The sequence below is a fragment of the Peribacillus sp. SRI_006 genome (assembly GCF_057586375.1).
Window position 1 is genome coordinate 1 of record NZ_JBYCZT010000009.1, and the last position, 230,686, is coordinate 230,686.

At 39.2% G+C, this 230,686-nt stretch carries 209 protein-coding genes, 10 pseudogenes and 4 riboswitches (1 of these 223 cut by a window edge); of the genes and pseudogenes, 56 read left to right on the plus strand and 163 right to left on the minus strand.

The genetic code is table 11. From position 1 onward, the window contains the following. The first annotated feature begins 197 nt into the window (after positions 1-197). Entirely contained in the window at positions 198-2,714 is a 2,517-nt protein-coding gene (locus AC2YHV_RS14060) for a coiled-coil domain-containing protein (RefSeq protein ID WP_487373440.1), read from the plus strand. A 168-nt stretch (positions 2,715-2,882) separates the two neighbouring features. Next, entirely contained in the window at positions 2,883-3,770 is an 888-nt protein-coding gene (locus tag AC2YHV_RS14065; RefSeq protein ID WP_487373543.1) for a glycosyltransferase family 2 protein, read from the plus strand. 739 nt (positions 3,771-4,509) lie between these two features. On the opposite strand, the gene sat is transcribed toward AC2YHV_RS14065, so the two are convergent. The 4 genes from sat to AC2YHV_RS14085 form a co-directional block, all read right to left on the minus strand. Then, on the minus strand, positions 4,510-5,688 hold the full coding sequence (gene sat, locus AC2YHV_RS14070) for a sulfate adenylyltransferase (RefSeq protein WP_487373441.1): 1,179 nt from the start codon (positions 5,686-5,688) through the stop codon (positions 4,510-4,512). Between the two features lie 47 nt (positions 5,689-5,735). Next, a complete protein-coding gene (gene cysC / locus AC2YHV_RS14075) occupies positions 5,736-6,350 on the minus strand; it encodes an adenylyl-sulfate kinase (RefSeq protein ID WP_487373442.1) in 615 nt (204 codons plus the stop codon). 23 nt (positions 6,351-6,373) lie between these two features. Continuing rightward, positions 6,374-7,240: a sulfite exporter TauE/SafE family protein gene (locus AC2YHV_RS14080; protein ID WP_487373443.1), complete on the minus strand. Its 867-nt coding sequence runs from the start codon at positions 7,238-7,240 to the stop codon at positions 6,374-6,376. 460 nt (positions 7,241-7,700) lie between these two features. Next, entirely contained in the window at positions 7,701-8,417 is a 717-nt protein-coding gene (locus AC2YHV_RS14085; protein WP_487373444.1) for a glycosyltransferase family 2 protein, read from the minus strand. Positions 8,418-8,709: 292 nt separating this feature from the next. On the opposite strand from AC2YHV_RS14085, the gene AC2YHV_RS14090 reads away from it, so the two are divergent. Next, a complete protein-coding gene (locus AC2YHV_RS14090) occupies positions 8,710-9,789 on the plus strand; it encodes a glycosyltransferase family 4 protein (protein ID WP_487373445.1) in 1,080 nt (359 codons plus the stop codon). A gap of 59 nt (positions 9,790-9,848) precedes the next feature. Here AC2YHV_RS14090 and AC2YHV_RS14095 read toward each other — a convergent pair whose 3' ends face one another. Genes AC2YHV_RS14095 through AC2YHV_RS14105 form a run of 3 tightly spaced genes read right to left on the minus strand, consistent with a single transcriptional unit; the run spans position 9,849 to position 12,293 of the window. Next, a complete protein-coding gene (locus AC2YHV_RS14095; RefSeq protein ID WP_487373446.1) occupies positions 9,849-10,574 on the minus strand; it encodes a sulfotransferase family 2 domain-containing protein in 726 nt (241 codons plus the stop codon). A 38-nt stretch (positions 10,575-10,612) separates the two neighbouring features. Then, positions 10,613-11,326: a glycosyltransferase family 2 protein gene (locus tag AC2YHV_RS14100; RefSeq protein WP_487373447.1), complete on the minus strand. Its 714-nt coding sequence runs from the start codon at positions 11,324-11,326 to the stop codon at positions 10,613-10,615. A gap of 58 nt (positions 11,327-11,384) precedes the next feature. Next, complete coding sequence (locus AC2YHV_RS14105) at positions 11,385-12,293, minus strand: NAD-dependent epimerase/dehydratase family protein (protein ID WP_487373448.1); 909 nt, start codon at positions 12,291-12,293, stop codon at positions 11,385-11,387. A gap of 567 nt (positions 12,294-12,860) precedes the next feature. On the opposite strand from AC2YHV_RS14105, the gene AC2YHV_RS14110 reads away from it, so the two are divergent. From AC2YHV_RS14110 to AC2YHV_RS14125, 4 genes are all read left to right on the plus strand, one after another. After that, complete coding sequence (locus AC2YHV_RS14110; protein ID WP_487373449.1) at positions 12,861-14,486, plus strand: peptidase G2 autoproteolytic cleavage domain-containing protein; 1,626 nt, start codon at positions 12,861-12,863, stop codon at positions 14,484-14,486. Positions 14,487-14,761: 275 nt separating this feature from the next. Continuing rightward, a complete protein-coding gene (locus AC2YHV_RS14115) occupies positions 14,762-15,202 on the plus strand; it encodes a hypothetical protein (protein WP_283928636.1) in 441 nt (146 codons plus the stop codon). A 222-nt stretch (positions 15,203-15,424) separates the two neighbouring features. After that, positions 15,425-16,645: a glycosyltransferase family 4 protein gene (locus tag AC2YHV_RS14120; protein WP_487373450.1), complete on the plus strand. Its 1,221-nt coding sequence runs from the start codon at positions 15,425-15,427 to the stop codon at positions 16,643-16,645. A gap of 140 nt (positions 16,646-16,785) precedes the next feature. Further along, positions 16,786-17,700: an NAD-dependent epimerase/dehydratase family protein gene (locus tag AC2YHV_RS14125; protein ID WP_487373451.1), complete on the plus strand. Its 915-nt coding sequence runs from the start codon at positions 16,786-16,788 to the stop codon at positions 17,698-17,700. A 914-nt stretch (positions 17,701-18,614) separates the two neighbouring features. Here AC2YHV_RS14125 and AC2YHV_RS14130 read toward each other — a convergent pair. From AC2YHV_RS14130 to AC2YHV_RS14145, 4 genes are all read right to left on the minus strand, one after another. Then, on the minus strand, positions 18,615-19,463 hold the full coding sequence (locus AC2YHV_RS14130) for a dTDP-4-dehydrorhamnose reductase family protein (RefSeq protein WP_487373452.1): 849 nt from the start codon (positions 19,461-19,463) through the stop codon (positions 18,615-18,617). 1 nt (position 19,464) lies between these two features. Further along, a complete protein-coding gene (locus AC2YHV_RS14135; protein WP_487373453.1) occupies positions 19,465-20,451 on the minus strand; it encodes a polysaccharide biosynthesis protein in 987 nt (328 codons plus the stop codon). Continuing rightward, a complete protein-coding gene (wecB, locus tag AC2YHV_RS14140) occupies positions 20,444-21,535 on the minus strand; it encodes a non-hydrolyzing UDP-N-acetylglucosamine 2-epimerase (RefSeq protein ID WP_427524723.1) in 1,092 nt (363 codons plus the stop codon). Before wecB ends, AC2YHV_RS14135 begins: the two co-directional genes overlap by 8 nt. 517 nt (positions 21,536-22,052) lie before the next feature. After that, positions 22,053-23,768, minus strand: a complete 1,716-nt coding sequence (locus AC2YHV_RS14145; protein ID WP_487373454.1) for an ABC transporter ATP-binding protein — start codon at positions 23,766-23,768, stop codon at positions 22,053-22,055. A gap of 217 nt (positions 23,769-23,985) precedes the next feature. Between AC2YHV_RS14145 and AC2YHV_RS14150 the strand changes: the two genes are divergently transcribed. After that, a complete protein-coding gene (locus tag AC2YHV_RS14150) occupies positions 23,986-25,227 on the plus strand; it encodes an MFS transporter (protein ID WP_487373455.1) in 1,242 nt (413 codons plus the stop codon). A 180-nt stretch (positions 25,228-25,407) separates the two neighbouring features. On the opposite strand, the gene AC2YHV_RS14155 is transcribed toward AC2YHV_RS14150, so the two are convergent. The 5 genes from AC2YHV_RS14155 to AC2YHV_RS14175 form a co-directional block, all read right to left on the minus strand. Further along, positions 25,408-26,670 (minus strand): LysM peptidoglycan-binding domain-containing protein, encoded by a 1,263-nt coding sequence (locus tag AC2YHV_RS14155; RefSeq protein WP_487373456.1) that lies wholly within the window; start codon positions 26,668-26,670, stop codon positions 25,408-25,410. A gap of 185 nt (positions 26,671-26,855) precedes the next feature. Continuing rightward, positions 26,856-27,605, minus strand: coding sequence for a (S)-benzoin forming benzil reductase (locus AC2YHV_RS14160; protein WP_487373457.1), 750 nt, complete (start codon positions 27,603-27,605; stop codon positions 26,856-26,858). Between the two features lie 437 nt (positions 27,606-28,042). Continuing rightward, positions 28,043-29,500, minus strand: a complete 1,458-nt coding sequence (gene cls / locus AC2YHV_RS14165) for a cardiolipin synthase (RefSeq protein ID WP_264638696.1) — start codon at positions 29,498-29,500, stop codon at positions 28,043-28,045. 219 nt (positions 29,501-29,719) lie between these two features. Further along, a complete protein-coding gene (locus tag AC2YHV_RS14170) occupies positions 29,720-29,983 on the minus strand; it encodes a metal-sensitive transcriptional regulator (protein ID WP_063576040.1) in 264 nt (87 codons plus the stop codon). Positions 29,984-30,150: 167 nt separating this feature from the next. Next, on the minus strand, positions 30,151-30,594 hold the full coding sequence (locus AC2YHV_RS14175) for an SRPBCC family protein (RefSeq protein WP_063576039.1): 444 nt from the start codon (positions 30,592-30,594) through the stop codon (positions 30,151-30,153). 206 nt (positions 30,595-30,800) lie between these two features. Between AC2YHV_RS14175 and AC2YHV_RS14180 the strand changes: the two are divergent. Beyond that, positions 30,801-31,148: pseudogene (locus AC2YHV_RS14180) on the plus strand (hypothetical protein); the annotation flags it as partial. A gap of 226 nt (positions 31,149-31,374) precedes the next feature. Here AC2YHV_RS14180 and aspA read toward each other — a convergent pair. Both aspA and AC2YHV_RS14190 read right to left on the minus strand, forming a co-directional pair. Beyond that, entirely contained in the window at positions 31,375-32,805 is a 1,431-nt protein-coding gene (gene aspA, locus AC2YHV_RS14185; RefSeq protein ID WP_034307227.1) for an aspartate ammonia-lyase, read from the minus strand. Between the two features lie 23 nt (positions 32,806-32,828). Next, positions 32,829-33,818: an asparaginase gene (locus tag AC2YHV_RS14190; RefSeq protein ID WP_063577719.1), complete on the minus strand. Its 990-nt coding sequence runs from the start codon at positions 33,816-33,818 to the stop codon at positions 32,829-32,831. A 229-nt stretch (positions 33,819-34,047) separates the two neighbouring features. On the opposite strand from AC2YHV_RS14190, the gene AC2YHV_RS14195 reads away from it, so the two are divergent. Then, on the plus strand, positions 34,048-34,422 hold the full coding sequence (locus tag AC2YHV_RS14195; protein WP_106027413.1) for a helix-turn-helix domain-containing protein: 375 nt from the start codon (positions 34,048-34,050) through the stop codon (positions 34,420-34,422). Positions 34,423-34,872: 450 nt separating this feature from the next. Here the strand turns inward: AC2YHV_RS14195 and AC2YHV_RS14200 are convergent, their stop codons facing one another. The 7 genes from AC2YHV_RS14200 to AC2YHV_RS14230 form a co-directional block, all read right to left on the minus strand. Continuing rightward, positions 34,873-35,040 (minus strand): hypothetical protein, encoded by a 168-nt coding sequence (locus AC2YHV_RS14200; protein ID WP_162878727.1) that lies wholly within the window; start codon positions 35,038-35,040, stop codon positions 34,873-34,875. A gap of 298 nt (positions 35,041-35,338) precedes the next feature. Continuing rightward, complete coding sequence (gene mmuM / locus AC2YHV_RS14205; RefSeq protein ID WP_487373458.1) at positions 35,339-36,301, minus strand: homocysteine S-methyltransferase; 963 nt, start codon at positions 36,299-36,301, stop codon at positions 35,339-35,341. After that, a complete protein-coding gene (gene mmuP / locus AC2YHV_RS14210; protein ID WP_063576036.1) occupies positions 36,291-37,685 on the minus strand; it encodes an S-methylmethionine permease in 1,395 nt (464 codons plus the stop codon). Before mmuP ends, mmuM begins: the two co-directional genes overlap by 11 nt. Positions 37,686-37,768: 83 nt before the next feature. Continuing rightward, positions 37,769-37,871: riboswitch (SAM riboswitch) on the minus strand. Positions 37,872-38,106: 235 nt separating this feature from the next. Next, positions 38,107-38,715, minus strand: a complete 609-nt coding sequence (locus AC2YHV_RS14215) for a flavin reductase family protein (RefSeq protein WP_403191867.1) — start codon at positions 38,713-38,715, stop codon at positions 38,107-38,109. Positions 38,716-38,733: 18 nt separating this feature from the next. Further along, on the minus strand, positions 38,734-39,342 hold the full coding sequence (locus tag AC2YHV_RS14220; protein WP_098865280.1) for an alpha/beta hydrolase: 609 nt from the start codon (positions 39,340-39,342) through the stop codon (positions 38,734-38,736). Continuing rightward, on the minus strand, positions 39,342-40,289 hold the full coding sequence (locus tag AC2YHV_RS14225) for a ring-cleaving dioxygenase (protein ID WP_487373459.1): 948 nt from the start codon (positions 40,287-40,289) through the stop codon (positions 39,342-39,344). The genes AC2YHV_RS14220 and AC2YHV_RS14225 overlap by 1 nt, the downstream gene beginning before the upstream one ends. A 24-nt stretch (positions 40,290-40,313) precedes the next feature. After that, on the minus strand, positions 40,314-41,291 hold the full coding sequence (locus tag AC2YHV_RS14230; RefSeq protein WP_487373460.1) for a ring-cleaving dioxygenase: 978 nt from the start codon (positions 41,289-41,291) through the stop codon (positions 40,314-40,316). 243 nt (positions 41,292-41,534) lie between these two features. On the opposite strand from AC2YHV_RS14230, the gene AC2YHV_RS14235 reads away from it, so the two are divergent. Continuing rightward, entirely contained in the window at positions 41,535-42,134 is a 600-nt protein-coding gene (locus AC2YHV_RS14235; RefSeq protein WP_063576031.1) for a nitroreductase family protein, read from the plus strand. Between the two features lie 184 nt (positions 42,135-42,318). Here the strand turns inward: AC2YHV_RS14235 and AC2YHV_RS14240 are convergent, their stop codons facing one another. Genes AC2YHV_RS14240 through AC2YHV_RS14250 form a run of 3 tightly spaced genes read right to left on the minus strand, consistent with a single transcriptional unit; the run spans position 42,319 to position 44,656 of the window. Beyond that, positions 42,319-43,371: an alpha/beta fold hydrolase gene (locus tag AC2YHV_RS14240; protein WP_487373461.1), complete on the minus strand. Its 1,053-nt coding sequence runs from the start codon at positions 43,369-43,371 to the stop codon at positions 42,319-42,321. Further along, positions 43,364-43,867 (minus strand): hypothetical protein, encoded by a 504-nt coding sequence (locus tag AC2YHV_RS14245; RefSeq protein ID WP_268565790.1) that lies wholly within the window; start codon positions 43,865-43,867, stop codon positions 43,364-43,366. The genes AC2YHV_RS14240 and AC2YHV_RS14245 overlap by 8 nt, the downstream gene beginning before the upstream one ends. Positions 43,868-43,894: 27 nt before the next feature. Beyond that, positions 43,895-44,656: an SDR family oxidoreductase gene (locus tag AC2YHV_RS14250; RefSeq protein WP_098865274.1), complete on the minus strand. Its 762-nt coding sequence runs from the start codon at positions 44,654-44,656 to the stop codon at positions 43,895-43,897. 363 nt (positions 44,657-45,019) lie between these two features. On the opposite strand from AC2YHV_RS14250, the gene AC2YHV_RS14255 reads away from it, so the two are divergent. Next, positions 45,020-45,469, plus strand: a complete 450-nt coding sequence (locus AC2YHV_RS14255) for an OsmC family protein (protein ID WP_063576028.1) — start codon at positions 45,020-45,022, stop codon at positions 45,467-45,469. 55 nt (positions 45,470-45,524) lie between these two features. Here AC2YHV_RS14255 and AC2YHV_RS14260 read toward each other — a convergent pair whose 3' ends face one another. Continuing rightward, the gene (locus AC2YHV_RS14260; protein ID WP_034307261.1) at positions 45,525-45,776 is read right to left on the minus strand and encodes a YkuS family protein; all 252 of its coding nucleotides are present in this window, start codon (positions 45,774-45,776) and stop codon (positions 45,525-45,527) included. 98 nt (positions 45,777-45,874) lie between these two features. Between AC2YHV_RS14260 and AC2YHV_RS14265 the strand changes: the two genes are divergently transcribed. Further along, on the plus strand, positions 45,875-46,009 hold the full coding sequence (locus AC2YHV_RS14265; RefSeq protein ID WP_095392115.1) for a YuzL family protein: 135 nt from the start codon (positions 45,875-45,877) through the stop codon (positions 46,007-46,009). A 125-nt stretch (positions 46,010-46,134) separates the two neighbouring features. On the opposite strand, the gene AC2YHV_RS14270 is transcribed toward AC2YHV_RS14265, so the two are convergent. Beyond that, positions 46,135-46,296 carry a hypothetical protein gene (locus tag AC2YHV_RS14270; protein WP_170946911.1) on the minus strand — a complete coding sequence of 54 codons (162 nt, stop codon included), beginning with the start codon at positions 46,294-46,296 and terminating at the stop codon, positions 46,135-46,137. A gap of 98 nt (positions 46,297-46,394) precedes the next feature. Between AC2YHV_RS14270 and AC2YHV_RS14275 the strand changes: the two genes are divergently transcribed. Further along, complete coding sequence (locus AC2YHV_RS14275; protein ID WP_063576027.1) at positions 46,395-46,586, plus strand: hypothetical protein; 192 nt, start codon at positions 46,395-46,397, stop codon at positions 46,584-46,586. Positions 46,587-46,813: 227 nt separating this feature from the next. Here AC2YHV_RS14275 and AC2YHV_RS14280 read toward each other — a convergent pair whose 3' ends face one another. The 3 genes from AC2YHV_RS14280 to AC2YHV_RS14290 form a co-directional block, all read right to left on the minus strand. After that, positions 46,814-47,752: a magnesium transporter CorA family protein gene (locus AC2YHV_RS14280; RefSeq protein WP_034307265.1), complete on the minus strand. Its 939-nt coding sequence runs from the start codon at positions 47,750-47,752 to the stop codon at positions 46,814-46,816. A gap of 319 nt (positions 47,753-48,071) precedes the next feature. Continuing rightward, the gene (locus AC2YHV_RS14285; RefSeq protein ID WP_098185239.1) at positions 48,072-48,344 is read right to left on the minus strand and encodes a hypothetical protein; all 273 of its coding nucleotides are present in this window, start codon (positions 48,342-48,344) and stop codon (positions 48,072-48,074) included. Positions 48,345-48,406: 62 nt separating this feature from the next. Next, positions 48,407-49,486 carry a nitric oxide synthase oxygenase gene (locus AC2YHV_RS14290; protein ID WP_487373462.1) on the minus strand — a complete coding sequence of 360 codons (1,080 nt, stop codon included), beginning with the start codon at positions 49,484-49,486 and terminating at the stop codon, positions 48,407-48,409. A gap of 263 nt (positions 49,487-49,749) precedes the next feature. Here AC2YHV_RS14290 and catR point away from each other — a divergent pair, with 263 nt between their 5' ends. Next, entirely contained in the window at positions 49,750-50,073 is a 324-nt protein-coding gene (gene catR, locus AC2YHV_RS14295; protein WP_063576024.1) for a catDE operon transcriptional regulator CatR, read from the plus strand. Positions 50,074-50,212: 139 nt separating this feature from the next. Further along, a complete protein-coding gene (locus AC2YHV_RS14300) occupies positions 50,213-51,130 on the plus strand; it encodes an NAD(P)/FAD-dependent oxidoreductase (RefSeq protein ID WP_057277911.1) in 918 nt (305 codons plus the stop codon). A 298-nt stretch (positions 51,131-51,428) separates the two neighbouring features. On the opposite strand, the gene AC2YHV_RS14305 is transcribed toward AC2YHV_RS14300, so the two are convergent. Beyond that, positions 51,429-51,575 (minus strand): lmo0937 family membrane protein, encoded by a 147-nt coding sequence (locus tag AC2YHV_RS14305; RefSeq protein WP_106027466.1) that lies wholly within the window; start codon positions 51,573-51,575, stop codon positions 51,429-51,431. 260 nt (positions 51,576-51,835) lie between these two features. Here AC2YHV_RS14305 and AC2YHV_RS14310 point away from each other — a divergent pair, with 260 nt between their 5' ends. Together AC2YHV_RS14310 and AC2YHV_RS14315 are read left to right on the plus strand one after the other, a co-directional pair. Further along, positions 51,836-52,156, plus strand: coding sequence for a YckD family protein (locus AC2YHV_RS14310; protein ID WP_048678029.1), 321 nt, complete (start codon positions 51,836-51,838; stop codon positions 52,154-52,156). A 168-nt stretch (positions 52,157-52,324) separates the two neighbouring features. Then, the gene (locus tag AC2YHV_RS14315) at positions 52,325-54,298 is read left to right on the plus strand and encodes a S9 family peptidase (RefSeq protein WP_487373463.1); all 1,974 of its coding nucleotides are present in this window, start codon (positions 52,325-52,327) and stop codon (positions 54,296-54,298) included. A 42-nt stretch (positions 54,299-54,340) separates the two neighbouring features. Here AC2YHV_RS14315 and AC2YHV_RS14320 read toward each other — a convergent pair whose 3' ends face one another. From AC2YHV_RS14320 to AC2YHV_RS14350, 7 genes are all read right to left on the minus strand, one after another. Next, the gene (locus AC2YHV_RS14320) at positions 54,341-54,772 is read right to left on the minus strand and encodes a CBS domain-containing protein (protein ID WP_096339657.1); all 432 of its coding nucleotides are present in this window, start codon (positions 54,770-54,772) and stop codon (positions 54,341-54,343) included. Positions 54,773-54,852: 80 nt separating this feature from the next. After that, positions 54,853-55,689 (minus strand): MBL fold metallo-hydrolase, encoded by an 837-nt coding sequence (locus AC2YHV_RS14325; RefSeq protein WP_487373464.1) that lies wholly within the window; start codon positions 55,687-55,689, stop codon positions 54,853-54,855. A 325-nt stretch (positions 55,690-56,014) separates the two neighbouring features. Continuing rightward, on the minus strand, positions 56,015-56,995 hold the full coding sequence (locus AC2YHV_RS14330) for an ABC transporter permease (RefSeq protein WP_034307282.1): 981 nt from the start codon (positions 56,993-56,995) through the stop codon (positions 56,015-56,017). Further along, positions 56,988-57,899, minus strand: a complete 912-nt coding sequence (locus AC2YHV_RS14335) for an ABC transporter ATP-binding protein (RefSeq protein WP_063576020.1) — start codon at positions 57,897-57,899, stop codon at positions 56,988-56,990. Before AC2YHV_RS14335 ends, AC2YHV_RS14330 begins: the two co-directional genes overlap by 8 nt. Beyond that, positions 57,896-58,690: an SGNH/GDSL hydrolase family protein gene (locus AC2YHV_RS14340; RefSeq protein WP_063576019.1), complete on the minus strand. Its 795-nt coding sequence runs from the start codon at positions 58,688-58,690 to the stop codon at positions 57,896-57,898. The genes AC2YHV_RS14335 and AC2YHV_RS14340 overlap by 4 nt, the downstream gene beginning before the upstream one ends. 476 nt (positions 58,691-59,166) lie before the next feature. Continuing rightward, complete coding sequence (locus AC2YHV_RS14345; protein ID WP_487373465.1) at positions 59,167-60,414, minus strand: MFS transporter; 1,248 nt, start codon at positions 60,412-60,414, stop codon at positions 59,167-59,169. Positions 60,415-60,427: 13 nt separating this feature from the next. Beyond that, the gene (locus AC2YHV_RS14350; RefSeq protein WP_487373466.1) at positions 60,428-62,560 is read right to left on the minus strand and encodes a PAS domain S-box protein; all 2,133 of its coding nucleotides are present in this window, start codon (positions 62,558-62,560) and stop codon (positions 60,428-60,430) included. Positions 62,561-62,933: 373 nt separating this feature from the next. Here AC2YHV_RS14350 and AC2YHV_RS14355 point away from each other — a divergent pair, with 373 nt between their 5' ends. Beyond that, complete coding sequence (locus tag AC2YHV_RS14355) at positions 62,934-63,848, plus strand: YitT family protein (RefSeq protein ID WP_222619851.1); 915 nt, start codon at positions 62,934-62,936, stop codon at positions 63,846-63,848. 83 nt (positions 63,849-63,931) lie between these two features. Here AC2YHV_RS14355 and AC2YHV_RS14360 read toward each other — a convergent pair whose 3' ends face one another. The 4 genes from AC2YHV_RS14360 to AC2YHV_RS14375 form a co-directional block, all read right to left on the minus strand. Continuing rightward, positions 63,932-64,126, minus strand: coding sequence for a cold-shock protein (locus AC2YHV_RS14360; protein WP_034307294.1), 195 nt, complete (start codon positions 64,124-64,126; stop codon positions 63,932-63,934). An 855-nt stretch (positions 64,127-64,981) separates the two neighbouring features. Beyond that, positions 64,982-65,188, minus strand: a complete 207-nt coding sequence (locus AC2YHV_RS14365; protein ID WP_106027429.1) for a cold-inducible protein YdjO-related protein — start codon at positions 65,186-65,188, stop codon at positions 64,982-64,984. Between the two features lie 124 nt (positions 65,189-65,312). Beyond that, complete coding sequence (gene recQ, locus AC2YHV_RS14370) at positions 65,313-67,439, minus strand: DNA helicase RecQ (protein ID WP_487373544.1); 2,127 nt, start codon at positions 67,437-67,439, stop codon at positions 65,313-65,315. Positions 67,440-67,594: 155 nt separating this feature from the next. Then, positions 67,595-68,410: a 3D domain-containing protein gene (locus AC2YHV_RS14375; protein ID WP_095678935.1), complete on the minus strand. Its 816-nt coding sequence runs from the start codon at positions 68,408-68,410 to the stop codon at positions 67,595-67,597. A 257-nt stretch (positions 68,411-68,667) separates the two neighbouring features. Here AC2YHV_RS14375 and AC2YHV_RS14380 point away from each other — a divergent pair, with 257 nt between their 5' ends. The 3 genes from AC2YHV_RS14380 to cotJC are packed head-to-tail and all read left to right on the plus strand — an operon-like array spanning position 68,668 to position 69,751. Then, positions 68,668-68,901 carry a spore coat associated protein CotJA gene (locus AC2YHV_RS14380; protein WP_048679115.1) on the plus strand — a complete coding sequence of 78 codons (234 nt, stop codon included), beginning with the start codon at positions 68,668-68,670 and terminating at the stop codon, positions 68,899-68,901. Next, a complete protein-coding gene (locus AC2YHV_RS14385) occupies positions 68,902-69,168 on the plus strand; it encodes a spore coat protein CotJB (RefSeq protein WP_034307303.1) in 267 nt (88 codons plus the stop codon). It begins immediately after the preceding gene. 13 nt (positions 69,169-69,181) lie between these two features. After that, a complete protein-coding gene (gene cotJC / locus AC2YHV_RS14390; RefSeq protein WP_034307306.1) occupies positions 69,182-69,751 on the plus strand; it encodes a spore coat protein CotJC in 570 nt (189 codons plus the stop codon). Positions 69,752-69,795: 44 nt separating this feature from the next. Here the strand turns inward: cotJC and AC2YHV_RS14395 are convergent, their stop codons facing one another. The 4 genes from AC2YHV_RS14395 to AC2YHV_RS14410 all read right to left on the minus strand — a co-directional run bounded on the left by AC2YHV_RS14395 (position 69,796) and on the right by AC2YHV_RS14410 (position 71,585). Then, positions 69,796-70,668, minus strand: coding sequence for a CvfB family protein (locus AC2YHV_RS14395; protein WP_048683447.1), 873 nt, complete (start codon positions 70,666-70,668; stop codon positions 69,796-69,798). A 237-nt stretch (positions 70,669-70,905) separates the two neighbouring features. Beyond that, on the minus strand, positions 70,906-71,193 hold the full coding sequence (locus AC2YHV_RS14400) for a response regulator (protein ID WP_487373467.1): 288 nt from the start codon (positions 71,191-71,193) through the stop codon (positions 70,906-70,908). A gap of 66 nt (positions 71,194-71,259) precedes the next feature. After that, positions 71,260-71,334 (minus strand): histidine kinase dimerization/phospho-acceptor domain-containing protein, encoded by a 75-nt coding sequence (locus tag AC2YHV_RS14405; protein ID WP_241636448.1) that lies wholly within the window; start codon positions 71,332-71,334, stop codon positions 71,260-71,262. After that, a complete protein-coding gene (locus tag AC2YHV_RS14410) occupies positions 71,331-71,585 on the minus strand; it encodes a hypothetical protein (RefSeq protein WP_487373548.1) in 255 nt (84 codons plus the stop codon). Before AC2YHV_RS14410 ends, AC2YHV_RS14405 begins: the two co-directional genes overlap by 4 nt. Before the next feature lie 196 nt (positions 71,586-71,781). On the opposite strand from AC2YHV_RS14410, the gene AC2YHV_RS14415 reads away from it, so the two are divergent. Then, on the plus strand, positions 71,782-72,972 hold the full coding sequence (locus AC2YHV_RS14415) for an alanyl-tRNA editing protein (protein ID WP_487373468.1): 1,191 nt from the start codon (positions 71,782-71,784) through the stop codon (positions 72,970-72,972). A gap of 93 nt (positions 72,973-73,065) precedes the next feature. Here the strand turns inward: AC2YHV_RS14415 and AC2YHV_RS14420 are convergent, their stop codons facing one another. Beyond that, positions 73,066-73,479: a hypothetical protein gene (locus AC2YHV_RS14420; RefSeq protein ID WP_487373469.1), complete on the minus strand. Its 414-nt coding sequence runs from the start codon at positions 73,477-73,479 to the stop codon at positions 73,066-73,068. A 78-nt stretch (positions 73,480-73,557) separates the two neighbouring features. Beyond that, the gene (locus AC2YHV_RS14425) at positions 73,558-73,749 is read right to left on the minus strand and encodes a hypothetical protein (RefSeq protein ID WP_487373470.1); all 192 of its coding nucleotides are present in this window, start codon (positions 73,747-73,749) and stop codon (positions 73,558-73,560) included. 140 nt (positions 73,750-73,889) lie between these two features. Between AC2YHV_RS14425 and AC2YHV_RS14430 the strand changes: the two genes are divergently transcribed. Beyond that, positions 73,890-74,411, plus strand: coding sequence for an N-acetyltransferase family protein (locus AC2YHV_RS14430; protein ID WP_487373471.1), 522 nt, complete (start codon positions 73,890-73,892; stop codon positions 74,409-74,411). 40 nt (positions 74,412-74,451) lie between these two features. Here AC2YHV_RS14430 and AC2YHV_RS14435 read toward each other — a convergent pair whose 3' ends face one another. After that, a complete protein-coding gene (locus tag AC2YHV_RS14435) occupies positions 74,452-76,710 on the minus strand; it encodes a HelD family protein (protein WP_487373472.1) in 2,259 nt (752 codons plus the stop codon). Positions 76,711-77,058: 348 nt separating this feature from the next. Between AC2YHV_RS14435 and AC2YHV_RS14440 the strand changes: the two genes are divergently transcribed. Together AC2YHV_RS14440 and AC2YHV_RS14445 are read left to right on the plus strand one after the other, a co-directional pair. After that, complete coding sequence (locus AC2YHV_RS14440; protein ID WP_057277417.1) at positions 77,059-77,298, plus strand: hypothetical protein; 240 nt, start codon at positions 77,059-77,061, stop codon at positions 77,296-77,298. Positions 77,299-77,800: 502 nt separating this feature from the next. Then, positions 77,801-77,971: pseudogene (locus AC2YHV_RS14445) on the plus strand (IS5/IS1182 family transposase); the annotation flags it as partial. A gap of 226 nt (positions 77,972-78,197) precedes the next feature. Here the strand turns inward: AC2YHV_RS14445 and AC2YHV_RS14450 are convergent. Continuing rightward, positions 78,198-78,599: an RDD family protein gene (locus AC2YHV_RS14450; protein WP_063576010.1), complete on the minus strand. Its 402-nt coding sequence runs from the start codon at positions 78,597-78,599 to the stop codon at positions 78,198-78,200. Between the two features lie 344 nt (positions 78,600-78,943). Between AC2YHV_RS14450 and AC2YHV_RS14455 the strand changes: the two genes are divergently transcribed. After that, entirely contained in the window at positions 78,944-80,563 is a 1,620-nt protein-coding gene (locus AC2YHV_RS14455) for an ABC-F family ATP-binding cassette domain-containing protein (protein WP_034307325.1), read from the plus strand. An 892-nt stretch (positions 80,564-81,455) separates the two neighbouring features. Here AC2YHV_RS14455 and AC2YHV_RS14460 read toward each other — a convergent pair. The 14 genes and pseudogenes from AC2YHV_RS14460 to AC2YHV_RS14525 all read right to left on the minus strand — a co-directional run. Continuing rightward, positions 81,456-81,717, minus strand: a pseudogene (locus AC2YHV_RS14460) (flotillin family protein); the annotation flags it as partial. A 405-nt stretch (positions 81,718-82,122) separates the two neighbouring features. After that, complete coding sequence (locus AC2YHV_RS14465; RefSeq protein ID WP_487373545.1) at positions 82,123-83,661, minus strand: glycoside hydrolase family 32 protein; 1,539 nt, start codon at positions 83,659-83,661, stop codon at positions 82,123-82,125. 106 nt (positions 83,662-83,767) lie between these two features. Beyond that, positions 83,768-85,231, minus strand: a complete 1,464-nt coding sequence (locus tag AC2YHV_RS14470) for a glycoside hydrolase family 68 protein (RefSeq protein WP_487373473.1) — start codon at positions 85,229-85,231, stop codon at positions 83,768-83,770. Between the two features lie 145 nt (positions 85,232-85,376). After that, a complete protein-coding gene (locus AC2YHV_RS14475; protein ID WP_487373474.1) occupies positions 85,377-86,651 on the minus strand; it encodes an ABC transporter substrate-binding protein in 1,275 nt (424 codons plus the stop codon). Then, a complete protein-coding gene (locus AC2YHV_RS14480) occupies positions 86,651-87,817 on the minus strand; it encodes a response regulator transcription factor (protein ID WP_063576006.1) in 1,167 nt (388 codons plus the stop codon). The genes AC2YHV_RS14475 and AC2YHV_RS14480 overlap by 1 nt, the downstream gene beginning before the upstream one ends. Further along, on the minus strand, positions 87,795-89,624 hold the full coding sequence (locus AC2YHV_RS14485) for a cache domain-containing sensor histidine kinase (RefSeq protein ID WP_487373475.1): 1,830 nt from the start codon (positions 89,622-89,624) through the stop codon (positions 87,795-87,797). The genes AC2YHV_RS14480 and AC2YHV_RS14485 overlap by 23 nt, the downstream gene beginning before the upstream one ends. A 265-nt stretch (positions 89,625-89,889) precedes the next feature. Next, a pseudogene (locus tag AC2YHV_RS14490) lies at positions 89,890-90,427 on the minus strand (FecCD family ABC transporter permease); the annotation flags it as partial. 38 nt (positions 90,428-90,465) lie between these two features. Next, positions 90,466-90,606: a hypothetical protein gene (locus tag AC2YHV_RS14495; RefSeq protein ID WP_487373476.1), complete on the minus strand. Its 141-nt coding sequence runs from the start codon at positions 90,604-90,606 to the stop codon at positions 90,466-90,468. An 853-nt stretch (positions 90,607-91,459) separates the two neighbouring features. Then, positions 91,460-92,296, minus strand: a complete 837-nt coding sequence (locus tag AC2YHV_RS14500) for an alpha/beta fold hydrolase (protein WP_054395612.1) — start codon at positions 92,294-92,296, stop codon at positions 91,460-91,462. A 388-nt stretch (positions 92,297-92,684) separates the two neighbouring features. Beyond that, positions 92,685-93,290 (minus strand): alpha/beta hydrolase, encoded by a 606-nt coding sequence (locus AC2YHV_RS14505; protein WP_063576003.1) that lies wholly within the window; start codon positions 93,288-93,290, stop codon positions 92,685-92,687. After that, positions 93,287-94,243: a ring-cleaving dioxygenase gene (locus AC2YHV_RS14510; RefSeq protein WP_487373477.1), complete on the minus strand. Its 957-nt coding sequence runs from the start codon at positions 94,241-94,243 to the stop codon at positions 93,287-93,289. Before AC2YHV_RS14510 ends, AC2YHV_RS14505 begins: the two co-directional genes overlap by 4 nt. A 95-nt stretch (positions 94,244-94,338) precedes the next feature. Next, positions 94,339-95,280: a ring-cleaving dioxygenase gene (locus AC2YHV_RS14515; protein WP_487373478.1), complete on the minus strand. Its 942-nt coding sequence runs from the start codon at positions 95,278-95,280 to the stop codon at positions 94,339-94,341. A 412-nt stretch (positions 95,281-95,692) separates the two neighbouring features. Next, the gene (locus AC2YHV_RS14520; protein ID WP_487373479.1) at positions 95,693-96,181 is read right to left on the minus strand and encodes a low temperature requirement protein A; all 489 of its coding nucleotides are present in this window, start codon (positions 96,179-96,181) and stop codon (positions 95,693-95,695) included. A gap of 243 nt (positions 96,182-96,424) precedes the next feature. Next, a complete protein-coding gene (locus AC2YHV_RS14525) occupies positions 96,425-96,610 on the minus strand; it encodes a low temperature requirement protein A (RefSeq protein ID WP_487373480.1) in 186 nt (61 codons plus the stop codon). Between the two features lie 260 nt (positions 96,611-96,870). Here AC2YHV_RS14525 and AC2YHV_RS14530 point away from each other — a divergent pair, with 260 nt between their 5' ends. Beyond that, complete coding sequence (locus AC2YHV_RS14530) at positions 96,871-97,431, plus strand: NADPH-dependent FMN reductase (RefSeq protein ID WP_095678924.1); 561 nt, start codon at positions 96,871-96,873, stop codon at positions 97,429-97,431. A 136-nt stretch (positions 97,432-97,567) separates the two neighbouring features. Continuing rightward, on the plus strand, positions 97,568-98,212 hold the full coding sequence (gene ycaC / locus AC2YHV_RS14535) for an isochorismate family cysteine hydrolase YcaC (RefSeq protein WP_487373481.1): 645 nt from the start codon (positions 97,568-97,570) through the stop codon (positions 98,210-98,212). Between the two features lie 324 nt (positions 98,213-98,536). Here ycaC and AC2YHV_RS14540 read toward each other — a convergent pair. From AC2YHV_RS14540 to AC2YHV_RS14575, 8 genes and pseudogenes are all read right to left on the minus strand, one after another. Next, positions 98,537-98,733 (minus strand): annotated as a pseudogene (locus AC2YHV_RS14540) (aldehyde dehydrogenase family protein); the annotation flags it as partial. 142 nt (positions 98,734-98,875) lie between these two features. Beyond that, positions 98,876-98,998: pseudogene (locus AC2YHV_RS14545) on the minus strand (SPFH domain-containing protein); the annotation flags it as partial. 210 nt (positions 98,999-99,208) lie between these two features. Continuing rightward, on the minus strand, positions 99,209-99,892 hold the full coding sequence (locus tag AC2YHV_RS14550) for a C40 family peptidase (protein WP_430756109.1): 684 nt from the start codon (positions 99,890-99,892) through the stop codon (positions 99,209-99,211). 815 nt (positions 99,893-100,707) lie between these two features. Continuing rightward, on the minus strand, positions 100,708-101,763 hold the full coding sequence (locus AC2YHV_RS14555) for an aldose epimerase family protein (protein ID WP_487373482.1): 1,056 nt from the start codon (positions 101,761-101,763) through the stop codon (positions 100,708-100,710). Between the two features lie 255 nt (positions 101,764-102,018). Further along, positions 102,019-103,413: a sugar porter family MFS transporter gene (locus tag AC2YHV_RS14560; protein ID WP_283928675.1), complete on the minus strand. Its 1,395-nt coding sequence runs from the start codon at positions 103,411-103,413 to the stop codon at positions 102,019-102,021. A 307-nt stretch (positions 103,414-103,720) separates the two neighbouring features. Then, positions 103,721-105,145 (minus strand): L-arabinose isomerase, encoded by a 1,425-nt coding sequence (gene araA, locus AC2YHV_RS14565; RefSeq protein WP_411738408.1) that lies wholly within the window; start codon positions 105,143-105,145, stop codon positions 103,721-103,723. A gap of 51 nt (positions 105,146-105,196) precedes the next feature. Then, positions 105,197-105,892, minus strand: a complete 696-nt coding sequence (locus AC2YHV_RS14570) for an L-ribulose-5-phosphate 4-epimerase (RefSeq protein ID WP_487373483.1) — start codon at positions 105,890-105,892, stop codon at positions 105,197-105,199. Positions 105,893-105,914: 22 nt separating this feature from the next. Further along, positions 105,915-107,525: a xylulokinase gene (locus AC2YHV_RS14575; protein ID WP_487373484.1), complete on the minus strand. Its 1,611-nt coding sequence runs from the start codon at positions 107,523-107,525 to the stop codon at positions 105,915-105,917. A 338-nt stretch (positions 107,526-107,863) separates the two neighbouring features. Between AC2YHV_RS14575 and AC2YHV_RS14580 the strand changes: the two genes are divergently transcribed. Further along, positions 107,864-108,955 carry a substrate-binding domain-containing protein gene (locus AC2YHV_RS14580; RefSeq protein ID WP_487373485.1) on the plus strand — a complete coding sequence of 364 codons (1,092 nt, stop codon included), beginning with the start codon at positions 107,864-107,866 and terminating at the stop codon, positions 108,953-108,955. 20 nt (positions 108,956-108,975) lie between these two features. Here the strand turns inward: AC2YHV_RS14580 and AC2YHV_RS14585 are convergent. Next, a pseudogene (locus AC2YHV_RS14585) lies at positions 108,976-109,178 on the minus strand (IS110 family RNA-guided transposase); the annotation flags it as partial. Between the two features lie 793 nt (positions 109,179-109,971). After that, positions 109,972-110,415: an Lrp/AsnC family transcriptional regulator gene (locus tag AC2YHV_RS14590; protein WP_063575991.1), complete on the minus strand. Its 444-nt coding sequence runs from the start codon at positions 110,413-110,415 to the stop codon at positions 109,972-109,974. Positions 110,416-110,534: 119 nt separating this feature from the next. On the opposite strand from AC2YHV_RS14590, the gene AC2YHV_RS14595 reads away from it, so the two are divergent. Then, the gene (locus AC2YHV_RS14595) at positions 110,535-111,080 is read left to right on the plus strand and encodes a cysteine hydrolase family protein (protein WP_487373486.1); all 546 of its coding nucleotides are present in this window, start codon (positions 110,535-110,537) and stop codon (positions 111,078-111,080) included. A gap of 553 nt (positions 111,081-111,633) precedes the next feature. Here AC2YHV_RS14595 and AC2YHV_RS14600 read toward each other — a convergent pair. Together AC2YHV_RS14600 and AC2YHV_RS14605 are read right to left on the minus strand one after the other, a co-directional pair. After that, complete coding sequence (locus tag AC2YHV_RS14600) at positions 111,634-112,272, minus strand: LysE family translocator (RefSeq protein WP_487373487.1); 639 nt, start codon at positions 112,270-112,272, stop codon at positions 111,634-111,636. A 248-nt stretch (positions 112,273-112,520) separates the two neighbouring features. Then, a complete protein-coding gene (locus tag AC2YHV_RS14605) occupies positions 112,521-113,144 on the minus strand; it encodes an FMN-binding negative transcriptional regulator (protein WP_098864727.1) in 624 nt (207 codons plus the stop codon). Between the two features lie 126 nt (positions 113,145-113,270). Here AC2YHV_RS14605 and pdxR point away from each other — a divergent pair, with 126 nt between their 5' ends. Beyond that, positions 113,271-114,656, plus strand: coding sequence for a MocR-like pyridoxine biosynthesis transcription factor PdxR (gene pdxR, locus AC2YHV_RS14610; protein ID WP_487373488.1), 1,386 nt, complete (start codon positions 113,271-113,273; stop codon positions 114,654-114,656). Between the two features lie 205 nt (positions 114,657-114,861). Here the strand turns inward: pdxR and AC2YHV_RS14615 are convergent, their stop codons facing one another. After that, the gene (locus tag AC2YHV_RS14615; protein ID WP_487373489.1) at positions 114,862-115,473 is read right to left on the minus strand and encodes an FMN-binding negative transcriptional regulator; all 612 of its coding nucleotides are present in this window, start codon (positions 115,471-115,473) and stop codon (positions 114,862-114,864) included. Positions 115,474-115,917: 444 nt separating this feature from the next. Between AC2YHV_RS14615 and AC2YHV_RS14620 the strand changes: the two genes are divergently transcribed. Beyond that, on the plus strand, positions 115,918-116,835 hold the full coding sequence (locus tag AC2YHV_RS14620) for a LysR family transcriptional regulator (protein WP_269450024.1): 918 nt from the start codon (positions 115,918-115,920) through the stop codon (positions 116,833-116,835). Positions 116,836-116,939: 104 nt separating this feature from the next. Then, a complete protein-coding gene (locus AC2YHV_RS14625) occupies positions 116,940-117,578 on the plus strand; it encodes an HD domain-containing protein (RefSeq protein WP_413001473.1) in 639 nt (212 codons plus the stop codon). 999 nt (positions 117,579-118,577) lie between these two features. On the opposite strand, the gene AC2YHV_RS14630 is transcribed toward AC2YHV_RS14625, so the two are convergent. The 3 genes from AC2YHV_RS14630 to AC2YHV_RS14640 all read right to left on the minus strand — a co-directional run bounded on the left by AC2YHV_RS14630 (position 118,578) and on the right by AC2YHV_RS14640 (position 121,666). Next, positions 118,578-120,194 (minus strand): FMN-binding glutamate synthase family protein, encoded by a 1,617-nt coding sequence (locus AC2YHV_RS14630; RefSeq protein WP_487373490.1) that lies wholly within the window; start codon positions 120,192-120,194, stop codon positions 118,578-118,580. Positions 120,195-120,241: 47 nt separating this feature from the next. Further along, complete coding sequence (locus AC2YHV_RS14635) at positions 120,242-120,871, minus strand: NAD(P)H-binding protein (RefSeq protein WP_487373491.1); 630 nt, start codon at positions 120,869-120,871, stop codon at positions 120,242-120,244. A gap of 612 nt (positions 120,872-121,483) precedes the next feature. Next, positions 121,484-121,666, minus strand: coding sequence for a YolD-like family protein (locus AC2YHV_RS14640; RefSeq protein ID WP_034307388.1), 183 nt, complete (start codon positions 121,664-121,666; stop codon positions 121,484-121,486). A gap of 653 nt (positions 121,667-122,319) precedes the next feature. Here AC2YHV_RS14640 and AC2YHV_RS14645 point away from each other — a divergent pair. Continuing rightward, positions 122,320-123,708: a M28 family peptidase gene (locus tag AC2YHV_RS14645; protein WP_487373492.1), complete on the plus strand. Its 1,389-nt coding sequence runs from the start codon at positions 122,320-122,322 to the stop codon at positions 123,706-123,708. 876 nt (positions 123,709-124,584) lie between these two features. Here the strand turns inward: AC2YHV_RS14645 and AC2YHV_RS14650 are convergent. From AC2YHV_RS14650 to AC2YHV_RS14740, 19 genes and pseudogenes are all read right to left on the minus strand, one after another. Next, positions 124,585-125,961 (minus strand): MFS transporter, encoded by a 1,377-nt coding sequence (locus AC2YHV_RS14650; protein ID WP_063575981.1) that lies wholly within the window; start codon positions 125,959-125,961, stop codon positions 124,585-124,587. A gap of 569 nt (positions 125,962-126,530) precedes the next feature. After that, a complete protein-coding gene (gucD, locus tag AC2YHV_RS14655) occupies positions 126,531-127,997 on the minus strand; it encodes an alpha-ketoglutaric semialdehyde dehydrogenase GucD (protein WP_278089854.1) in 1,467 nt (488 codons plus the stop codon). Between the two features lie 46 nt (positions 127,998-128,043). After that, positions 128,044-128,979 (minus strand): AEC family transporter, encoded by a 936-nt coding sequence (locus tag AC2YHV_RS14660; protein WP_487373493.1) that lies wholly within the window; start codon positions 128,977-128,979, stop codon positions 128,044-128,046. A 78-nt stretch (positions 128,980-129,057) separates the two neighbouring features. Then, on the minus strand, positions 129,058-129,852 hold the full coding sequence (locus tag AC2YHV_RS14665; protein WP_487373494.1) for a 2-keto-4-pentenoate hydratase: 795 nt from the start codon (positions 129,850-129,852) through the stop codon (positions 129,058-129,060). A 24-nt stretch (positions 129,853-129,876) separates the two neighbouring features. Next, a complete protein-coding gene (locus AC2YHV_RS14670) occupies positions 129,877-131,055 on the minus strand; it encodes a zinc-binding dehydrogenase (protein WP_487373495.1) in 1,179 nt (392 codons plus the stop codon). Positions 131,056-131,085: 30 nt separating this feature from the next. Then, a complete protein-coding gene (locus tag AC2YHV_RS14675; protein ID WP_487373496.1) occupies positions 131,086-131,334 on the minus strand; it encodes a ferredoxin in 249 nt (82 codons plus the stop codon). 108 nt (positions 131,335-131,442) lie between these two features. Beyond that, positions 131,443-132,315: a 2-oxoacid:ferredoxin oxidoreductase subunit beta gene (locus AC2YHV_RS14680; RefSeq protein WP_063575978.1), complete on the minus strand. Its 873-nt coding sequence runs from the start codon at positions 132,313-132,315 to the stop codon at positions 131,443-131,445. Beyond that, the gene (locus AC2YHV_RS14685; RefSeq protein ID WP_487373497.1) at positions 132,296-134,059 is read right to left on the minus strand and encodes a 2-oxoacid:acceptor oxidoreductase subunit alpha; all 1,764 of its coding nucleotides are present in this window, start codon (positions 134,057-134,059) and stop codon (positions 132,296-132,298) included. The genes AC2YHV_RS14680 and AC2YHV_RS14685 overlap by 20 nt, the downstream gene beginning before the upstream one ends. Before the next feature lie 261 nt (positions 134,060-134,320). Further along, positions 134,321-134,737: a Rieske (2Fe-2S) protein gene (locus AC2YHV_RS14690; protein ID WP_063575976.1), complete on the minus strand. Its 417-nt coding sequence runs from the start codon at positions 134,735-134,737 to the stop codon at positions 134,321-134,323. Between the two features lie 15 nt (positions 134,738-134,752). Further along, complete coding sequence (locus tag AC2YHV_RS14695; protein ID WP_063575975.1) at positions 134,753-135,901, minus strand: amidohydrolase family protein; 1,149 nt, start codon at positions 135,899-135,901, stop codon at positions 134,753-134,755. Positions 135,902-136,152: 251 nt separating this feature from the next. Then, the gene (locus tag AC2YHV_RS14700; RefSeq protein WP_063575974.1) at positions 136,153-136,821 is read right to left on the minus strand and encodes a TetR/AcrR family transcriptional regulator; all 669 of its coding nucleotides are present in this window, start codon (positions 136,819-136,821) and stop codon (positions 136,153-136,155) included. A gap of 759 nt (positions 136,822-137,580) precedes the next feature. After that, a pseudogene (locus tag AC2YHV_RS14705) lies at positions 137,581-138,056 on the minus strand (flotillin domain-containing protein); the annotation flags it as partial. Continuing rightward, on the minus strand, positions 138,016-138,120 hold the full coding sequence (locus AC2YHV_RS14710) for a VOC family protein (protein WP_371748429.1): 105 nt from the start codon (positions 138,118-138,120) through the stop codon (positions 138,016-138,018). The pseudogene AC2YHV_RS14705 and the gene AC2YHV_RS14710, both read right to left, overlap by 41 nt. A gap of 442 nt (positions 138,121-138,562) precedes the next feature. Beyond that, positions 138,563-139,660, minus strand: coding sequence for an L-dopachrome tautomerase-related protein (locus AC2YHV_RS14715; RefSeq protein ID WP_487373498.1), 1,098 nt, complete (start codon positions 139,658-139,660; stop codon positions 138,563-138,565). 380 nt (positions 139,661-140,040) lie between these two features. Further along, positions 140,041-140,424 (minus strand): VOC family protein, encoded by a 384-nt coding sequence (locus AC2YHV_RS14720; RefSeq protein WP_191930860.1) that lies wholly within the window; start codon positions 140,422-140,424, stop codon positions 140,041-140,043. Between the two features lie 299 nt (positions 140,425-140,723). After that, positions 140,724-140,957 (minus strand): helix-turn-helix domain-containing protein, encoded by a 234-nt coding sequence (locus AC2YHV_RS14725; protein ID WP_400449502.1) that lies wholly within the window; start codon positions 140,955-140,957, stop codon positions 140,724-140,726. 427 nt (positions 140,958-141,384) lie between these two features. Then, positions 141,385-142,464 carry a Ger(x)C family spore germination protein gene (locus AC2YHV_RS14730; protein ID WP_487373499.1) on the minus strand — a complete coding sequence of 360 codons (1,080 nt, stop codon included), beginning with the start codon at positions 142,462-142,464 and terminating at the stop codon, positions 141,385-141,387. Continuing rightward, positions 142,461-143,525, minus strand: coding sequence for a GerAB/ArcD/ProY family transporter (locus tag AC2YHV_RS14735; RefSeq protein WP_487373500.1), 1,065 nt, complete (start codon positions 143,523-143,525; stop codon positions 142,461-142,463). Before AC2YHV_RS14735 ends, AC2YHV_RS14730 begins: the two co-directional genes overlap by 4 nt. Then, on the minus strand, positions 143,518-144,849 hold the full coding sequence (locus AC2YHV_RS14740; protein WP_487373546.1) for a spore germination protein: 1,332 nt from the start codon (positions 144,847-144,849) through the stop codon (positions 143,518-143,520). The genes AC2YHV_RS14735 and AC2YHV_RS14740 overlap by 8 nt, the downstream gene beginning before the upstream one ends. A 427-nt stretch (positions 144,850-145,276) precedes the next feature. Here AC2YHV_RS14740 and AC2YHV_RS14745 point away from each other — a divergent pair. Beyond that, positions 145,277-145,793: pseudogene (locus AC2YHV_RS14745) on the plus strand (transposase); the annotation flags it as partial. A gap of 592 nt (positions 145,794-146,385) precedes the next feature. Here AC2YHV_RS14745 and AC2YHV_RS14750 read toward each other — a convergent pair. The 5 genes from AC2YHV_RS14750 to AC2YHV_RS14770 form a co-directional block, all read right to left on the minus strand. After that, entirely contained in the window at positions 146,386-147,849 is a 1,464-nt protein-coding gene (locus AC2YHV_RS14750) for an NAD-dependent succinate-semialdehyde dehydrogenase (protein ID WP_487373501.1), read from the minus strand. A gap of 58 nt (positions 147,850-147,907) precedes the next feature. Next, a complete protein-coding gene (locus AC2YHV_RS14755; RefSeq protein WP_400449473.1) occupies positions 147,908-149,203 on the minus strand; it encodes an MFS transporter in 1,296 nt (431 codons plus the stop codon). Between the two features lie 126 nt (positions 149,204-149,329). Next, positions 149,330-150,571, minus strand: coding sequence for an iron-containing alcohol dehydrogenase (locus AC2YHV_RS14760; RefSeq protein WP_487373502.1), 1,242 nt, complete (start codon positions 150,569-150,571; stop codon positions 149,330-149,332). Positions 150,572-150,688: 117 nt separating this feature from the next. Further along, a complete protein-coding gene (locus tag AC2YHV_RS14765; RefSeq protein WP_400449475.1) occupies positions 150,689-151,894 on the minus strand; it encodes a hydroxyacid-oxoacid transhydrogenase in 1,206 nt (401 codons plus the stop codon). Positions 151,895-151,912: 18 nt separating this feature from the next. Then, positions 151,913-153,355: an aldehyde dehydrogenase family protein gene (locus AC2YHV_RS14770; protein WP_487373503.1), complete on the minus strand. Its 1,443-nt coding sequence runs from the start codon at positions 153,353-153,355 to the stop codon at positions 151,913-151,915. A 588-nt stretch (positions 153,356-153,943) separates the two neighbouring features. Between AC2YHV_RS14770 and AC2YHV_RS14775 the strand changes: the two genes are divergently transcribed. Continuing rightward, entirely contained in the window at positions 153,944-154,609 is a 666-nt protein-coding gene (locus tag AC2YHV_RS14775) for a GntR family transcriptional regulator (RefSeq protein ID WP_057215460.1), read from the plus strand. A 3-nt stretch (positions 154,610-154,612) separates the two neighbouring features. Next, positions 154,613-154,960 (plus strand): hypothetical protein, encoded by a 348-nt coding sequence (locus tag AC2YHV_RS14780; RefSeq protein ID WP_400449477.1) that lies wholly within the window; start codon positions 154,613-154,615, stop codon positions 154,958-154,960. Between the two features lie 429 nt (positions 154,961-155,389). Here AC2YHV_RS14780 and AC2YHV_RS14785 read toward each other — a convergent pair whose 3' ends face one another. From AC2YHV_RS14785 to AC2YHV_RS14795, 3 genes are read right to left on the minus strand one after another with little or no spacing between them, the layout of a single operon-like run. After that, positions 155,390-156,526 carry a zinc-dependent alcohol dehydrogenase gene (locus tag AC2YHV_RS14785; protein WP_063575945.1) on the minus strand — a complete coding sequence of 379 codons (1,137 nt, stop codon included), beginning with the start codon at positions 156,524-156,526 and terminating at the stop codon, positions 155,390-155,392. A gap of 15 nt (positions 156,527-156,541) precedes the next feature. Next, a complete protein-coding gene (locus AC2YHV_RS14790) occupies positions 156,542-156,904 on the minus strand; it encodes a spore coat protein (RefSeq protein ID WP_434167130.1) in 363 nt (120 codons plus the stop codon). A 12-nt stretch (positions 156,905-156,916) separates the two neighbouring features. Further along, a complete protein-coding gene (locus AC2YHV_RS14795) occupies positions 156,917-157,132 on the minus strand; it encodes a hypothetical protein (RefSeq protein WP_061463532.1) in 216 nt (71 codons plus the stop codon). 392 nt (positions 157,133-157,524) lie between these two features. Here AC2YHV_RS14795 and AC2YHV_RS14800 point away from each other — a divergent pair, with 392 nt between their 5' ends. Continuing rightward, positions 157,525-157,824 (plus strand): spore coat protein, encoded by a 300-nt coding sequence (locus AC2YHV_RS14800; RefSeq protein WP_413001451.1) that lies wholly within the window; start codon positions 157,525-157,527, stop codon positions 157,822-157,824. Between the two features lie 829 nt (positions 157,825-158,653). Here the strand turns inward: AC2YHV_RS14800 and AC2YHV_RS14805 are convergent. The 6 genes from AC2YHV_RS14805 to AC2YHV_RS14830 all read right to left on the minus strand — a co-directional run bounded on the left by AC2YHV_RS14805 (position 158,654) and on the right by AC2YHV_RS14830 (position 164,730). Next, positions 158,654-160,843: a transglycosylase domain-containing protein gene (locus AC2YHV_RS14805; protein WP_487373504.1), complete on the minus strand. Its 2,190-nt coding sequence runs from the start codon at positions 160,841-160,843 to the stop codon at positions 158,654-158,656. A gap of 65 nt (positions 160,844-160,908) precedes the next feature. Further along, positions 160,909-161,148, minus strand: coding sequence for a hypothetical protein (locus AC2YHV_RS14810; RefSeq protein ID WP_268936206.1), 240 nt, complete (start codon positions 161,146-161,148; stop codon positions 160,909-160,911). A 728-nt stretch (positions 161,149-161,876) separates the two neighbouring features. Further along, positions 161,877-163,049 carry an MFS transporter gene (locus AC2YHV_RS14815; RefSeq protein ID WP_487373505.1) on the minus strand — a complete coding sequence of 391 codons (1,173 nt, stop codon included), beginning with the start codon at positions 163,047-163,049 and terminating at the stop codon, positions 161,877-161,879. 23 nt (positions 163,050-163,072) lie between these two features. Continuing rightward, positions 163,073-163,462, minus strand: a complete 390-nt coding sequence (locus AC2YHV_RS14820; protein ID WP_106028160.1) for a MerR family transcriptional regulator — start codon at positions 163,460-163,462, stop codon at positions 163,073-163,075. 224 nt (positions 163,463-163,686) lie between these two features. After that, on the minus strand, positions 163,687-163,986 hold the full coding sequence (locus tag AC2YHV_RS14825) for an alpha/beta fold hydrolase (RefSeq protein ID WP_487373506.1): 300 nt from the start codon (positions 163,984-163,986) through the stop codon (positions 163,687-163,689). Positions 163,987-164,184: 198 nt separating this feature from the next. Continuing rightward, on the minus strand, positions 164,185-164,730 hold the full coding sequence (locus AC2YHV_RS14830; RefSeq protein ID WP_487373507.1) for a TetR/AcrR family transcriptional regulator: 546 nt from the start codon (positions 164,728-164,730) through the stop codon (positions 164,185-164,187). 222 nt (positions 164,731-164,952) lie between these two features. Here AC2YHV_RS14830 and AC2YHV_RS14835 point away from each other — a divergent pair, with 222 nt between their 5' ends. Genes AC2YHV_RS14835 through AC2YHV_RS14845 form a run of 3 tightly spaced genes read left to right on the plus strand, consistent with a single transcriptional unit; the run spans position 164,953 to position 166,916 of the window. Then, on the plus strand, positions 164,953-165,708 hold the full coding sequence (locus tag AC2YHV_RS14835) for a carboxymuconolactone decarboxylase family protein (RefSeq protein WP_487373508.1): 756 nt from the start codon (positions 164,953-164,955) through the stop codon (positions 165,706-165,708). 17 nt (positions 165,709-165,725) lie between these two features. Beyond that, positions 165,726-166,472 carry an SDR family oxidoreductase gene (locus tag AC2YHV_RS14840; protein ID WP_487373509.1) on the plus strand — a complete coding sequence of 249 codons (747 nt, stop codon included), beginning with the start codon at positions 165,726-165,728 and terminating at the stop codon, positions 166,470-166,472. A 33-nt stretch (positions 166,473-166,505) separates the two neighbouring features. Beyond that, positions 166,506-166,916: a cupin domain-containing protein gene (locus tag AC2YHV_RS14845; protein ID WP_487373510.1), complete on the plus strand. Its 411-nt coding sequence runs from the start codon at positions 166,506-166,508 to the stop codon at positions 166,914-166,916. 131 nt (positions 166,917-167,047) lie between these two features. On the opposite strand, the gene AC2YHV_RS14850 is transcribed toward AC2YHV_RS14845, so the two are convergent. From AC2YHV_RS14850 to AC2YHV_RS14865, 4 genes are all read right to left on the minus strand, one after another. Continuing rightward, a complete protein-coding gene (locus AC2YHV_RS14850) occupies positions 167,048-167,149 on the minus strand; it encodes a DUF3732 domain-containing protein (RefSeq protein ID WP_403192578.1) in 102 nt (33 codons plus the stop codon). A 21-nt stretch (positions 167,150-167,170) separates the two neighbouring features. Continuing rightward, positions 167,171-167,428, minus strand: coding sequence for a DNA methyltransferase (locus AC2YHV_RS14855; RefSeq protein WP_487373511.1), 258 nt, complete (start codon positions 167,426-167,428; stop codon positions 167,171-167,173). A 142-nt stretch (positions 167,429-167,570) separates the two neighbouring features. Continuing rightward, a complete protein-coding gene (floT, locus tag AC2YHV_RS14860; RefSeq protein ID WP_098186946.1) occupies positions 167,571-169,103 on the minus strand; it encodes a flotillin lipid rafts scaffold protein FloT in 1,533 nt (510 codons plus the stop codon). 20 nt (positions 169,104-169,123) lie between these two features. Beyond that, positions 169,124-169,642, minus strand: coding sequence for an NfeD family protein (locus AC2YHV_RS14865; RefSeq protein WP_057277378.1), 519 nt, complete (start codon positions 169,640-169,642; stop codon positions 169,124-169,126). A 314-nt stretch (positions 169,643-169,956) separates the two neighbouring features. On the opposite strand from AC2YHV_RS14865, the gene AC2YHV_RS14870 reads away from it, so the two are divergent. Continuing rightward, positions 169,957-170,529 (plus strand): biotin transporter BioY, encoded by a 573-nt coding sequence (locus AC2YHV_RS14870; RefSeq protein WP_048679976.1) that lies wholly within the window; start codon positions 169,957-169,959, stop codon positions 170,527-170,529. 262 nt (positions 170,530-170,791) lie between these two features. On the opposite strand, the gene AC2YHV_RS14875 is transcribed toward AC2YHV_RS14870, so the two are convergent. Together AC2YHV_RS14875 and trhA are read right to left on the minus strand one after the other, a co-directional pair. After that, entirely contained in the window at positions 170,792-171,277 is a 486-nt protein-coding gene (locus AC2YHV_RS14875) for a YusW family protein (protein WP_487373512.1), read from the minus strand. Between the two features lie 100 nt (positions 171,278-171,377). Next, positions 171,378-172,022: a PAQR family membrane homeostasis protein TrhA gene (trhA, locus tag AC2YHV_RS14880; protein ID WP_063575916.1), complete on the minus strand. Its 645-nt coding sequence runs from the start codon at positions 172,020-172,022 to the stop codon at positions 171,378-171,380. 159 nt (positions 172,023-172,181) lie between these two features. Between trhA and AC2YHV_RS14885 the strand changes: the two genes are divergently transcribed. Further along, positions 172,182-172,769, plus strand: a complete 588-nt coding sequence (locus AC2YHV_RS14885) for a DUF2087 domain-containing protein (protein WP_057277374.1) — start codon at positions 172,182-172,184, stop codon at positions 172,767-172,769. A 57-nt stretch (positions 172,770-172,826) separates the two neighbouring features. Here AC2YHV_RS14885 and AC2YHV_RS14890 read toward each other — a convergent pair whose 3' ends face one another. From AC2YHV_RS14890 to ku, 14 genes are all read right to left on the minus strand, one after another. Continuing rightward, positions 172,827-173,426, minus strand: a complete 600-nt coding sequence (locus AC2YHV_RS14890) for a cell wall hydrolase (protein ID WP_057277373.1) — start codon at positions 173,424-173,426, stop codon at positions 172,827-172,829. Between the two features lie 120 nt (positions 173,427-173,546). Beyond that, positions 173,547-174,107 carry a GNAT family N-acetyltransferase gene (locus AC2YHV_RS14895; protein WP_487373547.1) on the minus strand — a complete coding sequence of 187 codons (561 nt, stop codon included), beginning with the start codon at positions 174,105-174,107 and terminating at the stop codon, positions 173,547-173,549. A gap of 39 nt (positions 174,108-174,146) precedes the next feature. Next, positions 174,147-174,551 carry a secondary thiamine-phosphate synthase enzyme YjbQ gene (locus tag AC2YHV_RS14900; protein ID WP_487373513.1) on the minus strand — a complete coding sequence of 135 codons (405 nt, stop codon included), beginning with the start codon at positions 174,549-174,551 and terminating at the stop codon, positions 174,147-174,149. Positions 174,552-175,361: 810 nt separating this feature from the next. Then, the gene (locus tag AC2YHV_RS14905; RefSeq protein WP_487373514.1) at positions 175,362-177,254 is read right to left on the minus strand and encodes a PTS fructose transporter subunit IIABC; all 1,893 of its coding nucleotides are present in this window, start codon (positions 177,252-177,254) and stop codon (positions 175,362-175,364) included. 4 nt (positions 177,255-177,258) lie between these two features. Beyond that, positions 177,259-178,179, minus strand: a complete 921-nt coding sequence (gene pfkB, locus AC2YHV_RS14910; protein WP_487373515.1) for a 1-phosphofructokinase — start codon at positions 178,177-178,179, stop codon at positions 177,259-177,261. Further along, the gene (locus AC2YHV_RS14915) at positions 178,179-178,931 is read right to left on the minus strand and encodes a DeoR/GlpR family DNA-binding transcription regulator (protein ID WP_487373516.1); all 753 of its coding nucleotides are present in this window, start codon (positions 178,929-178,931) and stop codon (positions 178,179-178,181) included. Before AC2YHV_RS14915 ends, pfkB begins: the two co-directional genes overlap by 1 nt. Before the next feature lie 226 nt (positions 178,932-179,157). Further along, entirely contained in the window at positions 179,158-180,417 is a 1,260-nt protein-coding gene (gene odhB, locus AC2YHV_RS14920; RefSeq protein WP_487373517.1) for a 2-oxoglutarate dehydrogenase complex dihydrolipoyllysine-residue succinyltransferase, read from the minus strand. 1 nt (position 180,418) lies between these two features. After that, the gene (locus AC2YHV_RS14925) at positions 180,419-183,271 is read right to left on the minus strand and encodes a 2-oxoglutarate dehydrogenase E1 component (RefSeq protein WP_063575910.1); all 2,853 of its coding nucleotides are present in this window, start codon (positions 183,269-183,271) and stop codon (positions 180,419-180,421) included. 375 nt (positions 183,272-183,646) lie between these two features. Then, positions 183,647-184,417: a dioxygenase family protein gene (locus AC2YHV_RS14930; RefSeq protein WP_034307426.1), complete on the minus strand. Its 771-nt coding sequence runs from the start codon at positions 184,415-184,417 to the stop codon at positions 183,647-183,649. A gap of 75 nt (positions 184,418-184,492) precedes the next feature. Then, entirely contained in the window at positions 184,493-185,266 is a 774-nt protein-coding gene (locus AC2YHV_RS14935) for a polysaccharide deacetylase family protein (RefSeq protein WP_487373518.1), read from the minus strand. A gap of 104 nt (positions 185,267-185,370) precedes the next feature. After that, positions 185,371-188,820 (minus strand): methionine synthase, encoded by a 3,450-nt coding sequence (gene metH / locus AC2YHV_RS14940; RefSeq protein ID WP_328145057.1) that lies wholly within the window; start codon positions 188,818-188,820, stop codon positions 185,371-185,373. Then, a complete protein-coding gene (locus AC2YHV_RS14945; RefSeq protein ID WP_057277364.1) occupies positions 188,813-190,660 on the minus strand; it encodes a bifunctional homocysteine S-methyltransferase/methylenetetrahydrofolate reductase in 1,848 nt (615 codons plus the stop codon). Before AC2YHV_RS14945 ends, metH begins: the two co-directional genes overlap by 8 nt. A gap of 103 nt (positions 190,661-190,763) precedes the next feature. Then, positions 190,764-190,862, minus strand: a riboswitch (SAM riboswitch). 111 nt (positions 190,863-190,973) lie between these two features. After that, positions 190,974-191,624 (minus strand): MOSC domain-containing protein, encoded by a 651-nt coding sequence (locus AC2YHV_RS14950; RefSeq protein ID WP_487373519.1) that lies wholly within the window; start codon positions 191,622-191,624, stop codon positions 190,974-190,976. A gap of 490 nt (positions 191,625-192,114) precedes the next feature. Continuing rightward, positions 192,115-192,957 carry a non-homologous end joining protein Ku gene (gene ku / locus AC2YHV_RS14955; protein ID WP_048687774.1) on the minus strand — a complete coding sequence of 281 codons (843 nt, stop codon included), beginning with the start codon at positions 192,955-192,957 and terminating at the stop codon, positions 192,115-192,117. A 150-nt stretch (positions 192,958-193,107) separates the two neighbouring features. Here ku and ligD point away from each other — a divergent pair, with 150 nt between their 5' ends. Continuing rightward, on the plus strand, positions 193,108-194,955 hold the full coding sequence (gene ligD / locus AC2YHV_RS14960; protein ID WP_487373520.1) for a DNA ligase D: 1,848 nt from the start codon (positions 193,108-193,110) through the stop codon (positions 194,953-194,955). 195 nt (positions 194,956-195,150) lie between these two features. Here ligD and dapF read toward each other — a convergent pair whose 3' ends face one another. From dapF to AC2YHV_RS14985, 5 genes are all read right to left on the minus strand, one after another. After that, positions 195,151-196,140: a diaminopimelate epimerase gene (gene dapF / locus AC2YHV_RS14965; protein WP_487373521.1), complete on the minus strand. Its 990-nt coding sequence runs from the start codon at positions 196,138-196,140 to the stop codon at positions 195,151-195,153. 182 nt (positions 196,141-196,322) lie between these two features. Then, positions 196,323-197,624, minus strand: coding sequence for an NCS2 family permease (locus AC2YHV_RS14970; protein ID WP_098866595.1), 1,302 nt, complete (start codon positions 197,622-197,624; stop codon positions 196,323-196,325). 156 nt (positions 197,625-197,780) lie between these two features. Continuing rightward, positions 197,781-198,353 carry a beta-class carbonic anhydrase gene (locus tag AC2YHV_RS14975; protein ID WP_063575901.1) on the minus strand — a complete coding sequence of 191 codons (573 nt, stop codon included), beginning with the start codon at positions 198,351-198,353 and terminating at the stop codon, positions 197,781-197,783. A gap of 88 nt (positions 198,354-198,441) precedes the next feature. Next, on the minus strand, positions 198,442-199,236 hold the full coding sequence (locus AC2YHV_RS14980; RefSeq protein ID WP_487373522.1) for a hypothetical protein: 795 nt from the start codon (positions 199,234-199,236) through the stop codon (positions 198,442-198,444). 1,586 nt (positions 199,237-200,822) lie between these two features. After that, on the minus strand, positions 200,823-201,143 hold the full coding sequence (locus AC2YHV_RS14985; RefSeq protein WP_057277906.1) for a DUF4870 domain-containing protein: 321 nt from the start codon (positions 201,141-201,143) through the stop codon (positions 200,823-200,825). A 208-nt stretch (positions 201,144-201,351) separates the two neighbouring features. On the opposite strand from AC2YHV_RS14985, the gene AC2YHV_RS14990 reads away from it, so the two are divergent. From AC2YHV_RS14990 to AC2YHV_RS15005, 4 genes are all read left to right on the plus strand, one after another. Further along, the gene (locus tag AC2YHV_RS14990; protein ID WP_098864283.1) at positions 201,352-202,131 is read left to right on the plus strand and encodes an undecaprenyl-diphosphate phosphatase; all 780 of its coding nucleotides are present in this window, start codon (positions 201,352-201,354) and stop codon (positions 202,129-202,131) included. A gap of 333 nt (positions 202,132-202,464) precedes the next feature. Next, positions 202,465-203,019 (plus strand): GNAT family N-acetyltransferase, encoded by a 555-nt coding sequence (locus AC2YHV_RS14995; RefSeq protein ID WP_057277357.1) that lies wholly within the window; start codon positions 202,465-202,467, stop codon positions 203,017-203,019. Positions 203,020-203,224: 205 nt separating this feature from the next. Beyond that, entirely contained in the window at positions 203,225-203,617 is a 393-nt protein-coding gene (locus tag AC2YHV_RS15000; protein WP_057277356.1) for a CidA/LrgA family protein, read from the plus strand. Then, positions 203,592-204,275 (plus strand): LrgB family protein, encoded by a 684-nt coding sequence (locus AC2YHV_RS15005; RefSeq protein WP_487373523.1) that lies wholly within the window; start codon positions 203,592-203,594, stop codon positions 204,273-204,275. The genes AC2YHV_RS15000 and AC2YHV_RS15005 overlap by 26 nt, the downstream gene beginning before the upstream one ends. A 40-nt stretch (positions 204,276-204,315) precedes the next feature. On the opposite strand, the gene AC2YHV_RS15010 is transcribed toward AC2YHV_RS15005, so the two are convergent. Beyond that, positions 204,316-204,459, minus strand: coding sequence for a DUF2639 domain-containing protein (locus AC2YHV_RS15010; RefSeq protein WP_082609322.1), 144 nt, complete (start codon positions 204,457-204,459; stop codon positions 204,316-204,318). A 52-nt stretch (positions 204,460-204,511) separates the two neighbouring features. Continuing rightward, a complete protein-coding gene (gene murG, locus AC2YHV_RS15015; RefSeq protein ID WP_306804678.1) occupies positions 204,512-205,600 on the minus strand; it encodes an undecaprenyldiphospho-muramoylpentapeptide beta-N-acetylglucosaminyltransferase in 1,089 nt (362 codons plus the stop codon). Between the two features lie 192 nt (positions 205,601-205,792). Here murG and AC2YHV_RS15020 point away from each other — a divergent pair, with 192 nt between their 5' ends. Continuing rightward, positions 205,793-206,905 carry a mechanosensitive ion channel family protein gene (locus AC2YHV_RS15020; protein ID WP_194719478.1) on the plus strand — a complete coding sequence of 371 codons (1,113 nt, stop codon included), beginning with the start codon at positions 205,793-205,795 and terminating at the stop codon, positions 206,903-206,905. A 297-nt stretch (positions 206,906-207,202) separates the two neighbouring features. Beyond that, positions 207,203-208,558 carry an MATE family efflux transporter gene (locus AC2YHV_RS15025; protein ID WP_098864279.1) on the plus strand — a complete coding sequence of 452 codons (1,356 nt, stop codon included), beginning with the start codon at positions 207,203-207,205 and terminating at the stop codon, positions 208,556-208,558. Positions 208,559-208,621: 63 nt separating this feature from the next. Here AC2YHV_RS15025 and AC2YHV_RS15030 read toward each other — a convergent pair whose 3' ends face one another. Further along, a complete protein-coding gene (locus tag AC2YHV_RS15030; protein ID WP_106027692.1) occupies positions 208,622-209,395 on the minus strand; it encodes an SDR family oxidoreductase in 774 nt (257 codons plus the stop codon). Between the two features lie 158 nt (positions 209,396-209,553). On the opposite strand from AC2YHV_RS15030, the gene AC2YHV_RS15035 reads away from it, so the two are divergent. Further along, positions 209,554-210,021 carry a hypothetical protein gene (locus tag AC2YHV_RS15035; RefSeq protein ID WP_034307462.1) on the plus strand — a complete coding sequence of 156 codons (468 nt, stop codon included), beginning with the start codon at positions 209,554-209,556 and terminating at the stop codon, positions 210,019-210,021. A gap of 188 nt (positions 210,022-210,209) precedes the next feature. Here the strand turns inward: AC2YHV_RS15035 and AC2YHV_RS15040 are convergent, their stop codons facing one another. From AC2YHV_RS15040 to AC2YHV_RS15065, 6 genes are all read right to left on the minus strand, one after another. Then, entirely contained in the window at positions 210,210-210,968 is a 759-nt protein-coding gene (locus AC2YHV_RS15040; protein ID WP_487373524.1) for a CAP domain-containing protein, read from the minus strand. Positions 210,969-211,415: 447 nt separating this feature from the next. Then, complete coding sequence (locus AC2YHV_RS15045) at positions 211,416-211,853, minus strand: FixH family protein (protein WP_057277352.1); 438 nt, start codon at positions 211,851-211,853, stop codon at positions 211,416-211,418. Positions 211,854-211,872: 19 nt separating this feature from the next. Then, positions 211,873-213,288, minus strand: coding sequence for a sensor histidine kinase (locus tag AC2YHV_RS15050; RefSeq protein WP_487373525.1), 1,416 nt, complete (start codon positions 213,286-213,288; stop codon positions 211,873-211,875). After that, positions 213,285-213,971 carry a response regulator transcription factor gene (locus tag AC2YHV_RS15055; RefSeq protein ID WP_487373526.1) on the minus strand — a complete coding sequence of 229 codons (687 nt, stop codon included), beginning with the start codon at positions 213,969-213,971 and terminating at the stop codon, positions 213,285-213,287. Before AC2YHV_RS15055 ends, AC2YHV_RS15050 begins: the two co-directional genes overlap by 4 nt. Position 213,972: 1 nt before the next feature. After that, a complete protein-coding gene (locus AC2YHV_RS15060) occupies positions 213,973-214,938 on the minus strand; it encodes a YncE family protein (RefSeq protein ID WP_487373527.1) in 966 nt (321 codons plus the stop codon). 119 nt (positions 214,939-215,057) lie between these two features. Next, entirely contained in the window at positions 215,058-215,324 is a 267-nt protein-coding gene (locus AC2YHV_RS15065; protein ID WP_063575892.1) for a hypothetical protein, read from the minus strand. A 111-nt stretch (positions 215,325-215,435) separates the two neighbouring features. On the opposite strand from AC2YHV_RS15065, the gene AC2YHV_RS15070 reads away from it, so the two are divergent. Then, on the plus strand, positions 215,436-215,678 hold the full coding sequence (locus AC2YHV_RS15070; RefSeq protein ID WP_034307479.1) for a hypothetical protein: 243 nt from the start codon (positions 215,436-215,438) through the stop codon (positions 215,676-215,678). A gap of 57 nt (positions 215,679-215,735) precedes the next feature. On the opposite strand, the pseudogene AC2YHV_RS15075 reads toward AC2YHV_RS15070, so the two are convergent. The 7 genes and pseudogenes from AC2YHV_RS15075 to AC2YHV_RS15105 all read right to left on the minus strand — a co-directional run. Further along, positions 215,736-215,882, minus strand: a pseudogene (locus AC2YHV_RS15075) (DUF2188 domain-containing protein); the annotation flags it as partial. 66 nt (positions 215,883-215,948) lie between these two features. Next, the gene (locus AC2YHV_RS15080) at positions 215,949-216,875 is read right to left on the minus strand and encodes a CobW family GTP-binding protein (protein WP_487373528.1); all 927 of its coding nucleotides are present in this window, start codon (positions 216,873-216,875) and stop codon (positions 215,949-215,951) included. Positions 216,876-217,303: 428 nt separating this feature from the next. After that, positions 217,304-217,837, minus strand: a complete 534-nt coding sequence (locus AC2YHV_RS15085) for a cupin domain-containing protein (protein WP_098864273.1) — start codon at positions 217,835-217,837, stop codon at positions 217,304-217,306. A gap of 24 nt (positions 217,838-217,861) precedes the next feature. Then, positions 217,862-218,491, minus strand: coding sequence for a methylthioribulose 1-phosphate dehydratase (locus AC2YHV_RS15090; protein ID WP_057277347.1), 630 nt, complete (start codon positions 218,489-218,491; stop codon positions 217,862-217,864). Continuing rightward, entirely contained in the window at positions 218,488-219,147 is a 660-nt protein-coding gene (locus AC2YHV_RS15095) for a 2-hydroxy-3-keto-5-methylthiopentenyl-1-phosphate phosphatase (protein WP_057277346.1), read from the minus strand. The genes AC2YHV_RS15090 and AC2YHV_RS15095 overlap by 4 nt, the downstream gene beginning before the upstream one ends. Before the next feature lie 6 nt (positions 219,148-219,153). Then, on the minus strand, positions 219,154-220,386 hold the full coding sequence (gene mtnW / locus AC2YHV_RS15100; protein WP_487373529.1) for a 2,3-diketo-5-methylthiopentyl-1-phosphate enolase: 1,233 nt from the start codon (positions 220,384-220,386) through the stop codon (positions 219,154-219,156). 108 nt (positions 220,387-220,494) lie between these two features. Beyond that, positions 220,495-220,648: riboswitch (SAM riboswitch) on the minus strand. A gap of 118 nt (positions 220,649-220,766) precedes the next feature. Next, a complete protein-coding gene (locus AC2YHV_RS15105; protein ID WP_278088590.1) occupies positions 220,767-221,939 on the minus strand; it encodes a pyridoxal phosphate-dependent aminotransferase in 1,173 nt (390 codons plus the stop codon). A 99-nt stretch (positions 221,940-222,038) separates the two neighbouring features. On the opposite strand from AC2YHV_RS15105, the gene AC2YHV_RS15110 reads away from it, so the two are divergent. The 3 genes from AC2YHV_RS15110 (at position 222,039) to mtnA (ending at position 225,388) form a co-directional block, all read left to right on the plus strand. After that, positions 222,039-222,821 (plus strand): carbon-nitrogen family hydrolase, encoded by a 783-nt coding sequence (locus tag AC2YHV_RS15110; RefSeq protein ID WP_487373530.1) that lies wholly within the window; start codon positions 222,039-222,041, stop codon positions 222,819-222,821. A gap of 71 nt (positions 222,822-222,892) precedes the next feature. After that, positions 222,893-223,046, plus strand: a riboswitch (SAM riboswitch). A 78-nt stretch (positions 223,047-223,124) separates the two neighbouring features. Further along, complete coding sequence (gene mtnK / locus AC2YHV_RS15115) at positions 223,125-224,327, plus strand: S-methyl-5-thioribose kinase (protein WP_487373531.1); 1,203 nt, start codon at positions 223,125-223,127, stop codon at positions 224,325-224,327. A gap of 14 nt (positions 224,328-224,341) precedes the next feature. Next, entirely contained in the window at positions 224,342-225,388 is a 1,047-nt protein-coding gene (gene mtnA / locus AC2YHV_RS15120; protein ID WP_487373532.1) for an S-methyl-5-thioribose-1-phosphate isomerase, read from the plus strand. A 173-nt stretch (positions 225,389-225,561) separates the two neighbouring features. Here the strand turns inward: mtnA and AC2YHV_RS15125 are convergent, their stop codons facing one another. The 6 genes from AC2YHV_RS15125 to AC2YHV_RS15150 all read right to left on the minus strand — a co-directional run. Beyond that, positions 225,562-226,449 carry an LCP family protein gene (locus AC2YHV_RS15125; RefSeq protein WP_487373533.1) on the minus strand — a complete coding sequence of 296 codons (888 nt, stop codon included), beginning with the start codon at positions 226,447-226,449 and terminating at the stop codon, positions 225,562-225,564. A gap of 113 nt (positions 226,450-226,562) precedes the next feature. After that, positions 226,563-228,023 (minus strand): lmo1851 family serine protease, encoded by a 1,461-nt coding sequence (locus AC2YHV_RS15130; RefSeq protein ID WP_487373534.1) that lies wholly within the window; start codon positions 228,021-228,023, stop codon positions 226,563-226,565. A 280-nt stretch (positions 228,024-228,303) separates the two neighbouring features. Then, positions 228,304-229,008, minus strand: coding sequence for a purine-nucleoside phosphorylase (deoD, locus tag AC2YHV_RS15135; RefSeq protein WP_034307509.1), 705 nt, complete (start codon positions 229,006-229,008; stop codon positions 228,304-228,306). Positions 229,009-229,238: 230 nt separating this feature from the next. Beyond that, entirely contained in the window at positions 229,239-229,409 is a 171-nt protein-coding gene (locus AC2YHV_RS15140) for a YozD family protein (protein ID WP_064505166.1), read from the minus strand. A gap of 171 nt (positions 229,410-229,580) precedes the next feature. Beyond that, on the minus strand, positions 229,581-230,288 hold the full coding sequence (locus tag AC2YHV_RS15145; RefSeq protein WP_034307510.1) for a hypothetical protein: 708 nt from the start codon (positions 230,286-230,288) through the stop codon (positions 229,581-229,583). A gap of 150 nt (positions 230,289-230,438) precedes the next feature. Next, positions 230,439-230,686 carry the end of an ATP-binding protein gene (locus AC2YHV_RS15150; protein WP_106027680.1) on the minus strand. The gene runs 1,519 nt beyond the window's last position, so the window shows 248 of its 1,767 coding nt (coding positions 1,520-1,767); the start codon falls outside the window, past its right edge; it ends in the stop codon at positions 230,439-230,441.

Here is a 230,686-nt window from a genome sequence, read left to right on the forward strand (position 1 = left end):
CCCAAATGAATGGCCACCTATCCGAACAGGAAAGTCAATTTAAGGTGGACATTGCTAATTTAGAACAGATGATTTCCGATTTAAAGGAAAAAGAGTCCTACCATCAACAAGAAATCAATCAGTTAAATCAAACGATTAGCGATGCTTCCCAACAAAAAAATAAATATAAAGCGGAGATTGAAAATTTAGAGACATCCATGATCGAACTTTCCGAAAAGGAAAATCATCATATACAAGTTATCGAAAACTTTAAACATGACATTGAAAATTATACGCAAACGATCGACCGCCTATCCGAACAGGAAAGTCAATATAAAGTGAATATTGAGAAATTGGAACAGCTGATTTCCGAACTAAAGGAAAAAGAAAACGACCATCAACAAGAAATCGATCAGTTAAATCAAACGATTAGCATTGTAACCCAACTAGAAAATAAATATAAAGCCGAAATTGAAAATTTAGAGAAATCCATGTTCGAACTTTCCAAAAAGGAAGAGCAGCAGACACAAGTTATTGAAAACTTTAAACGTGAAAATGAAAATTATACTCAAATGATCGATCAACTATCGGAACAGCAAAATATATATAAGGTGGACATTGCAAATTTAGAACAGATGATTTCCGATTTAAGAGATCAGGAGTCCTACCATCAACAAGAAATCGAGCAGTTAAATCAAACGATTAGTGTTGTATCCCAACAAGAAAATAAATATAAAGCGGAGATTGAAAATTTAGAGACATCCATGATTGATCTTTCCGAAAAGGAAAATCATCATTTACACGTTATCGACAACTTTAAACATGACATTGAAAATTATACTCAAACAATCGACCACCTGTCCGAACAGGAAAGTCAATATAAATTGAACATTGAGAATTTGGAACAGATGATTACCGATATAAAGGATAAAGAGAACTACCATCAACAAGAAATCGATCAGTTAAATCAAACGATTGCTCTTGTTTCGGAGCAAGAAAATAAATATAAAGTGGAGATTGAACGTTTAGAAAAAGCCCTGATCGAACTTTCCGAAAAAGAAGAAAAACAGACACAAGTTATCGACAACCTTAAACATGAAATTGAAAATTATTCCCAAATGATCGGCCAACTATCGGAACAGGAAAGTCAATATAAGGTGGATATTGCGAATTTAGAACAGATGATTATAGATTTAAAGGAAAAAGAGAATTATCATCAACAAGAAATCGATCAGTTAAATCAAACGATTAGCGTTGTATCCCAACAAGAAAATAAATATAAAGTGGAGATTGAAAGATTAGAAAAAGCCATGATTGAACTTTCCGAAAAGGAAAATCATCATATACAAGTTATCGACAACTTTAAACATGAAATTAAAAATTATACTCAAACGATCGACCTCCTATCCAAACAGGAAAATAAATATAAAGCCGAGATTGATAACCTAGGGCAAATGATTATTGATTTTAAGGAAAATGAAGATAACCATCAACAAGAAATCGAACAGTTAAATCAATCGATTGCTCTTTTTTCTGGGCAAGAAAATAAGTATAAAGCGGAAATTGATAACCTGGAGCAAATGCTTATTAATTTTAAGAAAAATGAAGATAACCATCAACAAGAAATCGAGCAGTTAAATCAAACGATTGCTCTTGTTTCGGAGCAAGAAAATAAATATAAAGCCGAGATTGATAATTTAGAACAGACGATTATCAATCTAAAGAAAAGTGAAAATCAACATCAACTAGAAATCGATGAGTTAAATCAATCGATTGCTCTTGTTTCGGAGCAAGAAAATAAATATAAAACCGAGATTGATAATTTAGAACAGACGATTATCAATCTAAAGGAAAATGAAAATCATCGTCAACAGGAAATCGATCAGTTAAATCAAACGATCGCTTTTGTTTCGGAGCAAGAAAATAAATATAAAGCCGAAATTGAAAACCTAGAGCAAATGATAATAAATTTTAAGGAAAATGAAAATCAACATCAACAAGAAATCGATCATTTGAATCAAACGATTGCTCTTGTTTCTAAGCAGGAAATTAAATATAAAACGGAGATTGATAATTTAGAACAGACGATTATCAATTTAAAGGAAAATGAACGCCAACATCAACAGGAAATTAAGAACTTAACCGGTTCCATAATAGATTTAAAAGATAAAGAAATTAATTATTTACTAAAAATAGAAACTATAAACAAAACGGTAAATGATCAAAAAGCAAAAGAAATACATGATAAAGATGAACGAACAAAATATATTAAACAACGAGAAAAAAATCATTTGCATGCAACAGGAAAAATGGAAAGACCTTTTAATAATAATGGAATACAACAGCAAGTTGGAAATACTCGTGTTAATATGGGAAATTTCAATTCGCCTAATAACAAAGAAGCAATTAATCAACCAAGTGCGTTTCGATTCTCGAATGAAACAAACCAACAAAAAAACACAACCCAAAATCTTAATAGTCAAACATCAAATTGTCAAATATCCTCTCCCCTAAATAAACCGAGTTACCCGGAATTTGATCAAACTCAACAAAATTATAATTCCGGGATCATGTCATCCTATCAAAAAAAGGATTACCCAGAAACTAAATTTAACAAAACTAATACAGATTCATTTTCCTTAGATATGTTTTATAAAAATCATCCTTTATATAATTTACATTCCGGATCGCAAAAAACAGCGATAGATCCTTTTAAGAATTTTAGGAGGCATTAATAATAACCATTATTTTGAGTATATGTACCCTCACTTTACCTCATTGAACTATAAACAAAAACTTAAATACCACTTTCAACCGAAGATCAAGGATTGTGATAACCCCCCCTATCAATATCACAGTCCTTGAATTTTTCTTACCAATAAAAAATCGCCACAAAAGGAGAGATAAATGAAGTGAAAAATCATCCTTTAATTTCCATAATTTTTCCTGCCAAAAATGAAGGGGAAAATGTGAAAAACACTCTCGATTCGTTATTTTCAGTTAATACAGAATATTCCTTCGAAGTGATTATTATAAACGATGGATCATCAGATGATTGCTGCAATTTTCTTTCTACCTATAATCACGCAAACCAGGTTAAGCTTTTTGAAACAGATGGCATTGGAGCTGCCAGCGCACGAAATTTAGGAGCAGCAAAAGCTTCTGGAGAATTCCTGATTTTTTGCGACGCCCATTTACAGTTTGAAGATTTATGGATCGATCATATTGTAGAACCCCTGCTTACAGGAAAATCTGATGCAGTAACCCCAGCAATTGCTTCGTTTGGCAATTCCGATTTCATTGGCTATGGTCAGACCTTAAAGTCAAACCTCAGAATTAAATGGAACGCTAAACAAAATGGCCTCTTTGAAACTGCCGTATTACCCGGAGGATGTTTTATTATCTCAAAAAAAGTGTTTGAAGATGTCGGCGGATTTGAAACGGGATTTAAAACTTGGGGACATGAAGATGTTGAGCTTTCTATTAAGCTATGGCTGTTTGGGTTTCGCTGCCACGCCCTGCCTAATGTAAAAATTATCCACTTGTTCAGAAAAGCTCACCCGTATGAAGTTAGCTATGATGAAGTTTATTATAATTTATTAAGGATGGCCTACTCTCATTTTAATACTCACCGCATCCAGAAGTGCAAAAAACTCATGATACATGTAAAAGCAAACCCGATTGAATCCCAAGTGCTCCTTGATGGAGTTAAAAAGCAGCGACGGGCTTACTTTCAAAAACGAAAATATGATGATGATTGGTACTTTGCCAAATTCAAAATAGATTTCTAGATTTTACAGATCACCCTTTCTAGTCATGTCGTGAAAGAGCTATTTACTAATATTTATAAGAAAAACAGGTGGAGAAATTCTGAGTCCGTATCTGGATCAGGTTCACCACTTACTCAAACCAAAACACTCATTCAGGAATTACTAAGCATAATAAAATAACTTCAGATAAAAAAATGATAGATGCACCATGTAGTGATTTTAATTGGATGAAGGAAATATCCAAAAATACAGAATTATATATTTGGATTGATATCGTCGATGAGATAATTAGAAATAAAAAAAATATCGATTAAACAATGTACAGTTTTTTCATATGGACATTACAAAAGATCGTCTACTACAATCTCGACTCTAAAAAATCACTAGCTTTATGGGATTAGGATATCATCAATTTTTTTAAAAAATATATATCTACTTCCGCTTGCGCATGATATTATCCCCTTAGTTAGACTGTATAAAAAGCCCATGAAATAACATGTTTGTTAAACTACTACTTGGATAGATCTTATTTTGCCTAAAAAAGGGGATACATATCAATTTTTTACCAAGGAATTAAAGATACAGGTTGTACAAAGTTATTTGTATAATGAGGGTATCCAATGGATTGGTGCGGAAATAGTAAAATATAGACGGCTTTTCAGACTTGCTGGATAAAGCACTGTACCAAACAAAGGCTTAATCCCCCCTTGTAAGCACCTCCTCGTATGATACTCGATAGGATAGTAGTTGTGCCTTTTGGTTAGCCTTCCCCTTTTTGCTTCATGCCCTTAATAAGTACTTCTGCCACCTCAGGCCGAGTAAATTCCGGTGGTGGAATAATACCCTCATGCAGCATTTCCCGTACTTTCGTTCCACTTAAAATGAACCTATCGTCAGCAGAATGAGGGCATGTCTTCAACGAAGCCATATTCATACATTTTCCACAGTAAAAGCTATGTTCAAAAAACAATGGTTTAATACCTATTTCTTTAGGTTCAAACTGGCTGAAAATTTCTTGCGCATCATATGTTCCATAATATTTTCCTACTCCAGCATGATCACGGCCGACAATAAAGTGTGTACAACCATAATTCTTTCGAACAAGCGCATGAAAGACCGCTTCCCTTGGACCTGCATAACGCATAGCGGCTGTGTAAATTGCAAGACGGACCCGGTCCAATGGATAGTAATATTTTAATAAAATTTGATAGCTTTCCATCCGGACATCAGCTGGTATATCATCCTTTTTCGTTTCACCCACTAATGGATTCAGCAGAAGTCCATCAACCGTTTCTAATGCCGTTTTTTGCAAGTATTCATGTGCTCGATGCACTGGATTTCTAGTTTGAAAACCGACCACAGTACTCCAACCTAAGGCGTTGAACATTTTTCTAGTTTCGTTTGGACTCATATAAAATTCTTCAAACGGTTTATGTGAGGGCCTATTCACTAGAAAAATAGACCCAGCAATATAGATATCCCCTTGCTCAAATAGTTTTTTCACCCCAGGATGATTATCGTCCATTGTTTTATAAACGAGTTTAGCTTCTTCCAGTTTATCGTATTCAAACATTTCTTCTACCTGAATGACCCCGCACAGTTCTCCCTCATCACTATATAGAGCCACTTCATCCCCCGCATTAATACTCTTCGCCTCTTCCTTTGTTACAGGAAGAGTAACCGGAAGCGTCCATGGTAATCCGTTTGCCAGATGCATATATTTTAAGACGCTCTGGTAATCTTTTTCCGCCATAAATCCAATAAGCGGACTAAACCCACCATTTGAAATCATTTCCATATCCGAAATAATCCATTTTGAGATAGTAAGGGGCGAAAGGGATTTGCACTTTTCCAAATATTCTTCTCGATCAATTCCTGCTAATTCACGATTAATCAACTTGCCTCCATGTGGTTCAATGATGGTTCTTTGAACATCCATATATTACACCTCCATCATTTGTACGTTCCATTGTCACCTTTTCAGGCTTAAATATTGCCATCCCCTAAATGATCATTATCTTTTAAGAAGTTCATGATCTGTCGCGCACATTCTTCAATAGAATATTGACTTGTTTCAATAATGATTTCAGGGTTTACCGGTTCTTCATAAGGGGCTGAAATCCCTGTGAATTGTGTAATTTCCCCAATTCTAGCTTTCTTATATAGCCCTTTGGGATCCCGTTTCTCACAGGATTCTAAAGGACATTTGACATATATCTCAAGAAATTCACCCTGTTTCACCTTTTTTCTGACAGCTTCCCGGTCACTAATATAAGGCGAAATAAACGTGGCTAATACCACAATACCGCTATCCACAAAAATTTTGGCAACTTCTCCGATTCGGCGTATATTTTCCTTGCGATCTTCAGAACTAAAACCAAGATCTTCATTTAATCCATTCCGTAAATTATCTCCATCCAATATATACGTCGAGATCCCCTTCTCATGGAGTTTTCCTTCGACCATATTCGCTATGGTTGACTTCCCTGAACCTGATAAACCTGTAAACCAAAGAATCAAGCTTTTATGTCCATGTAAAGCTTGCCTATGTTCTTTTGTAATAGAAAATGAATGATGATGGATGTGCTCATCTTGACCCATAGAATCTCCCCTTTATTCTTAAGTTATGGAACAGGATTTTTGTTATTTCGGATGACATGGACTAAAGAAATTATCCAGCCAATTAATATGAGCATATAAATAACGAGAGACCAATGATCAAGAATCGTCCAAGTGGTAATCAACGTACGTGCATTGGTCAAAATAATAAATCCCCCTACAAGGACACCCAATAAATAAGATGGCAATTTTGTAACGATCCAGGCAGCGATGGGTGCTGCTATAATTCCCCCTGCCATAAGTGCAAATACCCAAAACCAGTTCACATCCTGCCAGCCTAATGCAATAAGAAACCCCAACGTGGCAGAAACAGCAATAGCAAATTCACTCGTATCGACCGTACCAACTACTTTTCTAGCAGGAACACCTTTTTGGGATAAAAGGACTGGAGTTGTAATCGGGCCCCACCCTCCCCCACCGGTTGCATCTGCAAATCCGGCTATTAACCCCAAAACGATTGATTTTTTTCTTGATATATTAATTGATTTCATTTCAGTTCTTGTGTTGGATATAATTAAAAAACGAAAAAGTACATATACGCCAAGGATTAACAAAAAAATCGAAATATAAGGTTTTACTGCATTTCCTGGTAAATTACTCAAAAAACACGCTCCTGCAAATGCCCCGATTGAACCAGGAATGATTAATTTTAAAAGCGCTTGACGATCAACGTTCCCGAATTTCATATGGGAAATACCAGAAGCAGCAGTAGTCACTACCTCGGACAGATGTACGGATGCTGAAGCCACAGCAGGGGCAATTCCAAATGTCAACAACAGCGATGTTGAAGTAACCCCATATGCCATACCTAAGGATCCATCAATTAATTGAGCCAAAAAACCAATAAACGCGAATATGATGAGCTTTTTCATGTTTTCCTCCTACAAAACGATTCCTTTTTTTATTAAAAACGACATTCTATTATCGTATAGGGATCTTGTCGCATTGTAGACAATCCAAAACACATTGCTAACGGATGCTCGTCTTTTATTTGATTTAAGTAATACCTAACAAAAAAATATTGCTTTTTCCAGACTTTAAAATCATGTTCGAAAAAAGGAAACAACCATATATTGATAAGATGGAGATTAATCTCTATAAGGTATGCAAAAACACCCTTACTTGCTATAGACGTATAGGTCAAAAAATTCACTTTACCGCTTCCCCTAGACAGCGTATGTTCAACCTCAGCCTAAACAAAACTTAATTTCCTACCCGAAAGTCATACGAAATAATAAAATTTCTTCTATTAAAATAGGAAAAGCCCTTGTTAAAAAACACAAGGACTTTCAACTTTAACGAAGCAAGGCTAGTTGCATATTGAGTCTGAATTTATTTTTTTCTAAAGTGTCTTAACATCAATTGTCTCATGTTAGCTTTGTGTCGATTAATAACGAGACTAGTTTCTTTTTTGATACTACCTGCATGCTTAGTCGAGCCCATTTGTGAATGGACTCTATAAAGTAACAAAGGTTGAGACAAAAACTGTATATCAAATTTTTGTACGATCCTTAACCATAAATCATAATCATGAGTATAGGGAAGCGTTTCATCAAACACTCCAATTTGATTAAATATTTTCCTATTAATCATTACGGTGCAGCCATTAATAATGTTTCCCTTGCTCATTGTTTTAATTAATTCGAGTTTATTTGGGAGGTGTATACCCAAAATAGGAGTAATTATTTTCCCATTTTCATTTATACAATAATAAGAAGTGTAACTAAATAAGGCTTTATTTTTATTCATAAAGTCTAATTGAACTTCTGTTTTCTCAGGGTAAAAGATGTCATCTGAACTGAGCCAGCAAAAATAGTCTCCTGTCGCATTTTTAATGCCCATATTTAAAGCGCTCGCCGTTCCACCGTTTCCCTTTTCGATGTATATAATTTTATCTAGATACGGAGTGATTTTATCTGAATGTTTTGTAGAGCCGTCATTCACAACAATAATTTCAATATTTTTATATGTTTGATTCATCAAACTATCCAATGCTTCATCAATGTAGGGACAATTATAAAACGGAACAACAATAGATACTTTAGACATAGTGTACCGCCTTCCTAATAAACTGCTTTAAATATTCTATACACATACTTTCTCAGTGTGTTTGTATAGTGTCTTTTCATTCTTATGTTTATTTCAATCTTATAAAGTATGTAACATGAACCAAAATTCAAATGGCAAGTACATTACTGAATAACTCCTTCATCGAATCATATATATAATTCATGTGTTTAAATTTCTTTAATAAGGATGAATAAATTGAAACTTGTAGCCTTAAAATGATAAAGCTTATCACATGGTGCTGATGCTTCATTTTGTTTGAGGAGGAGGAACAATGAATATACTGTTTGTTTTTTACGTTCCAAGCGGTGGGGTTGAAACCTTAAACCGACAACGATTTGCCGCTCTAAAAAAATACAATATACATGCTCATTTTCTATATTATGAAAGTAAAAGAAAACTTTTAAATGATCACATTGCACCAACTTTTATATCGAACAATGACAGCGAAATCAAAAAAATATTAGAAGATGGAAAATATAGCGCTGTCGTTGTCGTATCGGATTTCCAAGCATTAGCAAGATTTAGAAACTTGGGTTATAACGGTAAGATGATAATGGAAATTCAAGGATACGGTCCCAAAGCTGTAGCAAGAGCGGCGCTTACAAATGCCATACCACAGGTCAATGCCTATGCGGATGGATTCCTTAATCCAAAAACTCCACACATCATGCAATTATTGGATGAACTTTATCCTTCATTTCCTAAATTCAGTTTCAATAATTGTTTTGATACAAGTCAATTCTCATACCGATCATTACGAATAGATCGCGTTAGGAAAATTGCATGGATCGGCAGAATTGAAGATAACAAAAATTGGCAGGAATTCCTGCAAATAGGACATCAACTCATTCACAATCATAACCCAAATATACAGTTACTTATGTTTGAAGATCCCAGTTTAAGTGTCCCTAAAGAAAGAATGAAATTTAAAAGATTAATTACCCAATTAAATTTGAGCAAAAATCTCACTGTAAAAACAAATGTCCCCAATTCTCAAATGGCCGATTATTATTCCCAAATCGGCGATTCAGGAGGCTTTTTATGCTCTACCTCAAAAGTGGAAGGAGCCCCATATGCCCTGTTAGAAGCGATGAGTTGCAGGTGCCCTGTGCTGACGACGGATTCCGATGGGGTAAGGAGCTCGATCATCCATAATCAAACGGGAAAATATTACACTTTAGGAAATATCGATAATGCAGTCAGAGAGGCAAAGGAATTAATGAATAACAAGGTATTAAGGGAAAGCATCCGGTCAAACGCCCTTGAACACGTCAAAACTCATTTTAGTCCTGATTTGTATGCTCAAAATTTCATCAATATGCTGGAATCCTTGGGAGTGGACTCCAAGTGAAAAAAACCGCCGGAATTTTTTCATTCCGACGGTTTCTTATTTGACTATCGAATCAGGAACTAGTTTAAGGCACTCTGTTCCAATTTGAACTTTGCCAATTGCCGTTGTTCTTCTACTGTAAGTGATTGAAGTTTTTCGTAAAGTAGTTTTTTTGCAAAATCATATAATTCCATATCCATTGCGTTATATTTTCTGATCAAGTTTTTTAGGGGCGACGGCACTTCTTCTTTTACCATGCGATTTTCAGTAATATTTTTCCTTGTATAATGAATATCCCCCCAAGCATATTCATTTTTCAGGCAAAAAAGTGTTTCATTGAACAACTCCGTGACTCCCACCACAGTAAATGTCTTTAAGTTTTCCTTGGCTTTTGTAATGTCAGGATTTTCAGGATTCCCACATACCATTATTGTTTGATTATTTTGTGCTTCAGGTTCTTTTAATACAAATTCCTCTAGGGTCATGTCTCTTACTCTCTCATATCCTGGATAGTTTTGTAAAAAATAATATAAGGATATGACACGGTCAACTGGATCACGTAACATCGTAAAGTAATTAGAGGGTTTTGAAAAATGCTGATGTATTCCATAATTGTAATGACCCGCTACAGCTTTTATTTTTCTCTTTTCCTCTTCCCCTAATTGATCAACTTTTTTTATCTTGAATTCGTAAGAGTCATGATCGAATATTTCATTAGCTTTGTATTGTTTTCTAAAGATTGCACTTAAGGTCGTTCCCCCAGTTTTTGGGATATGCATAAATATATCGAGAAGACCTTCAGACATAATGATTCCTCCATTTCCAGTTATAAAAAAAGCCAGTATTATAAGTTCTTTAAATTTTTTTTAAGAATTGGCCGGTAATGAGTTTCAATCGTAAGGATATCTTTTAACATTTCAGGTTGGAATCTGCTTGTACCTGATTCTTCATGTATCCTGAATTTTGTTAAGACTTCATCCAAATAATACATTTTATATCCATTTACCAATAATCGAAGCCACATTTCATAATCATGAGTATAACGATGATATGGATTGAAGTAACCAACCGCATCAAATACATCTTTCTTCAAAACGACAGTACAGCCATTCACTGCATTACGAAGTAAAAAAGCATGATACACTCCGTTTTCAATATCGGTAAAGCGTTCCCCTGTCCAAGAAAAAATGACTTCACCATTTTTGTTTATACTATCAAAATTCGTAAAACTGACCTTTGCATCATGTTCGAGCATAAACGAAATTTGCAGTGACATCTTTTCAGGAAGGAAATAATCATCAGAACTTAACCAAGCTACATATTCTCCCGTAGCGGCACGGATCCCATGATTCAATGCCGTAGCAGTACCCCCGTTCTCCTTTCTCAAATAACGAATCCTCTCCAAGAACGGCTGTATTTTTTCAGTATAAATTGTTGATCCGTCATCTACGACGATGACCTCTACATTCTTATATGTTTGATTAAGCGCACTTTGAATGGCCTGGTCTACATAGGGACAATTATAAAATGGAATAATGATTGATACTTTCGGCTCCATTGCCTACCCTCCTGAAAAGTTTTTCATAGTGTATTGTTTCGACCGCCTGTAGTTGATTTCAGCACTTTTCCTTTAATTCGCGATGAAAGGTAAGGATATCCATTAAAGATGATTCAAGTGGGATTCTTGGTTTCCACCCTAAATTCATTAGCTTTATAGGGTCGATTGCCACTTTATTTTCTATTTTTTCATTTTGTTGTGAGTTCACCTTTATATCATCTGTTGTTACCGACCTGAAGCCTTCAATGATTTCTCCTAAAGAATGATTATTACCTGAAGCAACATCATACGTTTCCCCAGGCTGCCCCCTATTCAATAGAAGGTCATAAGCCCTCACTGCATCTCTTACATCCAGAAAATCACGTTGGACTTCCAGATTTTGGACCTCAAGGACCTTTTCCATTCCCTTCTTTTCCATCTCTGCAATTTTCTTTGCGAAAATGGAACAAACACCATTGGACACTCCAGGTCCAATTAGATTGGATGGTTTTGCAATGATGATGTTCATGTTATATAAAAATGCCCATGATTGTGCTATAAGAACTTGAATTGTTTTACTTAAACTATAAGGATGGGGAATTGATGAGATGGAACTGGGGTCAATTTGAAGAGCTGAGCCAACTATCACGATTTTACAATCCGGACTTTCCTTACGGATGGCATCAATTAAGTATGCAGTGGACATGGTATTCGCCTCCAGGGTTGAAACGGGTTCCGACCATGATTCCCCAACGTGGCTCTGTCCAGCTAAATGTAGAAGGTACTTGGGTTTGGTCCTTTTGATGAGGTTATATACGTCATTTCTATTTATCAGATCACAACATTCTGCATGAATCCTACCTTCGATATTCATCTTTTTTCTTGAAACCGCCGTAATATCATAACCTGATTTCAGGAAGTGTGCACATGCATGTTGACCTGTAAACCCACTAGCCCCTGTGATTATTAATTTCCCTTGTTGATTCATAGATTTCTCATCCAATCGTTAATGATGTTAATATTCGTCGTTAATATCTCATGGTTAAAATGACCTCAACTCATATAACTCACTTAATACTCCTCATTCATCATTCGGCCGCTTCAACATCTTCCAATACATAGTAATTTTATTAATATTGGGTGCATCATAGACGCAGCCTTTTTATTACAATATGCCCCCTCCCCACCAGTTGCTATGGGCTGCTCCCTCCTTCTAATAACAAAAGGGCAAATTCTGCTGAGATTTATTAATTATTAAAACGTCTTCACATTAATCCAAATGTAAAGTCACCGGAATTGAATGTTTAGTCCATATCGATAAGTAGTTGATGCATACAATAATAACGAAAACATTGCGTACTACCTCTTCTGTATAATTATCATTCTTTAACATTAAGTACCTATCATAAAAATGGGTAAGTGTGGAATTTTTTTATTTTGATTAGGTTAATTTCACCATATTTAATGAGAAGGCAAAATATTTTAAGCATTTCATTTAATTGTTGGTGTACGTAACGAGAAATTAAAAAATCTATATCTTAGGAGAGATAAATTTATGGCGAATGGATGTAATCAAAATCCTCTCGGATTTTGTTCAGAAGCTGAAGGGATCGATACAATAGCCAACGGGGTGGCTTCCCATGCTGAAGGAAATGGTACAATTGCGGGCGGTGGTGCATCTCATGCAGAAGGGTTTCAGACAGAAACGACAGCTGTTGTGGCTCATGCAGAAGGATCTAACACAACGGCTGCAGGGGTGGCTTCCCATGCTGAAGGATATTTGACCAATGCTAATGGAAGTTCTTCCCACGCGGAAGGTTCGACCACGGTGGCGGAAGGTGTAGCCTCACACTCGGAGGGATATTTTTCGATAGCTAGTGCGAATACGGCCCATGCAGAAGGTAGCTCAACCTTAGCTTCCGGTTATGCCTCCCATGCGGAGGGATCAAACACAAGCGCCTTGAACCTCTATGCCCATTCAGAGGGAAATGTAACGACTGCTTCGGGTATTGCCTCCCATGCAGAGGGAGAAAACACAATCGCAAATGGCCTAGTCTCGCATGCGGAGGGACAAGCTACTAGAGCTCAAGGTGAATCCTCGCATGCCGAAGGAGATCAGACTGTTGCTATGGGAAGAGCCTCACACGCTGAAGGAAATTTGACGATTGCCAGCGGTATTTTTGCGCACGCTGAGGGGCAGCGTACCATCGCTTCAGGAGACCTTTCTCACGCTGAAGGAAATCAAACTCAAGCGCTCGGCCAAAATTCTCACGCTGAAGGTGCTCTTACCATCGCGAATGGTTTCACCTCACATGCCGAAGGTGTAAACTCGGTTGCTTCTGGTTTCTTTTCCCACACAGAAGGACAATCAACAAATGCTAACTTTTTGGAAGGCGTCCATGTCATGGGACAATTCGGTGCAGCAAACGAGCTGCCGTATTCTTGGTACCTGGCAAATGGCATTAATGCCTCAACTCCTGGTTTGGCTGCCAAGATTTTAAGCAACGGAAATGTAAAAGTTGACGGAACCTTCACAACTCCTGCAGCAGATTATGCAGAAATGTTCGAAACGACAGATGGATCTCCCATCGAATTCGGATACTTCGTTACGTTGGAAAAGGATAAAGTACGGATAGCAAATGGTCAAGATGATTTTATTCTGGGAATTTCAAGCGCAACCCCTGCCTTCTTAGCAGATGGTGGCGAGCTTCGATGGAAACACAAGTACTTGACTACTGAATGGGGTGAAATTTTGTACGAAGAAACCGTACTTCCTCCTGTATTAGACGCTGAAGGCAATGAAGTCATGCCGAAACGGACAGAACGCAAACCTGCATTAAACCCTGATTGGGATGCTACGCTAGAATACAAACCTCGCAGTAGCAGGCCTGAATGGATCGCCGTAGGTCTGTTAGGAAAACTGTTAGTTAGAGATGATGGCAGTTGTGAAGTAAATGGCTACTGTATGCCAAATAGTGAAGGAATAGCGACAAATGCAAAACGAGGTTATCGAGTGCTCAAACGCACAGGTATAAATCAAATATTGGTGTTGTTTAATTCTGTACCAATAAATAATTCCACTAATATTGAGGATTTTAGGAAGTTAGCAGAATTAAAAGAACAAGGCTACCTTACTGAAGAAGAATTTCTAATCGAAAAACAAAAGCTATTAAACTCATGATGGTCTGGCCTTTATTGTTTGCATATGAATAGGGCTCGCATACATTCACTCTCATTCTGCAAGGCTGAATTCGCTTTATTGGCGGAAACCCTTGATCGTGTAATATGTATCCTGCTTATCATATTTGGAGTCATTAGACGATAATTACAATTCGAGGGAGATTTATAAATGTGACAAATATATTTAATCTTTTAAAAGTAGCTGGATAACTTGTCTATACAAAAACCTTCTCCAATTAATATTATAGAGTATTCCATTAAAAGAGGTGTTATAATTTGGGAACATTTTTAGATGCACAAACTTCACAGAATGCCAGTTTTAGGAGCTCCATCGCGATACCCGTAACCACTACACCGGCACTCTTCGGAACATTGGGCCTCAACACTACAGGTGCTGGTCCGAATATTCGGGTAGAATTCACTTTCACCGCAACTCTTAGCTCCCTAGCTGCCTTATTAACTCCGGTTAACATTGAAGTTTATAGGGGGATAGGCGTTGGCAGGGTTCTTGTATATTCAGCACAACAAACATTGCCTGTTGCAGGTTTAGGAGTTGCCTCCGAAACGGTTATCACCTTAGCAGGTGCTGACTTTAATCCACCCTCCCCAAATAACTTTTTAATTTATCAATCGTTCATCAGCATACCTGGCGGAATTGTCATTGCACCGACCCGTACTGGGCCCGAGAGCTTTTACGCAGCCGCCTATTCCGACTAAATACGACCCATGATTGAATGTCAATGCATATAGATTCCATTTATTTGGATGGCGAGTGCTTTTCATTGGACGAGTACTCGCTTTTTTAAAAAACAATTGGATATCTCTTCAATAATCTACATAAAAGCATGTGATTCGTCTATCGCGTCATGTTTTTCCCGAATAGTTATAAAGAGATAAATAAAAAAGATAATCAAACGCATGAGTTAAGGGGAGATTGCCATGAAAATATTACTTGCCACTTTTTGGGTAACACCACATGTGGGCGGTGTATGGAACTATATGCAGCAATTAAAGGAAAAGCTTGAATCTCATGGTCATAAGGTCGATTTCCTAAGCTATGGTAAAAACCATGAATATGTTCATATCATTAACGAAAATCGTAAGATAGATAGGGCTTCAATGCCTCCGAAATTATTAATGAAACAACTTGATCCACCCCTCCTTAGCGATCCAGTGATTGATTATTATGCTTCAAAGTGTCATTTTTTTCAGTTAGCAGCTAATAAGTTAGGTTTGGATCAATATGATGTTATTCATACACAAGATATATTTTCGACTGTCTGCATTAACCGAATAAGATCCGAAAAAACTGCTCTAGTCGCCACCCTTCATGGTTGTGTCGCTCACGAGCTTAAGAGTGCGTACTACAGCTCCAAAACGGTTAAGAAAAGCATCGCGAAACAAGGTTGTGAATATTTTGACCGGTTCGAATATGAGGGTGCGACATCGGCTGACTATACGATTGTAGCCAATAAATGGATGGAGAATATTTTAATGGATGAATTTCAAGTGCCGAAAGAACAACTTCATGTTTTTCATTATGGATATGATACAGAAACCTTCCTGAAGCGAAAGGACGAAAAAACCGAGATCCAACGCCCACATGATAAGAAAGTGATTATTTATACTGGTCGGCTGAATGAGTTCAAAGGAGTGCATCACTTAATAAGCGCACTCAAGGAACTAAAAAAGACTAGAACTGATTGGGTTTGTTGGATTGTTGGGGAAGGCCCAAAAGAAATGGAGTTGAAAAACAAAAGCAAAGCCGAGGGCTTGGACGATGATGTGATCTTTATGGGAAGACGGGATGATGTTCCTTATTTGTTATCACTTTCCGATATCTTCGTCCTTCCAACATTGATGGAAAATCAGCCGTTGTCTGTAATAGAAGCGCAAATTTCCGGAAAAGCTGTCATTGCCAGTGATGTGGGTGGAGTGCCGGAAATCATTGAACATGGAATTACGGGTGTATTATCACCTGCCGGGGATGAACAGATGTTAACCATGCATATCCGATATTTATTGGAGAATGAGCCCTATATGAAAAACCTTGGATCCAATGCCCAAAAATGGGGACTGGAATATTGGTCACCCGATAAAGCTGTCCAAAAGGTGCTAGGTGTATATGAAAACGCAATTTTCAAAAAGAGAAATAAATAATTCCAGAAAAGATGCTACCCCTTGATGGTGTCAGCATCTTTTCTTTTTCCCATCTTTTTTAGAAAATGCTAGGTAACTGTTTAAGCCATTATTGACCGTATAACATACACTACTAAAAACATATAAAAGGAGTATGATGTATGAAGGCTATCGTGACAGGTGGGGCTGGGTTCATTGGTTCCCATCTCGTTGAAGAACTTATCTTAAATGGTGCCGAGGTACATGTATTGGATAACATGATAACCGGACACAAGGAATATGTACATCCCAATGCCATCATCCATACTGAAGATATATGCAGCGAATTCGCTGGTCAGATCATTGTTAAAGAAAAGCCAGATGTCGTCTTCCATTTGGCTGCACAGGCGGATGTGAGCCGATCCATACTCGAACCACAATATGATGCTGATGTGAATATCAATGGAACGATCAATATTCTTCGGGCTTGTCATGAATCGGCTGTAAGTAAACTGATCTTTTCTTCTACCTCAGGGGTATATGGAAATTTACAGAGAGACTTGATTTCTGAACATGACCAGACAGGACCCATTTCTTATTATGGATTATCAAAACTGACGGCCGAATCATATATCCGCTTGTTTAATCAGCTTTATGGGCTCCCCTACACGATTCTCCGTTATGGAAATGTTTATGGGCCGAGACAAACAGCAAAAGGGGAAGGCGGAGTCGTCGCAGTTTTTTTAGAAAAACTCAAAAAGGGAATGCCTTTAAGCATTCACGGTGATGGTGAACAAACTCGTGATTATATATATGTGAAAGATATAGTACATGCTAACATCGCTTCAGTGAATCGGGGAAATCAAGAAACGATCCAGGTCAGCACGGCTCAGAAAACGTCAGTGAATCAACTTTTGGATATGCTCACACAAATTCATGGTTCAAAAGTGAATACAGTCCATTCAGCCGCAAGAACAGGTGATATTAAACACAGCTGCCTTGATAACAGGAAAGCACGGCAATTACTGAATTGGTATCCAAAGACTGATATTTTCCAAGGCTTATCCGAAACCTATACCTTTTCGTGTAAGGAGTAGTTTATTTCTATAAAAAGGTCAGTACAGCTAACGAGCTTAAGGAATTGGTGCACAGGCGGATTAGGCTTTTACATCCCCTTCACTTCATAAAAGCTTGATTTGGGTTAATATAGCCTATTATCCTTTCCTTACTAATTGATGTTTTATATATTATCAATCCGTTCAGTTTTCTAAAGTATATAGATATTTTTGCCGTTTCTTATTACTAGGGAGCGGTTTTTTCTACTATATCATCCGATGAATCTGAAAATTTTCAAGGAATTTATTAATATGTAACGAATAATCACACTATTTTAAAAGCCTAGTGATAGTTATCGTACGTGATGACAAAGTCCACATGCTGCTGGTAATTTGTGAGCCAACCTGAAGAGCTAGGCACTCGAATTTTCGTGAAAAATATGTATCATTCATAGTAATTATAACTTGGCTGTCTTCTTGTCGTGATACTTTTTTAATGAAGAGTCAAAATCGCGAAACTAAATACAAAATCTGATATACGTTATATCCTCCCCCTATATCCTATTAAGCGTCCGCATAGAAGGCCCATTTTGAATCATCCCATGAATGCATTTAATGATCCAATCATTCCCCATTAAATTCTGAACACATATTAGGGCTAGGAAAATCCGTTGCTTAATAGGTGTCATGTAACGGTTATTTCCAATACATTCTTATTCGCTGCTTAATTATTTTACCTATTTTGTTCTTACCATTTTTACCGACTTTATTTTTACGTTCCCACTGAACTTTACTTCATCTTAAAGTAATATGTAATATACTAATGGTCATAAGCATATTTCAACCTATCGTGACCATTAATATTGGTTATTTTCCGAGCTCCACCCTCTAAAAATGCAGCAAAAGACAATAAATAAGATTCTCTACATTATTTACCATTTTGGTTAATACTTAAGTTAACCAATTTGTCCGTTAGTTTTTTGATATCTCATCCACTCTCTTAATTCTACTAACATCTTTTCATAAGTTGGAACTTGATATTTAAAATCGGATCTCCGATTCTTAATGGTTCGGTCCAGAACAATACTTGAATCCGGAATGATTTCTACATCATTTTTCTCAAAGATTTCAGAGATCAATTTTAATAAGGCTGACTTTGAGATTTTCTCCTCTGAACCTAAATGATATAACCCAGTAATATTCTTCTGAACCATCGTTTCCAGCGCCTTGGCCAGTTCAAGTGTCGTTACACCATTCCAAAGCACTTTTTCATACCCTTTTATTTCTCCCTTTTGCTTCATGAACCAAAGAAATAAACCAATTCCATCATCTTTTAGTTCAGGGCCTATTATGGAGGTTCGAATAGTCAAATGTTTTTCACTAATGATTTCTCCCAAGTGCTTGGATTGGCCATAAATTGTGGTACTATCAGGGATATCGTCCTCGGTATAATCCCCTTTTACACCTGAAAATACACAATCTGTACTGATATGAATCAATTTTCCATTATTGCGTTCGGTCAATTTAACAAGCTGATGGGGAAAAACACTATTAACCTGGAAAGCGAGTTTCGTATTATCACTTGCACGATCATTTAAAATACCGATACAATTAATCGTAATGTCAGGTTTTACTTTATCCATAATTTCCTCAAGACTGGTTAAATCGGTTACGTCCAGATATAAAGCCTTTTTATCATTCGGATCCCTAGATGTATAAGTCACCTGATACTTTGGGTCCTTTGTGAAATACTCCTTTATTACATGGCCTGCCATCCCTTGTCCACCAAGGACTAGTACCTTCATGTTAAATAAAGCCCCCATTCTTTAACATTTCCGCAATCTGGGATTTATCCATTAGTCCAGTGCCAGAGTTATAGTCTTCTAAACTAACCGGCTGGTAATTAGCGTAATGTTCTTTAACCCCATTTATGTGAATGGATGGAAGTATTACATAATATTCATCATCATAGACAATCGCCGTTGTGCTTTCATATTCTGAAAGCAGGATCTCATGGAGTTTTTCACCAGGACGGATGCCAAGGACTTCTACACCTACATTTGTTTTATTGGATGCTTCCATCAACACTTCAGCTAAGTCGATAATTTTACAGGACGGCATTTTCATTACGAATATTTCTCCGCCAATGCTTTCAAAGGTTGCTTTAAATACCAATTTAATCGCTTCTTCAATGGTTAAAAAGAATCTCGTCATGTTTAAGTCGGTTATGCCGATTTTTCCCTTTTCTTTAATCTGCTTTTTAAATACATGGATGACACTTCCGTTTGTTCCCAAAACATTTCCGCCTCGGATGCATACGAATCTTGTATTCGTTTTTAATGTATTAGCATGGATGATCAATCTTTCTGCCATCGCCTTTGAAAGGCCATAAAAGTTGGATGGATTTGACGCTTTGTCTGTAGAAATGTTTACAACTGAATGAACATTGCAACTTATAGCAGCTTCTATGACATTCTGTGTTCCAATTACGTTCGTCTTTAATGCTTCAATGGGTTGATCTTCACAAACAGGCACATGTTTTAATGCAGCCAAATGAAAAATATAATCAACACCTTGGGATGCTTCCATTATAGCTTCTTTTTCTTTTATGTCCCCTATAATGAAATTCAATTTTGGATTATTGTCAAATTCCTGCTTCATTGTAAATTGATTGGACTCATTTCTTGAAAAAATACGTATTTCCCTTGGTTCAAACTCAAGAAGCTGCCTAACCAATTCATATCCCCATGAGCCTGTTCCGCCTGTCACTAAGATGGTTTGATTCTTAATCAATTTCATGGCCTCCCAGTATTATTTTAAGTACTTTATCTGAAACGTTTTTATGGTCGTAGCCTACTGGAAAAGTCCAGTCCTTTTGCTGGTTAACCATAACCTTCACACAATTGACGATTTGTTTAGCGTTAATTCCTGATAATATATTGCTGCCCGACTCAATGGTTTCTGGCCTTTCGGTTGTTTTTCGTATCGTAACGGTCGGTACATGGAACAAACAACATTCCTCTTGAACGGTTCCACTATCGGTCAGCACACAAAAAGCGTTTTTTTCAAGCTTTACGAAATCAAAGAAACCAAATGGCTCATGAAATTCAATTAATGGATGCACTTCTAATTTGGGACTTAATTCAATACGGGATTTTGTCCGGGGATGTAAACTGCATATGATTCTTTTTTGATAGGCTTCGGCAACTGAATTAATACCTTTCATAATTTCCAGCAATCGGTCTTCATGGTCAACATTTTCAGCACGATGGGCTGTAACGAGGAAATAATCATCCTTATCCAGATTCAGTTTCTCCAAAATTACACTTTGCTCAATCTCATTGTTGTAATGGTTCAAGACCTCGCAAATTGGGTTTCCCGATAAATATATTCTTTTACTCGGGATACCTTCATTCAAAAGATTTTCTTTACTTTGAGGAGTATAAGGTAAATTAAAGCTTGAAACAGCATCAATAATACGACGATTTTTTTCTTCAGGCACTTCCAAGTCAAAACAACGGTTCCCTGCTTCCATATGAATGACTGGTATGCCCATTCTTTCTGCTAAGATGGAGCTGAGTCCGGAGTTTGTATCCCCCAACACTAATACTTTGTCGGGCTTTTCATTTAAAAGAATGGTCTCTAATTTACTAAATATGGCTGCTAACTGTTCACCGAGGGTTTGCTGTTGATTCAGCAAGACATAATCAGGGGTTCGTACCTTAAGCTGTTGGAAGAATATTTCACTTAAGGATGAGGTGAAATTTTGTCCAGTGTGCACTAGAATATGTGAATCGGCATATTGATCCAGTTTCTTTATGATTAGACTTAATCTGATAATTTCAGGTCGAGTCCCTAAAATAGTCATGACTTTCACGATTTACACTCCTTAATCTTTTCTGGTTTATGGCCTCACCGTCTACCCTTATTGTATGCACAGCCAATTCTATTGTTATAGGCTAACCTATTAGATTTCGCCTCAATTTGAACGGATAACCGATTAATAAGCCGCCATTCCCCCCCCCCCAACCTGGATTTATTAAAAGACTTTTATTCCTTATTAAAAACTCAATATTGATTGAACTACTTTCCATTCTATTAAAAAAGCTATATGTCCTTATAAGGACATATAGCTCAGACTGTATACAAACTAGACAAGTTTGTCTCAGTTTTTTATGTGGGTTTATAAAACCTCAAACATCGATTTCCACTACAGGCACTCGCTTTCCGCGGGCGGTCCGCCCTCGGCGGCTTGCGCCTGCGTGATCTCCCCTTGACCGCTTTTCCTGCAGGAGTCCTGCACACCCGCTCCCATCAACTTTGTTTTAAAATTTTAGGTAAAACCCCTTTAGTCAACAAACTCAGCTTTCCTTGTTAGGACATATAGCTTTTTATCATTTTTGGAATTGTAATTGATGCAGATTGGCAAAAATTCCCCCCTGCTTAAGTAAGTCATCGTGACCGCCTTCTTCAGCAATTCCTTCTTCCGTAACAACCACGATCTTGTCAGCGTTACGAATGGTTGCCAATCGGTGTGCGATGATTAACGTAGTTCTGTTTTCAGCTAGTTCCGTAAGAGCCTTCTGGATTATTCTTTCCGTCTCCGTATCGAGTGCAGAGGTTGCCTCATCGAGAATTAATATTGGCGGATTCTTCAAAAACATCCTCGCTATTGCAATTCGTTGTTTTTGTCCTCCCGATAATTTCAAGCCTCGTTCACCTATTTGAGTTTCATAGCCTTCTGGAAGTCCTTCAATGAAAGTCTCCAAATGGGCTTTCCTTGCGGCTTCTTGAATTTGTTCATCCGATGCTCCAAGCATTCCGTACGCAATGTTCTCTTTTACAGTTCCTGTGAAAAGGAATACATCTTGCTGGACTATGCCAATTTGTGAGCGCAATGACTTTTTCGTCATTTCACGAATATCAATTCCATCAATGGATATTGAACCGGCCATAACATCATAAAAACGCGGGATCAATGAACATATGGTCGTTTTCCCAGCTCCTGAAGGCCCAACAAAAGCGATGGTTTCACCAGCTTTAATTGTTAGATCAATTCCTTTTAAAACCGGCTTTTTGTCTTCATAGTTAAAAGAAACATCTTTAAAGGAAATATCCCCTAATAGGGTGGTCACTTCAATTGCATCCTTTTTATCCTCTACATCAGGCGCGACATCCAGTAGTTCCGTAAAACGCTTAAAGCCGGCCATCCCTTTTGGATAGAGTTCCATCAACGCACTGATTTTGTCAATCGGCTTAAATAATACGTTAACATATAAGACGAATGCAACCAGTTCCCCATAAGAGAGCTGCCCATGAAAAGTTAGCCAAGCTCCAATCACCAACACGGCAAGGGTCATGAACCTCGTCATCATGTAAATGCCTGATAAACTAAATGACATAACCTTATAACCTAGTAGTTTGGCTTTACGGAATCTGCGATTATTAGTAGCAAATCTTTTCATTTCATATGTTTCATTCGTAAAGGATTGTACAACCCTCACTCCTGAGACGCTATCTTCCACACGGGCATTTACATCCGCAACCTCTGTATACATTTTCTTCCAAGCTTTATTCATCTTTAAATTACTTATGACAATCAATAACACGAGAAACGGTAAAATACAAACCGATACGAGTGCGAGTTTCACATTGATTGTCAACATAATCCAAAATGCACCTATAAAAGTCATGAAGGCAATGAATAAATCTTCGGGACCATGGTGAGCAAGTTCACCAATATCGAACAGATCATTGGTTATGCGGCTCATGATATGGCCGGTTTTCGTGTTATCAAAAAAACGAAAAGATTGTTTCTGCACATGCTCAAATAATTCCTCACGCATATCAGTCTCGATATTTATACCCAATTTGTGGCCCCAGTACCCTACTATGAACTGTAAGAAGGTACTAATGATATAAAGCATGAACAAACCGACACTTACCGAAACTATGGCAGACCAATCGTCGCCAGGCAGCAGTGTATCAATAAACCACTGAACAGCTAGCGGAAATGCAAGTTCAAGTACAGCCACGACCACTGCACTGAAGAAATCAATAATGAATAACCGCTTATGCGGCAGGTAATATGAAGCAAAACGTCGAATCATCAAATTTTTCTCCTTTTTTACATATATTAAGGAGTATAATTCCATATTCCATATTGAGCAAGCATTTCAGAACGCCCACATTCATATTATGGTAAAATCATTTATAAAAAAAGCCAACCCGGCTCATGCAATCTATTGAATCTAAGGAGTGAATCCAGTGTAAAAAAATAACCATTCTAAATATCCATGAACTTCATTTTCGTAAAGGATGGTATTCATGAAAAACACATCGTTTCGTTGCCTTTGGATTGGTCAGGCATTTGCAAATCTAGGGGATATTTTTTATGTAGTCGGGTTGATTTCACTATTATATAATTTGACGGGGTCTGCCTTCTATTTAAGTTTGCTCCCGTTCATTACAACGATTTTTCGGTTCATCAGCAGTTTACTTGCCCCCCTTGTCATCGACAGGTTTCCTTTAAAAAGAATCATCGTTCAATCTCAATGGTGGAAAACGATCTTACTCGTTTGCCTAGGAATCTTTATAATAAGTTTCGATCATGGTTTTTCCGTTGCCGTCATTTTCTTCATTGCTTTGATTTCATTATTGGACGGAGTCGCTGCCCCGGTTAGCGCAGCTTTGGTTCCTCAATTAGTTCCAAAAGTAGAGCGGATGAAAGTGAATGGTTTCTTGAATGTGATCACCCAGACCATCTTTGTAGCAGGATGGCCACTAGGTTCCGTCTTATTGATAAGTACCAACAGCAGTTTCATCATTTGGCTTACGGTCATGCTTTATGCCGTTTCAACGATCTATACAGGGAGAATCAAAGTCCCTGAACAAGCGACGGACCCTGTTGCTCCGTCAAACTGGGATTCGATTAAATCCGGATGGGTTGCGATTCGTCAAATCCCAACTATCCGTACCCTCATTTCCATTGATTTCATAACCACTTTAGCTTCAAGCGTGTGGGTGGCTGCCGTTATCTATATATATGTAGAACAGAACCTGCAACTGGGTGAGGAATGGTGGGGGTACATTAACACAAGCTACTTTGTCGGCATGATTTTCAGTGGATTGATCGTCATCCGTTTTGCCAAGTTACTAGAAAAATATATTGGATTCTTCATCACTTTCGGGCTATTTCTCAGTTCACTGCTGATCCTGCTTTTTGGAACTACCAGTATTCCTGCATTAGCTTTGCTGCTGGCATGCCTGTACGGGCTCCCAGAACAAATCCGGGAAGTGATCTATACCAAGCTATTCCAAGACCATGCTACGGAAAAGACTCTTGCAATAATTCATGCCGTTTGGGGAGCAGTCATCAATCTTACATTTGCCGGCTCTGTCTTACTATTAGGCTTTATAACGGAAACATACAGTGTCAAAACAACCTTCCAATTTTCCTCCACGCTGATATTCCTTGCCTTTCTTTATGCAACTTTTAAAAGGAACGATTTAATAGGGAAGCAATGTGATCAATCGCTGTCAAGTAAGTCATCTAATCTTCCTAGATGATTTCGTTTCACGAAAAAAAGGAGCCTTGGTTTTCCATGGCACCTTTTTTATCGTTTCAAGACCCGTCTAACAATATTGCCTCTCTTTAAAATCTTGCTCGGTATGATTGGCTTGCCTCTGTTAAAAGCCGTACAATCAAAAAAGGGAAGTAAATATATAAACCGCCTGCACCCATTCATTCTATTTGATAATCCAGATATTATTATTTATAAACTCCCAATTCTGCGGGAATTCCAAACCAATCTGCCAATAAGTTGCTCCTATCAGTTCATATGCATCAATCAGTTCATATTTTGCACTTATCGATCGTATATCTTCAAACCACACGACATGATTCGAATTCTCTCTTCGGTAGGAATAGGAGGGTGAAGCCGCTGAGGTGTCAAAAGTTATTTCAGCACCCGTTGCAATGGCAAGGTTTTGGGCATTTTGAGCTGATAAAGCTTTCGTCTCGTGGCTCGGTACTATCCAGTCGTATCCATACATAGGAAATGCCGACTGCAGTTTATATTCAGGAATATTCAACAAAGCATAACGAAGAACTTCTCCCATCCACCAAAGTGGGGAAATGGGTTCAGGCGGTCCAGTCGGATACCCATAGTCAATGGTCATCACGGCAACAAGGTCAGCTGCCTCTCCGATCCCCCGATAATCATGCCCGCCTACAATTCGATTATCAGGATTATCCGCTGTTTTTGCATGTACGTTCACATGCAGGATCAGTTCGTTCAACCCCTCCTTTAATTCTTTTAAAAAAAGCACATAATCGGAACGCCTGGCAGGTGGGATGAATTCGATGTCCATGCTGACACCTCCATAGCCTTTCTCCCTAACGAAAGTCAGCATACTATTGATTAAATTCGCTCTGTATACTGAACTGGCAAGGACATCACCAGCCAAATCAGCATCGAAATCACCATCTTGAAAGTTTCGGATCATCAGTAGCGGCTTCACCCCTGTCTGTTCGCATTTCGCGATAAGCGGGAGATCATCTCCATCAACGTACGCATTTCCTTCCCTTGTAAACGAATAAGCGACAATGGCTAAATAGGATAATTTATCACCATTCTGCTCAAGTGTTTCAAATACGACTCCACCTGAAGTCGGGAAGGCAAACCCCAGCGTAATCAATTGATTTTTGTAAGGAGACGGTATCAAAATTTCCGTACCGACTTTTAGCGAGTTTTCAGAGATTCCTGGGTTTGCCTCCTTGATTGCCGCTGCACTCGTACCAAAACGACTGCCGATTTTAGTAAGAGTATCCTGACTTTTAATTAGATACCTTCGATTCACCGGTTTTTCATTAGGTATATACAATGCCAGACCAGGAACCAAAGTTGTTGATTCCAATCCGTTGACTTCAATTATCCTCGATGGGGCAACTTTATTTTTCGAGGCAATTTCCCAAAGGCTGTCACCTTTTTTTACAATAATGATCGTCATTCAAAACCCTCCAAACTCCCTCCAAAAAAGTTTATGTTATTCAGGTAATTGGTTAGAACGAATTATCACATTTCCTAGCGATGATATTCTGGTTTTTTAGTCTTTTTTTAATGGAATAAAGGATCACAAAAAAAGAGGCTGTCCAAAGGGACACCCCCAAGCTATAAGCCATATTCTCCTATACATCAAAGTAAATTCTTAATGTCGTAGAACTTCCCATTCTCCAAATCTTCTGCTTCAAGCAGCTGCAAAAGTTTATCTGCTACAAATTCGGGGCTTCTTAATATGCCCTTCTCTTTATATTCATGAAATTTGTCTCGATCGGCAAAGTCCCGTTCGTCTGCTGATCGGATTGTCCCTTGCATCTCCGTATCCATTACCCCTGGTGAAAAAGAAATGAGAGACGTAGGAAAAGACATTTTATCCTGTTCCAGCCCTGCAACCCGTGTAAACATTTCCAGCCCCGCCTTAGTACTGCAATAGGCTGCCCAGCCATGATAAGGATTTTTTGCCGCTCCTGAAGATATGTTGACCAATACCTTCTTTCTGTTCCAGTCCTTTGTCTGTTTAACGAATTCATCAGCCAATACGATGGGTGCCATGAAATTCACCCGCATGCTCGTTTCCAAATTTACTATACCAAGGTTTCCTACCGGCTTAATAGGTTCAATGACACCTGCATTATTAATGAAATAAATGTCACTTGTATCATCGACTTCAGTAAGAATCTCATTGACTAAGGAAGGCAACTTTTCAGTTTCATTCAAGTCCTGAGAAATAAATGTAAGTTTCGTCCCGGAACCGTCAGCAATCCGCTGCATTTCAGGATGGGCCGTACGGGAAACTAAAATGCAATGATCACTTGTCTGCAAACACCCTTCTGCGATTGCAGCACCTAAACCTTTTGAAGCTCCTGTGATTATAAACGTTTTCACAGCTTTTCCCCCTTTTCTGGATATAAACTATGGTACCAAAACGAGTTCGGAATGGTCTCACCACATATCGTGATTTTAGGATAAGACTATTGTTTTATGAAATCAAGCTCCGTACTTGGTTTAAAAATGCAGGAAGCCTCAATCATTGACTTTGAGACAATAGAAGTTCCATCTAAAATAAAGCAAAGTTGATTGGAGTGGTGTGCAAGACTCCTGCGGGAAGGGCGCGTCCAAGGGAGACCCCGCAGCGGAAAGCGAGTACCTGAAGAGGAAGTCAACGATTTTGCAAACTCAATGAATAACAATGGTCTAAAACTGAAATGGAATGGATTTCTGAAATCAAGCTCCGTACTATAAAAACTGCAGGCAAACTCGATTTTTCGAATTTGTCTACAGTCTGAACAGACCATGTAGTAATGGTTCGTTTATTTAAAATATTATAATATCGGTGATACCAGCCTTGCAATGGACTCTTTAAAACGAATCCACTTTGATCGCTTTTCAAACTCTTCAATTGTAAGCTGCCTGCATACTTCGACATCCTTATAAAAAATCCTGGTCAGTGTTTCGGCCATGCCTTCATCATAAATGAAGGCATTGACTTCAAAGTTCAATTTAAAACTACGGACATCAATGTTTGCTGTCCCCACCGAGGAGACCTCTTCGTCCACCACGATCATCTTCGCATGAATAAAGCCGTTATCATAGATGTATACCTTAGCACCCGCTCTTAATAACTGCCCTGCATTGAAAGTCGTTGCCCAATAAACAAAAAGATGATCAGGTTTATTCGGAATCATGATTTTCACATCTACCCCTGATAAGCTGGCAATCCTGAGTGCATCCAATAAACTGGCATCCGGTATGAAGTAAGGTGTTTGAATGAGAATCGATTTCTTTGCTGATGAAATTAATTTAATATAGCCATTTTTAATTTGTTCCCATTCCGAATCCGGCCCACTTGTCACTATTTGCAAATCTATATTCCCTTGAGTCTCTACAATAGGGAAATAATGAGGCTGATAAGTTATATCATGATGCTTTGATGCCTGATTCCAATCCAGGATAAACCGAGTTTGAATGGCCTTGACAGCCGAACCCTCTATACGAAGGTGTGTATCACGCCAATAACCGAATTTTGGATTAAGCCCTAAATATTCATCACCAACATTAAAGCCTCCAACATACCCTACTTTTCCATCTATGATGACGAGCTTTCGATGGTTACGGAAATTCAGTCGTAAATTAATAAATTTTAATTTGGATGGAAAGAATGCCTCCACTCGTCCTCCAGCCTGCCTAAATTCCCTGAAGAAACGTTTAGTCATCCCTCTAGATCCCAATTCGTCATAAAGCAGCCGAACTTTGACGCCTTCATTCGCTTTTTTAGTCAAAGCTTCAATGAATCGTTTACCCAGGCCGTCCCTTTGAATGATGTAATATTGTATATGTATATGGTTTTCGGCCGCTTCGATATCTTTAAAAAGCTGGTCAAACTTATTTTTCCCTTCCGTAAAAATATCGACTTTATTATCTTCAGTAAGTACGGCATCATTTTTTCGGAGATGCATATAAATCAAATCACGATAATTACTCGAAGAAGCATTTCGAAAAGGAAAATGATTCGTTGAAAGCTCTTCCATCTGTTTATCAATGATTTCTTCGATCCCGATCTTCTTCTTATCCTCCCATTGGAATAAGTGGGCGTGCCTTAAACTTGTTCCAAAAAGCAGGTATAAAATAAAACCGACTACAGGCAAAAAATATAATACCAATAACCAAGCCCAGGTCGTGCTCGCTTCCCTTCTTTCAAAAAATATAACAATCGTTGCAAATAAAATATTTAGAATGATGACGAGGCCGAGCAAAACCGATGTAACATGCGTAAATTCCATAGCATACCCTCACTAAATTTTTATCCCTTTAAGGATACCATGCAAATTCTTTATATCAAAGGATTTGCTTATCAGAAATGAAAACAGAGAATTCACAAAAATGGACCTCTTCTTGTAGAGGTCCATTTTAAAAAATCCATCCACCCCGGACACTCAGATAGGCCAGGCAGTCTAATAATATTTGTCTTAAAAATTCCTATTTAATAAAAAAATAATTGCTTACCGGCTTTTCACTAATAAATTCACAGCTTCTTTCACTAGCTCTTCGGGATTCTTTTCCCCGGATTCATTAGCCTCCCGGACGCATTCAACAAGATTGGAACTTACTATTACCCCAATTGTCCGGTCGATTGCAGATCTGGTTGCAGTTAACTGAGTTACTACATCCCTGCAATCTTTATTATCCTCCATCATTTTCAAAATCCCGCGAAGCTGTCCTTCAATTCGCTTCACTCTATTTTTAACCTGCTTATCGTACTCCATGTGAGGCCTCCTACCCTGCCTATTACTTATGAATCCTATCCAGACATCCATCATAAAACCCTTTCAGACGAAATGAAGGTTTGATAAAAATCTTACAATTTATAATACATACCACCTAGGTATAATTGTCAAGTGCCAATATCCAATAAAACTCCAATATGTAATTCCTATTTTTGTACAAGGAGACTTTGAGCAACTGCCTCAGAAAACTCGATCGTCATTTGGGGAACGTAGGTTTTTAACAGAGCATTGACGATAGGGGCTTTAGCGCCTTTTGCCGTAATCGCCAGGCAGCCTGTCATTTTAGTCTGTCCAATTCCGCAATCTTCTGCTAAAAAATAGCCATGCCCATCAAATTTTTCATTTAATCCCTTAAGCTTAAATGTTACCTTATCTGGTTCAATCCATTCCAATATATTCACTTCCAGTTTAATTTTCTTCTTCATTAATCCCAAATCGCTTTTAAACTCCCAAATAAGTGTCCGCTCATTTAACATCTCATGATTGATATATCCTGGGACTAGAGGTGCCCAACGATCTATGCTACTTACAAAACCCCATACCGTTTTTTTGGAAACAGGTAATATGATACTATGCACACCTTCTGACAAAGCAGTTCCCCCTTAATCATTCTATTTACATCTTTGTAATGTATGGCTGAACCATACTGAATAGAACGGTACGATTAGAATTTTGAACAAAATTCTCCCGGTGTAAGATATCATTTAAAGATAATAACAGCAAAGAATCGCCCTGTAAAAAAGGGACGATCGTTTTTTATTGCTGGGCCTCAGACTTTAGACAAACTCGAACAATAATGATTGATATTATATCCCTAATTGCGATTGGATTCTTAATTTATGGACCAGTAATGTTAATAGGTCTGCAAGCACTTGATTTAGTTCCTAAAAAAGCTGCAGGCACTGCAGCAGGACTGACTGGCTTATTTGGATATCTAGGTGGATCTGTGGCGGCTAATGTCATTATGGGATACGTAGTTGACTTTTCAGGCTGGAATGCAGGTTTTACATTAATTACGATTTCTTGTGTACTGGCAGTAGTGGTCTTTGCATGTACTTGGAATGTTCGAGGACAGGAAGTGGTAAGGGCTAATACAGGCATATTATTGAGCTCAAGTTTCCCCATCCCCCTGGATATATTCTAAGGAGGATGGGTTTTCTACTGTCAGTTAAACCGATCCATGATTAGATTGATGCTCGCAATAACTGAATATTAAGTTATCTATGACAAAAAGAAGTTGACGGACGTTTGTTTGACATACCTTATTGAAATGCATATAAAAAATGACCATGCCTTTATACCAACGGTCCTAAAGGCATAGTCATTATATCAAAAATCATATAGATTCACGTTTTCTACCAAAATACTGGTTATTGCCGATCAAAAAGAGAAGCCCCCGCTATTCCGGGTTTTGTCATCTCATAAGGATTTAGAATCAGATCCAATTCTTCTTCTGTCAACACATCATATTGTAAACAAAGTTCGCGAACTGATTTCCCTTTCAATATCGCTTCACGGGCAATACGTGAAACCACTTCGTACCCAAGGTGCGGATTGACTGCTGTAATCACTCCGACGCTTTGTTCGACATAATCTTTTAAATGCTGCTCATTAGCCTCAATGCCTTCCAAGCAATAATCTGTAAAGACATTGAAAGCATTGTTCATAATGCTGATTGATTGCAACAAATTGAATACAAGCACTGGCTCCATTACGTTCAACTCTAGTTGTCCCGCTTCTGATGCTAAGCAAATCGTATTATCGTTCCCGATTACTTGGAAAGCGACTTGATTAATTAATTCTGGCATGACTGGATTTACTTTACCTGGCATGATGGATGAACCTGGTTGACGGGCTGGAAGTGTGATTTCTCCTAATCCCGCTCTCGGTCCTGAAGCCATCAAACGTAAATCATTTGCAATTTTAGACATATTCATCATACATACTTTCAATGAAGCTGATACCTCAGTGTATGCATCCGTATTTTGGGTTGCATCTACTAAATGTTCTGCTCCTACAAGCGGCAAGTTACTGATTTCAGCTAAATATGTAACAACGTTTTCAATGTAACGCGGATCTGCGTTCAATCCCGTTCCCACTGCTGTTGCTCCCATATTCACTTCATATAAATGTTGACGTGATTGACTTATTCTTTTTATATCCCGATCCAAAACGCGACTGTAAGCCTCGAATTCTTGACCAAGGCGAATAGGCACTGCGTCCTGAAGATGTGTGCGTCCCATTTTGATAACATGATCAAATTGTTTTGCTTTTTTCTTTAAAACCGTACTCATCTTGGTCATTGTTTGTAACAATTGCTCCAAAAGACGCAATGTTGATAAATGAATGGCAGTTGGGAATACGTCATTGGTTGATTGAGACATGTTAACATGGCTATTTGGGCTAACATGTACATAATCACCTTTATTGTGTCCCATAAGTTCTAACGCACGGTTGGCAACGATTTCATTAATATTCATATTCATCGATGTCCCCGCACCGCCTTGAATTGGGTCAACGATGAAATATTCATGCCACTTTCCATCGATCACTTCTTCAGAAGCTTTGACGATAGCGCTTCCAATACCATCATATAACCGTTTGGTATCCATATTCGCTAGAGCGGCCGCTTTTTTAATCATGGCCAGTGCACGAATCATTTCTTCATTGACTTTGTAACCGGTAATCGGAAAATTTTCCACTGCGCGTAAAGTTTGTATACCATAATAAACATCTGCTGGAATTTCCTTTTCCCCAAGAAAGTCTTTCTCGATTCGGTATGTTTTCTCTTCTATCAACATTTCCTCTTGCCCCTTTGTTTGTTCTAGAATGTAATGTCCTCTGCAATCGGTGTTTCCATCATTTCCTTCACTTTTTTAGGATCCTGCGTCTTCGCTAATATCCACATCAACTTAGGAACGATGGCTTCTGTATTCATATTCCTGGAACGAATGATGACATTCTTGTTCACTTTTCGTCCCACTTCGTAAATATCCATATCTTCCCCTTCTTCTAAGCATTGGGTAGTAATGACAACGGATATTCCACATTGTACTAACTCATTCAATTTCTCTAAAATGTTTCTTCCTTGAAATGGAATACCACCGCTTCCATAACTTTCAATTACGATTCCCCGACATTGATTTTTCAGGAAATCAAAGAATTCAGGCTTAATACCGGGATGCAGCTTGACTAAAGCAACATCAGTACATAGGGAAGCATCCAACTTAGCTTCCTTATTCTTTCGTGAATGAACTGGCTTTAGATACTCAATTTTATCTTTGAATATGGTCGCAATATAAGGATAGTTAATACTTTCAAACGAATCATAGCTTTTCGTTCTCAATTTAATGGCCCTCGTACCCTGAATGACTCTGCCATCAAAAACAACATATACTCCTCCAATATCTTCACACGCAAACCGGATCGCATCAGAGATATTCCTTTTGGCATCTGTCTTTTTAAAGGCAATCGGGACCTGAGAACCAGTAATGACGATTGGTTTCCCTAAATCTTGTAACATATATGAGAGCGCAGCAGAAGTGTAAGCCATTGTATCTGTTCCATGGGTAATCACAAAGCCATCGTAATCATGGTAGTGCTTATGGATGGATTGTGCCATTTCTGTCCAATCTTCCGGCTGCATATTTGTACTATCAATATTCATCAAAGGCTTACTATCAATCTGACATAGTAAATCCAATCCCGGTAGGTGGCCTAAAATTTCGTCAGCTTTCATTTCTGGAACAAGTCCATTTTTTCCTTCTAACGATGCAATTGTACCACCTGTAGTAAGCAACATCAACTTCTTCATTTTTGATTTTAACTTTTCCAATATACTACCCCCTAATAAGCCTCCCTGTTTCACTATCATTCTAATATCTCAGAAAAGGATGTTTCCGCTGTAAATGTTCATGTAACGCGTACAACACATGTAATTATAGTCATGTTTCATAGTGAAATCAAGCGAAAGTTATTCATTACGCGTACACTTTTTTCAATATGATGTTATAATGGATTTATATAAAAGGAGAGTAATAATAATGATTTTAAATAGATTGACTACATTAAGGAAGTCCAAAAGATGGTCTTTGCAATATACCGCTGACAGGCTCGGAATCGCCAAAAGTACCTATGCCGGTTACGAATCGGGCCACCGCCGCCCTTCATTAGAAACGATTAATTTATTGGCAGGCTTATATGATACCTCAACTGATTACATTCTGGGTCGAGTAGATTATCAATCTAAGGATATGGATAATGAGTCGCCTCAAGTCATGGAATTAACGGATTTACCAGATATGAAGCTAGCTGTAGATGGAATTTCCCTTTCTGAAGAGGAAACGATTCAATTTATCGCTTTTATTAGAGCTAAACGGGAAGTGGAAATAAATCGCGATAAACAAAATGAAACATAGGCAGACATTGAGTTTAAACTGGTTTGGTAAAAGAACCGTACTTCTTCAGCAGGTTCTTATACTGCCTGACATGTTCATTATAACTGTAATATACCGCGGCTTTCATCAATTAGGATAGTCGGTTCGCCCATTTTGACGGTTGCACGTAATTATTTCCTTGTTTAGAAATTTAAATTTCATTAACTAATATATAGAAGATAGTCGGTTTTTTTTAAAAATCATTCATTTTCTGTTGTCCTCTTTAGACTTATTCATTTTCCCTCTTTATCTATTTGCAAGGAAAGAAAAAACATGGCAAAGATCATGGTTTCCCCCGGTGAATTAATCAAAAAAGAAGCAACATGAAGTGAGCGTTATGTCTTAATTCATGTGCTTCTATTATTGGAATCCTTAAAGAAATGGAAAATTCCTCAATATAATGTTTCAACAGATATGCTGCATTTCCATATTTTAAGGCATTTCATCTTCTTTTTCCCTATTCTTGAAAGCTTCATGAGTGACAATATCCTCAATCTGTTCATACTGGCGGCTGTGTTCCTTCTCTTCGCTAATTCTATTATTGGGTAAATTTCCTGGATGTCCTTTTTCTTTATGATTAAAATTTTTACCACGACTCATAACTCATTCTCTCCTTTCCATTCATTGTTTGTCTAGTTTTCCCAAGCACGAAAAAAATATGATTTAATTTCTCTTTTTACAGTTTTTGCAAAAGGGTTGGTTTACCTGTAATTTCCAGCTGATCTTGCGCGACTTATTTCTGAAGTGTCAAGAAATTAATAATTCAATCCTTTCAAATTACTCGAATCTGAATAAAGAGCTCAAAAAAAACAGGAACCGCCAAATTCCTGTTCTTTTTGTTTATAGGTTTCCCGACTACTTACATATTTAATAACAATATTTTTGATAACAAAAAAGGCTAGGAGAACGTTACCACGGAAGGTCGCCACTTTCTTGAAATGCCCGCAATATGATGAGGAGCGGTTCTGCAACATCCTCCAATTATATTTGCCCCCGCATGGTGCCAATCTTCAGATTTCACATCGAGCCTATTACATGATTCTGGACCATGCCATGTTTTAGTTTCTGGATTATATGATTCACCGGAATTCGGATAAACGATAATTGGTTTATTCGTGTTTGCACGCAACACCTGTATGGCTTCCGTGATAACTGATACAGGCGCACAGTTGATGCCAATTGCGGCAATTTGCTCACTGTCCCCAAACAATCTGGCACACTCCTCCAGCAATGTGCCGTCACTTATCGCTTTTTCATTTTTCAAAGAAAAGGACAGCCAAGCATAAACTTCTGGATAATCTTTCAATAATGAATGTAATACTTTTGCTTCTTGCAGGGAAGGAATCGTTTCAAATGCTAAAATGTCAGCTCCTGCTTCAATCAAAGCTGATATTCGTGAGCGATGAAATGCCGCCAAAGTTTCATCTGAAACACCATAATTCCCAACATACTCTGAACCATCTGCAAGATAAGCCCCATAAGGTCCAACTGATGCAGCAACCAATGGCTTAGGTCTAATCGTTTGATATTCTTCCTTCCAAAAGTCATCTCTTGCTTTTCTTGCTAGTAAAACCGTTTTCCTGATTAGATCTAATGCCTCTTTTTCTTGTATTCCGCGGAGGGCGAAACCTTCAACCGTTGCTTGATAGCTTGCCGTTATCGCACAGTCAGCACCAGCTCGAAAGTAGTCAGAGTGCACCTGGTAAATCACTTCTGGATCTTCAAGTAATACACGTGCAGACCACAGGGGATCGTCCAAATCACACCCATGACTTTCAAGCTCTGTAGCTAAAGCTCCGTCCAAAATCATAACTGAATGACCTTGTAAAATTGCTTCAATTGGGTTAATTTTATTTTTCATGGTCTACTCCTCTTTTCTTTATGGTTTGTGTCAGATAATAACTTCCATAGCAAAACAAAATAAACGGAATGCCACAATATAGTGCTATTCTTTGTGTAGGATCAAATGCAATTCCTATGCAAGAAGCAAGACATAGCATAAATGAAACGATTGGTACGAATGGATATAATGGTGTATGATAAGCCAAATCATTAACTGAGTTTCCTTCGTTTATATATCGTCTGCGAAATAGAAACTGTGACGCGCTAATACTCATCCAAACTATAACCACGGCTAGTCCAGAAATGGATACAAGCACTATATATACAGTATCCGGCGCAATAATACTCGAGAAAAGTGCTAAAACACCGCCCAGCATACTGAAAAGGACTGCATTCAAGGGAACACCCCGTTTTGTCAATTTTGCAAATATTGGTGAAATAGTTTTCTTATCTGCAAGTGACCAAAGCATCCTGGATGAGGCATATAGTCCTGAGTTCGCAGCGGACAAAATGGCAGTTAATATAACAAAGTTCATAATATCCGCTGCATATGGCACTCCAATTCGTTCTAGAACGGCAACAAAGGGGCTCTCTAATACGCTTGCATCCGAAACAGGCAATAATGCGGATAAAACAACGATGGTACCTACAAAAAAGATAATCAATCTCCATAATGTCATACGGATTGCCTTTGGAATCGTTTTTTCCGGATTCACAGTTTCTCCAGCTGCAACTCCGATCAATTCAGTTCCAGAAAATGCAAAATTCACCGCGAGCATCGTCATTAGAATGGCAAAAGCACCATTTGGAAATAAACCTGCACTTGTAACATTGGAAAATAACGGAGCTGATTGTGCGTTAATCATTGGAATGAAACCTATCATTGCCGCAGCTCCCAGAATAATGAATATTACAATAGCAAATACCTTTATAGACGCAAACCAGAATTCGGATTCAGCAAAAAACTTAACGGTCCACGCATTTAATGCCAAAACCAAAATGGCAAATAGAGCACTCCATATCCAGACACTGATCGATGGAAACCATCGCTGCATCAACAATCCTGCAGCCGTGAATTCCGAACCTAGTGCAACAGTCCAGGTTAGCCAATACAACCAGGCTACTGTATACCCTGTCCCTGGTCCGATGTATTTGGCTGCGTAACTATGAAACGCACCTGTCTCGGGCATATGCACTGATAGTTCACCTAGACATAGCATGACTAGATAAACCACCAATGCACCAATCAGATACGAAAGGATGGTTCCGAACGGACCAGCCTGTTGAATCGTATAACCCGAACTTAAGAATAAACCAGTTCCAATCACCCCGCCAAGCGATAGCATTATTATATGCCGTGCTTGCATTTGCCTTTGAAAATCATGCTTCCTTTTGTTATCCATTCTTACTCTCCTTAATCTTGCATCCAGAAAAAACGAAAACGCACTCTAAAAAAGAGTGCGTTACTGACAAATAAACACGTACGGTCTTATCTATCAAGGTTTCACCCCCTGGAATTAGCACAGTGTCTTTGTAGACCTGTTGCTGAGGTTTCATAGGGCCAGTCCCTCCACCTCTCTGGATAAGAAATTATTTTTTTATAACTGTATCAATCTATGAAAAATTTGTCAAGTTTTGTTTCGGAATGTAAAGACTTCCTTTTAAATGCTAACGATCATGGCGTCTGCGGCATTAATATTAAAAGGTTGCTTATTTTTGGAACAGGCGCTAAGCGTATTATAATGGCAAATAAAACTAACCGGGGTCATTTTGGTCTTAAAAATGGCAACATCTTAAAAGATGTCGCCATTTTTTTCTTTTTCCTTAAGGACGTTCTATTTCAAATAATTCCCCTAGTTTTGTATAAGTATGACCTGCTAATCTTGCTACAGGTTTTAGCCCATTCGGGTCAATACGGCCATTATGGTAAATATCTTGCTCTATATGATAGCAGACTATTTTCCCTATCAGTAAATCACAACCAGGTTCATTCTTGGAACCTGCCAATGGAATCGATTGCTCTAATGTACATTCAAAACGCACCTTCGCTTCTTCCAATCCTGGTACGGATACCCTATCACTAACAGCCAGCCTGAAATTAGTAAGACCCAATTCACTTTCTTCAGATGGGAGTTCCTTGGCCGTTCGATTTGCATCAGCAACATTATTTTCGTCAGTGATATGAACAACGAACTCACCTGTTTGAATTGCATTTCGGGCTGTATCCTTTGAAACTCCTTCTTTCCGTTGAACAGAAATGGAAATCATCGGAGGATTTGAACTGACTATGTTAAAAAAGCTGAACGGCGCTATATTGATTGTACCGGTTTCGGATTGTGTCGTAACCAGCGCTATAGGTCTCGGTATAATGCTTCCAGTCAAAAACTTATAATTATCCCGTTCAGTCAGACTTTCAGGGTTAACAGAAATCATCTTCATTCCCCCTCATTCTTATAAAAAGTTCTTTTGAAACCATGAACCTGCTGCATCAACCTCTGAACGTGTCAACTGATGACCGTAATTTTCCCACTGAACTTCAACTGTAGCGCCAGCTTGCTGTAAAAGTTGATTAAGTTCATCAGTTTCTTCTGCCGGGCAAATCGGATCGTTTTTACCTGCAGCTATAAATACAGGTATATCTGAAAGGGACGGCAAAGCAATCCCTCGTCTTGGAACCATTGGATGATGAAGAATCGCTCCTTGTAAGGCCCCCTCGTAATGGAACAGCAAACTTGCCGCTATATTTGCACCATTGGAATAACCTAATGCCACCACTCTGTCACGGTCGAAGTCATATTTTCCGGACGCTGATTCCAAGAAGTCATAAAGCTCCTTCGTTCGGAAAATCAAATCCTCTTCATCAAAAACCCCTTCAGCTAACCGTCGGAAAAAACGGGGCATTCCATTTTCAAGTACATTTCCCCGTACGCTCAGTACGGACGAACCCGGTGAAACCATTTCGGATAATGGCAAGAGATCTGTTTCCGTTCCTCCAGTGCCATGTAACAGCAGTAGTAACGGAGCTTCTGGATTACTTCCTTTTTGAAAAATATGTTTCATCATTTATCCTCCTCTAGTAGTCTCGGCACTGCCGGCAGTAACGTTTTTTCCATAACTTCCCGCTTTTCTTCCAACCATGGCGGCAGCATTAATTTACTGCCCATCGTTTCCTTCGTTTCATCATGAGCAAAGCCAGGTGGATCTGTGGCAACTTCAAAGAGTATGCCTCCATCTTCCCTGAAATAAATCGCATCGAAGTATTGTCGGTCTGTAAAGGGTGTCACACCATAGCCATGGTTACCGATATGCTCCCTCCATTCTTTATGATCTTCATTATCGCTCGCACGCCATGCAATGTGATGGACAGTTCCCACTCCGATTTTACCGTTTGGTAAAACCGTTTTTTTAACATCGATCAAATTGCCGATATCCGATGTGGATTTGAAGCGGATGAAATCGCCCTCTTCCCCAACCTTTTGAAGGCCCATCACTTCCTCTAATAGTTCCATCGTTTTGATCGGTTTTGACGTCAATAATACAGCTCCGCCGAAACCCTTGACCGCCTTATCAGCTGGTACACCGCCGAATGACCACTCGCTATTTTTACCTTCTTTACGCTCAACCAGTTCAAGTTGCAAACCATGTGGGTCTTGGAACTCAAGATATTCCTCACCGAAACGTGAAACCTTTTCAAAGTCTATATTAAATTTACCCAAACGATTTTCCCAGAAGCCCATTGAACCCTCCGGAACGGCATATGTTGTAATCCCCACTTGTCCGGAGCCAATTGTCCCTCGGTATGCCTCAGGCCAAGGAAAGAAAGTGATGATTGTGCCCGGTGAACCGGATTCATCTCCGAAATATAAATGATAGGTGCCTGGATCATCAAAATTAACGGTTTTCTTCACCATACGCATTCCCAATACTCCAGCATAAAAATCCACATTCTCTTGAGGATTGCCTACAATTGCGGTTATATGATGTATCCCTGCATTTTGCTTTTGCATGCCGATTACTTCCTTTCCCGTTGATTAATTAGTTGATTTTGTATTAAGTGGTTTTAAATTCGATTCAATATCCTTTCTTTTCGATTCCAAAAAAGGTGGCAGGGCAAGGTTCTCACCTAGATGCTGCTCAGCTTCATCCACTTCAAAACCAGGTCCATCAGTAGCTAGTTCAAATAATATGCCATTCGGCTCCCTAAAATAGAGTGAACGGAAATAAAAGCGGTCCACATATCCCGAGTTCACGAATTTCGATTCACTAATCTTTTCTACCCATTTTCTCAATTCTTCTTCATCATCCACCCGAAAGGCAACATGGTGTACTCCCCCCCTCCCCAGCCTTTCCCGAGGTATGTCATTCCTTTCTTCAATATGGAGTTCTGCTCCAGTTCCTCCTTCACCTGTCTCGTAAACGACTATCGGATTTTGCCGCCTGATTGCGGATGGGTATGTGCCTGATTTCCTGAACCCCAATACCTCGATAAGAACACTTTCTGTTTGTTCAATATTGGGTACTGTGAGTTTTACTGGTCCTAATCCAAGTATGGAAAACTCTTGCGGGACTGGGCTTCCATCCCACGGAACTCCTCCATCAACGCCGTTATTATCCTGATCGGAAACCAGAAGAAGCCTCTGCCCTTCAGGATCTTTAAAAGAAAGCACCTTTCTTTCAAAACGGCTCGATATTTCATCGTGCTCAACATTGAATTCCACAAACCGTTTTTTCCAATATCCTAGCGCTTCATCATCCCTCACCCTTAAAGAAATTTCTGAAATGCTATTGTTTCCCTCATGAGTGCGGGCAGCATTCGGAATTTCAAAAAACGTCAATTCCGTACCCGGTGAACCAATTTGATCTCCATAAAATAAGTGATACACACGAACATCATCTTGATTCACCGTTTTTTTGATTAATCGCATCCCTAAGACTTTTGTGTAGAATTCAAAGTTATTTCCCGCTTTTGCTGTAATCGCCGAAACATGATGTAATCCTTTTAATTCCATCCGTACCACTCCTATCTTTATAAATCTCCCCTTACGGAGATGAATTAATCCGCTAATAATATCTCGAATTAAAGGTATTTAACCTAACATAATACTTTTAATGCAAATATCTTGATTTAAAGATAAACGACAGTGATAAAATTGTCAACCATTTTCATTCAAATAATTTCAACCGGATTCACTTATCATAAAATAAAAAATACAGGCCAAAATAAATCGGTATAAGAATGGAGGTTGTGATATATGGTTAAAGATTTTTTTAGTGCAATTGAAGATAGACGCTCTTATTATTCCCTTAGCAAGGAACATGTTGTTCCTGATAAAAGGATTAAAGAAGTTATCGATCATGCCGTTCAATACTCCCCTTCCGCTTTCAACTCCCAAAGTGCCAGAGTGATTGTATTAACTGGTCAAAGCCACGACCAATTATGGGATATCACGAAAGAAACATTAAAAAAAGCAGCCGATGGCAAAGATTTTACAAAAACGGAAGAAAAAATGAGATCATTTATAAATGGTTATGGAACGGTTTTATTCTTTGAAGACCAGGCCAAAATAAATAGGCTACAAGAACAATACAAAACGTATGCCGAAAATTTTCCGATTTGGTCGAACCAATCTTCTGCCATTTTACAATTTGTCGTATGGACTTCCTTGGAAATTGAGGGGTTTGGTGCAAGCCTTCAGCATTATAATCCTTTAATCGATGACGAAGTGAGAAAGACATGGGATATATCACGAGATTGGAAACTCATCGCACAGTTGCCTTTTGGAAAACCCACTGCAGAACCTGGCGATAAAGACTTCTCACCACTTGAAGAACGTGTGAAATATTATCAATGATATAATAGAGACTGGCTCTACTTAACGAGCCAGCCCTTTTATTTTATTTCGCTTTAGTAATCCGGAAATGTTGCAAAAAATTTTGAAAATATCAATGACGCAAAGCCTATATACTCAACAACCGGCATGATTTTGATATCCTCACTGACGTTCAACACGTACATTTCACATCCCCCTATTAATCTTATTGAATTGGTGAAGAACGCCCTGGAAGCCATTCCTTCAAATAATATGGGAGTACACCGGAATATTGTCTAGCAGCATGTCCACTTTTCAGTAGGCTATATGTCTTATCCTTACATGTTAAATGCTCCATTACCGGATAAATCATTTCCTGTGGGACCAGTCGATCATACTTACTTGCTATGACCAAAACACTAGCATCAATTTTCGATAGCTTCGCTTTTTTTCCCCTTACCTTAAAACCACCATTAACCAAGCTATTTTTTATCAATAAATCCTTGGTTATTTGTTTTGCGGCTGCTCCGGATAACGGTACATGCCCATTAGCCCAAGCATTGAAGCGGCGCCAGTTTTGAACGTATTTTTCATCATCCGCTTGATTCAATAAAGATAAATAAGGTGATATATAGACGGGCGATGTTATTAACCTGATACCATATTTAACTGCACTGGCCGGTATCGTTTGATAAATATCTATTGTCTCGTCAAAATCCGATGTTCCTTCTTTTAACGCTTCCTGCCATTGATCAAAAAATTCCGAGGCACTGAAATCCACCGGGGTCACGGAAAGTATCAAATTCTTGATGGGCTCGTCTGCAATGGCAGCATATATTGCGGCTATTGTACCTCCGAGGCAAAACCCCATGACTGTAATTTCTGATGCTCCTGAGTGACGTATTGCACGCTGCACTCCTTTTTGAATATAATCGACGATATAATCTTCGATCGATATGTCACCATCTTCAAAGCCCGGGCTTCCAAAATCAAGCAAATACACATCAAAACCTTCATTTACAAAAGATTCTATTAAACTATTCCCCGGAGATAAATCAAGAATCAAAGGAGTATTGATTAGTGAATATATAAGAAAAACCGGTACATCATATTTTTTTTGTGCTGAGGGATAAAACCAAAGCGTTGACTTGTTTTTTTTCCACACCGCTATTTTCGGAGTCAGTCCCATTTCAGGCATTGGCTGATTGGGAATATCCAATAAATGTTGCCATTTAGTTTTGGATTCAGATTGATTTTTCGGCACTTTCCGCTTAGCCATTTGAATTCTCCTGACCAACTGAATTGAACTCAGGCAGCTGTGAGCTTAACAATAAGGAGTTATTTATAAAATCAGATAACCTTTTTTTACTCCCTTCCTTTTCATTGGATGCCAATCTTGATTTCTTTTTGATGCTGCGGGATGAATTGGCATTGCCTTTATTGCGAATTGAAGAATTACCCCCGACATTCCCGCCCCTATTCTCAACTAGTATAGAGACCAATTCTTCCAACCCATCAATTTTTTCTTCGAGTTGGATGACTAATTTCGCTAAACTCGCCACATCTTTTTTTGTTGGATAATTCATGATGATGGACATTCTTTCTGAGGTTTCCTGAAGACTATTTATTCTTGGTACCTGCATTTGCGCATTATTGCTCACTCTTTCGATTAATTCGCGATTATTCAGCAGATTTTGAATTTTACTATTCAGCTGTTGCTCTTTTTGTGTGCCCAGTAATTTAAGCCCTTTATAAAAATTGGATTTTTCCGCCATATATTTCTTCCTTCCTTTCTCCTCCGTTTATACTAATGCTGATATTCCACCGTCAATGATCAAAATATGACCCACCATATAGTCAGAAGCCTGTGAGGCTAAAAAAACGGCGGCACCCTTTAAATCATCTTCATCGCCAAACCTGCCAGCCGGAGTTTTACCTAATATGTCATAGTTAGACTTTTCAAGAATTTTCTTTGTGATTTTAGTCGGGAAAAATCCAGGTGCAATTGCATTGACTTGAATGCCGTATCTAGCAAGTTTAACTCCTAAATCCTTGGTCATTGTAATGATGGCACCCTTACTGGTGTTATAAGCTATCGTATCCAAAAGCTCAGGAAACGTCCCGCCAAGACCAGACACCGATGCAATATTTATGATTTTTCCGGAATTTTGCTGCTTCATGACCTTCGCTACAGCCTGTGAAAACAGGAATGTACCTGTAACGTTAACATTCATTACTTTTTCCCACTTGTCCTTGGGAAGATCCAAAAGCGGACCTGACCAAGACGTACCGCTATTATTGACAAGAATATCAATCGTGCCGAATTGAGCAACCGTTTCCTGAACGACATGGTCAATGGCGCTCACATCGGTGATATCACATTCAAAGGCAACGGCATTAACACCCATCGATTGCAAGTCTTTACATACCTCCTTACATACAGGCAGATTTCGTGAAGCAATGACTATGTTTGCGCCAGCCTCTCCCAACGCCATGGCGATCTGTTTGCCCAGTCCTCTGCCGCCGCCGGTAATGATAGCCGTTTTATTAGTCAAATCGAACATATTACTCAATGTAGTCAACTTTTCAGCCCTTCCTTAATGAAGTATTATTTATATAAAACCGTCTATATCATTATAGAAAAGCCTATCCAATATTGTGCTTAAAATAGCCTAATGCCTCTGCCTTTTGTTTCATCAACATGTATCTTATATTTAATAAGCATGCTTCTGTCAGCTAGCAGAAATTGAGCCTGCTGGAAACGTAATTCGGCAGGGAGGTAATTTATTTGATCAATTCATTTCTTAGATCCGCACAGCGGTAATTTAAAAACTCTGGAAATCGCTGGATTATTTGACTGATTGAGCAAAATCGGATACTTAACCTGTTTTGTCGTTTACACTATAGAATAGTAAGGAGGTTAAAAAATGACAATACATCACTTTCATTTAACTGCGGAGTGGCCTGGCGGCAGAAATGATAGCGGCACGATTCATTCAGGGAATCTTCAAACACAGATAAGCATTCCTACGGAAATGGAAGGACCAGGGATTGGAACTAATCCCGATGAAATGCTGCTTGGAGCGGCATCGACCTGCTATATCATTACCTATGCTGCCATGTTAGAGCGGTCCCATATAGAAAAGGTGAGCTTGACCATGCAATCGGAAGCGTTAGTGGATGTTACGAATGGTGTATTCACCTATAAGAAAATCATTCATCGCCCCGCACTTATATTGGTGCCGGGTACTTCTGAAAAAGTGGTTGAAAAAGCGGGGAGACTTGCTGAAAAAGCCGAGACTTCATGTATGATTTCCCGGGCGATCAAAGGGAATGTAGCAGTGGAGTTGATTGCGGAAATTTCCATAGCACAGTAACCTTGAATAAACGGAAAAAGTGCCTAACCCTATATTGGTTTAGGCACTTTTTGAACTATTGAATGGTATTCACTTTATTTTCAACCTCGCGGCACACTTCATCAGCCGTTAAACCATTTGCCTCAATGATAGACGCTTTTAATGAAGTATCGCTTATACCCATCACATTACTTTCCAAACCTGTTACCACACAACAATCCACGTTTTTTGCGTCAGCTTCTTGTTTAATTTCCACAACATCAAAACCTTTTTCACGAAGTGCTTCCTGAATATTCGTTAATGATTCTTCAACACCGATTCTTGACATCAACACACACCTCCTCTACCTTCTAACCTGTCCTTATCCCCCTCAATATATGTATAGAATGCAAAGGAAATAGGAAAAGTAATATCGAGGTGATAAACATGAATGGAAAAAACAAGAAAGATGCTTCACAAACTCGTTTAGGTTCTTCTCAGGTAGAGGGGCAAGGTACCACTACAAAAGAAACCGGGTCCTTCACTCAACCCTCTTCACTTAAAAAGCAAAAGCGTACCTGATAAAAGTGAATCCTAAATCAACCATGAAATTCAAACCATGATACGAAAAAAACGCTTGGTTTATCCGCCAAGCGTTTTCCGCTGCATGATTCTTTTTTGTTTTACATTAAAATCAGTGACTTCTCTTACATATTTTGCTTTCTGATTTCCTCTTGGATCTTTAGATCATTCAATTGATCTCCATCAATTGTTTTTGAATCCATTTTTCCTTTTCCGGCTCCATCTGGGTTTAAATCACTTGCCCTTAAATTATTATTGCGAGATGCTTGCTCGTTCCATTTGGTCATCTTGATCTCCTCCTCAGTCCTTTATCCTTCCCAAACCTAAGAATATTCATGAATACACCCCATCATTTATTGCAAAGATAAAAATGGAGGTGGTTTTATTGGAACCAAACAAACCCGGCAATAAGAATGTACCGGATTTTAAAGAGTTGAACGATCGTATCATAAGAGAAGCGTCACAGAGTCCCCGTTTAGTGATTAAAACCAATTTGGATGCAAAGAATGTAAATGATGAAAACCCTTATACAGATCGCATTAACAGTGAAGGTTTTTCTGATTTTTTTGAGGAATAAAACAAAAATATGCTTGGCAGCATCAACCTAATGGTTCTCGCACCAGTTGAACTATAATTGGAACGTAAGGTGCGAGACTCCTGCGGGAAAAGCGAGTCCATGAGAGACCCCACAAGCGCAAATGCGCCGAGGGCGGACAGCCCGCGGAAAGCGAGTGCCCTACGTTCCAATCAATGTTCAAATTGCACAAACCCATAATAAAAACCGGCTTAATTAGCCGGTTAATCTTAAAAATATTTTTTCTTCCAAAAAATGAATGCAGTCGTCCCCGCCAAAGTGATGGCAATTAATAATGTAAAAATGAAAGCAAACCGATTATGTTCAAATGGCAGTTCCACATTCATTCCGTAAAAACTTGCCACCATCGTCGGAAGCGTTAATATAATGGTCACTGATGTTAGAAACTTCATGGCATTATTGACATTATTGGAAATGATCGAAGCGAATGCATCCATCATACCGCTAAGAATGGATAGATACACTTCTGCCATTTCGATAGCCTGAGCATTTTCGATGATTACATCCTCAAGCAATTCTTTATCTTCTTCATACATTTTCAGATAATTAAATCGGAGGATCTTATCAAGGACTACACGATTGGATTTCAATGATGTCGTAAAATAAACCAGGCTTTTTTCCAAAGCAAGGAAAGTGTATAATTCTTTATTTTTCATCGACTGATGTAATTCACGTTCGGCTTCATTAGTCATCTTGTTAATCTGTTTCAGGTAACGTAAATAATAGGATGAAATCTCGAATAATATTTGTAAAGCAAATCTCGTCTTCTTATTGGTGAAGAATCCTTTGATCTTATTGTTTTTGAAATTCGCCAATATCGGAGTTTCTTTCAGAGATACCGTAATGAAACAGTCTTTGGTAAAGATCATGCCTATGGGAATCGTTTCAAAAATCGGTAAGTCGGCTTCATCCCTGGTCAAATATGGGAAGTCGACAATTATTAAAACATTATCATCCTCTTTTTCGATTCGCGGTCTTTCCTCATCATCGAGTGGATCTTTCATGAAATTGATCGGTAACTTCAAAGTCGAGCATATATAATCTATTTCAGCTTCTGTGGGCGCGACAATGTTCACCCAGGAACCTTTTGTCATTTCCTCGATATTGTTCAGGTGACGGTTATCATCCGTCTTGTAGATTTCAATCATTTTTTGACCTCCTCTTCTATAGAGAAAGCCTTATTTACCTTCTTCGAGCAGATACTCAGGGAGAATAACAGTCTCGACTTCTAGCATCATATTGGCTTCCTCTTGCTTTCTGGGTTCAGGATCATAAGAACTGCTGCTCACTCGTATCCACTTCCTTTCGATTCTTTTATCTTAATCCTTATTCATTTAAAGCACAATAAAGAATTTAATACCTTGAATCGTTGTTCAGAATTCGTAATCATCTGACTTTTATCAATTGATAAATAAAATGCCACTACAAAAAAAACGCCTGGGTAGCCCCAAGCGATTCTGATTAACTTTATCCATGCTTAGCATTATTATAATAGTGAACACCGTACATGGCGCCTTCGTCCACCATTTTATTGTCATCATGATCGTATGGATCAGGGTGACCCGCCTTTTCAATTACAGGATCCAGCTCTGAAGCCGTCCTATTCCATAAACCTACCGTTTTTGCTTTTGCATTGGACCACATGTCCTTCACTTTTCCTCTGTTCGTTTTATTCGATAAAAATGAGACTCCGGCAACTCCGACTCCTAGTAATACCGCGTTTCTTCCTAATGCCATCATTACCTTCCCCCTTATTTATTTGGCTTACTGTATATATACCCGCCGCCAGTTCATGTAAACCTTTATTTATATGGAGGAATTTGATAAAAGAAATTAGGTTTCATTATTTCATTGTTATATGGCTGATGGAAAACATGGGTCGTGGCTGGTGACACCGGTGGAATTAACCAGGTCCAATCCCCCGTTACTTTCCGGTCATATGAGGCTTCTTTTTCTTCGAATTTCTTGAATTGCTTAGCTGCTGTATGGTGATCAACAATGCTGACTCCGTGTTTTTTATACGAATGAAGGACTGCTTCATTCAGTTCGATAAGGGCTCGATCTTTCCATAAACTCGAATCACGTTTAATATCCAGGCCCATCCTCTCACCGATTGCCGGCAGCATATTGTAGCGTTCTTCATCAGCAAGATTCCTAGCACCGATTTCCGTTCCCATGTACCACCCATTAAATGGTGCAGCTGAATAAGTAATACCGCCAATTTCCAGCCTCATACCAGATATGATTGGAACTGCGTACCATTTTAGTTGAAGATCTTCGAACCATGTCAGTTCAGGGTGGGTGATTTGAACCTCTTTAACGAGGCTTTCAGGTATATCATGAAAACTAGCGGTTTTTCCGTTCACTTGGACTACAAGGGGTAAAATATCGAAAGGTCCGAATTTCCCTTCCCACCCTAATGCCATACATCGCTTGGTGAATTCGATTGAACTTGAATCGCCGATTACACCATGTTCCGTCTCATATCCTGCATAACGAATAAGTTGATGATTCCAAATATCCACTTTTCGATCATGATCTTTCTGTTTGAAAATTGTAATCACAGGTCTGATATTCCCATTATTCGTAGCATATTCGATATGCTCGAAGAGGGCCGATACCATTTGTTCTTCGCTTTGAATCATTCTTTTATCAATCACCCTTAGTGATTCCCAAAAAAAGCGCCCAATGCAACGATTGCTATTCCTCCAAGCTAATTTAGCACCATATACCAATTCTTCATATGTATGTTCATATCTGCCTGTTTCACTTATTTCCTTTTTAATTTGTTCGATCCTGCCATTTATGTCCTCTTCCGTTTTCAATAATTCCGGATAACTTGTCCTGATAAAGGATACGGCCTCTTGCAGTAACTCACTCATCTTTCCCACGGATCCTTCCATTTGCAAAACTTTGACTTCAATATTAAAATAACATATTTTACATGGTATCTCTAAACAACACATTTTTAAAAGCACGCTTTTTTAAAAAATGTGGCAAATCCGAGGCGGAATCCCTTTCATAATACTTAAAGTAAGCTCGTGAATTTCTTATACTATAACATCTCTAGTAACTAAATAATTTTCGGTAAAGTTGTTACATATGAGGTAAATGCATTATAATATATTAATAATGAGGTGATATGATGAATAATACGACACTTTGTCCACGATTTGAAAAAGGAATGCAAATCTTGAGTAAACGCTGGACTGGATTGATTGTCAATCAATTACTTAATGGCCCTCAAAGGTTTTGTAATATTGAATCTGCATTCCCGATAAGCGGCAGGATTCTTTCTGAACGTTTAAAGGACTTGGAAATTGAAGGTATTGTTAAAAGGGACGTATATCCAGAGACACCGGTCAGGATTGAATATTCTTTAACTGATAAAGGCATGGCCCTTGCACCGGTTATGAACGAAATTCAAAATTGGGCACAAGAATGGCTCGACCCAATACAGAATCAATGATATAGGCTAAAGATAAGGGAGGAAGATCTGCCAGATGCGGACTTCCTCCTTTTTTTTGTTTAAGCTCCAGCGACTAGTGGTATATTTTTTACAGATAGAATAACACTAGGTTTATTCCAAATTTATGGGCGGTGAATTCATGAAACAAGCAGATTGCATTATTATTGGTGGAGGTATAGCCGGGATTCAGGCAGCCATCCAGCTAGGAAGATATAAACATGATATTATCGTCATTGATTCTGCTCAAGGCCGCTCCTCCATTGCCAAGGCATACCATAACATTCTTGGGTGGCCAGACGGGGTAAGCGGGAAACAATTAAGGACCCTTGGTAGGCAGCACGCTGAAAAATTCGGTGTCGAATTCATGGATGATACAGTGACATCTCTAGAAAAAAAGCAGGACAAGTTTTTTATCCAAACTAAAAATGACAGGGAATATCAAGCAAAAATGATTTTTCTTGGTACTGGCATTACCGATAACATTCCTCCAATCAAAAACATCTATTCAACTCTTGGGACATCCACATATATATGCCCTGACTGTGATGGGTATGAGATCATGGATAAGCAAACCGTTGTTCTTGGTGGCGGAAATACGGGTGCAGGCATGGCGCTTACTCTATTATATTGGTCAAAAGATATCATTTACGTAAACCATTTGAAATCTAAAATTGATGATGAGTATAGAGATAAGTTAACGGCAAATCACATTCCCGTAATTGAAGAGGAAGTTTGTGAGGTTCATGTCGATGCCAATCAGGAGTTAACGGGCATAGAATTAGTATCTGGTAAAATTATCAGAGCTGAAAAGGCATTTACGGCGTTTAAAGGGAACAAGCTTAATAATGGCCTAGCCTTACAATTAGGTGTGCAGGTCAATGAAAACAATCATGTCGTGGTTCATCCCCGGACTAAAGAAACGAATATTAAAGGAGTCTGGGCAGGCGGCGACCTCGTTGCCCATTCCGAACAAGTCACCATTTCCATGGGAGATGGCACCCAGTCAGCGATATGGATTCATAAGAGGCTGTTAGGCCATCCACTTCCTTATGATTGACAGTTTCCTGAATTAAAAGGCGCCCTGTTCACCAGGCCGCCTCAGTTTGTACATAAAAAGGATTCTATCTGAATTTTAAACAAAGTTGATTGGAACGGAAGGTACGAGACTCCTGCGGGAAAAACGTGTCCGGGAGACCCCGCAGGCGCAAGGGCGCCGAGGAGACTCCCGGACCGCCCGCGGAAAGCGAGTGCCTGGAGTGGAGATCAAATTGTCTACAATTTTATGCGACCTATTCACCAGGCCGACTTTAGATTGGTATTTAAAAGCTTTTCCAGGTCAGTCATTCAATACACCTCTACATTCGATTCCTTCCCTTAAAAACCTTAACCAAAATGAGAATGACCGCGATGATAAGCAAGATATGTATAAAGCCTGCAGCCACTTTGAAGACTAAACCAAGAACCCATAATAATATTATTACACCAATAATCGTCCAAATCATGATAATCCCCCTTTCTTCCCTTTTAAAGGACTTTTTAAATAAGAATTCCACTTACATTTAAAATACCCATATCTTTCTCTAACAAACCTCCCCCTTATTTTTTACATAAAACTGTAAATGCTGTAAATGATAATAGAGAAATGAGGAATCTTCCATATTGATTATCATTCACCATCAGGAAGAGACTTTCAAGTTTTTAAAGGTTCTACATTTCTTTAATTATGCAGAAAAAATCATTAAAAAGAAGGAGTCGTTCGTTCATGAAAAAGTTTTTCGTCATCTGTTTAACAGCTTGTTCCCTATTCTTAGTCAACCTTAATCATCCGGCTGCACAGGAAAATAAAGCAAAGACTGAAAGTGTACAATTCACTGATGCTCAAAAATCGGAAATCGCTAAGATCCAAAAACAAATACTTGCTGACAAAAAGATATTGATCGAAAAATATGTTGAGTATGGCGCGCTTTCGAAAGAAGAAGCCGATAAAATGGTTTCACATTTTGAAAAACATTATAAAATGATGGAAGAACATAATTTCCAAATACCGCCGCACCGTCCGCATACAGGACATATGCATAAGTAATTGTAAGTTTTTGCCGATATATCCAGATAATCCGACCTGATAAAAAGGCCGGATTATTTTCATTTCTTTCGTCCTTGATAAATAAACATGACGCGTTTACCATTTACTAAAGGATTTTATTTCTCTTTAGCGAAATACATAACTATGAGAAATGAAAGGGTGAAAAGGATGAACAAAATAGGTATAACAGCAAGAGACTTATTTCACTTGAAATCAGTAACCGATCCTAAGCTATCACCGGATGGCAGCATGGCGGTTTATGTCCAAACCAGAATAGATGAAAAAACGGAAAAATACATTTCCAATCTGTTTATGTTCAGCCTGATTACGAATGAAACAAAGCAATGGACGTTTGGGGATAATCGTGATACATCACCAGCCTGGTCCCCCGACGGCAAGCATATCGCCTTTATATCAGATAGATCAGGAAAAAAACAAGTCCACATTATCGGGAGCATTGGCGGGGAAGCTCGCCAGCTCACCCATTTCGTCAACGGCGCATCAAAGCCAATTTGGTCCCCTTGTTCCACCAAGTTACTGCTTTCTACCGGGTTAAAGGAAGGCGAAAACCTTAATACGGTAAATGAAAATGATCTATCCAAAGAAGTTAATAGGTATGACCGGATCAAGTACAAATGGGATGGGAGAGGCTATTTTGATCAGTTATATCAGCAGCTTGTAATAGCGGACATTTTTAAGGGAGAATTCACATTGCTGACGGAAAACAATATTGATCATCTTCCGAATGCGTGGTCTCCAGACGGACAACGTATTGCATTCATAAGCGGAGATGCAGAAAGAAGTGATGATGAACTTTTTTCAGATATTTTCATCATGGATCTTGATACGACATCTTTAGAGAAAATTACGGATAGTACAGGTTTCTTTAGAGATCCTAAATGGTCTCCAAATGGCGAATATCTATCTTTCATAGGCCATAATAAAGAATTTGCCGGTGCGACCTTTTCAAATATCTGGTTATATTCCATCATGGACCAAACGACTAAGTGTTTGACCGACGGATGGGACGTGCAAATTGGAGATTCCGCAATAGGGGATTTCCAAATCGGAGCCGTCGACCCAGGTATTTTGTGGACAAACGATAGCCAAGGTTTTTACTTTTTAATAAGTGATTATGGTAATACCGGAGTATATTATGGTTCCATTGAAGGAGCCATGTATCCATCAATCCTTGACCCGCAGCATATATACGGCCTGACTATAGATCCCGAAAGCCACCGTGCTGTCGTGGCCATCAGTACACCTGTTCATCCTGGCGATCTCTTTGCTTATAACCTTACCAATGGTGATAAGGAACAAATCAGTTTTGTTAATGAGGAGTTTTTGAAGGATAAACATTTGTCCATGGCTGAACCCATTACTTTTCCATCAGTCGATGGGCTTACCATTCACGGCTGGATCATGAGACCGAACGGTTTTAATGGTAGTCAAAAATATCCGCTCATTTTAGAAATCCATGGCGGACCGCATATGATGTATGCTAATACCTATGTTCATGAATTCCAGACCTTGGCTAATGAAGGGTATACTGTATTGTTCACTAACCCGCGAGGGAGTGTAGGATATGGCCAGGACTTTGTAAACGCCTGCCGTGGCGACTATGGAGGCATGGATTATAAGGACTTAATGGCTGGAGTCGATCACGTTCTAGCTACGTATGATTTTATAGACGATGAAGAGTTAGGGGTATCCGGAGGAAGTTATGGAGGATTCATGGTAAATTGGATCATCGGACATACCAACCGCTTCAAGGCGGCTGTTTCTCAGCGTTGTATCAGTAACTGGCTAAGTTTTTATGGGGTCAGCGACATTGGCTATTATTTTACAGAATGGGAAGTTGGCGGCGATATCATTAACTCTGCTGAAAAACTATGGCAGCACTCTCCATTAAAATATGTTTCCACTGTGGATACACCTTTACTTTTACTTCACGGAGAAAAGGACTTCCGCTGTCCCATTGAACAGAGCGAGCAATTTTTTGTCGCTTTAAAACGGCAAAATAAAGAAGCCATACTTGTTTCATTCCCAAATGAAACTCATGAGGTATCGCGAAGCGGATCCCCAAAAATGCGCCTGCAACATGTTGAGGAAATCAAGGACTGGTTCAATAAGTATCTTTAAAAATCAAAACTCTGTTAGCAGCAGCTAACAGAGTTTTGATTTTTAGTGCTGAATTTGATCTCTGTCTTCGGAAATTGAACTTAAAGCATCTCCAGCCATTGAATTTGTCTGTTGGTGTACAGCAAGATCACCTAATGCCACGACACCGACCAGCTTTTCATTCTCAATGATAGGGAGCCTTCTGATTTGTTCGGTAGCCATTAACTCCTCAGCTTCCTCCACTGACATATCAGGCGTACCTGTTACAAGATTGGTGGAGATAACATCGGTAATTCTAGTCGAATTTGGCTTTTTCTCGGCAACACAGCGAATGACGATATCCCTGTCTGTAATGACACCGATTAAATGGTTATTCTCCAATACAGGAATGACACCAACATCACCATTCTTCATTTTGACTGCTGCTTCATATATATTATCCTCCGCAGTGCAACAGTCAACGTCTGTTGTCATGATATCTCTTAAATTAGTCACAGAAATCCCTCCATTTTTCATAAGTTGCTTGTTTATTTTTGACTTTTGTAGAGAAATTATTCATTAAACACGGTCACCCTTCAATCCACATATTTCCCATGATCCGGTTTAGCTAATGAATCGAATTCCTTTGCAAGCTTCGCTAAACCCATTTCCAGTTCTTTCCCTTCAACAGGATACCCGTGCCCCGTTATGGCAACAGCAGGCTTCAGACTTTCCAATAGACGTACCGATTCTTTGGCAGCCTCCCAATCGGTTGTTAAATACCGAGGCGGTCCTGCTATTTCTTTCTCCTGAGTGATAACCTTGTATAGGGAATCTTGCCTGACATTCACAAAAGCATCTCCAGCAATCAAACTCCGGTCACTTTCACGGAAAAGTGAAATATGTCCTTTCGAATGGCCTGGGGTGTGAATCCATTTCCAATCACGAAGCCCGGGAACACTATGATCATCAGGCAATGGCTGAACTTTTTCATCAAGGTTGATTCCCTCATTCGGAAATATCGATGAGATTTTGGCGACCATCCCCCCTTCAACAGTTGGATCCGGTTCGGGATAATTTTCCTGTCCCGTTAAATAAGGCATTTCTTTAATATGGGCATAAACAGGAGCCTCCCAATACTCCATTAACTCAATAAGTGCACCAACGTGATCGAAATGTCCATGTGTCAAGATAATTGCAGCAGGTGGTTTTTGCGGTCCGTATATTTCTTCAGCAGTATTCTTTATTGCCTCTGCTGAACGTGGCATCCCTGCATCTATTAATACCCATTTATCATCCTTGGGTGACCCTACAAAAATTACATTAACGATTTGGACGGACAGACAATATATATCCTCATTTATAATCTGTATATCTCCACTGGAAACTGAAGTCATTGGCATGAATTTTTCATTCAAATGATGATCATCCATTTATAATCCTCCTATTTTGAACATACTTTTTTATAAAGGATACCCTGTACGAGAAAATAAAAAACAACCTATAATTTTTATAGGCTGTTCAGACTGCAGGCAAATTCGAAAGCGAGCCTACAATTTTTTTTAAAAAGGTGGAGTTGATTTCAGAAATCCGCTCCCTTTCCGCCGACTGTTTGCCAATCGACTCGCCGTAAGCATCTTTGGACTGACTAGACAGTTAAACCGATTCTTTTTTTAAAAATCATGGTTCAGGGCGCAGCACTTCCGAATTAATTATATCAACAAACAGAAGCAACTTATAATTTATATAGGCTGTTTCTCAGTATACATCCCTCCGGGTAAATACTGTAAAAGATACAATTAAAGCAAGCGCCCACCAAACGAGCAGAGTAATGACGGAGGATAATAAAGTCATCCCTTCTATTGGCGGAGCCGTTCCGCTAATATAAGCGGTCAATTTCAAATTCACCATAAAGAAATATTTCGCTGATTCCCATGATGAAACCATATTGTTCAATATAGCCCCGGAAATCAATGCAGCCAGCATGATACCCATGCCTGCAGGGGTGCTTCTCACCAGTACCGAAAGCATGAAAGAAAGGGTCCCTACAACAACCGCCACCAGCCAGACAAGTCCCAAATCCATCAATAGGAATTTCCATTGTTCCACTAGCCTTACTTGACTGACATCCACGTCAGCCCCCTTCAATTCAAATCCGGTTATTACAGGGGCTCCCCAACCTTGATATCCGAAAACGATACCCGATAATAGGTAAGACAATAAGGCTGTCACCGCCACGATAATCGAAACCGATAATAATAATGTTACATATTTGCTCAATAAGATTTTCCAGCGCTCCACTGGCCGTGTCAGTAAAAGCTTGATTGTCCCTTGACTATTTTCGGAAGAAACCATATCACTAGCCACAATCATGATTAACAGCGGAATGAACAAATCGATTGCATTTTCCAAAAACATGCGTGTAAAAGTAGCTGCGCCTGGTTCTGAGGGATTGATATCATGATCGAGATAATATTGCTGCTGCTTCAGACTAACTTGCAGCTGTTCACGCCATTCATCGAGCATCCTATTGGAGCCCAATCGATTTTGAGTATCAATGATTTGCTGCTGAAGAGCTGCACGCCAATCATCAGTTCCCAACTTCTCCCGCTGCTCTTCCACTTGTTTGTATTGGGCATATGTAAACATCAGGACTAAAATTCCAACGATAAGACCGATTATGATTAACCGTTTCTTTGCCAGCAACTTCATCATTTCATTTTGGACCAAGTTATTCAATGCCCGCACCTCCCCCCGTAACTTGCAAAAACAATTCTTCCAATCCCGGGAGCTTTCGATTCATTTCATGCACCCTTACGCCTGCTTGGTTAAGAGCAGCATTCCATTCAGGTGTCTTGAGTTCATCATAGGCTGTAATGATATATTTTTGATCTAAGGTGATTTCGGTGAAGCTGCTAAGTATTTCCGCGCCCTTTTGAATAGGTTCCACCCGCCAAAATATCCGCTCCTGCGTGGATAATAAGTTCTCCACTGTATCCGTTTTAATAATTTCCCCACCTTTAATGATTGCGACTCGGTCACAAAGTTGCTGGATTTCACCTAACAAGTGTGAGGAAACTAGAACGCTCATACCATCTTCTTCAGCCAACTTTCTGATGAATTGCCGCATTTCACGGATTCCGGCAGGATCTAGCCCGTTAGTCGGTTCATCCAAAATCAATAGTTTAGGGCTATTCAGCATGGCCTGCGCGATTCCTAAACGCTGTCTCATTCCTAATGAATAAGTCTTCACTTTATCGTGAATTCTCGCTTGCAAACCGACGAGTTCAACAACCTCGTCCATTCTTGTTTCATCAACATCAGGTAACATTCTTGCAAAGTGGAGCAAATTATCCCACCCACTCAAAAATGGATATAACTCTGGATTTTCAACGATGCAGCCCATTTGCTTCATAGCCTTTGTAAAGTCCTGACGAACATCATACCCGCATATATGGATGGAACCCGAGGTCGGCTTAATCAAACCGACCAACATGCGGATCGTCGTCGTCTTGCCTGCTCCATTCGGTCCTAAAAAGCCGAAAACTTCCCCTTCATTCAGCTCAAAATCAATTCCTTTAATAATTTCCCTTTTGCCAATCCTTTTTTTCAAGTCCCTGACGGACAATGTCACCTTTTTCATCGTTCCACATCCTCCCATTTTATTAAAGGAGCAACTCTATCAGCAATTAAACGATATCCCTTCTTATTAGGGTGAAATTTATCTGAATACAAATACTCATTTACCGACAATTGAAATAAATCAAAAGTTGGAACGAAAATGGCATTTTCATAAAGAGCCACGACTTCCGCCGTTTCATTATTCCAGTCCCGTACAATGCGGTTCGTATCAAAGTCTTCATCCAAATCTATAAACGGATTATACAGCCCAAGCAACAAAATGGTAGCTGTATCATTGACTTTATTGATATCTTTAAAAATTTCATGTAAATTTCCCAAGAAATTCTTTTGGGATACCGTAATAGCTTCACGATCATATTCAAGCAGGGTCCTGCCTTTTTGAAATAAATCGTTACCCCCGATTGTAACTAAAATAACATCAGCAGCCTGGATTTGGCGCTTCACTTCCGGTTGTCTAACTTGCTGTACCAATTCTTTAGACACTTGTCCATTAATTCCCAGGTTATGAATGATTGGTTTTCTATTGTACTCACTCTTTAAATCTTCAATAACAAGTCCAACGTAACCTTTCCCTGTTTCATCACCTGTGCCGCGGGTCAATGAATCGCCTATCGCAACTACCGTAAAATCATCGGGAAAATCATTTTTTTTAATGGCGGTTTCTTCAATCACTTCCTTATCGGAAGTTCCCTTTCCATAATGGTCCAAAATCGCCCATCCAAGACAAAATAAAAAAAACAGGCCGATAAAAGCTGATGCGATGGTAATGGCCAACACTTTTGGTTTGCTCAAAAACACTCACCCTTCCATTCATTCTCTATCTTCCATTAAATCATATTATTTCCAAAAATAAAAAACTGATTGTTTTGGTTAAAATTCCCAATACAAAAAAGCATATCTTTTATAAACTTACCGCGGAATGGGATTACAAAAGGGGTTCTCTCTAAATTTTAAACAAAGTTGATTGGAACATTCGAGATTTCTGAGGAAAAAGCGTGTCCAAGGTAGACCTGGCAGGCTAAAGAACAGCGGAAAGCGAGTGCCTTTCATTCCAATCAACGTGTAAATTATACAAACCCTTATAAAATTGGAGACAAATACATTTTCACCGAGTTTGTCTACTGAGGAATTTTACTGAACCCCTGCGCCCTTTCAAAGTATGTTCATTCTGCTTGATCATTTAGCCTACGTTCTCTCAAATTTGTAAATAGAATAGAGAAAGACCTCTTCACCATGATAGACAAAGAGGTCCCTCGCTTTATTTTCCTTCATTTTTCTATTATACCTATGGGTCTCCCCATAACTTTTAATTTTTTTTCATACCACATGAGCCATATTGTAAGCAGCATTCCGATCAGCGTGAGTAAACCATAAAATAAATAGACCGGATATATTCCTGATTTATCCAAGATTATTCCGCCGCTAAAGGTACTGAACCAGTTACCCAATCCATTGCCTATGGCGGAATAAAGCGTTATTGCCGTTACTGTTATACGTACAGGGACAACTTCCCTGATATATTGTAAAGCTGCAGGAATGAATAAGCCAAGTGAAAACCCTTGAATGATCGAAGACACATATACGGTAGCCAAACTTGGTTCGGTGAAGTATAAAACCCAGCGGACCAATGAGGCCGTTCCAGCCAATAAGGTAATTGGCAGCAGGCCTATCTTATGAATCCATGTACCTGCGATTCTCATAAAGGGGATTTCCGATAATACAGCTAAAAGGAACGCAATGCCAATTCCTGTATATGTCCCTCCCCTTGCCTCTACAAACAAACCGTAGTATACGTTATTTGCAAGATTAGGACCAAAAAGCAAGAACGTTATAGCAAGAAAGATAAGAAATCGTTTCATCGTGATCAATTCTTTCATTCCACCGAAAAGCTTCACCTTTTCCCCAGGCGGCTCTTCGGGCAAACGAAGAGCCAGACAAGCCGCGATCAAAAGGCCGAAGAAAAAAGCATAAAATATCACGGAAGGACCCATAAAGGATTCAGATAATTTTCCCATTACAAAAACGGCCACACCGTAACCAAGTGATCCGAATAAACGGATTTTCCCATAATTCGATTTGATTTTCGTTGTATATTGAAGGGTGATGCTATCTGAAACTGGTATTATCGCACTTTGAAAAATAGCCAATGCGACAGCAACGGACACTATAAGTAAATAGTGATCGAACAGCAAGTAACCTAAACCGAATACACCAGCAAGCAACGATGTCATTGCCAGTATTTTTGCCGGTCTCCCGCTCCAATCACATACAATCCCCCACAAAGGTTGAAAAACGATCATCACTATCGGTCCAACGGACATGATCGTACCTATTTCAATACCTGACAAACCTGCCTCATTGGCTAAATAAACGCTTAAAAGCGGTGTTAAACTTCCTACTGCAAAAAATGAAAAAAGGTAAAACACCTTCAAGCTAATGATATTGACTTGCTTTTGTTTTTCCAAATCCAGTTCCCCCATGCAGACATCTTCTACAATGTGTTGATATTTTTTCATTGCTCCCATTAGGCTAAATAGGGAGCACAATTTTAAAGACTGTACCTTTATTGGCCTCGCTCTCGACAAAGACATTACCCAAATGGCTTTCTATGATTTTAAAGCTGATCATTAATCCTAACCCATTACCAGATTTTTTCGTTGTGAAAAATGGTTCTCCCAGTCTCTTAAGCTGCTCTGGCGGAATCCCAATTCCTGTGTCGGTAATGGATATTTGCACTTTATCCTCTTTAATTTCAGTCATGATTTTTATGAACCCACCGTCAGGCATAGCTTCCATACCATTTTTAATGAAGTTCAATATGACTTGTTTTAATCGATTCTCATCACAACGAACGAAGATCTCTTCGTCATTACAATCCGAAAACAGCGTGATGTTCTTCTTCCTGGCTTCAAATTCCGTAAAAGATACAACATTTTGAATGATTGGCACGAGATTCTTCATCTCAAAAGTCAAGGACTGTGGTTTGGCCAATTGTAGGAACTCATCAACTATCTCATTCACACGATTGATTTCTCCCATGATTATTTCCAGATATTCCCGCTTATTTTCGTCCGTTTCATCCAATTGCAAAAATTCCGTATACCCTTTCATGGAGGTCAAGGGATTGCGTATTTCATGTGCCACTCCAGCAGCAAGCTGACCGACAGCAGCTAATTTATCCTGCCGATGGAGCATCTCTTCCGATTGTTTACGCTCGGTTATGTCATATCTAATTGTTAAATACTGAAATGGCTTTCCTTCTTCGCTGAAAAATGGAACGATTGTTGTATCGACCCAATAAAAACTGCCATCTTTCGCCTTGTTTCTAATTTCACCTTTCCAAACTTTGCATTCACGGACGGTCTTCCACATTTTTTCAAAGAATTCCTTTGAGTGGTATCCAGAATTAACGATCTTATGGGTCTGGCCTATCAATTCACCTCTCCCATAACCAGAAACCTCCGAGAACTTTTCATTCACTTCGATAATGATTCCTTTATCATCGGTAATCGCCACAATCAAGGACTGGTTGATTGCATAATGCATATCTTCCAGTTCTTTAATTGACTCCTTTAAAGCATTTTCTGCTTTTTTACGACTGGAAATATCCGAACGGATGGAAATATATTGATATGGCTTACCCTTTTTCATAAAAGGAACGATAGTTGTATCCACCCAATATACATTACCATCTTTAGCCCGATTGCATATTTCACCATGCCATGTTTTCCCTTTGCTGATCGTTAGCCATAAGTCAGTGAAAAATTCTTTCGGATGATGACCAGAATTGATTATGGAATGATTTTTCCCTATTAGTTCATGTTTTTCATATTGTGATATTTCCAGGAATTTTTCGTTTACATATGTAATGATCCCATTTGCATCCGTGATGGCGACGATCGCCGATTGATCTAAAGCATAACGGATATCGCTTACAGTATTATCACTTTTTGCTAACCGCCGGCCCACGATTGTACTTGAAGCTATCAAGCTGGCAAGGATGAATAATGAAACGAAGCATGTAAGATAAAGCATAAATGGAGTGAGTGGAACAAATTCACCCGCTTCATTTTTCGCATTCATCGGTAACACCCTTACAAAAAGATAATAGCCTTCAATGATTGCCCCACTCATCAAAAGAGTACTGACTGGTTTTAGCGAGGATTGACTTAATTTATTAAAATGAAATAAGATGGCAAGTGCTGCTACAAATAAAATAAAGATGCTGAAAAGCGTACTGAAGACCGATAATGGGTTAAAGTTCAAAGAGTGGTTTAATGAAGATGTTCCCATTATATAATTGGATAATATGGCCATCGTAAACATTAAACCGCAAAAAACGATTTGCAGTACTTGTGTTTTATACGAAATGACCAATAACCCAACCCCTGCGAGAGCGATGGCTAATGCTAACGAAAAAATTATTGTAGAAAAGTTGTTTGCTGCCATTCCTGAATTATCGAGGGTGAATATGACAACAAAATTAAGCGTCCAAATAGCCACTCCCATAGAGCAGCTGCTCCCTATATACACAAGGCGTTTATATCTCTTTATCGTCAGTAATGTTGTCAGTAAATCCAACGCCGTATAACAAGCCATTATTATCAAAAGTACTGCAATCATAAAGAGAACAGGATTTGATGCTACAATTGATTGTTCCATTTTTTTACTTGATCACCTCAAACGTTCTATTCTCCTATATTGTAAAGGAAATTCATAGTACCTCAAAGGTTTTTTATTTCCTTATTCCTATTTATTTACACATCGATTCTTTCGGTGCACCCCATATCTCAAGAAAATGCAGGTTTCTTTCATAAATTCAATAAAATTAGAAATACTATTGTTTTGTATGGAGTAGAATAAGAATACATGGTAATGACAAGCATTAACAACCCTGTTTCTTCATTCCAAGACGTTATCAACGATACCAATAATTATTCAGGAATATATGAATCAGAAAGTTAATTTCTTTATTTAATTATACCTATAGGTTTATAATTACATAGAACCTATATAGAGAGAAGGAGTGGGTGGCATGATTATGTCAGACCTGGCAGGTGCAAGTACAACAGAAATTATGCAAAAGAAGACCCAGCATAAAAAATTAACACTGAGACAAATTTTACAGAGAGGTCTATTAATTACAATCGGTGCGGTTTTGATGGCTGTCGGCCTCGAGATTTTTTTAGTGCCGAATAACGTAATCGACGGGGGCATAACGGGTATATCGATTATGTTATCTTACATCACTGGATGGAAGCTCGGAATCTTTCTTTTCATTTTGAATCTTCCTTTCTTTTTTATCGGTTATAAACAAATCGGCAAAACCTTCGCATTATCTACCCTTTATGGAATTTTAATCCTTTCCATTACCACTACATTGCTTCATCATGTACCAGCTTTCACTCAAGATATCCTCCTAGCATCCGCTTTCGGCGGAATGATTCTTGGCATTGGAGTTGGAATGGTCATTCGATATGGCGGCTCATTGGATGGTACAGAAATACTTGCTATACTCGCTAGCAAGAAGCTCCCTTTTTCCGTTGGGGAGATCGTCATGTTTTTCAATTTATTCATCCTGGGAAGTGCGGGCTTCGTATTCTCGTGGGATCGTGCCATGTATTCGATCATAGCTTACTTCGTGGCATATAAAACGATGGATATCGTCATCGCAGGTTTGGACGAATCCAAATTTGTCTGGATTATCAGTGATGAATTTAATGATATCGGTGAAGCCATAATGAATCGCCTTGGACGGGGCGTAACCTTTTTAGCTGGTGAAGGTGCTTATTCCGGTGATGATAAAAAAGTCATCTTTTGTGTAATAAACAGGCTTGAGGAAGCTAAACTTAAAGAGATAGTCAAAAGCTTCGATCCATCTGCATTTCTTGCTGTAGGGGATATCGCGGAAGTCCGAGGCGGCCGATTCAAGAAAAAAGATATCCACTAATCATTCATCTGCTTTTTGCTTCATCAAATTGGCAGAAAGATAAAAAAAGCTGAAGGGAATCCCCTTCAGCTTTTTTTATAGCCTTAATAGTTTCTTGGATTGTTAATTGCTTGAAGCATTCTGGTGCCGGGTTTCATCTCGCTGCTACATAACGGACAAACATGTTCATCATTACTTGTAAAGTTATCGCGAATCCAACCTTTGCAATCTTCTGATGTACATTCCCACACCTTTGTTTCTTCAGGAATGATTTCTTCCGTATTATTTCTTCTATACATATATCTCACTCCTTAGAATTGAATTGACTCCGTCCTGCATAACAGATCACAAGCCATAAAGATAAAAGAAGAATAGATGGCGTTTAATCTAAATTGTGAGTAAATAACCATTCGCAAATCTAAGTATGATTATTGTTCTTTCAACCAAACTTTTTGAATGGTAAGAACTTGAGATTACGGCATGAATTTTTCATATCTCAGTTACCATTATATCATATATATGCTTTATATATTTGAGGAAAGATTCTAAAAAAGAAAGTATTCCCCAAAATGAAACACAGTCCCTGACTTACCCTTCAGATAATCGAGACTGCGCCTGTTTAAGAATCCATTCCATATGGTTCTTCCTGCTCGTTCGTTGAACATTTCAAATCGAAGCGAGCACGAGAGTAATTTTTAATGCCAAAACCTAAAACAATGAAAGCCCTGCCTCTCTCCCATCCATACGGTTCCTAGACCGTGCCTGCGAGAATCAGATAAAAGCTTGTAAGTACATGTTTATTAATTAAAACCGTCCGTAATTCCAATTGGGTAGATTAAATTCCAAAAGACAAATGGTACATAGAAGTAAGTTAATGAAGAACAGAAATGGATCGAGGAAAATACTTGGTGATAACATGTATTTCTTTTTTCTAAATGTGTTTAACTTGTTTCTACTTCATCATGAAAATGATGAAAAATTATTTTATTAATAAAAATGTTACTTTAAATTACCCTCCAGTGCATTCTTTTCATAACACTGAAATCTAATAATATCATACATATCTTTATATGTAAAGCATTAATGCCAGATAAAAAGACTCCTCCATCCTTCCTTCTCAAAATAAAAAATAAAGAGGCTATGATTCACCTCTTTTATTTAAACGCATTATACTCATTTTCAATTTTTGGGAGCTCCCTGATTTCTTCAACCAATTGACTTCCACACATTGGGCAATCATAGTTTTCCGAGGCAAAATCTTTTCTCATCCAACCATTGCAATCCGCTGATCCGCATGCATATACTACCGTATCTTCCATAACTATTTCTGGTTCCTCTGAATTCTTTTTACCAAAATACATGAGCAACCTCCTCTTTTTTATAAAGACTCTGATTAAAGGAGCGAAATTTCACCTTTTTATCATTCCTAGTATACGCATTAAACCAAATTCTTATTTATTCAATGAAGAAATTATCCAAAAAACCTTAACACCTTTCGTTTTCCAGCCCTGCCTTAACCAAGATCGCTTTGATCATAAAGTAGGAAATATGTTCGGGCAGGGCTTCTTTAAGTGGTTTCAATTTTTCTGAATCCAATTGTTTTGCAGTTTCCAAAACAAGATTAAAATCTTTCTCCAAGAAAATCTCATCCCAATTGATATTCAAGTGTTCTTCTGCACACTTTAATAAATGATTTTCAATTGAAATGGCAGACAATCCTCTCAATGTCCCTATTTCCTTGATTGATTTGCCTTCCTGATATAAGCGATAGCTTTCTAAGTGAGATGGTTTAGTAGCTCTCTTTACCGTTTCCTTTGTAACCATAGTATTCGTTTCTAATTCAGGGTGTGCCTGTACATACTGGGAAATCACTTGTAAAAATGCGTCTCCGAAGCGTTCGAATTTCTGCATCCCCACCCCTTTGACTTCCAGGAATTCCTCTTCCGTCCTCGGCAGTTTGACGGCCATATCTTTCAAAGACGCATCGGAAAAAATAATGAATGGGGGTACATTTTCCGTACTTGCCAATTCTTTTCTTAACTGTCTCAACTCTTCAAACAGCCCATGATCAGCACTGATGCTGCTTACTTTTTTTATTTCCTTACGCAGGACTTTTTTCTGTCCCAAAAGCACTTCCCTGCCAGCATTGGTAACTTTAAGAACCGGAAACTGTCCGCCCGTCATTTCGATATACTGTTTTGCTGTCAGGAAATCAATGAAATCACCAACATCCTTCGCAGTTTGATCATTGATGATACCATAGGTTGAAAGCTTCTGGAATCCGAACTCTTCAATTTTCTTATTGCGTGATCCCGTAAGCACTTGGGAAATCATCGTTTTACCGAATCGCTCCCCCATTCGCAACATGCACGAAAGGACCATTTGTGCCTGTGTAGTTACATCAACAGAGTCACGTTTATCTGTACAATTTTCGCAATGACCGCAATCTTCAGGGTTTTCTTCTCCAAAATATCTAAGAATGAAGGCTTGCAAACATCCTTCGGTAAAACAATAATCCTTCATTCTGTTCAATTTCTTCAATTCCTGGGATTGCCACTCCTGAGAGGGATTTGATTGATCAATCAAGAAACGCTGTATCTGCATATCCTGTGGGGAATATAAGAGGATACACTCGCTATCCAAACCATCCCTCCCTGCACGGCCCGCTTCCTGATAATAACTCTCCATGTTCTTTGGAGTTTGGTAATGGATGACGTATCTAACATTCGACTTATCGATTCCCATCCCGAAGGCAGATGTCGCTACCATCAAGGGAACGTCATCACGAATGAATTGATCCTGCTGTTCCGACCGTTCTTTTTCATTCATGCCAGCATGATATCGACCTGTTTTGAATCCGGCTTTAATAAGCTTGGCATACAAGGAATCGACTTCTTTCCTGGTTGCTGCATATATGATACCCGATTCATTTTTGTTTTTCTCCAAATAGCGCATTAAAAACCGACTGCGATTTTCTTCTTTCACAACGGAAAAGAACAGGTTATCTCTGGAAAATCCCGTGGATACTGTATGCTGTACAGATATGCCGAGCGACTGACATATATCATCGGTCACATGCGGTGTGGCAGTTGCCGTTAAAGCCAGTACAGTCGGAGCGGATGGCATGTTTTTCAATAAGGTTTTGATTTTTAGGTAGCTTGGCCTGAAGTCATGTCCCCATTGAGATATACAGTGGGCCTCATCAATGGCAACCATAGAAATTTCCACATTAAATAGATCCTGTTGAAATGCAGGATTTTCCAAACGTTCAGGTGCAACATAAACCAGCTTATATCTACCGTGCTTAATATCGTTCATTCTATTGGATGATTCTAACCCAGAAATGGAGCTATTAAGAAACGTGGCATCAATCCCATTTTGTTCGAGGGCATCTACTTGGTCCTTCATCAAGGAAATTAGTGGGGATATAACGAGTGTTACACCTGGCAACAGAAGGGCTGGAATTTGGTAACATATTGATTTACCTCCGCCGGTAGGCATGATTCCCGCTGTGTTTATTCCTCCCAACACCTGTTCGATAATCTGTTCCTGACCTTTTCGGAATGACTCATAACCAAAGTATTCTTGTAAATATTCACGTGCTTTTTCCATCAATTTACTATTCCTCCTATTTAACTTCTAAGGATTTATAAGGATCTATTTCTTCTATTGTACCTGCTTTTCCCAACAACCTAAAGGACAAAAAAGCAGACACAATATGTCTGTGTCTGCTTTTTCAATATATAAACATGTTTTGCATGGCTAAATTAATTCAGGATTTGCACTTTAACGTTTTTAACGCCCCAATTCACGGCATCCTGTTCGTTTGGAACAAATATGTCCACTCTATTCCCTTTGATGGCACTGCCTGTATCGGCTGCCGTTGCATAGCCATAACCTTCAACATAAACCTTTGATCCTAGCGGAATGACTGATGGGTCCACAGCAATCACCTTTGCATCAGGATTAGCTTTCAAGTCCACTCCTGTTGCTGTTGTTCCGCTGCAGCCTTGACAATCAGCCGTATAGGCAGTTGCACTAACAGTAATCTCTTTTCCAGATTCTGCTTGATCTTGGGATTCATTGTTTGAATCTGCTGGTTCCGATTGTTCAACCGGCTTTGTTTGTTCTGCTGGCTTAGTTTGTTCAGCTGGTTCGGATTGCTCTGCTTGTGCAGCTTGCCCAGATTTCTGTGCAGGCCCTACGCTTGCAGCTTCGACTTTGTTAGCTGCCGGTTTAATGACAATTTCTTGACCAGGATGGATTGTATCTGAACTTAAACCGTTCCAAGATTTAATATCATTTACCCCTACATCATATTTGTGTGCAATTCCCGATAATGTGTCCCCTGACTTTACTTTATAATGCTCTTCTTGAGAAATATGTATGGTTTCTCCGGCATAAATCGCGTCTGAAGACAAATCGTTCCAAGACTTAATATCTTCTACTGATACTTTATATGTTTGAGATATCCCCCATAATGTGTCTCCATCTTTCACTTTGACATCTTCTGCTTGTACCGGAATTGTAAATGCACCGGATATAGCAGCCGCTGCCGCTAACGATAAGATTGATTTTTTCATATGTTGTTACCTCCTTGTGAGCTGCTTTATAAGCTACGAGTTAAATCTTAACATAGTTTTTTTCTATACAAAGAACAAACAGATAAAGAATAGATGACAAACATCACAGTAAGATAACGGGACTATAACAAGATTTTATAATATTCTGAAAAAATATCATTTTTCATTTAATTCCCTTTCCAGGCCACAGCAGTCATATTCTACATTACCGAGGCATAAAAATTAGAGGCTATATCTTTACAAAGGAGGTATTTTTTGTGACTCGCGAAAAGACTTTTACCCTAGTTAAGTCATATAAACCTTTCCATAGTAAATTCGATCCGTGTCCGCCTATTGGGAGAAAGTATTACAGGACACCTCCTAATTTGTATATTAATTTTCAACCGCCCAATATGGAGCAGTTCACTCCGGAAGAAGCTTTGAAATACGGTACACTTTGGAAATTCTTTTATGATTTTTATGATAATCCATATCGGGAAAGGGAGACGTAAATGAATAAGAAACTGGATGATGAATATTATCAGTTGCTTGAACAAATACAGGCTGCCGATTTCGTACTTGTCGAGTTGACTCTTTATTTGGATACACACCCTAACGACCAGCAGGCTTTACAGCAATTCAATCAATTTCATGAATACTCCCAACAACTGAAATCGGTTTTTGAGCCTAAATATGGTCCATTATTGGGATTTGGGAACAGTCCAGGCGGTGAAAATAAATGGGAATGGGGCCAAGGCCCTTGGCCATGGCAGGTATAAGGAGAGATGAGCTATGTGGGTTTATGAAAAGAAGCTGCAATATCCAGTTAAAGTAAGAGACTGTAATCCCCGATTGGCTAAATATTTAATAGAACAATATGGCGGTGCTGATGGTGAGTTGGCTGCAGCACTCCGTTACTTAAATCAACGATATACAATTCCGGATAAAGTCATTGGCCTGCTTACGGATATCGGAACGGAAGAATTTGCCCATCTCGAAATGATCGCCACGATGATTTATAAGCTTACAAAAGATGCCACACCTCAGCAGATGGCCGCCGCAGGGCTAGGGGACCATTATGCCAATCATGATAGCGCCCTTTTCTATCATGACGCAGCAGGAAATCCATTTACTGCCACATATATCCAAGCCAAAGGCGATCCGATTGCAGATTTATATGAAGACATCGCCGCTGAAGAGAAGGCCAGAGCAACCTACCAGTGGTTAATTGACATCTCGGATGATCCTGATATCAATGATTCACTCAGGTTTTTACGCGAGAGGGAAATTATCCATTCGATGAGGTTCAGGGAAGCTGTGGAGATTTTAAAAGAAGAAAAAGGTAAAAAGAAGTTCTTTTAATGAAATTCACAATAAAAAAGCAGCGGATAAATCCGCTGCCTTTTTCATTTACGGTCTGAAGAATATGTCCATCCATCTTCCTGGTAAATCTTTTCTTCCTTCATCAGTTTGCCGAGAGCACGCTTGAACGCTCCCTTGCTCAAACCGAAGTGAAACTTGATATCATCTGGTGGCGTTTTGTCACCATAAGGCATTGCACCGCCGCGATTCATTAAATAAGTGAAAATGACATCAGCATCTTCCCCCATTAAATCTTGTTTAAAGGGGATTAAAGAAACGTTAAGCGTTCCATCTTCTTTACTATCAATGACACGCCCTTCAACTAATTCACCAAGACGGGGCTCCTCCTTGCGTTCACTTTCGTGAATGAAACAGCGGTACCCTTCTTCTGAAATAAAGAATGATCCAACCATAAGCAAACGATAGACATTTCCCTTAATACTGGTGTTACGAATCCCTTTTAATGGAGCTGTTACTGCAATCTCCTGAATGACATCTTCTGTTGCAAGTTTACCAAACAGGCGATCATGACGATCTGTCTTCAGGGATACATATAGACGATCACCAACCTCAGGCCATAATCGATCTATATTCGGAAGGTCATCCAGGGATACAAGAATATCTTTCGAAAGACCGATGTCAACAAAAACACCAAGTTTCCTTTTCACATTGACAACTTCCGCCCAGCCATACTGATCAATCTGAATTTCGGGTATCTTCATTGTCGCTGTTAGCCTTGCTTGTTTGTCATGGTAGATGAACACAGTTACTTCATCGCCAATCTCAAGTTCCGTTCCTTCATTCATTTCATTATGATGAAGTAAGACATCTTCTGAACCATCCGTTAAAAACCATCCGAAATCAGCCTTACGTTCCACTTCTAACTCTACAGCCATGCCGGCCTGAATTTTTTGCATGAATAAAAATCCTCCTGTAACTTACCTTTACCTACAATTGTACCCAATTATTTATTTTTCCAACATATTTGAATTTATCATTTTTTTGATGTTCTGTATACCTATTACGGTTTTTTATTTTTTAACCCTTGTTTTCTCCATGAAATGCCTGCGGGATTAATATCTGCCCTTGTTTACCGTTACTTAACAAGGTATGCATGATCACTTTGGATAATTGGCTCGGTTTATAAGGTTTAACTAAATAATCCTTAGCTCCCAAGGAAATCCCCTTCTCCCTTTCCAAGTGCAGTCGAAACAAAAACGGGACTCATTCAAATCAGAGGATCCTTTTAATTCCCTCAGGATCGCCCAGCCGTCCATCTCCCACTCTTCAAGAAGGATATCCAGCACAATGGCATCCGGAGGTGAGGATTTCAGCTTTTGAAAAGCCTTTCTACCACTTTTGAAATAGCTGACATGGAAACCACTGTCCATCAATTCATATTTTAGCAGTTCCGCTAAGTTCATATCATCTTCAATGACCATACTTTCATGGCTCAGTATTCTTGACTGTCCTTCATTGTTAAGCCCCACTTCTTTTAGAGGGGAACTCTAGGTAAAACCGAGGACGCTTGCAAGGGGTGTCCTTAATTCATGACTAACTGTACTGACAAATTCGGACTTCATTTGATCCACTTCATATTCTTTTGTGATATCACAATATACCAAAATTGTGCCATATCCTTCTCGAGATAATGCAGTGTCTCAAAATAAACCTTTATGACCTGATTCGTCTTTTCCTTTTTGAATGTAAAACTTCGTCCTTCATAATTTACTCCTTCCAGATTATCAATCGCTTCATCCATTGCATGTAAAAACCTCTCCCCCTCCATTTGTACAGCATTTTCAGCACTCCACGTATCCCATGGCAAGTCCATTATTTGATCAGAAAAAGAATCAGGACGATCAAAAGGGCAGTCTATAAATAGTTATTGCCATCTTGCACAATTTATTTAGAATTTGTCATAAAGTTTTGCTTTTATCCCTGACTAATCTTCTAAAACCCGCGATTTTAAACTCTAGTATTTCGGTGATATAATTTAATGATCAACTGAAAGGAAAAAGAAATCATTCATGACAAAAAAATTATATTACACGTCCACCAAGACCTCCCAATGGGATACCGAAATTCGGGAGACCATTGTAGAAAATGGCTTTTACTATATCACTCTTGAAGAAACCGCTTTTTATCCCGAAGGCGGCGGTCAGCCGGCAGATACTGGTAAAATAGAAGGAATCACCGTTCTTGACGTTATAAAAGACAATGATGGAAAAATTCTTCATAAGATGGAGAAACGGCCAGATTCAGAGATCGTCCACTGTGAACTTGATTGGCCCCGCCGCTTCGATCATATGCAACAGCATAGCGGCCAGCATCTACTCTCTGCTGTCTGCAGGGAACTGTTTGACTCTAATACTGTCAGCTTTCACCTTGGAAAGGAATATTTAACGATCGATATAATGGCAGGATTTCAATGGACTGAGGTACATACGGCTGCTGCTGAAAAGCTAGTTAATCAATATATCATCGAGAATCGCGAATTACTTATCTATTACGTGACAAACGAGCAACTACAGACACTTCCTGTCGTCAAAATGCCTAAAGTGTCTGAAAATATCCGTATTGTTGAGATAGAAGGAATTGAATATAACCCTTGCGGTGGAACTCATGTAGAGCGTACCGGTGAGATTGGGTTAATAAAAATTTTCAAAGCGGAGAAGCAGAAAGAGCTTACCCGTCTCTACTTTAAGTGCGGCTTCAGGGCATTGAATGATTATTCCGAAAGTCTAGGAATTCTTTCTGCATTATCGACTAAATTCAATACCGGACGTACAGAGATCCTGAATAGGGTGGAGAAACTTGAAAATGACTATAAGCAGCTGCTATCGGCAAATGAAAACTTAAAACTTGAAAATGCAAATTTTCGTGCTGACTCCCTGCTTGCAGAAAATGGAGGGGGATTCATTTCTCATATTTTCGAAGATAGCTCAATGAAAGAACTGCTTTACCTTGCAGGTACGATTGTAAAAAAAGAAAAGGTTACTGTATTATTAGCATCACGTAAGGAGCAAAAGGTCATCCTCTCGCACAGCGGGGACAGTCCCTTTAATTGCGGACAATATTTCAAAGCGGAACTGGGCTCCTATAATGGAAAAGGCGGAGGGAACGGACGTACTGCACAAGCAGGCTTTGCATCACAAAATGACTTAATTGCATTTTATCAATACTCAGTAGAAAAATTAGGTCAAAATCCTCGTGCATAAAACCGATCCGTAATGGATGGCATACGTGATGATCATGTAAATCATTAACTCTCAAAATCAGAAAAGAGAGGACAGATTACGTCCTCTCTCTTTTTATTCTTCTATTTTCAATTTCCCTAAACCCTGTTCTTCAATATGAAGATGATATTTTTCCTCGAGCTCCATGATACGTTTAAACGCTTCCTCCTGATTGTATTCATGGTTTTCCGACTCCAAGGCGAACTCTTTCCTAGCCAAATGGTAGGCAAGCTTATCCCTGAACACTCCATCTTCATACTCATTTATGACTGTATGAAGTTGATCCTCCACTTCCCTGCTCAGATCATACATTTCGTAATCCTTTATAAACTGTACTCCTTCCATGCCGAAATCTTTCGCAAAGGAATTGATATACTGTTCCATTTCACTGAATTCTTTATTATCTTCAGTATCGGAAGCAACCCAATATCCGTACTGAACCATTTTGAATAATGTTTCATACTGTTTCTTGGTAAAATTGATTTTCATTGACGATACTCCTTTTCCGGTTTCCTTACAACAAAAAGAATAAACCGCAATGGAATAAAAGTCCAATGCGGTTCATTCTCAATCCAATATTTCGGTTACAGAAAAATATGCTGCTTTATCCGTATCTACGACATAATGGCAATCGCCTTTAACTAAATTATAATAACGGTGCTTTTGAATATTTGAAATCATTTGAGTTGAATCATCGCCTTCAACCTCATGCTCTAGTTCTTTGCCGCCCGGAAAATAAAAACCAACTTTCAATTTCATCTTTCTCATCCTTCCCTTCATCTGGTTGATCACTCTTTTATTTCTTATCCTTTCTCAAGCAGTTATAAACATAAATAAAATGCTAATTCACTTTTTCCATGATATTCTAGGGGGAAATATGAAAATCTGAAGGTGTTTTTATGAAGATAAGGAAAGCCATAGAAGAAGATGTAGATGGAATAGCAATTGTACATATAAACAGCTGGAAAACAACTTATAAAGGAATCCTTCCGGATCAATATTTGTCTTCCATGAATCTGGAAGCCAAAAAGAAAAACTGGCTAAGGAATTTAAAAATGCTGCATAATTCTACCTTTGTTGCGGAAAACGCCAATGGGGAAATCATCGGTTTCGCTGCCGGGGGACCAGAACAAACGAATGATCCGCATTTTCAAGGTGAAGTATATGCCATTTATTTTTTAAAAGAATATCAACAACAGGGACTTGGACGAAAAATGATAAAAGCGGTCATACATGAGCTTATGAAAATGGAACATAAGAATTTAATAATCTGGGCATTAAAGGATAACCCATCATGCGGTTTTTACAAAGCACTTGGAGGTCAAGTGATAGCTGAAAAAACCGTTAAAATGGCAGGCGTCGAGCTTATCGAAGTCGGTTTCGGATGGGAAGATATTCAGGATATCCTTTTGCATCTATGAGCATTTCACGAGGAGGTGGTGGCATTCCACCCTCCCCCTTTCATGTCTCAATAAGGAAAGCATTTTTCTCTTTACCTAAAAAATATAGCCTGTGCAATGGCCTTGTCATTGTTACGTACAGCAATTTGATATCAAGTTCGTTTTCGTGGCAATACGCTTCTTCGAGGGATATTGCAAATACGACATCGAATTCGAGACCTTTGGCTTGATAGGAAGGAACAATCAATGTTTTATCTTTAGGGATGTTTCCCGCTTCATCTATTAAATGAAAGCCTTGATGGAATTCACTTAGTTTCTCATTTGCCAGCTTGCAATCTTTCATCGTTTTGGCAATAACGGCAAACGTTTTAAAACCTTCTCCTTTAAGGGTTGCGATCAGCTCGATCAGTTCTTCTTCCCAACCTTCCTTTTCAATGTAAATGAATTCTGGATCCTTGCCATGCCGGACCACGGGTTCAACTTCCGGGAAATCGTATGTTAACAACTGAAGTATTTCATTAGCTTGTTTCATAATTTCAACAGTTGTTCTGTAGCTTTTTTGTAATTCAGTATACGTCGCCCGAGGGAAAATACGACTGTGAACCTCTTCCCATGTTTGAAGTCCGCGGTATGAATGGATGCCTTGTGCAAGGTCGCCTACAAGTGTGAACATATCGGTATCCACTGCCGTCTTTAGGGCCTGTAACTGCATGAAGCTATAATCCTGTGCCTCATCAATGACAACATTTTTTGCTTTGTTTTCTTTATCGACACCGAAAAGCCGCTCCTGAAGATATAATAGTGCTCCTAAGTCCTCTATCTCATAACTATTAGCAGAAAATAATTTATGATTGTACTCACATAAAACCCTGGCATCTTCAACAGTAAGCTTACCGTTGCTGTATGAGGCGAGGCGCTCTGGATCTTGGTATAATTCCTTATAGTACTTCAGGAGATCTTTACTTTTGAATTGCTTAAAATACGCTTTTACAGAAGAACGGATCGCCTTTTGGATCTGTCCTATCCTTTCCTCTTTTTTATCGAGGCATTTTGTAACAAATTCCTTGCGTATGACTGGATCGATATTCTTATAGAGCGCCTTCTCGATTTTGGCATCATAAAGATCAACAACACGTTCAAGCATTGTTTTCTTTTTTAATTTCACTTCATTTTGTAAAATGGCCTTCAGTTTGTCCAGCCTGCTGTATAACGGTAAATACCAATAATCCTCTTCCAATAATCTAATGAACTTCTTAGCGGAATAGATGCGATATTTATCACAATAAAAATCAGCATCCGGATGAAACCCACTGAAAATATCCTTTATATATTCGTCCAATATATATTTAAAGGCAGGGGATCCTTTCAGACCTGATATCCAGACGGCTGAATTAATTTCTTCATCATCTTTTTCCAGCAATCGCGTTAATTTATCATCCGCTATAAGCTTCACTTGCTTTCCTATCGCTGCCTGAACATATTCGGAAAACGTGAATTGTTTTACCTTTTCGACACCCAATTCAGGTAAAGCTTCAGATATGTAATCAATGAATACCCGGCTCGGAGCAAGAATCATTAATTGTCGCGGATCGAACAAGTCCTTATAGTGGTAAATGAAATAAGAGATCCTATGTAAAGCGATTGTGGTTTTACCGCTGCCCGCTGCGCCCTGGACAATGATAGGTTTATTCAAATCTGCCCGAATGATTTTATTCTGTTCTTCCTGGATCGTGGTGATGATATCCGTCAATCGATTGCTGGAACTCTTGGAAAGGGATTCCTGCAACAATTCATCCGTTGTTGTCAAATCAATGTCCCTTATCTCCTCCAAGACACCTTCTTCTATCATTAGCTGTCTTTTTAAAGTGATGTTCCCGCTGAATGTCTCCCCTTCCGCTTCATATTCTATTTCACCAATCCGTCCCTCATAATACAGATTTGCAATCGGTGAACGCCAATCGACGATGATCTGTTCCTGGCTTTCCCTCTGATAAAGAGATGCTTTTCCGAAATAAAGGACTTCGCCTCTCTCCCCATCATTCCTTTCAAAATCCACTCTTGCAAAGTAAGGTTTTTTACTTGCTTTGCGTAAACTTTCAAGTTCGGTTTTGGACATCTCAAAAAAGTTGGCCGTGGTCAGCAGCTGTGAATATAACGCTGATTCAGACCAATCGGCATCGCCAAAGGCTTCTTGCATATTCCGCTGAAATTGATCTTTGCTTGTTTCAGATGTTTTGATGACTACATCGATATAACGTTTTGTAAAATCCAGCCGCTGTCGTTCCTGTTCAAAATCAGGATGATTACCCAATGAAATCACTCCCCTTCCTTGTATATTGATCAAACTTATTAAAATGCCGATGCTAAGACGAAATGGACATTTATACTATCAGAAAAGCCAATGGTTGACAAATCTGGAGACATAGAATTATATAGTTGTAATGTACCTTCCCTGATATTTCATATAATTCGAAGAATACACGATATATTCCAGATTGGATTTAGCTTTGGTATGTTGACTTATGCTGAGACCTTCATGGATATGCCTTTCTTCTGTAATTGTCATCAACTCTTAACATAAATAACGCAACTTTAATGTTTTATCGGAAACTGACATTATATACTTAAATGACAATTACATAACTTTTTTAAGAAAGCGGGTCCTGTCATGGAAATAAATCAAAAACAACCAATGCTATCCCCTAAATTAATCCATGAACTTGAAATCTTATCATCCAAAACACAAATGCCTATTTCTGAATTACTGGAAATATCCGTAATTTCACTGCTGGAAAAAGTGAATGATACAAAAGAACTTAATGTTGGACTTAATAATAAAGAAATGATTTTAAGAAATAAAATCATCATCAATCAAAATAAAGAGGTTTTGAATAACAAAAGCACTTGACCATTAAGGTTAAGTGCTCAGAATGTAGACAAACTCAATGAAAATTGAGTTTGTCTACATTTTTTTCTTGTACAAGCTCGGACGTGATTTCCACTCCAGGCACTCGCTTTCCGCGGGCGGTCCGGGAGCCTCCTCGGCATGGCCTGCGGGGTCTCCCTTGGCCACGTTTTTCCTGCAGGAGTCTCGTACCTTACGTTCCAATCAACTGGAACGTTTTTTAAAATAAAAACTGCAAGCTGGTCTATTCCGAACCAAGTTTATTTTATCCTTTGAATTTTTCTCCTGTGCTCCTTATTGGATGGAAGAAATTTGCGACACTCCTGCCGAATAACTGGCTAGCCGAGACCCCACAGTCGCTTGCGTCGAGGAGGCTTGGCAGGCAGTCGGCGGAAAGGGAGCGGATTTCTGAAATCAACTCGAACGTTTTTGAGGGTTAGTAAATCTAATCGTTATTTCCACTCCAGGCACTCGCTCCAATCAACTAGGTTTAAAAACTTGGATAGAACAGATTTTCTATCGAATAACAGCCGCTGATAGAAAGTTAATAAGTGCTGAACACGTATTCGTCGGTTCCACATATGTGAAAGCCAATGCGAATAAGCGCAAATTTGAAAAGAAAATTGTACGCAAAGAAACACGAGCATATCAAGGACGTCTTCAAAATGAAATAAATCAAGATCATAAGCACTTGACCATTAAGGTTAAGTGCTCTTTAGCTTCCTAACTGCCACTGTATTACTGCTATAGATATTCTATCGTGGTTTCCAATGTAATATTTATACCTAAATACCGTACAATAAAGTATTCGGCTAAATTTCCTCCATATTTAAAAAATCATATCGGTTTGAATCTGTATTTTCGCAAAAAAAAAAGCAGCTATTAAACTGCTTATCCGTTATTCATGGTTCATTTGATGTCACGTATGTACCTGCTATGAAATCATGTATCGATCTATGGTCTTTCCTTATGCCAACCATGAATGCACTGACAATAAACCCTATCCCTAATGTAATGGCATATACCAAAGCAGCAACTAAATACCTCAATAGCATAGTGCCTATGCCTAATTTTTTGCCGTCCATCCTTACTATGCGTATTCCCATAATCCTTTTACCAACTGTATAGCCATACCATAGTATCGGGACAATCACCATGTAAAGAAAGTTAAAAAGAGTTGAAAAATTTTCGTTTTCCCAATCACCGGTAATCACCCCGAAAATTATCGCTAATGGTGCAGATACTATTATGCCGTCCAAAACACCTGCAAAAAGACGTTTCCAAAAACCTACTGAATCACTCATATATATCCCTCCCATTGTATTAGTTACAGTTACCTATATTACCAATTATAAAGTTGTTGTGTAATGAGACTTTATACCCATAATCATATTCAATAAAAAAATAGTACTTACATTTATAGGTTGCAATTTATAAACAAAATTAAATACTTGTGTAATTTTTGCTTATAAACGTTTGTTTTTACTAATCTGCCTTTAATTTTCCTAAGAAATAAGATACAATTTAAATGATGCACAGTTTAAAACATACAAGATTGTAAACTGCTGTTTGTATGAATCAGCGTAAAACTAATGAAACAAAGTGTTGAACACGTTGAAACAAAAGTATTTTGGAGGAATGTAAATAAATGATTACAGTAAATAATGTTGGTTTACGTTATGGCGATCGTAAACTGTTTGAAGATGTTAATATAAAATTCACTCCTGGTAACTGCTATGGCCTGATTGGTGCGAATGGTGCCGGTAAATCCACTTTCTTAAAAATCCTTTCAGGTGAAATTGAAGCACAATCCGGTGATGTCCATATGGGGCCAGGCGAACGCCTTGCCGTTCTAAAGCAGGATCACTTCGCTTATGAAGAGGAAGAAGTCCTTAAAGTCGTCATTATGGGACATGAAAGATTATATGAAGTCATGCAAGAAAAAGATGCCATCTATATGAAGGAAAACTTCACCGACGAAGACGGAATGAAAGCGGCCGAGCTTGAAGGGGAATTTGCCGAATTAAACGGATGGGAAGCTGAACCCGAAGCTTCAATCCTCTTAAAAGGCCTTGGGATTACAGAAGACCTGCATACGAAGAAAATGGCTGAATTGAATGGTGGCGACAAAGTTAAAGTATTGCTTGCCCAGGCACTATTCGGTAAACCGGATGTTCTATTACTGGATGAGCCTACCAACCACTTGGACTTAAAAGCGATCAAATGGCTGGAAGAATTCCTAATCAACTTTGAAAACACTGTTATCGTAGTTTCCCATGACCGTTACTTCCTTAACAAGGTTTGTACACATATCGCGGATCTTGATTTCGGTAAAATCAAAGTTTATATCGGTAACTATGACTTCTGGTATGAATCTAGCCAGCTTGCCCTTAAACTGACTCAAGATGCCAATAAGAAAAAAGAAGAAAAAATCAAAGAGCTTCAAAATTTCATCGCGCGTTTCAGTGCCAATGCATCCAAATCGAGCCAGGCTACATCCCGTAAGAAATTATTGGATAAAATCAGCTTGGATGACATCGAGCCTTCTTCACGCCGCTATCCATATGTCGGCTTTACTCCTGAACGTGAAATCGGGAACGACCTGCTTCGTGTAGATGGAATCTCGAAAACGATCGATGGCGTAAAAATATTGGATAATGTCAGCTTCACGATGAATAAAGGCGATAAAATTGCATTTGTCGGTAAAGATGAGATTGCTAAAACAACAATGTTCAAAATCTTGGCAGGTGAAATCGAACCGGATGGCGGCTCATTCAAATGGGGCGTTACAACCTCTCAGGCTTACTTCCCTAAAGATAATGCTGAATTCTTTGAAGGTGTCGATTTAAATCTTGTCGATTGGCTCCGTCAATATTCTCCTAATGACCAGAGCGAAAGCTTCCTGCGCGGTTTCTTGGGCAGGATGTTATTCTCTGGCGATGAAGTCACGAAAAAGGCAAGTGTACTTTCAGGGGGCGAAAAAGTCCGCTGTATGCTTTCCAAAATGATGTTAAGCGGTTCGAACGTCCTGATGCTTGATGAACCTACCAACCATCTGGACTTAGAGTCGATTACAGCATTAAACAACGGTTTAATCAGCTTTAAAGGATCTATGATCTTCTCTTCTCATGATCATCAGTTCATCCAAACTATTGCGAACCGGATCATTGAACTTACTCCAAAAGGTACAGTCGATAAGCAAATGAGTTATGATGAGTACCTTGAAAATGGCGAATTGCAAAAACAAGTCGCTGAAATGTACAAATAATACTTTTATGAAAGCACATCCTTATTGGATGTGCTTTTTTCGTTCGCTATTCCTTCTGCCTGCATTTATTCCATACCTTTAATGTATTGAAGGCATAAAAAACACGCTGCAATAAATATAATAATATTCCCTGAAAGATGAGCCCTGAATAATTTCATGGATAAAAAGGTATATTGGTAAGGAAGGAGTGAGTTAGAATTGGATGGTCATACAGTGAAAAATATTTTTGATGATACAGGATATCTTTTTTTATATGATAAATTCAGTTATCATTTTTATATATCCGGATTGTTCGATGTAGTGGAACAAGAAAAAGTAATCTCGGATTTTTTAAATTCTTATAGCTTCGATGATAAAAACCCTCTCTTTTTTGACGACTTTTCCTACTACTTTAATTGCTTTCATTATTCACACCAGAAACAAAGGATGATGAATTACTTGAAAACCGAGTATGACGAACATATTTGTTAAGTAGTATAAAAGGCCAGATAAACTGTCAAAACTATTCAAAAAAAGGTAAGAGTATAATCGTCCCTTACCTGAGACTATAGGCAAACTTGATTAAAATTGAGTTTGCCTACAGTTTTTTTATGGTTGTACGATTTAGATGTTGATTTCCGCTCCAGGCACTCGCTTTCCGCGGGCGGTCCGGGAAGCCTCCTCGGCGCCTTTGCGCCTGCGGGGTCTCCCCTGGACGTTTTTCCCGCAGGAGTCTCGCACCTTTCTCTCCAATCAACTTTGGTTTAACTTTTAGATAATAGTAGTCTACAAACCGTAGCTCCCTTGTCTATATGATTGGACCAAGTTTTTTGCCTATACAATTGGGGTGTTGATTTCCGAACCCACTTTGTCTACTTACTGGGGTAAGTGCCCCTTAAATTCCCCCCTGTTATTCTTCCTTTCTTGCTGCCATATTCATGTTCGCTTCGGCTCGCTTGATTCGCGATTTTTTCTCTGCATCGACGAGCTATATCACCCTCCCTCACATGCGTAATCCTTGGCTTTCCAAGCGACTCATGATATCCATTTTTATCCCAAACGTCTTTATTGGTGGACGTTACGATAATGAGTCCCACTTTAGCTAAGTCGTTCGAGGCTGCCCACTGTAACTCCTAGGGAAACTTTTCACGGTTTTTATAAATTTCCTCGACTGTCTTATGTGAGAATTAAAGAATATATATGTATATGATTATCCATTAATCCCAAGTGCTTCTGGGAGAAATTAAACCTAAAATTGTATCTTTTCCGTAAGGTGTTAAGAACTAAGGTTCTGTTCAGAAAACCTAAGTTTCTTAACACATTTTAGCTGAAGGATTTATGAGGATTTTCCTCATCTGTTTATGTTCAATAACTCATACCTTTATATATGATCAGTTAATATGACAAAGATAAGTTTCAGTACATATAAGACAGTATTAGCTTATAGAAATCGGGCTTTTTTATGTCGAAATTGCTAAATGTTGGTGGGGCCCCTTTTAGTGAATTTTCATATTTGAAGAGTTATTTCTTATAAAAGAATGTATGTGCACTCATATGAAAGGTATCTGCCAAGATGAGATTCAATTAATCGGATCAAAATGTGTAACCTTCATATTCTTAAAGATCGCTTTGCCGCCCTCGGAGAAGAGAGTAATTCCCTTATCTTCGGCATGAGGGAATATTAAGTTTGAATAAGCAACCTTTCCATCATCCACAAAAACTTCAATACTCGTTTTATCGACGAGAATCTTTAAATGTACCTTCTTCTTACTGACATCAAATGGTGCAGTACTTTCAACCAACAGATTCGTTTCGTCAGGTTGATCTGTGAATACCCGATTGACATAAGAGTAATTTCCTTCTGCAGAGATGCCTACGTCAACGTGGCGTTTTTGATCATCTGACTCCCTGAGCCTAAATCCTGCATTCTTAAAATCCGACCATGTGAGATCCGCCTCTATTTGATAGGCATCTCCTTTAAAATCAAGTGTTTCCGAGCCATCCACTTCGATTTTATTAAAAGAATTCGTTGAGCTTGTCAATTCTTTTAATGCTTCTGAAGGCTGTGAAGAAAGATAATACTTATTCTCCCCTTCACGCTTTAGTTCAATTTGACGGACGATCGAATCCATTCCGTTAAACCCTTCTTTTAATGTCGGAGTATTGTTGGCGTAGGCCCAGTTATTCATCCAAGCGAGGGCATAGCGTTTGTCTAATTTGTCACTTGCCTTGCCATCTTCAAACGTTACTCCGCCATACCAATCGAAACCGTAGTCTAGCCATTGCGGTTCATTGTTATCTGGAAGAAATTCCATTCCATTAAACGTTCCTGTCCAGTATGCATAGGTGTTGGGTTTCCCTGCTTCTTTTCCGTTTGCACTGACGCCCAGCACCCACTTTACTGTCCCGTCTTCAGCGCGGATCTGGTAAAGGTCAGGGCACTCTAAAACTCCAATGTTCATAGTGGAAAAACTGCTCGTATAGCGCCAATCTTTCAGGTTATAAGACTCATAAAAACCTATTTTCGATCCTTCGGCCATGGTCATGACCCATTTTTGATTCGTGTTATCCCAGATGATTTTTGGATCTCTAAAATCCTTCGTTCCTGGATTTTTCATAATAGGCTCGTCACTGTAAGAGGTAAACGTATTTCCTTTGTCCGTACTGTACCATAGAAATTGTTCTTGTTTCTGGCCATCCTTAGATGGTTGTGTTACAATCGCCACAAAAGCCCCTTTTCCAAACCCAGCTGTATTTTCCTTGTCAAACACGACTGACCCTGTCCATGGATCCCCATTTTGATTCGTATATTTTGGAATGGCAATTCCTTCATCCTTCCAGTGAATCAAATCTTTAGAGGTGGCATGTCGCCATTCTGTACCATTGCCATCCGGATAATCTCCATTATAAAGGTAAAAATAATGATAATTTCCTTCATAGTAAAGGGGCTTCTGTGGATCGTTTTTCCAATGATCAGGAGAAGTAAAATGATAGGCAGCCCGGTATGAGTGCTTTTCTACCTTATTTGGCGGATTAGCTTCTTTTGTTTTATAAAATGAATGAATCAAAATTCCTGTGCAAATAACCATCCATAATCCAAGAAAGAATAATCCAACCATCTTATATTTCTTTTTGTTCACCTAAACTCACCACTTTTCTCTTTTAAAATAGAAAAAAGAAAATGCCAAGTTTTCCTGACATTTTCTTTTTCTTTTCATTGGGTAACTACTTAACCGTAATCTGGCCTTGTTCAAGAATACTGTCTTTTACTACCGATGTTTGTTTCCCTTTAATGTTAAGCTGGAAGCTTGGGGCAAAGGTAGATTTATTGTCTTCAAAATAACCTCTGTTTGTCATGTAGCTTGTCACTACAACATTATCACTGCCAGCCTGCGGGATCGCATAGTGTGCATAGTTCCAAGTGATGTCATATGGATCTAGATCCTGATGCAGGACGATGCCCGTTTTATTTAATGGTTTATATGGGCCAGTTAAGGAATTTGACGTGTAGCCTAACATGTAAATATCTTGATTATCGATTCCATCAATGGTCATTTTCGATCCTCTTGAACTTGTGAATAAATACCACTTGCCGTCCTTTTTAAAGATGTTTGGACGTTCGATTTCATCTGTGACCGTATTTGAAACAATCAATGGCTTCATTTCTTTTTTCAATGTATAATCGTCGTTTACTTCAATAATTCCAATTGCACCGTTGGCAAGTTCAGCTAACTCTTTTTTAGGGCTTTGCAAAAGTTTGTTTTTCTCACCCTGGAAGAATTTATTGCTGTTGCCATAATAAGCTCTATTGTATAGCGATTCTTCGCCTTGGTAGCCATATTCTGTACCCGTATTTGCTTCAAACACAAGGTATTTGCGGCCGTTGTCTTCTACATAGTGAGGGTCTCTGAAGGTATGATTATCAGCGGAATTTCCGTCCTCTACAAATTTATCAACAGTTTGGTAGTACTTGCTGTCTTTGCCTTCATAGATGGATTTGTAATCCTCAACACCATCCACTTTTAATGTTTCAGAATCTAACTCTGAAAGGTTTACTTGAGCGGTTGTCAAGGTTTGTTTCCCATAATTCCCTGACTCAGGTTTATACGGTTCACGGTTTGTATAGAATAAGCGAACTTCCCCGTCCTCAGTGAAGGTTGCAGAACCTGACCACTCTTCGGCTTGCTCTTTTAGGTAAGGATCATTTGGAACGTTTTTATCATTGTCATCAAAAACTCTTCCAGCATTCTTCCAAGCATCAAGGGAGTTGTCGCCCACTTTTTTGTAGAATATGTAGATGAACGTATCACTCGCGTTTTTAGGATCGCCTGCTAATCCAAAAACGATATGATATCCTTTGTACTCTGCAACAGTTCCATCAGCGTTTTGCAATGGCCATGTATCCCACACATCTAAATCAATCGTTTCGCCTGATTCCGTTACTTTTTTGGCAGAAGGGATGTTTTTAATTGTGGATACGTCAAACCTAGGAACGGCATATCTAGTATCACCGTGCTGATTAATCATATCTTTCATAGCTGATCGAGTGATTTGTGAAGTATCGTACGTTTCTTTGTAATCCGCCGGATTCTTTGGAGCTGCAAATGATTGGGTGACAGTACCGCTTAATAGAATGCCAGTACTGAGTATTCCTGCTGTTGCCTGTTTGGCAAGCCTGCTAAAGTTCATAAATCTTCCTCCTCGTTTTATGTGTTTGCTAGTACAATAGAATTATAGGCGATTCCTGAAAAGAGAGGTATGCCACATATTGATTGGAATTTAGTCGTATATTGATATCGCAGTTGTAAAAGGCAAAAAAAGCCCCGGCAAGAGGCTATTCCTTCGAAAACCTCTCCCAGGACTTCTGATATTCATTGAGCAGCTGATTGCGGTTCAGCTGTTTCCCGACATAGAGCTGAGTCGCGGCTCCGAATTCTTCCCTAATTTCAACAGGGAAGTGAAACCAGTTAGATGGGACGGTGTTCCCATCTTTGTAATTTCGAAGTGTTTCTTCTGCGAGCGTCCCTATATCATCAGTTTTAATGTTCTTAAACGCAGGAATGAATTTGAATTCTTCCGTCATGAACCGTTTTCCTTGTTCTGACAACACCATCCAATTTAAAAATTTCTTGGCTTCTTTTTTCTTTTCAGGAATGGACTGTTTATTTACGGCCCAATAATTTGGAACGCTGACGACAAGGGCTTCCTTTAAAGGTCGGTCATTAATCGGAATCGGCATAAAACCGATGTTCATGTCAGGCGAAGCTTGATCGATCATCGGCTGAATCCAGTTGCCTTGCTGAATGATGGCTGCTTTTCCGGAGGTAAACAGATTCACTTCCATTGTATAGTCCGTAGACAGTGGATTATCGTTTCCGTACTTTATGGTGAGATCCAGCAGGGAAAGGAGATCCTTAAATGTTTGATTGGTACTGATTTTTTCCGTTCCGTTATTTAAATTTCTTATAAAAGCATCAGTATCCTTTTGCTGGGCAAAAGCAACATTCATTAGATGGTCTCCCAATTTCCAGTCTTCATAATAGCCTGTTGCAAAGGGAGTAATGCCTGCATTCTGCAGCTTTTCGGCAGCTGCTGTCAATTCAGAAAGAGTGGCGGGCTGGTCAGTAATGCCGGCTTGTTTAAATAGATCCTTATTATAGATAAAGCCATACCCTTCAAGGTTAACCGGCATTCCGTAAATTTTCCCGTCCAATGTGACTGGCGTCAGGGATTCTTTGTATGCTTGATTAATCCAGGGCTCCCCTGAAAGATCCTCCAGATAGTTCCGCCACAGCTTGGCATTTTCATAGCCGCTGTTTGTAAAGATATCCGGACCAGTGCCGGTCGCCATTTCGGCTTTTAGGTCGGCGAGGTCATCCATTGCCCCTCCAACAGTATGTACCCTGATATTGACGTGAGGATTTTCCCGTTCATAAGCACGCGTCATTTCTTCAAATTGAGTGGAGATTTCCACTTTCGGATTCCTTAAATCCAGCGTGATTTTCCGCTCTGTCTTTTCTGTTTTTTCTGGTGGGGCTTCATCCTGACATGCAGAAAGAGGCAGGCTGACGGCTCCGATTAACAAAAGGGATAAAAACCTGTTTTTCATCATGTCACCCCTTTAGATTCATGTTGCTCGTTCTTGTTCCTGAACTCAAAAGGCGTCATGCCGACGACCTTTTTAAATAGCTTTGAAAAGTAAATTTCATCTTGATAGCCAAGCATGGTAGAGATGGAATAAATGCTTTTGTCTTTTTGTTTCAGCCACGACTTTGCTTGGCTGATTCTAAGCTCCGTGATGTATTTGGACAGGGTCATTCCGGTTTCTTGCTTATACTTTCTTGAGATATGCTCGCGGCTTAAAAAGAAAACATTCGACAGCTTTTCCAGACTCAAATCCTCCATATAATACATGTCAACATAGGAAACCATGTCTTCCATACGGCGAGCGGCATCTATTTCATCCAGACGGTGGATGGATCGGAAGTTTTGTTCCTCGAGCTTTTTCTGCAGAGCCTGAAACGAGGTCCTGATATCCGATAAAGTTTCGACCTGCTCTTCAGTTACAAGCCTTACCGGAATATCGAACTCCTGGCTGATCCATTCCTCAACGGAGAGCCATTGATCGCGAATGGTGATAACAAGGCAGAGGTTAAGATCCGTCTGCAGGGAAAACGCATTTCCTAATTTGCGGTCCGTAAGCTCATCTGAAAGCTTTTGGATATAGAGATCCGGATTGTGCATCTGGTAAAAGGAGAGCAGCGTCAGCATATAGCCCTCCGATTCAGGAAGAAACTCAGCAAGGCTGCTTGAATCTGAACGGTCCCCCAGACATATCGCAGTGGCTAACTGGTTTCTCCGCAGTTTTTTCACATCTTCCAGCACTTCAGCATGTTCAAAGTCATCCTTCCAGGCTTGTACCGATTTTTCCAGTGTATGATTGAACGCCTCATACTCAATCGGCTTCAGCAGGTAATCAAAGCTGCTGTGCTGAATGGCTTTGCGCATATAGGAATAATCGTTATAACCAGTAATGAAAATAACTTTCCCAGGATAGGAAATGGAATCCAGCCACTCAATCAGTTCGATTCCGCCCATACCGGGCATTTTCACGTCTGTAAAGATAATCTCCGGGCGTTCTTTTTCAATCAGTGATTTTGCCTCATGGCCATTTTTGGCTTCCAATAGCTTGGTGATGCCATGAGTTTCCCACTGGCCTAAATGGCGTATGACGTCCCGCACATTGAATTCATCATCGACAATCAGTGCTTTCACCGTGTTCATCTCCTTTCCTGAAGTAAGTCTTTATCATTCCCAAGGGGCTCTTTATCGGGATCCTCATGCTGACGGAAAACCCCAGTCCGTCATTCGAATCTACTTTCATTTCTGCACTTGGTCCATACCCTAGAAGCAGCCTGTCACGAATATTCTTCAGGCCTATATGTTCATGCGAATAAGTCCCTTCGTAAGGGGGTGTATAGATATGTTCCCGTAGTGTCTGAAGCTCTTCTTCCCTCAGACCCGGACCATCATTCTCAACAGTAAAGCACAGATCGTTTCCTTGTTTTTCCCCGTTAATGGTCAAATGAGCGTTGCTGTACCCTTCCTCATACGTGTGTTTAAAGAAATTCTCTGCCAGGGGCTGCAGAATCATACTTGGAATAGTCATGTCCAAAATGGACTCATCGATATTGACCGAATAACTTACATTTTCACCAAAACGCTCTGTTTGAAGGGAGAGGTACGCTTTTGTATACTCAGCTTCATCCCGAACCCGTACCCATTGATCTGCCTGCATTGAATAGCGCATCATTTTGGATAGCGAAGTCAGCAATTGATAGACCTTTGGTGCATTCGACCTGAGGGCAACAGCGCCGATGGATTGTAAAGCGTTAAACAAAAAATGAGGATTAACCTGTGATTTTAACGCCCTGAACTGGTTCTTCCTGTTTTCAATTTCAAGCTTATATTCACGGTCAATGTGGGAATTGATCCGGTTCATCATGTCCTTCATGTGGGACTCCAAATGGCCAATTTCATCACTTCTGGTATCATCAAAAGGGACATTCATATTTCCGCCTTCAATGGAGCGGACTTTGCTGCTCAGCCTCGTAATGGGACGGGTAATCCTATTTGAGATAATGCCTATCATCAGCAAACCCAGTATTCCTACGCCGATGCCGACAAGGATATTGGTATAGGCAGTTTTCCTGACATCTTCATATAAAGCCTGACTCGACATGACCTTAATCAATTTCCAGCCGTTCAGTGACCCTGATAACTCTTTTGATAAGAGAATATCGTCATCATGCCGGCTCCTATTCCCGTCAAGACGTTGCTTTTCTTCGGCAGGAAGAGGTTTTCCAATCAGGGCACGATCATTTGCATACATGACACGATCTTTTGAATCAATAAGCAAAACTGAAGATGCGTCTCCCTGGACAAGGTTATTGCAAATGCGGGCGTATTCGCCCAAATCAATGTCGATTGTAATCATCCCAAGAAACTTTTTAGAAAGAACGTCAATAATTTTGTGGTGAAAAGTCATCACCATCGTTTTGTCCGATTTTGGAACAATGGCTGCATTATTGTAATTCTCAAGAGGGTGGGGCGGCTCAATCAAATATTGTGAGTCAGATGTATACAGCTGTTTGATCGGGTCCTGGTTCAGAAAATCCGGCTGATACCTGTGTGTGCTGATCATTGCATTATAGACAGTAAATGACTCATTGTTTTTAGCAATATAGAAACGGATTTGCCGGAATTCGTTTCTCATTAGATAAAAGGTTTCGAGACTCTTTTCCATGGTCATAGGGTTGAAATAAATGGAGTCTTCGAAGCCGTTTTTAAAAATCCGAAACAGATCAGGGTTGCGGTACAGAATATATGGAAAATCAATCATGTCGTCAAAATACTGCTCCAGTTCATCCGCATTCTTCTGAAGCTGCTCCCGGCTGTTTTCAAGTTCATACTGCTCCACACTGTTTTTTGTGTAAGTGTAGATGAAAAAAACGGACAGGAAATAGGGTAGAACGATGAAAATCAGCAGCATGATCAATAAACGGCTTTGTATGCTTTTCAAAGGAGGCACCCCCTTTCGCAGAAGGCTATTTTTTTAGTCTGATCTTATCTTCTCACTTTAGCATCCTAAAACTATATCAAATCAAAAAACCAAGTCAATCATGCTTAAGTAGGATTCGTGTAAGTGCATGTATCGTTATATTTCGCAGTTCGGGCTTATATTATGTTCCAATTTGCGCTGCGCCAGAGATTTGAAGATGATACGGCAAACAAAAAAAGCTGAAGACATCTTCAGCTTTTACAAAAATTATGCTTTTTCTCCTACTCTTCATTAACAAATACGTAAAATAAGGAGCCCCTATTAAAGCGATCATAATTCCCGCAGGTATGTCTTTAGGTTCAAGTATGTTTCTTCCGATGGTATCTGCCACAAGCAGCAGCCAGGCGCGAATCAGAATCGCTACCGGCAGGAAGAGCTGATTTCGAGGTCCGACCAGAGCTTTTGCAAAGTGCGGACCCTGAGCCCGACGAAGGCGCTGCCTCCTGTGGCAAAGACAGCTGCTGCTGCAAGCGAAACCGATGTCAGCAACAGGATCGCCCTTTTTTTCAACTGATACCCCTTGCCTATTGCCTATTGGCATAGGTTCACTCAACCCAAAAAGATTCAGCCGGGTCGCTTTGTACAGTGTAAAGGGGATGAGAATAGCAGGTCTGCACCCCATATGTTCCCTGACAGCCAATTTGTAATAAAATCCACCTTTTGTCAATCATCAGATGAAATAAGGACAAGCATCAGACCTGAGAGGACCACAGAAAATCCCACCCGGTTAATACAAGTTTGACTGGCTGCATTCCCGCAGTCCGTCCTCGTAATTGTCACAAGAGGTGGTAATTCGATGGCTTCAGAAGGTTTCAAACAGCAACAACATCATGTAACTTGTCGTAACTTTATGTAAAGCATTCGAAGCTTCAATAAAGTAATCATTGTCTAATTTGAACCAATAAAGTTCCGATTTAGATTTATAGTATCCTGCCCTGTTCATCCTGAACCCCTAAAACAATCCAATACTGTTTCCCCTTCATTGGTTATAGTTACGAGAATAAATTAATTAACTCAGTAACTATATTAGGCAAAATTTATTAACTGTTAGAAGATATTCGTCAAAATATGATGAATTATGAAAAGGATATGCCTGGACTATATTAGTATGGGGAACGGCTGTAGGGTTTTATACAAAGTATAAATTTCCTACAAGTATGCATTTGAATATCGAAGATTCTATTAACTCTTATAGGAGTAGCTGTTAGTTCAAATAAAATAATTAAATAAACATTCACATAAATATAACTTTAAAACAAATCGAATAATTCAAAGTAGAGATAGAATTGATAAACAGTTGATAGAGAGACTGAAAGAAGAAAAAGTCATTCACTCTTTCAGTTAAAGTACGGTCTCGATGCAAGGACGGAAAAGAGAAATAAATATAAAGTAAGCCTTTACCACTTTGGGCAAAGGCTCCTTTTTTGACGAGTTTCTTCTATTAACTAGGAAGGTATTAGACTGTCTTTTTCCTTTAGAAATACATTTATAACAATTAAGGTCAAGTACATCTCGGGGTGCCCTAGATCTGCTAATAGCTATAATACTGTATATATCACAGCTAACTTTTTTATTGCAGAACCCCAAAAATGCAATTGCAGTTAACAAAAAGAGTATTGAAAAGTGTAGAATTATCCAATCAATCCCTATATCAGTGTAATAATAATGGCTACGAGTGATTTATACTAAAAGTAAGCAACACTCTACTTCCGCCTCATATTAAGAGTTTTCCTACAACCTTATAAAAAGAAAGACTGCTCCTCCTTCTCATTTGAAATAGGATCGTCATTACTTTATTAATCTTTTAAAAATGTTAGTAACGCTTCATTAAATTCTTTTGGATGAGTTGCGTTTAATCCATGCGGACCACCCTTTATTAGAGCGAGCTTACTACCAGGAATGGAATCATATGTACGTTTTCCACTTAACTCAAAAGGTACAGTTGCATCAGAGTCACCGTGAATAATAAGAGTAGGTATATTGAACTTTTCCAAGTCCTTTCTAAAATCTGTCTTACTAAAGGCCGTTATACAATCGAGCGTACCCTTAGGTGAGGCACTGGCTGCAATATCCCGATTATATAAACGGAATGGCTCACTAACTAAATCTGTTTGATTACCCGCCGCGAAAAATCCCTTCGTAAATTTGTCAAGAAATGCAAGGCGGTCATTTATCACGCCACTTTTGAATTCTTCAATTGTTGCATCATCTAATGCTCCTTCAGGATTATCCTCTGATTTGTATAAATAAGGAGGAACTGCTCCAGCAAAAACAGCCTTTTCAATACGATCTGTTCCATACGTACTAATGTATCGAGCTACCTCACCTCCACCCATAGAAAAACCAACAAGTGTGACATTTTGAAGATCTAAATGTTCTAACAGTTTATGTAAATCGGAAGCAAATGTTTCATATTCATATCCTTCCCATGGCTGGGATGACTTTCCGAATCCTCGACGATCATATGTTATGACTCTGTAACCCGCTTCAATAAGAGCTGGCACCTGATATTCCCAAGAGCGTCCACTTAAAGGCCAACCATGTATTAAGACAACAGGTTTCCCTGAACCCTGGTCCTCATAATAAAGTTCAATTGGAGCATGATTTTCATTACCTACAGTAAATTTTGCCATATAAATTTCCTCCCATGAATTAAACCTATATTCTTGCTTCTCTAAAAAAAACTCTTCACTCCAAAACATTTAACATATTTTGCAAAATGTTTATAGGATTATTATATTCCCTACTATCGAAATTGTAAAATTATTCAAAAAATATCAAATCAACTAATATTATTAGATTCAGTTTATTTAAACCAAGGTGTGTAAATTATTTAAAAATATTGAAAAAACTAAACTGAAAAATCGAATTAAAGATTTCTAAGCAACTCCAATTGGGGTATCTCCAATTAAGTTGGAATTAGGAATCACAGCCCTTCCTAAAACATCAAGGCTTATTTATCCGATTTCACTCTGCGAATTTTAAGTTATTTACAAAAAAATTAATTTGTATATCTAAAGTTTAAAAGACCCTACGATACCAGTGAGCCGCAGCTTCAACTTCATCAACAGTCAATTGATGCCCCCTATTTTCCCAATGAATTTCAACTTTTGCATTAGCCTTTTCAAATAAGGATTGAAGTTCAGTAGATTCCATCGGCGAACATATAGGATCATTTTTACCGGCAGCAATAAATACTGATTTTCCTGACAAATCAGGAAGAACAATTCCTTTTCTCGGTACCATCGGGTGATGGAGACTGGCTCCCTTTAATGCATTTTGATAGTGAAATAATAAACTAGCAGCTATATTAGCTCCATTTGAGTATCCAATGGCAATCATGTTTTCTCGATCAAAATTATACTTTGCAGCAGAATCATCAAGAAACTCATATAATTCTTTTGTACGGAAAATCAGATCTTCCTCATCGAATACACCTTCAGCTAATCTCCGAAAGAATCGAGGCATTCCATTTTCCAATACATTTCCGCGGACACTTAGCACTGAAGCCTCGTCATCAATTCTTCCCGCTATAGGTAATAAATCTAATTCATTTCCACCAGTACCATGTAGTAATAATAACGTTGGTTTCGTTGAATCTTTACCCTTATTAAATATATGTTTCATGATTGATCTCCCTCCAGAACGCGAACTTCCACATTAGGTAAGGCTTCTTCTAATTCTTCTCGGTTTGGCTCCAGCCAGGATGGCAACATCAGTTTACTTCCAAGCTCAGCGACAGCTTCATCAACGGAAAAGCCTGGCGGATCTGTCGCTATTTCAAAAAGGATACCGCCTTGTTCATGGAAATACACAGCTTTGAAGTAGTTTCGATCACGAATCTCAGTCGGATAATACTCCTTATCTTGAAGAAGTGTTCTCCATCTCAATAGATCTTGGTCATCCTTTGCCCTCCATGCGATATGGTGAACAGTTCCAGCCCCTTTTAACCCGCGAACCGAAGGAGTTAGCTTAATATCAATTGTATTTCCAAACTGACCATCCGATTTAAACCTAAGGAAGCTCGCTTCTTGCCCAAGACATTCGAGCCCTAATACGTTTTCAAGCACATTTGCAGTTTTATTAGGCTGAGTTGAAATTAATATAGCTCCACCAAACCCTTTAATTGCAACCTCTGAATCGACTTCCCCAAAACTCCAAGTATTTTTTGGCCCTTCATTTCGTTCCACTAATTCAATTTCGAGACCATCTGGATCTTGAAATTGTAAATATTTTTCTCCAAAACGTACTGATTGAATAAACCTGATTCTAAATTTCCCTAAACGATTTTCCCAAAATTTAATCGATTGATTCGGGATTATAAAACTGGTTACTCCAACCTGTCCTGTTCCAATTCGGCCTTTTAACTGCTTTGACCACGGAAAAAAAGTTATAACAGATCCAGGTTGACCAGTTTCATTTCCAAAATAAAGATGATAGACTTCTGGACGATCAAAGTTTATCGTCTTTTTTACAAGTCTTAACCCCAGTATGCCAGCATAAAAATCAATACTTCTTTGGGCATCGTTCACCATTGCTGTTATATTATGGATCCCTGTTGTTTTTTGCAACCTCACCATTCCCATTCTCTTCATTAATTTGATCAAGAAATTAATTAGGTCTCTCTATGGAAAAATCTCACCTAGCTTTGCTTAATTTGTACCAGTTAACCAGCTCACAACTCTAATTCTCTTACCTCAAATGGTAATAAACTTTGTTTAATCTTCCCTCTAGACTGTTCATACTGCTCTGGCAACATTAATTTTTCTCCCATCGTCGCTTCAGGTTCATCGTGAGCAAATCCTGGAGGATCTGTTGCAATCTCAAAGAGAATTTCCCCGTGTTCTTTAAAGTAAATCGCATTAAAATAATTTCGATCTCGTACAGGAGTTACCCCATATCCGTTTTCCTCAACATATTTTTTCCATTCCAATTGGTCTTGATCATCCTTTGCCCGCCATGCAATGTGGTGTACGGTTCCAGCACCCATTGTCCCGCGTCCTATTGTCGTTAATTTTAAGTCAATAACATTGCCAATTTCTGCTGAAGAACGGTAACGTGCAAAGTCGCCATCCTTGCCGATTAATTCTAGTCCCAATATATTTTCTAACAATACAGCCGTTTTGTCAGGATGGGTCGATAATAAAGTAGCACCGCCAAAGCCTTTAATAGCTACCTCAGGTGTTACCCCGCCAAAGGTCCATGCATTTACTTCCCCTTCTTCCCTTTCAACAATTTCCAAGTGTAGCCCATGTGGGTCATCAAATTCCAAGTATTCCTCGCTAAAGCGCTCCCTTACGGTAAAAGGAATATTGAAGGATTCCAGTCTTTTTTCCCAGAACTTCATAGCTCCTTTTGGTACAACATACGTTGTAACGCCTACTTGACCATCACCAATTTTCCCTTGACTAGCTCCTGCCCATGGAAAAAATGTCATGATTGTTCCTGGTTTTCCACCCTCATTACCAAAATAAAGATGGTAGGTACCTGGGTCATCAAAATTGACAGTTTTTTTCACTAAACGTAAACCTAATACACCTGCATAGAAATCAACATTCTCTTGAGGATGACCAACAATTGCAGTAATGTGGTGAATACCCATCGTTTTTTTACTCATTTTATTTTCACTCCTCTTTTTATTTCTGGTTAGACACTAACCTTAAAAAAGCATCGCCACTTTGTCGATAATTGTATATGCGACTTTATGGGTGTTTTTTCCTTTGTCCAAATTTTTTTATTGTCTATAAATATTGGATCTTTAATTTTATTAAAAAAAGAAGCGTGGAAATTATTAACAATACCCATTTTTATTTCAATCAACTTATGGATAAACTGATTCAATATCAAATGGAAGTAATACAAAATATACAAATAAACCAGCACTATAGATTGATACTGGTTTATTTGATGCTTTTATTTATGTAGTTGTTAATTTAGCATAGATGATAAAAAACAGGGTTAATTGTCCTATTATCATAATATTTGGTACTACTACAATCAAATTAATAACAAAAAAGACTGGTAAATCCCTAAAAACAAGCAAAATGATAAATTTTCAAACGGTGTTGTTCAAGCATGTATTGATGAAAAATAATTGTAGTTGACGAAAATAGAGCAATACATATCCAAAAATAAAATATAGGATAAAAGAATATTGGACCCCATGTAAAATAATAGTCTAATGGATGTGCAACCATACTCAATGACATTAAAATCAACAGATGACCGTAAATAATAATTTGACCGGAAGTTTGTCTAGACTTGTTGAGTTCCTTCTCCATGTTATCGAAATATTGCCACCACATCGAAATCATGAGGATAAATGAATTGATCGCAAAGCTTATTGAATCCCAATTTCCTTGTTTAGGTTGAATCATCGCAAGAGTGCTTATAAGAGCTTCCCCAAAGAGAATAATGGAAAATAGACCAAATCTCTCTAACAAGTGGGCTGTATTATTGAAACCTTTTCTAAACACTTTCTTCCAAGCAGTGGGATAATAATGAAATAACGATTCCAATCCAAAAATATCTTCCTAGAAAGAGTGCTCCTTGCTTACGAACTCCTGCTTCTATCCGCTGGACAATAAGATATTGGATCGCAGTCACGGCCCTTAACCCAATATAACCTATTAAAAAAGAAAGATAATAAGGATCAAAATCAGCTGACAAGCTTGATGTCATTATTAGGACAAAAACATTTGCAGGATCAAAAAGATTCGTTAATAAAATAAATCTTTTCCGAAACGGTTAACAAAGATGGTTTACCTCACCCTAGCCCACCAGATCGGAATGAAAATTAAGACAAATTTCACTAAATACTCTATATGGATATGACCATCTTCAACATGAAGTAAAACATGATTTGCGACCGCAACCGTCGCCACAAACAACAAATCATAAAATAGTTCTAACCACGTTCGTAACTTTCTTTTCTTCCATTTCTGCACCTCCCTCCAATTTTTTTATAGTTAATAGTATGCTGGAAATATATAGTGATTTGAAGAGGAAATAATATAGACATAGTCTATTTGCCATAGCTTGCAAACACAAGCCAATAATAAGAAAACTAATGAGAAATCCTTACATTCTAGATTATTTGTACTAAACACCTCATTAAATTAAACAGTTTGATGATTAGGCATAAAGCCACTTTTTTACATTGGTATATCATGGTATGATGAGGTGATTTTAACAAAGGAGGGAAAATATGACAAAAACTATAGGCCTTATTTGTGGTAGTTTACGAAAGAACTCTTATAATCGAATCATTGCTCAATCATTAACAGAGATGGATGATTCCCATCAATTTCGTTGGATCGAGATAAATAATCTACCTTTGTTTAATGAAGACTTAGAAATAAGTGTTCCAGAAACAGTGACATCATTTAAATCTGCTATCCAGGACGTTGACGGTATCATTATTGTAAGTCCAGAGTACAATTCTGGAATTCCAGGCGTATTAAAGAATGCATTGGACTGGGCATCAAGACCCCGGGAATCCGCAGTTCTTAGCAGAAAACCGGTTGGCCTAATCGGAGCAACTCCTGGGGGGTTAGGTACTGTTTATGCTCAGATGCAAATCAGAGAAATACTAGAAACTATGCAAGTTCATGTTCTTCCATTTCAAAAAGTACTGATTTCTCAAGTACATCAAAAGATTGATTCCGATCAGAAAGTGCTTACTGACGAACAAACAAAACGTTATCTTCAGCGTTATTTACAACAATTTATAAATTGGATAGATAAAACTCTTGTTTTAGATAAATAGAAGTAGAGTTAGGATTTTTAATAATTGACGTTAATATAAGTTTAGTTATAAAGTGATTGTGGAAAATGAGGAAATTCATGGTAAATAATCCAATGTTTAAACTTTCTTCATTACTTTAATTTAGGAGGAATACATAATGTCTGATCTCTATTCTCGTATTAATAAAGATGAAGCTGTCGTTCTTTTAGTGGATCATCAAACTGGCCTTATGGCTGGACTTGTTCGTGACTATGGTGTTGATGAATTTAAGAACAATATTTTGGCTCTTGCTCATACTGCTAAGTTTTTTGATTTACCAGTTATTTTAACAACAAGCTTTGAAAACGGACCTAATGGACCACTTATGCAAGAATTGGTTGATCTTTTTCCTAACGCTCCAAAAATAGCTCGTCCTGGACAAATTAACGCATGGGATAATGACGATTTTGTAAAAGCAATCGAAAAAACTGGAAAAAAACAACTTATTATCGCGGGCGTAGTTACGGATGTATGCGTTGCCTTCCCGGCACTTTCCGCTATAAAAGCTGGGTATGAAGTTTTTGCTGTTACTGATGCTTCAGGAACTTTCAGTAAACAAGTTGCAGAAGCTGCCAATACGCGTATGGCACATAGTGGCGTGCAACTTATGAACTGGTTTAGCGTAGCGTGCGAACTACAACGCGATTGGCGCAACGATGTCGAAGGTTTTGGCAATTTGCTTGCTAGTAATCTTCCAGGTTATCAAAATGTAATTGGAAGCTATATGGGAGCTCAGCGAGATCTTAGTAAACAAAATGCATAAATTTATTCCTAAGAACTAGCTATAAATCAATCACTTTTTTTTAAAAGTGGATAGTATAAATTTAGCGCTGATTTAATCAGCGCTCCTTTTTAAATTTGAAGTATAGCAAGGCTTTTATTTTTTCGATTACAGCTGAAACTAATAATTGCCTTTTAGATGAAACAATTTTAAAAAAGGAGTGTTTTATTATGAGTAATTTAGAATTGTTAACTCCGGAGATCAAAAGTTACCTTACGAATTCCCGACTGCTCTTAATATGCCGACCTAACCGGGACTCCCTATAAAAGTGAACATCGCAATTCGTTCATCCTCTAAAAGCTATTTACCTGTTTCCTGCCCAAACCCGTAAACCACATTCAGAAAACCTGCAGGCAATCCAGCTTCAGAAAAAATTTCTGCGATCTTGCATGCAATGAGTGGCGTCATTTATGCTGGCTTCAACACAATTGTATTTCCCGCTGCCAATGCAGGAGCTACCTTGTATATGGTGAATTAAACGGGGAGATCGCACCGATAACACCTTTATCGAACATAATTGGCTGCATTAGATATTTCTTGTAAAGTAAACACCTCTTAAACTTTTACACCTATTCATTCTTACTCTTAAAAGATAAAATACCTTATGTACACTATTAATATATCGTGTACATAAGGTATATAAAAATCCCAAACATCTTTAATGGTGAACGCTACGATAATGAGTCCAACTTTAGCTAAGTCCTGCGAGGCTACCCTCTGTACCTCCTGGGAAAACATTTCATGGTTTTTATAAACTTCCTCGACTGTCTTATGTGAGAATTAAAGAAATTATATGTGGTATATAGAGTATCCATTATACCCAAGTGTTTCCGGGAGCAATAAAAGCTAAAATTGTATTTTAAAAAAATTTTATGTATCAATACCGATTCTACCATCCATAGGACTTCTTAGTATCCTAACCTATTGCTAGAACTAGAAAAGCCAGTCTCTTCAAAAAAGAACTGGCAACTTTCTCTATTACATTCTTTTTGCTCCTACATATCTTTTCTTCCAATAACTATTATCCATGGAGGAAATGCTTACACCGTTTGATGAGGAGCTGTGTATGAATTGATTGCCGCCTATATATATACCAGCATGTGAGGCACCAGTTTTATAGGTTTCATAAAAGACCACATCTCCAACTTGTGGTTTGGACACCTTTGTCCCCTTTTTATAAATTTCCGATACCGTTCTTGGTAATGTGACATTTGCGCCTTTATCAAAAGCGTATTTTAGGAATCCGCTGCAATCAAAACCTTTTGGTGTAGTTCCACCCCATACATACCGTACATTCAAATGTTTCTTTGCTTCCTTCACTATCGCAGTAGATTTATTGTTTGTTTTATTTACATTAGCTACGTTGGAGGTCTTCTTTTTTACTCCCAAAGCTTTATATGTATTCGGACCGGCAATACCATCAGCTTTTAAACCTTTACTTTTTTGGAACTTTACGACTGCACTTTTAGTAACGGTCCCAAAATATTTAGTTGTATTATTACTCTTAAAATATTGTTTTTTCTTTAGAACCTCTTGTAATTGTTTTACTTCTGTATGAGTCATTCCACTTTTTAATGTACGATCGCCCAATGCAGCATTACCAACCAACGGATTTGATAGTAACAATCCAGAAACAACAAAAGATGCTATGATTTTTTTCATTTTCTCCCCCGATTAAATCTCTTTTTTATCATTTTATCACCTTTAAGTGACACACACATTTACCTAATTTTACATTATTATTACAAATGCATACATAAAGTGAGTATAAAATACAAAATAACCAAAATATTGCTCATGTTTTCGAAGGGTAGTAATTAAGAGTAAATTCCTTGCTTTTTATTATAGTAACCATCCGGTTTGGATAGCCTCCTCGTACTGTGATATATTTTCCACTCCTTACATTTTATTATTTTCACTAGTTACAAATCCTTGAGCTTATTAAATACATCGAAGTTCTGACATTAATTTGGGATATTCAATTTAATCCTCTCAACCTTAAATTAGGTGGTGTCTAATAAAGGCATATCGCTCACGACAATAATGCCTGAATATTTTTCGTGATGCCATTCCATTCTTGTACAATTCTGCCTTGTTTCGTACAAAACAATCGAGTGAATGATTTGTAGGGGACAATCGTTAATTTTTGTTAAGGCATAGGAAAAGCACCTCCTTTGATACAAGGATAGTATCAGGGGGTGCTACGAATAGAATATGTGCTGTTTAAATGAGTGCTTATCTTTAACCTTAGTTTTACAGCCCACTATCTAACTGTTTACGCTTAAAGATATAAGTTGTCCTCTATCCTCGAAAACTCAGTTCGAGTGAATGGCTAACTCTTATTCCGCGGGAATCCTACCTGTTACATGCCACGAGCTTTGCTCGATCGTTCTTACAGTCACGGATGTTGATTCCAACTAGCAGCCGAATCTATGTAAAATTATTGAAATGAAATCAGCCAATTCTACTATTTAACACTAACTGGAACCTTCAGCTGAGTGGGTACTGACCTCAATTTTGTATTTTGTTTGGGAAGTATAATTTTGGCCTGCTAAAAGAAGAATATCCCCAAAACCTTCAAACTCAATCGCTCCTGGAGCAGCTTGGGTTTCAAACGTTATTCCGCCGTGTTGAATTAATTTTTCTCCGTGCATAAGTGGCACATCTTTCACAAAGTTTGCCGTGTAAATGACAACCGCAGGCTCTTCTGTGTATACCTCGACTGTTATTTTCTGGTCAGGACTAATTAATTTGGCTGCAGTTTGATGAAGTCCTGGGCGCGTAAGGAAGAATGGATGATCGATCCCTTGAACCTTTTTAACTTCTGCGTCAATGGCTTCAAAGGTTGATTTTAATTTCTTCGGGGTTCGAAAATCATAAGGCGTGCCAATTGTGCTTCGCTTTTCCCCAGTTACCGTGCTATCTTCATTTACTGGTGCAAATTCTTGAGAAGAGATTTGTAAGAAATGATCATCGATTGGATGGCTGGGATGCCCTGTTAAGTTAAAATAGACGTGATTGGTCGGATTAAAAACGGTGTCTTTATCACTTTTTGCTTGATAGCTCACTGACCAAATATTTAAGTTGTCCAATGTGTAAGTCACACTTACTTTCAAATTCCCCGGAAAACCATTCTCGCCATCAGGTGAGTCGGTTGAAAAGATGATCGAAGCACTTTCATCCGTCTCCTTCACTTCATAACCCCAGATTTTTTCATCGAATCCAGGGCTGCCACCGTGTAATGTATTCCCTAATTGATTTACAGACGTTTGATAACGTGATTCACCAATCGAAAATTCGCCATTTTTTATTCTTCCAGCGACTCTTCCTATTGTTGCTCCATAATACGTTTCTTTTTTGTAATCCTCAATCGAGTCAAATCCCAATACGATATTATTACGACCCGATTCCGTTAGGACGAACAGATTGACGATTCTTGCACCAAAGTTCGTAACTTCCATTCTTACTCCATGATCATTTTCTATCGTAAACAGCAAGACATCATTTCCAAACGAGCTTTGTGCTACTTTCATTTTTATCGGCTCCTTCCCTATTAAATTCCTTCATATAAATAAAAGCTAAAACACCATAAATTGCATAAAAAGTTCAGCTAACATTTTTAATAATTGTAAAGCCCGAAGTAGCAACCTCGGGCCTAAGAAAAGGAATCATATGAGTAAATCAACATATTCTTGATGAAGTATTTTCCTTATTGCCCCCTGATTTAAAATCTCTTCTATTCTGGTATAGCCTCTTTTAATTCCGCTCCAAACCTTAATAGGTCTAATTTAAGCACTTTTCCCCTTAGCTTGTCTACTTTCCCCAATTTTTTCAATTTCCTCCAAAGTATGACCTCGAGTTTCGGGAACGCATGTCCGAATAAATAAAACACCAAGTAAACAAATAGCACCGAAGATTGAAAAAACAGCTTCTTGAGACATCGAAGCGGTCATGATCGGAAATAGCAGGCCAACCAAGAAAGAACCAATCCAGTTAAATGATGAAGCCACTCCTGACGCCCGCCCGCGAATTACCAGCGGGAAAATTTCTCCAACTATGACCCAAGTTAATGGAGCCCAAGTGAATGAATAAAGAGCTACATAGATACTTAAGAAAACAACCATCATCATCGGATTTGCATTAGGAATTAATACATTCAATATCGCCGGCAAAATAAAGGATAGCCCCATAATCGTTCCGCCGATTGTTAATAAAGTACGGCGATTAAATTTATCAGCAATCATTAGGAATATTAATGAACCTAGTACGAGAATAACCCCTTGAATAATTGGCCACAGCAATACTGAGCTGGCTTCATGCCCTGTTGCTTTTTCCACAATCATAGGAATGTAATAAAAAATTGCGTTTGCTCCCTGGAACTGTTGAAACGCAGCAACACCCACACCAGCCATTACTAAATAACGGTATTTATTACTTAAAAGGGTACCCCATGATGCTTTTTGATTTACCTTTTCTTCCTCTTTAACAGTTTCTTGTATTTGTGTTATTTCAGAATCAATTTGTTCTTTGTCGGCGCGAATATAGCCCAACACCCTACGAGCTTCATCCATTTTATTGTTCTTAATTAAAAAACGTGGTGATTCGGGTAACCTGGACACTCCAATAAATAAGATCAAAGCAGGTACGGCAGCCAAACTAAGCATCAACCGCCATGCCATTGTCCCTGGTAAGTCTTTCAATAAATAAGCGACAATGTATGAAAGCAACATTCCAGAGACAATCATTGTTTGGTTAATTCCTGACAGACGTCCACGTAAACGTGCAGGCGCCATTTCCGACATATAGGCTGGGACCAACGCAGAAGCAGCTCCAACAGCCAAGCCTAATAAAATCCTGGCAACAATCATAAAAAGGATTCCGTTATGAGGGGATATTCCTGCCAAAATGGATCCAACAGCAAAAATGATAGAAGATATTAAAATCATTTTGCGCCGTCCTAAACGATCGGAAAGTTGTCCGGCCATGGCACCTCCAAAAATAGCTCCAAACATCAACGAAGAGGTAATCCAGCCAATGGCACCTGGGTTGTTTTGAAGGTTCCAATCATGTTGCAGAAAAGGCAAAGCACCCGTCATAACGCCGATATCATAACCGAAGAGAATGCCTCCAAAAGCCCCAAAAAAATAAATGAATCCACTTGAGATTTTCTTTTCATTAACCATTTAAGTTCCCCCTAAAGGTTTTAAAATTATATTTAATCCCACTACTAAAATATTGATTGCTTTTTGAGAAATAATAATAGTGTTTTCAACCACAAATACATGCCAGTTTCCGTCGTAAAAGTTATTTGTTAGGATGAATTCCGTGTCGTCATTGTCTATTAAAACGCTTTCATCTTTTCCCTAAAAACCACGAAAACGCTTACGAAAATAAAGGAATCATACTAATGGTCACTATTTCCGTTCTTCAACTTCTGGATCACCTATTTTTTCCCTCCAAGGAAGCGGAGCCTCCTTGGAGGGAGAGACATTACTTAATAACTACGTATTCCAAGCCAACAAGTTTGGCATAGGTTATGATTTGGTCTGTTGTTAAATTCAATGAAACAACTGTATGGTGACCGCCACCATTCTCAAGCCAAGCTTTCACACCATCTTGGAAGTTTGGCTTCACTTCCCAAAGTACACGGGCAACTGGCAGGTTTGGTGCTGGAACTGTTGGCTCGAATGCAGAAACTTCATTAATCAAAAGTTTATAGTTTGTACCAAAGTCTGCCATGGAAACAACGACACCGTCTCCTGCTTTGCCGTCGAATACTAAACGTGCTGGATCTTCACGATCACCTATACCTAATGGAGATACGACAATTTTTGGTTTGTTACTTGCTAAAGATGGGTCGACTTCGAGCATATGTGATTGAAGGATTGATTCTTGTCCAGCAGCTAATTCATATGTGTAATCTTCCATAAATCCAGTTGATTGGTTATGGCTCATCACTTTCAGTAAGCGATCAAGTGCTGCCGTCTTCCAATCCCCTTCACCCGCAAAGCCATATCCTTGTGCCATCAAACGTTGGACGGCAAGACCAGGAAGTTGTTTCATCCCATATAAATCTTCGAAATTCGTTGTGAAGGCCGTGTAACCACCATCATCAAGGAACCGTTTAATCGCAATTTCATAGCTTGCCTGTACCTTTACGCTTTTCTCCCAATTTTCCCTACTGTAGGTACCATAATCAAATTCATAATGGCCTTCGTATACTGCAAATAAAGCATCAATTTCTTCATCAGTAACCGCATTTACATATTGAACAAGGTCTCCGATTCCAAAATAGTCAACTGTCCACCCAAATTGGATTTGCGCTTCAACCTTATCCCCTTCGGTTACTCCAACGTTACGCATGTTGTCACCAAAGCGAGCGACCTTAATGTTGAAGCTTTCGTTATAAGCAACCGCTACGTCCATCCATTGTGCAATTTGCTGCCGCACTTCAGGACGCTCCCAATAACCTACAACAACTTTATTTTGTTTTTTCAATCGGGCATTGATATAACCATATTCACGGTCACCATGAGCGGATTGGTTCAGGTTCATAAAGTCCATATCAATCGTTGCCCAAGGAATACTTTCATTGAATTGTGTTGCTAAATGAAGCAATGGTTTTTGTAATAATTTTGTTCCACGAATCCACATTTTTGCAGGTGAGAAAGTATGCATCCAAGTGATGACACCGGCAACTTCGTCACGATAGTTGACTTCTTTCATGATGCTTGTGATTTTATCTGCACTAACAGCTAAATCTTGCAATACAAGTGGATAGGGTAAAATACCGCTTTCATTTAAAGCATCGGCTATCGTTTGTGCATTCGCCTTGACCTCTGCTAACGCTTCTTCCCCATATAGATGTTGTGATCCTACGACAAACCAAAATTCCTTTTTTTCCGTTGTTAACATAATAAGCCTCTTTTCTTTATCTAATAGGTTGATAATTTGATAGAGTTGATCTTACTTTTGACCGTAATAAGCATATTTTCCATGTTTTCGTAAATAGTGTTTATCCAAAATATTTTGTGGTAATTCTTTTGCAAAATGATTTAATTCCCGTGTAAATAAATTCATTTTCGAAACTTCATCCAACACCACACTATTCATTACGGCGGATTTTGCATCTTTTCCCCAAGTAAAGGGACCATGACCATGAAGTAAGATACCAGGAACGGCTAAAATGTCTATCCTGCGCTCTTCAAATGTTTCGATGATTAACTTCCCAGTCTCCACTTCGTACCCACGATCAATCTCCTCTTGTGTTAGGTAGCGGGCACATGGGATGGATCCATAAAATGTGTCTGCATGAGTGGTGCCCATCGCTGGAACATCAAGGCCTGCTTGAGCCCAGATTGTCGCCCAAGTTGAATGAGTATGCACAATGCCGCCGATTTCTTGGTAATATTTATAAAGTACAGCGTGAGTCGCTGTATCTGATGAAGGCCTCAACTCTCCTTCAACAACATTGCCATCTAAATCAACAACAACCATATCGCTGGCTTTCATCGTTTCGTAATCAACACCACTAGGCTTGATAACAAATACACCGCTTTCACGATCGATGGCACTCGCATTTCCCCATGTATATTTCACGAGTCCATATTTAGGCAAGTCCAAATTTGCTTGATATACCTCTTCTTTCAGTTGTTCTAACACGTCAATCCCTCCAGTTTTCCACTCATAACATCAAATTGTCTACAGCGGCCTGCTCAATCACTAAACCCTTCCTGTATCTTTCAATAAATGCTTCAAATCCTTTAACATCTACTTGATCAGGATAAATTTCTTGCCCATCAACCTCTTCGAATACTTTTTTGTCGAGGAAGTCTTCTAAACTTTCTTTTTGTTCTTTATTCATCATGTAAGATGCAAGAATCGCCATTCCCCACGCGCCGCCTTCTCCTGCTGTTGACATAACTGATACTGGAGCATTCATTGCAGCCGCAACAATTTTTTGTCCAACAAGAGGGGTTTTAAATAAACCACCGTGAGCCAAAATACGATCAATTGCAACATTTTCTTCTTTTGTCAAAATACCCATTCCGATTTTCAATGCACCGAAAGCAGTAAAAAGGTGAGTGCGCATGAAGTTTGCTAAATTGAATTGACTCTCAGGCGAGCGGACAAATAATGGTCGCCCTTTTTCCAATCCTGTGATATTTTCACCTGATAAATAACCGTAGCTAAGCAAACCGCCACCATCTGGATCCGCTTCCAAAGCTTTATTCAACATTACTTCAAATAATTTATTTATATCAACCTTTTGTCCCATTGCCTCAGAAAATTCACGGAACAATCCCAGCCAAGCATTGAGATCACTTGAACAGTTATTCGCGTGAACCATTCCAACGGGACTTCCATTTGGTGTAGTTACCAGATCAATTTCTGGATATACTTTTGAAAGTTCTTTTTCTAGTACAATCATCGCAAAAACGGAAGTTCCTACTGAGATGTTTCCGGTACGTTTCCTCACACTATTCGTAGCAACCATTCCAGTCCCAGCATCGCCTTCCGGTGGACAAATTGGAGTGCCTGGTTGTAAATTTCTTGATCTATCGAGGATTTTCGCTCCAATTTCGGTTAATTCACCCGCCTGCTCGCCTGAAATGTAGACTTTAGGAAGAATCTCTTTTAGCTTCCAAGGATAACCTTTCGTTGCAATTAATTCGTCAAACTGCTTGACCATTGATTCATTGTAATCTTGCGTTGATTCATCAATGGGGAACATGCCTGAAGCATCTCCAATGCCAATTGCTTTATTTCCAGTCAATAACCAGTGAATGTATCCAGCCAAAGTCGTAATACAATCAATGCGAGGCAAATGTTTCTCTTCATTTAATATCGCTTGATAAAGGTGAGCAATACTCCATCGTTCAGGGATATTAAATTGAAATTGATCAGTTAGTTCTTTTGCGGCAACTCCTGTTGTTGAGTTACGCCAAGTTCGAAACGGAACAAGTAGCTCCCCTGTACTGTCAAAAGCCATGTACCCGTGCATCATTGCGGAAAATCCAATAGAACCTATTTTCCGAATGGTAATTCCATAATTCCGTTCAACTTCTTGCTTCATTTCACTATAAGCTGTTTGCAGACCAGTGATAATATCCACTAAGTTGTACGTCCAAATTCCATCTTCCAAGAAATTTTCCCACTCATAACTTCCAGATGCGATAGTTTCATGATGATTATCAATCAACACCGCTTTAATACGTGTGGATCCAAATTCGATTCCAAGTGAAGTTTCTCCCCCGGTAATCGCTTGTTTAATTTTTAATATATTCGTTTGCACGTTAATCCCCCTTCTGTCAGCGCTTTCAATAAAAGGAGGCGCTTAAATTTATTAACAACCATATTATATTTTTTGTACGTACATTTGTCAACGTTTTATATTATTTATACTTACAACTTTCAGACGAAATACTCCATCCTCACCTTAAAGCCATGAATTTGTATTAAGGGAAGTTATACGACATGAAACCTAAAGGTAAATAGGGTGAATTTATAACTTTATACAAAAAATAAGATGATTTGTTTTAATTTATTCAAAAATTATGGTAAAATATGTCCGCACAAATATTTTAAGCGCATAAATTAGAATGCAAACAACTATGGAAGAAGTGAGGTTTAATGAAACCAAAGTATCAGGTAATCATTGATGATTTAAAAAATAAAATCCTTACAGGTGAATATAGTGTAGGGGAACAAATTCCTACTGAATCCGTCATGCAAGAAATGTACAACGTTAGCAGACACACTGTACGAAAGTCCATTTTAGAATTATCAAACGAGGGATTCTTGAGAAGTGAAAAAGGATCTGGCACATATGTTAGTAACCAATATCAATCAAAATCTGGTGGCAATTCCAAAAATAAAACGATTGGTGTAATCACGACCTACATTTCTGATTACATTTTCCCTTCTATTATCCGCGGAATTGAAAGAAGATTGAATGAAGATAATTATTCGTTACTATTAGCCAGTACAAATAATGATGTCGAACAAGAAAAAAAAGCCTTGGAAATGATGTTGTCATTTGGCGTGGATGGTATGATCATTGAACCTACAAAAAGCAATCTATACAATCCCAACATCGGTTACTACCTATCATTTAAGGAACAAGAGGTTCCATTCATCATGATCAACGCTTATTATGAAGAATTAGAGTTTCCTTACTTTTGCCTGGATGATGTGCAGTCAAGCTACCTCGCAACAAAAGAATTGATTTCGAAAGGACACACCCAAATCGGACTCATTGCTAAAATGGATGACCTACAAGGAAAGTATCGAATGAAAGGGTATATAAAAGCACTTGGAGAAGCCAAATTACGCTTTCAACCAGAACAATTGCTTTCGTATACTACAGAAACGAAGCTAGACCTATACACGAACTTGAAAGAGTTCCTAAATGAAAATAGAGACGTGTTGACTGCCATTGTTTGTTATAACGACGAGGTAGGGTTGGAAGTAGTAAATGTATGCAGACAACTCGATATTTCTATTCCCGAACAATTATCAATTATTGGCCAGGACAATTCCTATATTGCGAAAAATGCCAATATCAAACTAACGACATTAACACACCCACAAGAACAAATGGGACATGATGCAGCTGATTGGGTCATTAAGAAATTACAAGGAAAGAAGGATTTACCAAACGAAACCTATTATCAGCCAGTGTTAATTGAAGGCGAAACTGTTAAAGAGTTAGACATACAATAACCTTAGTGTGTGATGACTATAGGCTCCACTCCCAAAATGGCTGCCTCCATCCATTTTATTAAACCAACAAATCCATCTTCATTATTTTCAAATGCAAATGGGTCTACGATTACAATTCCACGGGAATTCACTGATCTAGCACATGTAATTGTTGGGCAATATCCACTCCAATGGAAATTCCATCGTTTAGTTGATTTTGTTTATCTTGAATTTTAAACTTCATATTAGGGTTCCTCATAGGGTTTTGAGTTAGTGTGGTGTCTTACCCATATCTCACTGAGGAGCCCTATTTTTTTAAAAAAGCTGAACCCGTTTTGTTCATAAGAAAAAGGCTGCAACAGCAACCTCCCTTTTTAAAGCAAGACCCATTAGTTCAGTAATTTTTAATAAAACATCATTTCTAAGGAAATTGGAACAAATAGTAAAACTGTTGCAAACCAAATGGGGTAGCTAAACGAGCAGAAGAAATTGCTTAATCAACAATTATGGCTAACGTAACCTGCAACGAAGAGAGTACTACATTGAGCACGTAGATGAACAAAATGGAACAGGTTCAATCCATTCACTTGTTAACCTGGTAAAAAACAAAGTGTATGTACCCAGCTTATAAGAACAGTAATTTGTCCATATTTCTTCGATACATTAATTAACTTCCACCTTCGGGTATGGTTTCATGTTAGATTAAGTTCATGGACCATCTTCGTTAACAATCTATCCCCTTGTTTAAGTCTACACCATATCTCTTTGCCACCTCTTTGCTGACGGATTCCCGCTTTTACCCACATCCCTCGCGATTAAGGGAATAATAAGAAAGCTGACCCTGCTACTACGGTAAACAAATTCCAACACCAACATCAGCAAGCGCATAATCATCTAACGTTTTACTTTTCCCTTCGAATCTACGATATTAAAAAAGACTATTCCCACTGCTACTGTCCCAGTCGAACATCCCCATACTTGAAACGATTCATGATGATTGGGAATACAGTATCTTCTTTTTAAAAAAAATATATTTATTAAATTGTCGCAGTCAACGGATTATGTTGCTTAATTTCTTGTATTGATAGATTTAACGAATAGTTCCCATAATCGAGAATTTTATTAAGAAAAAGATTCAATAGTTCTTGAGAGTTAACTTTTATTTTTAAATGGTAACAACCTTCTCCCGATACTCGGTGAGCTTCAACTATCTCATTTCTATCATTAATAAAACGTATAAACGAATCATGGTTTGCTGTTTCCATATAAATAATGACAAATGCTGTATAAGAAAGTCCTAATTTCATTTCATCGACTATTAGTGAGTAGGCTTTAATTACTCCATTTTCCTCAAGTTTTTTAATCCGATTTCCTACTGCTTGTCCCGTCATATGAATTTGTTCACCTAAGTCTTTCCACTGAATACGTGAATTTTCGGATAATAACCGAAGGATTTGAAAATCAATGTTATCAAGTTCCATAATAAATTCCTTTCACCATGAAATGCTTTGATATAAAAGTGTTTCATCAAAGTATCGATAGAAATCAATATATCATTTATCATTATTTTGTACTAAAATTTTTTAAAGAGGTGGAAAAAATGAGCACAGCTTTAATCATTGTCGATATTCAAAATGACTATTTTCCAAATGGAAAGATGGAATTAAGCAACCCTGAAAAAGCAGCCGCTAATGCTGCTAAAGTTCTTGAATGGTTTAGGCAGAATAACAAAGATAATATTTTTCATGTCCAGCATATCGCTAGTGATCCTGGGTTAGGCTTTTTTCTTCCGAATACGGATGGAGTTAAACTGAATGAAGCTGTTCTACCATTAGAACACGAAAGCATTATCATAAAACATTTCCCCAACAGCTTTTTACAGACTGAATTAGAAAGCAAATTAAAAGAAAAAGGAGTAACAAAGCTAGTGATTACAGGTATGATGACGCATATGTGCATTGATGCCACAGTCAGAGCTGCAGTGGATTTAGGCTTTGAAACTACTCTTTTTGAAGATGCATGTGCGACAAGGGACTTATCTTATCAAGATAAGGTCGTTCCAGCTGAACAGGTCCATTATGCCTTTGTCAGCGCACTTAACGGTATGTATGCCAATGTAATTTCGACCGAGGATTTCCTGGAATAAGAAAATAATACAACCTTGTAGAACCAATAATTTATTATAAGTGGGAGCTTGTTTTTAAACAAGCTCCCAGACTGTAGACAAACTCGATGAAAAAAATTGAGTTTGTCTATTTTTATGACTTGTACAATTTGGACGTTGATTGGAACGTAAGGCACTCGCTTTCCGCGGGCGGTCGGGGAGCCTCCTCGGCTTTCGCCTGCGGGGTCTCCCCTAGACGCGCTTTTCTAAGCAGGAGTCTCGTACACCCTCTCCAATCAACTTTGTCTTACCTTTTAGATAGAACACTTTTGCCAGGAGTCATTTTTGTTTTAAAATAGAAGTATTAAAACTTGAGGTGATGAGAATGCCTTCTAAACATGATTCTATTCAGGGAGATCAACTGGTACCTGCGATCTAGGTGGTTCGTAAAATTGAGGCTGCCATTGACTTTAAAGCATGCAATTGTATGGGAATAACAACCAAAAGTCATCTTCAATGATAAATCCAGGCATAAAATATCTTTCCATTTCGTTTTACTTATTATCTTAGTAGAATCGACTTTTATCAAATACTCTTATGTTTTGGAGGGGCTCGCAAAGACGGAGAATACCCCTAGAACAATATATAAATAACCAGTTATCCGATTCTGCAACCTAGAATTCAATTCAGTACCCAGAATCCGCTTTCTAATACTTGCTGCAAGTACTGCATACAGACCATCACTAATAAAAGCTAGGATAATAAATATAGTTCCTAAAAGTAAAAATTGTATTGTGACTGATACGGCCGAAGGTGATATGAATTGCGGAAAGAAGGCTAAAAAAAAGAGTGCTGTCTTAGGATTCATTACTTCCACGAGCGCAGATTCGTAAAATATCTTTACTAACTTTTTACTAGGGGCTTTTGGAATTTCTGAAGTCGTTCGATTAGATTTAAAAAATAAAGTCCTGCACCCCAGATAGATAAGATAAGCAGCACCCAAGTATTTAACGATATTAAAGGCTGTTGCTGATGTCATAAGAATCGCTGAAACTCCAACCGCTCCAGCTAAAACGTGAACAGAACCGCCAAGTGATACACCAAGAACTGATACTATGCCCGCTTTCTTCCCTTGGTCTATACTTCTTGCCATAATATACAACACAGCCGGTCCAGGTATTATTAACAATGTAGCAGCAGCAATTACAAATAGCCAAATATTAGAAAACTCCATAAAAAGCAACTCCTTATTGTATTTTGGCACAAGATTTATTGGGCTCCTCCTTGATGGTGAAAGCAAGGTTACACTTTTTTAAGGTTCGTTTTCATCAAGGAGGCGATTTGTTGCTCATTTAGAAAAGGAATATGTTCCAACTGTTTTATAATGAGCTCTTGTCTGTAAGGAATGGTTTTGACTTACCTAAATGATAAACACCATTTTTGCTTTTAGGGGTGCCATAGCAAACCCTAGTAATATGCCAATCATTCAATTGACCCTTTCCTTTGCTCTCGCATCCATTGCGCAACCTGAATTTCCCCTTGTTCATTTGATTTTTCAAGCTCTGTAATAATCGCTCTGTAATCGGTGTCATTGCGATTTTGACTCATTTTGGCTGCAGCTTGAATAGATGTGATTTCAATTTCAAAGCCCACTATTCCTTTCATTTCACTCTTAAGCAACTCTGGATCAAACGTTTCCCAGGTCCGGCCATTTTCTCGGTGACCCTCATAATGATTAAGCATAGTATCCAAGGAGGAAATCAGCTCGTCTTCAGTGATTAAACGCGCTGATCCATACGCATGTACAGCTAGATAGTCCCATGTTGGAACCTCTTCGCACTGATACCAACTTGATGAAATGTAAGCGTGCTGCCCTTGAAAAATCAGTAACACATCACTATTATTGTCTAAAGTCTTTTTCTGCATGTTTCCGTATGCAATATGCCCAGTCGCATAGATTTTCCCTTCATCTTCGCGAATTTCCAAAGGAATATGAGTAGCCAAGGGACGATGTTCTTTAACGGTAATCAATAAGGCAAACGGGTTAGACTTCATAATTTGAACTGCTTCTTCATTTTTCATACGATATTGCTTAGGAATGTACACAATAATCTTCCTTTCAACTTATATTTGAATTTTCAAAATAAATATCCGATAAAAAAATATTATTATACAAGTTGACATAAAAAAAGGTACAATATTAAACAAATATACATGTCAGAGGGAATGCAAATGAATAATACCATTTTTACGTTCAATGATAACGCCCCAAAATACAAACAAATCTATGAGAAATTCAAATCATATATTGAACAAGGAGACATTTTGGCAAATGAGCAATTACCCTCCATTCGTCAACTTGCAGATTCATTACATGTAAGCCGCAATACAACTTTACTGGCATATGAACAACTTGTTGCTGAAGGGTATATTCGTGGAGAGGGCAGAAAAGGATATTTTGCAAACGAGTTAGAACCCCGTATATTTCAGGAACCCTTAATCTCTTATGTTAAAAAGCAGACTGGGTCCAAGAGACCTCCGGTAGTTAATTTCAGGGCAGATGCCGTTGATCAAACACATTTCCCACTGAAAATTTGGAGGAGAATGGCTAATCAAGCATTAACATTACAGGATAGCTTTCGATACGGGGAACCATTTGGGGAAGAATGCCTGCGCGAACAAATCTCCACATATTTATTCCAATCACGCGGAGTGAAAACAAATGCAAATGCAATTATTATCGGAAGCAGTACCCAACAAATGCTTGTATACTTGGGACATATACTGAAGGATGAATTCCAGAGTATTATAGTTGAAGACCCTGGTTACGACGGTGCCAGGGAAGCTTTTCAATTCCATCGTTTTATGTTTGAAACTTTGCCGGTTTGTGAAACAGGTGCTGAACTTTCAAAATTAGAACAAATGAAATCACGATTAATCTATGTAACCCCTTCCCATCAAAGTCCAATTGGAGTAAGCATGTCTATCCAACAACGGCAAATGATTATTCATTGGGTTAACAAGATGCGTGGATATATTATCGAAGACGATTATGATAGTGAATTTCGCTATACACAAAAACCATTTCCTGCTCTTGCCTCCATTGATTCGGCAAGAGTCATTTATTTAGGGAATTTCTCGAAGTCCTTTCTTCCAGGAATTCGTTTAAGTTATATGGTCTTGCCACAGCCACTTTTAAATCGTTATAAAAATCAGTTTCTTCATTTTGAAGCTACTACCTCCCTGCTTAGCCAGCTTACAATGGCTAAATTTATGGAAGATGGAGAATGGAGTAGACATATTAAACGCATGCGCCTTGTTTATAAAAGAAAAATGCAGCACTTAGTATCCGCTTTAAAAGAGCAATTCGGTCAAAATATATCCATTATTGGTGAACAATCTGGTTTGTACGTATTAGTCAAAGTACATCTGAAGCATACAGAAGAATGGTTAATTCAACAAGCTTCCTCACATGGAGTTACTGTGTATCCTACGTCCCTCTACTTCATTAAAAATAACACCGACGGACCAATGGTTAAACTAGGTTTCAGTAATCTTTCTTCCAATGAAATCGATGTGGGTGTGAAACTCTTAAAGAAGGCATGGTTCAAAGAATAACTCCAACGTTCTTTGAACGAATGAATTGTAGCTATTGTATTTGAAGCTGCACCGATAAATAATCTTCATAGGTCCCTTAATTTTTAATTGCGATGAAATTAAGTGGCAGCTAGATCAAAAACTAAGCCTAATTTCCATCTGAAATTAGGCTTAATTTTTTAACAAATCTACCACATCAGTTGAACAAGACAATGTCGAATAACTTTTATTTTTGTAGATTCTTCTTCATAAGAGACGCTACTTGTATATTATCTTGTTGAGAAGTGTTTTCTAGATTCTTAATAATCAATTCTTGCCGTTCCACAGGGTGATTTTGACTTAATTTAGCTTTCGCTTCAATTTTTGTGATTTTTATTTTAAATGCTACAATCCCTTTACTCATTCCTTCGATTAATCTGGAATCCACATCAATTAAATTGTATGGGCTATCTGGACTTTCATATTTTTTTACCATATCATTCAGGGAATCGAAAATGACTTTTTGATCTTCGACAATCTCCATCTTTCCATATAAATGGATAGAGACATAATTCCAAGTAGGAACTGCCATCGTTGTTTCATACCAAGAAGGAGATATATAAGAGTGAGGACCTTGGAAAACCGCAAGAACTTTTTGGTATTCTATATCCTTCCATTGTTCGTTTGGACGGGCAAAATGACCATATAATGCACTTTCACCTTTATTTAATGTGAGTGGAAGATGGGTAGCGTATGGTTCTCCATTGTGTTGAGAAAATAAAGTGGCAAAGCTGTACTTTTCGATAAAATCATAAATTATTTCTTCATCCTTGAGTTCAAAATGTTTAGGTATATACATGATTTAGCTCCTCCTTATAAAGTCTTTTCAATTTTCGACTATCTCAAATTTTAAGTATTATAGGAAATATTCTATTATGTAAACTGACATCTAAAAAGGTACAATTATTATTAAATGTACATGTCAATATTGATTACAATTTTCATATACTGATGACCTTTTATTTTGAGTATATAAACTTTCATTTAGTGAATTAATTACGACTTCAATTTTAATCAGTAATTAGACATGATTTCTGTTTAACCAGGCCCGTTATCCAAATCATAGTGAGGTATTTATGAACGAAAATAACAAATAGCCTAATGGTGTTTTTTAATTTTATCCAGCAATCGGGCCAAATTATGGAATAATCCCTTCAAATAAAGTAACTTAATAACTAGATTATTTTATTGGAAGCATACAGATTTAATTATTTTCATTAGAAAGGATTGAAATAGTATCGAAATAAGACATTTAGAATATTTCTTAATGGTCAGTAAAGAACTGCATTTTACAAAAGCAGCTGAAAAATTAGGAATTTCGCAACCAACTTTAAGCCATCAAATTAAAATGCTTGAACAAGATGTGGGCTATGCACTATTCAACCGTATTGGTAAGAAGATTGAACTTACTAAGGTGGGGGAAATCGTACAACAAGAAGCATTGAATATTCAAAATTCCTTACAAAGTATATCTTCTCAAATTAGAGCACTTACAAAAGTAGAAATCGGGGAATTGAAAATTGCCGTGTTACCAGGAGAAATAACTGATTTGGTATCCACTTTGTGCATTAAATTCAACCAATTATATCCAAACATAAAAGTGTTTGTTCAAAGTACTGATCAAGTGGAAAAGGCAGTTTTAGAGAATCAAGCAGATTTTGGTATTGGTTTTGAATTCAATCGTGATGATATGTTGATGGTGACGAAGTTGTATGATGAAGAATTTTACCTGATTAGTAATCAAAGTACTGAAGAGCAGAAGGCTTCATTTTCCGATGTTTTAGACAGTCCGCTTATTTTATTTCCAAATATCCATCAATGCAGAAAAATACTTGATAAAACGAGTCATGAGGTTGGCAGGCAGTTAGAACCCATCGTCGAAACGTCTAGCATTGAATCTATCTTGAAGCTCGTTCGAAATGGGGTTGGCCGCAGTTTTGTTTCGCGTACATTATATGAATTTTATGATACAGAGGATTTATTTTTCCAACGTATTGAAAAACCAACTTTGACTAGATCTGTCTATCTCGTTATGAAAAAGAATCGTTTTATCAATTATGCGGCACGTAAGTATATCGAGTTATTATTATGTGAAATCGAAAGGCTGCGTTTTCATACAGAAAAAGATGAGATAGCTTCTTTAAAAAGTTCTATATTATAGTTTTTATCTATTATTATCATAGAAATGAATGGATAGATAAATGATAAATTCCTCTTTACAATGAAAACAAGTTCATAATCAAATTGTAAAGGGGATTTTCAATTATGTTTCAAGAAGTAGCAGGTATTAAAATTCCAGATTCTCAATTGGCTAAAGAAGCAGCAGATCTTTTACGCGAGCATGGGGACGACTTGTTGTGGAATCATTCAAATCGTGTATTTTTATTTGGTGCAGTCAACGGAAAAAAGATGAAGCAGAATCATGATTTAGAGTTACTATATGTTAGTGCATTATTCCATGATTTAGGTTTAACAAAAAAGTTCAGCAGTCCAGATTTACGATTTGAAGTAGACGGTGCAAATGCTGCGAGGAGCTTTTTACAGCAGTATCAAATTCCAGATGAGTCGATTCGTCTTGTATGGGATGCTATTGCATTACATACGACACCTGGCATTGCAGAACATAAGGAAGCTGAAGTGGCTCTTCTCTTTTCGGGTGTTGGTTTAGATGTGATGGGAGATGGCTTTGAACAGTTCCCTGACGACTTGCGTGAAGAAATTATAAAGGCCTTCCCACGTAACAATTTCAAAAAGGACATTATTCCAGCGTTTTATGAGGGCTTTAAGCATAAGCCAGAAACTACTTTTGGCAATATGAAGGAAGATATTATTGAATATTTTAGACCGGAATATAAAAATAAAAATTTCTGTGAATGTATTTTGCATTCACCTTGGACAGAATAGGGTACAAAAATGACAGAAAGTTTGTATAAAAGGTTATATCGGCCAAGGAAGCTACTAAAAAATAAAGGCTGTTTTCACATACTTTGTTGCTATTTACCAGGTAGTGGGTTGTGGTTGATTTCCCCTCAAGATGCTCGCTTTCCTTGGTGCGGGCGGTGAGCATCCTCGGCGTAAACGCCTGTGGGGTCTCACCTCTTCCGCTGCTACCGCAGGAGTATCGCACTTCCGCTCCAATCAACCTTAAATAGTTTCGTTTAAAAACAACAATCTTTGCGAAAGGAGCCAAATAAAAAATAAAGACCCCTGTATTTGAAAAAGTAACATTCCATTTTTTAATTCAATTCTAACCTGAAATAAAAATCGATTAAGACTTTCCAGCCCACTTTCTGTCCTGCCAATCGGATGACTTCCTGCCATTACCTTTCGGAAGCTTGCGGGAAATATACATATACTGATATTCTTAAAGCCGTAAAGCAACTTCACCTTACGGTTAAGATTAATCTTGATGCCTGATTCGGCTCTCTCCTTTTGCCCCATCCAAATCAACGGGTATAGTTCACGGGGTCATTCACACGCACATATATATTGAAGAAATGCCGCTCCTTCTTCATTCAATACAATATTGCACCAACTTTAAGCGCTTCTACAGGAAACTGCTCTGAAACTGGAAGTCCCCCCGTATGAAATGACTTTTGGTCTTTCTGTTACTTTTACTATCTCACGGGTCTCAGAAGATGAAACTAGACGAGCTCATTTTCCATTTGTAAACAATCCTTCCTTGAAACTTAGATATTTTTAACTTTCACCTCTATTTTATTTGAATACTCAGACACCCATCCGTTAAGCTAATCATTACTACTGACTTCATGATTCGAGACTTGCTCTCCCCTATAGATTGCACCAATGCCGGACGCACTTAAATAGCCTTTGCTGCATTGAGCAAAGGCTTACCTTTTTGACGAGTTTCTTCTATATAGTAAAAATAAAAATCCCGCCAAGCTATTTCTCCACTTTTTCCTTATTTCTTAACTTCTCCACTTTTTGGGGAGTGAGGGTGATGTCCCGGACAGGGGAAACTCTTCCCCACTCATCTTTGTGAACGATGTGTTTTCGTTCAAATTTGGTCGGAGTATCTATACCTGCGGCAGCTGCAAGGTTAAATAGCCCCTCGCGGAGGGAAATCACGTAATTGGCGACTCGGTATTGTTTTTCCTCAATAACCAGACCTTCCTGCAACTTTGAATCAGTTGTGGCTACTCCTGCAGGGCAATGATTTGTATGGCAGATTTCAGCCATGATGCAGCCAACGCTAATCATAAAACCGCGGGCTATATTGACTAAATCTGCCCCCATCGCTAAAGCGACCGCCACTTTATCTGGAGAAGTCAGCTTGCCTGATGCAATCAGCTTGACCCGGTTACGTACACCATATTTTTTTAACATCTCATCTACAAGTGGCAAGGCTGACATAATTGGGAGTCCGACTGCATCTGCAAGCTCCTGATAGGTTGCCCCAGTTCCTCCTTCCCCGCCATCCACCGTGATAAAATCCGGCCCTTTACCTGTATCTCTCATGGTTTTCGTCATTTCCTCAAGTGCATCAAGATCCCCCACAACAATTTTGATACCGATAGGCTTTCCGCCTACATCCCTCATTCTTTCCACAAATTCGAACAATTCATTAAAATTCTTGAATTCATAGAACCGGTTAGGGCTATTGATCGTTTGACCAGGTTCTACCAGGCGGATTTGGGCAATTTCTTCTGTCACCTTTTGTCCTTCAATATGCCCACCTCTGATTTTGGCACCTTGTGCTAGCTTAATTTCAAATGCCTTTACTTGTTCGATTTCACTTTTCTTCTTGAATTCTTCCCAGGAGAACTCCCCACCTGGTGTCCTTACTCCAAACAGTCCCGGACCGATTTGCATCATGATGTCGGGATTTCCGGAGAGATGGTATTTGGAAAGACCACCTTCACCAGTATTCATCCATGTTCCTCCTGCAAGCCCTAATCCCCTCGACAGTGCAGTGATGGCATTCTCACCGAGTGCCCCATAGCTCATTGCAGACTGTCCTACGAGCCCCTTTAATTTAAAGGGATTCCGGCATGTATCCCCTCCGATTATGACAGCATCCTCGTCTCGTAAAAAGTACGGTTCTATTTGTCTATCTTCCCGCTTCTCCTTTCTGGTCAATAGACCTTCCTCATCTACTTCATATACCCTTGTATTGATTTTTTGGCTATTGTCTATTCTCAATTCTTCCCGGAGATTGGGAAACATACTATTTCGAATATAGTATCCAGCCTCATTGAAGTCACGTTCCGATCCAAATCCGATTAACCGCTCCTTATATTTTCCTGCTTTTACAACATCCTCAAATTCCTTTCTTGAGAAAGGGGTGCCTTCATTATTATTTTCAAATAAATACTGCCTAAGTTCAGGTCCTATTTGCTCTGTCATGTATCTAATTCTGCCGATTAGGGGGAAATTCCTCAGGATTGAATGTTGTTTTTGTGTATCATCCTTTCGGTAAAAGTACGCTGCGGCCGCAACTGTCCCTAAAACCGCAGATCCTTTTAAAACTGTAGGAAGGTAATTTTTTAACTTGGACATTTTATCACCCTTTGCTTCTTATTTTTTGTGCAAGTTACTCGAGTTATCTATAATCTTTGGAGTGCTTCATCAATCAGAATTTCGCCAGAAGTTACATGGAACGTTTTATTAAATACTTCTTCAGTATCCAGCGCTTTGACCAATACAGAAGCAATATCCTCTTTTGGTATCTCGCCTTTGTCATTCACAATTGATGATCCAGCTTCAACTTTACCTATTCCCGGCTTATCCACAGGCATACTTGTCCGTATGACCGTATATGTAAGCTTTTCCTGTTTTAATAGCTCTTCTGAGTGGTACTTGAAATCGTTTGTACTAGAATTCTTGCTCTCCATTTCTTTTGCTCGCATGGTGTTCATCAGAACAAAGCGCTTCACCCCATGTTTCTTAGCAGCCTCAACTGAGTCTATTACTGACTGATGGTCAACCAGTATTGGTTTTCCCTCCCCAGTCCGGGGACTGGCGCCACTCAGGTAGATCACTGCTTCACAGCCCGAAAAAGCACTGGAAAAATCCCTACTTTCCAAAGAAACTACCTCTCGTGCTCCAAGTTTAACCATTTCCTCAACTTTATTTTCTGCTCCTACCAGTGCTACCGGGTTATGGTGCCTGTCTGCCAGCTGTTTTACAACGTGCTCTCCGGTCATGTCCTCTGTTCCTATTACCAGAACTCTCATTTTAATACCTCCCTGCTAGTTTGATACTATCTATTTACCACTTTAAAGTTTAATGAAACAATTAAGCGTCTTCACTATATCGTTAATTTTTACGATTCTTTGATAGTTAATTATTAGGGGAATTCCAATTCCTTCAGTGGAAGCAATTAGGCTTTTATTATTACTGAAGCTGTAGGAACTAGATTAGTGATTGGAATTAAATGGTAACGAAACCCCGACTCCGCTCTTGAGAAGTAAATGGGGTTTGATTCTGGGAATTATAGAAAACTTGACAATAAAGACGATTATTTCCTGGGGAAACAAAACCAAAAATTATCCCTTATAAATATTCTTTTTTTATGTAAATCACTCCATACATTCCATAGTTAATCGCCCCAGCCTTTCTTACGAACACCATTTTGAGGAATTCCATACGAAGGATACTGGCCATAGAATAAAAACTATATTTATTAATCCGGAAATGAGGAGCCCCATTTTTTTCAAAACTGAAAAATTAGGAATACTAAACTGACCAGCTTTCCATATATGAAAAAAGAACCTCTAGTAATAAACTAGAGATTCGGGATTAATAAATATATTGTTATTTAAATATGTTAATTGAAAGCAATTAAATTAATAAATTTCCATAATACGAGATAAACGAATAGAGAAAATCTTTTGATTTTCATCCTTTAAGGAAAGGGTTTGTTCATTAAGGTTAAGTTTATGCAATTGACCCTTGCATGTTTTTAATACTCCTTCTTTATAATAAATGATGGTTGTTATGCCCTTTTTTTTCAACGATTTTAAGATCACCTGATTATCTCCTTTCTGTCTATTCAATTATTTATTTAAAATTGTATGATAATTGGTGCAAAACTATGAAATCAATTAGGATATATATATTATACAATGGAAACCGTAAGCGTTTTCATCATTGTTGTGAACAATTTGTGAAGGTTTGAACATTAGAATATTTTAGGGAATGGTTAAATCAATAATAAAAAATGAATATTAAGTAAATCGATTTTTTAGTCTGAAAATTACTTAACGTATAATATCCCCGTTTTGTCGGCGGACTCCCTTATCGACAATACGGACTGATTTCTTACATGATTTATCCGAAGTCATTCCAAGATCGTACATAGATTTTCTAGTCCAGAAAGAATTGAATTCCCTATCTTTTTCAAATTGTCATTTGGACTAAACAGTATTGCTTTTCAAAAGTTAGGTTAAAATGAGGTTGATAGATTTGAATGTTTGATCATTTTTTTACAATACAATATATTGACGGCTTCAATACATGATGCGATTCTTCATTAAGAAGGATCGCTTTTTCTTTGCGGCATAATCTTAAGGGAGGCGGGTGTCAGAAACGATTGATATTCGGAATTTAAAGACTAATGACTCATTTACAAACTATTCAGTTAAATACATAATTAGGAAGATTATGAATAAGGAGGGATTATATGTATAGAAAATCACTAACAGTACTATTAGCTGCGGGTATGGTTCTATCAACCGGTACAGTATTTGCACAAACTAGCGGAGCAATAAATGCCCAGTCTGACACAGCTTTTGATAACAAAGTTATCAAAAAAATTAGTGCGGACAATATGTATAATACGATTGCCTATCTATCAGAACAACCGAGAGCTGCTGGTACAGAAGGGGAGCTCCGTGCAGTCAAATACATAGAAAGTCAGTTTAAGAGTCTTGGTTTCGAAACAAAGATTCAGCCTTTTCCCATCTATGATACGGTGCAAAATGTAAAAGTAAAAATTGGTGACAGTGATTTAGGAGGAACACCGCGTGCCCTTAGCGGCAGTATCAGCGGAAAGGTAACGGCCGAACTTGTTAATGTTGGAAAAGCAAAGCCAGAGGAAGTTGGAGAAAATGTATCCGGGAAAATTGCACTAGTTGAACGTGGGGACATTACCTTTGTTGAAAAGGTTCAGAATGTCCTAAATAAAGGAGCGGTTGGCGTTTTAATGTACAACAACTCACCATCAGGAAATAATTTCGGACAAGTATCAGCGGGGCAAAATATACCTGCTGTAGCCATTACCCAAGCCCAAGGGTTAGAGTTGGTCGAACAGCTTAAAACTAAACAAATCACGTCCACTCTTGAAGTGGGAAAAGCTGAAAGAATCGAAAAGACATCCTACAATGTCATCGCTTCCCTAAAACCAAAAGCCAATAAGGATAATGGTCAAATCGTGACTGTTGGAGCCCATCATGATTCTGTCCCGGGCGGCCCTGGTGCAAACGATGATGCTTCTGGTGTATCAGCTGTGCTGGAACTGGCAAGGATCCTGGCCAAAACCCCAATTGACACTGAAATTCGCTTCCTCACGTTCGGATCTGAGGAAAGAGGGCTCGTTGGATCATCCTTCTATGCTGATTCCCTTCCCAAAGAAGATGTAGACCGCATGGTGGCTCACTTCCAAATGGATATGATAGGCGGACGTGACGCTGGCGAGGATAATCCTGCAGGTGGTTTGATTATGTATACCATTGATGGAAAGAAAAACCTTGTGACGGACCTGGGTTCCTCAGCAGGGGCCAGAACGATGGATGTTGCGATTCCTTATGGACAGCTGGGCAGGAGTGACCACCAACCATTCCATGAGCTTGGCATTCCATCCGCCTTGTTTATCCATTCCCCTGTAGAGCCTTGGTATCACCAGCCTACAGATACACTGGATAAGATATCGAAAGAAAAATTGCAGCAAGCAGCTGAAATTGTCGGTGCCAGTGTGTATCAAATTGCCCGTCCGGAAACTCCGGCATTAACAAATGCACGTGTAGCTCCTGGTACGGTAGACTATGATTTTGATGACCGTCCGGTAGATTAAATACTTCATTGTGAGATTAATAATGGATCTTGGAGAAAATAAGGAGGGCATCTGTGTAGTTTACAGATGCTCTCTTCTTTTTATCGGCCAGCGCCTTGTGCTTATTTTTTCACCATTACTAAGCTCTAAGTCTAGTGAAAAATTTTATATGAAATATGTAATAAAACATACATGCTCATCCAACTCCAATATCATTCCCACTGTAAATATTCCATATTATTATCAGTGTACCTCTCCAATACTACTTCACTGGAATAATTTCATCAATCAATAGATAGAAATCCAAAAACAGCCCAAACTTTAAAGTGTGGGCTTTTTTTGGAAAATTTAGGTTACAAATTAAATCATAACGCTTTCTAAGTCGCAAGTAACATAGCCATGTTCTAACTGTGAATGAACCAAAGATAAAAATGAGAAATTGAATCTCGTCCTCTTTCAGAAATTGGAGTATTTTCAAAGCTATCCCTCCTTGAATTTTTAAAAGCAAGCTGTTTTATCTTCTGTCAATACGAATACAGAATACATGTTGTTGGAGGTCTTTCACATCTTGATCTTTTTGGGCAGCCATCATTAGCATTAGCGAACAGACGCCATGTGAACTCGGGTTTGCAAAAGAGTCATACTGAAAGCAGATAAGCAAAAACAGCAGAACTTCCAAACCGAACTCGATTTGATAAAAACTTGATGAGCGACTCCTATTCTTTTTTATGAGGATGATAGTCATATCCGTGATTTTCAACCTCTACAATGCCACACCTGGTAAACTAAAGGAAAACAGAAACAAGTCCAGTATTCTGAATTTTACACGACTCTTCACATTTTGGTACAGTAGTGAATCCAGAACTTGTTCCTGCTGTCCACAAAGTTTCTTCCTTTCTAATTAGCCGTTTTTTTCGATGCGAAGCTATCGTGCTCTATACCTTTGGATTTGTTGAGGGAGCTGGCTTCCGTTAAACTCATATTCTTTGTTTCCGGAGCCATGAATAGAGAGACTAAGAATCCAATGAAAAGAATCGCTCCACAAATATACAGCGTAGCTGCCAAACCATAAGTCGCCATAATGGCCGGAGAGAAAAACGTACCAATGGCAGAAGCGATACGGGCCACTCCTGTGGTAAAGCCCATTGCCGTACCCCTAATATGGGTTGGGAAAAGTTCATTCGGATAGATCCAGGTATGGGCTCCCATCCCGGTATTAAACGTTCCATATATGACAAAGAGAGCTAAGATAAAAACAAATGGCACATTTAATCCAGAGATTGCTCCCAGTATGAATAAAGAGATGGAACATACTAAAAATGACCAATAGAGAGTAGGTCTTCTCCCAAACTTTTCCACAAGATAAAGGGCAGGAAGTAAGCCAATAAGATAGATAAGATTAATGACCGCTGCCCCCAGGTATTCTCTCGTTCCATTTGCAAAACCAAATTGTGCAAGAATCTCAGGAATATAGGTATTTATTCCATAAAGGGGGAGAACTTGAAGTGAATAGAAAAGCGTAACAAAAAGTATTAATTTTCCATAACCATTTCGAAACATATCGAGATAGGAGGTTTTCTCCTTCTCCTCAGCTTCGGCCGACAGGATTACATTTTCCCCGAATATTTTCTGAACAATTGCTTTTGCTTCTTTTTCCCGTCCTTTGCTGGCCAGCCAACGAGGGGATTCTGGCATATTTAAACGTGAAATAAGCATGATGATTACTGGGATCGCACTGCTTGCAAGCATCCATCTCCAGCTGTCATCACCAATGGACAACATAAGATATCCGACCAAAAAGGAACTTACGTAACCGATATACCAAAGTCCATTAAGACCTCCAAGTAAGGAACCACGATTTTTTGTCGGTGAAAATTCCGTCATCAAGGCGCCTGCAATGGGATAATCCGCCCCTACCGCAATCCCTAAAATAAATCGTAAAATGACCAACTGCATGGGATCATTGACATAAAACTGAAGGATTGACACGACTGCCATGACAAGCATATCGATGAGAAACATCTTTTTCCGGCCAATAAGGTCTGTAAGATAGCCTCCTATTATTCCACCAAATAACATACCCGCAAGAGTTGCCGCCCCAATCAGACCTATCATGGTTACAGACATATCAAGTTGAGTCTGCATGACAGAAAGTGCTACCGCAATAATTCCTATAATATACCCATCGAGGAATGTACTCCCACTGGCATAAGCAAACATTTTATAATGAAACCGACTTAAAGGCATTTCTTCCATTGTACGGACCTTACTCATAAATTCCCTCCTGTGACTTATTAAAATGTCAGTAAATTAATAAGTCTTGATATAGTTTTGAAAAATGAGTTTAAATGAGTCGCTCTATAAATTCATCGTGATTGATGTAAAACCACAGTCGTGAATTTCTTTCTTTAATATTGAAGAGGGCCGGTTCCTAGCTGTTACTGTGCTGCACTGAACCTTGTTTGAACAGCTGTTCATCAGTTAAGAACAACCTCCAGCAAGTAATGTTAATGTTAATTGTAGTTTTATACAGCCTGGAAAAACATAGGACGATTCTTGAACGGATAAGATTGAGACTATGGATAAGAACATCAAATGATTTTTTAGAAGCAGCTAAAACGTTTACATTTCCCCGAACTTGAGGTACCGTTTCATTAGTTCAAAAAGCAGCACCCACTTGTGGACCATAAACAATCTTATCAAGAGCTTCTCCAATCACACGCAAAATATCTACTGCTATTTTGCGTGTGATTGGAGAAGGAGTCGCAAGGACTGCATAGCGTGCTTGCAACTCCTTCCCTACTCCATTTTAAGTATGGCGTACTATGACAGATTAAATGATATTAACCTTTTACAAATACTGTTTTAATATTTGTAAAAAATTCGATTGCCGCTTGACCTTGTTCACGTGAAAGAGAACTGGATTTTTTCATCCCGCCAAATGGAGCCTGTAGTTCTACTCCAGCACTCTCAGCATTGATGCGTACAAGGCCTGCTTCCATTTCATTGATGAACGAAAGCATCTTTTGAATATTTGTTGTAAAGATGGATGCACTAAGTCCAAACTCTACATCATTTGCCACTGTTAATGCTTCTTCCATCGTATCGACTTCCATCAATGCTAATACAGGTCCAAAAATTTCTTCTTGAGCAATTGTCATACTGGAGGTTACATTTTCGAATACAGTCGGTTGTACATAAAAGCCATTCTCCAAGCCAACAGCTTCGCATTTGCGTCCACCAAATAAAAGCACTGCACCTTCCGCTTTTCCTTTTTCAATGTAATCCAATACCGTAATTAATTGGCTTTCACTCGAACACGGCCCCATCCAAGTGTCACTACTTAATCCTTCGCCTACTTTTATTTCCTTTACTTTAGCTAGCAGCTTTTCTTTAAATACATTATAAACAGAGCTTTGAATGATTACGCGGCTAGTAGCGGTACATTTCTGGCCTGTTGAGCGAAGGCCTCCATTTATTGTTGCTTCAACAGCAAGATCAAGATCGGCATCCTCAGCGACAATCACTGGGTTTTTCCCGCCCATTTCCAATTGATATTTAGCTCCGCGTGCAAGCGCTCCTTGACCAACCCGTTTTCCTACACTATCTGAACCAGTAAATGTGATGCCATTAATATCAGGATGATCAATAATGCCTTGTCCAATAATGGTACCTGAGCCTGTAACCATATTAATAACACCAGCTGGCAATCCCGCTTCATGGAAACATTCTATTACTTTTGCTGCTGTTACGGCTGTTTCGGTTGCTGGCTTTAATACAACTGTATTACCGTAAACAAGAGCCGGTGCCATCTTCCAAATTGGAATCGCAACGGGAAAATTCCACGGTGTAATTACTCCCACAACCCCTAGCGGCACTCTACTTGTGAACATAAATGCTTCACTATCTGTAGAAGGGATTACATCTCCTATTTTACGCATCCCCTCTCCGGCATAATAGCGAAGAATGGCTACACCACGTGCCGTTTCACCTTTCGCCTCTTGGAGTGTTTTTCCCATTTCCCTTGTCATTGTTTCTGCCACTTCTTCTAATCTTGCCTCTAATACATTGGCAACTTTATAAAGATACTCTCCTCTTGCAGGAGCCGATAATTTTCTCCAAGCGATTTGTGCCTTTTTGGCCGATGTAACTGCTTGATCCAAATCATCTTTTGTTGATTTTGAAGAATATCCAACGATTTCGTTTTTATTAGCAGGATTAATGCTAGCCTGAACTTCATTAGTAGAAGAAGATTTCCATTCACCATTTATATAATTAACATATGTTTTATTTTCAGCCTTCACTGTCATCAAATCAATCCTCTCTGTAATCCAACTTTTTAATAAATATAAATTTTCAAAATATTTTACTTCCTAAGAAAACAATAAAGGGAACTGTCAAGATTGCACAAATTGTTGAATAAACCGCTGCCTTTACCCCTATTTCTTCATCTTGTGTATAACGTGCTAATAATACTGGAGCGATTGTCATCGTAGGCATTGCCACTTGAATAATAATTACTTGCTTCATCATCATGGAAAAGTTAGTAAATACCACAACTACTATTGTTAAAATCGGGAAGATAATTAACTTCAATAATATAGGTACTGTCAATCTACTAATTGACATAGTCCCCCTTTGTTTAAGCATCATCCTTATAAGAATTCCAATGTAAAGCATTCCAAGAGGGGTAGCTAAATTTGCTAACATACCATTTAATTGTTGAATAACTTCTGGCGGTTGAATTTCAGCAACGATTACAAATAAAGCTATAACTATTGAAATAATTGGGGGATTAATTAATTGTTTTAAAGATGCAAATGTAAACTGATAATTATCTTGCAATAACGCAATAGCTACTGTGAATAAAACAATGCCTACACCTGTATCAAATGCTGCAGCAAGTAGAGCCCCTTTGGGACCGAATATTGCCGCACATAAAGGAATCCCAATAAATCCCGTATTCCCCAATCCAGCAATAAAAGCCATTTTCCTTGCATTACTAGGAGAATAGTTAAAAATCCTGGCAAAAACCCACCCTAATAGTAACGATAATAAACTGATAATTATTGAAAAAATAAAAATAATGATCAGCTGGGACATTAACTCTTTCCCTACCTTGGTTTTAAAAGCACCATCCAAAATGATGCATGGGATCGCTACATTAATCATGATACTTATAAGTAGTTGCTTTGATTCAGCTGTGATTTCATTGGTTCTTGCAATTACATATCCAATTACAGATATAACCGCCATAATAAACATTGGACCTAAGATCGATAGAAATACCAAGTAAAGCTCCCCTCTTAAAAAGCAAAAGTTAACATTATGCTTAGAATCTTATAATTAAGAATTTTTGATAGGCTCCTATTATTTTGTGAATTTAACTTTCACTTCTCCTAAATGTTCAAATACAGCTGTGAATTCATCACCTGGCACAACATCAATAGTAGTAGCAAGGGCACCAGAAAGTATCACTTCTCCAGCTTGTAATACTACATCGAACTCTGCTAATTTATTTGCAAGCCATGCAACACAAGCTGCCGGATGCTCCATTGCGTTTTTTCCTATCCCTTCTTTCATCAATTGACCATTTTGATAAACTTTCATGTTGATATCAGGAAGATTAACCTCATCCACTGAAATAGGTTTATCTCCAAGAACATAAAGACCAGAAGATGCATTATCTGCAACGGTATCTTGCAATTTCACATTCCAATCTTTTATTCTACTATCAATTATTTCAATAGAAGGAAGAACATAATCTGTTGCTTGAAGAACATCTTCAATGGTAACATTCGGACCCTTTAAATCTTTCTTTAACACAAATGCGATTTCAGATTCGATCTTCGGCTGAATGACATCATTAAAGGACACCTCATGGTTATTTTCAACAATCATATTTTCAAATAAATGTCCGCAATCTGGCGTATCAATACCGTACATGATTTGCATGTCACGAGAAGTTAAACCAATTTTTTTACCAACAATCTTAACTCCTTGAGATAGTTTTTCCTGAACCACTTGCAGCTGAACTTCATAAGCTTCGTCTAACGTTAAATCTGGCTCCACTTCAGTTAATGGGTTATTCGGTTTTTGACTCTTCTCAGCTTCAATTAAATAATTTGCAAGATATTTAATTTTATTAGACACTACTCTATTCAATAGAGAGCCCTCCTCGTATATGAATTAATTCTCAAGCTTATTTTGCAATATTACTTTCCCGAATTTCTCTGACCTTTTAAAGTATTCCTGAGCGTCTCGCGCTTTTTCTAATGGAAAAACCTTATCAATAAGCGGCCTTATTTTCTCTGAGTGAATCACATCTAACATTTGATCGAATTCTTTCCGAGTTCCTAACGTGCACCCTATTATTGAAAGATGGTTTAAATAGACTGTACGGATATCAAGCTGTGTAATCGCCCCGCTAACAGCACCGGATATTGCTAACCGTCCCCCATTTCTTAGTACCTTCAAACAAGTTGAAAATAAAGGATCCCCCACAACATCCAGTACTACATCAACCTTTCCATCTGCAGCCTTTATAACGTCATCTGCTAAAGTTGTTGATTTGTATGATAAAACTTCATTTGCTCCCAGTTCTACCATTTTTTCTTTTAAAGATAGATCTCTTACTAGTGCAATGACATTTGCACCAAATACTTTTGAGGCAATTTGAACGGCATAGGACCCAACTCCTCCAGTAGCCCCTGTAATAAGTACCTTTTCTCCAGGAACAACTTTACTTTTTTCAAGCATATGCCATGCAGTAAAACAGCTAACAATAAAAGAAGAACTTTCAACATAACCAGTCAGCGGCATTGGTCTGCACAATTCCTTTGGCCATGTAATATACTCGGCATAACCACCATCACACTCAGAACTCATTAAGGTTATATCATCTGCCATATGTTCTAAACCTTCAGGAGCTGAAGATATAAATGGAAATAACACTACTTTTTCACCCAAGCATGCTGGATTAATATTTGAACCTACTGCTACGATTTGCCCTGCAACATCTGTTCCAGGAATGCGAGGAAAAGAAATGGCCTCTCGTTTCCAACCCGCTTTTTCGCTTGACTTCGTATCTGTACCGTAACCGCCTTCACGCATTAAAATATCTGAATTATTTACAGCACAGGCATATATTTTTACTAGTACCTCATTTTCCTTAGGAATTGGTACAGGTACTTTCCGTTCCTCAAGCTTTTCCACTCCCCCATATTCTGTTACAACTACTGCTTTCATTTTTGATGGAATCGATTGTAACAAACTATTTATTCCCAATTTCCACTCCCCTATCATTTTGCTGCTACTTTGTAAAAAAGTCGATATATTGTCTATTGCACCATTGAGTTCTTTTAACATTTTTACTTATCGATAAAGAATCCAGAGATGTTACGCTTCATTGTAAGGATTACCGTCAAAAGGCACTTGAGCTACTTTAATAGAGTCGGTTGGACATCCTTCAAAAGCATCTATCATATCTTCCTCGATTTCATCAGGTACCAATGTGGTTCCCTCATTATTATCTAATAGTACAAACGCAATACCTTCATCATCATAATCATAAATTTCAGGAGCTGTAGCACCACAAGCTCCACAAGCAATACAAGTTTCTTTATCTACGATCGTATAGTTAGCCATTCTTGCTCGCTTTCTCCTCTCTAATCTTTTGTTTTGTCTCGAGCCTTTCCAAAAAAGATTTAGAAAGCTAAGGTGATTATTTTAGAACCGCCGCCTGTAATCCAGTCTTTAAATAAACTCACTCATCAGTTTCTCAAAATGGTTGGGATGAAGCTCAATGTTTGAATGAGCCAGTGACTGTTCAGCATAACCATTTGCGAGATCTTGATATGATAGACGATCTTTGTCTTGATAAATAATGCCTTTCACAAGACTTTCATGTTCGATTAATGTTTTCATAGCCATTTCCCGGCTAGCAGGATCGTACCCTTCAATTTCATTCAGGTTGACTAAGTGTTCTTTAAACCAGTCATATGTGTTTACTTTATTATAGGTAACGCAAGGACTGAACACATTTATCAAAGAGAACCCTTTATGCTTAATTCCTGCTTCAATAATCGCTGTCAAATCTTTTAAATCAGTAGAAAAGCTTTGAGCAACAAATGTTGCTCCGCTTGAAACAGCTAATTCCATTGGCGACAGTGTTTTTTCAATTGCACCATGTGGAGTTGATTTTGTTACAAATCCAGCAGCAGAACGTGGAGAAGTCTGCCCTTTTGTCAGTCCATATATCTGATTATCCATTACAATATAAGTAAGGTCGATATTACGGCGCATCGCATGGATTGTGTGGCCCAACCCAATTGCGTAGCCATCACCGTCGCCGCCAGAAGCAATAACAGTCAAATCTCGATTTGCCATTTTGACACCTTGGGCAATTGGCAGTGAACGCCCATGAATACCATGAAGACCATATGATTTAATATAACCTGAGATCCTCCCTGAACAGCCAATGCCAGAAATAACAGCCATATTTTCCGGTGTAAGTCCTGCATTGGCTGCAGCCCGTTGGATTGCTGCCTGAACAGAAAAATCACCACAGCCAGGACACCAATTCGGCTTTACATCGTTTCTAAAATCTTTAAACGTAATTGTGGACATGTACCAACAGCTCCTTGCTTGCATTGTAGAGGTGAATTGGCTGAAATGGATTACCGTCATATTTTAATAAACTCTTCACTTTATCTATGTATCCAACATTCATCTTTATTAAATTCGCTAACTGACCAGTGACGTTGTTTTCTATAACAAGCACATTTTCAGCAGCTTTGATAAATGGCAATAAAGACGCGGTAGGAAACGGGTGGATAAGTCGAATATGCACATGGTTGACTTTTATTCCTTCTTTTTCAAGACGACTCAATGCTTCTTCAATTGCTCCGATTGTTGAATTGAATCCAACAAGCAAAAGCTCAGGTTTTTCATAAGGCGCATATACTGTAATAGGATTTGGAAAACGTTCAGGTAATTTGTCTAGCTTGCGCATACGCTTATCCATTTGCAGCTTCCGATTAGTTGGCGCTTCAGAAGGCCTTCCTGTTTCATCATGTTCTACACCTGTCACATGGTGAATGCCATTTTTGGTTCCTGGTATCACTCGTGGAGACACTCCATCCTCCGTCAATTCATATCGTTTAAAATATGCTTTTTCATCCTCTGGTACAATTTCATCTATTTTCAATTTTCCACGGCGAATTCCTATATAATTGAAATCAAATGTCTCAACTGTTTGCTTCCCTAATGAAAGTTGCAAATCAGTCAGTAATATAACTGGGCATTGATATTCTTCAGCGATATTAAATGCTTCAACTGCATCGTAGAAAGCCTCTTCAGCTGTGCTCGGTGCTATCACCACTTTAGGAATCTCACCATGGGTTCCATAGATCATCGCCATTAAATCTGATTGCTCCTGTTTCGTGGGCAAGCCAGTGGAAGGACCCCCTCGTTGTGTATCGACAACTACAAGCGGAATTTCTGTCATTCCTGACAATCCGATAGCTTCCATCATCAGAGAAAGCCCGGGACCAGCTGAGGCGGTAAACGAACGGGTACCGGCGTAGTTAGAACCAATTGCCATGGTAGCAGCAGCAATTTCATCCTCTGTCTGAATGACTGCTCCACCCACTTCAGGAAGTTTATCAATGAGATATTCCATGATCTCAGAAGCAGGCGTGATTGGATAAGCAGCCATGATGCGGACTCCTGCCGCGAGCGCCCCGAGTGCAATTGCGTCATTGCCGATCATGAATAGGCGTTGCTGTCCATCTGCCTGAGCTAGTCCTAGTGGAGTAGGCACATCCCCTAAATTTCCCTGCATGAAAGTATAACCTTGATGGATTGCTTCCATGTTTTTCTGAATGACATCGTTGCCTTTTTTACTGAAGATTTCTTTAACGACATCAGCAAAAACGGCTGGATTGAGACTAATGATCGCACAAGTCGCTCCAATGGCGACCATATTTTTCATTAGCGGTGTACCGAGTTCAGCTGCTATTTCGGTGAATGGCACGGCGTAAAATTTTGCTTCTGTATCTTCCGGTTTGACTGGTTTAAATTTTGAATCAGCAATAATTATGCCTTCACTATGAAGCTCGTAATAATTCAGATCAATTGTTTCCTGATCAAATGCTACTAATATATCTAGATCATCAGCAATTGTACTAACTCTACTGGTACTCACTCGAACCTTATTGTTTGTATGACCACCTTTAATTCGAGATGAAAAGTGACGGTATGCATATAAAAAATAGCCTAGTCGGTTTAAAGCCTTGGAAAAGATTTCTCCCGTACTCTCAATACCTTCTCCCTGTTGACCCCCGACCTTCCATGAAAGTTGATGTTTCACCAATTTCACTCCTCATTATATAAGGCCACCTGCTCAGTTATTACAACTTGAACATACCCTTAAATTGGATTTAAAAAAAAATTAAAATGTCGTCAATATCGCTATTTAGTACTCTCAATTTTTTAACACTTTGTACATACTGTTCTGACCATTATGTCATGGCTAGAGTTAAGTCAGTTATAATGTTTTTTATAAAAAGACCATGATTTAAAAACGATCATGATCTTTTTATAGCAATAAAAAAATCTTTTATTTTAATTTTTATGATACAACACAAGCGTGATGTTCAATTAACGAAACAGTTTTCGGCACTTTATTAAGATACAAGACAATAAAATCCCCTTCTTGACGGACATCATAGGTCTTTAATTTACAATTTTGTGCATCAAATAAAGACTCCCCTGTTTTTATATCAAATCCCCAACCATGTAAAGGACAGCGTAAAATCTCATTATGTTTTCCATACTGATACGTATGAGGATCACTTGGCAGCATCGTTCCATCTATTGAACCATATACCATGGATACTCCCTGATGTGGACATTTATTTCGAACGGCATGTAACTGACCATTAAGATTAAAAATGGCAATTTCTGATCCATCAACTTTTACTAATTGTCGTTGACCGGGTTTTAAATCCTCTGATGAACAAACTGTAACACTTTTTAATTCACCCATTTTCCATTTTCCTTTCTATTGTCGATTAAAATTATAAGTATTTAAAGCGTTTTCATAAAAGATTTTATTTTTTAATTCTTTTGGAAAAGTATTGAATACCCGATCTGCTTCATCTCCGTCCCAGTGTGGATAATCACTGCAGTAAAGAAGCATTTCCTCTATCCCAGCCATTTGAATGATTTCTAATAAATCTTTAGGACGGTACGGTTCCTCAATTGGCTGCGTTCCTAAGCGGACATTTCGTTTAATATATTCGCTAGGTAATTCTTTTAACCACGGTACTTCTTCACGAAGTGTCTTCCAATTTTTATCTATTCTCCACAAAAGTGGCACTATCCCAGCTACACCATATTCTACAAATACAAATTTTAGTTTAGGGAACTTTTCAAAGACCCCTTCACAAACTAAACTCACAATATTTCTTTGAGCATTAAACCCTAAACAAGTATGCCATTCCATGTATGTTGATGCTGGACCTACTGCTTGTGCAGGTCCGTTCTCCCCTGAGGCCTCAGAATCAGGGTGTATCAGCATTTGCAGTCCATAGTGTTCCGCAGCTTCATAAATAGGATATAAATGTCTATTGCCAAATGGAATAGTAGTCGTTTGTAAATTAACTGCTACAACTCCTGGTTTTTTCCCGATTCTCTCAATTTCCTTTACGGCTGCCACGGGATCAAGAGGTGATACTAGCATAGACATCTTATACCGTCTGTCCTTTTCAATCCAATTCTCATATTGCCAATCATTAAAAGCTGCATTAAATCCATTAGCGACATCTATATTGTGAAAAGCCCCCATTGTTGCATTACATGAATTTAAAATTCCATACTGTGTATTTGATCGATCAAACAAATCTTTAGCTACAAATTCAGGATCAGAACCCGGGATAGCCCCTTCTGGTGAAAAAGCATCTCCACGTACAACCGAAACGGGGTTGATATATCTGCATTCTGGGAAGCGAAATTCTGCTGCAGAGATTAGCTTCCCTTCAAATGCTTGCTTTTTAAATTTACCAATATTTAAACGCTTTTGAAGAGACTCATTACAATAGGGTACAAGGTCATCAAGTGAACTTAAATATGAATGTACATCAGAATCAATAACCAACTGTTTTGTCTTGGTAGACCCTGTAACACTCTTTTCGTTAATCGCATTAATCATATTAATACTCCTCTCTTAAATAAACGTTTATTAACTTTCAATGATCAATAAATTATCTTCGAAATCCGCCTTTTTGAAAGCATTTAAAAAATCTAGATATTTTAATGATCGCGATTTCTTAACCACAGTATAATTCGTTTTGTAGTTTTTGTAAATATCTGAATAGAGAAAATTTTCTATTTTTATTATTGACCCTAAAAACTGAACAAAAAAGAGGCAGAAAAACAAAAACTGTTTTTCTACCTCTTTTTTTACTTACTTTCTAACATATTTGCAGTATTTAAAGTTATATCTCGGATATATTCCATCGTCTTTTTTGAAGCTTCTTCAGATGTAAAAGTTGCTCGATTATTAAGCAGAGATGTAATCATTCCTTGCCATATCAAGATTGTTATTTCACTAAGTTTTTCAACATCTTCTTTTTTAAATACGCCTTTTTCTGCATATTTTTCTAAAACTTCTCTACTTCTTTTACTTAAATTATGCTCACTAACAATTCCCTCTAATTCTTCCGGAAGTTGAATAGTATCAGACTGATACATGGAAGAATAATTTTTTAAAAGTTCCTCCGGATGTTCTCCTAGATCTGCAATAAATATTGCATGATATAATTCAGGTTCCCTAAAGGAATGGTCACAAAAACATTCCCATCCTAATAAATATTTTTCTAATGGATCTTTTGCTCTTGCGCTATATTTAGGTAAATCCTCAATATAATTCTCTACGAAGCGCATTCCTGCAAAAAAAATGAGGTGAGAAACTTCCGAAAAATAATTATAGATAGTAGAACTTGTGTATCCTGCTTCCTTCGCAATTTTTCTTATACTAATATTTTTGATTCCTTCTTCTTTTATTAGTTTGGCTGTTGCATCAATAAAGTAATTTAACATTCGCTCAATTTGTATATCACTTCTCGCCATTAAGTTTCCCTCCCTTTTCACACAAAAAAGTCATTAATGGACTGTGTGTCCAATATAAATTTCTATTTTATATTACACATTTAACATAACACGGGTCATTTATCATTAGATATTTAGTTAATGTATACGATCGCGATCATAAATTATACTGTGATAATAACATAGTTTTTATAGCTGAACAAGTTGAACCGCTAGACTAGAAGCCTTGAGTCTTGATCAACAAAGTCATCTGAACATTGATAAAAGCCTTAGATGCCATTAAAGAAATGAACGATACCGGTAAAAGAAAAGTAAAGATACCTGAAGTTGCACGGTTAAATTTTGTATCGAATAGATGGCAAAAACATGATCAGATGATGATGGAGCTATAAGTATGATCATTCCTAGGACTTTTTTATTAACCTTTTGATACGCTTTTATCATCTTAACAAAGTTAAGGAGAAAATGTGTATTGCTTGGCAATACAAGTTCTGATAATAAAGTCCTGGTGTATTCCCTCCTCTTTTCATCATTTGAAAGGCTCGAAAATTATCTGTACTTTTAATCTTATCTAATATAAATCCGCAGCTTTTTGGTAATCATAACTTTTAAAAATATGTTTATCCATTCCATTACCTGGATTTTTATTATAACCATATGGTATTAATGAATCATAAGCCCTTATTGCATAATCCTCTAACTTGTGTATCGTTGAAAATGACGTATTCTCTAAAGGAATTAAATTAATACTAAATTTATCTCCTAAACGATAATCCTTATTTACTCCGGGACTTCCTCCATTTTTAGGTTGCCTGCTGCCATATTCATGTTCCCTTCGACATTCTCCTGGTTGATGGTGGTAAATGGTAAATTTTGGTTTCCCAAGAAATTCTCAAGCAAGTCTTTGACATCAATTCCCGAAGATGCTTTTAATGACTCCTGCAACGATGCCATTAAATCCGTTGCATATCCAGTCACTTTATTAGCCCCGCCATTCGCACGCTTCCGCCTGTGTCCACTACAGTAATCTTGTCTATATTACTAAACGGGCTTGCCACTTGTTTTGCATGTTCCGGCAGCATTTTCAAAATCATGTCCATTACGGCGGCTTGTCCGAACTGTTCAAATGCTTCAGCTATTTTCTGCTTAGCTTCTGCTACCCCTTTTAACCTGATGATTTCTTCTGTCGTACCTTGTGTCCTTTGCGCGTCCGCTTTAGCAAGACCGCCCATGCGAACGCGTTCCGCTTCCGCTTTTGTAGAATTTCTTTGCCCGTTCCATGTCATCCACATGAATTTCGAGGTGAACTAATCTTCCCATGATTACCTCCTAGTTATGTTCAAAATTTTTCCTCTTACCGTAAGTTGATACTTATGTAGCTTCATGCCTATGGTGCTTTATTTTTTTTTAGGCTCATTTCGTAAAGAATGTTGTTTTTAAACGAAACTATTTAAGGTTGATTGGAGCGGAAGTGCGAGACTCCTGCGGGGGCAGCGGGAGAGGTGAGACCCCACAGGCGTTTACGCCGAGGAGGCTCACCGCCCGCCCCGCGGAAAGCGAGTATCTGGAGGGGAAATCAACCACAACCCACTACCTGGTAAATAGCAACAAAGTATGGGAAAACAGCCTTATTTTAAAGTCTCAGATGAAGCAGGCTTTTCGATTTGAGTTAACTCACCTCTTTATTATAGGACAGTTGAGGGAATATCTGACAAAAAAAGACAGCTCCCTGGTGGGGGATAGCTACCTTCGTTTACGATTACTATGAAAAGGTAGGAGCGGGGAATTCATCAATTCTCATACGAAGTAAACTATATGGTTTTTCACGGAGGTCTCTTCCATAATGAAATCTCGCCTGCCGATGTAATTGATTCACAATGACATATAAGTATTGATCGGGGCCAATCGAAAAAGTATCCGGCCATAAAATTCTCGGGTCATGTGCGATGGTTTCCATTGCGCCATTCGGCAATATCTTCCTGATACTATTGTTTTCATAGTCTCCCGCATAAACGATTCCTTTTGCACTGGTGATCATTCCATCAGACGCACCTTTTTCCCCAAAATACTGCACATATTGGGATAAATTCAGGTCCTGTATCCTTCTGTCTCTTAGGGCTTCTGTTGAGATCGAGAACAGCTGACGGCTGGTTAGCGGAGCATAAAATAATACCTTTCCATCAAGAGAAATCGCTAAACTATCGGAAGCCAATCTAAATGGGAAAGTCGAGCCGTCCCGGTTTCGATTCATCAAAATTTCACCTTCTACTTTCGGTAAAAAATAGGGATCAGGTGAAGTTGATATTGCCCCACTTAACCGTCTAAACGCGTTCCCATTTTCTAAATCTACGACGATAATAGCCCCTGGCCCTCTGGAAGAAGAATCCGTTATATATGCATAGCCTGCTCTTCCAACCCGAAAATCCAAACGGACATCATTCAGATAAGTTGTTGGCAAGACAACTTCTTCTGTAAAGGTATATACTCTCCTTATTGTATTCGTGCTTAAATCAACAGCAACTAATTTTGCTCCCCCTTGAATAGGTTCAGAAAAATTTGGTGCCCCTGTATCTAGTACCCAAAGTGTTCCTCTTCCATCAGCAACGATACTTTGGACACTGACGAAAGACATCGTAATATTCCCAGTATTAACTAAATTGGTTTCTACACTGGGATAAGGCTGCAATTCACCCTCAACAATTTCTGCCACAGTAAATTGAACGTCGTCTCCCCATTTCGGAAAGCATACAAAAATACGACCGGTTTCGGAAACGCTGACACCTGTAGGCATAGCCCCATAAAAAGCATGCACCAGTTCAAACTCCCCAAAATATTTTTCCATAGGTAACATAGGTTGCATGATATCCTCCTCATCAAATCCGAACGGATATCACCTATATATGATGAAAATTTTTTGTAGTGCCTGGTTCTTGATGAATTTTTCTATCGTGATGGATGCTGTGGGTTTATTAGTCCAGGAGAAACATGGGAGTTTCGATAAAACGGGGAATGAGAACGTCTGAATTTACGTTTGCAGTCAATTTTAGAACTAACATAAAAACTATTTTGATTTGCTCCCGTCCAGCAGCCTGGTTAGAAAATAAATCTGTCTCCTGCCATAAGAAAAGGCAGCTTCAGCAACCTGCCATATTGTAGAGTTGACACAAACTGTGAAGTTAAAAGGAAGTGCGAAAAAAACTTAAGTAAAGGGAGTAGTGAGCCGGCTACTCCCTAAGAACATTAGCCATTACAAATCATAAGTACATTACCATCTGGGTCTTGAAAGTTAAAATAAGCAAAATTTCCAATACGCTCTATTTCTTTAACAATGGCTATGTTATTACTCTTGATAAATTGGTAAGCTTCGTCTATATCTTTTGCGTAGAAATTAAATAAGACATTATTGGATGGCTTAAATATGAAATTAGGATCAAACGTATGGTCATCTAAAGTTAATCCAGTTTCACTTGTTACAGGAATATTGTAAACAGGTGATTCTACAGAGTCATTATTTCGCGAGATGCCAAGGAGATTGCAATACCATTCAACTGATTTCTTTAAATCTTTAACATGGATAAAAACATTGTTTATTTTACTATTGATAGGAGAACTGGCTATTTTCATTGTTTTCCACCTTTCATTGAACCTTACCTAAAGAAATTCAACAAGTTTCAAAAAATTCCTTTAGAAGTTCATCATAGTTCGAAAACACTTTGCTTGTAGAACGTTAGTTCATTAAGCGGGCACCACCAGCAAAAAGCGAATTTAAAACGCTAAGGAGATTTGTGTAAAAAATAACCGGTTCTCACCACGGTAAGGGTGTAACCGGTACTTTTTTCTATTAATGGTTGTTCAACGGACGTAATGATTCTAAGGTAGTAATCCTTTTTTGATCAAATCGATACTCTAAAAGTTATATTTTGTTAATTTTGTTTCGGTATTTTCTTTCTAATCTCAGCAATGGATAAACCAGATTTCTTTAAGCTTTTAATAGTCTCAACTCTTTCCACTGCTGCTTCTCGAGGGTAACGACGTGTTAAGTTTTCATCTAATTGTTCAAATGGAATTAAATTAGATTCGGTACAATATTTTAAAGTACCGTATCTCAAATCAGTTATTCGAGCCAGTTCACCGATAGATATATACTCAGATTTAATGAATAATTATAAAACTAGAAAAACAGGAGAAGAAAAACAAATCGTTTTTCTTCTCCTGTTTTATTTTAGGGACTTATTAGACAGACCCTTTTCTCAATATCAGTATTCTCATTCATAGAAGCAGAATTAAAGAAAGCTCGGGTAGAATACTTGCAATCAAGGTTAAACTAATAAAACTGAAAAATGAGTAGGTGATAAAAAGTCAGGATGTCCTTTCTTGATTTCATGTGTTTATTGGGAGGTTTCCCAAAGTACCTAATAATTAACAAGTACTAAAGTATTCACTAAGATTAAAAATATAAACTATCTGAAGTAGAGCATGAACTGTAGTATTTCCACTTCAAAAAGTGCACAATGATGCATGGGGCTCTTGATAATGATCATTTTAAAATTAAAGCCTATCCATTTTTTATATGATATCCAATATCTATTTGTCAATTATAGTCTTTATATTACCCTCGTTTTGTATTGTAGTATGAATGGTAAGCTTCATTTCTAGATTGGGATAATATTTCTTTCGCCAGTCCTTCAATTCCTCATAAGGAATTTTATTTCTGTAGTATTGTCCCAACCCGAAGACATCTGTTTCGTGCTTTTGAAATCGTTTCAGCATTCCATCAAAACGATTTGCCATCACCTTTTCCAGCTCTTTTTTTATTATTGCATTGGAAACTTTACCTCTTCTCTCTTGAATAACTACATCTAAACGAATCGTTGAGAACATATATGGAATATGATTTCTTAATTCTCCTTTATGAAAACCTGTATTTCCAACAATCATGATGGTTGCATGTTCCATCACTTCTACCCTTCCCTTCATACTGTTCCCATGAAAGGCATTAAAAAGGAGGGTTTCTTTAGGATCCATTTTAGAAACGATTTTTCCTTTGTTCATCACTGCAGAACCTGCATATGTAATTGGCGTGTTTTCCCCTGATCTGACCATAGGAATTGCTACATTTTGTGTGTAGGAATTAAGAGCTCGATAAACATGCCATAGACGTGTTAAAGATATTTGTGGAGTCCAACCTGCATATTTCTCAAAAAATTCATAAAGATTTATCCCTTTTTCTAGATTTTTTTTGAGTGTTAAGAAAAAAGTATCTATATTATCATCACATATTGCGATTATTGTTTTTGAAGATATTTCACGAATTCTCATAAACGTGTTAATCGGTTCTTCCATCCCTCCTTCTTCTACTAATTTTCGATCAAATATGATTACCCTTATGTGCAATAAGTCTACACCGCTTTCCATATTAGTTCTAATGTCCTCTACAGCCTTTAAAATGGTTAATCCTGTTCCTTTGACAATTGTCTGTTTCTGAACACCCTCTGAAGAGATAGGAATTTGAAGTAAGACTTTGAATTTTTCTCCTTCTTTAGTAATTCCCATTGCAATCGGAAAGGCTCGATGATTAATGTCTTTAATATCCCAGCAACCACTTAATGGCATTAATATACATAGACTAAGTACTAGTTTAGAACAAATTATAATACTTCTCATGATAGTCTTTTTCTCCTTACACCGATGAGGAATATAATTAAAGGGAGTACGATTAAAATATAAAAACGGAAAGCAGTATTCCACCATAGCAACTTTTCAGTCTCTTGCCAACTAGGAATACATAAACAAATGATAAAAATGCTAACAGATAAGGCTACAATATGATATTTTTGCTTTAATCTCGGGAAATATTGATTCATTATTATTGAGGACTGCCATAAAAGTAAGGAAGTGAGCAACATGATAAAGGTAACTAGGCTTAACGCAAAAAACAAGGTAGCCCTGTCAAATATAAGCCATTGAAGCTGAACTTTATCCAATGTGGTTATAAAGGGAAAAAGCAGCGTACTAGCCGTTTCATTTCCAAAGGTTAAAAGAGGTAAATAAACGGATAAGAAAAAAAATGGGATAAGAAAAAAGACTGCTAACATAATTTTTTTAGAGTTATACGATATTTTTTTAGGAAGAAAACCTAAAAATGAAAAAACAATGGCGAAAGAAAAAAAACTTGTATAATAGGGAGGTTGTCGAAAAAAAGAAAAGTCGGTATCCATAATCGGAAAGGCATTATGCCAATCAATGTCTTGAAAGCAAATCAAAAGCATTAGTAAGATTAACGGGAAAAAGATACAGAATATTAATAAGGCTGTACGTAAGATGGTTTCTATTCCTTTTACGGCGATATAAGTTGAAATAACGCTCATTAATGTAATAATTGCCCATGTAGGAGTATTCGCCAAAAAGATAATGTTGGTCACTTCTGCATAGGCGCTAACAAGTTCAATAGTAGTTATGACTAAGTAAAGAAGAACAGGAAAAAGTAATGTGAAAGAAAAAGCTTTACCTAATATCTTTAAAATACTAATAATATTCTGTTCGGGAAAATAAGAAAGCCCCTTTAGGTAAAGCGATAAAAACAGAATAAATATGACACATTGAATTAAAATGGGTTCCCAGTGACCTTTGTGTGTGCTAGCAATAATTCTTTCTGGATAAATGAAAAAAATAAGACCAAAATGAGACATTAACCCCATGCATATAACCTGAAGGCTTTTATCCAATTTCCCCTCTCCTCTTAGCTAAACTGGTGTATGGAATTCCAAAAATCTCTCGACTTGCAAAGTAAGCGCTTATGAATACCAGACCGGATAATATGCCTAACACGCCATAGATTGAAGCAAAAATAACAACTACATATTTAAGTAAACGCAGGATTAAGGCATTTTGAAACCCTACAACGGTTGAATTCGCAATTGAGGTTGCTGCTACAATGATAATTAAAAGGTTGCTAACCAGCTTTGCGTCTACTACTGCTTGTCCAATGACAATTCCCCCTACCATTGTTACGGTTGGCCCGATACTGAGCGGAAGCCTTATACTCGCTTCAATAATTAACTCTATAATAAGGAGCATAATGGTAATTTCAACAAAAGGGGGATAGGGTATTCCCTCCCTGCTCTGAGCAATCGATAGAGCCAGTTCAATTTTTAATATCTCAGGATTTACAGCAACAAGGGCCACGTAGATAGCTGGCAATATAAGGGTAATCAAAGCACCAAGAACACGTAAAAATCGGATGGCTCCCATAATTGGGTAAGCATAGTTACGATCATTCGCCTGGACAAACATATCCCATAATAAATGTGGCAAGATAAGCGCAAAGGGATAACCGTCAACGAATAGAATGACCTTACCTTTGTTTAAACCATCTACTGCTTCCAATGGCATTTCTGTGTTATTAAACTGAGGGATAACCTCCCATTTCCGCATACCCATAAAACGATAAAGATGCTGAAGATAGAGAATATTTGTGTGTTGATTCATTTCAATATGTGAAATGATCTTTTTGATCATACTTTTATCTGCTCGGTCATTCAAATAAACTATTGATAAATTCTTTTTTTGATCACTTCCTACCGTATAGGTTTTAACTGAGAGCTGAGCAGTGGAAACTTTTTTTCTCACTATTCCTATATTTGTTGACATATCTTCAATAAAAGAATCTAAAGGACCTTGTAATACGTTTTCATTAGCAGGTGGTTCAATTGATCGAGTCAATTCTTTAGGAAGTGGTTCAAATTGCAACATTATATTTTTTTCTTTTGAATAAACAATGAGTTTACCCTGAAGAATAGCCTCTATTGCTTCTTCACTATTTATTTCAACACATTTTCTCTTGAAAAGAGTTCTTTTTACTTTTACTGAATGAATCGCTTCACTGGTATCCATATCTTTTTTTAATATTTCTTTTGTTTTTATAAGGTTAACTATTGAATGTAAACCAAGTAAAAGGACTGCTTCACCATCCAAAATAAACGGTTCTATGAAAAAGTCTTCTGCATCTTTAAAAGCCTCATTTATTTCTACTATTATTGGATTCGTGATTTCTCATCTTCCCTTTCAAATTTCATTATTTCTTATTTCATTTTCCCCCTTTGCTTTTGATTTATACAAATATCAAACTAGGTAAAACTGACGTCTGAGATATGGTTTTTAAAGCCACAACCACATATTCGCATATGCAAATTGCATTAGAAATAGCCCATTTCGAAAAGGTGTGGTAGTAATGATAATGAAACCACATGAACTCACGAGGATAATCAAAAAAGCAATTCTGTCAATTTCCCAGGCACCGTTAGCATTCCTGAAGATCGTTAAATATCAGGTTTTAAAAAAATAGAGCCCTCAATAAGATATGAGTATAGAGACCAATCTAACTAATTAGAGCCTCAGGATATCGTAACCGGGTGAAAGTCATGTATGAAGTGACATTCCGCGCATAAAAAAGCTCTGTCCCAGCTTGCATTAGCTAAGCGTTCATACAAAACAAGCCCTTGATGCGTATAAACTTCACTTGGACAGTTATTAGAGGAATATGATCTCGCTTCATCCCAACTTGAAAGAGTGACGCAAGGAGTCACAAACGGCTTGGAATAGATTTCATTCGTTAAGAAATAACTTGCCATTAAAGGAATCAGCGAGATTTCACTGGCGGGCATTTTAGGAGAAGCTGGAGATCTGAGTGGATTTGTTCATGGTAATGCGCTCATTCGTCATGCAGGATCGCATCTCGCTGAGGCAAGGTCTGAAAAGTGGAAAGGCCAAATGGTTCTTTTCAAACATGGAAGATCGGCCTGCGGCAGTACCTCTTCCTTACGTCCATGAGTTTGGTGATAAATAACCCCGAGTTTAAAGCCCTACACACGCATAATGTTAAAGTGAAGAAAAAAATGAAATTTATCACGAAACTTTGTGGAAAACTCGCCTGTGTCCTAGTAAGGATTGGTCGTAATGTCTCTGCCTATAAACCGGAAATGGTCTTCCCTCTTGAGCTGCGTAAATTTACCTTTACATGGTTATTTATCGAAAGTTGCTTATTCGTGGAATTTCAAAGAAAGCACGAACGTTCGTAAAGTAATTTTTATCTTTAACGAACGTGATAATAAGTGCATCTTATAAAAAAAACCTTTCGTAAACGAACAGGGTAATTATAGCAAACAGGAAAGGCTTATCAAGTTAGGGATATGGCATCCATAAGGGTCTAATATTTTCTCTTCTTCTGCATCATAGTAAAATCCTCTTTCTCCGTTAATACATTCGAATCTGACTTTAGTAAAATAATTACATAACCATTTGAATCAAGTTCCGTTCTTTTCTAATTATTCTCACAAAGTCTTTTCTAACATTACCTTTATCTATAAACTCGAAATTTCATAACTGTAACATTCATCTTGCATGTTACCAATTCAAAAATTCAGGATATTTTTTATTTGCCTTAGGATGTAAAGCAACCCGGCCTTAGGTTCTGTAACTGAGGTTTGTTAAGCAATGGGGAGCGTGTGTTGAAATAGACTTCTTATGAGGTAAATAAGGAAAGGCTTAAGGATTCGACTTCACCTTAAGCCCTTTCTTGCCCTATTTTTAAAAACCCATCGATATATATTTTTCTTCTAAATATTCTTCAAGGCCTTGATGGCCGCCTTCCCTCCCCATGCCGCTTTCTTTCATGCCGCCAAATGGGGCTTGTGCAACGGTGGGAATGGCGTCGTTGTAGCCGATGATGCCAAACTCCAGAGCTTCGGATACCCTGACTCCCCTGCTTATATTCTGTGTGTAAAAATAAGCGGCCAGCCCGTACTCTGTATTGTTGGCAAGTTCGATCACCTCTTCTTCTGTATCAAACGGGATGATTGGTGCGACTGGTCCAAATGTTTCCTGGTATGTGATGAGCATATCCTTGTTCACTCCACCCAGTACGGTCGGTTCATAGAATAATCCATCAGCCAATTCCCCTTCACCTCTTTGTCCGCCACAAAGAAGTCTGGCGCCTTTTTCCAAGGCATCTTGTACATGTTCCTCTACCTTTTCCAGGCCATCACTGCTTACAAGCGGCCCGACTTCAACAGTTGGATCGATGCTATTTCCGACTTTTAGAGCTTGTACCTTTTCAACAAGAAGTGCAGAGAATTTATCGATGACAGAACGGTGGACGTAAATGCGATTGGCGCATACGCACGTTTGTCCGGTGTTCCTGAATTTGCTTGCAACGGCACCAGCTGCTGCGGCTTCCAAATCAGCATCCTCAAAGACGATGAACGGCGCGTGCCCTCCAAGCTCAAGGGAAAGTCTCTTGAGCTGCGGGGCAGACTTGGTAACCAGCAATTTGCCTACTTCAGTAGATCCGGTAAAAGAAATTTTCCTTACTACCGGGTTTTCAAAAATTTCATCCGAGATAGGTCCGGCACTCCCTGTTATGATACTGACCACTCCAGCAGGCACTCCCGCCATTTCCACCAATTTACCAAACGCTAACGCACTAATAGGAGATTGTTTTGCAGGCTTGACAATGACTGTACATCCAGCAGCCATGGCAGGTCCTACTTTCCGCGTCATCATGGCCAACGGGAAATTCCAAGGGGTAATGGAAGCGACCACTCCAATCGGCTGGCGAATCACCGATAGCCGTTTATTTGCAGCAGAAGCAGGGATCGTTTCCCCATAAATCCGGCGGCCTTCTTCAGCAAACCATTCCAGGTAGCTTGCAGCAAAATCCACTTCGCCCCGGGCTTCCGTTAAGGGCTTGCCCATTTCCATACTCATGATTTCTGCTAATTCATCTTTATATTCATGCATAAGGTCATGCAATTTCTTTAGATATTTACTGCGTTCCTGTGCCGTCAGTTTTGACCAGGATTTAAACGCTTCCTCAGCAGCTGTTATTGCCGCATTCGTTTCTTGGCGTCCTCCATTTGGAATCCTTGCCACAACTTTCCCTGTTGATGGATTTGTTACTGGTAAATTTTCTCCGTTATGTGCTGCAGTCCATTCACCGTTTACATACATTTTCAGTTCAGATAAATTGATTAATCCACTAGTTTTCAGCATGAATAAGTCTCCTTTTTTTGTTGGATTTGCAAAGCGCTTCATTATTTACACAAAAAGATTAGAGCCCTGAAACTTTAGTTCCCCCGTCAATGTCCGTGTTAATAGAAATCCTTTCATTTTTAAGAACGAATGTATACCCCACAGCAGCAATTAGGCAAATGACTACAGGTATGATCAGGGCTATATTGAAATTATTGAACTTCGCTACTAAGATCCCTGTTGCGACTGGAGCAATCCAGCCAGCGAGGTTCCCCACGAAGTTTTGCAGCCCTGCAAGCTTTCCTTCCGCACCCTTTGGAGCAACATCAGAAACAGTGGCCCAGAGAATACCCGCAGCCAATCCTTCACCGCCGATTGCTATTGAGATATACGTAAGTGCCATTATGGCGCTGTCTGTATAGATAGTCGGTATTATGGCTAATGGAAAAAGCATGCCGATGGCTAAAACAGTTTTTCTTGCTTTGATGGAATTCCAGCCTCTTTTAATTAAGAAATCCGACAACACCCCTCCTAAAATATTTCCCAGAAAGGACATGATCCAAGGTAGCATCGTAAAAAAACCGGCTTTTAAAAGAGTCATTTCCCTTTCGACTACAAGATAAGTGGGAAGCCAAGTCATCATTAAATAAGTAAGATAGTTATGGGCGAACAAGCCGTATAACATAGGGTAAACACTTCTGAATTTAAAGAATTTAAATGGTGAGAAGTTTAGAGTCTTCGCTTTTTCGGTTTGAGTTTGCTCCTCTTTGATATAGGCTACTTCGGCCTCGTTTGCAATCTTACTTTGCTCTGGATGGTTTTTGAAAAAGAATAACCAGAATGCCAGCCATACAAAACCGATGGATCCAATTACCACAAAGGATGCTTGCCATCCCCAAGTCTGGATGATCCATGCTAAAATGGGTGTTGTTATGCCAATCCCGATAGCTGTACCAGAATTAAATATCCCGTTTGCTATGCCCCGTTCGTGTGACGGCAGCCAGTCTGAAATAACGCGCGTATTGGTTGGAAACGCCGGAGCCTCTCCGATTCCCATTAAAACGCGGATACCGATCAGTCCGCCAAGCGAACGCCCCATTCCAGTAAACACCGTACAGAGCGACCACCAAACGATGGCAATCGAATACGTTAAGCGTGCCCCCAATTTATCAACGATTACCCCGACCGGGATCTGCATTAGGGCATACGACCAAAAGAACGCTGACCCCAATATCCCGAATTCTACTGCTGAAAGCGAAAGATCCTTCATCATCGAGGGTCCTGCAATACCAAGAATTGCCCTATCCATATAATTGATTGTTGTTGCGACGAAAAGGAGTACCACTACAAGCCATCTTCCATTGGTCTTTTTCATACGTCACCTCATTAGATAATTATATTCAGGTAGAAAAAATGCTGCGGGAAATCCATATGTCCGATAAAAATCGGGAAGGGGAAACTGATTCATATCCCCTAAAATTTCAGGTGATTTTCAAAGGTTTTATACATTCACGGCCGTTTCTGAACTTTTGGCACTGCTTGTATTTCGATTACCATAATTAAAACCTTCAAAGTCCCCCTCGTAAGCCTTCTCTATAATCAGCTGGATATCCGATGCCTTCGTCAGCCTTGGATTAACGACCACGTTACCGCTTCGCATGGAATCTTCCACTAATTTCGGCAAAACGTCCAATGAAACTCCAAGCTCTTTAATGTTAAGAGGAATATTCATGCACCGATTCATTTCGATGATGGTTTCGATTGCTTTCTCGGCTGCTTGCGCATTGGATAAACCGCTTACATCCCTTCCTAAAGCTATTGCAATTTCTCTATACTGATCCTCGCATGCCGGCAGGTTGAATCTCATGACGAATGGCAATAGTGCTGCATTTGCGATACCATGCGGGATATTAAAGACTCCTCCAAATGTATGGGAAATGGCGTGTACATTCCCCAGGCGGGATTGTGAAAAGGCTGCACCAGCTAACAGGGAGGCTACAAGCATGTTTTCCCTGCTTTCCATGTCCGTTCCCACAAAGTACGATCGTGTTAAATTTTCACCGATCATCTTAATGGCCTGCATCGCGAAAGCCTTGCTGACAGGGTTGGCAGATTTGGAGGTGTAAGATTCAATAGCATGAGTCAGAGCATCCATACCAGTAGCTGCAGTAATCTCTTGAGGCAAATTTAATGTAAGGGCCGGGTCCAATATAGCTAGCTTTGGAAACAGAAGTGAACTAAGTACACCTAATTTAAAAGAAGTTTCCTTATTCGTTACCACTGTCGAATTAGTAGCTTCACTGCCAGTTCCAGCCGTAGTCGGGATTGCTATGATCGGGAGCGGAGGAATGGAAATCTTTCCAACTCCTTCATAATCCAGGATATGGCCGGGGTTAGTAGCCATTGCCGCAATGCCCTTGGCTGTGTCAATGCTGCTTCCTCCACCTACAGCCAGAACCGCCTCCATCTTTTGTTGCTTAAGATAAACTGTCCCCTGTTGGATTGTTTGAGCTGATGGATTAGGCTCTACCTCATCGTAAATCTCATAAAAAAGGTTTGCAGAAGCAAGGGATTGTTCAATGCCTTGTAAGAGACCGGCTCCTCTAACCCCTTTATCTGTTACGATCAGCACACTCGATACACCTAAATCCTTAATTAGCTCCCCTGTTTTTCCAGATATTCCGTTACCGCACTCCACCCGTGTCGGCATACTATATGTAAAAGGCATAAGAGACATTTTCATCTTCCTCTCCATTTATATTCTATTAGATGGTGAAAACCTTTCCGCCCCGGTCTGCAGATCCATCATGAATGGTTATGATGCTAACCCTTCCAGGGACACCATTCCCTTACAAGCAATCTATAAAGCTTTTCTAAGTAATTCTTCTAAACTGTGCTGGGTAGGCATTCTTGGGTTATTCCGAATAAGGCGATCGATTTGGAGGGTCTTCTCAGCAATTTCGGGAATATCCTCTTCTTTGATCCCAATCTCCGTCAGCTTTGTAGGCAGTCCAATTTCCCCAAGCAGGGTAAGCACAGCTTTTGAAGCAGCCAAAGCAGCTTCCTTATCGGAGAGGCCATCCGAGTTAACATTGAATGCCTGGGAAATCCTCACCATTTTTTCTGTTTCTACAGCTGCATTATATTCCATGACATATGGAAGCAAGAGCCCGGTCACCTCTCCATGCGGCGACTTCACAAGCCCTCCAATTGGGTAAGCCAATGCATGGGCTGCTGCTGTACCTGCATTTGAAAAGGCCATTCCAGCAAGCAGGCTGCCCATTAGCATATTGGAACGTGCCTCGAGATTACTCCCTTGCTGCACCGCAATCGGCAGGTTTTTTGCAATCAATTCAATAGCTCTGTAGGCGAGTGCATCGCTTATGGGGATTGAACCTTGGAATAAAATGTTTCCTTCTGCCTGGATATATGCAGAAGGTTTGGCTGTGTATGCCTCTATCGCATGTGACAGAGCATCAATTCCGGAACATGCTGTTACATAAGCGGGAAGCCCTAACGTTAATTCTGGATCAAGTAGAGCAACGGTTGGTCTTAAGTAATTATCCGAGATACCAACTTTCAGGTTGTTTTCCACATCGGTCAATACCGCCACTGATGTCACTTCTGAACCGGTTCCAGCCGTCGTCGGAATCGCTACAAGAGGGGCGATTGGTCCAGGAACCTGGTTTTCTCCGCCATAATAGTCCAAGGGATGTCCGCCATGGGCGACCAACAAAGCAACAATCTTCGCCATATCAATGCTGCTTCCTCCGCCAAGGCCTATTACTGCATCAATATCCATTTGAGATTTAGCAAACTCATAACAGTCTATCGCCGAATCTACCGGAGGCTCCGGTACGACCTGGTCATAGATAACTGTTTCGTAATTTGCATGTTCCAACAACGATGAAATTCTGTCTGCGATTCCTGCATTTTTGATCCCTGGGTCAGTAACGAGCAAGATGTTTTTCGCCTTTAACCTTTGCAGGATTGAATCCAATTGCCCGATCGCCCCGTTTCCAAATACGATTCTTTCGGTAGAATAAAAATCCCATGTATTTCTCATATCCCTTACCTCCAAAGTCTATAGATTGATGACGACAAGTTTTTCGTCTGTCATCTCTTGCATGGCATAATGCGGTCCTTCTTTGCCAATTCCGCTGTCCTTTACGCCGCCATACGGCATGATGTCGGCACGGTATGTAGAAACATCATTGATGATCACACCGCCAAAATGAAGTTCCTGTGTTGCCCGCATGGCTAAAGTGATATCGGATGTAAATAAACCAACTTGTAAGCCGAACTTTGTATCATTGGCCTGACGGAAAGCCTCCTCGATGCTATCGAAAGGAATGATGCTGATCACCGGTGCGAACACTTCCTGGCAGACTACCTTCATTTCCGGTTTCACATCTATTAATATAGTAGGTTCTAGAATCGAATCCCTCCTTTTCCCTCCATATAGCACTTTGGCACCTAGACGCTCAGCCTCCTGAATCCATTCTTCCGCACGCCTTGCTTCCTTCTCGGAAATCATAGGACCAATGTCCGTGGAAGAATCTGCAGGATTTCCAATCTTCAAGCCCTGTGCCACCATGACTGCCTTCTCCACAAACACATCGCAGATATCTCTATGAACGTAGATGCGCTGCACAGAGATGCAGGCTTGCCCTGCATTCACATACCCCCGCGTGACACAGAGCTCAACTGCTCTGTCTAGATCAGGGACATCCTTGTGAATGATATTTGGGGAGTTATTCCCTAATTCCAAGGTAACCTTACGAATTCCCGTACTGCTCTTAATGTGCCGTCCTACGCTGGGACTCCCTGTAAAGGTGAACATCGCAATTCGTTCATCCTCCAAAAGATATTGGCCTGTTTCCTGCCCAAACCCGTTGACCACATTCAGAAAACCTGCGGGCAATCCAGCTTCGGAAAAGATTTCTGCTATCTTACATGCAATGAGCGGCGTCATTTCAGCCGGCTTCAACACGATTGTATTTCCCGCTGCCAACGCAGGAGCCACCTTGTGGATGGTGAGATTGAACGGGAAGTTAAACGGGGTGATCGCACCGATAACTCCAACAGGAACCCGGATGGTGAAAGCCATCTTATTGTCATTTCCAGACTGCCCCAAAGGAACGCCTGTACCGGCAATCCGTTTTGCTTCTTCCGCTGATGCAATCATCGTTTGAATTCCTCTATCGATTTCCCCTCTTGCGTCCTTCAATACTTTACCGACTTCCTGAACCAGAATCATCGCCAGCTCTTCTTTTCTTTCTTTCGCGATTTCCGCTGCACGCATTAAAATCTCGTAGCGTTGATCGGAATCTAGCTTTCTCGTATTAAAGGTCTCCAAGGCATTGGTCACCGCTTCAGAAACAATTTCGCGGGATGCCCTGCCAATCCGGGCAATTTCTTCTTTGTCATATTTGTTCATAACAGCGATTGTATGTTGATCGGATATCCATTGCCCATTTATGAAATGGCCATAAAATGCATTTTTTCTACTAAGCGTTGTGCTCATTGAAGATTCCTCCTTTGGAAAATAACGATCACATTTTTTCACTTCACAGTTATTTCTGCTAATTCAATAAATTTCAATCAAGAAAACGGCAAGCGTAAAGCGCTTCCATTTTAAACGTAAGATTTTGCCTGCCCATCCATACTCTTTAATTGTTGTTTATAGAATCCTGCTCAAAAATAGTATGTAATCATTTCCGAAAATATATCACATAATATATGATTTTGTAAATATTTAAAATTAAAAAGATTCTGTTTTATTGAATAAATCCTTATAAATAAAGGCTTTATTTCTTGAAATACTATCGACAGATTAAATAATTCATATTAATTTGGACGATATTATATATAATTTTTTACAAAACTTATGAATATAATATATAATTATCAGTAATGAGGATATTTTTTGTAGCTATCCAGCAAACTATAGGTCCCCTTATAAACTCTCTATTCTTGATATCAATATGGTTTCGCCTTATCTTATTGATAGAGGCAACAAGAAGAAAGCTACATCAGTAATAATTTAAGTTGTTACATCTATTTGAAATAACACTCGTTCTCATAGAAATTTTTTTAAGTTAGGGGCATTTCAATGATAAAGGAAAAAGAACGCGGGGAGACAACGGAATATGTCTACAATTTATTAAAAGAAAAGATTTTTGAATGGGATTTATCGCCGGGACAAAAAATCAATATCAGCCATTTAACCCGGGAAATCAACATTAGCGCCATACCTCTCAGAGAAGCATTATCTCGTCTGAACTCTGAGAACTTAGTCATCTTAGAACCAAATAAGGGGTATCGGGTCAGTGACATATTAGATACTGAAAATATGGCGAAAATGTTGGAGGCCCGGATATTACTGGAGACGCATGCGGTCCGTAATATTATCCGCTTAAATAATGTAAGCGTGACGGAAGAAATGGCCGCGCTTACAGATGAAATGTTTTCCACAAACACAGGTGCTTCAAACAAAAAAATACTAGATTTTACTCATTTAGATCAACAATTTCATCATGCCATCATGAACGCTGGAGGAAACCCGTTTTTATTTGAAGCATATAAAGGCATGCACTGTCATCTTCATATAGGCCGGTTTTATCACGTCAAAGGTGAGATCGACCAAAAAGACGCACCATCGGAACATATGGAAATCATTGAGGCCATCCGGACAAGGGATGTATACAGAGCCGAGATTGCGATCTCCAGCCACATACAGGATTCCATAGATCGTTTATTGGAGAGGACAAAAAGATAATACTTGGAAGCTATTGAGGATAATCTTCTTCGGATATCAGTCATCGTAATCGCTTTGATCAAATTTCCGCAATATGCAAGTGGATTTAAACAGACATTACCACCTCAAATGCTTAAAGAAAGTGACAGAAAAACATGTGAAAGATTTATGCACCAAGAAGAAAACAAGTTAATCAAAGGGATGAAACCAAAGGCAAAAGAAAAGAAGCCTTTTGATGCTTCTCTTGTTTTGAAAGATGATGGATCGATTGGATTGGAAGTTTGCAAAAAAACACTTACTAAATCAAAAGAACAAACTAAAATCCCTATCCAATTGATAGGATTATACTATGAAAGAGCATATAACGAATGATTCGCTGAGTGAATCCACTTACTGCTATAATCTTTTCTGATTTTGTTCTCCAAAGGAAAGAAAGAGTATATGCAATAAATCCAAACGAAAAAAGTAAAAAATAACAAAAACCCTATAACTAATGGTCGTGGGTTTTCCTTAATGAAAAAACCTCTTTCAAAAAAAGATAGCAAAGAGCACCAAAAAAAAAACGATTTTCCCTTAACGTGGGCAAAATCGTCTTTTTTTCTGGTGCTTAATTTGAATAAGGTAAATGTAGCTCTCAAGACAGGGGTGTTCACTTTTCTTAAATCTTCTTCTATGCGCATTTCAACCAGAAGTAAAAAATTACTCCAAAAAGTTTAAAAAAGGGTATGATATCTTCCCATCTTACTCATAGTCCATATCCTTAGTTGTAAAATCTATTTTTCCAAATGAAAACAACCATCTTTATGGCTTAAGGACCACTTTAATACATCCATCTGTCCTTGTATCAAATACTTCATACCCATGCTTAGCTTGGTCAATTGGAAGTACATGGGTTACTACATCGCCAGGATCTACTTTCCCTTCTGATATTAGTTTATAAAGGTAGGGCATATAAGGAATAACAGGAGCCTGTCCGGTTTTTATATCCACGTTTCTTTGGAAAATATCTCCTAGAGGGAATCCATTATAACGGCCGCCATAAACGCCTGTTATTTGTATGGTTCCCGCCTTACGAACGGCTTGGGACGCAATTACAATCCCTCCCATGGCTCCCCCATGTAATTTAAGACCCGATGCAAGATATTCCATCGGAGTCATTTTGCCACTCATCCCGGAACAGTCAATAACGATATCTGCACCACCTTTAGTGATTTCTTTAAGGTATTCGCCAGTGTTTTCATATTGTGCAAAATTTACGGTTTCGACTTTATTCGTCCTTTTTGCATGCTCTAAACGATAATCGAGATGGTCGACAGCAATCACTCTTTTCGCCCCTTTAAACCAAGCGAATTTTTGAGTAAGCAGACCTACAGGACCACAGCCTAAAACGATAACCGTATCGCCAGATTTAACACCTGCGTGATCTACACTCCAGAATGCTGTGGATGCTGCATCTGCGAGCAACACCAATTTTTCATCTTCTACCTCGCAGTCTTCCGGGATTTTGAAAGGGGTAAAGTTTCCATAAGGAACACGCATATATTCAGCTTGCCCTCCCGCATACCCACCAGTTGTTTCAGAGTATCCAAAAAAACCACCCATTTCCCCATGAGGATTTGAATTATCGCACTGACTTGTAAGGTCGTGGTCGCAATACCAGCAGCTCCCGCAGCTAACGTTAAAGGGGATAATGACCCGGTCTCCCTTCTTTACCTTAGTTACCCCTGGTCCAACTTCCTCAACAACCCCCATCGGCTCATGACCAATCACATAATCTGTAGGCATATTGGGAATTAATTGATGAATCAAGTGCAAATCGGAGCCGCAAATCGCTGAAGTAGTGACTTTTACAATAATATCATCCGAATTTTTGATGTTAGGGTCTTTAACTTCTTTAACCTGTACATTTTTATTGCCCTGGTAAGTTACGGCTTTCATGATGCTTTTCCTCCTTTATTTATTCGGCGTTGCGAACATGCCGAGTCTGTCAGTATCATTCGGGAAAAGATTCATTTCAGCGATACTAACCGCCATATCGGCTGATTTCAAATCTAATTCCACCTGTTTACCTACATCGTTCGGATAAAGCCAGCCCTTCCTGATCATTAAATCGGATAACTCACCATGTAAGTCAATGGATTGCTCCATTTGCTGGTACAATGCTTTTCTCAATGCGGGATTCGCTGTTTCAGATAATGCAATACCATACGTATGAATCCCACTTTTGATCGAAAGTAGAAAATCTAGCGCGAAAGAGGAATCAGCCATTTCCGGCATATGTTCAGCACCTTGAGGATCTAAAAAATCCATTTCCATTTAAATTTCACCTCATTTTTCATAGTTTGTTCGAGCTTCTGTATAAAAACCTTTTAGCTCGTTTATAGCAGCTATAGATTGTTGTACGTCTTTTTCCATTAATGCTTTTAAGTCATTGTCAAAGCAAATGCCTTGCATTAATTTTGATCTCATTAAACCTATTGTTTTTAAATTCAAAATTTCATGCGTTTCCATGGTTTCATGAAATGCCAAGCTTTCATTTTCCATACGCTCACCTCCCTAATCCATATATAACAAAAATACCTTTCCCGGTTCATCTGTTTGTTATACGGAATATTGACCGATAGGTAGTTTATTTCCCAAAATACACGTTATATTTGCAAATGATGATGTATAAAAACTTTTGTATTACGAAAGATATTGAAGTGAATTCTCAAAGAAATGGAGTGAAAAATCATGATTAAAAATTTAGGACTGCATGAGACTTTAGAGGCGCACGAAATTTTAACTTTCAAGAGTCTTTGTCTAACAAAGTCCTCTACAATGAGCAGTTTAGTGCAGGATACAGAATTACAAAATATTCTATTAAAAGACACGAGGACCGGGACACAAGATATTCAAACACTGCAGGAAATTCTGACGAATCGAGGGGAACAGTAATGACAAATTTTTTGCAAAACATGGCAGGTATGGGTGGCATGACTGATCAGGTGATTGCAACGGACTTCTTAATATCCGCAAAATCTGGAATTAGAAATCTTGCTTTTGCCATTACAGAAACAAAAACACCTGAATTGAAAGCAGCCCTAAGAGAACAGCTTCGTGTCGCTGTAGAAAGACATGGAGAGATAAGTAACTATATGGTTTCAAAAGGTTACTATCATCCACATGATTTAAGTGAACAATTACAAGTTGATATAAATACAGCAAATACAGCCCTAAACCTTCCTCAACAATAAAGTCTACTCATGGATGTGAGAACAGACAGATCACACAGGGGTTCGGGCGAAGGGAAAAAAGCAATGAATTTCTCAACCTTGAGATACATTGCTTTTTTTTAGGGGTATATTATAGGAAGTGCTTAGCAAAACAAGCTAATAGTGGTAATGTAGAAGATTCAATCTTAGATGCTGTTGTTTTAACGAATTTTACTTCTTTCATACTAGGGTTAAATCGATTTCTTCATACCACACTCTCTGCATTTACGAATATATTTAACCGAACTTTCAAACTAAGTTTTACCGCAATTGTCATAGCGACCACTAACGTCAGGATAATCTTCGTGGTCATAAATAATTACCTTCTGGATTTTCTACAGACAAAGTAAAATCACCTTCACTATTTTATTTGATTATATAGGACAGGAATGCGGAGCAAGCCTGCCTTTGTATAATTTCTAAACTTCACCTTGCACTTAATCTTTAAACTCTATTATGCCAGCTGGCTTTATTCAGTTATTTTCTTCATCCCTAGAAGCAAACCAAATTCATCTTTTCACAATCCAGTTATCAATATACCGATACAGTAATAAATAGATAACCTTGAGCCTTGCAATCGTTTACCAATCTATATTTTGAATTTGCTTATTTGACAATCCCTTCCAGCCCTCACTGTGTGTTCAAACTAAGCTTTTTCAACTAAACTACCTCTCTAGTTCCATAAGAAAAAGGCTGCCTCAGCAACCTCCCTTATTGAAGTAAAGCACCCTATCGTTTAAGTAGAAACCTTCACATTTCTTTTGTGAATCAAAAAAAGGATGGGACCAATGCAATCCCATCCTAAAAATCTTTATTGTTGGTGTTTCTTATCCTCTTGTTGTTTATGCTTCTCTTCCTTTTGTTTGTGTTTCTTTTCCTCTTGCTGTTTATGCTTCTCTTCCTCTTGTTTATGTTTTTTATCCTCTTTATTTTCACCAATTTCAAATGGTTTATCTTTATTATTTTTTATAACTTGTGGAGCTTCTTCAGGATTTGCACCTTTAATGAACAGTTCATTATTCACCTGGTATACATCACTAGGCTGCTGGAATCTGCTTTGGTCTGTTCCAAACGCTTCCAGCATGGCCTTAAACATTTGGTGCGAGATTTTAGTTGTATTTCCATCCATATAATTACCTGGACCATTTTTAGTATATCCAGTCCAAACTGCCATAGTGTATTGCGGTGTATAACCAGCGAACCAACTATCATTTACAGAACCGGTTGGATATCCATATTGTGCTCTGGTTTTACTGTCAAAATTGGTTGTGCCAGTTTTTCCAGCCACATCTTGTCCAAGAACATTTGCAGTTTTTCCTGTACCAGATTTTACGACTGTCCGTAACATATCCGTCACCAAATAAGCTGTGTAATCATGCATAACACGTTTTGGCTTTGGAGTAAAATTAACAACTCTGCCATCAGGATAGATAACTTTACGAACAAAATGTGGTGTATTGTATTCACCGTTATTTCCAAAAGCACTATATGCCCCTGCCAACTCTAATGGATTAACCGTATTACTTCCAATCGCATATGATTCGTACACCTTATTATTATTAAAAGTAATACCCAGATTTTCTGCAAAGTTTTGTGCCTTATCCATTCCTACTTCTTGAAGGGTAAGGAGTGCTGGAATATTGTATGACCATTGAAGTGCTGTTCTAATAGACAACATTCCGTGATATTGATGATCCCAGTTAGAAATAGATTGACCATTTGAGTAGGTTATCTCATGATCATTAATTTGGTGTGCTGTAGACCATTTTGAATTTTCAATAGCAGGACCATAATCAAAGACTGGCTTGAAAGTAGATCCTGGTTGACGTTTGATATCAACCGCAAAGTTGTTGCCTCGGAACGAAGCTTTATATTGGTTTCGACCGCTTCCAATAGCTCGAACTTCTCCTGTTTTTGTATCTAAAAATACGAAGGCTCCTTGAAAATTGTCATTTGGATAAGAAATAATCGTATCGGTGTTCATTATTTTATCCGCAAAGGTCTGAGCTTTTGGATCTAGCGTCGTATAAATAGATAATCCATCCGAACTGATATCAACATTTTTCTGCTTTTTTTCAACTTCTTTTACAACAGCGGCCAAAAACGCCTCGTACGGCATTCCTTGTTGTTTCTTTTTTGGAACAAGTCCTGATGTAACTGGAACCTTCTTTGCATCCTCCAATTGCTTGTTAGTAATATACCCTTGTTTATACATAGCTTTTAAAACATTATTACGACGATTTGTTGCAGCTTTCACATGTTCCGGTTCAGTGGGATCGTAATAACTTGGACTCTGTGGGAGCCCCGCTAACATAGCGGCCTCCGGAAGCGTTAATTTATTTAGATCATCGGCATCGATTCCGTAGTAATTTTTGGCGGCAGCTGCTACACCATATGCCCCGTCTCCAAGGTAGATCTTATTTAAATACATCATTAAGATTTGATGTTTAGAATACTTTTGCTCAAGCTGATAGGACAAGCTCCATTCCTGTACCTTTCGCTTTATTGTTTTCTGAGGTGACAAAAAGGAGTTCTTGATGACTTGCTGTGTAATCGTACTTCCGCCTTGAGATCCGAAATCCCCTTTTAGGTTCTTGAAGATTGCTCTCGTAGTTCCTTTTATATCAATGCCATTGTGTTCATAAAAATGTGCATCCTCCGTGGCAAGGAAAGCATGTTCCAACATTTTTGGAACTTGAGAATACTTAATTTTCGTCCGCTTTTCTTTACCATATTCGTAAAGGAAATTCCCGTTTTTATCGTATAATTTGGTAGAAAGCGGATCGACTAGTTTTGAAGTATCTATTTTAGGTGCATCCTTAATCATTGCTGCAACCGTAAATGCCCCCATTCCAATTGAAACAACAACTAACAATAAGCACCAAAGTAAAACTTTTTTCAAGAAAGACCTTCTTTTAGGGTAGTTTTTACCTTTTTTTTGATCTTGTTTTGTTTTTTCCACTTGTTTTCGTTCCTGACGAGAACGATACGTTTCTGACATTACTCTTCTCTCCCATATTCAAGTTACTCAACAAAATTGAAGAGAACCTTTTATTTACTCACTAGTCATTGATGATCAGTATGGTATTTAAAACAATGCATTTCATGCAAAACCTGTATATAACGAATTAAGGAAGAATTTATCCTATACTCTCCTTGGTCGGTTTTAGCAATAAAGTAATTACTTCGTACTATCTTATCTAATACATCTTTAAGAACGTCTTCCTTCTTTACATCTGGCCCTTTTATTATTTTTTCTCGTTTAATATCATTATCCAAGGTATAACAAACAATAAATTTCTTCAAATTAAATCCCCCTTTCGAGAACAACTTGTGATTTGTCTTAAGTAGGGAAACACGTCTACTTATTTGAAGCGAATAGTCTTAAAATTATCCTGAAAAGAATGCTATTATCGATCAGCTTTGTCTTAAAGACGTTATACATGAAACAAATACCCCTGTTGATAAAATGATGGATGGCATTCCTACTATTTTTGAAAAATACCTTTGTGTACCAACTATAAATATTTCATGAATACCATAGATACCGCCTAAAAGGATCAAAGCGTGTATAGAAAATTTCATTCTTTTCAGTCCATTACACAGACCATTTATATTAATTCGAAAGGAACCTTAGTATTAAGGGGGCAAAAATATTTAATCCTCGATTCCCCCCTCTATATAACGACCAAATCTGCACATTGCCTCACCCTCCTCGTGTTATGGCAAAACAGTTGGGAGAATTAGTAGAGAGAATATTATAATTACTACAAAAAAACAATTAAAGCGAGGAAGTTCAACAGCCAGATATGAACATGGCTGTTTTTTTCGTAATAATAATTAATAAACTTTGTTCTAGTCATTCAAAATATCGGGTACTTAATTAATTTAATATTTACACAATTTTAGAAATACCTTTAATTTAGTTTGGTAACACCAGGCAAATATAAAAAAACGATTTTACTAACTAAGAACGAATACTTTTTTCACAAACTAACTAACCTCCGAACTTATATCAATGAAAAAAAAGCTGCCTAAATGGCAGCTCGTTCTGTTCTATCACTGAACATGTAACGACTCAGAACAATAGATGCTAAGCCCAATAGTAAGAATAATAATCCTCCTAATACTATATATTGCGTACCCATTCCTGAAATAATTAATCCACCTATTCCTGTACCTATTGTTACCCCTATATTACCACACGATAAAAACAATCCGTTTGCGAAATCAGGAGCTTCTGGAGCCGCAGAAGTAAGCCAATATTGACTAACACTCTTTGATATAGCGAATAATATCCCCCACAATAAAATGGTTATCATCATAGGTCCAATGGACTTCCCTGTTATGAATGACAATAAATGAACGATTCCTAATACGATTGGGAAAGATATGGCAGTTTTAACCGCATTTCTAGAAAGCCTTCCACCTAATAAGGCTCCAATAAGACTTGCTACCCCTAATAAAAATAACGCAAAAGTTAAAGTGTTTCCCGAGATATTCGTAATGGTTTCAAGATACTCGGTAATGAAGGTATTAATACTCGAAGTTCCTGAATTTAAAAATATCACTGTAGCAATGGCTAACCAAACAATTGGCTTTTTCAATACACTCATCTGAGCTCCATAAGAAAGTCTTTCGTTAACAGGTAAGGAGGGAACAAATATTAATGTAGCTACGAAGGCAATAATATTTACGATGGCAAAGAATAATATCGACATTTGTATGGAAGTTTGATTAGCAATAAAATTTGTGATTGGTACACCAAGTATCATGCCTGCGGATACTCCCATGATCACTTTAGATACAGCCTTTGGAGCTTCTTCCCTGCTAACAGACGTAGCAGCTACTGTCAAAGCCAATGAACAATATATTGGATGAAAAAAGGCTGGAATGACACGAGCGATTAGCAAAACAGTAAAGTTAGATGCAAACATTGAGACAATGTTACCTATAATGAAAATCCCAAGTACAAGTAGCATGACCGTCCTACGATTTATTCCTGAAAATAATAACGGCATAATAGGTCCAGATATTGCAACAACCAACGCAAAGAGGCTCACTAGCAGCCCTGCTCTAGATACACTTATATCAAATTGCTCAGCTATGGCAGGCAATATCCCAATGACACCCATCTCTGTAGTTAAAATTCCAAAAACTCCTATAGTTAATATGAGTATAATTAAATTATTATTTTGTTTATTCATATTTAGCTCCTCTCTTCATTACTTTAATCTTCTATATTTCTTTTCATCTTTTTTTCATTTACTACAACCGAACGTTCATAATTCTCAATTTTCCGCTTCAAAAGTTCCAAGGGTTTCTGAAGCTCATTAATTCTTTTAACCAACTTGTCTCTTTGTTCGATTAACAGTTCCTTTCTTGTTTGAATGGTCTCATCTCCTTGATGAACCATTTTCATGTATTCTAGCAACAACTCTATCGACATGCCTGCTTCACGAAAATATAAAATTCCTTGAATCAATTGACAGTCCTCTTCTGTGTACTCCCGTTGCCCTCTATAGTTACGGGCTATACGAGGAATTAGACCAATTCGTTCATAATAACGTAGGGTATCAAGTGAGATGCCAAATTTTTCACTTACTTCTGAGATCATCATATGTTTGTCCTCCTTTACTTACGAAACTATAACAGCTGGAGTGAACTCCATGTCAAGGGTATATTTTAATTTTCTTTTTTAATTTCTTTTCAATAATCTGCTCACTATAATCCTTAAAATGCACTCCAACACAAGTTTTATATTGATTTTTCTACTAACAAAGACTCTTAAATACTAACCAATCTTTCTTAGATAAAATCCAGTGTCATCCTGACGACCTTCTCTTAATAATCCATTGTAAGCATATGGCCTGCTCCAGGTAGAACGACTAGTTCTACAGAAGAAAAAGTAGTTGTTGTACGCTTTGAGTAGTGTAAAGGAACCATATTGTCTGCATCACCGTGGAATATTAGGACATCTCCGGTATATCTTTTCATTATTTCATAAACATCAAAATCCCAAATATATTCCACATATTTTCTGCTAAGTGTCATATTGCTGAAATTGAAAGTATCAGGTATTAGCTCCTTTTGCTTAAATCGGTTTTTAAACATATCTTGAATTACATAAGCAGGATATAACAAAATCAAACCTCTAATTTCTGAATCTCGAAATATCAGAATTCAGGGTATTGGTAACTAATTCCTTGTTCGACTAACCTGCCCCGTTAGTGCCATAAGAAAAAGCTGCCTTAAAAGACAGCTCCGATCTTAAACTAACGCACCGTTAGTTTAAGTATATCTCTTCACAATCTCGTGGTATCTGACAAAACTATCCTCTAACTATAAATTCCTATCTAACAAAAGCCCCACTTGTTCTGCCACGACTTGTGTCGGTTCTGATAATCCATTATTGAACCACACTTCTACAATCTCTACTATAGCTGCTCCAAAGAATTTAAGAATTAAATCCTTACTTAAACCTTGATTTTTCCCTTCAGTTACATCAACTTCACCCTCTAACTCTTGGATTACAAATTCTAGGAAATGACTACGGAAAGCAGGGGCTCCTTTACTCGTTAACATTGTTGAAAAGAATGAATGATTACGTTCAAAGTATTCAAACCAAATTAGATTTCCCTCGACAAAAGTCAATTCAGATGCCGACTCGCAGAGTATCCTTAGTTGGTTAATATGTTCTTCAATGAGTTTATCAAGTAGATCAAATTTATCCATGTAATGGTCATAAATCGTTCTGCGTCCGACATTTGCCCTGTCGGAAATATCTTGTATCGTAATATGATCAAAACTTTTTTCAGTCATTAGTTCAATAAAAGCATTTTTTATTGCTTCTTGAGATTTTTGTACTCTTCTATCCACCCTAGACATTGTGGTTTTCACCAAACTTTCTTAAAAATTAACGCACAATTTCAATTAACTTGTGCAATAACGTACAAATCGTAGCATTTTGATTGTTGTAGACATCCTCTTTACATTTTATATTATATACAGATGTGCGATATCGTATCAATATGCGATTTACAAACACATCAAATTTTACTAACTTGGAATAATAGAAGAGTTAATTAAATTCAAAGAGGAGGTTTAGTTATGGACCGTGTTGAAAAGAGCCAGGAAAAGTTCAAACAGCTTTTTGGTGAGGGAATAACTGCCGCACATGCTACTGATCCTGATTTTCAGGACATTCTAAACCATTTCATTTTTGGGGAAGTTTTTTATCAAGGTAACCTTGATGATAAGATGCGTGAGTTGATCACACTGGTTGTTCTTGCGACCAATCAAACATTGCCTCAGTTGAATGCGCATGTTCACGCCGCACTAAACGTTGGGCTAACATCTGTCGAAATCAAAGAGGCTGTTTACCAGTGTGCTCCATACATCGGATTCCCAAAAACGTTAAATGCTATCAATGAAGTCAATGAGGTTTTCAAAGCAAAGAATATCGCTTTGCCGATTGAAAGTCAAAAGACTGTAGATGAAGAAAATCGTTTTGATAAAGGACTTGCAGTGCAAGTAAAGATATTTGGTGATGTGATTAAAAAAATGCAGGAGAGTGCTCCGTCAAATCAAAAGCATATACAGGAATATCTATCCACTTTTTGCTTCGGAGATTTATACACCCGTGGCGGACTTGATTTGAAAACACGAGAATTGTTAACGCTCTGCATCATTACTGCATTAGGTGGTGCTGAAGGTCAAGTGAAGGCACATGTACAGGGTAACAAAAATGTGGGCAATGACAAGGAAACATTGATCGCCGCCATCACCCACGGCCTTCCATATATGGGCTTTCCGAGAACACTGAACGCATTAGCTTGCGTAAATGAAATTATTCCTGAAAATTAAGAAGGGTGTTATTTATTATGTCTAATATTCAAGATAAAGTTGTCATTATTACAGGTGCTTCTTCTGGAATTGGAGAAGCTACTGCAAAAGAACTTGCGTTTAAAGGAGCAAAGTTGGTACTCGCAGCTCGTCGTGAAGATCGATTAAAGAAATTACAAGAAGAAATTAGAACCAATGGCGGAGAAGCTATTTATAAAGTGACAGATGTCACTTCTCGTCAACAAATGGAAGAACTCGCTGCTTATGCACTTAAAGAGTTTGGCAAAATTGATGTACTAGTTAACAATGCTGGAATCATGCCACAAGCTTTTCTAGCTGAAAATAAAGTTGATGAGTGGGATAAAATGATTGATGTCAACATCAAAGGTGTTTTGTATGCCATCGCTGGTATCGTTCCATCTATGAGAGAACGCAAATCCGGTCACGTTATCAACCTTTCTTCAGTAGCAGGACATAACATCTACCCTGGTGGAACAGTATACTGTGGTACCAAATTTGCAGTAAGAGCCATCTCTGAAGGTTTACGCCAAGAAGAAGCGATGAATGGCACCAATATCCGAGTTACCAATATTTCTCCTGGGGCTGTTAGCAGCGAATTGTTAGAAACTACAACAGACCCAGCAATGAAAGCAGGGCTAGATGAATTTTACAAAGTTGCCATCGATGGTGACAGTATCGCTCGTTCAATAGCCTTTGCCATTGAACAACCATCTGATGTAGGAATAAATGAACTGATTATACGCCCTACAGTTCAAGTAGGTTAATAATAAAAAATATAGTTTATTGGAGGAATTAAAATGGCAAAACATGAAGAAGTAAAAAATGGCGTTATTTTCCCAGTGGGCGAAAAAAATGAAGCATATGCACAATTTTTTGTTGGACAAAGCTATCTTAAATCATTAATTGCTGACCCTAAAGTGAGTGTAGGTGTAGGAAATGTGACCTTTGAACCAGGATGCAGAAATAACTGGCATATTCATCGTGATGGATTCCAACTTTTATTAGTAACTGGTGGCGAAGGTTGGTACCAAGAAGAAGGAAAACCTGCTCAATTCTTAAAAGCCAGTGATGTTATTGTCACCCACGATGGTGTAAAACATTGGCACGGGGCTACAAAAGATAGCTGGTTTGAACACATTGCAATCACTGCAGGTACACCGGAATGGTTGGAACCAGTAACAGATGTGGAATATAGCAAATTAAAATAAAAGTTGATGATAAGAATTGCCCTGTTATACAGGGCTTTTTTATATCAATCATAAGAATTATGATGTATTCAACCACTACTTTTATGAAAGGAGTAATACCTTTGGATAGGCCATATGATACCTGATTTGGTTCAAATACTTTGAGAGAATATAAGAAAATTCGGGACAAACCGAACTCCTTGTTTAATAATTAATTCGTGTAACCCTAACATAAAGCATAAATGCATAAACATATGCGTACCCCAATGATGTCTTTAGGAGGTTAAACAGCTATAACATCGTTTACTTTCCTCATCTTTGTGCAAGGCCTTCGAAGCTTTGTTAAAGTAAGTATTATCTAACTCGAAACCAATAAAGTTCCGATTTAAGTTTATTGCAGCCTGTCCTGTTGATCCTGAACTCATAAAACAATCTAATACTGTTTCACCTTCATTAGTATGAGTTGCAATGATTTTTTCCAGAACAGGAACTGGCTTTTGACAAGGGTAAAATCTCACTTTTCCACTAACCATAGGTGCTCCTTAAGAAGCCTCATCATAATAAAAATTAAACGTTCCTTTTGTTCCTTTAGTATAGGAAATAAAATATTCTTCTATTCAAAAAAAGGTAAGAGCATATAAGTGCCCTTACCTTTCTTCATTTTCTTCTTCCCTACTACTCTTCCTTGCCTGCTGCCATATTCATGCTCGCTTCGACATTCTCCTGGCTGATGGTGGTGAATGGTAAATTTCGTTTTCCTGAGAAATTCTCAAGCAAGTCTTTGACATCAATTCCCGAGGATGCTTTTAATGACTCCTGCAAGGATGCCATTAAATCCGTTGCATATCCAGTCACTTTATTAGCCCCGCCATTCGCACCGCTTCCGCCTGTGTCCACTACAGTGATCTTGTCGATATTACTAAGCGGGCTTGCCACTTGTTTTGCATATTCCGGCAGCATTTTCAAAATCATGTCCATTACGGCGGCTTGCCCGAACTGTTCAAATGCTTCGGCTATTTTCTGCTTGGCCTCTGCTTCTGCTACCCCTTTTAACCTGATGATTTCCGCTTCTGTCGTACCTTGTGCCCTTTGGGCGTCCGCTTTAGCAAGACCGTCCATTCGAACGCGTTCCGCTTCCGCTTTTGCCATGGCTTCAATTTTATACTTATCGGCATCCGCTTCTGTAATCTGTTTCATCTTGTTGGCGGAGGCTGCCTGCTCTACCGCATAACGGTCGGCATCGGCCTTTTTCTTCACTTCTGAATCATATTGCTTTTCACGGCGGAGGATTTCTTTTTCCTCCAGCTCAATTTGCTTCTGCCGTTCGATGATCCTGATTTGCATTTCCTGTTCGGTTACATCCTGTTTAGACCTGGCCGTTTCAAGATCGTACGCTTGGTCAGCCCGTGCCTTGGCAATATCCTGCTCTCGACGGAATTCCGCAACCTTTAGCTTGTTGATTTTTTCGGCTTCGGCTATTTCTGTTGCCCTTTCAAGTTCGGCACGCTGCGCTTCCTTCGAAGCTTCGGCTCGCTTGATTCGCGTTTCTTTCTCTGCATCGGCGGTAGCTATATCGGCATCCCTCTTCACCTGTGCAATCCTAGGCTTTCCGAGCGATTCAAGATATCCATTTTTATCCCGAACATCTTTAATCGTGAACGATACGATAATGAGTCCCATTTTAGCTAAGTCCTGCGAGGCTACCCTCTGTACCTCCTGGGAAAACTTTTCACGGTTTTTATAAATTTCCTCGACGGTCATCGAACCAAGGATGGAACGAAGATGCCCTTCCAATACTTCCCGCGCTTCCTGTTCACGGTCATCTTTCGATTTACCAAGGAATTGCTCAGCAGCTGTGGCTATATCGGTGATTGAACCGCCAATCTTGATGATCGATACACCATCTGCCATGACCGGAACTCCCTGTTCTGTATATACTTCGGGAGTGGAGACCTCAAGCTTGCTTGACAATAAGCTTAGTGGTTCCGCTTGCTGGAACACCGGGAGAACGAAAGCACCCCCGCCGCGGACGATTTTAATTTTATTTCCTGATTCGTCAATGTGAACATTTTTGCTTCCTAAGTAGCTTCCGGTCACGATTAATGCCTCATCAGGACCAGCCGTGCGATATTTCGTAACAAAGACAGCAATAAGTGCGATAAATAAAACTGCAACTATGGCGACAACTATCCAAATCAAATCAAACATACCTTACCTCCTACACTTTTTTAATCCTGGTGGGGCATAACATAGATAACCCCATTTTTAACTTCGATGATCAAGACCTTTGTATCCGAAACAATTCCTTCATTCTTATAGCTGGCCGCAGTTTTGGCGATGCTTCCACTTATGCTTTCTATCAGGACTTCCCCAAACCCGTCAACGGGGATTGATGTGAGAACCCTGCCGACCCTTCCTCTCAGGTCATTATCATGAAATGTCAAACTTTCTTCCGCTGATGAGATGGGAATCAAAACAAATACATTCAGTAAAGTGACGATGGTAAATGAAATGATGAGGGAAATGCCGGCACATAATCCAGCATTAAGCCCTGAAAGCGATTCAAGTAAAAAACCACTCGCAAAAAACACGGTCAAAAAGCAAAAAATGAGCGTAGGATTAAATATATCCGGTAATTCAAGGCCGGAAAATATATCATTAAACAAGATAAATAAGAATGTTAACCCCCCGAATATAATTAATCCATATAAATAGACTGTTTCTAATGGAACTCCAAATAACTCCATCTCTTTCATCCTTTAAATTCGATTTTTCCAAGCCGCATACTACTTTAATGGCCTAGGATAAGCGTTTTACCAACATTAATAATCTATCGTTATAATCCCCTCCATTTACTTCGCTTACCATTCATACGATTGATGCATTCAAAAAGTTTCATTTATTTTCCAAGTTTTGAATTTCATCCTTGTAAAACCCTGTATTCTCTAGGACCATTATTGAAATAAAATGCATAATACCATTGACAGTGTTTACTTAACATATTAAAATTCTTTATATGTTAACTCGTTACATAACCAGGTTTACATTAGGGGGAAACACGATGAAGGAGCGTCACGAGAAGTTAAGAATGATGATGGTTACAGCATTATTTGCAGCACTTATAGGAATACTTGCCCAAATTACCATTCCACTGCCCTTAGTTCCGATTACAGGACAGACTCTAGCTGTTGGACTGGCAGCAACAATACTGGGTTCACGTTATGGAACCTCTTCCGTTTTATTATACTTGTTCATAGGGGCAGCGGGAGTACCGGTTTTCGCTGAAATGTCTGGGGGACTAGCTAAAATATTCGGTCCGACTGGCGGTTATTTATTATCCTATATCCCGACAGTATATATAACGGGTCTGATATTGGAAAAAACCCGTTTCTCCGTTGCAATGGCTTTCGTTGCAAATACAATCGGGATGATAATTACTTTGGTAATCGGTACGGTTTGGTTAAAATATATGAGTTCATTATCTTGGCCAGTGGCATTTGCCAGCGGTTTTGCACCATTTATAATCGTAGGCGTTTTAAAGGCATTCCTTGCATCTTGGCTTGGCATTACAATCCGTTCAAGGTTAGCGTCAGCTAATATGCTGCCAAAAAAAAATGCACCAATATCCCAATGATGGGTAAATGAAGAGAGGATACCGCTTATGGCATCCTCTCTTTTCTTCTATATTCAACTTCCAGAATACTACAAAAAAAAAGACTCTTAAAAAAGAATCTTTTTTGCAAGTGTTTATTGCGGTCCTATCCCCATAAGTCCGAATATGAATAGCAAATGTATATTATCCCCTTTGCTAACCGTAATCATTTTACTATAGGAACAGTAATTTGACAACTATTGAAGGCACACAGAAACATGCAGAATATCGTTACGGATTTTAGTTACTTATTACTCAATTTATATTCTTTTTTCGTACCATCATCGAAAACGACCTCTAAATCAAATTCTTGATAGCCATCCTTCAAATTAAAAGCTTTTGTCACTTCTTGAATGACTTCCTCATCTGTTGAATCTTTAGTGAATGTCAATTTTTCTAGAATCGGGGTCAACTCTTTCATTGCTTCGTCACCGTGAACTTCGTGTTTGTTAAGCTTGTCCTCGATTGAAGCTTCTGTTTGGGCTCCCATTGTATCATATTCAGCTTCGTATTCGTTATCATTGCCGGTATAATCCACTTCTAATTGAAAATCCTTATATGTGAAAGGTAGTTTTTCATTATTATCCTTGCCTGTTTCAGGATTATTTTCAGCTTGATTTTCATTTTCCTGAACCGGGGGGTTTTTCACTTCATCTTTTTCTTCGCCGCATCCAGCCAAAACAAGCATAGCGGCAAACGGCACTGATAATATTTTGATTGATCTCCCCATTAGTTTTTTCCTCCTTTAGTTTGTATACCTTACTTATTTCCTAATGGGGGTCATTTAAAACCTCAACCAATCTCTCAAATACATCAAATCGGCCAAGTTATCATTGTGGAAGGATATAAAACAATACCGCAAAAAAGTGTGTGGCAGTTCCCCCAAGCACGAATACATGCCAAACCGCGTGATGGAACGGAAAACCCCGCCAAACATAAAAGATGGCTCCGAACGTATAAAGCAATCCCCCTGCAATCAGTAGCTGGATACCCGCTGCAGGCATCGTAGCTGTAAGTGGTCCCCAAACGATAACGATCATCCACCCCATGGCAATATAAAGGATCGTCGAAAGGAAGAGGAATTTTTTCACATAGAAAGCTTTGAAGACGACGCCAATGATTGCAACTCCCCAAATGATACCTAGCAGTGTCCAGCCCAGTGACCCTTTGATCACAAGAAGCATGATTGGCGTGTATGTTCCTGCAATGAATATATATATGGCTGAATGATCAAAGATTTCAAAAATATCCTTTGTTTTACCTTCTGGAAAACTATGCACTAAAGTGGAAGAGACGTATAAAAGAAGCATGGAAACACCATATATGACCGAAATGACTACATTCCAAGGCGATCCTGTTTGGGCTGAGAATATGATTAAAAACACAAGTGCGGCAATACTCAACAAAACGCCGACACCGTGGGTTATCGCATTGACCACTTCTTCTTTTCTTGTATAAACATGAGTATTGGCCATGTTACAGCTCCTTAATTCCGGATTAATTTTTTTAGTATTCCCCTAAAGTATACATCAGATCTTCCAAGCAATATAGAAAAGTGAATAGTAACTTGATTAACTGCCACCAATTAGATTATTATCTAATTAGATGTTAATCTAATTATGAGGGGGGATAAAGTGCAATTAGAAAAATTGGTCGCTTTCCACAAGACGATTGGTGATGTGACAAGGATCAGGATAATATCCATCCTGGCAAACGGTCCAAAACACGGACAGGCACTTGCAGGTATACTAAAATTGACGGCTCCGACCATCTCACACCATTTATCGAAATTGAAAGACATTAATTTAGTGAAGGACCGGAGGGAAAAAAATACGGTCTATTATTTTTTGAATGAAGATGTCCTGCAGCATTATTCGTCAGCATTGCCTAAAATGGTTTCAACTAAGGGGGACTCCAGTAAAATGGAAAATCAAAAGCTGATTTTAGAACATAAAAAGATCCTTGAAAACTTTTATACTCCAGATGGTCGACTAAAAACTATACCAGCACAAAGAAAAAAGAAAATGATCGTTCTTCATCATATTGGAAGCCTTCTGGAAAAGGGACGTAAATATCCAGAAAAAGAACTGAATGAATTCATCCAGTCTTTCCATGATGATTATGCAACGATAAGACGTGAACTCATTATCGGAAGCATCATGTACCGCGAAAACAGCATTTATGAGCTGAATCCCCGCGAAATGTGGGCTGATATCATTTAACGGTTTTCTAAAAAAAGAACCGGTCTCCCATTTGGAAAACCGGTTCTTAGATGCAGTTTAGATGGCAAAATGGTGCCCGCCGATAATTTTTATTACCTCTAATTGTTTCATCCATTCGCTGTCCGAAATACTTGGATTCCAAAAATACAAGGCATCATTTGTGTAGCCATGAATAGCCAATGCTTCATTGACAGCTCTCTTGGCATCCTTTCCTGCCGGTTTGTTTATACTGCCATCACCTACAGGCGAGAATTGGTTTTTTTGATAAATCACTTCCCGGACCGTATCAGGGAATTCATTGCTATCAAGGCGATTCAAAACAACTCCCGCCACCTCGACCTTTCCTCTGTATGGTTCCCCTTTGGCTTCTGCATGCACAAGCCTTGCTAATAATTCTTTATCTTTATCATTCATTACATGTGGAATAATCAATGTTTTACCAGGTTCGGCAACATTATTTACGTTATGATTGACTTCTTTTAACTTACCGATCGGAACACCGTGCTGCTTTGCAATATCCCAAATCGATTCACCTTGTTTAATGACATGTTTAGTTGCCCCATCAGAAGCTTTAGTTGTCGTTCCCTTAGGAAAAGCTATACCAAGTACGATGACACTTAGAGTCATTATCACGGATATTAATACTGATAATTTCATCCTGTTACCTCCTCGTTAAGCACCTTCCTAGGATAACAGACCATATTGGAGAAAACAGTGCTAAATTTTTTCCAAGGAAATGCAGGAAATATTTTCACGTTTCAATTTACCTTTGAAATTTTATGTTTCCCACTCTTCCCGCAGCATTCCCATTCTGATTGAATCATAATAATAACCATCATGATAGCGGCATTTTCTCATTCTTCCCTCTACTTGCATTCCTACCTTTTTCCCAACTGCGATCATACGTTCATTACCTGACCAAGTTGTAAGTCCAACCCGCTCAATCTCCAGGTTTTCGAATAAATACCCACTGAACATCATTAATGCTTCTGTCCCATGACCGCCATTCCAATACTGGGGATCAAAAATAGTAATTCCGATTTCAAGCCAGCGTGAAGGTTCATGTTCCCAGTAATATACAACAGATCCTATAATTTGATCGTTTTTTTCCATTAATAGCTCGGAGTAAGTCCCGATTTTTTCATCATAGGTTTTATGCTTCGTTTCTTTTTCGATAAACGTATGGAAATCAATGAGTTCAAGAGGGAGATAAGGTGCATCCCACTTTTTCCATTCCGGATCGGTTTCGCCATATTTCAGGCTCCATAAACGTTTTAAATCGGCTTGATTTACATTCCTCAATATGACTTTGCTACCTTCAATCCGAACATCGTCCACTCCGCTTCCTCCCACTTCATCCATGCTGAACCTTCCATTTTACTGGTCGACACATAATTTAATAAAATATTGCCTTTCTCTTGGACCATCGAATTCACAAAAATACACACCCTGCCAAGTACCAAGGACTAAGCTCCCTTTATGGATGATCACATGTTGTGAAGAACCAACCGTACTTGATTTCAAATGGGCAGCCGTGTTTCCTTCCATATGTAAATCCAATGTATGATTCCATGGGTATTGCTCATCCAATCTTCTTAATATATCCTTTTTGACATCGGGGTCAGCATTTTCATTGATCGTGATCCCTGCAGTCGTATGTGGACAATATATAAGAGCTACCCCTTCTTGAATCCCCTTTTCCTTGATGAATGCCTGTACTTCTGTCGTAACATCAATCATATCATCCCTTTTCACCGTTTTTAAGGTATTTTTCTTCAGCATGTACATTCACTCCTTTTATTCATTTTAATACTCCTTTACCCATAAACATAAAAATTCATGCTTTCTTAAACAATGCACGACTAAAACATAAGGAGATCTTATCGATGACAATCAAAAAAAAACATCCCTATTGATCTTTTTATTTTAGGCTGTTTTCGCATACTTTGTTGCTATTTACCAAGTAGTGCGGTGTGGTTGATTTCCCCTCCAGATGCTCGCTTTCCTTGGTGCGGGCGGTGAGCCTCCTCGGCGTAACGCCTGTGGGGTCTCACCTGTCCCGCTGCTCCCGCAGGAGTCTCGCACTTCCGCTCCAATCAACCTTAAATAGAGTCGTTTTAAAAACAACAATCTTTACGAAAAGAGCCTTATTTTAAAATTGGATATATAAGGAATTGGAAGGTGTTGCAAAATGAACTTCCTTTTTAAGTCAATCGACCATTACCAATTAGCATCTCCTAATACCGAGGACCAATCAAGGAAGTTTTTCACTGAGATACTAATGTTCCGGGAAGTGAAAAAGCCTCATTAAGTTCCAATGGCGGGTTATGGTTCGAATCGGGATCGATCAAGATTCATGTCGGAACGGAGGATCATTTCATTACGCAAAAAAAGCTCATCCAGCACTTGAAGTTGAAAAACTCAACGAATTTAAACAACATTTAATGACTTAGTATATTTCTTTTACAGTAGATGGAGGTTGCCCGGTGCGAACCGTATATATTTAACCGATCCCTTCGGCTGGATCGAAATATTGGAATGTAAGTAATAAAAAGCGGGTCCATTTATCTCGGACCCGCTTTTGTAGTATATTTATTTTTGTTTCTTTTTCCAGATTCCCAATATTAAAGCAGTAATGAGGGCTCCTATTAAAATCGCCAGCAAATAGCGGAAAGGATGGTTGACTAGGGGGATGACGAATATACCCCCATGCGGCGCTGGCAATGTTACTCTAAAAGCCATTGACAGCGCTCCTGCCGTCGCTGACCCAATAACACTGCTGACAATAACCCGCAATGGATCCGCCGCCGCAAAAGGAATCGCTCCCTCTGTAATGAACGAAGCACCCATGAAGTAATTAGTGAAGCCGGATTTCCTTTCCATTTCATTGAATTTACTTTTAAAGAATGTAGTTGCAAGTGCGATTCCAAGAGGAGGAACCATTCCACCAGCCATAACTGCAGCATGCGGTCCGAAACTTGATGCTTCAATGGCTGCAATCCCAAAAGTGAATGCCGCTTTATTTAAGGGGCCTCCCATATCCACAGCCATCATGCCCCCAAGAATCAAGCCGAGGAATATTGCGTTCGTGCCGGATAAGCCCTGCAGCCAATTAGTCAGGCCCGTGTTAATTGCTGTTACTGGTTCATTTACGAGAAATATCATGATAAACCCTGTAATTAACATTCCGAATACAGGATAGAGTAAAACCGGTTTAATGCCATCAAGTGTTTGCGGTAACTTGGAAAACAATTTTCTTAATAGTAAGACGACATAACCTGCAAGGAAACCGGCGATCAGTCCGCCAAGAAAACCGGCATTAGCCTGTGCTGCCAATAATCCACCTACCATACCAGGGGCAAAACCTGGACGGTCGGCTATACTTGAAGCAATGAATCCAGCGAGTACTGGGATAAGCAAGAAGAAGGCACCATTTCCCCCGCCAATATCACTTAGTGCTTTGGCAATGGGATTATAATCCGGATTTGCCGGATCGGCTGCCTCGATTCCAAAAAAGAAAGAAAGCGCAATCAAGATTCCGCCCCCGACGACAAATGGAAGCATATTACTTACACCATTCATTAAGTGCTTGTAAATCCCCAATCCTCCCTTAGCTGAATCACCTTCATCACTTTTACCATTTCCAGTTCCTTTGTAAACAGGTGCATCCTGATTCATGGCTCTGGTTAACAGTTCCTCGGTCTTCCGGATCCCCTGGGCAACAGGGACAATAATGACATGTTTTCCATTAAAACGATCCATTTCTACCTGCTTATCAGCCGCAACAATAATGGCATCCGCCTCTTCAATTTCTGCGGCGGTTAAACCATTTTTGATTCCTGTGGAACCATTTGTTTCCACTTTGAAATCGATTCCCATTTCCTTCGCTTTAGCCTTTAACGCATCGGCAGCCATATAAGTATGGGCAATTCCTGTTGGACAAGCTGTAACGGCAAGGATTTTACCTCCTTTATCGTTACTGCTGGCGCCATTACTCAATTGCTTTTCTTCACTTTCTTCTTCATAAGCTTCCATTTCTTTTTGATTGATTATCTCCAACACTTCCTCACCAGAAGAAGCAGAAATCAATCGGGCCCTGAATTTATCATCCATCAGTAACGAAGAAAGCCTAGAAAGAGTTTCCAAGTGATCTGCATTCGCTCCTTCACTGGCTGCAATCATAAAGAACAAATGGGCCGGCTGTCCATCAAGCGATTCATAATCCACACCACTGACCGATTTGCCGAAACAGATGGCAGGTATCTTTACAGCATTTGTTTTTGCATGCGGTATGGCTATCCCTTCACCAATCCCGGTTGTGCTTTGTTCTTCACGTTTTAAGATGGCAGCTTTGAAACCATCCAGATCATTTAACCTGTCTGCCTCGGCTAACTTTCCTGATAGTTCATCAATGACTGCTTGCTTTGTAACACTTTGCAGATTGATTATGATTGTATCCAATTTTAACAAGTCTGTAATTTTCATAGAGTCAGCCTCCTGTTAGTTGATTGATAGCAATTTGCGGTAATAACTCTTCAATTTTATCCAATGTACCGAGATCGGATGAAAAGGCTGTAGCACTTCCTGCCGCAAGACTGAAGCGGAAAGCAGATAGAATATCCCCTGTCCTTTCATATGTCCCGATGAAACCTGCGACCATGGAATCACCGGCACCCACTGAGTTGATGACGTTCCCTTTTGGAACATTTGCGGAATATGATTCTCCACCCGAGCAAAGCACGGCACCCTGTCCCGCCATTGAGACAATAACGTTTTGTGCTCCTGCTTCAACCAATTTAGCGCCATATTCCCTAGCATCATCAATGTTACTTATTTCCCTGGAAAAAAGCTCACCCAGTTCATGATGATTGGGCTTTATTAAAAATGGCCGGTGTGGAAGGACATTCAGTAATTCCTTGCCACTCGTATCCACCACCACTTTAATGCCATTATGGGTACAAGACCTTGCCATGGCTTCGTATACATCCGAAGGAACGCTTGGAGGGATGCTTCCTGACAAAATGAGGATATCATTATTGTTCAACTGTTCAATCTGACTAAATAATTGTTGATAATTCCCTTTTGAAATGACTGGCCCTTGGCTATTTATTTCGGTCTCAAGCCCTGTTTTCAATTTAATGTTAATTCTTGTATCTCCAGCTATTTCTGTAAAGTCCGTGAAAATCTCTTCCTGTCTTAAAAACCTTTTTACAAATTCACCTGTTTGTCCACCGATGAATCCTAACGCTGTTGTACTATTTCCCAGCCTTTTTAGCACACGGGAAACATTGATCCCTTTCCCTCCAGGGAATTTTGCATCATAACTGGTTCGATTCACCTTGCCCATTTGAAAGCTCTCCACTTCGACCAGGTAATCGATGGATGGATTGAGTGTCACTGTATAAATCATTAAATGGTCACGACCTTTACCTTTGGATTTTTTTGAAGGTGAGCAACAGCCTCTTCATCATTGCTGTCAGTAAGGATAATGGCATCGCTTACATCTGCCACCTTGGCGAAAGTAGCTTCATTAAGTTTTGAACTGTCAGCAAGCACGTAGGTCTCGTTAGAGAGACGTAATGCCATCTTCTTCAGCAGGGCTTCCTCAGGGTCTGGTGTTGTGAAACCCAATTCTTGATGGATGCCGTTCATTCCCAAGAAACATTTATCAAAACGGTATTCATTCAAAAACTGTACAGCATTACTTCCTATAATTGCATTTGTCGAAAACTTTATCATTCCGCCAACTAACACTGTTTTGATTTCCAATTCGATGAGTTTTGGAATATGCATAAGACCATTTGTCAGCACCGTTATATTTTTATCTTTTAAATAAGGAATCATTTCGGCAGTTGTCGTGCCTGCATCAAGATATATACAATCATTTTTCTCTATGAATGAAGCCGCCAGCTTTGCTATAAGTTGTTTTTCAGCTTTTGCTTTGTATTGCTTTTCCATAGTTGTTGGCTCAAGGCCTTTTCTTTGCAGTAAAGAGGCCCCGCCATGCACGCGTTTCAAGAGCTTCATTTCTTCGAGTTGCACTAAATCTCTCCGAATGGTCGACTCCGAGGCTTGTAACTGATCTACAAGCTCCTGCAGCTTTACCGTTCCTTGTTCTTTAAGGATCGATAAGATGAACTGATGCCTTTCAGTTGTCAACAATTCGCCCACCTCACTTTAATATCATCATCATATATGAAAATGAAAGAATAATCAATCATAAACGTTTAAAAATAATCAAATTCATCCAAAAATACATTCAAAAACATTCATTTTTATTAGAGATGAACTTTCTTGAATTTCATTATCTTTTTTTCTATGAAAATATCCTTTCTTGTTCAACAAAAAAACCCCCATGTCAAGATGACAGGGGGGTAGTATTATTTTATTAGCCTTGAAGTAAAAGTTGTTCTGGATCTTCAAGCATATCTTTGATGGCCACCAAGAAACCAACAGCTTCTTTTCCGTCTACGATACGGTGATCATAAGATAATGCAAGGTACATCATTGGTCTGTTTTCGATTTGGTCTCCAACAGCGATTGGACGAGTCTTGATTGTATGCATGCCCAAAATCCCAACTTGAGGGGCATTCAATATTGGTGTTGATAATAGGGAACCGAAAGTCCCTCCGTTAGTGATGGTAAAAGTACCACCTGATAAATCTGAAAGTCCCAGTTTGTTGTTACGCGCTTTAACAGCTAAATCCGAAATGTTCTTCTCTATTTCAGCAAAGCTTTTGCGGTCAGCATCCCTTACAACTGGAACGACAAGACCTTCATCAGTGGATACTGCTACACCGATATCATAAAAGTTCTTTTTCAGGATATGGTCGCCTTGGATTTCAGCATTCAATAACGGATATTTTTTCAATGCGCCAATGACCGCTTTAGTGAAGAATGACATGAAACCAAGTTTAACATCATTTGTTTTCACGAAAGAATCCTTATGGCGGTTACGCAATTCCATGACTGCAGAAAGATCGACTTCGTTAAAAGTTGTAAGCATGGCTGCTTCTGATTGTACTTGAACTAGACGTTTGGCAATGGTTTGACGACGGCGTGTCATTTTAACCACTTCAATGCGGTCATCATTCACTTCAACAGGAGCTGCTGCTTGTTTAGCTGCAGGAGCTTGTTTTGGAGCTGCTGCAGGTGCATTACTTGCTGCTTCTACGTCTTGTACACGTACACGACCTAGTGGATCTGCTACAGGCACCTGAGTCAAGTCAATTCCTTTTTCACGAGCCAATTTCCTTGCAGCTGGTGATGCAATAACTTGTTGAGTGGATGATGATTCTTTCGCTTCTGCTTTAGGAGCCTCTTTAGCAGGAGCCGCTTGTTCAGCCTTAACTGGTTCTGCTTTAGCTTCTTCAACCTTAGGAGCTTCCGCTTTTGGAGCTGCTGCAGCTGATCCATTTTCATCAACGATGGCGATAGCCTGTCCGACTTGGACAGTATCGCCTTCTTCTGCTAAATGTTCAGAAAGTGTACCAGTATAATCTGAAATGATTTCAACGTTCACTTTATCCGTTTCAAGTTCAAGGACATATTCTCCTTTTTCAACGTGATCACCGGGTTGTTTTAACCATTGCGCAATAGATCCTTCAGAAATTGATTCTGCTAATTCAGGTACTTTTACTTCAGCCATTTTATTTCTCCCCCTCATTATTGCGTGTAATTGCTTGAGTCATAATCCGTTGTTGTTCATTTTTATGGACAAGTGGATCTCCCTCAGCCGGGCTTGATCTGCGCTTCCTTCCTATATATGTTACTGAAAGATTGCCAGGAGCCGCTGCATTTAGGCGAGGTTCAACAAATGTCCAAGCACCCATGTTTTTAGGTTCTTCTTGAGCCCAGAAGATTTCTTTAAGATTTGTATATTTTTTCAGGGCTTCTTGAACTCCAGTGAATGGGAATGGATAAATTTCTTCGATACTGATGATTTGCAACCAATCCGTATTTTTTTCAGTTGCCGCTTTTTCACGAAGTTCAACCGCCAATTTACCTGTTGCAAAAACAATGCGTTCAACCGATTTAGGTTTTTTGCCCAAAGTTTTGGTTTCTACGAATGATTCAAACGCGCCTTCACTGAATTCTTCTGTTGTAGAAGCCATCACCTGATTACGAAGCATACTCTTCGGTGTCATGATGACAAGCGGACGTACTTGTTCTTGATCCAAAATCTTAGCTTGTCTTCTAAGGATATGGAAGTATTGAGCTGCCGAACTTAAGTTAGCAACTGTCCAGTTGTTTTCAGCTGCTAATTGAAGGAAGCGTTCCAGTCGTGCACTTGAGTGCTCTGGCCCTTGTCCTTCATAACCGTGTGGAAGCAGCATGACAAGACCTGATTTTTGACCCCATTTTGCACGGCCAGCAGCGATGAATTGGTCAAAGATCACTTGTGCTGTATTAGCGAAGTCACCGAATTGGCCTTCCCATAATACAAGTGTCTCAGGTGCAAAAACGTTATAACCATATTCATAAGCCAGAACTGCCGTTTCCGTAAGCGGGCTGTTATGAACAGCGAATGAAGCTTTGGCAGTTTCAAGTGTGTGAAGTGGTGAATATGTTTTTCCATTAACACTATCATGTAACATGATATTACGTTGTGCAAATGTTCCACGCTCTGAATCTTGTCCTGTCAAACGGATTGGCGTGCCGTCACTTAAAATCGATGCAAAAGCCAATGTCTCGGCATGTGCCCAATCGATTTTTCCGTCAGGACCAAAGGAATCCAAGCGACGTGATAGGATCTTTCCTAATTTTTTATTAGGGGTGAATCCTTCCGGCCATTTAACAAGCTCTTCGTTAATTGTAACAAGTTCTTGTTTCGGAACTGCCGTTTCAATGGCTGGAAGTCCTTTTTCAATAATCCCAGGAGGATTACACTCTTTGGAAGCTTCCGGTTTATTTCCGGAAATTTTCGCATATGCATCTGCAAGCCTTGTATCCACTTGCTCAGCAATCGCTTTAACTTCAGCTTCAGTGAACTCGCCGGATTCAATAAGTTTTTTCCCATAAAGCTCTTTTACGGTTGGATGCTTATGGATTAATGCATACATTTCAGGTTGAGTCACCAATGGCTCATCCATTTCGTTATGGCCGAAACGTCTGTAACCGATCAGGTCGATCAAGAAATCCTTGTTGTATTTTTCACGATATAGGTTAGCAAGGTTCACAGCAGCCATACATGCTTCTGGATCATCTGCATTTACATGCACGATCGGCACTTCGAAGCCTTTTGCCAAATCACTAGCATATAAGGTTGAACGTGAATCTTCACTTTCCGTTGTAAAACCGATCATGTTATTGGCGATGATATGGATTGCGCCGCCAACTTGATAACCGCGTAAACGGCTTAAGTTAAACGTTTCAGGTACAATTCCTTCACCTGGGAATGCAGCATCACCATGAATCAGGATTGCAAGAGATTTGGAAATGTCTTGCACAGGGAATCCTTTTTCTGTACGGTCTTCTTGAGCCGCACGAGAATACCCTTCCACGATTGGACCGACTACTTCCAAGTGACTTGGGTTATTGGCAAGTGTAATCCTTGCTTTTTGTATATTAGCTTTTGTAATCTGTTTATCCAGACCTAAATGGTATTTAACATCACCTGTCCATCCATTGTTAATGCCTGTTGAACCCTCGGAAGGAACCAAATCTTTATTCGGTGAATGTTGGAATTCAGAGAAAATGACCTCATAAGGCTTTCCTAATACATGTGCAAGCACATTCAAACGTCCACGGTGAGCCATGGCAATATTCACATTACCCGTTCCGTTTTGGACAGTTTGTGAAATCATTTCATCTAAAATCGGAACCATAGCATCCAGTCCCTCAATTGAGAAACGTTTTTGCCCTACATATGTGCGGTGAAGGAATTTCTCGAAACCTTCTACTTCATTCAATCGTTTAAGTAATAGTTCTTTTTTCTCTTTTCCCACTTCCGGGAACATGCTTCCAGATTCGACCATATCAGTAAGCCATTGCTTTTCATCCAAGTCATTAACATGATGAAATTCAAAGGCTATCGTTTTTGTATAGAGTTGTTTTAGGTATTGTACGGCTTCGTATCCGTCTTTCACGTCTTCAGGTGATTCCGGACAAATAAAGTCAGCCGGTATTTTCCTTAAATCATCTGCAGTCAAGCCATATTTTTCAAAGTGAATTTGTTCAGTGTCCAAAGCTTCTTCTTTTAAAGGATAAATATTTGCAGCAAGATGCCCGTATGCACGGATATTTTCAGCTAACTTCACTGCAGACATAATTTTCTTCATTGGAAGAACTTCTCCAGTTTGTACAGTTGATGCACTTACAGTTGTTGTTTCTGCCGATACATCGAATGAAGGAGGACCTGCTACTTCAAAAAAGTTTTTCAGTTCCGGATCCACTTCTTCCGGGTTGGCTAGAAATAAATCGTATTGCTCCATGACATACCCAAGGTTTGGACCCGAAAAAGCTTTCCAGTGGTCTAATACCTTAGAATCATTGATGGTCATTTTGTAAACCCCCAAATTTTTCTCATAATTTTTTTCATTCCGTTTTATCCATCCCCAAATTTCTTTCTTCTAATTTTCCCCAAATATAGGATATATATAAGATATATAATAAATAACTTTGGTTATTGAATAATAAAATTTTAAAGGATAAAACGTTTTCAGATGTTATATTAACATGTTTTTGTCGAAATATCCAAAGGTTAAACCACTTTATACAACCTTTTTTCAACTATATTTCTGCTTAATTCGTCAAAAATCGCTTTTAACTGTCTTTTTTGCTCATTTAAGTCTTTTTTTCGCTAAAAAAAGATTTTTGTATTTTTGTATAATGATTATTTTTCAGGTAAATTTAACTAGTTTGAAAGCCCTTTCACCTCACTCAAACTTCCAAGCTGTTAAACTTAGATTGCCATATTGAAAGCTTCTGTGCAGAAGAGCCGCTTTTTTATTGTCATCCCCTGAGCCCATTGCGATGACCAATGGAATGAAATGCTCTTTGGAGGGCACAGCCTCTGTACTGTAAGGGGCGATATTTTCATAATTGAACAAAGATTGCAAATCCCATTTCATGATTTTTTCTTCGACCCAGTTCTCAAACTCGATTGCCCATCCCTCTGCAACATGCATATCTTCCTGAATATGTGTGAAATTATGGACAATTCCACCGCTTCCTATGATCAGGACATTATTTTCCTTTAATTCCCTCAATGCTTTCCCAATTTCATACTGCTTGTCCAATGGCAGCGAAGGACTAATGGACATAGATACGGTCGGGATATCAGCTTCTGGGTACATGATATGCAAAAGCCCCCATGCTCCATGATCCAGGGGGCGCCTTTCATCAAGTTCCCCCAATACATCTATCCTGGACAATAAGGTTAAAATTCGATCTGAAAGCTCCAGGCATCCCCTCGCAGGATATGTTATCTGAAATATTTCTTCAGGAAATCCAGCAAAATCGTAAATGACTTCATGCTTCCCCACTGCAGAAATCATTTGATCTTCATTTTCCCAATGTGCTGACAAAATAACGATGGCAGCAGGTTTCTTCATAGTTTGCATATATTCCTTCAAAAAAAGAGTATAGCTATTCTTTTCCAAAGCTAATAGCGGTGTTCCATGTGATAAAAACAATGATGGCATCATAGAGACGATAAATCCTTTCGCATTGTAATCTCAATATCCTATACCTTAATTTACTATAGTTAAACAATGTGTTCATCAATTAAATTGCATTTTCGGCGTAGTCTCATCAATAGTATCAAAGGTATATCCTTCTTTTTTAAGGAATTCAATTATATCAGGCAACGCTTTCACTGTATTTTTCATACTATTGATATCATGCAATAAGATATTAACATGCTTTTGATTTTTCGTCCCTTTTTGTACAGCAGAAATGATTTGTTGTTCACTTATTGACGGACTGAAGCCATCTGTCGAGTCAATGGACCAATCAAAATAAATATACCCTTTTTCCTTTAGTTGTTGAAGGATTCCATTGATGATTGGTTTCGTTGACGCCTGATGCCGCAGCCGATTATTTGAGCCGCCAGGAAGGCGCACAATACGGCTTTTTATCCCATACTCCTCTTGCAGCATGGTTTCAAGCCTATTCAAATCTTGAAAGAAATTCTCAGTCGACCGATAAACGATGGAATAATCATGTGTATAAGAATGAAGGGCGATCGAATGACCGCGGGATATCATTTCCTGATAACAACTCTTTGCGTATGGTTCTTCGTTACCTTTAACGAAAAATGTGGCCTTAACATGATAGCGGTCCAAAATATTCAATATCTCCATGGTATTCAAGGATGGTCCGTCATCGAAGGTCAAATAGGCGATTTTCTGATTCGCCTTACTTTTTAGCAACGGTGTCATCTCTTCAGGAATAACTGCATTTGCATGTACTTGAATGTTTTGCACATCCACATCAGACAAAATAATAATGAGAGAACTCGCCATGGCAAGAGTTAATTTTAGCATCTTCTTCATAGGTGCTGCATCCCCTTCCTTTTGACCATTAAGGTGTACCAGTTAAGGGGTTTCATGCGCAATAAGGCAGCGGTAAAAAATACCGCTGCCTTTATTAAATGAAGTTATCGATCGACATTAAAGTAACGGGCTTCAGGATGTGCAAAAACAATGGCTGAAACGGAAGCCTCTGGTTCCATCATGCATCCTTCAGTCAATTCCACGCCAATATCTTGAGGTTGCAACAGGCGGAATAGCTTCTCCTGGTCTTCCAGATTAGGACAAGCAGGATAACCAAATGAAAACCTTTGCCCGGTGTACTTAGCTGCAAACCGCTCTTTCATGGACATATCAATCGGATCGCTTATACCTAAATCATCCCGCATTAATTGATGGATTCTTTCCGCGAACCCTTCAGCTGTTTCAAGAGCAAGTGATTGAAGGGCGTGATTTTTCAAGAAATCACCTTCAAGTTTCAGTTTTTCTGCCCATTTTCTGATTCCTTTTCCGGCAGTGACCAGGAAGAAACCAACATAATCCATTTGCCCGGAGGAAATCGGTTTTGCGAAGTCCGCTAAACAAAGATGCGGATTAGTATCTTGCCGGGGGAATTCGAAAGTTTCCAAAACCTCATGATGATTGTCCGGGTTGTATATAAATAGCTTATCTCCTTCGCTTTGAGCAGGGAAAAATTGATAAACTGCATTCAAACCATAATCCGGTTCCGTCTTTAAGAATTCGATCAATTCGTCTACGAGATCATTGAGCTGCACTGCTTTTTCATTCCCTTGCTTAAGCAATTCGGTAACTTTGCCTTTTAACCCCAAATGATGACCAATCAGCATTTGCCTATTTATATATGGCTGGACGACATCCAATGGATAGTTTTTCAGGACGTGTCGTTTGATGTCACGCGGTGTTTGAACAGGAACATCGCTTAAAGGAGCCGCTGTGGACTGCTTACGAACAGGTTTTTCCAACGTGGCAGCAATGGCGGCATTCGCTTTCGATCTTTCTCGTTTCTCGACCAACTCTTCCAAGTACACCACTTTTTTGTCGGCGTCATGTAAAATATTCGTTACCGCCAAACCATCCATCGCATCTTTGGAATATAAAACCGGCCCTTCATATTCAGGTGAAATTTTAAAATCGGTGAATTTACGGGATAATGCTGCCCCTCCAACTAAAATTGGGGTATCTATTCCCGCTTGCCTTAAATCCTGCGCGGTTAAAACCATTTGCTGTGCAGATTTGACAAGTAGCCCAGATAGGCCAATGATGGTTGGCTCATGTTTTCGAACCTCTTCAATGATTTGTTGCGGTGCGACCTTTATTCCCAAATCAATGACTTCATAGCCGTTATTGGAAAGGATGATATCCACTAGGTTTTTCCCGATATCATGCACATCTCCCTTGACGGTCGCCAACAGGATTTTCCCTTTCTTAGCACTATCTTCAGCGTTTTCCATAAGTGGTTCAAGGTGAGCTACAGCCGCCTTCATCGCTTCTGCACTTTGAAGCACCTCTGCGACAATAAGTTGGTTGTCATTGAACAGCCGCCCCACTTCACTCATCCCATCCATCAATGGTCCATTGATGATTTCCAATGGGGTATCACCGCGCTCTATCGCTTCATTTAAATCATCAATCAATCCTTCTTTCGTTCCTTCGATAATATAGTTACCAAGACGTTCGTCCAATGGCAGGATCACACCATCATCCTTCTTCTCCGCTTTTTTTCCACGATAAAATTCGGTAAAAATCGCTAAAGTTTCAGTTGATGTTTCAAACAGGAGTGCCTCCGCCAATTTCACTTCCTCTTCCGGTATCAAGGCGAAACGTTCAAGTTTTTCTGTATTCACGATAGCATAATCGAGACCCGCTTTTGTACAATGGTAAAGGAAAACGGCATTTAATATTTCCCTTCCCCTCGCCGGCAGACCGAAAGAAACGTTGGAAATTCCAAGTATCGTTAGGCATTCCGGAAACTTTTCTTTAATCGCCTTTATTCCATTCACCGTCTCCAATGCAGATCCAATATATTGTTCATCCCCAGTGCCTACAGGAAATACCAGCGGATCAAAAATGATGTCATTTTTGTTTAGACCGTACTTATTGACGAGCAAATCCACAGACCGCGTAGCCACTTCCAATTTTCGTTCAGCATCGACGGCCATCCCAATTTCATCAATGGTTCCTACGACAACGGCAGCACCATATTGATGGACTAAGGGTACTATTTTTTCAAAGCGCTCTTCACCATCTTCAAGGTTTATGGAATTTATGATCGATTTTCCTTGTGAATGTTTTAATGCTTGTTCAAGTACGACTTCATCCGTAGTGTCGATGACCAACGGGACTTTCACTTTTTTGACGACCTCTTCTACAAATTCCTTCATGTCGCCAAGCTCATCCCCATCAGGATCGGCAAGACAGATATCAATGACATGTGCGCCTTTCTTTACCTGGTTACGTGCAATTTCGGCAGCTGGCTCGTAATGCTTTCCACGTATCAGCTCCTTGAATTTTCGGGAACCGATAACATTCGTTCTCTCCCCTACGAATAAAGGACGCATTGAATCATCATAAATTAGCGGCTCTATCCCTGATACGGCATGACCATGGGCAGCTTCCATAATTGTACGGGGCTTCATGCCTTCGAGTACCCTGGAAAGTTCTTTAATATGTTCTGGTGTCGTGCCACAACATCCGCCAATGATATTGACCCATCCCTTTTCGGCAAATTGCTTCATTTTCTCTGCCAGGGATGTAGGTGATTCATGATAGTGGCCTTCTTCATCAGGGAGCCCGGCATTCGGATAACAGCTGATGGCGCTATTTGATATATCTGCAAGTGTCCTGATATGGTCTATCATGAATTCCGGCCCTGTTGCACAATTAAGGCCGACAGCTACGGGCTTCATATGTTCAACCGATAAATAAAAAGCTTCTATGGACTGGCCGGCAAGTGTCGTGCCCATCGGTTCGATTGTTCCTGATATGATGACAGGCACATCTTTTCCCGTTTTAGCGAATGCTGCTTTGATTCCAGAAAAGGCAGCCTTGACATTAAGCATATCCTGACAGGTTTCCACCAACAGCAAGTCTACCCCGCCATCCAAGAGACCCAGTGCCTGCTCTTCATAAGAATCTGTTAAAACATCAAAAGTCGTTCCGCCCGTTACAGATAGCGTTTTTGTAGTGGGGCCCATCGAGCCAGCTACATATCTTGGCCATTCATCATTGGAATACTTTTCACAAGCTTTAACGGCAAGCTCAGCTGAAATTTTATTTAGCTTGTAGGCAATCGTACTTATTTGGTATTCCTCAAGGACGATGCTGGTCGCTCCAAAGGTATTTGTTTCTATGATATCTGCGCCCGCTGCTAAATATTTTTCATGAATGGATTGGATGATTTCCGGTTGCGTCAGTGATAAATATTCATTGCAGCCCTCGAATTGTTCCCCGCCAAAATCGTCTGCTGTCAAATTCTCCGCTTGAAGCATCGTTCCCATCGCCCCATCAAGTAGGAGAATCTTAGAATTTAACTGATCTTGAATCGCTTTTTTATTCATGTACTGCCACCTCTGATGTCTGTTTACTATCGACTTTTCTAATATATTTCGTTAGTTCCGCCGTCATTTCATAGCGAAGGAATGGAGTGATTAAATATATGCCCTTGAATTTTTCCCTAGCCGCGTCCACCAGTTCCCGCGCGATATTCACCCCTTCAATCCTTGACTTTACAGGGTCATCACCCGCTAGAGCCATGGCCCTTCTAACATTATCAGGCAATTTGATGCCTGGGATCTCATTATGGATGAATTCGGCGTTCCGGGTGCTTGTTAAGGGCATGATACCGATGAAAATCGGGGTTTCCAGATGTTTTGTCGCTTCATATACTTCTTCGATTTGCTCTACGGAATAAATTGGCTGTGTCAAAAAGGATTGAGCACCGCAGGCAATCTTCTTTTCCATTCTCAGTACGGCTTTATCCAGATATTTCACATTGGGATTAAAAGCTGCCGCAATTTTAAAATTTGCCCGTTGACCCAAACTTTGACCGGAATAGGAAAGACCTTCATTAAATTGTTTGACCATACTTATCAGGTCAAAGGAAGATAAATCGTAAACCGAAGTGGCACCCGGGAAGTCCCCAATTTTTGAAGGGTCTCCGGTGATGATCAATATTTCGTTCAGCCCTACCGTCTGCAGACCCATTAAATGTGACTGCAGGCCAATCAAATTTCGATCACGGCATGTTATATGCACCATCGGATTTATATTCAATTGGTTCTTCAGTAAATTAGCCAGTGCATCATTCGATATCCTTGGTGAGGCAAGTGAATTATCCGCTAATGTAATGGAATCGACCCCTGCTTTTTTCAAAACCTCAGCACCAGTCATGAAACTCTCTATCCCTAGCTTTTTCGGTGGATCAAGCTCAACGAGAATCGTCCGTTCCGTTTTGGCCTTTTCGTAAAGGGGAAGTTCCAATTCCCTATCGTTCACTTCAATTACTTCTATTTCACGGGATTTCGTAAATTTCTCTTTCACGGGAGCCAAACTTCCAATTGCATGCTTTACAGCTTGAATATGCAGTGGAGTCGTTCCACAGCACCCTCCTATGATCGCGGCGCCTTGCTCACGAAGTTCCAGGGCACTAGAACCGAAATATTCCGGTACAGCTTTATAAACGAGCCTCCCATCGACATAATCCGGCAGGCTGGCGTTAGGGTAAATGGCAATCGATGCTTGCTTTGGCAAACTCACTTCTTCCAAGGCCCGAATCATATGATGTGGTCCAAGGCGGCAATTCACACCAACCACATCGGCACCCAATTGCTCGAGTTTTTGAAAGGCTTCATTTAAATGGATTCCATTTTGAAGATTACCCAGTTCATGCATCGAGACATTTGCGATAATCGGCAGTCCGGTTTCATTTTTAACGATTTGCAGGACGGTTTCCAGTTCTTCCAGGTCATAAAATGTTTCCAGAAGAATCCCATCAGGATTTTCCATCAACAGACTGTATAGCTGTTCACGAAAACCCCGTTTTATCTCCTCCATGCTTAAATCCGATTTCCTGATACTCCGCTGTGCCCCTATGGTGCCGAAGACGTATGCCTTTCCTTTTGCCGCTTTTTTAGCAAGAATGACTCCCTGGCGATTGATTCTGCTCACTTCATCTTCAAGTCCATACCGCTTCAATTTATTGAAATTGGCTCCGTATGTATTCGATTGAAGGATATCTGCACCAGCTTCCAGATAGGCTCGATGGATGGACTCTATTTGATCTGGGTTCGTGCAGTTTAATTCCTCATAACATTGATCAATGCCATTAGAGTAAAGCAAGGTCCCCATTGCCCCTTCCCCAACCAGCATTCTTTCTTTTAATTCTTTACGAAAATTCATCATTACACCCTCTCTCAAAAACAATCCTGTTTTTGTCGTATTCTATGAGTATGAGAGAAAAGGAAAAAAAACCTTCTCAAAGAAGAAGGTTTTTGAAACATTCTCCTCATCTATCAAGCTCTGCTTGCTGGATTTAGCACCTTTGCGTAAGCTGGTTGCTGAGGTTTCTTCGGGCCAGTCCCTCCACCTCTCTCGATAAGATCCATTTATATAATTTTCATAAGATTTCAAAATTTGATTATATTTAATTTACATTAATAGTCTGTCAATTTCAATACCTGATCGACATTTTTTTCACTTTTGCAAAAATCATTCAATCTTTTGCTGCTTGAACCCTCTTCAAGATCCTTTGTTTCCAGTCTTCCGCTAACGAGTCTAGTGTTAGTAAAGCCTTAGCACCTTCAAGCCCATCCCGTTTATGAAGGATGACCTCTGCTGCGTAATGGACAGAAATTTTTTCTTGTAGACGATCTATCAGCACAATCTCGTTTTGTTTATTTATCGTTCCTTCTTGAAGTACTCTTGCAAAATAACCAGTGAAACTCGTTTTCAGCACGTGTTCCAAAAACTTAGGTTCTTGATTGAAGAGGGAAATGGTCGAACAAGGTATCCTCCCTTGGTTAATTTGAACAATCACATCGCCTATTTGATAAATATCGCCGATATATGTTGTTTCTTCCTTCATCCCCGCTATAGTTAAATTTTCACCGAATGCAGGGATATCCAGCTCTTTAGAGAATTTTTCATTCCATAATGAATAATGCTCAAATGGGTAAAAGCACAAAGCCCGATCAGGACCTCCATGGAACTTTACATTACCGACACCATCACCGATTATGCCAGCTTTAGTCACTTTCAAATTATCCTGTGCTTGTTTATCCATGGCTGAAAAGATATCAATATTCGAAAAAATTTCATGTTTCGGCTTCCCCGCATGTAGTGATTTGATTTTCCCATTTTCCATTTTGCATCTTCCATTCATATTAAATTTATATCGTCCTATATGTATAAATTATACTAAAAGTCCATTTTATTCAGTACCTTTTTATATGTATATGAAATGAAAAAGCCATATGCGGCGTTAATGGGCTAAATATCATTGATTTCCAGAAAAATTCATAGGTTAGTTTCAGTAATTTAGTTGCTATTTCAGAATTAAATATGGTAGAATATGAACACAATATATAGTCGAAAACTACAACCGTTCGCCTATATGTTGATTTTCACGATTGAATTCCTCATTGTCGCTCTTTAGGGAGCGAATTTTTTTTGCTTTCGTTAATATCCACTAATTTCCTGTAATTCCATTCAGTTTCTTGCATCGTGATCGACTCACCTATTTGTACTTTCCTTCCCTATTTATCAAGACCTTTTCATCTTATTAGAAGCCTGATTCCTTGCAAAAACAAGCAGAAAGCCGAGCGACATCATCCGTCTTCCGCTCAGCTTCCTGTTTACGCTTGTTTCTTTTTTTTCGGTGCCGCTTTCTTTCGGGTCGTCTTTTTCTTTTCCGGTTCATCATGTTTTGTACGGTCTATGGATGCTTGTAGTGCCTCCATTAAATCAGTTACATTGTTGGAAACTGGTTCTTTTGTTTTCGCTGTAATCGTCGTCTGACCCGTTTTCTTTGATTCAATCAATTCTAGTAACGCGGTTCGATAGTCATCGGTGTATTTTGTCGGATCGAAAGTAGTCGTTAATTGATCTATCAATAATACGGCAGTATCGATTTCTTTTTTTACAATGGTATCATTGGCAGGGATATTCGGAACATCCGCTGTGGAGCGGACTTCATCCGGATAATGAATCGTTTCCATAACCAAGGTATTATCAACGACTCGGATTACCGCCATTTGTTCTTTGGAGCGAATGATGATTTTTGCCAACCCAACCTTATTCGATTCCTTGAGGGCCTGCCTCAAAAGGGAATAAGCTTTTATCCCCCCGTCATTTGGGGACATGTAATAACTCCGGTTAAAATAAATAGGATCTATTTCTTCAATTTTAACGAAATCCACGATTTCCACGGCTTTTTCTTCGTTTTGTTTTTTCAGTTGTTCTAGTTCATTGTCTTCCAATACAACAAACTTTCCCTTTGTATACTCAAAAGCGCGGACTATATCATCCTTCCCCACTTCTTTCTCGCATACTGGACAAACCTTTTCGTATTTAATCGGTGTATGACATTCCTTATGCAACGTCCTTAAAGATATATCCTTATCCTCCGTTGCAGCATGAAGTTTGATCGGAATGTTCACCAAACCGAATGATATGCTCCCCTTCCACATCGTATGCATATTCGTCACCTCATAACTTATTTTTGATGAGAAGAACAATTTTATTATTCCCCTTTGTTCAATAAAAACCGAAAAAACAATTGCCAACTTTAACACTTCGTTTTTTTGGCAAAATAATGTTATCAATTATTTGCGGAGGTAAATACAAAAATGAAACCGATGCTGCCTACCTATTACCCTGAAGCCCCCAACTCCAAGGATTGGCGTTATGAAGTCAAATATGACGGCTTTAGGGCTATTTTAACGATAGACTCCGATACCATAAGCATTTCGAGTCGAAATGAAAAGGAATTATCACCTCAATTCCCAGAAATCATTGCTTACATCAAAGACCTGGACCTGGAAGGTTATCTCCCGCTTCAATTAGATGGAGAATTGGTCTGGCTTACGAATCAGGCGAAAGCGGACTTTTTTCAAATACAGTGGCGAGGACGCCTTGGGAAACAATCCTTAATTTCAGAAAATGCCCGTTTTTCCCCATGTCGGTTTATAGCGTTTGACCTGCTTCGCATCCGCGGAAAAGACATAGCAGATAAACCTATGGTGGAACGAAGGGAATTGATGTTGAATATGGGGGAAAAACTCGGTCTTCCTATACCTCCTGATCCCACCGATAAGGCTTTGATACAATTAATAGAGAGTTTTGACGTTTTGGATATTGCCTTGAATAAGGTCACCTTGTTAGATGGCGAAGGGATTGTTGCCAAGGAAACTCGGGGTGCTTGGCAAGAAGGAAGACGTACAACATCTTGGATTAAGGTGAAAAATTGGAAGACCGTTTCTTGTTTCATCACAGCATTGCACAAAGAAAATGGCTACGTTTCCCTTGCAGTATTCAAAGAAGGTGCCGTAACGAAAATCGGAAGTGTCAAAAATGGACTGAGTGCTAGAGATAAAAGTATATTGCATCAATTGATCAAGCAAAATGCATTAGACGAAGACGCACAATTTTTTTATATCCATCCATCCATTTGCATTGAAGTTCAATTCTTGCACGTTTATGAGGAAAATGAATTGCGTGAACCTCAGTTTTCCCAGTGGCTTTTACAAACCTCTCCCGACGAATGTACCTGGGAGAAATTCGTGCTAGGGCAATATACATTTCCAGATACTGTACAAATAACTTCCAGGGATAAACCGCTTTGGAAAACAGAAGGAAAACAGGTGGTAAAAGTAGAATATCTTCATTATTTACGGGAGGTTTCAGCTTTCTTCTTACCATTCTTGAAGGATAAGCTTCTTACCACGATCCGCTATCCTCATGGAACTTTGGATAAAGAAAGATTTTTCCAAAAAAACAAACCTGATTATGCGCCGGACTTTATAAAAACGTTCATGGATGAGGATATCGAGTATATGCTGTGTAACGACATTGAAACTCTCCTTTGGTTTGGTAATCAACTTGCATTGGAATTTCATGCCCCATTTCAGAAAGCCGGTAAAACAAGACCCGACGAAATCGTCCTGGACTTGGATCCTCCTTCCATCGAATATTTCTCTCTTGCGGTAAAGGCTGCACAGGAAATAAAAAAGGTGATGGAATCATTAAGGATTAAAGCTTTTGTAAAAACTTCAGGTAACAAAGGACTGCAAATTCACATCCCTCTGCCTGAAGACAGATTTACTTATCAGGAGACACGCATATTCACTGACTTTCTAGGTGATTATTTAACAAGTTCCAATCCGAATGATTTTACAACGGAAAGAATGAAAATAAATCGGCATAATCGACTTTACTTGGACTTTGTGCAGCATAGTGAAGGAAAAACCATCATTCTTCCTTATTCCCCACGGGGAAATTCTTTCGCTGGTGTGGCTACACCTTTGTTTTGGGAGGAAGTGAACGAAAGTCTCCAGTTAAAGGACTTTACGATTGAAACCATACCAAACAGAATAAAAAGGGACGGGTGTGCGTTTATGGATTACCGACTGGTGGATAATGGACCAGCCTTTTTGGAAGTATTGTCGTTCCTTAAACAGAAAAAGACCAATAACTAATTGGTAAGATGGAAAGTTGCTCTAGAAACGCGCTTTCCGCGGGCGGTCCGCCCTCGGCACTCTTGAGCCGAGGAGGCTTGGCAGACAGTCGGCGGAAAGTGAACGGATCTTTGAAATCAACTGCAACTTTTTTCAAATAAGAAAACTGCAGGAAAACTCGTTTTTTTCGAGTTCGCCTGCAGCAGTTTAAAAATTTCATAATAATTTTGTTCTCAAATAACTTTGCACTTCATCCTGCAGCTTGGCATATAAGCTTGTTTCCAATTCAAAATCCTCTTTTTCAAGTATTTCAAATTTTTCAGGCTGATCTAAGTCCATTTCAATCGATACTTTGAATTCATAGGTTGCATTCCCGATTAAATCAATTGAATACGTTTGGCTTTCTACATCATGGTGGACCACGCATTTAACTTTTCCGCCGTTATTGTAGACAGATATTTCACTTTCCAACGCGTTTAACCCAACAGAGCATGTTACTAGGCTAGAAGCCGACATCGCCGTTCCACATGCATTCGTGAAGCCTACTCCACGTTCGAATGTCCGCACATAAATGCTCCCTGGTTCCAACTCTTTCACAAAGCTGACATTGACACCATCAGGGAAAAGCTCATTCGGTTGATTGACCTTTGTTGAAAGTTCTTCCTGCAAATCACTTTTTAAAACATCACTATCGACAAGTGTGATCAAATGTGGATTTGGAACCGCCAATGCCGAAAATAAAAGGGTATCATGCAGTTCCGGCAATGTTTCGTTTTGCAGCTGTTCTTTAGCCAATACAAGAGGTAGATCCTTCACATTAAAACTTACCGGTGAAATTTCCACCTTGAAAGTCGGAATGCCCTCATAAATATCTTCCGTTTTTTCGACTAGTAAATTTGCCTTCATGGTTTCCACGATCATTTTATCTAGCCCCAGAACGTCGTTCGCGTAACGTGCAACACAGCGAAGTCCGTTGCCGCACATCGAGGCTTCCGATCCATCCGCATTAAAGACACGCATCCGGCAATCAGCATGTTCACTTTTCATTACGAACAAAATACCATCCGCTCCGAGCCTCTCCCGATTGCATAGGGCCTTCGCGAAATTTTTCCGCTCTTCTTCCGTAAACGTCAGGGTCGTAGTCAATTCATCAATTATCAAGAAATCATTTCCTGAACCATGGCTTTTTAAACCTTCAATAATCATCCTGTCACATCCTCTAATATGCTGCTTGTCATTTATCATTTTTTTAATATTCTATATCATAGCATTTTGAAGATGGATGTGTCATCGCGTAAATCACATTAAATCCATTTTTTTCGACGAAAAAACCAATAAGAAGAGCGGTTGGAATAAGAATTAACTCATTCCAACCGCTCTTTTGAATTTTAACCGATCATACCAATGATGAAATAGACGATAAACATTCCGGCACTCACATACATCGGGGCTGACACTTCTCTCGCTTTTCCGGTTACAAGCTTCAAGAATGGGTACAGGATGAAACCGAATGCCATTCCATCGGCAATACTGTATGTGAAAGGAATGATCGTGATGATCATGATTGCAGGTATGCTCTCGGTTAAATCACTGAAATTCAGCTTTTTTATGTTTCCGAGCATCAAAATGCCAATGATAATCAAGATGGGGGCAATGGCGCTATCAGGGATTACTTTAATCACCGGTATAAATAACAGTGATAGGATGAATAGCACGCCCGTCACCACTGAAGTAAGACCAGTCCTGCCTCCTGATGCGATTCCAGCTGCCGTTTCTACTGTTGCGACGGTAGGACTCGAACCGAATAAGCCTGATAATAGAACGGACACACTTGTCGCCTGCAGCGACTTTTTATAGGCATCCTGGCGGTTGATACTGTCTACATGCCCGTGTACAAGACCAATATTTTCAAAAACAAGAACCATCGTCATCGCAAATACACTTATCCAGAATTCAATCCGGTTCGCTTCCAAGAACGATAATGAAAAGAAGAGATCGCCGTAGGAAGCTGTGTTAATGCCTGAAAAATGGATTTCCGATAGTTGAACCGTCCCGAACCAATAGGCAATGAGGCTGCCTGCCAGGATGGTTATCATGAAATTACCGGGGATATTCTTGATGAACAGCGTGATTGCCAGTAAAAAGGTCAACACCGTTGCAAACACCGCTGGATCGCTTAAATCTCCCAGTGCGACGATTGATGATGAACCTCTTGTGATGATCCCGCCCTTTTCAAGTCCGATCAGCATCAAGAATAGGCCAAGACCAACAGATATGGCTTCTTTTATCGAACTTGGAATCGAATCACTGATGATTTTGGAGTATTTTGTAAAAGCGATGATTACAAAAATTACCCCTGAGATAAACACAGCACCAAGAGCCGATTGCCATGATAGACCCATTCCTTGAACCATGGTATAAGCAAATAGGGCATTGACGCCCATTCCTGGAACGAGAAGGATTGGGACATTCGCCCAAAGTCCTATCATGACACAGCTTAAAGCAGATAAAAGAATCGTGGCAATCACTGCACCATTAATAGGTATACCCGCTTCCGATAAAATCAGGGAATTCACGATGAGAATATAGACTATTGTAAAATAGCCGACCACTCCAGCAAGGATTTCACGTTTTCCATTCGTTCCATAGTCGGAAAAATGAAAAAACGTTTCCAAGTTTAATTTCTTCATGTTGTATCCTTATCAAATTTATCCCTCGCCCACCCGTTTGTATTAGTGACAAACTACACTTGGCGATTTTAACAAAAAAAAGGATAAAAATAAATAGCAATGATAAAAATTTGAAAAAAACTGTCGGAAATGCTCCCGACAGCCTCGATGAATATATTATTTTTGTTCTTGCGAATAACCATCTACTACCAATTCCAGCTTCCCTGTATCAGGCGAAATGATTAGACCATGCACAGGAATATTTTTAGGAATCAATGGATGTCCTTTAATCACTTCGACGCTGTTCTTACAACTTTCATAAACATCATCAAATCCGCGAAGCCAACTGCGGATATCGATTCCTGCAGCTCCCAGTGTATCGATGGTGCTCTTTGGTATATCACGTTCGATCATCTTGTCCATGACAGAATCGGCATCGACTGATGCCATCCCGCAGTCATGGTGAGGTATGACCAATACTTCATCTGCCTTTAGTTCATAAATAGCAACAAGGATACTCCGCATGACACTTCCGAATGGGTGGGAGACGATTGCCCCGGCAGTCTTCAGGATTTTGACATCACCATTTTTGACATTCAAGGATTTTGGCAATAGTTCGACGAGCCGAGTGTCCATACAGCTTATGATGACCATACGTTTCTCAGGAAACTTATCCGTCCTATACTTAACATATTCACCTTTTTCTACAAACTGTTCATTATAATCCAGAATCTCATTAAGTAAACTCATATTTACCACCTTTTTATTATTTATTTAATCTATGTATCTCCTATTATTATATCAGGTATTTAAAAGATTTGCTAAAGGGGAACCGTAGTCAATTTGAACGATGATTCAGCGTGGCTGCACAGAACCCAAAGACAATGATTTTAGGACTTTCAGCAACATTTGATGAAAAAGAAAGTATGGGTGTATTAGTCTTGAATCGTTTCCCCCACTCCAAAGGCATCCAGCCTTCTTGGTATGAAGCGATCTTTTCCCCGTCTTTTGTGGCAATCTCGAAAGAATTTACACTTCCCGGAGTTTCAATCGGCATCCATTCCGTACCATCTTCCTTATAGATCATTCCATTTACCTTCACGAATGACCGATTTTCTTGATACAATCCAATAATGCCGCCCTGATCATCCAGGATCGTCATTTTATTGAAAAGCCCCCTTTTGATATGGTACTTAGCCAGCAAACGCCCCTCATGGTCCACCAGTTCATATCGCTTGGCCATTAGCATCGACAAGAAATTGGGAATCATCCACATGAACCACTTCATATTCAAATCACGTACCTCGCCCATTAGTGACCCATCGGGCGCAAAGAGAAGCAGTCGCAAAGTCGGTGCTGGCATAAAAGTCAATAAAACATGTTCATTTTTTAATAACCCGGCATTCGTCCCGATATGTTCTTCAGGCAATTCCTTCATTCTATTTTCATATATACGATGACTGACAAATTGAGCAATGCTAAAGAAAATAAAAGGAGAAGTTATCAATAATATATTGCCCGGAATCATCGCAAAAATATGGCAAATGAAAAAAACAACGGCCAAAACAAGAGATACCCAAGATGCATGAAAATTTGAATTGCTCGTTTTCTGATAATATTCACGTATATTCATATCCCGCTCTGCTCCTCACTCCTTACAAGAAAGATTACCGCCTTTAATGCGGCCATTGATTAGCAATACCACAATCCGCCCGGATCCGCTTCCTAAATGTGCAGGGAAGCAGTTATCATAATACTTTATTCGCTTTAATGTGATCTATTCCCTTTTTAATGAAGGACAATTCCCAACATGGTCCAAATAAAAAAGGTCCGCTTCGAACGGAATCCTAAATTAGACAAAATTGGGGCCTATCCAATTTTAAAACAAGATTAGATTTTTCTTAATGTCTTTTTACTGTATTCCTTATTGGATGGAAGTAATTTGCGACACTCCTGCCGAACTATTGGCTAGCCGAGACACCACAGACGCTTGCATCGAGGAGGCTTGGCAGGCAGTCGGCGGAAAGGGAGCGGATTTCTGAAATCCACTGGAATTTTTAAAAGAAATAACTGCAGGTTCGTCTTATTCCGGACCCTATTTAAGACTAGTTTATCTTTCATGTTTTTCCCTGTACTCCTTAATGGATGGAAGTAATTTGCGACACTCCTGCCGAACTATTGGCTAGCCGAGACACCACAGACGCTTGCATCGAGGAGGCTTGGCAGGCAGTCGGCGGAAAGAGAGCGGATTTCTGAAATCCACTGGAATTTTTAAAAGAAATAACTGCAGGTTCGTCTTATTCCGGACCCTATTTAAGACTAGTTTATCTTTCATGTTTTTCCCTGTACTCCTTAATGGATGGAAGTAATATGCGACACTCCTGCCGAAAAACTGGCTAGCCGAGACCCCACAGACGCTTGCGTCGAGGAGGCTTGGCAAGCAGTCGGAGGAAAGGGAGCGGATTTCTGAAATCCACTGGAATTATTAAAAGAAAAAACTGCAGGTTCGTCTTATTCCGAACCCTATTTAAGACTAGTTTATCTTTCATGTTTTTCCCTGTCCTCCTTAATGGATGGAAGAAATTTGCGACACTCCTGCCGAACTACTGGCTAGCCGAGACCCCGCTGCCCGCTAGGCGAGGAGGCTTGGCAGGCAGTCGGCGGAAAGGGAGCGGATTTCTGAAATCCACTGGAATTTTTAAAAGAAATAACTGCAGGTTCGTCTTATTCCGAACCCTATTTAAGACTAGTTTATCTTTCATGTTTTTCCCTGTACTCCTTAATGGATGGAAGAAATATGCGACACTCCTGCCGAAAAACTGGCTAGCCGAGACACCACAGACGCTTGCGTCGAGGAGGCTTGGCAGGCAGTCGGCGGAAAGGGAGCGGATTTCTGAAATCCACTGGAATTATTAAAAGAAAAAACTGCAGGTTCGTCTTATTCCGAACCCTATTTAAGACTAGTTTATCTTTCATGTTTTTCCCTGTACTCCCTAATGGATGGAAGTAATTTGCGACACTCCTGCCGAACTACTGGCTAGCCGAGACACCGCAGCCCGCTAGGCGAGGAGCCTTGGCAGGCAGTCGGCGGAAAGGGAGCGGATTTCTGAAATCCACTGGAACGTTTTTCAAATAAAAAACTGCAGACAAACTCGCTTTTCTTCGAGTTTGCCTGCAGTCTCAAAGGACTCCGAATGAACGGAATTCTTCTACATCATTCTATAATATCCTGAAAATCAACGGGAATCGATAATCCGTTCCTTCGTAAGCCCTAACAGCAGCAATGATGGTGAATACGACTAAAGCTATCCCGATTACCGGCAATAGCAAGAATCCAACCAATACTATAGTGAGTATCCCTGCGACTATTGAATACACGGTGTAGGAAATGAAAAAATTCAAATATTCCCTTCCGTGGTAATCCACAAATTGTGACGAGTCCTTCTTCAATAACCAAATCACCAAAGGACCGATAAATGCTGTAAAAAAGCTGATCACATAAATAAGGGCAGCAAACACTCTTTCATCTTTACTAGGCATAGTGTCTTCTCCTCCTTTCTCATATAAATATTTACGAATCAAATGAAAAATAGTTTCATTTTTCCTCTCATTATATTCGAAAGAAGGTAAATCTGGACTGCCTTTTCTTGATATCACCACTAAAATCCGGACATGTTCATCCGTCTTGTGCATACAGTTTAAATAATGGATTGTCCTATACCTTCTAGAATGGAGTGATGTTTTTTTGCTGAATGAATTTCAAGCCTTCATCCTTGGGATCATTCAAGGCTTGACTGAGTTTTTACCTATTTCAAGCACTGGACATTTATATTTAGGTCGGCATATTTTCCACCTTGACGAGGCGGGCATTTTTCTGGATACCATGCTCCACATCGGAACCTTGCTGGCATTATTGGTCGTTTATAAGAAGGACATAATTGCCATTTTGAAAAATCCTTTCTCCAAAATGACTCTGCTTCTCATTGCTGGGACGATTCCTGCCGTGATTGCCGGCATTTTACTTGGTGATTGGTTTGACGGCCTTTCAAAAACAGGTGTGACCATAGGCTGGGAATTTTTAGCGACCGGTCTGATTTTATGGGTAGCCGACGGTGTAAGAAAAGGCGGCAAATCCCTTAATGAAATTTCGATTAAAGACGCGCTGATCATCGGTACTTTCCAAGCTGCTGCCATCATGCCCGCTCTTTCGCGCTCCGGCTTAACGATAGCAGCTGGCCTCTTCTGCAGGCTGGATAGGGCCACTGCAGCCTATTTTTCCTTTTTGCTTTCCATTCCTGCCATTACGGGGGGCATCGTATTTCAGATGAAACCGATTTTTACAGGAGAAGTTGAACGGCTTCCACTCACTGCGCTTTTCGTCGGGACCCTGTCAGCAGCAATCTTTGGTTATATAGCTGTAGTATGGATGATCGATTTCTTAAAAAAGCGTTCACTCAAAATATTCTCCATTTATGTATGGGCCCTTGGCGCAATCATTTTATTCATGCAATTTACAGGTAAATTTTAAAGAAAAAAACGGGCGAAACAATCAGTTTTTCACGGAAGAATGCAGACGTTTGCCTAAAGATTTCACCCTTCAAGAAAAAGTTGAAATTTGACGAAAAAAAAAGGCAAAAAACCTATTCCCAAACCGTTTTTTTTTTAGTATTATACCTTCGTAAGGTTCTTTAGATTTGCATACTTTCTGACAATAAAAATAGGGAAGGCAAATGGTGCGCCACCGGTTTCCGGTTCTAGTGGGTTCGATTCCCACCCCGAAATTTTTTGATGAACGACTTAAAAAATTTCGAGGGTGGGCAGCGACTACGCATAAGAACTGCCCTCAAACGGAGGGACGGAAATGTTAAAAAAGAGAGATTTCACAGATTGTTTTTCTCTTTATGAACAAATGACGCATCCAGATGTCTTCCCTTTCGTGCGCCATAAGGTAGATTCATATGAAGAATATGTTTTCATTACTAAGCAAACGATCGAAGCCGAAGATGCTGGGCAACTCATTTCACGAACAATCTTGGATGAATGGGAAAATCCCATCGGTTGTATTTCTTTATACGATATTGAAAATGGTGCAGGTTTCTTAGGCACATGGCTTGGCAAGCCTTATCATGGAAAAGGGTATAATGCCATCGCAAAAGACGCTTTCTTCAAAGAGCTTTTTTTCGAGCTCGGTTTGGAAACGGTCTTCATGCGAATTCGCAAAAAAAATATCCGCTCCATAAAAGCCGCAGAAAAGCTTCCCTATGCCGTCATTGCCAACGAAACAAGAAAATCCCTTTATGATCAGATCAATCATGAAGGAGATATCTACGATCTGTATGAAATCCCTAAAGATTTATACACCTTTCATATCCTTAGACAGCATGATGATGACGAACAGCAGTTACTTGAAGCATAGGGCGAAGAACATTTCAATTATGCTTTGTTTATCCTTTCATATAATGGCCGGAGCTTCCATACCTGGAAAGCTCTTTTTTCCAGTTTCACAGGATGTTAAACATAGATTGCTGCAAATCCCTATTCTTTTTAGGGATATTTTTTTATAATGAATACAATTGACCAATTCAATAATATATTCAAAGCGTCATTGAAAGGACTTAATCATGAAAAAAATATTTGCTTTTATCGTGCAGCTTATCTTCCTGCTCATCATTTGCAAGCTTGGCTATTATCTAGCCAATTTACTTCACTTACCTATACCAGGCAACGTCATCGGCATGATTCTGTTATTCGGTTTATTACAGACGAAGGTCATAAAAGTCGAATGGATTGAACTTACTTCAGGATTTTTGGTAAAGCACCTAGCCTTTTTCTTCATTCCCATTTCAATCAGCTTAATGACCATGGGATGGCTTTTCATTGAATTCGGTTTGCCTTTGGCACTTACCTTAGGTATAAGCCTGATATTTGGATTCATCGTTTCAGCATGGACCGTTCAGAAGCTATCTAACAGAGGAGAGGTTAAACAGCATGACAGCGTTCATCACAACATATAGCATCTTGATAACCATCCTTGCCTATTTCATCGGAAGGAAAATATATGCTAAACACCCATCCCCTTTTACGACGCCTGTATTTTTCAGTACGGTTACAATTATTCTCGTACTGCTGATCAGCGGTTTGGACTTCGAGGATTATTCACCTGGAAAAGACATCATTACCTATTTCCTGGGACCAGCTACCGTTGCTCTGGCCGTACCACTTTATAAAAACAGAAAAATAATCGTTAAATATGCAATGCCGGCTATTAGCGGGATGATTTTTGGTCTCCTTGTCACATTGATCATTGCCTTCGCCTTCGCTAAAGCATTTTCACTTCCACCATTCATATTCCAAGGATTGGCGGTTAAATCCATTACAGTGCCAATCGCGGTTGAAATCACGGAACTTTATGGCGGGAATTCCAATATATCAGCTGCCTTCGTCATTTTGACAGGGGTGCTGGGTACGATGATCGCTCCAAAAATGATGGATAAACTAAACATTACAATGCCCTTCGCACGGGGTATCGCCTATGGTACGATCGCTCATGGACTTGGAACCGCTCAAGCTGCCCAGGAAAGTGAGTTTACCGGGGCTGTCGCAGGTGCGGCAATGGCTATCGCAGGTATCCTCATTTCCTGTTTCTTTCCTTTTATAAGTAATTTCCTATAAAAAGAACCGCAACGTCAACGCGTTGCGGTTCTTTTTATGATTATTTTTTTTGCAGATCCTCGTATAAACGCCTTAGAATATAAGTCTTATAAAGCTCCAGCTTTCTTTTTTCAATTGGATGATAGCTAATCCCTGCGGCTTTTAGCTGCTGAATGAACCATCCTTTGGAATATTCATAAGCCATTCTACCCCCTCCTCTGTTCGAAAAAGATATGCTGCATAGAGGGGAATGATACTTATTTTTTTGCAGCCATTACTTTAAGCAGTAATTCATACATTTCAGCTGCCGTTTTGAATGGGCGTTTTTGACGCATCTTCTCTTGATATTCATCCGATTTTTTCAATAAATCCGCTAATGTAGCATTAAAAACCCGATCATTCAGCTCTTCTTCTTGGAGGACTTTACAAAAACCCTGTTTTTCAAAACTTGACGCATTCAGGATTTGATCTCCCCGGGAAGCATTGGCACTTAGAGGGATAAGCAGCATCGGCTTTTGCAAACCAAGGAATTCAAAGATAGAATTTGAACCAGCCCTTGACACAACGACATCGGCAGCCGCCAAAAGATCGAATAATTCTTCGTGCACGAATTCAAAAGGAGCATATCCCCTTTGTTTCAATTCGGTTTTCACATTTCCCTTCCCGCAAATGTGTATAATCTGATAATCCTTTAATAAGGCATCAAGGTTATCTGTAATTAAATTATTGATTTTAACGGCCCCAAGGCTTCCGCCCATAACGAGTAACACCGGTTTGTTTTTCGTGAATCCACAAAATGCTTTACCAGCAGAAGCGTTTCCCGTAAAAATGCCATCGCGTAATACAGCGCCAAGATACATGGCCTTCTCTTTCGGAAGTTCTTTTTCCGTTTCTTGGAAGGTAGTGAAAATTTTCGATGCAAGTGGCATCGCGATCTTATTAGCCAGACCAGGCGTATAATCCGATTCATGTATGGCAATCGGAATCCTAAGCATCCTGCCTGCCAAAACGACTGGAACCGAAACGAAACCACCTTTAGAAAAAATGAAATCTGGCTTGGTCTTTTTTAATATTTTTCGTGCATCAAAAATCCCTTTTATGACCCGGAAAGGATCTTTCATATTTTCAACAGATAGGTAACGCCGGAATTTCCCAACGGAAATCGTTTCATATCGGACCTCGGGAAATTCCGTTTCGATGATATTTTTTTCAATGCCTTTTTTTGAACCAATATAAGTAACATCCCAATCATGCTTTAAAAATTCCGGGATGATTGCTGCATTAACAGATACATGACCGGCAGAACCGCCTCCGGTAAATACTATTTTCTTAGTCAATATTTCCACCTTCCAAACTTAAAAAATCACTTTGCATCCATATTACCATATATCCTTGCCATTAATAACTTGAAAAAGTATTCAGTGAACCGAAATCCCCCATGATGTATGTAATCATCGATTATTTTTCCTTTTTCAGCATGAATATATTATAATCTTAGTATTCTACAATACTACAAGATACAATGGAGGAGTAATACATTGCAAGAAGTTTCTGAATCACTCAATCAATTTGATGGAATCGAAGCCTGGACCAAATTAGGAATTTCCATAGGCATTTTCCTAATCTTCCTTTTGCTTCGGAAAGTATTTACTACATATATATTCAAGTTCTTTCTACGGATTGCAGAAAAACGTAAAGTTGAATTTGCCGCCAACTTAATGCTCGCAATAGAACAGCCAGTAAGATGGCTTATCGTTTTGATTGGGGTTATCATTTCACTGCACTACTTTCCGATCGACTCACCTTCGATTGAACTCAGATCGAAAATATACAGATCGTTTTTTGTCTTCTTATTCTTTTGGACGATTTTCAACATCAGTTCGATCTTAACCATTTTATTTCCGAAATTAGTAAGTAAATTCGGACTTGAAGTCGATCAAATCGTCATGCCGTTCTTTACGAAAATCACTAACATAATCATCATTGCTTTTGGTGCCTCCATCATCGCGGAAGAATGGGGATTCAATGTCGATGGATTTGTTGCTGGGCTTGGTTTGGGTGGATTGGCTTTCGCACTTGCCGCTAAAGATACCGTCAGCAATTTCTTCGGGGGTATCGTCATCGTTACCGAAAAACCTTTTACCATAGGAGATTGGGTCAAAACTCCAAGCGTGGAGGGAACCATTGAAGACATCACATTCCGAAGCACTAAAGTTCGGACTTTTGCCCAAGCTTTAGTTACAGTCCCAAATGCGACCCTTTCGAATGAACCGATCATCAACTGGTCCAAGATGGGAAAAAGACAGATTGCCTTCCATTTGGGTGTAAATGTCACAACACCAAAAGAAAAATTGGAAAATGTCATTAAAGACATTGAAAGAATGCTTATTGATCATCCTGAAGTACATCCGGAAACGATTTTGGTTAAATTTGATGAGTTCAGTCATTCCGGTTTCAACCTTTACCTATATTTCTTCACGAAAGCCACGGACTTTGGAGGATATTTATCAATCAAAGAAGATGTGAACTTTAAAATAATGGAGATATTGGAACAGGAAGGAGTACAAATTGCCATTCCTTCACAGGCATTCATTCTTCAAAAAGACTCAGATACGGAAGCCATGAATGATTTTGAATCCATGCGTGACTGACAAAAGGGGTTCCATCTGAATTTTTAAACAAAGTTGATTGGAGCGGGTGTTCGAGACTCCTGCGGGAACGCCCGCGGAAAACGAGTGCCTGTAGTGGAAATCAACGTTCATATTTTACACTGCCTAAAAAAATGTAGGCAATCTTAATTAAATATCGGATTTATCTACAAACTGAGACTTGCCCTAAACGGCAAGTCTTTTTTGCATCAAATAAAAATTCTTAAAATATCACATGCTTATGTGATATAATTCTTTCATTGTGTTGAAAATTCCAAATATTGATATTGAGGTACTTTGATGAATCAGACTTATACTAAATCACAAAAGATCCGCCTGTTATTTTATATATTGATACCTATCCTGATCACCCAAATCAGCATGTATGCCATGACTTTTTTTGATGTGATGATGTCGGGGCAATACAGCACTCAGGACGTTGCTGGCGTCTCCATCGGCAGTTCGCTATGGACACCCGTATACACGGGGCTGAGCGGGATATTGATTGCCTTAACACCGGTGGTTTCACAGCTGGTGGGTTCCAGGCAGTCCAAATCCGTTTCCTATTCCGTGATGCAGGCCATTTATTTAGCTGTGGCTTTAGCCTTGATCATTTTAATCATTGGAGCATTTTCTTTGAACCCCGTATTGAATGCCATGGACCTTGAAGATAGTGTCCACATGGTGGCTCATGATTATTTGATCGCCCTTTCACTCGGTATCATTCCTTTATTCATTTATAATGCGTTGAGGGCTTTCATCGATGCTCTGGGGCAAACCAGGATTTCCATGATCATTACCTTATGTGCGCTCCCGGTAAACGTCCTTTTTAATTACTTGTTAATATACGGGAAGTTTGGATTCCCTGAACTTGGCGGTGTCGGTTCCGGGTACGCCACTGCCATTACCTATTGGTTAATTGCCCTGGTGGCCATACTGGTCGTGATAAAAATAAACCCATTTTCGACATATCAGGTTTTCACTGAATTTTTCCGGGTTTCATGGAAAGAATGGAAGGCCTTATTATTGATTGGGGTACCCATCGGGCTCGCTATTTTCTTTGAAACAAGCATTTTTTCGGCTGTCACCCTTTTGATGAGTAAGTATGATACCGTTACGATTGCGTCACACCAGATTGCCATGAATTTTGCGTCACTGCTTTATATGATACCGCTAAGTATATCCATGGCATTGACGATCGTCATTGGATTTGAAATCGGGGCAGCCCGTTATAAAGATGCCAAAGAGTATAGCTGGATTGGCATTTCGATGGCCTTGACGATGTCACTCGTTTTGTCGACCATCCTCTTCCTCTTCCGTGAACCTGTGGCCTTTTTATACACTAAAGATCACGAAGTAATGATGCTGACATCACATTTTTTAATATATGCCATCTTCTTTCAGATATCGGACGCCCTGCAGGCACCTATTCAGGGCATTTTGCGTGGATATAAAGATGTAAATGTTACATTTGCCATGTCACTGGTCTCCTACTGGATTCTCGGGCTTCCAATTGGCTATTTCTTTGCAAAGTTTACGGATATGGGAGCCTTTGGGTATTGGATCGGCTTAATTTCCGGCTTGGCTCTTGGGGCAATAGGCTTGGCTGCTCGTTTACGGTTCATTCAGCGAGTAAAATATAAAAAAATGGCATAAAAAAAGTGGGGCTGGATTACACCAGCCTCACTTTTATTCATTCTGAATTCAAATTCTAAATCACTAGGCTTTATATATTTTCCCAAGAACATCCTTACCGCCTGTTACCGGTATGATGCTCCCGGTAATGAAATCCGATTTTTCATCACAAAGGAACGTGATGACCCTCGCTATATCTTCCCCCGTCCCCGGTCTGCCGACTGGAACCGTATCATCCTTTTCTGCTCTCGCGATCCTTATTTCCTTCTCTTTCCAATCCCCTATGATATCACCAGGACAAACCATATTCACGGTGATTCCATGAGTAGCTTCTTCCGCAGCCAAGGTTCTTGTCAAGGAGGTCAAGCCGCTCTTTGCAGCGGCAAAAGCAGAACGATAAATCCAACCTGGTGCAGTTTCACACCGTTCAAACCCTAAGGTAATGACTCTGCCCCAGTTTCTGCTGCGCATTTGTGGAATAAGTTCCTTCGCAAAATAGAAAAAACCATTTAAATTCCCGTCCATGATGTACTTCCATTCATTGCCGCCATATTCAGTCATCGGTTTACGATCATGCATATATGGCCCTGCGTTATGAATGAAGATATCAACATGGCCAAATGTCTCCGAAATCTTTTGCAATATATTCCGGCAATCTTCCTCACTTGACGAGTCACCTTGAATCGCAATTGCCTTAACATGGTACAGTTCCTGTAATTCATCCACTAATGCTAATGCTGCCTTTTTACTTTTTCGATAAGTAATGATAATGGACATTCCATTATCCGCGAGTGAAAATGCCATCCTTTTGCCGATACCCGTTGCTCCACCAGTAATAAAAGCTACTTTTTCATCCACAGGCTTACCCTCTTTATCTAATGGATTTTACTTAATTATACATAAGTTTATTCCACTTTCTATAATTTAGTAATTATAAAAAAGAACCTCTGGGCTTTAGCTGCATAAAATATAACAAATAAACCTGTCAGACCATAAACAGGAGAGAGGAATTCAATATGTTTCCCTGGAATTCACTTTTTTCTTTTAAGAATAACCCTAACCAAAAGGAATTCATGAAAAATATGCAGCAAAGTGATGTTCAATCGTTCATTGAAAAGGTATTTTCACAAGTGATCCCTGACAATATGCAAGGTATGATGAACCAAAATGATGGCGGCTCACAAAAAGTAAATGCCAGATCTGAACACCCTTTACATGCCGAAGTATTTGAAACCCACTTATATGTCTTCGTAAGAATTCCAATACAAGATGAATCTTGGCTAAAGAAAATGAAACTTTACCATACATCTAACCAATCCATCATCGAGGGGATTCCCGAAGAGTCAGATCGTCATGTCATAACACTCCCCGCACCTGTAAAGAAAAAAGGAGCATCAGCCCAATATAAAGAATCAACATTGGAAATACGGCTTCAAAAAAGTTTCAATACACAGTATTCAGAAATCGATGTATCGGAAATTTAAGTGGCTTCACCGGGACCTCACTGATGTTAAGGTGCGGTTCCAGTTATTTCTTGGTTCAATTTTTTTAGATTTGGGTACATTATAGAGAGCTAATAAATGGTACAATTGATTTTTTCCCATGGAATGGAAACATTCTCGCAAAAAAAAGCGCACCCCATGTTAATGGGATGCACTTTTCTATTAATCTATTATTTTCCGATGAATTGTTGAGTCCAGTAGTTACCAGATTCTACGTAACCTACTCCAATATGAGTAAAGCTAGGGTTCATGATGTTTTCACGGTGTCCTTGGCTATTCATCCAAGCTTGTACCACTTCTTCTGGTGTTTGTTGACCTTGTGCGATGTTTTCGCCAGCTGTTTTATAGCTGATTCCGAATTGTTTCATCATATCGAAAGGTGAGCCGTAAGTCGGGCTATTGTGGTCAAAATAGTTTTTATCTTTCATGTCTTGAGACTTGATACGTGCAACTTTGCTCAACTCAGTGTCGATTTTAAGAGCTGTCAAACCTTGTTTTTCACGTTCTGCATTCGTTAATTTAACAACTTCTTGTTCAAAAGCACTTAATTCAGAGCTTGTCTCTGGTTTTTTATCAGTTGATTTATCAGGTGTTACTTCTGGTGCTGCAGGTTTTGCTGCTGGTTTTGATTGGTTCGTTGTTCCAACTTCTTGTTGAGCTGGTTGTTGAACTGGTTGTTGAACTGGTTTTTGAACTGGTTGTTGAACTGGTTTTTGAACTGGTTTTTGTTGTGCCTGCGCTGCAGGAATAGTGATATTGTATTTAGCTAGGTATTGGTTAAGGACTTTTTGCATATCCTCTTTATTCGTAGTTTTATAAGTTACTTGTTTCACTGTATCACAGTTGGCTGCTTCAGCTTGGTTAGCTCCTACTCCTGTGAATATAATAGCTGCAGCCGCTGCTGCTGACATAATCATTTTCTTTTTCATTCGTATTTCCTCCTGTGATGTTCATTTTTTGTTGTGCTTTGCTTCTGGAATTATCATAACATGCACTTTTTGTAATAAAGGCACCATCAATTTCCATCAAATTCACAGGATGCGAATGAAAATATATTTATAATCCAAGTTTCAGAGAAAACAAGCAGAAATGCTTTAACTATCTATGTTTCTGCCAATAGTATTAATACTCATATTTTTCCAGTAATTATTTGTCAATGGTAGTTACATAGAACCATTTCCATGGAATACTAATAACTTTTAGTTGACATATCGTTACTAACCGAATTATTATGACTTTCTTTACTTTTATGTTACAAATTTTTCGGTTTCACTTCGACATTTCCTCATTTTCCCCCTATCGTCTTGAACCGTTTTCCAAATAAAAAAACAATCCGGATTTAAGCCCGAATTGTTTTGATTTTGATGGTACATTCATCATTTCAGTTCTTCATCATTCATCTCGTCCATTTCTTTTTTTCCGCCATTTTGTTCGGGAGTGCTTGGTTTGCCTATGACGAATTCTTTCTTTGGCATGTTGTGCATGTCCCTTGCCGTTACGTGGGCATATACATAATAGGTACCTTCTTCATCAAAAGCCTTTTCCAGTTCATATATACCGTTCCCTTTATGTTTTACTGCTATCTTGTCATGGTCATCGCTATTCGCAAGCCAAATTTCAAAACTGACATCATCCGCATCTGTCACGACTTCGTCCCCATATGTTACTTTTGCCTGAAATTTCACAGGCTCATTCACTTTACCCTGAGTTGGATCGACAGCTAAATCGACATTTAACATTTTTGGAATCTCCTCTTTCTTGCCGCATCCAGCCAAAAAAATTAACGCCATGCAAAATAACATGATTTTTTTCATTTTTGAACGTATCCCCTTTTTATGAATTCCATTCTTCTTTTATATTCGGCAGGATGACCCTGACTGTTGTTCCCCTTTTTTCCTTGCTTTCTATTTCAATTTTACCATTTTGTAATTCCACCAATCTTTTGACAATGGACAGTCCAAGCCCTGAACCGCCATCAAATCGGCTGCGTGCTTTGTTCACACGGTAAAAACGATTCATGATATACGGCAGATCCGCTTCCGGAATCCCGTTGCCCGTGTCAGTTACCAGCAGTTCGCAATCATCTTTATGCTGAATTAGGGTAATATGAATCGCCCCTCCGGAATCCGTATACTGAATGGCATTATCAAAAATGTTATGTAGAATCTGTTCCATCCTTCCTTCATCCCCAAAAATAATCGGGTCTGGATCCAGGTCTAGCTTCAGGTCCAATTGTTTTTCCTTTATTATCGGTTCATATTTCACAAGTACGTCTTCAATGAATTGCGCATAGGCAATCGGGGTTTTATTTAACAAGAATGGAGCACTTTCCATTTTTGATAAGTCCATAAGATCTCCCACAAGCCGCTGCAGCCTAAGAGCCTCCCTTAAAATGAGGTGAAGGTATTTCCGTTGCTCTTCATCATTTTTCACGACACCATCCAATATGGCCTGCGTATATCCCTTTACGTAACTAAGCGGGGTTCTGAGCTCATGTGCAACATTTTCTAGAAATTCTTTTTTTCTTTCTTCTTCCAAATGAATGGAATTGGCCATATCATTAAAGGCTATTGCCAGTTTACCTATCTCATCATGACTCCTTACCTCGACCTGTATGTCATAATCCCCCTCTGAGACACGATGGGCCGCAGTCTCGATTTCCTTAATCGGACTGACTAGCTTTTTCAACCATTTAGTAGTAAACAAAATTGCGACAATCAAAAATAATAGAACCGCCGCCAACCATTTTGCAGCAAATTCCTTAAATAAGACCGTAATGGAATCTACAGGAATATATGTATAGATGATACCTTCGAGGCGATTTTCGTCAATCAGAGGTATGATGGCCGCTACGATGTTCTTTTCAAACCTTTTCTCATATCCTTCTTTTTCTACGGCTTTCCCATCTAAAAGCATTTGCCGTTCTTCTTCAGAAATAAGGGTATCGTAATTGATTTCAAAAGGCAGACAAGCACTCAATTCCCTGGGATTATTGACGACAAAGACTTCGCTGTCGTTCTTACTGTTAAACCATTCAACTTTTTGCTTAAAGTCCTCGCTGATTTCACCGCCGGAATAATCCGCCCCTAGCAATGATGCTTCATTGACTAAATCCGTTTTAAGCTTCTCCACATATAGATTTTTATAATAATATTGAGAAAGGGAGTAAGCGAACAGCACGGATAGGATGATGGCGGAGATAATGGTGAGCCATAATTTAAAAGAAAGGGTTCGCCATTCATAGATCATTTCTTTTCCTCTATCTTATAACCGATTCCCCAGACGGTTTGAATGTAATCGGCCGCTCTTAATTTCATTCGTAACGTTTTAATATGGGTATCCACAGTACGTAAAGATCCTCCATACTCACCGCTCCATACATTTTCAAGCAGTTGTTCACGGCTGAGTGCCTGGCTTTTATGACGCATGAGGAATAAAAGCAATTCGAATTCTTTCAAGGTTAAATTGATTGGCTTCCCTTCCACTAAAACCGTTCTGGATTGTAAGTTCAAGCTAATTTTACCGAATCGGAAATGGTTTTGATTCTCTTCATTCAATGATAATTTCCCTGTCCTTCGCAATACCGCTTCGACCCTTGCGACCAATTCTCCTGGATTGAAAGGTTTGACGATATAATCGTCGCCGCCAAGCTTCAGCCCTTTCACCTTATCCCATTCTTCACCTTTCGCACTGACGAATATCACAGGGATCTCCCCAATTTCACGAATTTCTTCACAAACGGAGAAACCGTCCATACCTGGCATCATGATATCCAATAGGATTAAATCCACTTCCTCTGTTTCAACCATACTTATAGCTTCTTTTCCATTCGCAGCTTGAAGGCATCGATAACCTGAGTTCAGCAAATACATTTCAACTAGATTACGCATATCTTCTTCATCATCCACGACTAAAATGGTGTAAACATGCATGTCATCTACTCCTCAACATCAATTGGAATGGACCTTCGCCGACTTTGATTGTTTTTTTAACATCGACTGTTTCAGCATCCATTACATACACTTCATCACTATCATATCCCGCCACGACCACATCTTCATTAAAGTTCGCCATTTCAAAGGGGTTGACGCCGACCACTTTGCTTTTGACTTCCTCATATTGATCATTCAATTTATATAAGGAGCTAGTCCCATGACTAAGGACAAATATCCCTTCCTCATTTTCCAGGAACTTTATCGGCATGGTTGGGGCCTTAAGCTTTTTCTTCAACTCTCCCGTTTTTGCCGAATAAATATAAAGATCTTCTTCCACTTGATCCCCATCACCATGTCCTCCAATCCATATTTCATCCTTTTCTTCCCTTAATAATGTGCCTGTGCTGGCACTATGTACGGGAAATTCGAAATCGACCTTTTTCGTTTCAAGATTTATCACTGAACATTTGGTATCACCAAAATTAATAACATACAATCGATTCGCTTGCTCTCCTTGAAGAACGGTCAAGGGGCTTTTACCAACCTTGACAATATCTTGTTCCTCCCCCTCAGCATTTAAAAAATAAATGGAGTGATTCGATTGATTGACCGCCACAATGCTTTTTCCATCACGTAACAACTGCATATTGACGATACCTTTTCCAATTTCCCAACTGTTTATCAGTTTTCCTGCAGATAAAGAGTACACTTGGACTTTCTCCATCTCTTTTCCATAAAGCAGGATAGTATCTTTGTCTGCCAGGAGCAGGGCTCCGGTAAATGGTTCTGAAATATCCCATTTTGCAAAAGCATGATAGTTTTCGTCTATGAAAGTCAGTGAGGTATCCTTGATATTGACAGTTGCCAGGAAAGATTGACTTTTATTGATTTTAGTAAATGCATTACCGCTATTACACCCCGTAAGCAGTACGATGGCAAGAAAAAGCCCAATGCCCCACTTCATAATTTTAAGCTCCTTATTCATTAAATATCTATTTTTTAAAGATTTTAACAATGATTTGTGAAAAAAGTATGAAGCATAAAAGAATATTTGCTAACAAGCATCCGTACACACTCAAAAAATCATAATCTTTCCAATTCAGTTATATAGGCCATTACAATTGCATTTTTCATTTCTTCCGAAAGCGAAGATTCCATCACGCGTTTAATAGAAAGGTAAAATTTCTCCAATACTGGTTTTCGGGCGCGGGGATGCGCATTTTCATCCAAAAGCTCTCGTCTGATGAGTTCCGGCAACACTTCCCTTCCCCCTCCATCGTTCACCTTACGATTGTTCCATATGCTTAAATAAGCCACCAGTAATTCTTCTTGCCTGACATTTTCTTTCATAGTATCCCTTCCATCCATTACTAATTTATACATATTAATGTTCAAGTTTGTAAAGACTATCTTAATAATAAGATATCATGCTTTTTAAAATCCAAAAAAGGAGTGAGTACAATGTCTCAAGTATACCGCTGTCCGAATTGCCGGACAAATAAATCTCGCTTCAATCTCATTCAGCAAGTAGCAACACCCATTAAAAAGGATCCCCAATCCGGTGAGATTGTTGAACAATATTCGAACGACTCCCTTCTGCCATTCCATCTAGCATATAATGGTCCTGAAGTTCGGGTTCAGTGCGCTGCCTGCGGATTGATAGAAGACGAAAAGACATTTGCCGCCTTTGGAATGCAACAATAAAAATGGTCAGACCCCTATGTGGGTCTGACCATTTTCTTAATCATTTCCTACTGACATCTTAGCCCGGTCTATGGCAATTGGAATGGCTTTTCCATCCTCATATCCTTCATCCAATAAAGCATTCGCGATTTCTATAGCCTTTTCCCTGACATCTTTATCTAGATTCTTCATCGAATTTGGGTAATCGTTCTTATTCCATGGCACTGATACCGCCTCCTTAATAAGAAAGTCTTCTTTTCATGTTTCCCTTCTTTAATGGGCGGTAAACGTTTATCGGGCCGCTTTCGCTTCCAAAGCTTTCAACTGACCGATCAACATTTCCTTATCCAACTTTTCCCCGATCATGACGATATTCAATGGCATTTTCATCATTTCATTCATGTACATCGGCATTCCGTAGGAGTATTGGAATAAATGCGGGTATTGTGAATGTGTAAAGGAAATATATCCTTTCATTCGATAGACCGTTTCCGGAAGGGCCCTAAGCCACTCTTCAAAGTCGGTTTGTGCCACAGCACCTTCAAATGTATGAACGATTGCAGTTAAGTGCAAATGGTCATGTACATCAAGCTTTTGATGTCCCTTATGCCTTTTTCTTTGCATTTGCTGCAATGATGCCAATGAAACGGCTGCATACTCCGTCAATAAACATACAGCATCCGTATTCAGCGGCTGTATCGTATATATTAGCTGTGCGGCCTCCATCTCACTTACCATATCCGCTTTATTCAATAAAATGAAATCGGCATGATGGATTTGCTCTGCAAGCAACTGTCGAAGCTGCGGAGACAGTTCCTCCCGATCGCGCCACCTTAATAAATCGACGACCGTGATGATCCCTTTATACTCCAGCTTTTTGGCGAAAATCGGCGACATTATGCCATCCAATACTTCAACTGGATGAGCTGCACCCGTCGTTTCAATATAAACCGCATCCAGTTCATTTTCGGTTAGTAACTCATGAAGCTGAACCTCCAGTTTATCTTGAATTGTGCAGCAAATGCACCCGTCAAACAACTCCTTCAGAGGCACTCCATCACCAATGAGTCCGCTGTCAACCGATACACTGCCGAGCTCATTTAAAAGCACTGCCACTTTTCTGCCCGCTTCACTTTCCTGTTTTAAAATATTTCGAAGAAGCGTCGTTTTCCCGCTGCCGAGAAAGCCGCCCAATATGTACACTTCGGTCGTTTTCATTCTTATCTGCTCCTATAATCCGGTTAAATTCGATTCCGTTAAATTTTATCATAACTAGCTTACTAAAGCACTTGCCGGATTCACATAAAAAAACCAGCCCGTAAGCTGGTTTTAGACTAGACATTTTCGAAGAAAAGCGAGTTCGACTGCAGTTTTTTATTTAAAAACATCCAGTCGATTTCAGAAATCCTCTCCCTTTCCGCCGACTGTCCCCCGAGCCTCCTCGGCGCAAGCGCCTGTGGGTTCTCGGCTAGCCAATTATTTGGCAGGAGTGTCGCAAATTTCTTCAATCCAAGGGGGATTACAGGAAAAAACCATTAAGGATAATCTGGTCTTGTTTTAAAATCATGGTTCGAGATGAGACCATTCCGACTTCCCTTTTTTCTACAAATAAAAACCAGCCCATAAGCTGGCTTTTCAACATTGATTCATGCTTGAACTTCGTCTTTTTCGTAAATCGGCACCCATCCTGCAGCTGTTACGAAAATCCGGACAGCAACAGTTTTCCTATCTTCCGCGAGCGTGAAATAATGTCTTGTTGATTCTGGTACACTAATAAGATCTCCTGGATTAAGCCGTACATCAAACCACTGTTTATCATTGCCTTCAATGGCAAAGATACTCGTTCCACCTGCTATGAAACGCACTTCATCATCTTCGTGATGGTGTTCCTGCTTAAAGTTTTCAAGCATTTGATCCAAGTTAGGATTTGCATCGGATAATGTGATGATATCATGGGCTTTATAGCCTCTTCTTTCAGAGATTTCCGCTATCTCTGATTGGAACGTTACAAGGATTTCCTCCTTGTCAGCATCTGTTAGATCGTATTTTTCTACAAGATGTGCAGGTAATTTAGAAATGTCCCATTGCTCATAAATTACCCCGTGTGTTTCTAAAAAACCTTTTACCTGTTCACCGTTTTCAATAACCTCGTTTGTTTCATGGAATCTGATCGTCGCCATCATTCATTCCTCCTCTATGAGTATTTATCTTATAGAACCTGCAAACGCCTTTTGTTGATTAAGTAACAGTTGATATTGAAATAAAAATTCGCAGGCTTCAAGTATTCTTTTTGCCTCGAATCCGCTTTTGCCCCAAACCGTAATGCCATGATTGCGTATCAGCACAGCGCCAGAGTCTTCTTCGACATGCGGCTTGAACTTATCGGATAGCAACGGTATGTCAGCGTGATTATATATGATTGGAATCCGAAGCTCCGAATCTTCATCCCACCGACCGGTCGCTTTAATGATTTCATGATTACGAAAGGAAACTTGGCCTTCATCTCCGTACAATTCCGAAATCACATTATTTTCAACTGTATGGACATGGAGTACACAGTTCGCATTGGTTTTTCGGTAAATGTCTGTATGAAGTAAAGTTTCGGCCGATGGTCTTAGGTTCGTATCTTCAACTGGTTTTCCTTTTAAATCCACCAGTAAAAAGTCCGTATCCGATTGCTTCCTTTTATCCTTACCGCTTGCGGTAATATAAAAGAAAGGGCTTTTGGGTTCGCGGATGGACAAATTCCCGCTTGTTCCCATAAACCAATCCCTTTCGGCCAGTTCAGCTTTAATATCTGCCAACTCCTGCCATTCTTTAGAATGAGTGTTCACGCTTTAACCACCTCCTGCTGCTTTATAATGTCAATTACATCAAAAAATGTTTCGAATCCTTGATGTGGAATTCCTTCCCTACCGCATTTTTCAAGCAATATGTCACGGGCTATGACAAAATCGGCCTGTTTTGCCGCTTCAAAATCCGTAACTGAATCTCCAATAACGAGTTTAAAATCTTCCGGACCCGCAATTTCCCTCATAATGGATGGCTTGCAGCAACCGCAATCATTATTACATTGCTCATCACAAGCATGTGGCCACTCAATATAAATCTTTTCCTTATCAAAAAATGCATGGTTGCAATAAACGGACTCTGTTGGCAAGATATCATTCAAAAGGGGTGAAATGAAAAAATCCATGCCCCCGCTTACAATATATAAAGGGATATTGGCTTGTTTCGTATACTCAACGAATTCATAAAACCCTGGTCGAATGCCGGCCGTTTTTCTTACATATTGGATGATGTCATCCTTCAAGCCACTATCAAGCAGGGAAAACATATCCCCAACTCCTGAAGATATACTGATTTTTTGCTGAAGGACACCGTCTTTCAACGCTTCCCATTCCGGAGGCGCAAATTTCTTCATAATTGAAATGATATTATCTGTGTTGGTGATCGTTCCGTCAAAATCACAAAAGATGATCGGTTTCATTATTTCTTATAGGCCTCCCCACAACACAAGAGCTTTTTTTAGGGTTTCTTCCTCAGCCGCCGCTTCAGAAAGTTCCTTTCCTGCCAGAACGGCTTCCACAGCAGAACGGAATGCCTTGGCACCGCCCTCTGCTCCGTCAGGGTGCCCGTGAATTCCGCCTCCGGCATTAATCACACTATCAAGCCCGAAATCCTTGATCAGGTCCGGAACCATGCCCGGATGAATGCCTGCAGAAGGAACAGGGAAGGCTTTTTTCCATGAAAGTTCATCTCTTGTCAGAGCTTCAGCAATCGCTAAGGTCTCCGTTTTTTCAAGTGCGACATTTCCATAAGGGGAAGGGAACAAGGATAAATCCGCACCTGATAATCTTACTAATTTACCAAGCAATAATGGATAGCCGATACCATAAAATGATGAAGATGCCAATGCCCCGCTATATGCGGGGTGCGCCATGATCGGCAGCTTTATACGATCATGTTCACTCAAGGCCTGCAATACATCCAAACCATATGTATGAACGTTGAACAATAAAGCATCTGCCCCTGCTTCAGCCGCTTGCTCTGCCTTATCCAATAATTCAAAAGTTTTCCCAGATAGATTGACAGCATATAAAGTACGGTGGCCAGTGGTTTCATAGACTTCATTCAATATTCTTTTTCCCGTTTTTATTCTATCGAAAAATGGAGTCAGTTCCTGGTCGAAGAGGATCTCATCATCCTTAACTAGGTCGACACCTCCCAATGCTTGTTGCTTCAGTTGATCATTATGAAATGTTAGGTCTCTTCCCAATACGCCTTTAAAGATGCTCATCACCAAGGGCCGGTTAAATACGCCCAGCTTTTCCCTTATGCCTTCAATGCCAAATTGCGGCCCGGGAAAAGCTTTTTGAATATCACCGACAAAATCCAAGTCTATAAGTTTTATTTCACCGTCCAATGAAAGTTTGCCGAAGACCGTCGTAAGGATTGCAGGTAAATCATTTGAGAAATTCCTTGCCGGATAGGCAATTTTAATCAGCGAACGGTATACTTTCCGATTAAAGTAGCTGTTTGCCCTCTCTTCTTCAGATAGGGGTGTCACCGATACGACGCGTCCCTTATGTTTTTCCAGTTGTTTCTGTACCAAATGCGGCAAGTCCGTCCATGTCCCGACAGTCAGACCCAAGGCAATGCTCTCTGCTTTTTTCTCATGATTTCCAATAAAGTCATGAATTAAATAAGTAGCGACTATCTCGCTCATCTGATCACTCCTATAACACGTTAGTATACTCTCGATGTCACTATTGGCCTGAGATGGTCTCAAAATGGCAAAAGCCCCTTCATAAAGAAGAGGCTTTAAAAAGCCATCTTCTTATCTCCCAGCCATCGGCTGCAAGAATTAGCACCGTGCCTTGTGGATTTCAAAAAAATCCGGCGGAAGGATTCCGCCCCATTTTACAATGGAATTACGGTCGGTTGCTGGGCTTCATCGGGCTAGTCCCTCCACCTGCTCAAAATAAGAAAACGCTGATATATAAGTTGCATCCAAGTATCGAAAGATTAAGAATTTATTTTGTATTCTGACAGGTAATTCCTACTTTGTCAATAAGTTTTAACTATTTAAAGGTGAACCTTATTGCACTAAAATAAGTTTAATGTCCGTATTCGTTCCACAGCCTCTTGCAGCCGTTCTTCCGAAGTCAGTAGCCCTACCCTGACATAACCTTCGCCAAATTCACCGAACCCATTCCCTGCGGCAACAGCTACATGGGCATGCGTTAATAAATAGTCCGCAAAACTCTCGGACGTAAAACCTCCAGGTACCTTGAGCCAGGCAAAAAACGATGCCGCTGGAGCTTTGACTTCCCATCCGATGGACCTCAATCCCTCAATGAAAACATTCCTTCGCCCCTCGTACATTTGCACTAACTGCTCTACACAGGTCTGTGAGTCAAGCAAAGCGCTTGCCGCAGCTTCTTGTATCGCCGGGAAGAGACTCACATAAAGATGGTCTTGTAAAAGTTCAAGAGCTTCTATTACACTCTTATTGCCCACTGCGAAGCCGACTCTCCACCCTGCCATATTGTATGTTTTCGATAGAGTGTATATTTCAACTCCTACATCCTTCGCTCCCTCCGCCTGGAGAAAGCTTATCGGTTTTTTTCCGTCGAATCCGATCGCCCCATAGGCGAAATCATGGACCACACAAATTGAATGTTCTTTTGCAAAGGAGACGGTTTCATCAAAGAAACTTTCAGTTGCAGAAGCGCCTGTGGGATTATTCGGATAATTCAAGAACATCATTTTGGCTTTATCAAGAACTTCTTTATGTATGTCATCGTATTTCGGAAGAAAATCATTTTCTTCTGTCAAGGGCATCAGTTCGGTCTTTGCCTGGGCTAAAACAACACCGGAAAGATAATCCGGATAGCCGGGATCTGGAACAAGGATTGTATCACCTGGATTCAATAAACACTGCGGAAGTTCGACAAGACCTGCCTTTCCCCCGAAGAGAATCGCCACTTCACTAGTCGGATCCAGCTTGACACCGTATTCCCGTTCATAAAAGACGGCAGCAGCATCTTTTAAATATTGATGTCCCCGGAATGGCGAATATTTATGATTAATCGTTTTTTCAGCGGCAGTTTGCAAACTTTTGACGATATGTTCCGGCGTCGGCTGATCAGGGTTTCCCTGGCCTAAATTAATGACATCATGTCCTTGCTCCGTGATTGCATTGACTTTTGCGACCAGTGAAGCAAAAAACTGCTTGGGCAGGTCCTGAAGCAGTCCGGATTTTTCGAATTGCACCATTTATACACCTTCTCTGAAATTTCTTGAAATTCTAGTCACAAATGATATATGTTTATCGTAGTCTTGTAAAGCATTTTTTACATGTAGGGGGGTTAAACGATGAAGTGGAAAATAGCTTGTATTCAAATGGATATAGCTTTCGGGCAACCAGATATCAATTTTCAGGTTGCAGAACAATGGTTGGAAAAAGCAGCTCGGTCCGAACCCGATATCGTCATATTACCAGAGCTTTGGACAACCGGATACGACTTGACCAGGCTGAATGAGATTGCTGATCAAGAGGCAGAAAAAACGATTGAATTTCTTAAAACACAGGCACAGAAACACCAGTTTCACATCATCGGCGGTTCCATTGCGAAAAAAACAAGCAAGGGAATCTATAACACCATGATCATCATCGATAAACACGGAAAGCTCATTAAAGAATATGATAAGCTTCACTTATTTCAATTAATGGATGAACATCATTTCCTGCAGCCAGGTGAAAAAGATGGTTTATTTACCCTTGATGAAAAAATATGTGCCGGGTTCGTTTGTTATGACATTCGTTTCCCAGAATGGCAGCGAGCCCATACCGTTCAAGGCGCGGAAGTTCTATTCGTTACGGCTGAATGGCCAAAGCCGAGACTCGATCACTGGAGAGCTTTATTGATAAGCCGTGCCATCGAGAACCAAGCCTATGTTGTAGCCGTTAATCGTACAGGTTCGGATATCAATAATATATTTGCGGGCCATTCCTTGATTATTGATCCATGGGGGAATATCATAAGTGAAGCCGGAGAAGGAAACGAACTATTGACAGGCAGCTTGGACTTCAACAAAGTTACGGAAGCACGTAACAAAATACCTGTATTCGAAGATCGCCGTCCTGACTTTTATTAATTTACCCATTGACAAACTATTTAAAAAGTTGATATTATTTTCCCGAAGATTAAAATTTCAGAAAACATTTACTCTTATCAAGAGCAGGCTGAGGGATAAAGGCCCTATGAAGCCCAGCAACCGACTGTAATACCATTGTGAAATGGGGCGGATCTTCCGCCGGATTATTGAATCCACAGAGCACGGTGCTAATTCCACCAGAATTCATTTTCTGGAAGATAAGAGGTCCGAAGCCAAAACTTCTGCCTCTTTCTATATGAAAGAGGCTTTTTTATTCTTATTTTGAATCTGGAGGGGAAAAGAATGACTCAAAACCATTCAAATTTTAAGAGATTGACAAACGAAACAGCTATAACTCTTGCAAAAAAACTTGGGTTGGTCAATGCGGATGCAAGTTTGAAATGTAATGAAATCGGCGATGGAAACTTAAATTATGTTTTTCATATTACAGACACGGTCACAAACAAAGGTCTAATAATCAAACAAGCGGTCCCTTATGCCAAGGTACTTGGTGAAAGCTGGCCGCTGACATTGAAAAGGGCAGCCATTGAAGCGAATGCGCTGATTCATTTCAGAAGTTATTGCCCCGAATTCGTACCGCAAGTCTACTATTCGGATGAACAGCTTGCCATCACAGTCATGGAGGATTTATCGCACTTGAAAATCGTTAGAACAGGATTGATCGATGGCGATTCATTTCCATTGCTTTCACAGCATATTGGTGAGTATGTTGCGAAGACGGCATTTTATACATCCGATTATCATTTAGAACCCTCTTCGAAAAAGGAGGTGGCCCGACATTTCACGAATCCCGAACTCTGCAAAATCACTGAGGTCTTTATTTTCACGGATCCATTTTTTGAGGAACTCCCTGGAGATTTCGAGGTGGAATTGAAAGATGCCGCCCAAAAAATATGGAATGATCAAGAAGTGATACTTGAGGTCGCCAAGCTGAAGCAAAGCTTTGAAACCGAGCAGGAAGCCTTGCTTCATGGAGATTTACATACTGGAAGTATATTTGCAAGTAAAACTGAAACAAAGGTTATTGACCCGGAATTCGCTTTTTATGGGCCAGTTGGTTTTGACCTTGGTCAATACACCGCCAACCTTCTCTTTCAGGCAATTACACGAAATGGCGCTGGAAAGGAAGAGATTTTCACGCTCCTTCATGAATTTTGGAATGCCTTTGAAGAAACTTATACCGAATTATGGGAATCCCAAAATAAAAGCCCATTCCGCCATGTGAAAGGGTATCTGCCTTATTTGCTGACAAAATTCAAAAAAGATGCATTCGGCTTTGCAGGCTGCGAACTGATTCGGCGAACCATTGGCCTTTCCCATGTAGCCGATTTAAACGTCATTGAAGATAAAGAAACAAGGATCGCAGCCAAAACGGCAACATTGGAAATCGGTACTTTTTTAATTAAAAAACGGGGAGAATTGGATGTTCCAGCCGTCATTGAAGCGTTGAAGCAACGGACACTGCCATCTTACTCAACCATTTAAAAGGAGACCTGCATATGACTACAATTGCACCCTTACCATATTCGGTACATTGGGATGATACCCATATTACATTATTAAATCAACAAGCCCTTCCTTCCATAACAGAATTTATTGAACTTCATTCTGTTGATGATGTATATGACAGCATTTTGTCATTAAAAGTTCGCGGTGCCCCAGCAATTGGGCTGACGGCAGCATTTGGTGTTGCACTTGGCGCCAAGCAGGAAACAACCGCTGATTTAGGGGAATTCAAGAAAAATGTAATGAGGCATATTGAAAAACTCGCCTCTTCACGGCCTACTGCAGTCAACCTTTTTTGGGCGTTAAGGAGGATGGAGAACACCTTGCAGGCTGCGCAAAGCATTTCAACTGCCAAGGAAGCACTTATATCGGAGGCTAAAGCCATCTTTGCTGAAGATGAAGAAATGTGCAGGAAAATCGGGGAACATGGTTTATCGCTATTCACTAGAGGAGATTCCATTCTTACGCATTGCAACGCCGGGGGAATCGCCACGGCTCGGTATGGCACAGCCTTGGCTCCCTTCCACCTGGCTAAAGAAAGGGACTTTCCGCTAAAAGTGTACGCATGTGAAACAAGGCCTGTCCTGCAAGGGGCGCGTTTGACGGCTTGGGAATTGATGCAAGCGGGAGTTGACGTCACCTTAATTTCTGATAATATGGCTGCCCATACGATTCACCAGAAAGGAATAAAGGGAATTATCGTCGGGGCCGACAGGATTGCGGCAAATGGAGATACTGCCAATAAAATCGGGACGTTGGGATTGGCCATATTAGCCAAGCACTTTGGTATCCCCTTTTATGTGGCCGCACCATCAAGCACATTCGACCTTTCTATCGAATCCGGCACATCCATCCCGATCGAAGAACGGAATGGAACGGAAATCACCTTCATTCAAGGTGTAAGGATCGCTCCGGAAAACGTGAAGACTTTCAATCCAGCCTTCGACGTTACACCGAATCATCTAATTACAAGCATCATTACCGAAAACGGCATCATAACACCGGATTTCTTCAAAAACATTCCGCATTTTGTTAATTGATCCAGGTTCCTTTTATGGTGTTAAAAAACGAGAAGGATTTTTTGTCCCTCTCGTTTTTTAAAGTGATTGAATTAAGATTATTCTTGCGAGGTCTATAATACAATATTTAAATTTGAATATCTTCAGTTAATATTAGGATGTCTTCGATAATAAAAGAGAATAGGACATTCTTATTATTTTGAAAAGAACTCCTGAAGCGCCTTCTTATTTTTAGTGTAGTCTATTTCCAAAACGGCTCCGGACTGGGGATATATTTCATCTTTGAAGCTTCCTTTCACTGGAACCCTTAAGGTCTCGACCGTGTCCGGTGTATGGAAGACGGCTTTGGGACCCATTTCCATTATTGTTTTCAGTCCAATATCCGTATCCAAGTACGAGAGTCCTTGTTCGATTATACTAGGAAGGGCCGCCATCCCTTCGAAGGATGAGATTTGATTTATAAACGCTGTTTTTAATTGAACCATTACTTCTTGTTGTCGTTCAACCCTGCCAAAATCACTTTCATCGTCATGTCTAAAACGGACATATTTCAATAATTCCTCACCATGTAAAACATTTTTACCGACGCTTGCTTGGATGCTCATATCATCTATGATTTCCTGATCCACATTCACCGCCACCCCCTCAGGGGCAAGTAAATCCACCATCTTCACAAATCCCTTAAAGTCGATTACCGCTACATGGTCGATCTTGACATCGAAGTTTTCCTGTATGGTTTTCTTGAGCAATTCCCTCCCACCATAATAATAAGCAGCATTTATTTTGTTATATCCTGATTTATTCCCGGGGATTTTCACATAACTATCACGCATAATGGAAGCCAGCTTCAGTTTCTCCTGCTCAGGAAAGTATTTTGCAAGGATAATCGCATCTGATCGAGATTTTTGCTCTCCCCTTGTGTCAACACCAATTAACAAAAAAGTTTTATCGTTTTCCTGGTTATTTTCATTGGTTAGTTTTTTTTCCGTACCTTCATTTCCATTTTGTTTGGGTAAAGGGGCATAGGTGCAGCCTGCCAGAATCAAGACCAATAGATATATGAACAATACCTTTTCTTTCATTACCTCACCTCATCGGAAAATTACCCCTATTCTCTGCCTAATTTTGGAATTCTATGCATAAAACGAAAAAAAAGCCTGCCAACGATATCCGCTGACAGGCTTTTCAATCAAAATCATTTATTGATTTCTTTCTTTAATACTTCTACTGCCTTTTTCACTTGTGTGTCGTTTTTAAGGATTTTCTCGCGGATGACCTGCATCAATTTCACGGTAGTATCATCCTTAATGGTGCCGGTTTCTTTAATTTTTTGTTCCCTTTGGAATGCTGTGACCGCATTCTTGGTTGCTTCATCGAAGAATCCATCTATTTTACCTGGATCATGTCCTGCTTCCTTCAGCATCTCTTCAGCCGCCTTAACTTCACTAGAAGAATCGGATGCTTTCAATTCCTTATCAGGCGAAATGTACGGAAGGCTGGCATAATCAGGAAGCTTCACAGTAATATCCGGCTTGATCCCTTTTTTATGAATCCAATTGCCTTCAGGAGTCAACCATTTAGCTGCCGTATATTTGAAGTTAGATCCATCTTCGAAGTCTTGGGCAGTCTGCACTGTCCCTTTCCCAAATGACTTGACACCGATCAATGGAATGTCCGCAGACTCACTGACAGCCGCTGCAACGATTTCAGAAGCACTGGCACTTCCATCATCAATCAGCACGACTACCGGGATTTTCAGTTCTCCATCATTCTCCGATTTATATACATCTTTTTTCCCGCTGCGATCCTCAACTTGAAGGACCACTTTCCCATTAGGTATGAACAGGCTTGCCATTTTTATTGCTTGATCAAGCAGTCCTCCTGGGTTTCCCCGCAAATCCAATACGAGACCCTTCATATCCTTCTTCGACATTTCTTCAAGCGCCGTTTTCAACTCTTGGACTGTATGTTCGGAAAAACTGGTCACTTGAATTTTTGCAACTCCATCATCAAGCATTTCCGCATATACCGTTTCAATCGGAATTGTATCCCGTTTAATGGTGAGCTTAATCGGTTCCGACTCACCAGCTCTTGAGATGGATAGATCCACTTTTGTACCCTTCTCGCCCCTGATTTTCAGGACAGCTTCAGAAGAGCTGAGTCCTTCAACACTTTTACCGTCCACACTTAATATGATATCATTCGGTTTTACCCCTGCTTTTTCTGCTGGGGACCCTTTTATCGGTGAGACGACCATGATTTGTCCATCCTGCTCCTGAATCTCAGCACCGATTCCTTCAAAAGATGAAGAGATGCTCTCATGGAAACTCGATGCTTCCTTTTTATCCATATAAGCAGAATAGGGATCATCCAATGATTTGATCATTCCATTAATTGCGCCGTCAACAAGTTTTTCTTCATCAACCTCTTCATAATAGTCATCTTTTATCTTATCGTATGTAGAATACAGCTTTTCAAATTCCGCATGCTTATCCGGTGCTAATGACTCTACTTTTTCATCTCCAAAGGTCAAGGCTATTGTAGTAATCCCTGCAGTTAGAAATATGACTAAGAAAATCCCCATAATGAACGTAAACTTCTTCATTTTAATGAATTTCCCTGCCTCTTTTGGCTGTTTTTGATTTTCTTCTTCCACTGAAGCCTCACCACTTTCATTCTTCATGACGATATAAACGATTTCATTCCTATTTTATCAGCTTTCATGCCAATCGAAAAATAATAGTTATCAAAAATAACAACTTATAGCCATATGTATTTTTTAATAAACTTCAAATCATGGAGAATGCTCCAAGGACAACAGGCATCTCCTGATATTACAAAAATGCGGATACCTGGAACAAATGAGCCTGTATCCAAACTGCCATTATACAGCATCACTTATTCCTGGTCACCCGCCTGTCATTTACATCCAATTATCAGTCCTGGATAGCTGCTTCCAATGCCACTTCAACCATTTCGTTAAAAGTTGACTGGCGCTCATCCGCCGACGTTTCCTCACCAGTTAAAATGTGATCGGAAATGGTCAATACAGATAAAGCTTGGCGTCCAAATTTAGCAGCAAGCGTGTAAAGGGCCGCTGATTCCATTTCTATCGCAAGTATTTGGTATTTTGCCCATTTTTCCAATTCACTATTATCGTTATAAAACTGATCGGCCGTAAATACATTACCGACCTTCAATTGCAAGCCCTTTGCCGTGCCGGCGTCATAAGCTTTTCTTAGTAATTCGAAATCTGCGGTCGGGGCAAAGTCCACCCCGCCGAAAGTCATACGATTCATTTGGGAATCGGTGGAGGCACTCATGGCAAGGATCACATCCCTGACTTTTACATCTTTTTGAATCGCTCCTGCAGTTCCCACACGAATCAACTTCTGAACATTATAGCTATTCATCAATTCATTCACGTAAATCGAAATGGATGGGACACCCATGCCTGTACCTTGTACAGAAATTCGTTTTCCTTTATATGTCCCTGTATATCCAAACATGTTACGAACTTCATTATAAAGTTTAGCATCCTCTAAAAATGTTTCAGCAATATATTTTGCACGCAACGGGTCCCCAGGAAGTAAGACCGTTTCCGCAATTTCATTCTCTTTTGCACCAATATGTACGCTCATACGACTATGTCCTCCTTAACTTGTGGTTGAAATGATATTCAAAAACTACTATACCATATCAACCACAAGTTAGGAAAATCGAACCTTATCTGGAACTTGAAAAATGGAAATCACGAAACGACTTTTGGCACCCTTCCTAAATCGCAAACAAAACGGCGGAGGTCCGCCGTCTTTTTTTTAATGGTTAATAAAATTAAGGGAAAGGAAGCTGCTAACCGTCTTATGACAGGTTACTCATCGACTTCTTCATCAATTATGCATTTTTCAAGAAGATATTCGAATGTGATGTCAGCAAGATCTTCAACTTCAGCTTCTGTTGGAAGATAGCCCCGTCTTATCAATTCTTGAAAAAAGAATTCCGCTATCTCTTCTGTATCAATAAAAACCTCAATTTCTCGCAAATCATCGCCCCCTTATTTAAAGGTCTATGAATGTGTAGAGACAAATATACCAGTAAGGCATCCCTTAATGGAAAAACATATGAAAGGTCTATCGTTATCAAGTTCCATTCGTGTTCAATTTGAATGGATACTTCTATAGTGAATCTGGAAATTGCCCTTTATAGGTGTCTTTCACTTCGTTTGCTTCTTTTTATGATCTGGATAAATTTCCTCTGCCGCCTTTTCTATTTTAGCAAGGGCGATTTTCATGATGTGACGATATTCATCATCGCCAAAATGTTCGTAGAGCTTACAATAATCATTATATAAATCCAACAGGCCATCAATCATTTCCTTTTTTTCATCTTTTGTCATTGTCATTTCTCGCTCACCTTTACCAGGGTTGTTTTGTTTAGCAATGATAGCAAGCTCATTTTTCTTTTGAGGAAGGAGCAGACCCAACTTTTTAATGATTCCATCTGCACGTTTAGCATCGGCAATCAAAGTCAGTTCTTCTTCATGCGCTTCAAGCCATTCACCATCAGAGATTCTTGATAACTCATAAATTACATCCTCCCAGGCATTTTCCTTATAGCGCCAAATTTCCGTTCGATAGCCGATAATCTTGAAATAATCCTGTTCATATCCATCCACTTGGACCAAGTCACCTAATAAAAATTTATATTCAATATCGATTTGCTCTTTCGGATAAAGGATTTCTCCTTCATATTCATTTATTGATTGCAATGTTTTTTCGATATAAAGACCTTCACTATAGTTCACTTCATACACATAAGCACCATCGAGAAATTTTACATCGGTTATATTCCCGACTGTCCCATACATTGTTATTACGACTGTATCGCCTAATTTAAATTTCGGCTGTTTTTTTTTGCCCATAAGAGACATCCCCCAATATGGTCCTTATCGTTTGATTAGTAAATTATATGCACAAACAAACATGGAGGTTAATGGAATTAAGCGGGCATATTGCTCATTTAGCTAATTAACCGGCCCATTTATTTAAGGGCACTACAACCAAAAACCGCCTCATTTAATGAGACGGTTCGTAGTGGGGATAGTGAGCGTCACTTTCGTTCCTTCGTCGGGGACGCTCTCAATTTGGAATTTCCCTTTTAATTCCTCCATTATCTGAATGCATGTCGCTACACCTAATCCGTTTCCATCCGGTTTGGTGGTATAAAAGGGCATACCGATATTTTTTAAATTCTCGGGACTTATACCTTTTCCATCATCACTGATCACTAATCTTATATATTGGGAGATGGAATCGTGAT

Coding starts and splice junctions, on each gene's coding strand:
- AC2YHV_RS14060 (WP_487373440.1), top strand. CDS start 198: ATGATCGAACTTTCCGAAAAGGAAAATCATCATATACAAGTTATCGAA.
- sat (WP_487373441.1), bottom strand. CDS start 5,688: ATGGATGTTCAAAGAACCATCATTGAACCACATGGAGGCAAGTTGATT.
- cysC (WP_487373442.1), bottom strand. CDS start 6,350: ATGGGTCAAGATGAGCACATCCATCATCATTCATTTTCTATTACAAAA.
- AC2YHV_RS14080 (WP_487373443.1), bottom strand. CDS start 7,240: ATGAAAAAGCTCATCATATTCGCGTTTATTGGTTTTTTGGCTCAATTA.
- AC2YHV_RS14085 (WP_487373444.1), bottom strand. CDS start 8,417: ATGTCTAAAGTATCTATTGTTGTTCCGTTTTATAATTGTCCCTACATT.
- AC2YHV_RS14090 (WP_487373445.1), top strand. CDS start 8,710: ATGAATATACTGTTTGTTTTTTACGTTCCAAGCGGTGGGGTTGAAACC.
- AC2YHV_RS14095 (WP_487373446.1), bottom strand. CDS start 10,574: ATGTCTGAAGGTCTTCTCGATATATTTATGCATATCCCAAAAACTGGG.
- AC2YHV_RS14100 (WP_487373447.1), bottom strand. CDS start 11,326: ATGGAGCCGAAAGTATCAATCATTATTCCATTTTATAATTGTCCCTAT.
- AC2YHV_RS14105 (WP_487373448.1), bottom strand. CDS start 12,293: ATGAATCAACAAGGGAAATTAATAATCACAGGGGCTAGTGGGTTTACA.
- AC2YHV_RS14110 (WP_487373449.1), top strand. CDS start 12,861: ATGGCGAATGGATGTAATCAAAATCCTCTCGGATTTTGTTCAGAAGCT.
- AC2YHV_RS14120 (WP_487373450.1), top strand. CDS start 15,425: ATGAAAATATTACTTGCCACTTTTTGGGTAACACCACATGTGGGCGGT.
- AC2YHV_RS14125 (WP_487373451.1), top strand. CDS start 16,786: ATGAAGGCTATCGTGACAGGTGGGGCTGGGTTCATTGGTTCCCATCTC.
- AC2YHV_RS14130 (WP_487373452.1), bottom strand. CDS start 19,463: ATGAAGGTACTAGTCCTTGGTGGACAAGGGATGGCAGGCCATGTAATA.
- AC2YHV_RS14145 (WP_487373454.1), bottom strand. CDS start 23,768: ATGATTCGACGTTTTGCTTCATATTACCTGCCGCATAAGCGGTTATTC.
- AC2YHV_RS14150 (WP_487373455.1), top strand. CDS start 23,986: ATGAAAAACACATCGTTTCGTTGCCTTTGGATTGGTCAGGCATTTGCA.
- AC2YHV_RS14155 (WP_487373456.1), bottom strand. CDS start 26,670: ATGACGATCATTATTGTAAAAAAAGGTGACAGCCTTTGGGAAATTGCC.
- cls (WP_264638696.1), bottom strand. CDS start 29,500: ATGGAATTTACGCATGTTACATCGGTTTTGCTCGGCCTCGTCATCATT.
- AC2YHV_RS14170 (WP_063576040.1), bottom strand. CDS start 29,983: ATGGAGTACGATAAGCAGGTTAAAAATAGAGTGAAGCGAATTGAAGGA.
- aspA (WP_034307227.1), bottom strand. CDS start 32,805: ATGTTGATAGAAGAGAAAACATACCGAATCGAGAAAGACTTTCTTGGG.
- AC2YHV_RS14190 (WP_063577719.1), bottom strand. CDS start 33,818: ATGAAGAAGTTGATGTTGCTTACTACAGGTGGTACAATTGCATCGTTA.
- AC2YHV_RS14195 (WP_106027413.1), top strand. CDS start 34,048: ATGATTTTAAATAGATTGACTACATTAAGGAAGTCCAAAAGATGGTCT.
- AC2YHV_RS14200 (WP_162878727.1), bottom strand. CDS start 35,040: ATGAGTCGTGGTAAAAATTTTAATCATAAAGAAAAAGGACATCCAGGA.
- mmuM (WP_487373458.1), bottom strand. CDS start 36,301: ATGAAAAATAAAATTAACCCAATTGAAGCAATTTTACAAGGTCATTCA.
- mmuP (WP_063576036.1), bottom strand. CDS start 37,685: ATGGATAACAAAAGGAAGCATGATTTTCAAAGGCAAATGCAAGCACGG.
- AC2YHV_RS14215 (WP_403191867.1), bottom strand. CDS start 38,715: ATGATTTCTGTTAACCCTGAAAGTCTGACTGAACGGGATAATTATAAG.
- AC2YHV_RS14220 (WP_098865280.1), bottom strand. CDS start 39,342: ATGAAACATATTTTTCAAAAAGGAAGTAATCCAGAAGCTCCGTTACTA.
- AC2YHV_RS14225 (WP_487373459.1), bottom strand. CDS start 40,289: ATGCAAAAGCAAAATGCAGGGATACATCATATAACCGCAATTGTAGGC.
- AC2YHV_RS14230 (WP_487373460.1), bottom strand. CDS start 41,291: ATGGAATTAAAAGGATTACATCATGTTTCGGCGATTACAGCAAAAGCG.
- AC2YHV_RS14235 (WP_063576031.1), top strand. CDS start 41,535: ATGGTTAAAGATTTTTTTAGTGCAATTGAAGATAGACGCTCTTATTAT.
- AC2YHV_RS14240 (WP_487373461.1), bottom strand. CDS start 43,371: ATGGCTAAGCGGAAAGTGCCGAAAAATCAATCTGAATCCAAAACTAAA.
- AC2YHV_RS14245 (WP_268565790.1), bottom strand. CDS start 43,867: ATGGCGGAAAAATCCAATTTTTATAAAGGGCTTAAATTACTGGGCACA.
- AC2YHV_RS14250 (WP_098865274.1), bottom strand. CDS start 44,656: ATGTTCGATTTGACTAATAAAACGGCTATCATTACCGGCGGCGGCAGA.
- AC2YHV_RS14255 (WP_063576028.1), top strand. CDS start 45,020: ATGACAATACATCACTTTCATTTAACTGCGGAGTGGCCTGGCGGCAGA.
- AC2YHV_RS14260 (WP_034307261.1), bottom strand. CDS start 45,776: ATGTCAAGAATCGGTGTTGAAGAATCATTAACGAATATTCAGGAAGCA.
- AC2YHV_RS14265 (WP_095392115.1), top strand. CDS start 45,875: ATGAATGGAAAAAACAAGAAAGATGCTTCACAAACTCGTTTAGGTTCT.
- AC2YHV_RS14270 (WP_170946911.1), bottom strand. CDS start 46,296: ATGACCAAATGGAACGAGCAAGCATCTCGCAATAATAATTTAAGGGCA.
- AC2YHV_RS14280 (WP_034307265.1), bottom strand. CDS start 47,752: ATGATTGAAATCTACAAGACGGATGATAACCGTCACCTGAACAATATC.
- AC2YHV_RS14285 (WP_098185239.1), bottom strand. CDS start 48,344: ATGATGGCATTAGGAAGAAACGCGGTATTACTAGGAGTCGGAGTTGCC.
- AC2YHV_RS14290 (WP_487373462.1), bottom strand. CDS start 49,486: ATGAGTGAGTTACTGCAAGAGGCCGTATCCTTTATCAGGACAAGTTAT.
- catR (WP_063576024.1), top strand. CDS start 49,750: ATGAATAATACGACACTTTGTCCACGATTTGAAAAAGGAATGCAAATC.
- AC2YHV_RS14300 (WP_057277911.1), top strand. CDS start 50,213: ATGAAACAAGCAGATTGCATTATTATTGGTGGAGGTATAGCCGGGATT.
- AC2YHV_RS14305 (WP_106027466.1), bottom strand. CDS start 51,575: ATGATTTGGACGATTATTGGTGTAATAATATTATTATGGGTTCTTGGT.
- AC2YHV_RS14310 (WP_048678029.1), top strand. CDS start 51,836: ATGAAAAAGTTTTTCGTCATCTGTTTAACAGCTTGTTCCCTATTCTTA.
- AC2YHV_RS14315 (WP_487373463.1), top strand. CDS start 52,325: ATGAACAAAATAGGTATAACAGCAAGAGACTTATTTCACTTGAAATCA.
- AC2YHV_RS14325 (WP_487373464.1), bottom strand. CDS start 55,689: ATGGATGATCATCATTTGAATGAAAAATTCATGCCAATGACTTCAGTT.
- AC2YHV_RS14335 (WP_063576020.1), bottom strand. CDS start 57,899: ATGAAAAAGGTGACATTGTCCGTCAGGGACTTGAAAAAAAGGATTGGC.
- AC2YHV_RS14345 (WP_487373465.1), bottom strand. CDS start 60,414: ATGAAAAAATATCAACACATTGTAGAAGATGTCTGCATGGGGGAACTG.
- AC2YHV_RS14350 (WP_487373466.1), bottom strand. CDS start 62,560: ATGGAACAATCAATTGTAGCATCAAATCCTGTTCTCTTTATGATTGCA.
- AC2YHV_RS14355 (WP_222619851.1), top strand. CDS start 62,934: ATGATTATGTCAGACCTGGCAGGTGCAAGTACAACAGAAATTATGCAA.
- AC2YHV_RS14360 (WP_034307294.1), bottom strand. CDS start 64,126: ATGTATAGAAGAAATAATACGGAAGAAATCATTCCTGAAGAAACAAAG.
- AC2YHV_RS14365 (WP_106027429.1), bottom strand. CDS start 65,188: ATGTATTTTGGTAAAAAGAATTCAGAGGAACCAGAAATAGTTATGGAA.
- recQ (WP_487373544.1), bottom strand. CDS start 67,439: ATGGAAAAAGCACGTGAATATTTACAAGAATACTTTGGTTATGAGTCA.
- AC2YHV_RS14375 (WP_095678935.1), bottom strand. CDS start 68,410: ATGAAAAAATCAATCTTATCGTTAGCGGCAGCGGCTGCTATATCCGGT.
- AC2YHV_RS14385 (WP_034307303.1), top strand. CDS start 68,902: ATGAATAAGAAACTGGATGATGAATATTATCAGTTGCTTGAACAAATA.
- cotJC (WP_034307306.1), top strand. CDS start 69,182: ATGTGGGTTTATGAAAAGAAGCTGCAATATCCAGTTAAAGTAAGAGAC.
- AC2YHV_RS14395 (WP_048683447.1), bottom strand. CDS start 70,668: ATGCAAAAAATTCAGGCCGGCATGGCTGTAGAGTTAGAAGTGGAACGT.
- AC2YHV_RS14400 (WP_487373467.1), bottom strand. CDS start 71,193: ATGGTCATTGAAGATGATATGAACTTAGCGGAACTGCTAAAATATGAA.
- AC2YHV_RS14410 (WP_487373548.1), bottom strand. CDS start 71,585: ATGGACTTGCCATGGGATACGTGGAGTGCTGAAAATGCTGTACAAATG.
- AC2YHV_RS14415 (WP_487373468.1), top strand. CDS start 71,782: ATGACAAAAAAATTATATTACACGTCCACCAAGACCTCCCAATGGGAT.
- AC2YHV_RS14420 (WP_487373469.1), bottom strand. CDS start 73,479: ATGAAAATCAATTTTACCAAGAAACAGTATGAAACATTATTCAAAATG.
- AC2YHV_RS14425 (WP_487373470.1), bottom strand. CDS start 73,749: ATGAAATTGAAAGTTGGTTTTTATTTTCCGGGCGGCAAAGAACTAGAG.
- AC2YHV_RS14430 (WP_487373471.1), top strand. CDS start 73,890: ATGAAGATAAGGAAAGCCATAGAAGAAGATGTAGATGGAATAGCAATT.
- AC2YHV_RS14440 (WP_057277417.1), top strand. CDS start 77,059: ATGGAAATAAATCAAAAACAACCAATGCTATCCCCTAAATTAATCCAT.
- AC2YHV_RS14450 (WP_063576010.1), bottom strand. CDS start 78,599: ATGAGTGATTCAGTAGGTTTTTGGAAACGTCTTTTTGCAGGTGTTTTG.
- AC2YHV_RS14455 (WP_034307325.1), top strand. CDS start 78,944: ATGATTACAGTAAATAATGTTGGTTTACGTTATGGCGATCGTAAACTG.
- AC2YHV_RS14465 (WP_487373545.1), bottom strand. CDS start 83,661: ATGGTTGGATTATTCTTTCTTGGATTATGGATGGTTATTTGCACAGGA.
- AC2YHV_RS14470 (WP_487373473.1), bottom strand. CDS start 85,231: ATGAACTTTAGCAGGCTTGCCAAACAGGCAACAGCAGGAATACTCAGT.
- AC2YHV_RS14475 (WP_487373474.1), bottom strand. CDS start 86,651: ATGAAAAACAGGTTTTTATCCCTTTTGTTAATCGGAGCCGTCAGCCTG.
- AC2YHV_RS14495 (WP_487373476.1), bottom strand. CDS start 90,606: ATGAACAGGGCAGGATACTATAAATCTAAATCGGAACTTTATTGGTTC.
- AC2YHV_RS14500 (WP_054395612.1), bottom strand. CDS start 92,296: ATGGCAAAATTTACTGTAGGTAATGAAAATCATGCTCCAATTGAACTT.
- AC2YHV_RS14505 (WP_063576003.1), bottom strand. CDS start 93,290: ATGAAACATATATTTAATAAGGGTAAAGATTCAACGAAACCAACGTTA.
- AC2YHV_RS14510 (WP_487373477.1), bottom strand. CDS start 94,243: ATGGTGAGGTTGCAAAAAACAACAGGGATCCATAATATAACAGCAATG.
- AC2YHV_RS14515 (WP_487373478.1), bottom strand. CDS start 95,280: ATGAGTAAAAAAACGATGGGTATTCACCACATTACTGCAATTGTTGGT.
- AC2YHV_RS14530 (WP_095678924.1), top strand. CDS start 96,871: ATGACAAAAACTATAGGCCTTATTTGTGGTAGTTTACGAAAGAACTCT.
- ycaC (WP_487373481.1), top strand. CDS start 97,568: ATGTCTGATCTCTATTCTCGTATTAATAAAGATGAAGCTGTCGTTCTT.
- AC2YHV_RS14550 (WP_430756109.1), bottom strand. CDS start 99,892: ATGAAAAAAATCATAGCATCTTTTGTTGTTTCTGGATTGTTACTATCA.
- AC2YHV_RS14555 (WP_487373482.1), bottom strand. CDS start 101,763: ATGAAAGTAGCACAAAGCTCGTTTGGAAATGATGTCTTGCTGTTTACG.
- AC2YHV_RS14560 (WP_283928675.1), bottom strand. CDS start 103,413: ATGGTTAATGAAAAGAAAATCTCAAGTGGATTCATTTATTTTTTTGGG.
- araA (WP_411738408.1), bottom strand. CDS start 105,145: ATGTTAACAACGGAAAAAAAGGAATTTTGGTTTGTCGTAGGATCACAA.
- AC2YHV_RS14580 (WP_487373485.1), top strand. CDS start 107,864: ATGAAACCAAAGTATCAGGTAATCATTGATGATTTAAAAAATAAAATC.
- AC2YHV_RS14590 (WP_063575991.1), bottom strand. CDS start 110,415: ATGGAACTTGATAACATTGATTTTCAAATCCTTCGGTTATTATCCGAA.
- AC2YHV_RS14595 (WP_487373486.1), top strand. CDS start 110,535: ATGAGCACAGCTTTAATCATTGTCGATATTCAAAATGACTATTTTCCA.
- AC2YHV_RS14600 (WP_487373487.1), bottom strand. CDS start 112,272: ATGGAGTTTTCTAATATTTGGCTATTTGTAATTGCTGCTGCTACATTG.
- pdxR (WP_487373488.1), top strand. CDS start 113,271: ATGAATAATACCATTTTTACGTTCAATGATAACGCCCCAAAATACAAA.
- AC2YHV_RS14615 (WP_487373489.1), bottom strand. CDS start 115,473: ATGTATATACCTAAACATTTTGAACTCAAGGATGAAGAAATAATTTAT.
- AC2YHV_RS14625 (WP_413001473.1), top strand. CDS start 116,940: ATGTTTCAAGAAGTAGCAGGTATTAAAATTCCAGATTCTCAATTGGCT.
- AC2YHV_RS14630 (WP_487373490.1), bottom strand. CDS start 120,194: ATGTCCAAGTTAAAAAATTACCTTCCTACAGTTTTAAAAGGATCTGCG.
- AC2YHV_RS14635 (WP_487373491.1), bottom strand. CDS start 120,871: ATGAGAGTTCTGGTAATAGGAACAGAGGACATGACCGGAGAGCACGTT.
- AC2YHV_RS14645 (WP_487373492.1), top strand. CDS start 122,320: ATGTATAGAAAATCACTAACAGTACTATTAGCTGCGGGTATGGTTCTA.
- AC2YHV_RS14650 (WP_063575981.1), bottom strand. CDS start 125,961: ATGAGTAAGGTCCGTACAATGGAAGAAATGCCTTTAAGTCGGTTTCAT.
- gucD (WP_278089854.1), bottom strand. CDS start 127,997: ATGACAGTGAAGGCTGAAAATAAAACATATGTTAATTATATAAATGGT.
- AC2YHV_RS14670 (WP_487373495.1), bottom strand. CDS start 131,055: ATGTTAAAAGAACTCAATGGTGCAATAGACAATATATCGACTTTTTTA.
- AC2YHV_RS14675 (WP_487373496.1), bottom strand. CDS start 131,334: ATGGCTAACTATACGATCGTAGATAAAGAAACTTGTATTGCTTGTGGA.
- AC2YHV_RS14680 (WP_063575978.1), bottom strand. CDS start 132,315: ATGTCCACAATTACGTTTAAAGATTTTAGAAACGATGTAAAGCCGAAT.
- AC2YHV_RS14690 (WP_063575976.1), bottom strand. CDS start 134,737: ATGGGTGAATTAAAAAGTGTTACAGTTTGTTCATCAGAGGATTTAAAA.
- AC2YHV_RS14695 (WP_063575975.1), bottom strand. CDS start 135,901: ATGATTAATGCGATTAACGAAAAGAGTGTTACAGGGTCTACCAAGACA.
- AC2YHV_RS14700 (WP_063575974.1), bottom strand. CDS start 136,821: ATGGCGAGAAGTGATATACAAATTGAGCGAATGTTAAATTACTTTATT.
- AC2YHV_RS14710 (WP_371748429.1), bottom strand. CDS start 138,120: ATGGGAAGATTAGTTCACCTCGAAATTCATGTGGATGACATGGAACGG.
- AC2YHV_RS14715 (WP_487373498.1), bottom strand. CDS start 139,660: ATGCAACCTATGTTACCTATGGAAAAATATTTTGGGGAGTTTGAACTG.
- AC2YHV_RS14720 (WP_191930860.1), bottom strand. CDS start 140,424: ATGAAAATAGCCAGTTCTCCTATCAATAGTAAAATAAACAATGTTTTT.
- AC2YHV_RS14730 (WP_487373499.1), bottom strand. CDS start 142,464: ATGAGAAGTATTATAATTTGTTCTAAACTAGTACTTAGTCTATGTATA.
- AC2YHV_RS14750 (WP_487373501.1), bottom strand. CDS start 147,849: ATGCTGAAAACTAGTGGATTAATCAATTTATCTGAACTGAAAATGTAT.
- AC2YHV_RS14755 (WP_400449473.1), bottom strand. CDS start 149,203: ATGAAAAAGACCAATGGAAGATGGCTTGTAGTGGTACTCCTTTTCGTC.
- AC2YHV_RS14760 (WP_487373502.1), bottom strand. CDS start 150,571: ATGAAAATGTCTCTTATGCCTTTTACATATAGTATGCCGACACGGGTG.
- AC2YHV_RS14765 (WP_400449475.1), bottom strand. CDS start 151,894: ATGAGAAATACATGGGATTTTTATTCTACCGAAAGAATCGTATTTGGA.
- AC2YHV_RS14770 (WP_487373503.1), bottom strand. CDS start 153,355: ATGAGCACAACGCTTAGTAGAAAAAATGCATTTTATGGCCATTTCATA.
- AC2YHV_RS14775 (WP_057215460.1), top strand. CDS start 153,944: ATGATAAAGGAAAAAGAACGCGGGGAGACAACGGAATATGTCTACAAT.
- AC2YHV_RS14785 (WP_063575945.1), bottom strand. CDS start 156,526: ATGAAAGCCGTAACTTACCAGGGCAATAAAAATGTACAGGTTAAAGAA.
- AC2YHV_RS14790 (WP_434167130.1), bottom strand. CDS start 156,904: ATGGAAATGGATTTTTTAGATCCTCAAGGTGCTGAACATATGCCGGAA.
- AC2YHV_RS14795 (WP_061463532.1), bottom strand. CDS start 157,132: ATGGAAAATGAAAGCTTGGCATTTCATGAAACCATGGAAACGCATGAA.
- AC2YHV_RS14800 (WP_413001451.1), top strand. CDS start 157,525: ATGACAAATTTTTTGCAAAACATGGCAGGTATGGGTGGCATGACTGAT.
- AC2YHV_RS14805 (WP_487373504.1), bottom strand. CDS start 160,843: ATGTCAGAAACGTATCGTTCTCGTCAGGAACGAAAACAAGTGGAAAAA.
- AC2YHV_RS14815 (WP_487373505.1), bottom strand. CDS start 163,049: ATGAATAAACAAAATAATAATTTAATTATACTCATATTAACTATAGGA.
- AC2YHV_RS14820 (WP_106028160.1), bottom strand. CDS start 163,462: ATGATGATCTCAGAAGTAAGTGAAAAATTTGGCATCTCACTTGATACC.
- AC2YHV_RS14830 (WP_487373507.1), bottom strand. CDS start 164,730: ATGTCTAGGGTGGATAGAAGAGTACAAAAATCTCAAGAAGCAATAAAA.
- AC2YHV_RS14835 (WP_487373508.1), top strand. CDS start 164,953: ATGGACCGTGTTGAAAAGAGCCAGGAAAAGTTCAAACAGCTTTTTGGT.
- AC2YHV_RS14840 (WP_487373509.1), top strand. CDS start 165,726: ATGTCTAATATTCAAGATAAAGTTGTCATTATTACAGGTGCTTCTTCT.
- AC2YHV_RS14845 (WP_487373510.1), top strand. CDS start 166,506: ATGGCAAAACATGAAGAAGTAAAAAATGGCGTTATTTTCCCAGTGGGC.
- AC2YHV_RS14850 (WP_403192578.1), bottom strand. CDS start 167,149: ATGTTTATGCATTTATGCTTTATGTTAGGGTTACACGAATTAATTATT.
- AC2YHV_RS14855 (WP_487373511.1), bottom strand. CDS start 167,428: ATGGTTAGTGGAAAAGTGAGATTTTACCCTTGTCAAAAGCCAGTTCCT.
- floT (WP_098186946.1), bottom strand. CDS start 169,103: ATGTTTGATTTGATTTGGATAGTTGTCGCCATAGTTGCAGTTTTATTT.
- AC2YHV_RS14865 (WP_057277378.1), bottom strand. CDS start 169,642: ATGGAGTTATTTGGAGTTCCATTAGAAACAGTCTATTTATATGGATTA.
- AC2YHV_RS14870 (WP_048679976.1), top strand. CDS start 169,957: ATGAAGGAGCGTCACGAGAAGTTAAGAATGATGATGGTTACAGCATTA.
- AC2YHV_RS14875 (WP_487373512.1), bottom strand. CDS start 171,277: ATGGGGAGATCAATCAAAATATTATCAGTGCCGTTTGCCGCTATGCTT.
- trhA (WP_063575916.1), bottom strand. CDS start 172,022: ATGGCCAATACTCATGTTTATACAAGAAAAGAAGAAGTGGTCAATGCG.
- AC2YHV_RS14890 (WP_057277373.1), bottom strand. CDS start 173,426: ATGAAATTATCAGTATTAATATCCGTGATAATGACTCTAAGTGTCATC.
- AC2YHV_RS14900 (WP_487373513.1), bottom strand. CDS start 174,551: ATGCTGAAGAAAAATACCTTAAAAACGGTGAAAAGGGATGATATGATT.
- AC2YHV_RS14905 (WP_487373514.1), bottom strand. CDS start 177,254: ATGAAAATTACAGACTTGTTAAAATTGGATACAATCATAATCAATCTG.
- pfkB (WP_487373515.1), bottom strand. CDS start 178,179: ATGATTTATACAGTGACACTCAATCCATCCATCGATTACCTGGTCGAA.
- odhB (WP_487373517.1), bottom strand. CDS start 180,417: ATGGCTGAAGTAAAAGTACCTGAATTAGCAGAATCAATTTCTGAAGGA.
- AC2YHV_RS14925 (WP_063575910.1), bottom strand. CDS start 183,271: ATGACCATCAATGATTCTAAGGTATTAGACCACTGGAAAGCTTTTTCG.
- AC2YHV_RS14930 (WP_034307426.1), bottom strand. CDS start 184,417: ATGATGCCATCATTGTTTTTATCACATGGAACACCGCTATTAGCTTTG.
- AC2YHV_RS14935 (WP_487373518.1), bottom strand. CDS start 185,266: ATGAAGAAGATGCTAAAATTAACTCTTGCCATGGCGAGTTCTCTCATT.
- metH (WP_328145057.1), bottom strand. CDS start 188,820: ATGAATAAAAAAGCGATTCAAGATCAGTTAAATTCTAAGATTCTCCTA.
- AC2YHV_RS14945 (WP_057277364.1), bottom strand. CDS start 190,660: ATGAATTTTCGTAAAGAATTAAAAGAAAGAATGCTGGTTGGGGAAGGG.
- AC2YHV_RS14950 (WP_487373519.1), bottom strand. CDS start 191,624: ATGGAAAATGGGAAAATCAAATCACTACATGCGGGGAAGCCGAAACAT.
- ku (WP_048687774.1), bottom strand. CDS start 192,957: ATGCATACGATGTGGAAGGGGAGCATATCATTCGGTTTGGTGAACATT.
- ligD (WP_487373520.1), top strand. CDS start 193,108: ATGAAACCGATGCTGCCTACCTATTACCCTGAAGCCCCCAACTCCAAG.
- dapF (WP_487373521.1), bottom strand. CDS start 196,140: ATGATTATTGAAGGTTTAAAAAGCCATGGTTCAGGAAATGATTTCTTG.
- AC2YHV_RS14970 (WP_098866595.1), bottom strand. CDS start 197,624: ATGAAGAAATTAAACTTGGAAACGTTTTTTCATTTTTCCGACTATGGA.
- AC2YHV_RS14975 (WP_063575901.1), bottom strand. CDS start 198,353: ATGAGTTTACTTAATGAGATTCTGGATTATAATGAACAGTTTGTAGAA.
- AC2YHV_RS14980 (WP_487373522.1), bottom strand. CDS start 199,236: ATGAATATACGTGAATATTATCAGAAAACGAGCAATTCAAATTTTCAT.
- AC2YHV_RS14985 (WP_057277906.1), bottom strand. CDS start 201,143: ATGCCTAGTAAAGATGAAAGAGTGTTTGCTGCCCTTATTTATGTGATC.
- AC2YHV_RS14995 (WP_057277357.1), top strand. CDS start 202,465: ATGTTAAAAAAGAGAGATTTCACAGATTGTTTTTCTCTTTATGAACAA.
- AC2YHV_RS15000 (WP_057277356.1), top strand. CDS start 203,225: ATGAAAAAAATATTTGCTTTTATCGTGCAGCTTATCTTCCTGCTCATC.
- AC2YHV_RS15005 (WP_487373523.1), top strand. CDS start 203,592: ATGACAGCGTTCATCACAACATATAGCATCTTGATAACCATCCTTGCC.
- AC2YHV_RS15010 (WP_082609322.1), bottom strand. CDS start 204,459: ATGGCTTATGAATATTCCAAAGGATGGTTCATTCAGCAGCTAAAAGCC.
- AC2YHV_RS15025 (WP_098864279.1), top strand. CDS start 207,203: ATGAATCAGACTTATACTAAATCACAAAAGATCCGCCTGTTATTTTAT.
- AC2YHV_RS15035 (WP_034307462.1), top strand. CDS start 209,554: ATGTTTCCCTGGAATTCACTTTTTTCTTTTAAGAATAACCCTAACCAA.
- AC2YHV_RS15040 (WP_487373524.1), bottom strand. CDS start 210,968: ATGAAAAAGAAAATGATTATGTCAGCAGCAGCGGCTGCAGCTATTATA.
- AC2YHV_RS15045 (WP_057277352.1), bottom strand. CDS start 211,853: ATGAAAAAAATCATGTTATTTTGCATGGCGTTAATTTTTTTGGCTGGA.
- AC2YHV_RS15050 (WP_487373525.1), bottom strand. CDS start 213,288: ATGATCTATGAATGGCGAACCCTTTCTTTTAAATTATGGCTCACCATT.
- AC2YHV_RS15055 (WP_487373526.1), bottom strand. CDS start 213,971: ATGCATGTTTACACCATTTTAGTCGTGGATGATGAAGAAGATATGCGT.
- AC2YHV_RS15060 (WP_487373527.1), bottom strand. CDS start 214,938: ATGAAGTGGGGCATTGGGCTTTTTCTTGCCATCGTACTGCTTACGGGG.
- AC2YHV_RS15065 (WP_063575892.1), bottom strand. CDS start 215,324: ATGAAAGAAAATGTCAGGCAAGAAGAATTACTGGTGGCTTATTTAAGC.
- AC2YHV_RS15070 (WP_034307479.1), top strand. CDS start 215,436: ATGTCTCAAGTATACCGCTGTCCGAATTGCCGGACAAATAAATCTCGC.
- AC2YHV_RS15080 (WP_487373528.1), bottom strand. CDS start 216,875: ATGAAAACGACCGAAGTGTACATATTGGGCGGCTTTCTCGGCAGCGGG.
- AC2YHV_RS15085 (WP_098864273.1), bottom strand. CDS start 217,837: ATGGCGACGATCAGATTCCATGAAACAAACGAGGTTATTGAAAACGGT.
- AC2YHV_RS15095 (WP_057277346.1), bottom strand. CDS start 219,147: ATGAAACCGATCATCTTTTGTGATTTTGACGGAACGATCACCAACACA.
- mtnW (WP_487373529.1), bottom strand. CDS start 220,386: ATGAGCGAGATAGTCGCTACTTATTTAATTCATGACTTTATTGGAAAT.
- AC2YHV_RS15105 (WP_278088590.1), bottom strand. CDS start 221,939: ATGGTGCAATTCGAAAAATCCGGACTGCTTCAGGACCTGCCCAAGCAG.
- AC2YHV_RS15110 (WP_487373530.1), top strand. CDS start 222,039: ATGAAGTGGAAAATAGCTTGTATTCAAATGGATATAGCTTTCGGGCAA.
- mtnK (WP_487373531.1), top strand. CDS start 223,125: ATGACTCAAAACCATTCAAATTTTAAGAGATTGACAAACGAAACAGCT.
- mtnA (WP_487373532.1), top strand. CDS start 224,342: ATGACTACAATTGCACCCTTACCATATTCGGTACATTGGGATGATACC.
- AC2YHV_RS15125 (WP_487373533.1), bottom strand. CDS start 226,449: ATGAAAGAAAAGGTATTGTTCATATATCTATTGGTCTTGATTCTGGCA.
- deoD (WP_034307509.1), bottom strand. CDS start 229,008: ATGAGCGTACATATTGGTGCAAAAGAGAATGAAATTGCGGAAACGGTC.
- AC2YHV_RS15145 (WP_034307510.1), bottom strand. CDS start 230,288: ATGGGCAAAAAAAAACAGCCGAAATTTAAATTAGGCGATACAGTCGTA.